The organism is Halorientalis marina (genome assembly GCF_023028345.1).
Lineage (GTDB): Archaea > Halobacteriota > Halobacteria > Halobacteriales > Haloarculaceae > Halorientalis > Halorientalis marina.
Window position 1 is genome coordinate 113,578 of sequence record NZ_CP095490.1, and the last position, 230,686, is coordinate 344,263.

Annotated in this window: 205 protein-coding genes and 6 pseudogenes (2 of these 211 running past the window's edge); 115 read left to right on the forward strand and 96 right to left on the reverse strand. The window is 58.1% G+C overall.

Annotated elements, in window-relative coordinates:
• Nucleotides 1–506: the 5' portion of a DUF6610 family protein gene (locus tag MUG96_RS22045; RefSeq protein WP_373222142.1), read on the reverse strand. The gene continues 553 nt to the left of window position 1, outside the view; 506 of the gene's 1,059 nt are visible here — the first part of the coding sequence; the start codon lies at nucleotides 504–506; its stop codon lies off the left edge, out of view.
• Here MUG96_RS22045 and MUG96_RS22050 point away from each other — a divergent pair.
• Nucleotides 414–629, forward strand: a complete 216-nt coding sequence (locus MUG96_RS22050; RefSeq protein ID WP_127341297.1) for a hypothetical protein — start codon at nucleotides 414–416, stop codon at nucleotides 627–629. The genes MUG96_RS22045 and MUG96_RS22050 overlap by 93 nt on opposite strands.
• Nucleotides 630–725: 96 nt before the next feature.
• On the opposite strand, the gene MUG96_RS22055 is transcribed toward MUG96_RS22050, so the two are convergent.
• Genes MUG96_RS22055 through MUG96_RS22065 form a run of 3 tightly spaced genes read right to left on the reverse strand, consistent with a single transcriptional unit; the run spans nucleotide 726 to nucleotide 2,713 of the window.
• Complete coding sequence (locus MUG96_RS22055; RefSeq protein WP_246989824.1) at nucleotides 726–2,096, reverse strand: XF1762 family protein; 1,371 nt, start codon at nucleotides 2,094–2,096, stop codon at nucleotides 726–728.
• Between the two features lie 45 nt (nucleotides 2,097–2,141).
• Nucleotides 2,142–2,438, reverse strand: a complete 297-nt coding sequence (locus MUG96_RS22060; RefSeq protein ID WP_114450749.1) for a hypothetical protein — start codon at nucleotides 2,436–2,438, stop codon at nucleotides 2,142–2,144.
• Nucleotides 2,438–2,713, reverse strand: a complete 276-nt coding sequence (locus tag MUG96_RS22065; protein ID WP_157969627.1) for a hypothetical protein — start codon at nucleotides 2,711–2,713, stop codon at nucleotides 2,438–2,440. The genes MUG96_RS22060 and MUG96_RS22065 overlap by 1 nt, the downstream gene beginning before the upstream one ends.
• Nucleotides 2,714–2,974: 261 nt before the next feature.
• Here MUG96_RS22065 and MUG96_RS22070 point away from each other — a divergent pair, with 261 nt between their 5' ends.
• Complete coding sequence (locus tag MUG96_RS22070) at nucleotides 2,975–3,319, forward strand: avidin-fold protein (RefSeq protein WP_123124689.1); 345 nt, start codon at nucleotides 2,975–2,977, stop codon at nucleotides 3,317–3,319.
• A 108-nt stretch (nucleotides 3,320–3,427) separates the two neighbouring features.
• Here the strand turns inward: MUG96_RS22070 and MUG96_RS22075 are convergent, their stop codons facing one another.
• From MUG96_RS22075 to MUG96_RS22115, 10 genes are all read right to left on the reverse strand, one after another.
• Nucleotides 3,428–4,192, reverse strand: coding sequence for a hypothetical protein (locus MUG96_RS22075; RefSeq protein ID WP_246989825.1), 765 nt, complete (start codon nucleotides 4,190–4,192; stop codon nucleotides 3,428–3,430).
• Nucleotides 4,193–4,276: 84 nt separating this feature from the next.
• Nucleotides 4,277–4,762, reverse strand: a complete 486-nt coding sequence (locus MUG96_RS22080) for a hypothetical protein (protein ID WP_246989826.1) — start codon at nucleotides 4,760–4,762, stop codon at nucleotides 4,277–4,279.
• Between the two features lie 173 nt (nucleotides 4,763–4,935).
• Nucleotides 4,936–5,469, reverse strand: coding sequence for a hypothetical protein (locus MUG96_RS22085; RefSeq protein WP_114450753.1), 534 nt, complete (start codon nucleotides 5,467–5,469; stop codon nucleotides 4,936–4,938).
• A gap of 347 nt (nucleotides 5,470–5,816) precedes the next feature.
• Nucleotides 5,817–6,083 carry a hypothetical protein gene (locus MUG96_RS22090; RefSeq protein ID WP_246989828.1) on the reverse strand — a complete coding sequence of 89 codons (267 nt, stop codon included), beginning with the start codon at nucleotides 6,081–6,083 and terminating at the stop codon, nucleotides 5,817–5,819.
• Nucleotides 6,084–6,218: 135 nt separating this feature from the next.
• Nucleotides 6,219–7,436: a deazapurine DNA modification protein DpdA family protein gene (locus MUG96_RS22095; RefSeq protein WP_199710315.1), complete on the reverse strand. Its 1,218-nt coding sequence runs from the start codon at nucleotides 7,434–7,436 to the stop codon at nucleotides 6,219–6,221.
• Nucleotides 7,437–7,559: 123 nt separating this feature from the next.
• Nucleotides 7,560–7,937, reverse strand: coding sequence for a hypothetical protein (locus tag MUG96_RS22100; RefSeq protein ID WP_148040798.1), 378 nt, complete (start codon nucleotides 7,935–7,937; stop codon nucleotides 7,560–7,562).
• Between the two features lie 406 nt (nucleotides 7,938–8,343).
• On the reverse strand, nucleotides 8,344–8,679 hold the full coding sequence (locus tag MUG96_RS22105; protein WP_112077683.1) for a hypothetical protein: 336 nt from the start codon (nucleotides 8,677–8,679) through the stop codon (nucleotides 8,344–8,346).
• A gap of 100 nt (nucleotides 8,680–8,779) precedes the next feature.
• Nucleotides 8,780–9,079, reverse strand: coding sequence for a zinc finger domain-containing protein (locus tag MUG96_RS24460; RefSeq protein ID WP_443984580.1), 300 nt, complete (start codon nucleotides 9,077–9,079; stop codon nucleotides 8,780–8,782).
• Nucleotides 9,076–9,981, reverse strand: a complete 906-nt coding sequence (locus tag MUG96_RS22110; RefSeq protein WP_123124682.1) for an N-6 DNA methylase — start codon at nucleotides 9,979–9,981, stop codon at nucleotides 9,076–9,078. The genes MUG96_RS24460 and MUG96_RS22110 overlap by 4 nt, the downstream gene beginning before the upstream one ends.
• Entirely contained in the window at nucleotides 9,978–10,958 is a 981-nt protein-coding gene (locus tag MUG96_RS22115; protein WP_246989831.1) for a hypothetical protein, read from the reverse strand. Before MUG96_RS22115 ends, MUG96_RS22110 begins: the two co-directional genes overlap by 4 nt.
• 330 nt (nucleotides 10,959–11,288) lie before the next feature.
• Here MUG96_RS22115 and MUG96_RS22120 point away from each other — a divergent pair, with 330 nt between their 5' ends.
• Entirely contained in the window at nucleotides 11,289–12,200 is a 912-nt protein-coding gene (locus MUG96_RS22120; protein WP_123124680.1) for a universal stress protein, read from the forward strand.
• Nucleotides 12,201–12,347: 147 nt separating this feature from the next.
• Here the strand turns inward: MUG96_RS22120 and MUG96_RS22125 are convergent, their stop codons facing one another.
• Together MUG96_RS22125 and MUG96_RS22130 are read right to left on the reverse strand one after the other, a co-directional pair.
• Nucleotides 12,348–15,101 (reverse strand): VWA domain-containing protein, encoded by a 2,754-nt coding sequence (locus tag MUG96_RS22125; protein ID WP_246989832.1) that lies wholly within the window; start codon nucleotides 15,099–15,101, stop codon nucleotides 12,348–12,350.
• Nucleotides 15,102–15,439: 338 nt separating this feature from the next.
• On the reverse strand, nucleotides 15,440–17,044 hold the full coding sequence (locus tag MUG96_RS22130) for an AAA family ATPase (protein ID WP_233572014.1): 1,605 nt from the start codon (nucleotides 17,042–17,044) through the stop codon (nucleotides 15,440–15,442).
• A gap of 561 nt (nucleotides 17,045–17,605) precedes the next feature.
• On the opposite strand from MUG96_RS22130, the gene MUG96_RS22135 reads away from it, so the two are divergent.
• On the forward strand, nucleotides 17,606–18,931 hold the full coding sequence (locus MUG96_RS22135; protein WP_123124803.1) for an RNA-guided endonuclease InsQ/TnpB family protein: 1,326 nt from the start codon (nucleotides 17,606–17,608) through the stop codon (nucleotides 18,929–18,931).
• Between the two features lie 94 nt (nucleotides 18,932–19,025).
• On the opposite strand, the gene MUG96_RS22140 is transcribed toward MUG96_RS22135, so the two are convergent.
• Both MUG96_RS22140 and MUG96_RS22145 read right to left on the reverse strand, forming a co-directional pair.
• Nucleotides 19,026–19,559 (reverse strand): PIN domain-containing protein, encoded by a 534-nt coding sequence (locus tag MUG96_RS22140; RefSeq protein WP_123124677.1) that lies wholly within the window; start codon nucleotides 19,557–19,559, stop codon nucleotides 19,026–19,028.
• Between the two features lie 5 nt (nucleotides 19,560–19,564).
• Nucleotides 19,565–20,152 (reverse strand): DUF7437 domain-containing protein, encoded by a 588-nt coding sequence (locus MUG96_RS22145; protein WP_123124676.1) that lies wholly within the window; start codon nucleotides 20,150–20,152, stop codon nucleotides 19,565–19,567.
• 238 nt (nucleotides 20,153–20,390) lie between these two features.
• Here MUG96_RS22145 and MUG96_RS22150 point away from each other — a divergent pair, with 238 nt between their 5' ends.
• Nucleotides 20,391–21,785: a protein adenylyltransferase SelO gene (locus MUG96_RS22150; protein WP_123124675.1), complete on the forward strand. Its 1,395-nt coding sequence runs from the start codon at nucleotides 20,391–20,393 to the stop codon at nucleotides 21,783–21,785.
• Nucleotides 21,786–22,034: 249 nt separating this feature from the next.
• On the opposite strand, the gene MUG96_RS22155 is transcribed toward MUG96_RS22150, so the two are convergent.
• The 4 genes from MUG96_RS22155 to MUG96_RS22170 all read right to left on the reverse strand — a co-directional run bounded on the left by MUG96_RS22155 (nucleotide 22,035) and on the right by MUG96_RS22170 (nucleotide 26,326).
• Nucleotides 22,035–23,225: a hypothetical protein gene (locus MUG96_RS22155; RefSeq protein WP_246989834.1), complete on the reverse strand. Its 1,191-nt coding sequence runs from the start codon at nucleotides 23,223–23,225 to the stop codon at nucleotides 22,035–22,037.
• 700 nt (nucleotides 23,226–23,925) lie between these two features.
• Nucleotides 23,926–24,804, reverse strand: coding sequence for a DUF6166 domain-containing protein (locus MUG96_RS22160; protein WP_123124673.1), 879 nt, complete (start codon nucleotides 24,802–24,804; stop codon nucleotides 23,926–23,928).
• 146 nt (nucleotides 24,805–24,950) lie between these two features.
• Nucleotides 24,951–26,186 (reverse strand): RNA-guided endonuclease InsQ/TnpB family protein, encoded by a 1,236-nt coding sequence (locus MUG96_RS22165; RefSeq protein WP_123124672.1) that lies wholly within the window; start codon nucleotides 26,184–26,186, stop codon nucleotides 24,951–24,953.
• A 5-nt stretch (nucleotides 26,187–26,191) separates the two neighbouring features.
• Nucleotides 26,192–26,326 (reverse strand): AbrB/MazE/SpoVT family DNA-binding domain-containing protein, encoded by a 135-nt coding sequence (locus MUG96_RS22170; RefSeq protein WP_120083811.1) that lies wholly within the window; start codon nucleotides 26,324–26,326, stop codon nucleotides 26,192–26,194.
• Between the two features lie 382 nt (nucleotides 26,327–26,708).
• Here MUG96_RS22170 and MUG96_RS22175 point away from each other — a divergent pair, with 382 nt between their 5' ends.
• The gene (locus MUG96_RS22175; RefSeq protein WP_147270979.1) at nucleotides 26,709–26,903 is read left to right on the forward strand and encodes a hypothetical protein; all 195 of its coding nucleotides are present in this window, start codon (nucleotides 26,709–26,711) and stop codon (nucleotides 26,901–26,903) included.
• Between the two features lie 8 nt (nucleotides 26,904–26,911).
• Here the strand turns inward: MUG96_RS22175 and MUG96_RS22180 are convergent, their stop codons facing one another.
• The 4 genes from MUG96_RS22180 to MUG96_RS22200 all read right to left on the reverse strand — a co-directional run bounded on the left by MUG96_RS22180 (nucleotide 26,912) and on the right by MUG96_RS22200 (nucleotide 30,227).
• Nucleotides 26,912–27,844 (reverse strand): DNA polymerase sliding clamp, encoded by a 933-nt coding sequence (locus MUG96_RS22180; RefSeq protein ID WP_246989836.1) that lies wholly within the window; start codon nucleotides 27,842–27,844, stop codon nucleotides 26,912–26,914.
• Between the two features lie 266 nt (nucleotides 27,845–28,110).
• The gene (locus tag MUG96_RS22185; protein WP_112077698.1) at nucleotides 28,111–28,320 is read right to left on the reverse strand and encodes a hypothetical protein; all 210 of its coding nucleotides are present in this window, start codon (nucleotides 28,318–28,320) and stop codon (nucleotides 28,111–28,113) included.
• Nucleotides 28,321–28,418: 98 nt separating this feature from the next.
• Entirely contained in the window at nucleotides 28,419–29,606 is a 1,188-nt protein-coding gene (locus MUG96_RS24345) for a transcription initiation factor IIB (protein WP_123124670.1), read from the reverse strand.
• A 120-nt stretch (nucleotides 29,607–29,726) separates the two neighbouring features.
• Nucleotides 29,727–30,227 (reverse strand): hypothetical protein, encoded by a 501-nt coding sequence (locus MUG96_RS22200; RefSeq protein WP_112077700.1) that lies wholly within the window; start codon nucleotides 30,225–30,227, stop codon nucleotides 29,727–29,729.
• 48 nt (nucleotides 30,228–30,275) lie between these two features.
• Here MUG96_RS22200 and MUG96_RS22205 point away from each other — a divergent pair, with 48 nt between their 5' ends.
• From MUG96_RS22205 to MUG96_RS22215, 4 genes and pseudogenes are all read left to right on the forward strand, one after another.
• Nucleotides 30,276–31,241: a hypothetical protein gene (locus MUG96_RS22205; RefSeq protein ID WP_148040796.1), complete on the forward strand. Its 966-nt coding sequence runs from the start codon at nucleotides 30,276–30,278 to the stop codon at nucleotides 31,239–31,241.
• Between the two features lie 511 nt (nucleotides 31,242–31,752).
• Nucleotides 31,753–32,019: pseudogene (locus MUG96_RS24465) on the forward strand (DUF7837 family putative zinc-binding protein).
• Nucleotides 32,020–32,086: 67 nt separating this feature from the next.
• On the forward strand, nucleotides 32,087–32,509 hold the full coding sequence (locus tag MUG96_RS22210; protein WP_112077703.1) for a TRAM domain-containing protein: 423 nt from the start codon (nucleotides 32,087–32,089) through the stop codon (nucleotides 32,507–32,509).
• A 370-nt stretch (nucleotides 32,510–32,879) separates the two neighbouring features.
• On the forward strand, nucleotides 32,880–34,142 hold the full coding sequence (locus tag MUG96_RS22215) for an RNA-guided endonuclease InsQ/TnpB family protein (protein ID WP_123124668.1): 1,263 nt from the start codon (nucleotides 32,880–32,882) through the stop codon (nucleotides 34,140–34,142).
• Between the two features lie 46 nt (nucleotides 34,143–34,188).
• Here MUG96_RS22215 and MUG96_RS22220 read toward each other — a convergent pair whose 3' ends face one another.
• The 4 genes from MUG96_RS22220 to MUG96_RS22235 all read right to left on the reverse strand — a co-directional run bounded on the left by MUG96_RS22220 (nucleotide 34,189) and on the right by MUG96_RS22235 (nucleotide 38,358).
• Entirely contained in the window at nucleotides 34,189–34,965 is a 777-nt protein-coding gene (locus tag MUG96_RS22220; RefSeq protein ID WP_199710309.1) for a DNA-binding protein, read from the reverse strand.
• A gap of 70 nt (nucleotides 34,966–35,035) precedes the next feature.
• Entirely contained in the window at nucleotides 35,036–35,986 is a 951-nt protein-coding gene (locus MUG96_RS22225; protein WP_123124667.1) for a replication factor A, read from the reverse strand.
• A 196-nt stretch (nucleotides 35,987–36,182) separates the two neighbouring features.
• On the reverse strand, nucleotides 36,183–36,485 hold the full coding sequence (locus tag MUG96_RS22230) for a hypothetical protein (RefSeq protein WP_114450771.1): 303 nt from the start codon (nucleotides 36,483–36,485) through the stop codon (nucleotides 36,183–36,185).
• A gap of 55 nt (nucleotides 36,486–36,540) precedes the next feature.
• Nucleotides 36,541–38,358 (reverse strand): hypothetical protein, encoded by a 1,818-nt coding sequence (locus tag MUG96_RS22235; protein ID WP_246989838.1) that lies wholly within the window; start codon nucleotides 38,356–38,358, stop codon nucleotides 36,541–36,543.
• Nucleotides 38,359–38,891: 533 nt separating this feature from the next.
• Between MUG96_RS22235 and MUG96_RS22240 the strand changes: the two genes are divergently transcribed.
• Together MUG96_RS22240 and MUG96_RS22245 are read left to right on the forward strand one after the other, a co-directional pair.
• Complete coding sequence (locus MUG96_RS22240) at nucleotides 38,892–40,688, forward strand: hypothetical protein (protein WP_123124666.1); 1,797 nt, start codon at nucleotides 38,892–38,894, stop codon at nucleotides 40,686–40,688.
• Between the two features lie 536 nt (nucleotides 40,689–41,224).
• Complete coding sequence (locus MUG96_RS22245; RefSeq protein WP_246989840.1) at nucleotides 41,225–41,677, forward strand: DUF555 domain-containing protein; 453 nt, start codon at nucleotides 41,225–41,227, stop codon at nucleotides 41,675–41,677.
• 173 nt (nucleotides 41,678–41,850) lie between these two features.
• Here MUG96_RS22245 and MUG96_RS22250 read toward each other — a convergent pair whose 3' ends face one another.
• The 7 genes from MUG96_RS22250 to MUG96_RS22280 all read right to left on the reverse strand — a co-directional run bounded on the left by MUG96_RS22250 (nucleotide 41,851) and on the right by MUG96_RS22280 (nucleotide 56,229).
• Nucleotides 41,851–43,248 carry a Cdc6/Cdc18 family protein gene (locus MUG96_RS22250; protein ID WP_123124665.1) on the reverse strand — a complete coding sequence of 466 codons (1,398 nt, stop codon included), beginning with the start codon at nucleotides 43,246–43,248 and terminating at the stop codon, nucleotides 41,851–41,853.
• A 1,119-nt stretch (nucleotides 43,249–44,367) separates the two neighbouring features.
• On the reverse strand, nucleotides 44,368–45,048 hold the full coding sequence (locus tag MUG96_RS22255) for a hypothetical protein (protein WP_123124664.1): 681 nt from the start codon (nucleotides 45,046–45,048) through the stop codon (nucleotides 44,368–44,370).
• Between the two features lie 946 nt (nucleotides 45,049–45,994).
• Nucleotides 45,995–47,602, reverse strand: a complete 1,608-nt coding sequence (locus tag MUG96_RS22260) for a hypothetical protein (protein ID WP_123124663.1) — start codon at nucleotides 47,600–47,602, stop codon at nucleotides 45,995–45,997.
• Nucleotides 47,603–47,984: 382 nt separating this feature from the next.
• Nucleotides 47,985–48,317 carry a hypothetical protein gene (locus tag MUG96_RS22265; RefSeq protein WP_123124662.1) on the reverse strand — a complete coding sequence of 111 codons (333 nt, stop codon included), beginning with the start codon at nucleotides 48,315–48,317 and terminating at the stop codon, nucleotides 47,985–47,987.
• A 113-nt stretch (nucleotides 48,318–48,430) separates the two neighbouring features.
• Nucleotides 48,431–50,566 (reverse strand): phage NrS-1 polymerase family protein, encoded by a 2,136-nt coding sequence (locus tag MUG96_RS22270; protein WP_148040794.1) that lies wholly within the window; start codon nucleotides 50,564–50,566, stop codon nucleotides 48,431–48,433.
• A 603-nt stretch (nucleotides 50,567–51,169) separates the two neighbouring features.
• A complete protein-coding gene (locus MUG96_RS22275; protein WP_148040793.1) occupies nucleotides 51,170–55,444 on the reverse strand; it encodes a hypothetical protein in 4,275 nt (1,424 codons plus the stop codon).
• 248 nt (nucleotides 55,445–55,692) lie between these two features.
• On the reverse strand, nucleotides 55,693–56,229 hold the full coding sequence (locus tag MUG96_RS22280; RefSeq protein WP_148040792.1) for a hypothetical protein: 537 nt from the start codon (nucleotides 56,227–56,229) through the stop codon (nucleotides 55,693–55,695).
• Nucleotides 56,230–56,240: 11 nt separating this feature from the next.
• Here MUG96_RS22280 and MUG96_RS22285 point away from each other — a divergent pair, with 11 nt between their 5' ends.
• Nucleotides 56,241–56,495, forward strand: coding sequence for a hypothetical protein (locus MUG96_RS22285; RefSeq protein WP_148040791.1), 255 nt, complete (start codon nucleotides 56,241–56,243; stop codon nucleotides 56,493–56,495).
• 69 nt (nucleotides 56,496–56,564) lie between these two features.
• On the opposite strand, the gene MUG96_RS22290 is transcribed toward MUG96_RS22285, so the two are convergent.
• The 4 genes from MUG96_RS22290 to MUG96_RS22305 all read right to left on the reverse strand — a co-directional run bounded on the left by MUG96_RS22290 (nucleotide 56,565) and on the right by MUG96_RS22305 (nucleotide 60,811).
• On the reverse strand, nucleotides 56,565–57,299 hold the full coding sequence (locus MUG96_RS22290) for a DUF192 domain-containing protein (protein ID WP_246989842.1): 735 nt from the start codon (nucleotides 57,297–57,299) through the stop codon (nucleotides 56,565–56,567).
• Nucleotides 57,296–57,799, reverse strand: coding sequence for a hypothetical protein (locus MUG96_RS22295; protein WP_112077719.1), 504 nt, complete (start codon nucleotides 57,797–57,799; stop codon nucleotides 57,296–57,298). The genes MUG96_RS22290 and MUG96_RS22295 overlap by 4 nt, the downstream gene beginning before the upstream one ends.
• Nucleotides 57,796–60,120: an RHS repeat domain-containing protein gene (locus MUG96_RS22300; RefSeq protein ID WP_199710305.1), complete on the reverse strand. Its 2,325-nt coding sequence runs from the start codon at nucleotides 60,118–60,120 to the stop codon at nucleotides 57,796–57,798. The genes MUG96_RS22295 and MUG96_RS22300 overlap by 4 nt, the downstream gene beginning before the upstream one ends.
• Before the next feature lie 124 nt (nucleotides 60,121–60,244).
• On the reverse strand, nucleotides 60,245–60,811 hold the full coding sequence (locus MUG96_RS22305; RefSeq protein WP_123124656.1) for a hypothetical protein: 567 nt from the start codon (nucleotides 60,809–60,811) through the stop codon (nucleotides 60,245–60,247).
• A gap of 322 nt (nucleotides 60,812–61,133) precedes the next feature.
• Here MUG96_RS22305 and MUG96_RS22310 point away from each other — a divergent pair, with 322 nt between their 5' ends.
• From MUG96_RS22310 to MUG96_RS24350, 10 genes are all read left to right on the forward strand, one after another.
• The gene (locus tag MUG96_RS22310; RefSeq protein WP_148040790.1) at nucleotides 61,134–61,799 is read left to right on the forward strand and encodes a hypothetical protein; all 666 of its coding nucleotides are present in this window, start codon (nucleotides 61,134–61,136) and stop codon (nucleotides 61,797–61,799) included.
• A gap of 113 nt (nucleotides 61,800–61,912) precedes the next feature.
• Nucleotides 61,913–62,101 carry a hypothetical protein gene (locus MUG96_RS22315; protein WP_199710303.1) on the forward strand — a complete coding sequence of 63 codons (189 nt, stop codon included), beginning with the start codon at nucleotides 61,913–61,915 and terminating at the stop codon, nucleotides 62,099–62,101.
• A complete protein-coding gene (locus MUG96_RS22320) occupies nucleotides 62,098–62,589 on the forward strand; it encodes a hypothetical protein (protein WP_123124653.1) in 492 nt (163 codons plus the stop codon). The genes MUG96_RS22315 and MUG96_RS22320 overlap by 4 nt, the downstream gene beginning before the upstream one ends.
• Nucleotides 62,582–64,216 carry a cell division protein CdpA domain-containing protein gene (locus MUG96_RS22325; RefSeq protein ID WP_246989844.1) on the forward strand — a complete coding sequence of 545 codons (1,635 nt, stop codon included), beginning with the start codon at nucleotides 62,582–62,584 and terminating at the stop codon, nucleotides 64,214–64,216. Before MUG96_RS22320 ends, MUG96_RS22325 begins: the two co-directional genes overlap by 8 nt.
• A complete protein-coding gene (locus tag MUG96_RS22330) occupies nucleotides 64,213–66,537 on the forward strand; it encodes a VirB4 family type IV secretion system protein (protein WP_246989845.1) in 2,325 nt (774 codons plus the stop codon). Before MUG96_RS22325 ends, MUG96_RS22330 begins: the two co-directional genes overlap by 4 nt.
• Nucleotides 66,537–68,459, forward strand: coding sequence for a hypothetical protein (locus MUG96_RS22335; protein WP_123124649.1), 1,923 nt, complete (start codon nucleotides 66,537–66,539; stop codon nucleotides 68,457–68,459). Before MUG96_RS22330 ends, MUG96_RS22335 begins: the two co-directional genes overlap by 1 nt.
• Before the next feature lie 418 nt (nucleotides 68,460–68,877).
• On the forward strand, nucleotides 68,878–70,272 hold the full coding sequence (locus MUG96_RS22340; protein ID WP_246989847.1) for an ATP-binding protein: 1,395 nt from the start codon (nucleotides 68,878–68,880) through the stop codon (nucleotides 70,270–70,272).
• A gap of 385 nt (nucleotides 70,273–70,657) precedes the next feature.
• Complete coding sequence (locus MUG96_RS22345) at nucleotides 70,658–71,794, forward strand: replication factor A (protein WP_246989849.1); 1,137 nt, start codon at nucleotides 70,658–70,660, stop codon at nucleotides 71,792–71,794.
• 184 nt (nucleotides 71,795–71,978) lie between these two features.
• The gene (locus MUG96_RS22350; protein ID WP_308220128.1) at nucleotides 71,979–72,518 is read left to right on the forward strand and encodes a DNA-binding protein; all 540 of its coding nucleotides are present in this window, start codon (nucleotides 71,979–71,981) and stop codon (nucleotides 72,516–72,518) included.
• 6 nt (nucleotides 72,519–72,524) lie between these two features.
• Entirely contained in the window at nucleotides 72,525–72,902 is a 378-nt protein-coding gene (locus MUG96_RS24350) for an HNH endonuclease (RefSeq protein ID WP_123124647.1), read from the forward strand.
• A gap of 48 nt (nucleotides 72,903–72,950) precedes the next feature.
• Here the strand turns inward: MUG96_RS24350 and MUG96_RS22355 are convergent, their stop codons facing one another.
• On the reverse strand, nucleotides 72,951–73,736 hold the full coding sequence (locus tag MUG96_RS22355; protein ID WP_123124646.1) for a hypothetical protein: 786 nt from the start codon (nucleotides 73,734–73,736) through the stop codon (nucleotides 72,951–72,953).
• 450 nt (nucleotides 73,737–74,186) lie between these two features.
• Here MUG96_RS22355 and MUG96_RS22360 point away from each other — a divergent pair, with 450 nt between their 5' ends.
• Complete coding sequence (locus tag MUG96_RS22360) at nucleotides 74,187–74,651, forward strand: IS1096 element passenger TnpR family protein (RefSeq protein WP_123124644.1); 465 nt, start codon at nucleotides 74,187–74,189, stop codon at nucleotides 74,649–74,651.
• A gap of 36 nt (nucleotides 74,652–74,687) precedes the next feature.
• Here MUG96_RS22360 and MUG96_RS22365 read toward each other — a convergent pair whose 3' ends face one another.
• Both MUG96_RS22365 and MUG96_RS22370 read right to left on the reverse strand, forming a co-directional pair.
• The gene (locus MUG96_RS22365) at nucleotides 74,688–76,046 is read right to left on the reverse strand and encodes a DUF790 family protein (protein ID WP_157687733.1); all 1,359 of its coding nucleotides are present in this window, start codon (nucleotides 76,044–76,046) and stop codon (nucleotides 74,688–74,690) included.
• Nucleotides 76,033–77,445, reverse strand: a complete 1,413-nt coding sequence (locus MUG96_RS22370) for a DEAD/DEAH box helicase family protein (RefSeq protein WP_157687734.1) — start codon at nucleotides 77,443–77,445, stop codon at nucleotides 76,033–76,035. The genes MUG96_RS22365 and MUG96_RS22370 overlap by 14 nt, the downstream gene beginning before the upstream one ends.
• Nucleotides 77,446–77,838: 393 nt before the next feature.
• Here MUG96_RS22370 and MUG96_RS24470 point away from each other — a divergent pair, with 393 nt between their 5' ends.
• Nucleotides 77,839–77,976, forward strand: coding sequence for a DUF7837 family putative zinc-binding protein (locus tag MUG96_RS24470; protein WP_443984581.1), 138 nt, complete (start codon nucleotides 77,839–77,841; stop codon nucleotides 77,974–77,976).
• Nucleotides 77,977–78,123: 147 nt separating this feature from the next.
• Here MUG96_RS24470 and MUG96_RS22375 read toward each other — a convergent pair.
• The 11 genes and pseudogenes from MUG96_RS22375 to sufB form a co-directional block, all read right to left on the reverse strand.
• A pseudogene (locus tag MUG96_RS22375) lies at nucleotides 78,124–78,279 on the reverse strand (PadR family transcriptional regulator); the annotation flags it as partial.
• Nucleotides 78,280–78,355: 76 nt separating this feature from the next.
• A complete protein-coding gene (locus MUG96_RS22380; RefSeq protein ID WP_123124642.1) occupies nucleotides 78,356–79,720 on the reverse strand; it encodes a restriction endonuclease in 1,365 nt (454 codons plus the stop codon).
• 235 nt (nucleotides 79,721–79,955) lie between these two features.
• Nucleotides 79,956–80,141, reverse strand: coding sequence for a DUF7333 family protein (locus tag MUG96_RS22385; protein ID WP_123124641.1), 186 nt, complete (start codon nucleotides 80,139–80,141; stop codon nucleotides 79,956–79,958).
• Nucleotides 80,142–80,266: 125 nt separating this feature from the next.
• Nucleotides 80,267–81,349 (reverse strand): CNNM domain-containing protein, encoded by a 1,083-nt coding sequence (locus tag MUG96_RS22390; protein ID WP_123124640.1) that lies wholly within the window; start codon nucleotides 81,347–81,349, stop codon nucleotides 80,267–80,269.
• 77 nt (nucleotides 81,350–81,426) lie between these two features.
• The gene (locus MUG96_RS22395) at nucleotides 81,427–81,648 is read right to left on the reverse strand and encodes a hypothetical protein (RefSeq protein ID WP_233255199.1); all 222 of its coding nucleotides are present in this window, start codon (nucleotides 81,646–81,648) and stop codon (nucleotides 81,427–81,429) included.
• A gap of 602 nt (nucleotides 81,649–82,250) precedes the next feature.
• Nucleotides 82,251–83,705 carry a sensor histidine kinase gene (locus tag MUG96_RS22400; protein ID WP_123124639.1) on the reverse strand — a complete coding sequence of 485 codons (1,455 nt, stop codon included), beginning with the start codon at nucleotides 83,703–83,705 and terminating at the stop codon, nucleotides 82,251–82,253.
• Nucleotides 83,706–83,840: 135 nt separating this feature from the next.
• Complete coding sequence (locus MUG96_RS24475; protein WP_443984582.1) at nucleotides 83,841–83,990, reverse strand: DUF7563 family protein; 150 nt, start codon at nucleotides 83,988–83,990, stop codon at nucleotides 83,841–83,843.
• Between the two features lie 5 nt (nucleotides 83,991–83,995).
• Entirely contained in the window at nucleotides 83,996–84,859 is an 864-nt protein-coding gene (locus MUG96_RS22405; protein WP_123124638.1) for a 2-oxoacid:ferredoxin oxidoreductase subunit beta, read from the reverse strand.
• Nucleotides 84,860–84,950: 91 nt separating this feature from the next.
• Nucleotides 84,951–85,358, reverse strand: coding sequence for a hypothetical protein (locus MUG96_RS22410; RefSeq protein WP_233255200.1), 408 nt, complete (start codon nucleotides 85,356–85,358; stop codon nucleotides 84,951–84,953).
• 3 nt (nucleotides 85,359–85,361) lie between these two features.
• Nucleotides 85,362–85,691 carry a 4Fe-4S dicluster domain-containing protein gene (locus MUG96_RS22415; protein WP_123124637.1) on the reverse strand — a complete coding sequence of 110 codons (330 nt, stop codon included), beginning with the start codon at nucleotides 85,689–85,691 and terminating at the stop codon, nucleotides 85,362–85,364.
• 40 nt (nucleotides 85,692–85,731) lie between these two features.
• Nucleotides 85,732–87,162: a Fe-S cluster assembly protein SufB gene (gene sufB / locus MUG96_RS22420; protein WP_123124636.1), complete on the reverse strand. Its 1,431-nt coding sequence runs from the start codon at nucleotides 87,160–87,162 to the stop codon at nucleotides 85,732–85,734.
• Nucleotides 87,163–87,300: 138 nt separating this feature from the next.
• Between sufB and MUG96_RS22425 the strand changes: the two genes are divergently transcribed.
• On the forward strand, nucleotides 87,301–88,263 hold the full coding sequence (locus MUG96_RS22425) for a transcription initiation factor IIB (protein ID WP_112077770.1): 963 nt from the start codon (nucleotides 87,301–87,303) through the stop codon (nucleotides 88,261–88,263).
• Between the two features lie 530 nt (nucleotides 88,264–88,793).
• On the opposite strand, the gene MUG96_RS22430 is transcribed toward MUG96_RS22425, so the two are convergent.
• From MUG96_RS22430 to MUG96_RS22445, 3 genes are all read right to left on the reverse strand, one after another.
• Nucleotides 88,794–89,102, reverse strand: a complete 309-nt coding sequence (locus MUG96_RS22430) for a hypothetical protein (RefSeq protein WP_123124635.1) — start codon at nucleotides 89,100–89,102, stop codon at nucleotides 88,794–88,796.
• Between the two features lie 213 nt (nucleotides 89,103–89,315).
• A complete protein-coding gene (locus MUG96_RS22435; RefSeq protein WP_112077771.1) occupies nucleotides 89,316–89,711 on the reverse strand; it encodes a hypothetical protein in 396 nt (131 codons plus the stop codon).
• Between the two features lie 470 nt (nucleotides 89,712–90,181).
• The gene (locus MUG96_RS22445; RefSeq protein WP_246989864.1) at nucleotides 90,182–90,583 is read right to left on the reverse strand and encodes a DUF8048 family protein; all 402 of its coding nucleotides are present in this window, start codon (nucleotides 90,581–90,583) and stop codon (nucleotides 90,182–90,184) included.
• A 430-nt stretch (nucleotides 90,584–91,013) separates the two neighbouring features.
• Between MUG96_RS22445 and MUG96_RS22450 the strand changes: the two genes are divergently transcribed.
• The 5 genes from MUG96_RS22450 to MUG96_RS24355 all read left to right on the forward strand — a co-directional run bounded on the left by MUG96_RS22450 (nucleotide 91,014) and on the right by MUG96_RS24355 (nucleotide 99,669).
• Nucleotides 91,014–95,486 (forward strand): PAS domain S-box protein, encoded by a 4,473-nt coding sequence (locus MUG96_RS22450; protein WP_246989851.1) that lies wholly within the window; start codon nucleotides 91,014–91,016, stop codon nucleotides 95,484–95,486.
• Nucleotides 95,487–95,489: 3 nt separating this feature from the next.
• A complete protein-coding gene (locus MUG96_RS22455) occupies nucleotides 95,490–98,198 on the forward strand; it encodes a response regulator (RefSeq protein WP_246989853.1) in 2,709 nt (902 codons plus the stop codon).
• A gap of 158 nt (nucleotides 98,199–98,356) precedes the next feature.
• Nucleotides 98,357–98,680, forward strand: coding sequence for a HalOD1 output domain-containing protein (locus MUG96_RS22460; protein ID WP_246989855.1), 324 nt, complete (start codon nucleotides 98,357–98,359; stop codon nucleotides 98,678–98,680).
• A 10-nt stretch (nucleotides 98,681–98,690) separates the two neighbouring features.
• Entirely contained in the window at nucleotides 98,691–99,284 is a 594-nt protein-coding gene (locus tag MUG96_RS22465) for a response regulator (protein ID WP_123124630.1), read from the forward strand.
• 1 nt (nucleotide 99,285) lies between these two features.
• The gene (locus MUG96_RS24355; RefSeq protein ID WP_373222140.1) at nucleotides 99,286–99,669 is read left to right on the forward strand and encodes a DUF5658 family protein; all 384 of its coding nucleotides are present in this window, start codon (nucleotides 99,286–99,288) and stop codon (nucleotides 99,667–99,669) included.
• A 268-nt stretch (nucleotides 99,670–99,937) separates the two neighbouring features.
• On the opposite strand, the gene MUG96_RS22470 is transcribed toward MUG96_RS24355, so the two are convergent.
• Nucleotides 99,938–101,191 carry an RNA-guided endonuclease InsQ/TnpB family protein gene (locus MUG96_RS22470; protein ID WP_096396409.1) on the reverse strand — a complete coding sequence of 418 codons (1,254 nt, stop codon included), beginning with the start codon at nucleotides 101,189–101,191 and terminating at the stop codon, nucleotides 99,938–99,940.
• Between the two features lie 359 nt (nucleotides 101,192–101,550).
• Here MUG96_RS22470 and MUG96_RS22475 point away from each other — a divergent pair, with 359 nt between their 5' ends.
• Both MUG96_RS22475 and MUG96_RS22480 read left to right on the forward strand, forming a co-directional pair.
• A complete protein-coding gene (locus tag MUG96_RS22475) occupies nucleotides 101,551–103,227 on the forward strand; it encodes a transposase (RefSeq protein WP_246989856.1) in 1,677 nt (558 codons plus the stop codon).
• A 449-nt stretch (nucleotides 103,228–103,676) separates the two neighbouring features.
• Nucleotides 103,677–104,927, forward strand: a complete 1,251-nt coding sequence (locus MUG96_RS22480; protein WP_246989858.1) for a phage integrase SAM-like domain-containing protein — start codon at nucleotides 103,677–103,679, stop codon at nucleotides 104,925–104,927.
• A 49-nt stretch (nucleotides 104,928–104,976) separates the two neighbouring features.
• Here the strand turns inward: MUG96_RS22480 and MUG96_RS22485 are convergent, their stop codons facing one another.
• Nucleotides 104,977–107,415 (reverse strand): AAA family ATPase, encoded by a 2,439-nt coding sequence (locus MUG96_RS22485; protein WP_246989543.1) that lies wholly within the window; start codon nucleotides 107,413–107,415, stop codon nucleotides 104,977–104,979.
• The gene (locus MUG96_RS22490) at nucleotides 107,396–107,590 is read right to left on the reverse strand and encodes a hypothetical protein (protein WP_246989544.1); all 195 of its coding nucleotides are present in this window, start codon (nucleotides 107,588–107,590) and stop codon (nucleotides 107,396–107,398) included. The genes MUG96_RS22485 and MUG96_RS22490 overlap by 20 nt, the downstream gene beginning before the upstream one ends.
• 184 nt (nucleotides 107,591–107,774) lie before the next feature.
• Here MUG96_RS22490 and MUG96_RS22495 point away from each other — a divergent pair, with 184 nt between their 5' ends.
• From MUG96_RS22495 to MUG96_RS22585, 19 genes are all read left to right on the forward strand, one after another.
• Nucleotides 107,775–107,942 carry a DUF1931 domain-containing protein gene (locus MUG96_RS22495; RefSeq protein ID WP_246989545.1) on the forward strand — a complete coding sequence of 56 codons (168 nt, stop codon included), beginning with the start codon at nucleotides 107,775–107,777 and terminating at the stop codon, nucleotides 107,940–107,942.
• A 75-nt stretch (nucleotides 107,943–108,017) separates the two neighbouring features.
• The gene (xseA, locus tag MUG96_RS22500; protein WP_246989546.1) at nucleotides 108,018–109,070 is read left to right on the forward strand and encodes an exodeoxyribonuclease VII large subunit; all 1,053 of its coding nucleotides are present in this window, start codon (nucleotides 108,018–108,020) and stop codon (nucleotides 109,068–109,070) included.
• 2 nt (nucleotides 109,071–109,072) lie between these two features.
• Nucleotides 109,073–109,255: an exodeoxyribonuclease VII small subunit gene (gene xseB / locus MUG96_RS22505; protein ID WP_246989547.1), complete on the forward strand. Its 183-nt coding sequence runs from the start codon at nucleotides 109,073–109,075 to the stop codon at nucleotides 109,253–109,255.
• Between the two features lie 209 nt (nucleotides 109,256–109,464).
• The gene (locus MUG96_RS22510; protein WP_008364407.1) at nucleotides 109,465–109,743 is read left to right on the forward strand and encodes a hypothetical protein; all 279 of its coding nucleotides are present in this window, start codon (nucleotides 109,465–109,467) and stop codon (nucleotides 109,741–109,743) included.
• A gap of 6 nt (nucleotides 109,744–109,749) precedes the next feature.
• Nucleotides 109,750–110,169 (forward strand): DUF7985 family protein, encoded by a 420-nt coding sequence (locus MUG96_RS22515; RefSeq protein WP_008364408.1) that lies wholly within the window; start codon nucleotides 109,750–109,752, stop codon nucleotides 110,167–110,169.
• A gap of 28 nt (nucleotides 110,170–110,197) precedes the next feature.
• Nucleotides 110,198–111,931 (forward strand): DUF8186 domain-containing protein, encoded by a 1,734-nt coding sequence (locus tag MUG96_RS22520; RefSeq protein ID WP_246989548.1) that lies wholly within the window; start codon nucleotides 110,198–110,200, stop codon nucleotides 111,929–111,931.
• On the forward strand, nucleotides 111,928–112,758 hold the full coding sequence (locus tag MUG96_RS22525) for a hypothetical protein (protein WP_246989549.1): 831 nt from the start codon (nucleotides 111,928–111,930) through the stop codon (nucleotides 112,756–112,758). Before MUG96_RS22520 ends, MUG96_RS22525 begins: the two co-directional genes overlap by 4 nt.
• A 2-nt stretch (nucleotides 112,759–112,760) precedes the next feature.
• Entirely contained in the window at nucleotides 112,761–113,822 is a 1,062-nt protein-coding gene (locus MUG96_RS22530) for a TrbL/VirB6 family protein (RefSeq protein ID WP_053772807.1), read from the forward strand.
• 6 nt (nucleotides 113,823–113,828) lie between these two features.
• Complete coding sequence (locus tag MUG96_RS22535) at nucleotides 113,829–114,950, forward strand: TraC-like domain-containing protein (RefSeq protein ID WP_246989550.1); 1,122 nt, start codon at nucleotides 113,829–113,831, stop codon at nucleotides 114,948–114,950.
• Complete coding sequence (locus MUG96_RS22540; protein WP_246989551.1) at nucleotides 114,934–117,168, forward strand: VirB4 family type IV secretion system protein; 2,235 nt, start codon at nucleotides 114,934–114,936, stop codon at nucleotides 117,166–117,168. The genes MUG96_RS22535 and MUG96_RS22540 overlap by 17 nt, the downstream gene beginning before the upstream one ends.
• Nucleotides 117,161–120,985 (forward strand): ATP-binding protein, encoded by a 3,825-nt coding sequence (locus tag MUG96_RS22545; RefSeq protein WP_246989552.1) that lies wholly within the window; start codon nucleotides 117,161–117,163, stop codon nucleotides 120,983–120,985. The genes MUG96_RS22540 and MUG96_RS22545 overlap by 8 nt, the downstream gene beginning before the upstream one ends.
• Nucleotides 120,982–121,866 carry a bifunctional DNA primase/polymerase gene (locus MUG96_RS22550; RefSeq protein WP_246989553.1) on the forward strand — a complete coding sequence of 295 codons (885 nt, stop codon included), beginning with the start codon at nucleotides 120,982–120,984 and terminating at the stop codon, nucleotides 121,864–121,866. Before MUG96_RS22545 ends, MUG96_RS22550 begins: the two co-directional genes overlap by 4 nt.
• Nucleotides 121,863–123,386: a primase-associated protein gene (locus MUG96_RS22555; protein WP_246989554.1), complete on the forward strand. Its 1,524-nt coding sequence runs from the start codon at nucleotides 121,863–121,865 to the stop codon at nucleotides 123,384–123,386. Before MUG96_RS22550 ends, MUG96_RS22555 begins: the two co-directional genes overlap by 4 nt.
• Nucleotides 123,387–123,926: 540 nt before the next feature.
• Nucleotides 123,927–124,367: a DUF8030 family protein gene (locus tag MUG96_RS22560; protein ID WP_246989555.1), complete on the forward strand. Its 441-nt coding sequence runs from the start codon at nucleotides 123,927–123,929 to the stop codon at nucleotides 124,365–124,367.
• A gap of 182 nt (nucleotides 124,368–124,549) precedes the next feature.
• Nucleotides 124,550–125,095 (forward strand): hypothetical protein, encoded by a 546-nt coding sequence (locus MUG96_RS22565; RefSeq protein WP_246989556.1) that lies wholly within the window; start codon nucleotides 124,550–124,552, stop codon nucleotides 125,093–125,095.
• Between the two features lie 73 nt (nucleotides 125,096–125,168).
• Nucleotides 125,169–125,459: a DUF8069 family protein gene (locus MUG96_RS22570; protein ID WP_246989557.1), complete on the forward strand. Its 291-nt coding sequence runs from the start codon at nucleotides 125,169–125,171 to the stop codon at nucleotides 125,457–125,459.
• The gene (locus tag MUG96_RS22575; protein ID WP_246989558.1) at nucleotides 125,459–125,794 is read left to right on the forward strand and encodes a DUF7558 family protein; all 336 of its coding nucleotides are present in this window, start codon (nucleotides 125,459–125,461) and stop codon (nucleotides 125,792–125,794) included. Before MUG96_RS22570 ends, MUG96_RS22575 begins: the two co-directional genes overlap by 1 nt.
• 49 nt (nucleotides 125,795–125,843) lie before the next feature.
• Nucleotides 125,844–126,443: a DUF7437 domain-containing protein gene (locus tag MUG96_RS22580; protein WP_008458722.1), complete on the forward strand. Its 600-nt coding sequence runs from the start codon at nucleotides 125,844–125,846 to the stop codon at nucleotides 126,441–126,443.
• Nucleotides 126,440–126,949 carry a PIN domain-containing protein gene (locus MUG96_RS22585; RefSeq protein WP_246989559.1) on the forward strand — a complete coding sequence of 170 codons (510 nt, stop codon included), beginning with the start codon at nucleotides 126,440–126,442 and terminating at the stop codon, nucleotides 126,947–126,949. Before MUG96_RS22580 ends, MUG96_RS22585 begins: the two co-directional genes overlap by 4 nt.
• 2 nt (nucleotides 126,950–126,951) lie before the next feature.
• Here the strand turns inward: MUG96_RS22585 and MUG96_RS22590 are convergent, their stop codons facing one another.
• Nucleotides 126,952–127,212, reverse strand: a complete 261-nt coding sequence (locus tag MUG96_RS22590) for a MarR family transcriptional regulator (RefSeq protein WP_246989560.1) — start codon at nucleotides 127,210–127,212, stop codon at nucleotides 126,952–126,954.
• 121 nt (nucleotides 127,213–127,333) lie between these two features.
• Here MUG96_RS22590 and MUG96_RS22595 point away from each other — a divergent pair, with 121 nt between their 5' ends.
• Nucleotides 127,334–127,594: a HalOD1 output domain-containing protein gene (locus MUG96_RS22595; protein WP_089767343.1), complete on the forward strand. Its 261-nt coding sequence runs from the start codon at nucleotides 127,334–127,336 to the stop codon at nucleotides 127,592–127,594.
• Nucleotides 127,595–127,750: 156 nt separating this feature from the next.
• Here MUG96_RS22595 and MUG96_RS22600 read toward each other — a convergent pair whose 3' ends face one another.
• On the reverse strand, nucleotides 127,751–127,888 hold the full coding sequence (locus MUG96_RS22600) for a hypothetical protein (protein WP_246989561.1): 138 nt from the start codon (nucleotides 127,886–127,888) through the stop codon (nucleotides 127,751–127,753).
• 310 nt (nucleotides 127,889–128,198) lie between these two features.
• Here MUG96_RS22600 and MUG96_RS22605 point away from each other — a divergent pair, with 310 nt between their 5' ends.
• Nucleotides 128,199–129,065: a DNA-binding protein gene (locus MUG96_RS22605; protein ID WP_089767344.1), complete on the forward strand. Its 867-nt coding sequence runs from the start codon at nucleotides 128,199–128,201 to the stop codon at nucleotides 129,063–129,065.
• Between the two features lie 160 nt (nucleotides 129,066–129,225).
• Here MUG96_RS22605 and MUG96_RS22610 read toward each other — a convergent pair whose 3' ends face one another.
• Nucleotides 129,226–130,284, reverse strand: a complete 1,059-nt coding sequence (locus tag MUG96_RS22610) for a hypothetical protein (protein ID WP_139175730.1) — start codon at nucleotides 130,282–130,284, stop codon at nucleotides 129,226–129,228.
• Between the two features lie 153 nt (nucleotides 130,285–130,437).
• On the opposite strand from MUG96_RS22610, the gene MUG96_RS22615 reads away from it, so the two are divergent.
• Nucleotides 130,438–131,364: a transcription initiation factor IIB gene (locus MUG96_RS22615; protein ID WP_089767346.1), complete on the forward strand. Its 927-nt coding sequence runs from the start codon at nucleotides 130,438–130,440 to the stop codon at nucleotides 131,362–131,364.
• Here MUG96_RS22615 and MUG96_RS22620 read toward each other — a convergent pair.
• On the reverse strand, nucleotides 131,361–131,849 hold the full coding sequence (locus MUG96_RS22620; RefSeq protein WP_089767347.1) for a hypothetical protein: 489 nt from the start codon (nucleotides 131,847–131,849) through the stop codon (nucleotides 131,361–131,363). The two genes, MUG96_RS22615 and MUG96_RS22620, sit on opposite strands and share 4 nt — an antisense overlap.
• A gap of 16 nt (nucleotides 131,850–131,865) precedes the next feature.
• Nucleotides 131,866–132,417, reverse strand: a complete 552-nt coding sequence (locus tag MUG96_RS22625) for a DUF7342 family protein (protein WP_089767348.1) — start codon at nucleotides 132,415–132,417, stop codon at nucleotides 131,866–131,868.
• A gap of 136 nt (nucleotides 132,418–132,553) precedes the next feature.
• On the opposite strand from MUG96_RS22625, the gene MUG96_RS22630 reads away from it, so the two are divergent.
• From MUG96_RS22630 to MUG96_RS22670, 9 genes are all read left to right on the forward strand, one after another.
• Entirely contained in the window at nucleotides 132,554–133,435 is an 882-nt protein-coding gene (locus MUG96_RS22630; protein WP_246989865.1) for a biosurfactant protein 1, read from the forward strand.
• Nucleotides 133,436–133,573: 138 nt separating this feature from the next.
• Nucleotides 133,574–133,762, forward strand: coding sequence for a DUF8012 family protein (locus tag MUG96_RS22635; RefSeq protein WP_006183366.1), 189 nt, complete (start codon nucleotides 133,574–133,576; stop codon nucleotides 133,760–133,762).
• A 91-nt stretch (nucleotides 133,763–133,853) separates the two neighbouring features.
• On the forward strand, nucleotides 133,854–134,234 hold the full coding sequence (locus MUG96_RS22640; protein ID WP_246989562.1) for a hypothetical protein: 381 nt from the start codon (nucleotides 133,854–133,856) through the stop codon (nucleotides 134,232–134,234).
• Between the two features lie 67 nt (nucleotides 134,235–134,301).
• Nucleotides 134,302–134,964: a DUF6735 family protein gene (locus MUG96_RS22645; protein WP_246989563.1), complete on the forward strand. Its 663-nt coding sequence runs from the start codon at nucleotides 134,302–134,304 to the stop codon at nucleotides 134,962–134,964.
• 75 nt (nucleotides 134,965–135,039) lie between these two features.
• Nucleotides 135,040–135,462 carry a DUF8025 family protein gene (locus tag MUG96_RS22650; protein ID WP_246989564.1) on the forward strand — a complete coding sequence of 141 codons (423 nt, stop codon included), beginning with the start codon at nucleotides 135,040–135,042 and terminating at the stop codon, nucleotides 135,460–135,462.
• A 108-nt stretch (nucleotides 135,463–135,570) separates the two neighbouring features.
• The gene (locus MUG96_RS22655; protein WP_246989565.1) at nucleotides 135,571–136,071 is read left to right on the forward strand and encodes a DUF7995 family protein; all 501 of its coding nucleotides are present in this window, start codon (nucleotides 135,571–135,573) and stop codon (nucleotides 136,069–136,071) included.
• A gap of 6 nt (nucleotides 136,072–136,077) precedes the next feature.
• Complete coding sequence (locus MUG96_RS22660; RefSeq protein ID WP_246989566.1) at nucleotides 136,078–136,443, forward strand: DUF7568 family protein; 366 nt, start codon at nucleotides 136,078–136,080, stop codon at nucleotides 136,441–136,443.
• A 75-nt stretch (nucleotides 136,444–136,518) separates the two neighbouring features.
• Nucleotides 136,519–136,914 carry a DUF7567 family protein gene (locus MUG96_RS22665; protein ID WP_246989567.1) on the forward strand — a complete coding sequence of 132 codons (396 nt, stop codon included), beginning with the start codon at nucleotides 136,519–136,521 and terminating at the stop codon, nucleotides 136,912–136,914.
• Nucleotides 136,915–136,989: 75 nt separating this feature from the next.
• Nucleotides 136,990–137,565: a hypothetical protein gene (locus tag MUG96_RS22670; RefSeq protein ID WP_246989568.1), complete on the forward strand. Its 576-nt coding sequence runs from the start codon at nucleotides 136,990–136,992 to the stop codon at nucleotides 137,563–137,565.
• 88 nt (nucleotides 137,566–137,653) lie between these two features.
• Here the strand turns inward: MUG96_RS22670 and MUG96_RS22675 are convergent, their stop codons facing one another.
• Nucleotides 137,654–138,442, reverse strand: coding sequence for a CBS domain-containing protein (locus MUG96_RS22675; protein ID WP_246989569.1), 789 nt, complete (start codon nucleotides 138,440–138,442; stop codon nucleotides 137,654–137,656).
• Between the two features lie 81 nt (nucleotides 138,443–138,523).
• Here MUG96_RS22675 and MUG96_RS22680 point away from each other — a divergent pair, with 81 nt between their 5' ends.
• Nucleotides 138,524–138,871: a DUF8165 family protein gene (locus MUG96_RS22680; RefSeq protein WP_246989570.1), complete on the forward strand. Its 348-nt coding sequence runs from the start codon at nucleotides 138,524–138,526 to the stop codon at nucleotides 138,869–138,871.
• Nucleotides 138,872–138,887: 16 nt separating this feature from the next.
• On the opposite strand, the gene MUG96_RS22685 is transcribed toward MUG96_RS22680, so the two are convergent.
• Entirely contained in the window at nucleotides 138,888–140,252 is a 1,365-nt protein-coding gene (locus MUG96_RS22685; RefSeq protein WP_246989571.1) for a restriction endonuclease, read from the reverse strand.
• A 116-nt stretch (nucleotides 140,253–140,368) separates the two neighbouring features.
• Here MUG96_RS22685 and MUG96_RS22690 point away from each other — a divergent pair, with 116 nt between their 5' ends.
• From MUG96_RS22690 to MUG96_RS22735, 11 genes and pseudogenes are all read left to right on the forward strand, one after another.
• Nucleotides 140,369–141,055: a DUF6166 domain-containing protein gene (locus tag MUG96_RS22690; RefSeq protein ID WP_373222137.1), complete on the forward strand. Its 687-nt coding sequence runs from the start codon at nucleotides 140,369–140,371 to the stop codon at nucleotides 141,053–141,055.
• Nucleotides 141,056–141,919: 864 nt separating this feature from the next.
• Nucleotides 141,920–143,281, forward strand: a complete 1,362-nt coding sequence (locus MUG96_RS22695) for a restriction endonuclease (protein WP_246989573.1) — start codon at nucleotides 141,920–141,922, stop codon at nucleotides 143,279–143,281.
• A 290-nt stretch (nucleotides 143,282–143,571) separates the two neighbouring features.
• Entirely contained in the window at nucleotides 143,572–143,793 is a 222-nt protein-coding gene (locus MUG96_RS22700; RefSeq protein WP_058984724.1) for a DUF8129 domain-containing protein, read from the forward strand.
• 122 nt (nucleotides 143,794–143,915) lie between these two features.
• Nucleotides 143,916–144,917: a DUF6610 family protein gene (locus MUG96_RS22705; protein ID WP_246989574.1), complete on the forward strand. Its 1,002-nt coding sequence runs from the start codon at nucleotides 143,916–143,918 to the stop codon at nucleotides 144,915–144,917.
• 75 nt (nucleotides 144,918–144,992) lie between these two features.
• Nucleotides 144,993–145,340, forward strand: coding sequence for a DUF8013 domain-containing protein (locus tag MUG96_RS22710; RefSeq protein WP_246989575.1), 348 nt, complete (start codon nucleotides 144,993–144,995; stop codon nucleotides 145,338–145,340).
• A gap of 87 nt (nucleotides 145,341–145,427) precedes the next feature.
• Complete coding sequence (locus MUG96_RS22715) at nucleotides 145,428–146,354, forward strand: ArdC-like ssDNA-binding domain-containing protein (RefSeq protein WP_246989576.1); 927 nt, start codon at nucleotides 145,428–145,430, stop codon at nucleotides 146,352–146,354.
• A gap of 121 nt (nucleotides 146,355–146,475) precedes the next feature.
• On the forward strand, nucleotides 146,476–146,850 hold the full coding sequence (locus MUG96_RS22720; RefSeq protein ID WP_246989577.1) for a DUF8216 family protein: 375 nt from the start codon (nucleotides 146,476–146,478) through the stop codon (nucleotides 146,848–146,850).
• Between the two features lie 111 nt (nucleotides 146,851–146,961).
• On the forward strand, nucleotides 146,962–147,966 hold the full coding sequence (locus MUG96_RS22725) for a phospholipase D-like domain-containing protein (protein ID WP_246989578.1): 1,005 nt from the start codon (nucleotides 146,962–146,964) through the stop codon (nucleotides 147,964–147,966).
• Nucleotides 147,967–147,971: 5 nt separating this feature from the next.
• Nucleotides 147,972–148,421, forward strand: a complete 450-nt coding sequence (locus tag MUG96_RS22730; protein WP_246989579.1) for a hypothetical protein — start codon at nucleotides 147,972–147,974, stop codon at nucleotides 148,419–148,421.
• A gap of 43 nt (nucleotides 148,422–148,464) precedes the next feature.
• Nucleotides 148,465–148,596, forward strand: a pseudogene (locus tag MUG96_RS24360) (DUF955 domain-containing protein); the annotation flags it as partial.
• 99 nt (nucleotides 148,597–148,695) lie between these two features.
• Nucleotides 148,696–149,511: a hypothetical protein gene (locus MUG96_RS22735; protein WP_246989580.1), complete on the forward strand. Its 816-nt coding sequence runs from the start codon at nucleotides 148,696–148,698 to the stop codon at nucleotides 149,509–149,511.
• A gap of 13 nt (nucleotides 149,512–149,524) precedes the next feature.
• On the opposite strand, the gene MUG96_RS22740 is transcribed toward MUG96_RS22735, so the two are convergent.
• Together MUG96_RS22740 and MUG96_RS22745 are read right to left on the reverse strand one after the other, a co-directional pair.
• The gene (locus MUG96_RS22740; RefSeq protein WP_246989581.1) at nucleotides 149,525–150,328 is read right to left on the reverse strand and encodes a DUF6036 family nucleotidyltransferase; all 804 of its coding nucleotides are present in this window, start codon (nucleotides 150,326–150,328) and stop codon (nucleotides 149,525–149,527) included.
• Nucleotides 150,325–151,251: a helix-turn-helix transcriptional regulator gene (locus tag MUG96_RS22745; RefSeq protein ID WP_246989582.1), complete on the reverse strand. Its 927-nt coding sequence runs from the start codon at nucleotides 151,249–151,251 to the stop codon at nucleotides 150,325–150,327. The genes MUG96_RS22740 and MUG96_RS22745 overlap by 4 nt, the downstream gene beginning before the upstream one ends.
• A 138-nt stretch (nucleotides 151,252–151,389) precedes the next feature.
• Here MUG96_RS22745 and MUG96_RS22750 point away from each other — a divergent pair, with 138 nt between their 5' ends.
• On the forward strand, nucleotides 151,390–151,713 hold the full coding sequence (locus MUG96_RS22750) for a DUF6788 family protein (RefSeq protein ID WP_246989583.1): 324 nt from the start codon (nucleotides 151,390–151,392) through the stop codon (nucleotides 151,711–151,713).
• Nucleotides 151,714–151,945: 232 nt separating this feature from the next.
• On the opposite strand, the gene MUG96_RS22755 is transcribed toward MUG96_RS22750, so the two are convergent.
• The 5 genes from MUG96_RS22755 to MUG96_RS22775 form a co-directional block, all read right to left on the reverse strand.
• Nucleotides 151,946–153,445, reverse strand: coding sequence for a Cdc6/Cdc18 family protein (locus MUG96_RS22755; RefSeq protein ID WP_246989584.1), 1,500 nt, complete (start codon nucleotides 153,443–153,445; stop codon nucleotides 151,946–151,948).
• An 895-nt stretch (nucleotides 153,446–154,340) separates the two neighbouring features.
• Complete coding sequence (locus MUG96_RS22760) at nucleotides 154,341–156,491, reverse strand: type B DNA-directed DNA polymerase (RefSeq protein WP_246989585.1); 2,151 nt, start codon at nucleotides 156,489–156,491, stop codon at nucleotides 154,341–154,343.
• A gap of 2 nt (nucleotides 156,492–156,493) precedes the next feature.
• Nucleotides 156,494–156,799 (reverse strand): DUF8156 family protein, encoded by a 306-nt coding sequence (locus tag MUG96_RS22765; RefSeq protein ID WP_246989586.1) that lies wholly within the window; start codon nucleotides 156,797–156,799, stop codon nucleotides 156,494–156,496.
• A gap of 2 nt (nucleotides 156,800–156,801) precedes the next feature.
• Complete coding sequence (locus tag MUG96_RS22770) at nucleotides 156,802–157,746, reverse strand: hypothetical protein (protein ID WP_246989587.1); 945 nt, start codon at nucleotides 157,744–157,746, stop codon at nucleotides 156,802–156,804.
• 273 nt (nucleotides 157,747–158,019) lie between these two features.
• Entirely contained in the window at nucleotides 158,020–159,465 is a 1,446-nt protein-coding gene (locus MUG96_RS22775; RefSeq protein WP_246989588.1) for a ribonuclease H-like domain-containing protein, read from the reverse strand.
• 182 nt (nucleotides 159,466–159,647) lie between these two features.
• On the opposite strand from MUG96_RS22775, the gene MUG96_RS22780 reads away from it, so the two are divergent.
• Nucleotides 159,648–160,334 carry an SOS response-associated peptidase gene (locus MUG96_RS22780; protein ID WP_246989589.1) on the forward strand — a complete coding sequence of 229 codons (687 nt, stop codon included), beginning with the start codon at nucleotides 159,648–159,650 and terminating at the stop codon, nucleotides 160,332–160,334.
• 18 nt (nucleotides 160,335–160,352) lie between these two features.
• On the opposite strand, the gene MUG96_RS22785 is transcribed toward MUG96_RS22780, so the two are convergent.
• Nucleotides 160,353–161,381 carry a Cdc6/Cdc18 family protein gene (locus MUG96_RS22785; RefSeq protein WP_246989590.1) on the reverse strand — a complete coding sequence of 343 codons (1,029 nt, stop codon included), beginning with the start codon at nucleotides 161,379–161,381 and terminating at the stop codon, nucleotides 160,353–160,355.
• 426 nt (nucleotides 161,382–161,807) lie between these two features.
• On the opposite strand from MUG96_RS22785, the gene MUG96_RS22790 reads away from it, so the two are divergent.
• A complete protein-coding gene (locus MUG96_RS22790) occupies nucleotides 161,808–162,779 on the forward strand; it encodes a competence protein CoiA family protein (RefSeq protein ID WP_246989591.1) in 972 nt (323 codons plus the stop codon).
• Nucleotides 162,780–162,785: 6 nt separating this feature from the next.
• Here MUG96_RS22790 and MUG96_RS22795 read toward each other — a convergent pair whose 3' ends face one another.
• Entirely contained in the window at nucleotides 162,786–164,552 is a 1,767-nt protein-coding gene (locus MUG96_RS22795) for a DUF262 domain-containing protein (RefSeq protein ID WP_246989592.1), read from the reverse strand.
• A 91-nt stretch (nucleotides 164,553–164,643) separates the two neighbouring features.
• On the opposite strand from MUG96_RS22795, the gene MUG96_RS22800 reads away from it, so the two are divergent.
• The gene (locus MUG96_RS22800; protein ID WP_246989593.1) at nucleotides 164,644–165,699 is read left to right on the forward strand and encodes a GNAT family N-acetyltransferase; all 1,056 of its coding nucleotides are present in this window, start codon (nucleotides 164,644–164,646) and stop codon (nucleotides 165,697–165,699) included.
• A gap of 21 nt (nucleotides 165,700–165,720) precedes the next feature.
• On the opposite strand, the gene MUG96_RS22805 is transcribed toward MUG96_RS22800, so the two are convergent.
• Nucleotides 165,721–166,158, reverse strand: a complete 438-nt coding sequence (locus tag MUG96_RS22805) for a TIR domain-containing protein (RefSeq protein WP_256465457.1) — start codon at nucleotides 166,156–166,158, stop codon at nucleotides 165,721–165,723.
• 127 nt (nucleotides 166,159–166,285) lie between these two features.
• Here MUG96_RS22805 and MUG96_RS22810 point away from each other — a divergent pair, with 127 nt between their 5' ends.
• The 12 genes from MUG96_RS22810 to MUG96_RS22865 all read left to right on the forward strand — a co-directional run bounded on the left by MUG96_RS22810 (nucleotide 166,286) and on the right by MUG96_RS22865 (nucleotide 185,033).
• Nucleotides 166,286–167,227 carry a TIR domain-containing protein gene (locus MUG96_RS22810; protein WP_246989510.1) on the forward strand — a complete coding sequence of 314 codons (942 nt, stop codon included), beginning with the start codon at nucleotides 166,286–166,288 and terminating at the stop codon, nucleotides 167,225–167,227.
• Entirely contained in the window at nucleotides 167,220–167,990 is a 771-nt protein-coding gene (locus MUG96_RS22815) for a RipA family octameric membrane protein (protein WP_246989511.1), read from the forward strand. Before MUG96_RS22810 ends, MUG96_RS22815 begins: the two co-directional genes overlap by 8 nt.
• Before the next feature lie 7 nt (nucleotides 167,991–167,997).
• The gene (locus MUG96_RS22820) at nucleotides 167,998–168,219 is read left to right on the forward strand and encodes a DUF8139 family protein (RefSeq protein ID WP_246989512.1); all 222 of its coding nucleotides are present in this window, start codon (nucleotides 167,998–168,000) and stop codon (nucleotides 168,217–168,219) included.
• 98 nt (nucleotides 168,220–168,317) lie between these two features.
• The gene (locus MUG96_RS22825) at nucleotides 168,318–168,509 is read left to right on the forward strand and encodes a hypothetical protein (RefSeq protein ID WP_246989513.1); all 192 of its coding nucleotides are present in this window, start codon (nucleotides 168,318–168,320) and stop codon (nucleotides 168,507–168,509) included.
• A gap of 3 nt (nucleotides 168,510–168,512) precedes the next feature.
• Entirely contained in the window at nucleotides 168,513–172,694 is a 4,182-nt protein-coding gene (locus tag MUG96_RS22830) for an Eco57I restriction-modification methylase domain-containing protein (RefSeq protein WP_246989514.1), read from the forward strand.
• On the forward strand, nucleotides 172,691–175,660 hold the full coding sequence (locus MUG96_RS22835; RefSeq protein WP_246989515.1) for a DEAD/DEAH box helicase: 2,970 nt from the start codon (nucleotides 172,691–172,693) through the stop codon (nucleotides 175,658–175,660). Before MUG96_RS22830 ends, MUG96_RS22835 begins: the two co-directional genes overlap by 4 nt.
• Nucleotides 175,657–176,205 carry a TATA-box-binding protein gene (locus tag MUG96_RS22840; protein ID WP_049908458.1) on the forward strand — a complete coding sequence of 183 codons (549 nt, stop codon included), beginning with the start codon at nucleotides 175,657–175,659 and terminating at the stop codon, nucleotides 176,203–176,205. Before MUG96_RS22835 ends, MUG96_RS22840 begins: the two co-directional genes overlap by 4 nt.
• Nucleotides 176,206–176,364: 159 nt before the next feature.
• Complete coding sequence (locus MUG96_RS24365; protein WP_082226617.1) at nucleotides 176,365–176,637, forward strand: hypothetical protein; 273 nt, start codon at nucleotides 176,365–176,367, stop codon at nucleotides 176,635–176,637.
• Between the two features lie 239 nt (nucleotides 176,638–176,876).
• Nucleotides 176,877–179,933, forward strand: a complete 3,057-nt coding sequence (locus MUG96_RS22850) for a PD-(D/E)XK nuclease family protein (RefSeq protein WP_246989516.1) — start codon at nucleotides 176,877–176,879, stop codon at nucleotides 179,931–179,933.
• The gene (locus tag MUG96_RS22855; protein WP_246989517.1) at nucleotides 179,926–183,564 is read left to right on the forward strand and encodes a UvrD-helicase domain-containing protein; all 3,639 of its coding nucleotides are present in this window, start codon (nucleotides 179,926–179,928) and stop codon (nucleotides 183,562–183,564) included. Before MUG96_RS22850 ends, MUG96_RS22855 begins: the two co-directional genes overlap by 8 nt.
• 136 nt (nucleotides 183,565–183,700) lie before the next feature.
• On the forward strand, nucleotides 183,701–184,639 hold the full coding sequence (locus tag MUG96_RS22860) for a ParA family protein (protein ID WP_256465459.1): 939 nt from the start codon (nucleotides 183,701–183,703) through the stop codon (nucleotides 184,637–184,639).
• The gene (locus MUG96_RS22865; RefSeq protein ID WP_007344000.1) at nucleotides 184,632–185,033 is read left to right on the forward strand and encodes a DUF7970 domain-containing protein; all 402 of its coding nucleotides are present in this window, start codon (nucleotides 184,632–184,634) and stop codon (nucleotides 185,031–185,033) included. The genes MUG96_RS22860 and MUG96_RS22865 overlap by 8 nt, the downstream gene beginning before the upstream one ends.
• Before the next feature lie 218 nt (nucleotides 185,034–185,251).
• Here the strand turns inward: MUG96_RS22865 and MUG96_RS22870 are convergent, their stop codons facing one another.
• Together MUG96_RS22870 and MUG96_RS22875 are read right to left on the reverse strand one after the other, a co-directional pair.
• Nucleotides 185,252–185,671, reverse strand: coding sequence for a PPOX class F420-dependent oxidoreductase (locus tag MUG96_RS22870; RefSeq protein ID WP_246989518.1), 420 nt, complete (start codon nucleotides 185,669–185,671; stop codon nucleotides 185,252–185,254).
• Nucleotides 185,668–186,174, reverse strand: coding sequence for a winged helix-turn-helix transcriptional regulator (locus MUG96_RS22875; protein ID WP_246989519.1), 507 nt, complete (start codon nucleotides 186,172–186,174; stop codon nucleotides 185,668–185,670). The genes MUG96_RS22870 and MUG96_RS22875 overlap by 4 nt, the downstream gene beginning before the upstream one ends.
• Before the next feature lie 65 nt (nucleotides 186,175–186,239).
• On the opposite strand from MUG96_RS22875, the gene MUG96_RS22880 reads away from it, so the two are divergent.
• Nucleotides 186,240–186,680, forward strand: coding sequence for a DUF6069 family protein (locus MUG96_RS22880; RefSeq protein WP_246989520.1), 441 nt, complete (start codon nucleotides 186,240–186,242; stop codon nucleotides 186,678–186,680).
• 14 nt (nucleotides 186,681–186,694) lie between these two features.
• Here MUG96_RS22880 and MUG96_RS22885 read toward each other — a convergent pair whose 3' ends face one another.
• The gene (locus MUG96_RS22885; protein WP_246989521.1) at nucleotides 186,695–187,420 is read right to left on the reverse strand and encodes a cupin domain-containing protein; all 726 of its coding nucleotides are present in this window, start codon (nucleotides 187,418–187,420) and stop codon (nucleotides 186,695–186,697) included.
• Between the two features lie 131 nt (nucleotides 187,421–187,551).
• On the opposite strand from MUG96_RS22885, the gene MUG96_RS22890 reads away from it, so the two are divergent.
• The 3 genes from MUG96_RS22890 (at nucleotide 187,552) to MUG96_RS22900 (ending at nucleotide 190,563) form a co-directional block, all read left to right on the forward strand.
• The gene (locus tag MUG96_RS22890; protein WP_246989522.1) at nucleotides 187,552–188,532 is read left to right on the forward strand and encodes a DUF7351 domain-containing protein; all 981 of its coding nucleotides are present in this window, start codon (nucleotides 187,552–187,554) and stop codon (nucleotides 188,530–188,532) included.
• Nucleotides 188,533–188,865: 333 nt separating this feature from the next.
• On the forward strand, nucleotides 188,866–190,236 hold the full coding sequence (locus MUG96_RS22895; protein WP_246989523.1) for a histidine kinase N-terminal 7TM domain-containing protein: 1,371 nt from the start codon (nucleotides 188,866–188,868) through the stop codon (nucleotides 190,234–190,236).
• An 18-nt stretch (nucleotides 190,237–190,254) separates the two neighbouring features.
• Entirely contained in the window at nucleotides 190,255–190,563 is a 309-nt protein-coding gene (locus MUG96_RS22900; protein WP_246989524.1) for an ATP-binding protein, read from the forward strand.
• Between the two features lie 145 nt (nucleotides 190,564–190,708).
• Here the strand turns inward: MUG96_RS22900 and MUG96_RS22905 are convergent, their stop codons facing one another.
• From MUG96_RS22905 to MUG96_RS22935, 7 genes and pseudogenes are all read right to left on the reverse strand, one after another.
• A complete protein-coding gene (locus MUG96_RS22905; RefSeq protein ID WP_246989525.1) occupies nucleotides 190,709–191,794 on the reverse strand; it encodes a two-component system sensor histidine kinase NtrB in 1,086 nt (361 codons plus the stop codon).
• A gap of 38 nt (nucleotides 191,795–191,832) precedes the next feature.
• Nucleotides 191,833–193,986 (reverse strand): PAS domain S-box protein, encoded by a 2,154-nt coding sequence (locus MUG96_RS22910; protein WP_246989526.1) that lies wholly within the window; start codon nucleotides 193,984–193,986, stop codon nucleotides 191,833–191,835.
• 197 nt (nucleotides 193,987–194,183) lie between these two features.
• Nucleotides 194,184–196,673: a PAS domain S-box protein gene (locus tag MUG96_RS22915; RefSeq protein ID WP_246989527.1), complete on the reverse strand. Its 2,490-nt coding sequence runs from the start codon at nucleotides 196,671–196,673 to the stop codon at nucleotides 194,184–194,186.
• A gap of 241 nt (nucleotides 196,674–196,914) precedes the next feature.
• On the reverse strand, nucleotides 196,915–197,367 hold the full coding sequence (locus tag MUG96_RS22920) for a halocyanin domain-containing protein (RefSeq protein ID WP_246989528.1): 453 nt from the start codon (nucleotides 197,365–197,367) through the stop codon (nucleotides 196,915–196,917).
• Complete coding sequence (locus tag MUG96_RS22925) at nucleotides 197,360–197,653, reverse strand: hypothetical protein (protein WP_246989529.1); 294 nt, start codon at nucleotides 197,651–197,653, stop codon at nucleotides 197,360–197,362. Before MUG96_RS22925 ends, MUG96_RS22920 begins: the two co-directional genes overlap by 8 nt.
• A 68-nt stretch (nucleotides 197,654–197,721) precedes the next feature.
• Nucleotides 197,722–199,125 (reverse strand): annotated as a pseudogene (locus MUG96_RS22930) (heavy metal translocating P-type ATPase); the annotation flags it as partial.
• A 120-nt stretch (nucleotides 199,126–199,245) separates the two neighbouring features.
• Nucleotides 199,246–199,672, reverse strand: a pseudogene (locus MUG96_RS22935) (universal stress protein).
• Nucleotides 199,673–199,888: 216 nt separating this feature from the next.
• On the opposite strand from MUG96_RS22935, the gene MUG96_RS22940 reads away from it, so the two are divergent.
• Both MUG96_RS22940 and MUG96_RS22945 read left to right on the forward strand, forming a co-directional pair.
• A complete protein-coding gene (locus MUG96_RS22940) occupies nucleotides 199,889–200,176 on the forward strand; it encodes a hypothetical protein (protein ID WP_246989530.1) in 288 nt (95 codons plus the stop codon).
• Between the two features lie 3 nt (nucleotides 200,177–200,179).
• Entirely contained in the window at nucleotides 200,180–200,701 is a 522-nt protein-coding gene (locus MUG96_RS22945) for a winged helix-turn-helix transcriptional regulator (RefSeq protein WP_246989531.1), read from the forward strand.
• On the opposite strand, the gene MUG96_RS22950 is transcribed toward MUG96_RS22945, so the two are convergent.
• From MUG96_RS22950 to MUG96_RS22965, 4 genes are read right to left on the reverse strand one after another with little or no spacing between them, the layout of a single operon-like run.
• On the reverse strand, nucleotides 200,698–201,240 hold the full coding sequence (locus MUG96_RS22950) for a DUF8596 domain-containing protein (protein ID WP_246989532.1): 543 nt from the start codon (nucleotides 201,238–201,240) through the stop codon (nucleotides 200,698–200,700). The genes MUG96_RS22945 and MUG96_RS22950 overlap by 4 nt on opposite strands.
• On the reverse strand, nucleotides 201,240–201,527 hold the full coding sequence (locus tag MUG96_RS22955) for a thrombospondin type 3 repeat-containing protein (protein ID WP_246989533.1): 288 nt from the start codon (nucleotides 201,525–201,527) through the stop codon (nucleotides 201,240–201,242). Before MUG96_RS22955 ends, MUG96_RS22950 begins: the two co-directional genes overlap by 1 nt.
• Complete coding sequence (locus MUG96_RS22960) at nucleotides 201,511–202,380, reverse strand: FAD:protein FMN transferase (protein WP_246989534.1); 870 nt, start codon at nucleotides 202,378–202,380, stop codon at nucleotides 201,511–201,513. Before MUG96_RS22960 ends, MUG96_RS22955 begins: the two co-directional genes overlap by 17 nt.
• Nucleotides 202,381–202,385: 5 nt before the next feature.
• A complete protein-coding gene (locus tag MUG96_RS22965; RefSeq protein WP_246989535.1) occupies nucleotides 202,386–202,721 on the reverse strand; it encodes a hypothetical protein in 336 nt (111 codons plus the stop codon).
• Between the two features lie 243 nt (nucleotides 202,722–202,964).
• Here MUG96_RS22965 and MUG96_RS22970 point away from each other — a divergent pair, with 243 nt between their 5' ends.
• Together MUG96_RS22970 and MUG96_RS22975 are read left to right on the forward strand one after the other, a co-directional pair.
• Nucleotides 202,965–203,675, forward strand: coding sequence for a hypothetical protein (locus MUG96_RS22970; protein WP_246989536.1), 711 nt, complete (start codon nucleotides 202,965–202,967; stop codon nucleotides 203,673–203,675).
• Between the two features lie 129 nt (nucleotides 203,676–203,804).
• The gene (locus tag MUG96_RS22975) at nucleotides 203,805–205,481 is read left to right on the forward strand and encodes a transposase (protein ID WP_246989537.1); all 1,677 of its coding nucleotides are present in this window, start codon (nucleotides 203,805–203,807) and stop codon (nucleotides 205,479–205,481) included.
• A gap of 267 nt (nucleotides 205,482–205,748) precedes the next feature.
• On the opposite strand, the gene MUG96_RS22980 is transcribed toward MUG96_RS22975, so the two are convergent.
• Entirely contained in the window at nucleotides 205,749–206,033 is a 285-nt protein-coding gene (locus MUG96_RS22980; RefSeq protein ID WP_246989538.1) for a type II toxin-antitoxin system RelE family toxin, read from the reverse strand.
• Complete coding sequence (locus MUG96_RS22985; protein WP_246989539.1) at nucleotides 206,026–206,304, reverse strand: ribbon-helix-helix domain-containing protein; 279 nt, start codon at nucleotides 206,302–206,304, stop codon at nucleotides 206,026–206,028. The genes MUG96_RS22980 and MUG96_RS22985 overlap by 8 nt, the downstream gene beginning before the upstream one ends.
• 308 nt (nucleotides 206,305–206,612) lie before the next feature.
• Between MUG96_RS22985 and MUG96_RS22990 the strand changes: the two genes are divergently transcribed.
• The 4 genes and pseudogenes from MUG96_RS22990 to MUG96_RS23005 all read left to right on the forward strand — a co-directional run bounded on the left by MUG96_RS22990 (nucleotide 206,613) and on the right by MUG96_RS23005 (nucleotide 218,181).
• Nucleotides 206,613–208,280 carry a bacterio-opsin activator domain-containing protein gene (locus tag MUG96_RS22990; protein WP_246989540.1) on the forward strand — a complete coding sequence of 556 codons (1,668 nt, stop codon included), beginning with the start codon at nucleotides 206,613–206,615 and terminating at the stop codon, nucleotides 208,278–208,280.
• Between the two features lie 292 nt (nucleotides 208,281–208,572).
• On the forward strand, nucleotides 208,573–214,518 hold the full coding sequence (locus MUG96_RS22995; RefSeq protein ID WP_246989541.1) for a PKD domain-containing protein: 5,946 nt from the start codon (nucleotides 208,573–208,575) through the stop codon (nucleotides 214,516–214,518).
• 288 nt (nucleotides 214,519–214,806) lie between these two features.
• On the forward strand, nucleotides 214,807–216,489 hold the full coding sequence (locus tag MUG96_RS23000; RefSeq protein WP_246989542.1) for a transposase: 1,683 nt from the start codon (nucleotides 214,807–214,809) through the stop codon (nucleotides 216,487–216,489).
• 440 nt (nucleotides 216,490–216,929) lie between these two features.
• Nucleotides 216,930–218,181: pseudogene (locus MUG96_RS23005) on the forward strand (phage integrase SAM-like domain-containing protein).
• Between the two features lie 49 nt (nucleotides 218,182–218,230).
• On the opposite strand, the gene MUG96_RS23010 reads toward MUG96_RS23005, so the two are convergent.
• Nucleotides 218,231–220,669 (reverse strand): AAA family ATPase, encoded by a 2,439-nt coding sequence (locus MUG96_RS23010; protein WP_246989543.1) that lies wholly within the window; start codon nucleotides 220,667–220,669, stop codon nucleotides 218,231–218,233.
• Nucleotides 220,650–220,844, reverse strand: coding sequence for a hypothetical protein (locus tag MUG96_RS23015; protein ID WP_246989544.1), 195 nt, complete (start codon nucleotides 220,842–220,844; stop codon nucleotides 220,650–220,652). Before MUG96_RS23015 ends, MUG96_RS23010 begins: the two co-directional genes overlap by 20 nt.
• Nucleotides 220,845–221,028: 184 nt before the next feature.
• On the opposite strand from MUG96_RS23015, the gene MUG96_RS23020 reads away from it, so the two are divergent.
• The 11 genes from MUG96_RS23020 to MUG96_RS23070 all read left to right on the forward strand — a co-directional run.
• Nucleotides 221,029–221,196: a DUF1931 domain-containing protein gene (locus tag MUG96_RS23020; RefSeq protein ID WP_246989545.1), complete on the forward strand. Its 168-nt coding sequence runs from the start codon at nucleotides 221,029–221,031 to the stop codon at nucleotides 221,194–221,196.
• Between the two features lie 75 nt (nucleotides 221,197–221,271).
• Nucleotides 221,272–222,324, forward strand: a complete 1,053-nt coding sequence (gene xseA / locus MUG96_RS23025; RefSeq protein ID WP_246989546.1) for an exodeoxyribonuclease VII large subunit — start codon at nucleotides 221,272–221,274, stop codon at nucleotides 222,322–222,324.
• A 2-nt stretch (nucleotides 222,325–222,326) separates the two neighbouring features.
• The gene (xseB, locus tag MUG96_RS23030; protein ID WP_246989547.1) at nucleotides 222,327–222,509 is read left to right on the forward strand and encodes an exodeoxyribonuclease VII small subunit; all 183 of its coding nucleotides are present in this window, start codon (nucleotides 222,327–222,329) and stop codon (nucleotides 222,507–222,509) included.
• A 209-nt stretch (nucleotides 222,510–222,718) separates the two neighbouring features.
• Entirely contained in the window at nucleotides 222,719–222,997 is a 279-nt protein-coding gene (locus MUG96_RS23035; RefSeq protein ID WP_008364407.1) for a hypothetical protein, read from the forward strand.
• 6 nt (nucleotides 222,998–223,003) lie between these two features.
• Nucleotides 223,004–223,423, forward strand: coding sequence for a DUF7985 family protein (locus tag MUG96_RS23040; RefSeq protein ID WP_008364408.1), 420 nt, complete (start codon nucleotides 223,004–223,006; stop codon nucleotides 223,421–223,423).
• A 28-nt stretch (nucleotides 223,424–223,451) separates the two neighbouring features.
• Entirely contained in the window at nucleotides 223,452–225,185 is a 1,734-nt protein-coding gene (locus tag MUG96_RS23045; RefSeq protein ID WP_246989548.1) for a DUF8186 domain-containing protein, read from the forward strand.
• The gene (locus MUG96_RS23050; protein ID WP_246989549.1) at nucleotides 225,182–226,012 is read left to right on the forward strand and encodes a hypothetical protein; all 831 of its coding nucleotides are present in this window, start codon (nucleotides 225,182–225,184) and stop codon (nucleotides 226,010–226,012) included. Before MUG96_RS23045 ends, MUG96_RS23050 begins: the two co-directional genes overlap by 4 nt.
• A gap of 2 nt (nucleotides 226,013–226,014) precedes the next feature.
• Nucleotides 226,015–227,076 carry a TrbL/VirB6 family protein gene (locus tag MUG96_RS23055; protein ID WP_053772807.1) on the forward strand — a complete coding sequence of 354 codons (1,062 nt, stop codon included), beginning with the start codon at nucleotides 226,015–226,017 and terminating at the stop codon, nucleotides 227,074–227,076.
• 6 nt (nucleotides 227,077–227,082) lie between these two features.
• Entirely contained in the window at nucleotides 227,083–228,204 is a 1,122-nt protein-coding gene (locus MUG96_RS23060) for a TraC-like domain-containing protein (RefSeq protein WP_246989550.1), read from the forward strand.
• On the forward strand, nucleotides 228,188–230,422 hold the full coding sequence (locus tag MUG96_RS23065) for a VirB4 family type IV secretion system protein (RefSeq protein WP_246989551.1): 2,235 nt from the start codon (nucleotides 228,188–228,190) through the stop codon (nucleotides 230,420–230,422). Before MUG96_RS23060 ends, MUG96_RS23065 begins: the two co-directional genes overlap by 17 nt.
• Nucleotides 230,415–230,686, forward strand: the beginning of a protein-coding gene (locus MUG96_RS23070; protein ID WP_246989552.1) for an ATP-binding protein. 3,553 nt of this gene lie beyond the right edge of the window; the window shows 272 of its 3,825 coding nt (coding positions 1–272); it begins with the start codon at nucleotides 230,415–230,417; its stop codon lies off the right edge, out of view. The genes MUG96_RS23065 and MUG96_RS23070 overlap by 8 nt, the downstream gene beginning before the upstream one ends.

The window sequence follows — 230,686 nt, forward strand, 5'->3', positions numbered from 1 at the left end:
CGCCAGTTGCCGATATCCGAGAAGTGCCACGCTTTGATGTTTGAACGCCCCATCGCGTATCCGAGGACGAGCGATTCCCCGGGGATATCAGCGTTGGCGACGATATCGATGGCCTCGCGACACTTCGGGACGATGATGATGGTCGCGTCTGGGTAGTCGGATTTGAGTTCGCGGGCGGCGTCGACAAACGTGTGTGCTTCCTCAGGAGTGCGGGCATCGCCAACGACACCGATTTCGGGCTCAACCTCACGGAAGCGGGTGAGATACCGATCGAGGTCGGGCCGATTGAAGTCGTTGTCGAGCATGAGGATCGGGACGTCAACGTTGCGGAGATGGCTATCCTGAATCCGACAGTCCTCGCGAGCGCCGGTAACGAATCCGAGGGCGTATGCCTCAGTCGCAAACGGGGCTCGATGAAGGAACCCGATGTACTCGGCACGACGAGCGACTTCGATAGGAAGCGCGTCCTCTTCGCGTTCTCGTTCGGTGTTGCTGTCGGCCTCGATCTCGGACCGGTGGTCGGAATGCTCGCCTCCCGATGCCTGGTGTCTGTCCTCGAGTGTGTCAAGAGTCGCCGGCGAGAGGTACGTGGAGAGGTCGAGTTGGCCGTGGCCGATGCTCTCGGCTGAACTGGTATTGGAACTCACCATAGGAATTGGATGTCTGGATGGTCAGCTGGCGGCGCACGGCTCCGCCGCCGACAAAACTGGCGGACGAAACCTCGCCTACGCGGAAGACACAGAAGGGGAGCTCGACGACGATGATGATCGTTCGGATGGCTCCACGGATGGGTCACGAAGATGGTCGTAGTCTATCTCGAGGCCAGCGATTCCCTCGACTGCGGCGGTCGCGACGTTTCCGGTGAGGCAGTTCTCGACAGTCGCGTAGCCGTGGAGCCGAGCCCACTCACAGGCGTCGGCGATGAGTCCCCGGAGAACGTTCACCGGGTAGGCGAGGGCGTCGGTCTGGGCGCCCGCTGTGGACAGCGTGACGGCTTCGGTGTTGTCCCGAGGGTTCTGCTCCTCGGAGTGGTCTCGAAGGCAGAGCGCGGCAACCAAGGCGTCTTCTGGAGTTCGGTAGGCGAAGCACGCGACGAGCGGTGCGGTGTCGTCAGGTTCGCCACAGTCGTACTCATCGAGGAACGCCTGGGCGTCGGTGGTGAGGGTGGTTTCTCGACGAGCCGGGTGCTCCTCGCGGGTCTGGACAAGTTCACCCTGGGCGACCGTGCGGGGAGAGGCACATGCGGGTCTGACTGGTGTGTTCTGGTCGGTGAGGCGGGCCTGATCGGGACTGACGCGACCGGCGGGCCGTCGGGCCTCGATCGAATGACTGGCGAGGACGTATCTGTAGCGACACTTCCGGTACGTTCCACCCCCGGCGCGGCCCTCACGAGAGTGCCATTCACTCCGGTCAGCTATCGTCGTCCCGAGGAGCTCGAACCCAGCGGCCTGATACATGGTTCCCTCGTTGCCGTTCTGGACACCGGCGTACGTGAGCAGGCGATCGTATCCTTCGAGGCGACTCCACGCACAGCAGCGTGAGAGGAGCCACGATCCGGTATTCGCGGGCCGGTCGGGATGGGCAGCGAAGCGATACAGTTCGACCGTCCGACCGTCGGCGTTGTGTCGCCCCCGCGGGCGTCCGAGGACCGCCATCGCAACCTCTCGGTCCTGGTAGGTGGCAGTGAGTGCGATTCGGAAGGGCGTGGTCACTGGGTCGTGCTGATACGCGACGTCGGGGTGCTTCAGGAAGCCGTTGACACGCTCACGGACTCTGGACCCACGCTCAGCGCGGAGCGATAGGTGCCCCGTTGACGACGCACCACCGGGCGAGACGAGACGGGGGTCACAGTCGCGGTATGTCCGATAGGCGTGGTAGGCGGCAAGGGAGTCGAATTCCGTCTCGAGTATGACGATCTCCCCGGAGTCGATCATCGCATCGGTCTCGTCTTGGTTGGGGAGGCGACCGATACTAAGTGGGCCCCCTGGCGGGACGTACCAGTTGAAGGATCCGATGGAGTCGTCCCCAATGCATCGCCCGATAGCGTTGAGGTAGGGGAACGCGATGATGTCGCCGGCGCGAAGCGGCCGTATCACTCTGGACGAGGGGTGGTGACGAGTACTCACGGGAAAGGAGAGGCGTTAGGCGGATGCCCAGCCAAAGAACAGGTACGTGTCTTCTTCGACGTGAATACATCCAGCAGGGCCCCACTTGCTGTCGATTCGAGAGTCCTGTTCGTCGATAAGCTGGCTGGCGTACTCGGCGGGGTCGGTGTCGCCTACTTCGTCGTCGGGAATACGGGTGAACGAGGTTTTCTCCGCGATGGTCCCGGTGTATCCACCTTGGCCGTAGTGGTACTGGGCGTCCTCGACGGCGTCGCTAAACGCGCTCTTGGCGTCCTCGCCGTTCGCTCGGGTGAAAAACGTGTGAGCGCCCATCAGCGGTCTCCCTCTAATTCGTCTTCACTGAGGTGAACCGCCTCGGCGTCGTCTGGAACAAGTTCCTCATAGGTTCGGAATTCCTGGCAATCAACACAGAAGACTCCGTTCTCACCGATATCGGAGTCGGTGATGGGGCCATTCTTTGTCACTTCGACATCGATATGTCCGTTCGCAAAGCGATGCACAGCTCCGAACTGTACTTGATGGATGATCCACGAGAACCGTCCGTTTCCACAATCTGGACAGACAAGCAACTCCGATTCGGAGTTCATCTAACGACCTCGTATATTCGCCGGTTTGTACTGCGGCTGGTGGTTGCCATCTTGTTTGGACTCCTCCACCGTCTCGGGGGCCACAAACAGGGTAAAATCGATCTCGTATGTGAAAGGAGTCATAGAATCGTTCACAGCCGATTTACTGCGGTGCAAGCGGTAGAAAATGTTGAATCATATATGATTACAGAAGCCGCTGCAAGATACAGAGGACGGGTTCCGCACGCAATCTTGAATACAGGACACAGAGTGAGATGCTACATGAACAACAACATTTCGCTTGACGGACGGACAATGGTCGGAGTCACGAATACTGACGACGGAGAGGTGAGCGGGGACACGAAGTTCCATTTTGAACAGGACGGTGAACGAATCTACGCCCACTACGAGGGTGGTGATGTGGTGGATGGACACCTTGTTGGAACTGTTGAGGGCAACCATTGGGACATCCGATACACACAGATTAACCGGAACCACGAGACTGCAACGGGCCACTCTGTCGGGGTCATCGAAGTTCTAGAAGATGGCCGCCTGCGAGTTGAGGATGAGTGGAAATGGGAATCACAGAGAGGCAGCGGTGAAACGGTACTCGAAGAAGTCAAATAAGGTAGCACTGAGTGTGCAATGATACAGCGCGCGTATCTTGCACGCGAGTCTTGACAAGACTTGGATAGACAGAGAGCGCGGAGCTTTCTATGACAGGCTCTCTCGTAATCAACCGTCAGTAGTAGGATGTACACTCAGGGTGAATGCTGGGACGATCCATAGCTCCTCGTCAGTACTGCCGTACTCGGGCTGAGTATAGTCGCTGGGATCATCAGGGACGGTGTAGCTGTCGATGAGGTCTATGAACTGCCCGGCGCGGCAGATTGCGGTTCCGTCCTCGTCGTAGAGGTAGATGTCAGGTTCGGGTTCGAAGTCAACTTCAGGGCCTTCAGAGAGGTGATCACCCCAGTTGGTGCGGTTGTGGGCTTTATTAAATAGTTCGAGGCCGCGTTCGCTCGCGACGGGCACGGCTTCAGGGAGTGCGCCCCAGCCGATATTGAAAGGACGGATATCCGGGTCGTCGGCTTCGTGGAGGAGCTCAAAGGTCATCCCGTCGAAGCCGGCGGGCTTCTTGAGGGCGTTCTCTCGAGCATCGAATGCAAGGGTGGCCTTGACGATCGCCTCGAAGCGAGATTTCGCCGGCACGACGGCGAACGCGAGTGCGTCAATTCGTTTCTCGTAGGTCACGGAGACGTCGTCGTGAATAGGTCCATAGGGATTCTCCGATTCGAGTTCCGTGTCGCGCTCACATTCCTTGCAGAGGGCCCGATCGGGATCGACGGGGCGATCACACTGGGTACACCGCGGGGCTTCGTCGACGGTGAATTCGCCGGCGTCATTGGGGCCGTAATGCTCGTCTTCAAAAGATGTGTCTCCGAAGTCGTCCTTGCCGTAGAATCTCCGGTCGTCGTCCCAAGGGCTTTCGGCGTTCATGGAGGGATTCCTCCCTCCTTCATAGATTGTTCTCTAATATAAACGAGCGCAAACACTAGCGGCGAGCTTGAAGCAAAAGGGGGTTCATTGATAGGGTACGCGAGATGCGTCCTGTTCGCGAGAGTCCGCTTGTTGGCGGCGCTGGTCGGCCTCGAACATGAAGCGAGCGCTGGCTTTGTCCCCATCGAGGGTGCGCTGATCGACGGCGGTATCTGCAAACAGCGTCCTCTGGCGTCCGGACGCGTCCTCGGGAACCGTCTTCTCACCGTTCTGAGCACGGATAGCGGAGAGAGAACGGTTGTCGACGAACTCGTCGGAGCCGCCGGTCTCGATTCGTGAGGCTCGCTCCCGGGTATCAACGTTGACTCCGTGGTGAAAGAGCGTGGTCTCGAAGGGTTCGTCATCGAGGGCAAGCAAACCGGCCTCGTCGATGATCTTCGTCTCGGTATTTTCGGGGTCATCTTGAGCTTCGTCTTCGTGTTCAGTTGTCACGAAAACAGACTGGTGATGCACAGTGAACGAGCGGTGTCGGTTCGGTACGCTGGCGCTGGTGTCGGTATCAGTACTCATAGATTGTAGTCCCTGCAGAACGGGTGATTCGACTGATATGATTCTCACGTCGTGCGGATTAGTGGGGTTGATGAGGCAGGCGATCCCCGCACCGCGTCCGGGGGCGACAAACGAGTAGGCCGTGGGCAGGCCGGTCTTGGATTTATATTGATGAGTTTAGCCATGACGGACCACTATATCCCAAATTCCATCGTGTCTGTAGAATCAAACTCGCCGAGGTTCTCGTTCCCGTTGAGGAGGATGATACGAAGTGTGTCGAAGTCTCCATCGAGGCTCCCCGTCACCGTAACAGGCCCGTACCAATACCCCTCTTCGTCGCGAACCTCACTCTCGGAGCAGGCAGGGTCGTGGCTGTACGCGAGGTAGATCGTCGCGGTGGGCCCCCTAACATAGAGATGATTGACGCCAAAGTATCCGCACTTGTTTCTGTAGTGGAAGCCGCCCTCTGCCGTGAACGCACCGTCGCCGTCGACGGTGAGCTCGAGGCCGTCCACCCGGTGCATCGTGTGGGGCGGGCTCACGACCCAGTCCTCGATGGTCGAATTGTGGACGGCAACGTCGGCGAGTTTCTTCCCAGGCTCGGGATCGTCGTAATGCGGATTCCAGTCGTTCGTGGCGGGCGAGGTGATCGGCCCGACATAGACGCGGTCAATTGGGTCGAAGCGTTCAGGATATCTGGTGTACGAAGGGGGGAGGTCGCCAGGCATCACGCCGGGACCGTTCGGCAGTCCACCAGGTCTATCGTCGTCAGGGTCAGGCTCGGGCGTTGGTTCGGGGGTTCCGTCGCTGGTGTCGGGTTGGTTCGTCGTCGTGGACGTTCGAGCAGGAGTCTGCCCATCACCGCTCCCGGGTCCGTCTTCGTCAGTCGCGTTCTGCTCGCTGTTGACGGGTTCTGCGCCGAAGACGCCGAGACATCCGGCGAGGCTGGCGAGGCCAACTGTCCCAATACCGCCGAGAACAGTCCGACGGGTTACTCGTCGAGTGCTGCCGGGAGTGACTGCTTTCGGTTGGGAGAGCGGATCTTGAGGGGTAATCATAGAGGGCGATCCCGCTTCTACACCTGTTCGCGTTCGTCGTCGGACAGTTCTCCTTCTCGTGCTCGTTTCGCTCGGAGCTGTCGAGCCTCACATTCGGTGAGGGCTTCTTCTGGGACACTGAGATAATCGAGCGCCCACTCTTCGACCTCAGGGAGCGTCATCGGGTGAGGGAGTTCGTGATGCCCGACGGGGCGGGCGAGGAATGAGCCATCATCGTCGCGAAGGTCCTCATCATAGTACCCGAGAAAGTATCGCTCGAGGCCGTTCACCCCTGGACCATCCATGATGGTAATCATGGTGAAAGAGTCCGCCTCGAACTCTGATTCGAGGCTGAGGGTCGGATATTTGGAGGTGATATTCACAGGTACAGTAGGACGGGTCTGCTCATAAGTGAGACTGAATCACATCAAATGTGGCGGCTACAGTTCTTTCGAAGGGTATGGCTCGTCTGTCTCGACGCCGTCGGTGTCGTCCACACAGAACTGCCTGTTCCATAGGTTGAACTGGAGTTGCTCGCAGAATCGACACCAGGCGGTATTTTCCTCGTATGGATGCCGATTCGGGTCGATTAGGTTCCCACAGATACACTCAACCAACGGGTCGGCAACGTCAGGACGGCCCGGCTTCCCGGCGGCGAACGCGCTGAGGGGGACGACTCGCAAGCGCCCGGGTTCGGTTGCTGCGTCTGCCGACTCGTCGGCGTAGGCAGCTGCGATGAGTGCGTCGACGGCATCGCCGTAGTCCATGTACGCTTGGAGAGTGCGAATCCAGGCGGGGACGCGGTCGGCCCACTCAGGGTCAGTCACACGAGCGTGAGCGGCCTTCGACTGCCACGATGTCGTATCGGCCGAATCGAGTGCCAAGAGGGTCTCGGCGCCCTCGAGAACGGTCTTCGAGATCCCGAAGCCGTGGAGCGCATACTTCGAGGGGATAGCGTCGCGCAACTCCTGAATGATCGCACGAACTTCACTGGTTTTGTTCGGGCGAAGAATTGACCCGATGCCAAGCGTTGGTGAGGCGAGGCCGTGCTCTTTGAGGTAGTCGAACGACCACAGATACTCTTCGATGTCGTGCCCCTGCAAGACGGCAACGGGTTCGGCGGTGAGACCGGCTTCCTCCGCAGCTTCCAGGCAGTAGACGTGGTCGCGTATTGACCACTCCTGGTGGGTGCGGATATCCCGGTCGGCGTCGCGAAGAAGATCGAGGGCACACGCCCAATCCCGGAGCGTGTACTTTTCGATTTGATCGTCGTACTCGCTCAAGTAGGCAACATAGTCGTCAATGCTCGTCGGGTAATGGTTGAACTTCTTCTGAACGCTGTACCCGCCGGAATCGATAAACCAGTTCGGCCCCTCGAAAGGGCGATTGTCCCGGCGAGCGTAGGATATCATCGCGTATCCAGGGTGTGGGATGGCGTTGAGGTCGACACCAGCAGCGAGAAGCGCTTCCAGATCGTCGAGATCGAGTGCGTCGGGATTTGTGGCGGCAAGTGCAGCCGTCCCGATGGCTTTTCGCGATGATCCGGACCCGACCGTGTAGTGGAACTTGAACCGCTCACTCTCCTGTACTCCGGGCGATAGCGATTCACCATGAGAAGGCGATCGCTGACCGGGACTGGCGGGTGCTTCTGAGGACATCGTCTCTGATCTCGCGCACCCTCCAGCGAGCGACAAACGGAGGCAGTCGGGTGGCTTGGCGACCGAGCAATTCGGGGTTAACGAGATGCACAGTTTGTCGCGGCTTGAATCGGAGTCGAAATCTCAGCTATTTGGTTCGTCCAGGAGTTCGATGGTGACGGCTGCCTCAAGATGATGCCACAGTAGACCAGACCGGAACGTCTCAGTAAGGGTTGTTGCGCAATCAGGGAATTGAGCAGGCTCTTGGACGTCGTGGAGATCGTACACCCGAGCAAGGGCCTGGAGCGTATAGGCGATGGCGACGAGATCGCTTCCAAAGGGGTCGCGATCAGTATGGAGGAGATCGTCGAGCGCCGAGTAGCGAGCCTCGAGCAGTTGGTCGGAATTCACTGTTTCGAGCGAGGTTCCCATCTCGTCGAGTTCATCGAGGACGTCGTCGACGAGAGATTCGGCGAGCGGTAGCGGTTCGGGGACCGGTGTTGGAATGAAGGTCTGAGTCATTCGGAGACTGCCTCCCCATCATTAGTGCCACTGTCACCTTTGGCCTCGGCTTTCTCACGGAGGCGAGCTTTCTCGGCACAGTGGTCGGCATACACCCGAGAAAAGCGATTTCGCTGACTCTCGAGGGTCATCTGGGAGCTCCGGGCTCGGCGAACTCGGTCGAACGCGAACGGGTCACGATACTGCAGATGCGTCGGGATACTGACTTTGGCGAGGTCACCCCCGGATGAGACACCGAGTTCTCTAAGATAGCGTCGGAGCAGCGCCTCCGTAGAGCCGATTTTCGACCGCAGTGCTCGAAGCGTGCGCTCGTGACCGGATGAGAGACCGTCACGCGCCTCGTAGTCGATAGCATCGAGGTCGATATCCTCCCACCGAGGCACGTTATTGGGCGTAGAGTCACCGGTCATGCACTGGCTTGCGCTTCGTCCGGGATATTCGCGCTCGGTGCGTCTGGGGTGATGGGTGCGCAGACGGCGGGTGGGTCGGGATCGGTGTCGTTGTTGTTCTGAAAGCGACGGGCGATTCGGTCGTGGAGTGTTGTGCGCTCCCGATCGTCGTCCGTGTCATCGTACGGACGGCCGGTAGGGAGGGCGATTCGACCGGAGATCGTCCCGTCGCCGTGAGCGGTGAAGAGGACGTGGTCGGTGGCGTAGCCAAACGTGTTGACCGCGAGTTCGTGGAGCTGTTCTACTTCACTACGGGTGCGTTCAGGCGCGTCTTCTGCGACTTCATAGGTCATGTTTGTACGTCCCTCACCGGCACGGGGGGCGACAAAACTGGTCCTACGCTACGCTCGCGTCCGTACTGTAACGTAGGACGCTGAACGCCGGAAGAACGATTCAAAATGCTCCGATCGAGACCTGTTCGGTAGTATCTCCATCTTCCTCGGTGGGCGTATCCGCTCGATCTATGTCTTCGAGTGTTTCAGCGCAGATATCGAGTGGACACGTTCCATAGTGGCCTTCGTCGACAGCGAGGCGGTCACGCTTTCCGTGAGGATGAACGAAATTACCGGCGTGCCCCGACGGGCGCTTGCACTTAGTGCCGATAGGAGCGCTACACGATGGGCACCCTACCTCAAGCACGGGATCGCGGGGCCACGTTCGATCACAGCCGTCGCGATTGCAGGAGAGGGTCATACGAACTCGTCGAAACCAGCCTGGGAGGTGTCACTCGGGTCGAGCGTGACATCGAGGTTCGGTGCGAGTGTTGGTTCTTCGGGTGTTGGTTCCGGGTCGACGTCCAGCTCAGATTCGGTGTCCGGTTCCTCTTGTGCGGCGCCGGCGTCGGTGTCGTCGTCGACGAGGGATACACCGAAGAATCGGGCGAGGACGCGGTCACGCTCGCTCGTGTCGAGTTCTCGCACAGGATGGTCGCCCCCGATGAGCTGGGCAGTGCTGATGAACCATACCCGTCGGGCATCGAGTTTCAAGGCGTCACCGAGTAGGACGTACCCGGTCATAGCGTTGAGAACGAAGTTGAGAACGGCCATCTTCGCGCAGAGAGGATCTTTGTCGTATCCGAGATAGACGGCTGGAGTCTCTGGTGCGAGGTTCTGGAGTCGATGGGCACTGTCGACGATGAGTCGACCGCTCCCGCACCCAGAGACATCACCGATCACCAGAGGGTCGTCCGGCGTGGCCTCACGGAGGCTATCGGTGTCGGGGAGGTTCATCTGGGCCATCGCTCGGCTCACCGCTCCGGGCGTGAAGTACTGGGCGAAGTGCTCGCTGGTGAGGCCGTAGTGTTCGTAGACGCCGCCGAGGACATCTTCTTGCGTTTCCTCCATCGCAAGGACGAGACCCCCGAGGGCGTTGGCGTGCAGCGTCGCGAACTCTCGAACCGTCTCCTCGTCCCGACCATCATTTCGATACCGGTCGAGCGGTTTCTGATAGGCGTCTTCGTCGCCGGAGAAGCTGGCGACCGCCATACTGATCCAATCGGAGAAGACCCGGTAGGTGGATTTACCCGTCTGCTGACTGATGTCGTCGAGCGAGTCAGTGACGAGTTCGCGGTGTTCGGGTTCCAAGAGTGTCGTCATGGCGACGGGTGACCTCCCGCTGTTCGCGGCTGGTGAGAAACGGCGATCTCGGGACTAGCGAATCGACGAGCGCGGTGAGGGACGTGGATACCCCGGGTGAGAGGGATGAATATTGAGTCGTTGTCGCCACAGACGATGCTCGCGAGAAGTTCGTGTTTACACATCACGCGGAAGGGAGCGGATTGCTTGTACGGGCACGAACAGGTGAGGGCGTCCCCCCACGGGATGAATGGGTACTGGCTCCCGCTGTCGTATTCTCCGACAAGGACGGGTGCGGGGAGTTCGATACCGTAGTCAGCGAGAGCCACTGGTTCGTCAGTGTTCGCGTGTGAGAGCACAGATTCCTGGAGGACGTACACCGAGTCGATGTCATGTTCTCGGGCGATTGCGTCGGGGTTGGTGTCGTCGTCAACGATGACCATCCCCACGAAGGCGTTGTGCTCGAGGAGGTGGTTGGCGTCGGGAGTGGGTCCGATGCACTTCTCGATCAGCGACCCATAGGACGACTCCTTGAGGATCTGGCGGAGATTCGCGCCGGGGATGAGTTCCTGATACCACTTCTCCCGGTCCTTACGCACCTCACGGACGGCTTCGTGAGGGTCGGATTGCTCACTAGCTTCGCGGATACGTGCGGCAAGGTAGGCAGGTGCGTCGACCAGAACAGTGTCATCGTCGGCGTGTTCGTAGAACTTCTTCTCTTCGCGAATCCGTACATCACACGATGCTTCGGCGTAATCGAGGCCCCTCGGCTTCTGTTTTATTCCCCGCCAGGGATGGGTTGCGGGAGTCTCGGCCTTGTACGACCAGGGATTGTAGTTTCCAAGGAGTTGGTCGCGGCGGACAGGCCCACCGCGCATGAAGTCGAGGCGAATCTGGTGTTCGATGGGTTCGACGTTCGGTGGATCGCGATCAACTTCGTAGTCGTAGTCACGGTCTATGTGGGCGAGTGCGCCTGGTGGCAACGCCAGGTGGGGCACACTGCCGTCGGCTGAGTGGATGGTTCGACAGGACATGATTGACGAAGGGCGAAATGTTGAACTCGGTCGTCTGCTGGACGCCCCACTACCGACGCGGGGGGACGACAAACTGGCTCGGAAGACCTCCTACACAACGAACCGAGTGTCGTCGTAACGCAGGATCATATCATCGTAATTCGCAGAAGTTCTCATACTTTCTAACATAACAGATCCTCAGCTAAATGAAACCACGTTGACTGGTATAGAAGATACATTCGGCACGGTGGCGCCGACAGATGCGATTAATAATAGCCCCTCTCATTTTTCAATAAGGGCCGGTAAATCAAGTGTATGCCTACGCCGTCATTTGGGGGGCTGCTGACAGGGGCCAATGAGGATTCCTATGACATCCCCCCTGTTGCAGGCCGATTCGACGGCGACCACATCCTCGTACCGCTACTCACCCGCGAGATTCCGCCCGTGCTCGATCAACTCAAAACCGCAACCACTCTTGCACGGGTGCGAAACGCATCTCTGACCATCATCAATCCAGTTTCCGTCCCCGAACAGACCCCAAAAGCCTACGATCATAAGATGACCGACAGCGACGATATGGCACTTCTTGGATGGGCGTTCGAGCAAACCGATGACTCCCTACCACACGTGGATGGGGACTTTGTCTACGCCCGTGACGTTGTGAAAGGTGTCCTGCACGCGGTCAGGGCTCGTGATGTGGACACGCTCGTCGTCCCAAGCGGTGATGGGACGGGCCGCCTTCAGAAAGAGGCCACCGAGCGGATCGCAGCCTACGCTGATGCTGATGTCATAATTGTCAACGGGAAGGCAGGCTTTGAGACGCCGCCTTCGATTCTTCTCCCGGTCGCTGGCGGCCCTCATTCGGGATTGGCCGCCGACGTGGCCACCACAATCGCAACCGACTGCAACGCATGGATCGATATTCTGCATGTCGTTGAGGAGGATGTGTCACCTCACAAGCGAGAGCAAGCAGAAGCCCTCGTTGACGATGTATATCACCGAATCGCCCGTCCCGAAAGCACCACAACGTGGGTACATGAGGCGACGAACACCGTCGAATCCATTGTCGAGCAATCCCGCTATTATGGCCTCACCATCGTCGGGGCACCAACAAAAGGTCGTCTGCGACAGTTCATATTCGGCTCAACAAACACTTCGGTTCGGAAGAATGCAGCCAGCGTCGTCCTCTCGGTACACAATAACAGTCCCGCTTCAGAGGCTGAGTGAGAGAGAGTTCCTATCGACACCTCGGTTCTGGATACAGGCATTTCATCGGTGACTGATCTGCAAGATTCGCGCGATGTATTCAGCAAGTTGGCTCTATCAGCCACAAGGGTTTATTTCAATAGAAAGTATGGAAACTCCTGCTAATTATCACAACCCGGCTAGCAGGCTCGCGAACTGGTCGAGTCTGTCGTCGAGACGCTCGGGTGTGTAAACGGCTTCCTGACGTTCGTAGTACTGCGAGAGTTCGGAGGCGCTGTCAGAGAGCGACCCGGGCTGGCAATCGGTCGCGATAGTGAGCGAACACACGGGTGCGTGCGACCGCCGGATCTGGTCGATGACATCGTCCGTCGAGGCGGGGTTGTCATCCGTCACAGTGATTATCAGCGGCTCGTCGCGTTGTGCTTCGACGAGTGCACGGGCGAGGCTAACCGCATCCGCGAGGGGCGTCCCGCCACCACACGTCGTGTCAAGAAGATTCGCCTGGACGTGGCGCGTTTCTATGCTGAATGGCTTCAAGAGACGTGCCTCGCCGCGGTAGAAGTCAGTGATGGCGACGCGAATCCCGAGGTTCTCGGCGGCGAGTGCGAACCGGGCAAGGGCTTGCGTTGCGATCTCGATCTTCGGCGGTGACCCCCGCCGCATCGATCCAGATCGATCGAGGATGAGGACGAGCGCGTACTGCTTTTCGTCCCCAAGGGTTCGGGATTTACACACGCGGGGGTCACCGATAGCGAGGCGATGACCGGCCCGCGGATCGTACGCCCCAGAAGAAAGACCACGTCGCACGTTTTTGCGGCGGTCGAGTCGAAGGTACATTTCGAGAGTTTCTGCGACCCGATCAGCCCCTTCTTCGATAGCGCCCCACTCGCGATTGAGGGCGAGATTGTCGCTGATGGGGAGAATCTCGAGATCCTCGAGACTTCCAGGTCCACCGTATTGTCCACCCACCCCATTGTTCTGATCTTTTCCGTTCTGTGCTTGCTGGCGGGCGGAGCGTTCGAGCTGGTCAGCTAGCGCGGAGAGTTCTTCTTCGAGGGCCTGTTCGTCGATACCTTCGCGCTCGGATTCACGGTGGGCAGCGCGTTCGTCTCCGGCTAGGGCATTCTCGTAGGTGGCTTCGTCTTCGTCGGGCGACCTCGTCGAACTCTCGGTATGGGCAGGTCCTTCCGGGATGTCTTGCCCCGATTCAGAGTCTGATTCTGCTTCGGGTTCTGAACCGGACTCCGATTCCGAACGTGCGTCGGTGTCGATGTCTCCCGCCGCGCTGCTGCTCGCCGTCTCGAGCGTCGGGGTATCCGCTTGGTCCGACTGGCATGCCTCATCTAATCCGTCCGAGGAGTGCTCGTCGTCGGTCTCGCCTTCGCTCGTATCGGGATTTGTACCCTCGTGATTATCCTGGGAATCGCCGCCGAATTTCCCGAGAGTGAGCTGGTCTTGGTTCTGTTGCTGAGTGTCGATGGAACTCGAAGCGGCGGATCTCGGGACGTCACCCATGTCCTCCTCGGGAGATGGTGACTTCGACGGCGCTTCTGTCTCGGTGTTCGTCCTCTGGCCTGGATTCCCACCCTGTCGTTCCTGCTCGCGTTGTCGGGCACGGTCAGCGGCCTGCGCGATAGCTTGAGCCCGACTCAACGGTTCGGATTCTGACTCGGCCTGTCCATCATTCTCTCCACCCGCCTTGTCTTTGACATCTCCCTCACCATCACTGTCGCCTCCCGTGTCCTGAGCGGCGTCAGTTCTCTCCACGTCGGCTTCTGCGTCACGTCCGTCTTTACCATCGCGGTGGTGCCCCTGTGCGCCCTCGCCAATGCTGGGGGCCTGCTCGTCGTTCTGTTCGTCCTCTTCCCCATGATTGTCGATCTCGCCGACGTCGGTGGGGCTGGGATCGTCCGTGACCGGCGGTTGTTCGAAGACGTTTTGATGGGGGTCACTCGTTGCTTCCCGCGATAGCGAGACGTCGGTCGGATCGAAGTCTTCGGGGAGTTGCGTCGGGGGCTGGGTCTGTGACAGCCGCTGTGAATCCTCATCTGTACTAGCGCCCTCTTCAGCGTCCTGTAGCCCTTCGTTTCTACTGGAACTGTCGTCGCCTGCATCAGAGTTGGATGGCATTTCCAGCAATTCTGCGGCCTCGTCACTCCCATCCCCGCTGGACTGGTCTTGATACCCACCTTCGTTCTTACCACCGACCTGTTGGTTGACCTGGACGTCCTGTTCCTGCTCTTCTTCGTCCTCTTTGTCGGCCTCGAGGACGGGCTGAATGTGGTCGGTCCATGTCTGGATAACTCGTCGCGCTCGACGGATCGAGGCGGTCTTGTCGTGGTTGTGAGTGATGTCTGATCGGTCGGCGCTCCGAATCGCGTGTACGTCGTCAGACAGCGTACACAGTTCTGTGTGGATCGCCTCGAACGCATCCCGATCCGCATCACTCTTGAATTGTATGCGAGAATCGTTTTCGTCGAGAAGAACATCGGTCGTTCCCGTCGGATAGATGGCTTCGTCGTACAGACAACTCGTCACAGCGTCCCAGAACGAGTAGCGAATTTCCTCACCGTCTGGGATGTCCTTGGGCGTCTGCGAGTGGAGCCGTCGAGTGAGTTCAAGTCGAATTCCGGCGCTATCGCTGAAATTCTCGCCGTGGATGGCTTCGGACTCGATGGCGCCATCCTCGACGATGTTGATGAGGTCGTGAACCTGGGCATGGTATTTGACATCGACCTCGGTCTCGAGGAGTTCTGATATCGCTGTGATGGCTGTCTTGAGTATGTGGAGCAGTTCGTGAAAGGCAAGGCCGAACTGGTGGGCGTGGTCGGCGGTGAGCTGGTCGTTGAGTGGGATGCGGGTGAGGTCGGCCTCGGTCCCAGTCACCATCACCAGGTAATCAGCGTCGACGCCGGCGAGCAACTGTTCGGCCTGAGCGCGTTCGATTTCGGTCGCATCTGAAGAGACGATAGCATCGACATCGACGGGGAGAACGGCAGCGGTCTGGACGCTGGAGGAAATGACGACGTCGACGGTCAGACCCCTTGGCAGGTGACCGAGGATGAACTCTCGGAGACGGTCGGCCCGCTGCGGAGAAATTCGTGATCTCACATCGGCCTTGGGTTTGAGATCGTCGACGACCTGGTGATGTTGAATTGACATTTTTGGAACAGGACGGAGGCTGGGACGGGCAAGTAATGGACAGAGTGTGCAGCCCCCTCGTCGTCACGGGGGCGCACAAACAAGCGCCGCTGGTTCCTCTAGAGGTAGTCATTCAGGGTTTCGTAGGCGTCCTCGGGGTACTGGTTTGGTTCGGCTACTCCCCAGAGCACCCCCTTGACGGCGGCCTTCGGGTACACTCCGTCTTCGATGTGTTCACAGAGGATCGTGAGATTCCGCGTCGAGAGCGTGGGCCAGGACTCGTTCTCTCGGGTCTGGTGGGCGAACTGGACAATTTTCTTGAGCGTCGGTCGGTCCACGACGGGGTCGTTGCTGTTCACCTGCCTATCGAGTGTCTCCACTTCTTCCTCGATCTCCTGAATGTAGGGCTGCTCGAACGAACGGAAGCGGCCTCTCGTTGCCGAGTTCATCGGCTCCGAATCCCGGTACTCGCGTGTCGGCGGATTCATAGTGATGACCATTCGAGCGGACGGGTGCGGCTCGACGAGTTCACCGTGGCTCTTCACCAGGAGTGTCCCCTCGTTCAGGAGTCGATGTAACGCAATAGCAGCGCCGGCCTGCATGACGGGGAACTCGTTGATGACGATCGTATCGCCGTTCAGAAGACCCTGTTTCACGGCGCCGTTGCGAGGAACGATGACATCGCCATCCGGGACGAGCGGGCCGAAGAGGTCTTCGGGTTCGGTCGCTCGGTCGACATCGATTGACTGGTAGCCCCGGTTTGTCTTGTGGCACAGATACTTGAGAAGGTAATTCTTCCCCGACCCACGCGGCCCGACCACCCGAATCGGGACGAGGCCACGAGCGAGTTTCTTCGCGATGAGTTCATCGAGGGGGACCTGGAAGCGTGGGTCGATGGGGACGGCTGGTGGGACGACCTCGCCGTTGTCGTCGACCGAGAGCGCGTCATAGGCTGCGTCGGGGTGAGTCGCGGCCTTCGGGACGCTCGGGTAGTCGGGATCGTCGAGGATGTGCAGGCCTGTGGGGACAGGACTCCCGGCGTTGCGGCCGATATCGGAAACGTACATTCCTCGCTCGTCGTCGGGCTCCCACCCCTCGGAACGGTACAGAGGTTCTCCGACGGAATCCGTGACGAGCGAGAGGTCGGTGACGCGAGCGGCAGCCCGTTCGGTGTCGGGGTCCATCCGCTGGTCGTAGTAGGTGGCGGCGTTCTTCGCGAGGCGGAGTCCAACGGGGACGTGCGTGGCGGCCTCTTTGAGGAGGTTCTCGGCGCGGCTCTCGGTGAGCGTGCTGGTGAGGCCGGCGATGTCGTCAACGTTGGCGTCCGCGAGCGACTCGAAGGCGTCGTACCCGGCGTCTTGGAGGGCGTCATTAATCGTGTCGGTCACGACTTCGATCATGCGGAAGTCAACGTCGGTGTCTTGTTGGAGTTCGCCGAAGGCATCGGTGATGACCTCGGGTTCCGTCCCCTGTGGTGAAACGCCGGTGATGGTGGCGTTCCCGCTCGAAGAGCGATCTAGCGTGTAAATACCGGCGTCGTCCCCCTCTTCGATGAGGTCGGCGGCGTCCTGGTCGGAGAGGTCGACGTAGTCGGACACTCGTAGCGCCACTCGCTCGACAGGGACGTTGCCTCCTTCACGCTGGAGGAGTCGGTTCACGAGGTGTGAGAGGACAACCTGGCCTTCGGGAGTGGTGTCGCCACTCGCGGTGGATGCTGAGGACATGAGTTCTGGTGGTCGAGGCGTTCTATCTGGGTCTTTCCAGCCCCTTCACCTGTCGGGGGGCGACAAAAATGGCGTTCCACCGTCAGAGAGCGTGCAACGGTCGGTTTCTAGAATCGAATTCCGAATAGAGAGACGAGGCACGGCTCTCGATTATAAAGAGCAAGGCGAATACCCGCGCCTTTAGGCCTGTCTCTTACCCACAAATCGAGTCGTTGCCGAGGTCAATAAATCCGATCGAAACCTCGATATCTACAGATTTAACACACCTATGGAACGATTTTGCTAATCCCGTGTACCACATTCAGTAACCCCCTACCGCCGAGATCATCGCCCGGATCACTCCTCGCCTCGATCTTCCGATTGCAGATTGGGTTCGACAGCGTCTGAAACGTCTGTTTGGGACTCCGTGAACTTATGGGTAAGAGACAGGGCTTTAGGCGCGGGATGAATTCGACAACCCATTCCACAACCCACCATCTATGGCAGGGCCGGATATTCCACCAGTCTCAACCCATACTTTTACAACAGAAACAAGTATAAGTGATTATACAGGCGTTCAAGATGCTGGAAGTCCACCGAACACACCAAGCGAAAATCCTCAACCACCAGCAGGTAGAGGAACCGCTCAACCGGCACGGGTGGTCGGCCAGCAAGCTCTGGAACGTCGCTAACTACCACTCCCGAGAAGTGTGGGAGGAAACGGGCGAGATTCCCGACCACGGCGACCTCAAAGACGAGTTGAAGACCCATCCAAAATACAAGGGACTGCATAGTCAGTCCAGTCAGCGCGTTCTGGAGGAACTCGCTGAAGCCTTTAACTCGTGGTACGGCAAGAGGCAGTCCGATGATCGCGCGAATCCGCCCGGCTACTGCAAGAAAAACTACTACGACAACGACGGCAACCGCGTCCACGAAGAACACCCCCGTTCGACGGTGACGTGGAAACAGAACGGCATCCGCCACGACACGAAGAACAACCGTGTCCGACTTTCGAAAGGCGCGAATCATAAGGAACACCCGAAAGCGTGGGAGTACATCCTTGTCGAGTACGAGACGCGCCCCGGCGTCACCGTCGAGAACCTACAACAAGTTCGCGCGGTCTATCATAAGTCGAATGAACGGTGGGAGCTGCATCTCGTCTGCAAAGACGAAGTCGAGATGCCCACCGCACCCGGCAACGAAACGGCGGGTATCGATCTCGGTATCAGCAACTTCGCTGCCGTCGCCTACAGCACCGAAGACGCCGATCTGTACCCCGGCAACCGCCTCAAACAAGACGGGTACTACTTCCCGAAAGAAATCGCCAAGTGCGACGACTCGGGTGGCAAACGGGCCACTCGACTGCATCACAAGTGGTCGGAACGCCGCACCCACTTCTTCCATTCCTTAGCGAGACACATCGTTGAACAGTGCGTCGAGAAGGGTGTTGGGCGAATAAATGTCGGAGACTTGGAAGGCGTCCGCGAGGACGAAGACGGCGACTCGAAGAATTGGGGTCGGCACGGCAACCTTGACTTGCACGGGTGGGCGTTCGACCGCTTCACGTCGATTCTCACGTACAAGGCGAAGGTCGAGGGAATCGAAGTCGTGGAAGTGTCAGAGCGCGATACGAGTAAGACGTGTTGCGTGTGCGGTAGAGAAGACGATAGTCAGCGTGTCGAACGCGGCTTGTACGTGTGCGAGGAGTGTGATGCGGCGTTCAACGCTGACGTGAACGGGGCGGAAAACATCCGCCACGACATCAACAATAGCGAAAGTAACTCTGAGTCTTCGGCCAGTTTGGACGAGGATAGGAGTACCGGCTGGTTGGCACAGCCCGGAGTCTACCTTCACGACTTGTCCAGCGGATTCCAACCGCAGGCACAAGTGGTAGACTGCAAACCCTAATATCCCAATCCAGCGGTGCGGTGCCGTGGGATTCCTCCGCGTTCACGCGGAGGAGGATGTCAATACTCCATTCGTCTGATTGTTGAAAGAGTGGTTATCTAGAGAATTGATATCTGTTCTCGACGGTATCCGCGAAATCGAACGCCTTGACTAACTGAACGTGATTCTCGTAGCTGTGTTGAGAGAGTGCTCGCTCAATCCCACGGAATGCGGCTCTGTCGTTCGTGTAGATCGCTATCGAGTTTGTGAGTCCGTCTTCCAAGAGCGTAGCAGCCGCCCCACCTACTTCTGCATCGGCTTGCTCTATCGTATGCTCGGGACGCTCGGTTGCGGCGGAGATATAGTGTCGAACCATATCCATCGTGGCTGAAACGACGGGGTTCGAGTAATCAACTTCATCCAAGACCTGCACCCAGCCGGATTCTATCGCATCGTCAATTGGAGGTTGGTCGTAGGGATAGGACTCTGGCGTGAGTTCTTCGTATACTCGCTGCGGGACCAAGAGAACGATATCGTGTTCGGTCACTGCTCGCTCAAGCAGGTCAATCGTCTCGTGGCGCTCGAAGCGAATGAAGAGATTCGTGTCAATGAGGTGGCTCTCGACATCGGGAAAGAGGTGTTCCGGCACGGTTACTACTCGCCGATTTGCTCGTCTACGTCTGCATCCAACGCCTCGATATCGATTTCCGTCGAAATCTCGTCCTCTACATCAAGGAGGATTTCCTGGAGTTCCTGGAGGATTGTTTCGGCTTCGAGGACGGGGATCTCCTGCTCTCGAGCCATGATCCGGGCAGTCATCTCCGATTTCGTGTAGGCCCGAGCGTATTCGATGGCCGTCGCCAGACCGCTGACTTCGTGGCGTTCGACGTAAAGTTCGATATTGTCGTTTGAGTCGCGTTGAGCCAGGGCAACGAGAAGCGTCGGGGTGATTTGAAACGTCTCTTCCCCGGTCTGTATGGTCATATCGACCCGACGAGCGCTATATCGGTGCGGCTGAGAGTCCGTCACGCGCTTGAGGACACCGATTTCCACGAGATGCTTGACATCCTCGTAGACCGTGGTTTGAGAACTCGCAGAACGGCTTGCGAGCTCCTCTACAGTGGGGGTGTCGAGTTCGAGTACCCGAGCGTACAGACGTGCCAACCGTTCGTTCTGGATCACGTCAGAAACTGCCAGCATCGTATCCAACGGGTGCGAACCCGAGAGAGCTGATTCGGCCATATATTTTAATTTCCGCGGAATACATAAAGTTGTATCGGTGGGCTAAGTGGTGCTTCCAACCGTTGATTGAGGGGTTTGTTATTCCTCAAACCGGAGAAGAGACTCATTATTTGATAGAACCGTGTGTAAGAGGTAGAAGATGTATGCAGCACGCGCCGATTTGAATCTCTACTGACCGGATCTCAATATCCTCAAAAGTAAGTTTATTAACAAGCAAAATAATACTACTTAAGACAAAATGACGTTTTCATTTGATACCACTTATAAAAATTTGGACCCAAGCCTCTATTCGAGAGTAACGCCGAAAAGTATCGCTAATCCAGAAATTGTAGTTCGTAATGACGGGCTCTGTGCTGATCTTGGATTGGATCCAGCGGAACTCAATGCTACCATTCTAGCAGGCCAAGACCTCTTGGAAGAACCAATCGCCCAAGCATATGCAGGCCACCAGTATGGGAGCTTTACCGTCCTGGGCGATGGGAGAGCGATGATACTCGGCGAACATGTGCGCGATGGTGATAGATACGATATCCAATTAAAAGGCTCCGGTCGAACGCCGTACTCCGGGAGAGGCGACGGCAACGCAACTGTCAGCTCGATGCTCAGAGAGTATCTGTATTCATATGCGATGCAGAATCTACACATCAAAACATCGAGAAGCCTAGCTGTCCTCGAAACTGACGAAGCGATCCGACGACGGCGGAAGGAACCTGGAGCCATTCTTGTCCGAGTGATGAACAGCCATATTCGATACGGGACCTTTCAGTATGTTGCAAGCCGAGCAGCCGACGAACTACAGCGATTCACTGACTACGTTATCGACAGACACTACCCACAGCTAACTGCAGCGGATCGTCCATACCTCGATTTCTTTGATGCAGTCATGCAGTCGTCGATTGAGATGGTTGTCGACTGGCTGCGTGTCGGATTCGTTCATGGCGTGATGAATACCGACAACATGAGTATCGATGGAGAAACATTTGATTACGGGCCCTGTGCGTTCATAAATTACTATGATGAGGATGCGGTCTTCAGCTCGATCGACAAGCACGGACGATATGCCTTCGGCAACCAGCGACCCATTTTGCGGTGGAATCTCGAACGTCTCGCAGAGGCGCTCCAACCGCTGTGTACACGAACGGCGCTCACGTATGATGAACTCGAAAGTAAACTGGACGAATTTGACGATCGATTTGATGCACAATACTACACGATGATGCGAAAGAAGCTGGGGATCACCTCGGATGATGAGGAAGCACTCGTCGATGAATTCCTGGAGTGGCTCCGCAAGTCGAACGCAGACTATACCAATACGTTCCTCGAATTAGAGACGACCGGTACGTTTGATGACCCAGCGTTTGCAACTACAGAATTCGAACAGCTCAGAGATAAACTGGCTGCTGTCGGCCTAGATGAGGAGTTGATGCAGGAGGCCAATCCGCGGTACATTCCCCGCAACTACCTGGTTGAACAGGCATTGGACGAGTATCTCGAAACTGGGACTCTTTCCACATTCGAACGGTTATTGAACGTGCTGGAAAACCCCTATATATCGAAGGATATGGGTTCACAATTCCAGCAACCACCGCCACGAGAATTCGATACGGAGTATACAACGTACTGTAATACGTGAGCCAATAGTACCAAAGTAGGTATACTCATCAACTCGCCATTGCTCAGGCGAGGACACTATCATCGGGCAAACGGCAGTTACTGTTGATGAACTGTTGGGCATCGCCGATTGAGAGAGCAGTATTCACAAATGCAAGACTCGCGCCCTCCATCTTGCACGCGGTGAGAGAATTATCTGCTATCTAATATTTGAGCGTATGATTATGAACTCACGAATCCACAGTTGAATGACCACTTCGTTCACGGTGAATCAGGAGATGTCACCGAGTCGTCGCTGAAGCTGATCCTGCACTCGGTGTGCTTGCTGATCCGAGAGGTCGGCCTCTGTATCGACGCTGATGCCCGGGATATCGACGATGTCTTCGAGAGAGTCACTGAGCGTCTGCTGATTCTCGGGAAGGACATGCTGGGAGTCGTCGTCCGTCTGCCGGTCGTGTTCCTGCATCGCGAGTTGAATCATCATCGCTGGCTTTCTGAACAACTCGCCAGCGACCTCAAGGTACTCCTGATAGGTATCCGAGGCCATCGATCCCTCGTATTCCTGTAGTACCGCGATGAGCAAGGAGAGCTGAAGGTTGAACACAGTTGGTCGCGAGGAGGGCTTTGCGATCGAGATCGCTCGGTCGGCGGCCCGCTCTGCGTATTTGAATGCGATCCCCCAGTAGGTGTAGCAGTCTTCGACGGAGAAAGGGAGGTCCTCAAAGTCGTACGCGATGGCCCGTGTCCGACGAATAGCGGTATCGACCTCGATCATCCGAGTGTCGATGTCGTCGTAGATAGAGCGCCACCACTCGCTAATCGGGACACGGCCCTGACTGCGTTCGTGATCGGCATTCGTGGCTTTCCCGTAGTGCCGCCGTGTGTACCGTTCGCCCATATCGGGAAGGACGGTCCCGCTGTCGGGGAAGAAGAGGACAGGTCGCGCCCAGAGCGTCTGCGTGCCTCGGAAGTCGTACCCGGTCTGGAAGCCGCCGTAGATGATGGTCTCCGATCCTTCCTCGTCTTTGTTGGAGTCCTCATCGGAGTCGCTATCGTTACTAACAGCGATGGTGATGCCGTCTTCTTCGACGTCGTCTTCGATGTCCCCCTGATCGCCGGAGACGAGGTGACGGAGGCTCGGGCAGATGACGACCATCTTGAACAACCCACCCCAATCGCGGTAGGACACCCACCCGAAGGGATTGGTTTCGCCGCGCTGCTGGAGTGCACTGATGATGGGGAGATACGCCTCCTGTGGGTTGATAATGGAGTACGAATCCGAGGCGATCTGCCACCGGAACTTAACATCGTAGCCGAGCGCGTTCAACGCCTTTCGGCGGTCGTCGACGATATCTTGATGATCATAGACACGCACGACTGCGTCGGCCTCACTCGCGGCGGCGAGGTCTTCGATCGAACTTCCGGTATAGGATTCGAGTGCGTCGACGTCGAGGCCATGCACACGGCGGATGACGGCAGTGTCGACACGCCCGGATGTCTCGACGAAATCGTTGGTCGCCCAGAGTTCACCGGAGCTCGCCTTCGGGAGGGCTTGGATAGCTTCCTTAAACGAGCGGGAGTTCGCTGCCGAACACCGGGTTTCCGGTGGAACTTCATCGGGATATTCCCGGGAGTCGTTCTCAGTGAGGCCGACGAATTTTCGGTCTGTCTCTCGGGTTAGGAGATCGGCAAGCGGAAGGGGCGGGCGGTCGGTATCGGTGCGACTGGCGCTAGTATCGTTCTCGTCCCCACTGGTGTTCTCGGTCTCGTTCTCGTTCGAGTCGGAGCCGGGGGAGCGAGGCTGGCTGGAACTGGATTTGGATTCTGTTGACATGGGTGAGTCCTCGGTATCGAAAATGCCGCGGGAGTACGCACACGGCTGGGAGTGAACGGAGAAAACGCAGAGACGAGACGGCCGATCCCGTATCATGGGAGTTTGCCGCACAGTACTACAGCTACGAAGGGGAGTGGAGCGTGGAGAACCGCTAGAGCCGAGAGGAGAAAGATGGGGGGTGGTGGAGAGCCCGAACAGAATCCGTCCCGGTGGTCGTCAATCGACGCGCGGAACGCTTGGAGTGTTCTGTTTGGACATCCGATCCCCCCACCGAACAGGGGGGAACAAACAGGTGAGAGGGAAGCCGAGTCGGTCAGGCTGCTGTGGGTTACTCGTCTGCCTCACTAAGAGTACTTGTGAACGTCTGCTGGGCGGTGTCGCCCCGAGTGTTGGACATCTCCGAGAGCGACATTTCACGGGTGTCGTGCTCGGGGATGTGCTCTGTACCGCCGAAGTACTGGACGAAGCCGGGGCGAGCGTTAGGGATTTTCTTCGCGGATGCGTCGCTGATCCCCGCGAGCTGGGAGTGATTGCGCCCATAGCAGACCCAGGCTGCGAGTTCGCCCATCGAGTCGAACTGCTTGACGAGCGTACTGCGGGCGTTCGAGGGAATGTCGAGGCCTTGAATTCGATAAAGTGTCCCCGAAGCGACGGCGTCGCTGGCGGGATCTTCCTCACCGCTCCAGATGGCTTTCAGCCGTCGAAGGTTCTCGCGACGGTTCCCCGACTGCCACAGAACCTCCGCGTACTTCTCGGCGAGAGCGATCTCCGCGGCGTACGTGATGGACTCGAGGTCGGCATCCTCGAGATCGGGAACGTCTTCGGGGCCGGGGGCGGTGTTTTCGGGGTGGTCGCGACCGTCGATGGCCTCGACGTACTCATCTGAGCGGTAGTCTTGACGTTTGATTTCCCAGGTATCGTCGGTTAGTTCACGCCGGACGAAGTTCTCCGCGAATAGGTGGTAGTGTTCGACAGCGTAGTCCACGCCTTTGAGCGGGGCGAGGAGTGCGATAGCGAGTTGACTGGCCTTCTCGTCAGAGGCGTCAGGCCCCCAGTCGAATCCGCCGGGAGCGAGTCGGTGGACGAACAGATGCTTGTCGAGCAGGTTATCGCCAGCGTAGACGAAGTTTCCGCCAACGCCTCGTTCGCCTTGGTACGGTTCGTTCTTCCATTTCGTTTTTCGCGAGTAATCGGTTTTTGCTGGCATGAGATTAAGTCTGAAGGTGGGTTATCCATCAGCGGATTGGTGGGACTGCGACGGGTCCGAGGCGGGTCGTGCCTCGGTCGATGGTGTGGGACTCGGTTGTGATTGCTCTAGGTTGGTCGGAGACGAATGGTGAACCTGCCCCGAGGTCAAGCCTCGGGGCTTCCTGCTTCTACGACGCGCTTTGCATTCACCCGCGAAGGAGTGAACGTAGGGAGCGCAGTCTCCACAGGCGTTGATTCGGAGCGTCCCGCCCCTAACTGCTTGCAACCGCGTGAAAGGATGTTCTTCGCCGCATTTAGGTCCCGGTCCTCCTCGTGACCACACGCCGGACACGAGTGCTGCCGAACCCAAATCGGCTTGTCCGTCTTGACACCACACCGCGAGCATTCCTTGGTCGTCCCTGCCGAGTCTACCTTCACGACGTGCGTGCCGTGCAACTCTCCTTTGTACTCTAAGAGCGTCAAGAACCGCGACCACGACGCATCCTGTTTGTTCTTGGCCGATTGAGACGTTTCCATCATCGGCTTCACGTCGAGGTCTTCGACAGCCACCATGTCGTACTCCCGAACCAGCCACGTCGTCAACTTGTGCTGGAAGTCCAGCACCACCCGCTTGATACGACGCTTCGCCTTGGCGACCTTCTGACGCTGTTTCTCCCAGTTGTTCGACCCATACTCTTTCCGGTCGAGTTTCCGCTGTTCGCGTGCGTAGCGGTCGTACTCGTCGGAGAGGTCGAGCATGTCCACAGCGAGGTTGTCGCTGGTGTGGATATACGACTGGATGCCGAGGTCCACGCCTACGCAGTCGGCTGGAGACAGGTCGTCGGGATTCGGTTTCTCGGGGAGGCTGTCGTCCGGGCGTTCGGTGACGAGACAGGCGAACCATTCGCCCGTCAGCTCCTTTTTGAGAACGACGCGCTTGATGCTCTCGGTCGGCGGCAGGTCGCGGTGTGCGCGAATCTGAATAGTGCCGATTTTGGAGAGTCGGAGTGACACGTATCCGTCGCGGCCCGTGGTGTGATTCACGTCGTAGCCTTCGGACTGATACGCGACCGATCGCCGCTCTCCGCTCCCCTGCCATTTGAGCCGTCCAGTTTTACAGCCCTTGTACCGCTTTTCTCGGAGGATCTTGATGTTCTTGTGAACTTCAGAGATGGTTTGTTGGGCGGCATGTGCGGACACGTCCTTGAACACGGGCCACCGCTGTTTCCAGTCGGTGAGTTTGTTGTGCTGATCGAAAGAACTCGGACGGTTGCCCGGTTCGTGGGAGTAGTAGTCGCGGACGGCGTGGTTGCGGATCTGCCGGTGAAGTTCTATGTGACGCCACGCTTCGCTGGCGGTTTCCTCATCAGGGCAGGCGCGACAGCGAAGCGTGACGTTCATAGGTGTTACTCCAGCCGTTCGACGGTGAGTTTGACTCTATCCCCGGATTCGATGCCGAGTGTTTCTCGGACTTCTTCGGGGATGGTGACTTGCCCCCGGTCGCGGACGGTGGGGTAACATTCCATCTCTGTCTGATCCATACTGATTTAATCGTACCCAATCCAATTAATGACGCCGATTCGGTGGGCCTGTGGGCCGGGCGAAACCCATCGTCGGTTGGTTGGCTATAGTCGGGATTCACCCTCGTCAAGCCCCGAGGCACTCTCCCTTGATTTCTGTAGATGATGTACTCGTCGTCATCGGCAAGTGCCTCGAGAACGCAGGACGCGCAGCCCGCGTAGTCGTCTGGCCAGCTGTCGAGTCTATAGAGTGAGTTCGTCTCCCAGCGACAGTACGGACACTTCCGCTGGGTTTCAGTTCTCGTATCGATAATCGAGAGAGGAGCCGCGTAGCGTCCAGGAGCCATCGATCGAGTAACTACCCAAGAGCCAAATCGCTGTTCGTGGTCGGGTCAGTCCCGGTATGTGCCCCAACGGTGGTCTCGTCGTTTGCTCCGTCAGGACTGAGATCGAGGCAGTGTTCGCCGATGGCGGTCTCCGGTTCGTCCGGGTGGAATACCCGGATAGTGAGTGCATCCTCGGAACGATCGACAGAAACGATGAACGTCTCGCCAAGCCGTATATCTGCATAGGTATCGCCGTCGCTGAGGGAGGTTAGCGAAGTCATTAGTTGGACCGGATTCGGGGGGCAATCATCGAGAGAATCTCGCACTCGCCGTCTGCAAACTCGTATTCGATCATCATTGGAAAGTCCGTCCCGAAGGTGATGCTGATTGCAGCGTTCTTCGGGAATTTCCGGGAGATGTCCTTAACGTAGTCAAGCGAAAACAGCGCTTCCGCGTCGACGGCGGTCAGCTCGGTATACTCCTCCTCCGTAAGTTCTAGGGACACGTCGTCGGTGTCGCCTTGGGCTTCGATGAAGACGGCCTGCTCGGTCTCGTCACAACGGATTTGGATGTGGTCGGAGACCATATCAGCTGCTTTCACCCCCCGCCTGATCTGCGATTCATCGACAGTGAACGACGCGGGGAGATCCATGTCCGGAATTTCGGGTTCCGACCTGATGCTGTCGGGGTCGATACACGCCATCGTGAACTCGACGCCATCGATGTAGATGACGAGTTTGAACGTATTCGTGTCGAACGAGAGTTCGACGAGATCATCCTTCTTCGCGAGTTTTAAGACCCCCTCGAGACGTTCGAGATTGAGGCCCAGAACACCCTCGGAGGCGTCGTAGGACTCGAAAGCCCCTGCGGACAGCACACCGTCGTCCATCGCGACGTTTGCGGGATCGACCGCACGGACCTGAATGCCATCAGGCTCAACATTGAACTTCGCCTCGTCGACGATGGCGCGAAGCGTACCGACGAACTCCTTGATGTCACCGCCCATGATGGCGGCCTGGAACTGGCTCGGCGGTCCGGTGCCGACATCGGCCTCTTCTTCTGCGTCTTCCTCGACGTCCTCGTCGGCTTCACCGTCGGTGTTGGATTCTTGCTCCGGTTCAGAATCTGGTTCCGATTCCAGATCTGGTTCGGGCTCGCCTTTGGGTTGGGTATTTTCAGCGGTTTCTGCGGTGGTCGCGTCGTCGACGTCCATCTCAGATTCTACGTCTGAGGATCCGTCGTCGGGTGTGGTCGCTGGCTGTGCGTCCGCGCTTTCGGATTCGGTGTTGGTACTCATGTGTGAGTGGAGTCGTGGTCGCGATACTGTCGGTGATCGAGCTGCTCACGAAGGGAGAAAATCGAACCAATAATAGTAATAATAACGGTAATACCGTTATGAACGGTAACCGCCATGAACTCTTCTACCTCCCCCCATCCCCGTGGGGTGGGCAAAACCGAGCATGATGGTCGCGATCTCGGTCACTCGGGGAAGTCGATAACGTCGGGGTTGGTCGAAAGCTCCCTGGCGACGCGGTCGAGTTCGACATCGTCGAGAGTGATTTTGATGAGCGCCTCGAGTGCATCGTCGTAGGCTTGCTGTACTTCACTCTGATTCGAGGCAGCGTCAAGGCGCTGCTGGAGTGCGGTCTGGAAGCGATTCGCTGCACGGTGGCGTGCGAGTGAGCCCATTTCGAGTTCCCCCACCGTCTCGGGGTGCGACAAACGAGCGGGGGTCGCAGGTTCCGCGTCCCGAGTGTTGGTCCTACGTAACGATTCGGATGGTTCGATTAGGACTGTTGCGTAGGATATGGGGGTGTCATCCGATCCGTCTCGTCGCCTACCACCGTTCCACAGGGTAACGAGAAATGGTCGAGGTTGCCGTCCGGATCGGGAAGTTCTCCGTCATCGGCAAGGCCTTGGAGCTCCCTCCAGAGCTTGCGAATCGTTGTCGGGGTCGTGTAGCCTTCCTCGGCAAGAGTTTGTTGGGTAAGTCGGAGGTTGCTTTGCCCACTCTCTTTGAAGGCGTGATAGAGACAGGCAACGGCGACGCCGTTCGGTTGCCGGCCGTTCGCGAGGACACCCACAGCGTTCGATCTGGAGAGCTGGTAGGCACGGCGTTCGAGACGAGGGGAGGCATCAACGGCACTCGCGAGTCGTGGGATGTAGTCCTGCGGGAGTGGTGGAGGCGTTGCGAGCTCAAGATCTTGATTTAGGCACTTGTAGTCCTGATTGATTTCTTTAATATCGACACGAGCGACTTCACCAATCTCTTTGAGCGTGCGTGGCAGGCGTTCGAGACGGCAAGCAGCGTACACACAGGCACTCGCCATACCTTCGACGGAGTTGCCGGCGAGCATCCCTTCTGCGCTAACCTCGCGGTAGAGGTCAGCGGCGCAGTCGTGGATAGAGCCGGAGAGTTCGAGCGCACTGACGAGGCGAGCGATTTCGCCGAGGCCGAGGCGGAGCGAGCGGTCGCGACTCGAGCCGGTTTTCGATCGACTATCCCACTTACGGAGTCGACGGAAACGCCGTTTGGTCTGACGCGACAGCGGGCGGTCGTACCCGTCACTGTTATATCCGATCTCCGTCGGGAGCCCCTTATCATGGAGGCGATGTGTGGTGGGAGCGCCGCCACGTTCGGGTTCACGGCCGTCCCCAGTATCGACCCAGCGAAGGCGCCGATCGAGGATATCACGGAAGAGTACGAGGCCACATTCCCCACAGTAGGTTTCCTCCTCGTCAATGACGAGGTACTCGTCGGTTGCGCACTCAGGACACTGTATTTCATCGGTCGATTCCGAGTCCGTGGCTTTCGACTGCTCGTCTTCGGAGGCAGTCTCGCTGGAAAATGACTGAGTCTGCTGCTGGTTCTGCCTGAGGCGCGTCGAGACGGGAGTGGGAGACCCCGACCCGGCGGAAGACGAGCCGGTACTATGGGTCGTAGTGTCAGTGTTCTCGAGGGCATCTTGAGACATATGGAACGGGGGCGTAGACCCCCCAGTTCCTCCGGGGGAAGACAAACTGAAGGCGAGGAATCTGGTCGTAAGCAACCGAAGAGCACGATTCACGGTCCTTCGAGTTCGCTGTGTTCGTGTTCACTCATCGACGTCATCCCCGGAGGAGCGTGTCTGGCGGTGCTCACCGATCGGGATTAGTGGCTCGTCCATCCGAAGGATGAACATCCCCTCACTAGTAGTGATGACGTCGTCGGCGGGGGTCGGCTCATGGTGAGCATAGTGCTCGATATCGTTGCCGAGCAGGACACGGTGGGTGTCCGAGTCGTGGACGCGCAACTGGCGTTCGTAGCCATCGTCAACGTGGGTGCCGGCGAGGGCGAGGACGAACCACCCCGAGTCGGGTGAGCCTCGCGTGGCTTCGAGAACACGATAGACACGGCCGGTGTCCTCGTCAAGGAAGTACACAGTCGGCGGGTTCTCGCGGTCGATATCGTGGGCTTTCGAGAGCGTCTGGAGAACGCACTCGTCGTCGAATTGATCGCGAAAATCAGCGAACGTATCGAGAGCAGTGCCTATGTCAGTATTCGTTTTGTTCGCACTTGAGTCTGTATTTGCGTCTGGGTCAGTGTTCTGGGTCATGGGTTCGGGAGATTGCATAGTTTCGGCTCTTGGTCATCCGGGTGGCCCGTGCGCGGATTCGAGAATCCCGAGGATGTCTGGGTCGTGCTTGTCGTGGAAGGCATCGAGGACATCCCACTGCCACTGGAAGTGACCAGGATCGCCGAATTGGTTGACGCCGAGGCCCTGCGTACGGGCGAAGTGCTCGAGGTCGATACAACGGATAGAAGAGACATCACCACCCTCACCAGGCGGAACGTTGGCGGCTTCGGGAAGCGGGGTCTCGATCCAAGCGTCGAAACACGCGTCGTTCGAGGACGTGACTACGACACCGTCGGTCGCCCCAGCGAAGAGTTCGGTGGTGATTCGACCGAGATTCTGGTACACACCAGCGGGAATTGCGAGGAGGTTGCGATCGTGGTCGATGGTAGCGTCAGTGCGGATCTCCCGGGGGTGACCTCGGACGAGCCACTGCTCGTCGTCGTTGAGCCAAGCGCCTCGCCTGAGGCGTTCGATGGCGGCGTCAAGGTGGTCGTGCGTGCGGTACTGGAGGTAGCCGGAGATTCGCGCGTAGAAGCTCATGCTGGATGGGGGATAGGAGATGGAGGCGAGTTGCGGCGAGCGTCGTGGCGAAAGATTCGAGCCGACTGCTCATCCCAACTGGATATGGTCAATTTTTCCATCGGGATCGACGCGGTACTGGTAGCCGACGTGGGGGAATCGACATTTCTCGTAGCCGACGGTCTGGATGACAAAGGGCTCGGTGAGGAACGGCGAGAGTTCGCGAAGGAAGTCCTCGGTGTGCTCACCGGCGTAGTCCCAAAGGAGTTCCTCGGTTTCGTCGTTGATGACGACCTCGCGTTCGTCTTCATCGAGATTGTCGTCGAGGCCCTCGAGGACGGCCTCGCGAACGGTCGGCCGATGCGTCGGGGAGAACGAGGCATATCCGTAGAGCGTGAGGTGCGGCGGGTCTGCCTCGCCGGTATCGGGATCGCGTTCGGGAACCGCAATCTTCACCATGATGTCGTCGAATGAGCCCGTGCCGATGAGCCATTCGTCGAGAAACTAGCGGAGTTCATCGACCTGAGTGGGGTCGATAGTCGGTGCGTTCGAGGCGGTGCTGAGCTGGAGTGTAGCCATTTCGTGTTGAACCCTCCACCATTTCAGGGGAGCACAAACGGGGGGGTCAATAGTTCTGTCACAGTACCCTTAGCCGTCACTAATTTTTTGACTATCGGCTTGCCTCGCGTCGATATCGAACCGATCTATCCACCGCGCGACGATGGTCGCACCGCAGCCGCGGTGTTCACCGATTGCCTCTCCGGAGAGAGATTTCTCCCAGTGTAGTTCGTACAGGAGATTCGGATTGCGTCACGGGGCCTCAGAGTAGTCGTGAGACCGGGGTTCGATTCTATGCCGTCTCAACCAGGAGAGTGCCGTGTTCTGCGCACAGCTCATCCGCTTTTCGGCGACTTGTTCGACAGAGAGGGAGTTCTCGGCGCAGAGTTCGCATAAATACTGCTCATCACCGGAGATCGGGTTGCGAGTGATTTTTTGCGACTACACTCGTCTCAGGTACGATTCCACACAAAGCTTACACCGAAACATAACTCTACAGCCAGTTGGAGGGGAATTGTCACACGCTCCCTTCCTTCTCCTGATAACCTACGATACTCCGAAACACGGGCAATGTCCGGAGTGTGGTGAGAACATTTCTGCTGCACACGTCTTGGTTGAATATGAGTAAAACAACGGAACGACTGGTATCTGGGCAGAGTGTCCCATCTGCGACGATGTCGTGAGTCCCGAGTGAATTCTGAGCAACGACACGACAGCAGAGTCAAGTGTTCTGCACTATTACGCTGCCAGGAGGCCGACTAATGAAGATTTCTGAAGAACTCCAATGTCTGTTTTCAGCTTCGATTGAGGAACAGGACGGGTCGTACGTGATCGACGTTCCAGAGCGCGAGCTACAACTGGGTGATCTACAGCAAGGAGAAACATATCGCGTCGCACTCGTGTCTTCCCCGACACAGAGCGAGCCAGAACAGAGCGAACAGGCTGAAACGGGATCACAGTCCCAGCGTGAGCCACAGGAACCACCAGTTGAGGAAAGTGAGACTCGAGAAGTCGAGATTGAGGACATCGGCGAACAGGGTGATGGCATCACTCGGGTCGAACGTGGTTTCGTCGTGATCGTCCCGGATACGAAAGAGAGTGAGCGAGTCAAAATTGAGATTACCGATGTACGGCAAAACGTCGCTTTCGCCGAGGTCGTCGAACGGTTGAGTTACTACGAGTAATTCCTCGATTTTCGGTGCGAGAAGAGGACGAACAGACACTCGCAGTTATTGTACGAATAGGTTGTCCGTAGAGTCAAACTGCACTTACAGCTCAGGGAAGGTGGATTTCGGCGGGGAGGAACGAACGACGGAGTGGGGCGGGGTGAAAGCCCTCCCGAGAGAGTTGTGCGACCACGTGAGCTGATTGCAGACGGTAAGCCCCCTTCCTCAAGGAGTAACGCAGCGAACGAGTAACCCAGTAGGGAGGGGATACACCGTCGTCATTGGTTTCAAGAGACGCTCTTGTTGCTGGCCCACAGGTCCATGGGCTACTTTCACTCCGGACGGCAAACGTTCATACGCCAGTCAGCCCTCTGTTGAATTGCGTGGCATGAACTACAACTACAGGTATCGTCTCAAGCCCACGGAGAACCAGCGTGAGACGCTGGACTACCACCGCGATACCTGTCGCCAACTCTACAACCACGCCCTGTACCGTCTTAACCAGATTCCTGAATCCGAAGGCACCGTCAAACAGCGTGTCCGCACAATTCGTGACGAGCTTCCGGACCTCAAAGACTGGTGGGACGCACTCACCGACATTTACTCGAAGGTCCTCCAGCCCACCGTCATGCGGATTGCCAAAAACATCACCGCACTTGGGCAACTCAAAAAACAGGGCTACAAGATTGGTGAACTCCGATGGAAGTCACCTCGGGAATTTCGCAGTTTCACTTACAACCAGTCTGGGTTCGTACTCGACAAAAAGAGTGGCCAGACTGTGCTGTCGCTGTCGAAACTCGCAGACATCCCCATCGAAGTTCACCGACCGCTGCCCGAGAATGCCACAGTCAAAGAAGTCACGCTCAAAAAGGAGAAAACCAGCGAGTGGTTCGCTATCTTCGGCATCGAGATGGACACGGAACCACCAGCCAAGCCGTCTCTAGAGGATGTTGACACTGACGACATGGTCGGTATCGATGTGGGTATTCTGAAGTATGCCCATGATACAGACGGCACAGCAGTCGGATCACCTGATCTCTCGGAAGAACGCGACAGACTTGAACGAGAGCAACGGAACCTCTCACGCAAAGAGCATGGATCGAACAATTGGGAGAAGCAACGTCGGCGTGTTGCAGAGTGTCACCAGCAAATCAAGCGCACGCGGCGTGATTTCCTTCATAAGCTCTCGAACTACTATGCTCGGGAGTATGACTTGGTGGCCGTCGAAGCCCTCAACGTGAAAGGGATGCTGGAATCGCCGGGCAACAGCCGCAACACCGCGTCTGCTGCGTGGAACACCTTCACCGATCTGCTCGGATATAAGTGCAAGCGTGGAGGCACGCACTTCGTTGAGGTTGACCCGGAAGACACGACCAAGGAATGTGCGTCATGTGGCGTTAAAACAGACAAGCCGCTGTGGGTGCGTGAACATTCCTGTCCTTCGTGTGGGTTCAAGACGGACAGAGACGCAAACGCAGCGTGGAATATTCTTTCTCGCGGACTCACTGATCTAGGAGTGGGTCACTCCGAAGGTACGCCTGTGGAGACTGCGCTCCCTACGGGAACTGCGGTTGTTCCTGCAAAGCGCGTCGTGGAAGCGGGAAGCCCCTGCCTCAAGGAGCCGTCAACGGCGGCGAGTAGGCAGGGGTAGTTCACAAAGTGTGGCCGGGAGTGAACGGAGGTGTTCCTACTTGGGCTTACTCCTCGAACCTGGCGTTTGCGACGGCAGCGGCGATTTCTGCCTCCTCAACCGTCGCTTCCTTGGTGACGCCGTCTTCATCTACGCTGACGTCGTCGTTCTGGTTCTCGGTCGTGGTCTCACTATTGGATCTGTCCGACCGGTGGTCCATGTCAATTCCGAGGTCCTCGCGAGCGTCGTTGACGGCCTCCCGATAGTTATCGAGGTCGAGACTGTCGCCGTACTGCTCGCGGCTCATCGCGGCGAACTCGCTGTCACTATCGGGGAAGGCGTCGAGTCGGGCTTCGGTACATTCGATGGTCTCGGAAACCCACTGATCACGGGTTTCATTATCGACGCGGGTGGTGGTCTCGGGCCGGAGCGAGACGTACGTCTCGCCATCGCTCTCGAACGCGGATGGCTTCGCGGTCACAGCGACGTACGCCGGGGGTTCGAGGCTGGAGAGGAGCGCAGCGGCCTGGGGCTGGTACTGCCCGGCGTAGACGAACATAGTGCCCGTAGGGTCGACCACGCGAGCCTGCAAGTATTCGTCCTCGTTCCCGACGTCGTTGACTTCGGTTATCGTGCCGACGAGGAAGTATCGGTTGGCGACCTCGCCCGACGGAAGCAGCGCGAAGTTCGGGGCTCGTTCCTCATCAGACTGTTTGAAGACGTGGGTAGCGTCGTTGATTTCGGCGGCGAAGGCACGCTTCGCTACCTGGCGACCTTGCCGGCCGGCATTGCTGTTCTCGGTGTCGGTGCTGTTGGATGTCGCTTCTGGGTTGGATTTGCTCATAAAGTGTTTAGTGACGGTTGTGGAGTCGAAAGTCAGGCTACTCGGGTCGCGTTCTGGTTCGGATTCGAGGTTACCCGTGCTGTTCAGCCTCGTTCACGAGCAGATATCGACCGACAATAGAGCCTTCTACACGGTAGTACCGGCCCACGAGCGCGTCGATGAGGGCGTCCTCGACAACGCTGGTATCGAGAGCGTCCATCGCCTGCTCGATGGCCTCATTGAGCGTGATACCCGCGATGGCCTCAGTCGCTTCGCGGTCGAAGATTGCGTACTGGACGGTCTCACCGTCGTCGAAGACCGCTTTGATGCGAAGGTCGAATTCCCCTTCAACGTCGCCGTGTTCTGCACACCGACCATTCTGGAGGACGCGCGTGCAGTCCCCGTCGGGACACCGCTTGATGAGTCCCGACCCGGACTGGATTGCAACCATCGGGACAGAGAGTTGGACATCTTCGATATCGGCTCTAACGTCGATGTCGCCGTCGACAGGTTCGATGTTCGAGCGCGAGTTGAGGTTGATGCTGTATCGCCCCTGGTACTCGCTGGTGATGACGTTCGAAAGCTTGTAGACGCTACCCTCCTCAAGGGTTGGGAGTTCGGCCTTCGTCCACTTGGTGAACTTGAGGCGACCGCTCTCGTCGCCGATGAGCCCGACCTGGTCGATGCTGTCGTGGGTGGGATCCCAGAGTTCGACGATTTTTACGGTCACGTCCACCCACTGCTCGTGCTGGTTGATTGAGGCGAGGGTGACGTCGCCGGCGCTCTGGCCAGGGAACTCGAGGTCATCGTATTCGAGGCCGAACACGTCGCGATAGTGGCTGACCGCGGCGCGGCGGGCCTCGTCAAGAGGAACCTTGTACTGGTTGGTCATCTTCTCGAGACGGCTCGCGACTTCCTCTACGCTGGGGAGGTCGCCATCAAGGTCGTCTGGGAACTGTTCGAGGATGCCGGTTGCAGCCTCCGAGAGGTCTGTGTCGGAGACAGTTACGGCTAGTTCTGCGGATTTTGTGTTGCTTGACATTTTCTGGAAGTGGCGCGATTGCTGTCGCTGGCTGGAATGGTTCGACTTGGTGAACGAGACTAGATAGAAGATGAGATTCGAGTGGGAGTGCCCAGAGGACGGCTGCTGGAGCAGCACCCAGGATGTTTGCTCCTCCTCCGATTCCCCTCACCCCCTTGGGGGAGCCAAAACACAGGTATTTGTGGCCGATCGCGACTCACCGGACTTCATCGAGGTTGATGGTTTCCTCGGCACTGATCCAGCCGCCGACGTTCCCGCGCTCGATGAACGCCCAGGTGCCGTCGATGAGCCTGACGAACCGCATCGTTCTTGGAAGGGGACCGGGTCCCGACGGGTACGGGTTGAACTCGTTCTTGTCGTCGGTGACGGGCCGGCTGGGATCTTCGCCGTCGACGATGTCAAGATGGAAGTCGACATCGTCGTCGCCGGTGAGTTCCTCGTTCGTGAGTGGTTGACTGTGACTGTTCGTCGGACCGTGGTCGGAGTTGTTGGTTGACATCGTTCTATTGGAATAGTGAGACTGGATGCACGGAGTGAAGTGCTGCTTCTGTCGACTAGCTGTCTTCGCGCCATCTCTGGCCGCAATTCACACAGGAGAGGAGTCTCGTCGGTGGTTCGTCGATGGACCGGAGTTGAACGAGGCGATATTGCGCTCGATCGTGATCACACTCTGGACACTGGCACGTGGTCGTTGGAAGTCCAAGACCCGGCTTGTCGTCGCTCGCCACGGTAGTCTCCGAGGTGTCGGGGGTTGCAACGCCAGTGAGTACGCTCTCGTTCGTGTCGTCCGCTGTCTCCGTCTCTACCTCTCCCTCCTTGTCGTCATCAAGGGCGGTTCCGAAAAGGTCGAGGTCACGGATAAGCGCCCAGAGACGACGCTTACCCTGGGGAACGGGAGTAACGGGAACAGGCGTGGATTCGGGACGGCCCGTCGAGACGACCTCCCGGATGGCCGCGCCGATCTCGTCCCCTTCGGCGTCGACGTCGACGATTAGGGAGACCACGTTCGCTTGTTCGCGCCACCAAGTTGGGAGTGGTATCTTGCTATCGTCCTCGTCGAATATCTCGGTGGCTTTGAGCCATTCGAGGGCGTCCAGCTTCTCGCCCTTCTCTTGGTCGAGTCTGTCGACGGGAGCATGCACGGGACGGGAGACTTCTTCGACGCCGGGAGCGCCCAAGGGGGGAATCGTACACGCGCTGTGCACTTGGAAGGGCTGTTCGATGCCCTGTTCGCGGTGACGCTTGGCGTATTTCTCCCAGTCTACGTTCGGGATGTCGCCTCTGGGAGCGGGTCCGTCGCCACGCTCGAGAACTTCGATATGCGTCTCGGAGTCAGCGGCGAGAGTGGCCTGTCCCTGGTACTTCCCGACTTTCCCGGCACGAATCCGAACGAGATCGCCTTCGTGGAGGATGACACCCTGTTGAGAGCGTGTCCACACGGTGAATTTGATGGTATCGCCGGCGTCGTCTTTGATGAGGCCGACCTGCTGTTGGCTCCCTGATTTGGGTTGCCAGAGGGTCGTGACTTCGCCCTGGATGTCAGCCTCGACGTTGTACTTCGAGGGGATAATCGGCACGGACGAGATAGGTTGGATGACGCTCGCCTCCTGATAGAGCTGGTCCAACGTGTTGGACTGAGCGGTGAAGACGTCCTGACCGCTCCGGACTTTGCGTGCGAGCAGGTGTCGGAGTACTTCGTCACCGGGGCCGGTGATAAGGTGGTCTTCGATTCGAGCAGCGGCCTCGCGGACAGCTTCAGCCTCGTTATCGTCGATATTTTCGAATGCGTTGTTGCGGATGATTCCCTCCCCGAGGACGCGCTCGTTGCGCTTGGACTGGCGTTCCTCGCGCTCTTCGACGAGCTCCTTACGGCATCGTGTCTCGCGGTCGATGCCGACCACGTGGGCGGCCAAGGCCTTCTCGCGCTGGCGTTTGCGTTCCTCACGGAGTCCGTGTAGGCGTTCCTGGGCTTCGAGTGGGAGTCCAGTGAGGTCCTCGTCGGCGAGGTCGATAGGATCGACGTCGCGACCTTCGGTAGTGCGAAGGCTCGCACCGATCCAGTATGCGTCGAGTTCGTAGTTTCCATTTCCTTCGATTTCGAGGCCGAACTCGTCGTATTCGGGCTCACGACGGGCAGCCATCATGAGCTCGCCAGCGTTCTCGAGGCGGATGCCGAGGCAGTCGCTTTCGAGGTGCGGTGACTCGTAGAGGCCGCGCATGGTGAGTTCGTCGAACCGGTCGTCCTGTTCGACGTCGCCGTTCGTGAGCTGGTCGTCTCCGTTGTGGTAGTACGTCATCTGGTAGTCACTCCATCTGGGTGAGGTCTGAGGCGATCTGAACCGACAGCGGCGCTGCTGTCGACCCTCTCTCACTCCCTCAGCCCCATTTGGGGTCCAAAACTGAGCGCAAGCTAGCCAATCGCGTCTTTAGGAACGTGTCACGTCTTCAGGTGTCCCCCGGTCAGTTCCCGCCCGCATTCGCTGGGGGTAGTCGATGAGCGTGTTCGGGCGGGATTATGAGGGGTAACGTCCGAGGACAGGCTACTGTGCTATGGACTGGGTGGTCGGTAGCCGATACGATTATATCTACATCCTGAGTAGCTAATAGTGAGCCTTGAACGGCTCATCATAACAATGTGGGAAAGGCGATTCTCGTCTTTCCACTTCCACACTTCTTGAGCGATTGCGACGTTCTATAACGGTCTGTGAGGACGAATTGAGAGGCTATGGGCGACGATGAGTGTTGCTGGCGCGAGCGATCTAGTCGGAGGCTCTGTTAGAGGGGAGCGGTATTTCGGGGGTTTTCATCAGAAAACCGCATTACTGCGCGGTGATAGGCGCGATACAGTTATAGACGGTTCGAGCGTCTATGCGAATGGAAAGCACGGTCGCTTTCCCACATTGTTATGAGTGGAAACACCGACAGTGTCCACCTCTCTGAGGCTGGTCACGAGAAGAACGGTAGAACCGAAATCGAATATGAGAATCCGACCCACATTGCCCGTCGCTACGATGGGTGGTTCGACGATCTCCGCTCCCTCGATCGCGAGGAACGCCGTCGCTTGGACGGTAACGTGGAGTCGCCGACTATCCGCTGGCACGCTGGCCTCGATGAGTCCGAGCGTCGCCTCGATGCGGACGACGTGGAGTCGCAAGGCGCAATCTCTGAATTCACGTCTGGCTCCGAACATGAGTTCGAGAGCGAGAGTTCCGATGATTACTACGGCTGGTACAACGACCAACCGATGGTCCCATCCCGTAGTGACGAGCGGAGGGCTGAGATGAACGCGAGAGGCCGTCCGGCTGACGCGATCTCTGAACCCGACGCTCTCTCGACTGGCGAGTACATCTACATGGGCCACGACCGCCTGACCGACCCAACTGGCGATCAGTTGACGGGCACAGCGTCTGGTCTTGAAGAGTACATCCCCACGAGTTCGTCTACTGCCCCCGTACAGTTGGGACAGAAGCTCGAACCTGTCGAGACCCTCGACCCGGACACTCAACGGCTTCGTGAGCTGAAGATCATCCCCAACGATGAACAGACGCCTCGCGAATTAGAAGGTGTCACGACGTCCGAATTAGAAGTGCTGCTTCCCTATGGCGAAGTTGCCTCCCTTCGGAGCGTCGTGCCGAACCCCGAGGACTACTCTCGGTCGTCGATAACCGGAATCGAATTCCGCCTAGCGTTGGATGAAGAGCTCAAGCGGAGCTCTCATGGTATCGACGAAAACGGTCACATGACAGGTGTGGCTGCTCTCTTGAATCAACACACAGACATCCTTGCTCGTTTCCGCACGGAACACGATCGCACGCTTCCTAAGCGACGGGATCGAAACCGGCGGAGCTTCGAACAACGGTTCAAACAGCAGATCTACGACCGAGCTGCTCCGTTGCGCGAGCTGGGTAAGGAAGATCCCGATCTTCGTGAAGAAATTCTTGCCGAGACACGCAGACTGCTTGACGGGAATGCACTGCACGAAATTCGGAAACCACCGGTCACTGTCGCTTCCCAACTTGCACGCCGTGTGCAGGCTGGGACGGACATCACGACCGCGTTCCTTTCGCTTGTCGAAGAGGAGCAGACCGACCCGAGAAACGTCATCAGGATCAACGCGATTTTGAAGGCGAATCTCGCGTCCTCGAAAGGCTATGTCACGACACAGGGCGTCGTGAAGAAAATCTACTATCCACCAGTTCCTAGCCTGAAGTTTGCTATGATTCTAAAGGATGGTAACCGCCGCGAGGATGAGGTCCGCGTTTCCGTCTGGGAGTCCAGCGAATACGAAGAGACTGCGTCAACGGCTGACCCCGATGATGTCGATGGCGAAGTCCTAATCTCGAAGAAGACCTTCATCGAACCGAACGAGGGCGACACTGTGCGTCTGGTGGATTTCAAGCTTCCACGCCAGAGATCCAAGCAGACGTACCAAGGTCAACCGAAGCTCGATTCACGATGGGCATCTGAAATCGAGATTGTCGAACGCGCTCCTGTCAAGTCATCCGATCAGACGTCGACGACTGCCAGACCGCAATATGTTGGTCGTTCGTCGAGTCCGTCTGACGATGGTGAACCAGTTCCCCGGAGTGAGGCTGCGAATTTCGACGGTGAAGTCTGTGTCTCCTGGCCCGAGCCAGTGATGATTGCTGACTTTATCGCCGATGAGCTCACCCGCATTGCCCAGACTGGTGATACTGCATGAGTACACGCGTAGTGCGTACTCCTCGGTATGGATTCGATGACGGAATACCGTCTCCGTACTGTCACCCCGAAATGTAACGAACCCTAACAACCACCCGAGTTCCCCCGACGAACTCAGAAAACTAATCCTTCCTTTTCACAGACCACAGAGCGAGCGGTCTTGATATCGATCGCGATCTCGCAGTCATCCATGTTTAGGATATCGAGACGATATCGAAAGAAGTGGAATGTGGGGGATGTGACGGATGTGACGGATGTGAGGCTACAGTAAATGTGAACGGCAAATCATCTTATAACGTGACAGCGTTGGGTGCGGTACGGTTGCGAACCGGGATGTTTAGTCATCCCGGCCGCTGACGCGACCGGTCGAAACACCCTCCAACAACACGGAATTGGCTCGGCTCGGCCCTCGTTGTGTCATTGACGTGGGCGGATCGAGCGGATTCTCCCTCCACCGATGACACCGAGACCTCCATCGACAGCGAATAGGAGACGGCGATACACAGTTGATGCCCGCGTAACTGGTCGGCGATCGCGATGACGAGCTGGCGCAGCGACGACGAGATGAGTATCGATGAGCAGTGGTACGAAATTCAGTTGTCGGTCCCGTGGGTCGTCGCCGGCGCGAAGAGCGTCCAAGACGCAATCAACATCGCAGTTGCGGAAGTCGGTACGCGAACAAAGTCAACAGAAGCCCGGTCGTCGGAGATCCTCGTCCAAGATGTCGTCTGTCCCTCCTGTGGGTATGAAATGGAGGCGGCGCTCTGTACGACGGATTTTGCGCTGGTCGTACTGACTGTTATCGTCGAGATGTTGGCAGAGTCTCACGAGGAGAGCGAGCGTGTCGCGAAGCGCGAGTTGGGCGTCCGTATGAAGGACATCCCGCTCACGGTGTTGGAGACACGACCGGTTGACGAAGCGGATGAAAAGCCAGAAATGAACTTCGCGGATCTTGGTCGCGACGTCCAATCCAGAAACGAAACAAAGTAAACGTGAGTTTAAGCGGGTTCAACCCGAAGGATTAGCATAAAATATTCCCGAGAAGAACATTATGCGTGAATAATACATTCTATATGGTTTTTACTGTAAATAGATCCTACCGGTTCATCATACTTCCAGAGGACTACACTAAATTCTTTTATCACAACCTCAAAGCGGCCTAATCAGGCGAACCGTTTCAGCGAGGATTTAGAGATTTCTCTAAATCGAGTATCCTCCATTACAATATCAAGGATAGTCTCAGGATTGTGGAGTAGCCGATGAGAGTTGTGGCGGCCGCCGCCTTTTCCCATATTTACCTCTTTAGTTTCAATTACCTGACTGAGTTGCATCTCATCGAGGATATCCCGGAACCGCCGTATCCCGATCGTGTCCATATCTATTGCGTTAGTGATCTGCTGGTACGCATCATATAGTTCACCTGTGATAACATAATCGTCGCGCGAGTAGAGCGACTTGGCAGAGATCGAGAGGCATGCGGCTTTCATTTGAGTTGGGGTTCCCTGGAGGAAGTCGCGGAATCGATCCTTTTCAAGTGTGTCCTGAGCGCTTCGCACATGATCTTCTCCAACAACGTCTGATCCCTCGCGATCAGCAAGCTCTCCCGCTGTCCTGAATAATCGCATTGCCTTTCGCGCATCTCCGTGTTCCTGTGCTGAGAAAGCCGCAACAAGAGGAATAACGTCATCGGTTAGGACTCCATCACGGAAGGCGTCATCACGGCCTCGAAGAATTTCTTGAATTTGATTTGCGTTGTATGGGTCGAAATTGAGTTCTTGGGTCTGGAAGGCACTCTTCGTGCGTGGGTTTAGCTCGTCGAAGAAATTGATTTGATTGCTTATTGCGATAATTCCAATTTGACACGACGTATCATTCGATTCGACAGCCTTCGCGAGACTCATCAAAACGTGGTCGCTCTTGAGAAGGTCGACTTCGTCGAGAATGATGATAGCCGAATCATAGTGATCGAGAATCTGCCAGAGGCGTTTGTAGAACTTGTCTTTCGGTAGCCCGGTATCGGGCATTTTCACGATGTCTTCATCCTCGTCATAGATATCCTCGTCGTTCAGCTGTTGCCCGATTGTCGAGATGACTTGAACTTCAGTTGAGGATTTCGAACAGTCTAGATACGTATGACCTATTCGGATATCCTCAACAGATGCATTGACAGCGCGACGAGTGACGTATCGGGAGACAAGAGATTTTCCCGTTCCTGTTTTCCCGGTAATTGAGATATGATTTGGGGCACCACCATAGACAGCGTCGTTCAGACAGCTGCTGATAGTGGAAATATAATCGTCACGTCCGACAATTCGATCGCCATCAGGTACCCAACCGACACGGACCATCTCCTTATTTTGGAAAATTCCCTTCCGTTGAGAAAAGAGCGGGTCGTCAACTTTGAATTGTGTACCGTCCCCGTCGCTTGATGGCGGTTTTCCATTCTCGTCTGGACTCCCCTTCGGTTCCGATGTTTGGACGCGAGATCGGTCGTCTTGACCGTCTGAAGACGCAGATTCCAAATCTCGACTTTCATCGGAAGTCGAGGTCCCGTTTGACATAGAGGCATCGACGAAACCTGATTACTTAAATGTATTCCCACCTCGACTTCCGACGTAAATCTACCACCGAAGAGAATATAGTGGAAGGACTACCTCGGTCTCCGAACAACCACAGACCCCCAACACACACACCCCTTCGGTTCCGTCGTTACCGATGAACGTGTACCCCTCACAGGAAGCATAGGTACGATCACGGTCCAGAGGATAGAACGCGCCTCTACGGCGTTTCTGTGCGTTTCAATCTGTTACCGAATTTCGTCTCGAACAAATCAGTCGCTTCGCTTCTTCATATCTAGTACTTCGTCCTGCGGAGTTGTTTTAGCTGTATTGGCATAAAGCTATGGGTAAACTAACTCAAATTTTACATATTTTCATCGTGAGATAGGATACGGATCACCTCTAATATTTTCAGTCTAGTTACCTGCTTTCGTGGCCGCTAACGTCGGAACCGGTGGGGTGTGTCTGATCATCCTATCCTCAATCTGGGCGGTCACCAATTCATCTAACGCCGGAACCGAAGGGGTGTGGGTCAACCATCGTGGGCTGGTAGAGTCTCCCGAGTATAACTCTCGTCTCTAACTTTCATATTCCATTTGTGGGATGCCGAATTATTCACTCTCAACGAGAGTTCTGAGATAGTCCCCACCCGTCTTTTCACCTTATTTGTTCCGCTCTAATGCTAAGAGAGTAGATTCACATGCTAACGTCGGAAATGGTGCGGTATCTCATCTTGATCTCTGGTGAGCTAATACGATCTATCCTTCATTTACGACGGAAGTCTTGGGGTGTCCCTTTGTGTTAACGTCGGAACCCGTGGGGGGCCGACCATCTCTCCTTACGACGGAACCGGAGGGGTGTCCCCTCTCTGAATTTTCTCTCCCCACGTTGGATCGTGGTATGTCCGATGTTCCGATTCACCTGTTCGTATGGAAGAGCGAGCCCCGTATGAGATATCACCTGGACTCCCCTGTCAGGCCAAGCACTAACCTCAACATTGGGATCCTGAACGGCATAGCCAAAAATAAAGTTGCATATTATTCTATCGCCAAGACGGGAAACTCTGAGCTCTCCCACTGCTGTTGGAGGACACAAACAAAGCGGTGTAGTAGCACTTCACTATTACTCTCGGAATTCCTCATCGAGGAGGTTGCGCTCGGTGGGATCGCCGTCGTACGTGAACGAGACGAGTTTGTGGAAGTCTTGATTCGTCCGATCCTCAAGGTACACGCTGTAGTCCGTGTCCGCGTCGGGTTCGTCATCTTCGCCGTAGCCGAGGATGAGATACTCGGTCTCCGTCTCGTCGACGACGAAGTGAGACCGCTCGACAAACCACTTATTCTCGACTCTGTACCAGCCCTCGTCCTTATTGATGTGGAAGATGCGGCCGTACTCTGGGTTCCCACCGTTTTTCGAGACTCTGATGGGATACATCGTCGGAACCACGTACTCGTCGGAACTCTTCCAGTCACCGATATCGACGGCCAGATCGAAGGTAAGGTCGACAAGCCAGACAGGGCCGTGATATTCGGTGTCATCCTCGTATTCGTTAATGATACGGTAGAAATGGTACGGGTCGGAAACCGAGGCGGTGAGCGGGAAGACAGGCTCATCCGAGTCAGGCGTCGGGGTCGAACTCTCTCCACCATCATTCGTCCCGCCACTAGCGCTAGAGCTGGAGCAGCCGGCGATCGCGGTGATTGCTCCAGCACCGGCGAGCGCACCGCCCTCCTGGAGGAATGATCGGCGACCGAGAGTACTGTTCGAGTGCTGTGCGTCCGTGGAGGTATTGTTGGAGTTCATGATTGGAATAAACGAAATCGACCGAGAACAGCGGTTACACCGCCTCTCCGATCTCCATCACTCCTCTTCAGGGCCCAATACTCACACGATGCCGAGGAAGGAGCTTGGTGGGTGTTCATAGTCAGAACTAGCAGTGAAATGCAAGCATAACTCTTCGCGAACCACATTCAATGTAGCCGCCACATTTCACGATGTGTAGCGGGTTGCTCTGACCGCAACTGGTGACGTTGACGGTATCTCCAGATGAGATGAAGTCGTACGAAAGGCTCAAATCCTACGTTACAGTCCGAACGTAGATGCCGTTTGGTGTTGCGTAGGACAAGAACGGAGCGCCGGAACTGGCATCCGTCTGAAAACTGCTGGCGGATGGTCGAATGGTACAGAAAGTGACGATGCGAGAGCCAGGTGCGTCGTCAGACGTGGCATTGGCAATACTGGCCGACCTCCAAGGACCACGCTCTCAAGCGTATGGTCGGGTCGGCTGTGACTCTCGACGGGGACTCTGCGATGAGTTCGGTGGCGTTGCCAGATTGCTTTCTAGTGTTGCTATGAGTGGACACGGGCAGGACTCGTGCCAAGACTCCGGGAACGGAACCGATGGAAACAGAGTCGAACGGTCGGTGAGGGCTAGCGATTGATCGTCGTGAGGCCCGCGATCTTCGACGAAGGCAGTGATAAGCCGACCTCATCGATGGGGCGAGCACTAATAGATGGTCGAATCGCCCCTCACCTCCTTCAGGGGGCAAAAACTGGAGAAAAGAAGCGCCAGAGGGAACCAGAAATGGGTAGAAGCTAGTCAAGGGTCAAGAGCCGATGCAACCGCATACCGCTTGAGACCAGCGAACCGCCGTCGTACCGGGGGCACTCGGCAGATTTTCGATGCACAGTGACGGCGTGCCGGAGGGCGACGTTCACCCTAGCCGGACGGGAATATCCCGCGCCGCCCTTACTGGGCGGGAGCTGGCTCCGACTCGATGTCGCTGCCGGCAGGAGCGAGGTCCTCGGCTGCCGCCTGGACTGCCGCTTCGATGGCCGAGATATCACTGTTGTAGACGCTGAGAACGGCGTCCGCTGCATCCGATTCACCGCTCTCGAGCGCGCCTAGTCGCGCCCGGGTCGCGTTAATGGTTTCAGCCATCCACGAGTCGCGAATCTCCCCGCCCACCGTCGAGATGTGCTCGGGCTGGATGGAGACGTTCACGCCGGCGTCCGTCTCGTACTGGTGGACCTTGCCGACCACTGCGACGAACGACGGGGTCTCGGCCGAGCGGAGCACAGCCATCGGCTCCTGCTGGTACTGCCCCGCGTAGATGTTCACAACTTCACCACCTGCCATGACGCGCCCCTTCCAGAACTCGGAGTCATCGCCGACATCCGAGGTTTCGATGAGAGCACCGACCACGAGCACGCGGTTGACCGCCTCACCCGAGGGGAGTAGCGTGAACTTTGGCGCACGATCGTCGCCCTCGTCCTCTGGACGGGTGAACGAGTGGGTCGCCATGTTCAGCTCTTCAGCGAACACGCGCTTGGCAGGTTGGCGCTGCGTGGCGGCGTCTGCGAGGGCTGCGTTACTGAGGCCGGCATTCTCTCCCGAGTAGGAGATCTCCTCGACCTCGTCGACGAGGAAGTACTCGCCGATGACCGGGCCCCGGATATCATACGTCCTGCCGATGAGCAACTCACGGAGCTCCGTTTCGACGACGCTGGGATCGAGGGCCTCGGAAGCCATCTCCATGGCGTCATCGAGACTCACTTCGGAGACTGCCTCAGTCATCTCAGCGTTGAACAGCGTGCGGACAGCACGGTTGCCATCGTCGAGGATGGCCTTCAGGCGAAGATCGAACACGCCATCGACGTCACCGTGTTCGGAGCAGCGACCGTTCTGGAGGACGCGCGTGCAGTCCTCGCTGGGGCAGCGCTTGATGAGGCCCGAACCCTCATCGAGGCCGACGAGCGTCCCAGTGGCGCGAATCGACCCGTCCGTGGGTTCGACGGCCTCCTCGGACTCCGTGACGCTGCTCGCCTTGTTGAGCGAGATGGAGTACTTTCCCTCGTACTCGTTCGTGACCGCCGAGGTGATGTCGTAGGTGACGCCTTCCTCGAGTGTCGGGAGCGAGTCGGTGTTCTTCACCCAGACAACGAACTTCATTTGGGCCGTTTCGTCGGCGATGAGGCCGACCTGCCGCATGGAATCGGAGTGCGGCTCCCAGAGGTCGACGATCTGCGCCCGGACGTCCACCCATTCCTCGTCACCGAGGTTCGAGATATCCTCGAGAGCTATCCGGTCGAAGCCCCGGGAACTGCTGTTACCGGTGCCGACGAAGCCGGCAACCGCCTTGACCCCGTCCGAGAGGTCGTTGGATTCGAGGTCGTAGTCGTTGATGACGTTACGAACTGTCGTCTCGACCGCCGTCTCGATCGGAACGGAGAACTCCTGCATGGCCGCAATTCTCTCTTCAATGCTCGACACGGGGATCTCCACGCCCATCTCGCCGAACTCGCCGCTGATGTCTTCCGCGCGCTGTGCTACGTCTGTGGTAATGTTTGCACACATGTTTGTCACTCTCTGAGGGGATTTCTGAGAAACGGCTTCGGGACTGGGCACTCGACCGTCGCGCCCCACCCCACCCGCTCTCCCTCACCCCCTTTGGGGGCTAATACTCACGGGAGACGCAAGCAGGATAACCGGAAAGCGACGATTGGGACATCCCGACCGCCGCCGTATGGACTGATTCGCTCCGAGGTTGAACCCCGGATCTCGGCGAGAATGAACGCAGTCACCGCTGCGCCCCTCTCTGACTTCCCTCACCCCTCTTTGGGGACCAAAACTCACGCTGCGAGGAGCTGGGGAAACCGAGAGAACAGAGGCGCTTTGCCCGTCCGAGCCGTCTAGTCGGAAAGCAGTACGTACAGAATCGCGTTCACATCCTCGACGACTAGAAGGTGTAGTCGTCGCGATCGCGAGCTTCGGCACACGCCTCGCAGAGGATGTCGAATGGCGGCCACCCGGTCAGTCCGTCGGCATCTTCGAGGAGCGTGGTCGGGACCAGGCCCGACATCCCACACCCACCGTCACACGACGCCCAGGAATGGCTGACCGCGGCGAACGTCTCGCCATGTGGGTCATGGTCGGGCTTCCTGAACTCGGGGCCATCGCCGGTCTTGAACTGAACGCTCACGGGTTCTCGCGGCTCAATTTTGGCTTCGGTCGCTGATCTGCTGAAATCCCTGTCGATACGCCGCTCATCGGGGTTGATGTTGTCGTACATCTCACTTCCCTCACCCCCATTTGGGGTCCAATACTCACGCTGCGAGGAGCGGGGGTACACACGGAACGAATGGCGCGATCAGCCCGCCGGCCGAACAGTTCGGAACAGCGCCGTTACCTGAAGAGACGCGAGAGGAAGCCCTGTTTCTTGCGTCGTTCGCGTTCTTCGGCCTTGATACGTTCGTTCGCCTCTTCGTACTCCTGGAGGACGGCGTCGATTCCTGTGAGTGTCTCTTTTGCTGTCTGTGCGTCTTCGCGCCGAATCTTCGGACGCATAATCTGCTTGAATCGCTTCACGGGGTCGTCTGGGAGCTCGGCAGCGTCTCTCGAGAGCTCCCCGAGGTGCTTGAGTTGCGTACGATACTGAGCGCGTTCCTCCATCAGCTCATCCATCGTTTCGAGGTAGACCCTGAGGACAAACCGGAGGCGTTCGTTCTCCTCGCCCTGCTCGCTGAGTTCGGCGAGTTCCCTTGATTGCCGGTCGAGTTTCCGAGCGAGAATTCGCTGGTCTTCACGAGCGAGACGCATTGCCTGGTCGGTCGCGGAGTAGCCCCGGATCTCACCGATGGTCCAATCCGCTGGGTACTTCTCGTCATCATTGAGCGTCGGGTCGGTGCGTTCCCATCCCGGCCCGGCGTCGCGAGCGGACGCTTCCATCATTCGCTGGGTGCTCTCGTCGAGGTCGGAATCGGTGTCCACCCCACGCGGGTCAGCGGGTTCGCGACCATCCGTCGTCGGCGGCGCGGCCCCTGGCCCGGCCGTTCTCTGCCCTGAGACAGGACTATCATCAGCACTTGTCCCAGCTGTCGTGGAACCTTTGGGTGTGGCCGTCGACGAAGCGGCGTCATGACCATGGGCCCGGGCGTGGCTGTTCCCCTGTTCCGGTTCCTGCCTAGTTGCGTAGGCGTCAGCGACTGCTGCCGGGTCGCCATCTTCGTCGGGGTTGACGGGAATGAACTCTTCGTCGTCCTCGAGGTTAGGATGGACATCGGTATTGACGGCGGGGGATCCCCCGTTCGCCCCTTCGCTGTGCAGTGGTTTTGTCTCGTCCGTAGCGGCGTTGACAGTCTCGGACGGCTCGGAATCGGAGCCAATCTTGAAATCCATCGGCGGGAGATCGTGGTCGTCCGCCCCCGAGGATGACGATGAATCCGAGCCGTTGGAATCGGCCTTCGAGAACTTCACACCATCTTTGCTCGGGACTTCGTAGTAATCGTCCACCCGGAGGAGTGCACGGGCGAGCGTGACATCGCCGTAGGTTGCGCCACTCGCGTAGTGACGTCGCTCCCACTTATCGCGGTGCAGGCCGGATTCCTCGAACAGTGCGTTCATCCGTTTGGGGTCTTTCGCCGTCCAGAACGCGAGGTTGTGAGCGAGCGCCATATCTGCCTCGGACTGGCTTGGATAATCGGCGTCATGGGACCCCCACATCGAGGCGTCGCCTTCGTAGAGACGCTGCCTGCGGTCACCTCCCTGAGAGTCGAACATCCGCGTGAGTATCTCTTGATCTGATAGGTCCACACCGGGTCCCGCGAGGTCGGCGAACGTACTCGGACACTTGGAGGGAAGGTACTTCGTCGCGACCCGCTCGAGGGCCTCCTTGATTGCGGGGTCGTGGATGCTCCTGAAGGCGTCTCCATAACGCTCGATGAGCGAACTCGCACTCTGCTGCGCCCGGGCCTCGGTGCCGCGGCGACCATCCGCGTCACCTCTGCTTTCTGAATCTTCAACTTCCGTCCCTCTGGTGAGAGTCGTCTGTCCACCTGGTCTCACGCCATCCTCGATGAACTCGCGGTGAACGGTCTCTATCTCATCCTGACGCTTCCGGATTTCTGTGGGGGTTCCCTCGACGTGAGCACCAGTCGTAGCGAAGTACCGTCCGGAGTCATACATCTCAATAGGGCCCTTCCGGTTTCCGCCGGGCGGAAGTTTCCCACTTGCGAGGATATGCACACCAGTCCCGGAAGCGGAAACCTCCGTATATGAGTCGACCTTGTCGATGATTGTTTGCGTCCATTCCTTGATTTCACCAGTATCAGAATCACGACAGTTATCGAGGTCGATACCGACGATGGTGACGTCGTCACTGAAGACGAACCCCAGACCATCGGCGTTCACGCGAGAGTCGTTGAGTGAATCCCAGGCGGTGTCGAAGTCTCGGCGATGTTCGGGGTTGGTAACGTCGGCATTAATGTCACCACTCGTCCGATATGGTTTAGTCGGAATCTTGGTAGATTTTCCGTCACGCATACCTTCACGCCAGCAAATCCAATTCCTGATAGTGCGGATTTTGTCCGGGATCCCGTCTTTAGCTACGTCTACTTTTGGCATGGATATTACCTATTGTCAGTCCGCCTCGTCGCCTCGTTTCGTCGGGCGAGACAAACCGATTTCGTCGATTTTCCCCGACTCAGGGCGAAAACCAACAGACAGCACACGAATTGTGAGCGAATGATCCCCCTCCCGTATCCAATACTATGTAAAATCACTCCGGAGGTGTCGAATGGAGCGATCTGGTTGGTTGATAGCCTGTCTAAAGCGCTTTGCGCACGTGCGCTAAGTGCTGACGCTGAAGGGGTGTTAGAAAAGGCGGATTCTGACGATAGAGCTCCCATACTGCCGATGCGCGTCACACGCGAATTTTGCGCGAAGTTGCGAGCATTCGAAACCCCCGCAAACCCGGTGATTTCGCTTTGAGCCTCGAAATACCGTTTTAGAGCCTCTAAAGTGCCTTGAACGCGCGCGCTAAGTGCTGACACTGAATAGGTGTTAGAAAAGGCGGATTTGCGGGGTACAGCGTCCGTACTGCTCGTGCGCGTCGTGCGCGGACTTTGTGCGAATGCGTGGATGTGACTAGTCGAGATCATCGAGGAGATTTGGAGCGCCGACGAACGTCCACTCACCATCTTCACCCCAGATGGCTTCGGTGAGCTTCTCGTAGGTCCGCTTACTTCTCTTGGGGGGCAGTTCGTCGATCCGGCCAGCATTTGCGAGGGCTCGAGTGATATCCCATGCGACTGATAGATTGGGCACAATCCAGATTTTCATCTCGACGTCGAACCTGTTGAAGTCGTCATAGTGCTTGACCATCAGCGAGGGATGGACGTTTGAGATGACCTCTCCAATAATGACGGGATCTTTGCCATCGTAGCCGACCACGTCTGGCTTCACATCAGTCCCGTGAAGTGGCGTATATTTTTTAACAAAATAGTGATTGTTCGGGTCACGGGCGAGTGAGCGAGCGAACGCCTCTACCATCACCTTGTGGTAGGTCTTCTCGTTCACATCGCCCTGATCTTCGCCGGTAGCGACCTTCGCTCCACACGCTCGCTGGCCGTCGCGAGTCACAGTGTAGTAGACCCGCAGATTTTCGGTCCGCTTCTCGAGGTAGCCGAGTTCGATGAGCTTCTCTTCGTCTACCTCATCAAACTGATTCTTTATCCTCTCCATCGAGTTCACAACGTCGTAGGCAGGGTGGTTGCCGTTGACTGTGGTGACAATCGCGGTCAGGAAATGGCGTTCTTCAACTGTCAGACTCTTATCTATACCTTCTCGAGTCTCTCTATCCTTTTTGTCGGCACTCTCAGTGGCGTTCTCGTTGGGGGCATCAGACGCACTCTGATCGTCTGTATTGTCGGCACTTGTTCCCCTCTCCTCGTCGGTGTCTGCATCGTCGGTTTTGGACGGATCCTCGGAGCTAGGGTCAACTCCACCGTAGAGAAAGCCGTCAACTCGATCTCCCAGATTACTGTCTCCTTCATCAGCTGATCGTGGAACCCCGCCATCGGTCTCGTTTTCATCGTTCGTCTCTCGCGGCGGGCGGCGTGAACCGAGATCGTCTGTGAGGTCGTCTGCGGGAACTCGACTAGCTCCTGATTCGGCCTGTTCGCCGTGCTCGTTCGATCGGGGTTGTCCCTCTGTGCTGGGGGTGTTTGGACTCCCCGTGCCGAGTTGCGTCTGAGGGTTGGACCCAGTCTTCTTGCCTTCGCCGTTTGCGTCTCGGTTCTCGCCGGACACGCCAATCTCGAAGTCACGATTCTGGCTATTTTCACTACCGTTGATGCCGCGTCTGTGTTCGGCTGAGAGCTGCTCGTCGGAAGCGTCGGTGTTGCTTCCGGGTAGCAGGCAGTGGTCACGCCGCGTTGTACGGGTAATTTCTGCGTTGATGTCGCTGAAGACATGACCCTGCGTCGACACGGTCTTGTTGATCACGGGGTTGTCAGAATCGCTGTGACCGTCGGGGATATCGACGGGGAGCATCGTCACGATTTCGGGGATATCGGTCATGAACCCGGTGTCAGGGAGTTGAGCGACCCATTCTCCACGCGGGAGCGACGTGATCCGGTCGACGAGTTCCTCGTCCTCGATGCCTTCGTGGAACAGCGTCATCACGAGCTCGTCGTCGACGGCGAGTTTCCCGATGAGTTTCGTATTAATGTTCCGCAGAATTTCCTTGTACGAGGAGACGTCGAGGGCATCGGCCTTGACCTGCTCTGCGAAGTGGACGATGACTTCGAGGGAGAGACCGAATTCACGCCCGTCAGGAATCATGTCGTCGCGTACCAGTTCGGACTGGAGCATCGCCGCAGCTTCGTCGATGATGAGGTTGATAACGTATCCATCCTCGACCGGCGGGGTGTTCCTGAGTCGATGACGGAGACGAGCGCCCGACCAGATGTAGTCGAGCAGCATGAAGGTAAACAGATTGCTCGAGGCGGGCCGGAGGTCACCCGTATCGACGAGGACGACCTTCTTCGAGGCGAGGACGTCCTGGATGTCGAACATCGGCGATTGGTTGGCGTAGCAGCCCTTCTCGCCGTTCCACTCGGGAACGAAATTGAGGACACGCCAGACAAAGCTCCGCTCAGCGAGCTTCGTGATGCGGTTCATCACAGCATCGATCGACGTTTGGAACCGCTGCTCGTCGGCGTGGAGATGCCGCGTGAGAGCGAGGCGAAGCGTCCGGTCGCTCACTTCGGGGAGTTGCCCCTGCTGCATCTCGTAGGCAACCTGGAACAGGTCTTGGATGGGCCATGCGTCCCGGCCGTACACGGGGTCGAACATCGCCTTGATGAGGTTGTTGAGGATCTCTTGGGCGACGAACGCCTGCTGGGTCATTTCTCGGCCCAGCACGTACACGAGGAGTTCGTTGTAGCGGTCAACTTTCTCTTGGACGGCGACCGTGCGTGAGACGCCGGCAGCGAGTTGCGGTCGAATGTCGAAGTACGGGAAAGCAAGCACCTCGTCGTTCGGCCCCGGGACGGGGACGTGGAGGACGTCATCGAGGTTGCCGAATTGCTTGAAGTGTGCTTTCTTGTACTCGTCGGCCATCGTCCCACCTTTCCGGTCGAAGACGAAGATGGGACCGTCGAACGATTGATAGGCCGACAGCGCATCGTTGACCATTGCGGTTGTCTTCCCGCCGCCCGTCGTCGCTGCGCGGAGAATGTGGTGCGTCAGCTGCTCTGCACTGAGACGGATGGGAATGTCTCGCCGGTTGTCGACGGCGGTCTCGGCGTATCCAATGTGCATTCCGTAATCGTACTGCGAGAGCAGGTCTTCATCTGTTGCCGTGAGTGGCGATCGAGCGTCGGGTGACCCGCCCGATGACCCACGCGAGGCTCGCGGGAGGGCGTCCGTGTGCGGGACGACGACGAAGTTCGCGAGTTCGTCGGGAGAGGCACAGATGAGTGGGTCACCTTTACTGAAGCGCCCGGTAAAACCGCTGATGCTGGCCTGACGGGCGTGGCACAGGCGGGCGAACTCTTTATTGTTGAACCCGAGGAGTTCCCCCTCGATGCCATAATATGGCCCCGAGAGCGACGTGAACGCGTTTGAGATACTCTGGACAGTCTGTTCGTCGCAAGCAGCTCGGAGTGTGAGGTCGAACGTTGTGGTGGGTTGTTTGCGGTCGATCTGTTCCATCCGCGACCCCGTGATCTTGTCATCATCGCCGGCGCTGACGGACCCTCCGACCTGCTCGGAGATGTCTCCACGGTGGATGTTTCGGCGTTCCTGGTCGGATGTTCCAAACATCTGCCGGGCAAACTCGTTTTTAAACGCGGAGAGCGTCCCGTGGTTGCCCATTTTGAGGTTCCGCTTGTGGGTTTCAGCCTCACTAGTCCAGTTAGAGCGTGGCCTGAAGGTGGCCTGGAAGATGAACGGATCGTCGGTGTGGACGGCCTGCTCAAGCAGCACACTGAGCGGCGAGCGATACTGGTCGTCGCTATCGATAGCCAAATCGCTGAACGGCCGAAGCAGCGTCATCCAGTCGTCTTTTTTTGAGGCAATGCCTTTCCACCGGACGAGCGAGGGACGCTTCTCTTCACGGACTTCCTCGGGACGGAGCGGAACGCCTTCCCTGACGAGCTGTTCTTCAGCCTGCTCGGAAGAAAGATCATGCCCGCTTCCAATACTATGATCCACAAAAACCTCGGGGTCCTCGAAGCCAGCGAGGTTCTCGAGGTCGATAATGTCGTCGAGCGAGGCGATACGTCGCCCGCCAACGCGGGCGTTCCCGTCTTCTGAGTCAAACGCCGCGACGGGGTTGAACGGGACGATCTCGAACTCGAAGGACTCGGGATACATCGCGGCGACGTTTGCGGCGAGCGTCTTGAACGCAGTCGCCTCGTAGGGCGTCACGGAGATATAGAAGTCGAATCGCTTCGTGTTCCGCGGCTTGTGGATGATAAACTCAAAGGTCTTCTTGTAGTCCTTGATGCCGAGGCTGGCTTTGAGATTGAACCGCGAAGTGCTCGTCACGCCCGCCCGGTACAAGCCAAAAAGCCCCGCGATGACGTTCCCGGGCGTGACTTGCTCACGGGCGGGTGAGATGTGGATATACGGCCGGGCTTCGATCGGATCACTGAGTTTCTTTCCCGGCCCAGTCGTGCCCTTGACCTCGTAGGAAGTGAGTTGATCCTCACGCTCTTTGTTCTCCTGATCGACCCCGTTCTCGGTCGGAGGGACGCGGTCAAAGTTGGTCGATTCTTCCTGGTTCTGAGTGGGGTGGTCCCGTCCCGATTTGGTCGAGTCTTCTCCGCGCGTTGACGACAAAGAGTTGATGCGATCGTGGAGGGTGTCCTGTTCATGATCGTCTCGATTGGGCCCCGTGGATGGGGTAGTCATTGGCCCACCGTCTTCTTGCGCGTAGACACACTCCTCCGCCGACACTGTGTAACGGTCGAGTGCGTCCCAACCCATCGGGCGATTCGGTTAGATAGGCACACTATTGGACTGTTTGTTGTCATTTTGGATTGTGTTGTGTCGTTTGATTCAGCCGCTACTGGATTGTGACCTAATCCACCCACAATTGGAAATTCGGACACGAGCGGCGACGGGTTCGGCGTCCGTACCGTCTAGCCCATCTAGACGGTTTACGGGGTGGCGATCCACTCCAAGACAGCCACGAAGATCGTGACGCCGAAGTAGAAAATCGTCATGCTCATTCCACCAATCATGAGCCACATCCCGTTCTCAGCGCGGTCGGAGTTTTTCCGGGCAGTGAACCACACGATCGCGCCAAAGGCGAGAGCCACGAGGCCAGCGTACTTCAGAACGAGCAGGACGGTGTCGTATAGATTGGTCATGATACCCTCGAAATCGGCTGGGGGCCCACTCTGCGCGGCGACTGGATCCACGAAAACGACTAGGACGAGGATTCCCAAGACGAGGGATGTGCTGTGCTTTCTCAGGAGTTTCTTTGTTCGGAGGGTGCTCATGTTACCCACCGGGAAGAGGTGAGAATCTATTATAAAGAAGAGTAGACTACATCTAATGTGGCAGATGTAGAACGGCGGTCTCAGGGTGTCAACGGGCGGGATTACGGGGGTTTTCACCGGAACAGTTATGTGGTTACCAATAGCACACCTAATTGTTGGACTTGGAACACCCTCTAGTGCCTCCTTGTCCATAGGTGATTGCAGTGCCAACAAACAGCTCCAAGCCCACCTCGAGTGATAACACCGACCGCGACCCCGAGACGACGATCAACGTCTGCCTCCACCGGGATACGCATACGCGGTTGACCGCCTACAAGAACGACAACCCCCTGATAGAGAAGTCGTACGACGAAGCGATCAACGAAATCCTTGAAAAAATCAACTTCCCACAGGCTGAAATGATCGAGAACAAGTACCTTCCGTCAATGTCCGACGCACATCCTAGCGACTCAGACTGAGACGAACGACCCACCTACAACATGTTCTTTTTCACGCTGGTTTCCTTTCCCCACTGACGTAGCACGGTATTACGGAGAGCTGGCCGTCGGGCGGCGTTTCGAATTGATCGGGACATCGTTGTGAGGGCCGCTACTGGAGGCTATCGATATCCCACCTGTTTCGGTGCGCGGGGGGCCCCACCGGAACTCGACGGTATCACCGACGTCGATGCCGTTCTCGGTGGTCCAGTAGTAGGGGACTTCGAGGACGTATTTCGACTGGCCCCGGTACTCTGTGAGGGGATCCCTGTTTTTGAGTTCAGCGTGGTGGATCACGGTGATCCGCCCCTCCTTGTCGATAAAGATGATATCGATGGGGAAGGCCATGTCCCGCATCACGTAGGTGCGTTCTCGTTCTGTGTCGTGGAGAAAAATCATCCCGTGACCATCTTCGAGGGAGTCAGTATTCGAGAGGCCGGTGTATTGTTCTCGCCATGTGGCGGCGACATTTCCCTCGACGGACGCGAGGTAGTCGCCGCTCTCGTCGTAGATGGTCGCAGTCCCGTAATCGGGAGAAGTCAGGTCTGCGTGAACAGTATAGCCGACCCATACGACCATCGGTACGAAAACGACGATGAGGATAGCGATGACCCAGGGGTTCTTGAGACGGTCAACAATTCGCCGAGCGATTGTGTCTTCAGGGAGCAACGGTTGGTTCGTGGGGCCGTACTCTTCTTGCTCCTGATCAAGTCCCTGTTCTTGCCTGCGGTCGAGATTTCCATCACAATCTCTTCCGGCGTCCGGGCGTTGGCCGTTGCCGGTCATAGCAAAATCCACGCGAAAACGCTGAACACGTTGCCTCCGATGCTTCCACCGATGAGAGTAAGCCCCATTACGATCCCACGACGGCCGCGAGACTCGGCACGCGAATCGCGGCTGCCGAACGCCCACCACGTCACACCGATGATGAATAAGACGAGGCCAAGGCTGTGGAGGACGATGCTGAGAGCGGTGGCGAGCTGGGAGAGGTTGCTTTCGTGAACGCCGGTCACGGCGCCGTAGGGCCACCCATCCGGGAGGAACTTGCTTCCGAGGATGAACACGAGAACCTCGTAGATGACGTCGATAGCGACGATCGCTATGTAGCCGGCTCCGCCACCGACGGCCATCCCCCGGAAGCGGGCCATCGCTCGAGGACTTTTCGCGTAACCCCACCAGCCGATGATACCGATGACGAGCGCAATGAGTGTTCCGTAGCGCCCGATAATGGTCGCGATTTCGAGGAGTTCGATTGCGGGCTCAGTAAATTCACTAACCTTGCTCATCCTGATTCCCCCTTGCTGGTGCGACGACGCATCCGCACCCACCACACGGCGAAGATCCCGAGGGCGAGCCACTCGACGAAGATGAGAACATTGCTGATTGATGCCGAGATGTATTCCCCGACTGCGCCAACGGCCTCGAAATCGAGGGGTGAGGGTGGCAGGATATAGAGGAGTCGGTCACCCTTGTAGTAGGGGTCGCCGGGTGACCAAAACACGTCGCCGTCGTAGCGAGCGCGGAGAACCGATCCGTCCCACGCGATCTTGGCACGGCCATTATTGTCAGTCGTAACCGTCGATGTCGTTCCGTCATCTTGGGTGACAGTGATTTCCTTATTTTTGATGGAGTTGCCGTCAGTGTCCGTGAGAACGAGGACGCCATCGTGATCCGCGCCGGTAGATGAGACATTAACCTCTGTCATCTGGAGGACGGTTGACTCGTATGGTTGGCTATAGACTTCGAGCTGGTCTTCGCCGGAGACTGTCTTCCCGTCGAGTGGAGCACCGAACGGATTCGAGGCGTCGACGGTGACCGTCTCACCTGTGTCGAGATCACTCGATCTGACGTCGATGACGTGATGTGTGTAGAGGTCGGTCGGCTGATCGTTATCGGGATCGTTGACGTTGGCAGGAAGTGGTGCTCCCGGGAGCGTCGTCGAAACTTGGCTATCGACGGTTTTCGTGTATCCCCATACTTGGTTGTCTTCACCCTTCTGTGGGAAAGCGGCGGTGACGTTGGCGACGCCTGTCTCGTAGCGGTAGATGGCAGGCCAGCGGTCGTTGTGGGTGTGCGTCGCGTTGTGGGAAGTTGACCCGCCTCCGGTGAGGACTTCTACCTCGTCGTTGCGGGAGATACCGTAGAACCGCCACGGAGAGGTGAGGTGGATGGTTTTGTTGTCGATATTGACACTGATCCTTCTCCAGGGGTCGCTCGGGAAGTCTTGATTGCCCTTCCACCTCACGGCGAGGCGGTCGTGACCAGCGCCGTCGATGTGAGCGACATCGATCTCGAGATTCGGGGAATCCCAGTCCGTGATGGTGACGGGGACGCTGTATTTCGTCGTGTGAGTGTTCGTGCTCACACTCGTTCGCGACCATTCACTGCATTTCGAGCTGGTGACACCCCACCGAGTTTCGACTTCGCTGGTGACTTCGAGGGTCGCCGTCAGGGTGTATTCCCCTCGAGGATATTCGAGATTCTTACTCGATATAGATTCAATCGCGATCCAGGTTACCTTACCGAATCGGTTCCATTCGGACTCGCCCGTGAATCCGGGACGATCGAGTCGGACGGACGTGACGTTCGCCGTCGAATTGAGGAGATCGTATTCGGCCCACTCGGTCTTCGGGTAGGTGTGTGAGTGAGTACTGTTTCCGTGCGTGTGCGATCTCGTACACGTTGCACTTCGACTGAAATCCGCTGGGGCAACGGCTCGGTGATCATAGGGAACGTACGCACCTCGGGTTGGGGTCGACCCGGAAACGTATCTGTCACGATACCAGGCACCGCCAAAGAGGTCGTTGATGCCGACCCATGACTCGCGGACTGTATTGAAGTCACTCTGCCCCCATTTTCGGGACATACTCGCGCCGCTCGAGGTGGGGTAAAGCTCCCTGCCGTTCATTTTCGGGATGGCGATCCGATCTGAGTCCTGTGCGTACTTCGTGTATTGTTCGGCCGCGTGGAGGTTCCGTGAGATGATGCTCTCGTGCTTGGCCTGGTGAACGAGGGCGTCGTCAGGGTTTGAGACGTAGAGTTCTTCCGCGTCTGGATCCCATTTCACGTCGGCGTTATAGACGGGCCGCCACTCACCGTACTGGTTAGTAGCACGCACGAACCACTCACCGTCGTTACTTTTTGGCCCGTCGTAGGTGTTCTTCTCATGCACGTTGATGAATTGCGTTTCTGTATAGAACGGCATGCTGGAGTAGGGTTTCCACTCATCCTGGATGGGAATCGCGTTGTAATCGGAGAGGTCCGTGATGTAGACATCGCTTGTTGTGGAATACCGAAGCGATTGCGAGGGTGACAGTGTAGCCCGCCCGAGGTCGACTGGGTAGGCCGGGTAGTCGTTCTCGAAGTAGCCGGTGTAACTGACATCCGCGGGATCGACATCCACGTCGTTGTTCGCGAGGACACGATAGGTTTCGTCGTAGGTATTATCGACGCCAGGCTCGGGACTCGGAATGTCATAGATTGGGCCGATACCTGCAGCGTAGACAACGGTGACGGGTGCGATCACGAGGCTGGTCGCTAAAAGTACCGTCACGAGGATGCGGAATCCGTGTGACCAGCCCCGGAAAGCGTTCGCGGTGGCCTTCATCCCCACACTAGTTGTGGTAGTGAGTTTCGCTGCACACGCGGCGTAGAAGGCGTATATACGTCCTCTAAGCCTATCGGCCCAACTGTCCTCGTGTACCGATCCAGTCTCTCCGTCCCGACGTGAATCAGCCTGAGAGGACATAGTGAATCAGGCTGATGAAGATCGGGAAGGCGAACCCAATGATTGTGAGGACGAACCCGGTTGTTGCCATCGCGAACCCTCGACGGCGGTTGTTGATGGACGGGCTGATGAAGTACGCAATTATGCCGATGACAAGCGTGATAAGACCCGTCCACTTGAGTGCGCTCCCGACCCAACCAGGGAGTGTAACAGCGGCCTTTAGATCGGAAATAAGTGTGCTGAGGTCGGGGCCACTCTGGAGTGGGATAACCGATGCCTGCTGTGTGTGGGTGTCGGTATACAGGAGTACGCTCGCCGCAGTATCAACGACAGGATATAGGAGGGGACCGTGGCTGTACCCGACGAGTTCTGCTAGTATACGCGTGAACGTGGAGATGGCCCGATACCCTCCGAGTGGTACGAGTGGGCCGGTGATTCCTCGAATGTATGATCCTGTAAGATGGGCAACATCGGTACTTGCCGACAGTACTCCACCGACGGGAATGAGCCAGTTGATAAACAGTTCAAGCGCCTCTAGTTGGAGGGGGTTCATGAGATGGTGTTCTGTCATCGCCAGCGGTGCCGACGACGCTTGGAGTGGCTAATCTGAGGCTATCTGCGACTAAATATTCTCTTTACTCACACCCTCCACATACGCTACATTCACCACAGTTGTTGTAGATTTGAAAAGTCCTTAACTATCTGCTGCTTATGACGGCTGATGGCAAGTCCTGCAAAAATCCAGTCGCTCACCGTTACGTTGAGTGATGGCTCGTCCCTCCAGGACGAGCGCGAGTCGCCTGCACGTGACGATACGTGCGAGGGTGACTGCGTCTGTCCGGTGAGCTCCAAACAGGGCCCTTCCTCTAGCCTGGAAATGCGAGCACCCTCCCATGCCTGAAATTCAAGTCGACTGGTACTCTCGGGAAGAAGCTGACCGCCTACGCGATCTCCGTGATCGGCACGGGATGATATGGCGCGGCGTCCTCCTTGAGGGAGCCAAACACGCAGAAAGTATAGACCTCCTCAAAGCCCTCGTTGAGTTACACCCAGAACTCGCATACTCTCGACCGGGTGACCACGCTGGCGTTTCTGCCGAGAGAACAAATGTCACCGAGCAACTGCACGAGCAGATTCGCGAACGGCAACGTGCTCGCTCAACGACCGAAATCCCACTGTCTGGTTTCACAGATACAGATATGGACGCTAACGCGAACGGCAGTAGTGACGTCGATAGTGAGGGTGATCGTGACGATAAGGATGCCGAGCACTTTGACGTGAGTGCTGCCGTCGCTCAGGTGCAGGAGAATCGCACCCCCGCTCCCAACCATATGCAGCGGTCGGTTGCGGCCGAACGTACCCGGGAAAGAGAATACGAGCGTTGGGATGCTCAAGCGGCACAGGCCGCCGAAGGTGGTGGACCATTTCACCCCGCGGACGCACACGAGGATGTCGAAGATGTGCTTCGACACCCCGGCGACCGCGAAGAGTGGGATATGGTCGGCCCGCGCTATGATTACGAGGGCTATGCTGACGAATACGACGGTGATTTTCGATGAGTCGGCCGTCGAGTCCCTCGGACTACAATACGCGAATCAATATCCCCTCGCAAGAGGAGTATGAATGGTTAAATTCGGTTCGGAAAGGTCTCGGACTGACCTGGCGTGGGATGATGCTGAAAGCCGAACAGCGACTTCTCGCTGCTGAACGAACGTGGCCGCCGGCACTCCGAACCCAGCATGTGGTTTCGGCCCCTGATCAATCGGACGCCGATATCGAAGCGGAACGCGACGTTGAGGCCGATACCGAAGCCGAAGCAGAGAGTGACAGTGACTCCGAGATTGACGAGGTGGCGAAATGAGCCAGGACGTACCGGTGGCATCTAATCTTCTCGCCTCGAAGATGTTCGGTGTCTCGGCCCGCAAATTGGCCGAATCGATGGGGCCGCCCCTTATTCTCCCGCTTATACTCTACACTATCGGCCTCCCGCTGCTGGTGACGCTCCCGTTGGTGTTCGTCGGATTCCTCGTGGGACTGTTCATCTATAGCCGCACTCCGCCGGGACAGCGCCCTCTGCAATATGCAGCAGCGATAGCACGGCACCTGCGTGGGCGAACGGATTACGTCTGGAAGCCTCCGGAGCCTAACAAGGACGATCTCGCGTATCATGAACCCTTTGAGGCGTGGATCACGCGACGCCCCAAGCCAGTTGTCGCCGATGCTGACGGAGTTCGTGATGATGCTGACGAGATAGGTGCGGAGACGGAGACGGACGAACCAACGGACTCGGACGACGGCCTTGACACGGATTGGCCGATCGCGACGTATGGAGGACAAACAAATGACTGAATACGAAGACGCCGGTTCGACGCTGGACCTCATGGATTTCAAGAATGTCCGTGACGGCGGCGTCGTGGAAACGCCTACCACCTATGCGATGGTGATGCAGATACAGCCTCGAGACTGGCTAATCCTCTCTGAAGAACGCAAAGAAAGCCTCTATCTATCGTTCTTGACGTTCCTGCGCGGGGTTCAGTTCCCAACACAGATCCTCTCGATGACGACGGCATACGATCCCGAACCCTACCTCAAGCAGTTTGAGGGAGCCGAAAATATGCTCATCAACTCGGGCGACGACGAGGAAGATGTTGACCCGTTGGATGAGTCGCCGCTGCTCGACTACGGCCGAAAGTACCACACTGAGTGGCTCCGGGGCGTCGTCGATGTCGCGGAAATTCGTGACCGCGACTTCTACTTCGCGGTTGCAGTCGCTAAAGATGAGGAGGCTGACGATGGCCTCAAGGCCCAGATCCAGTCGTTGATGCCTAGCGGGAACGACGTTGAGGTCGATGACGAAGCTAAGTATATCGAGGAAGTGAAAGCCCGCGCCCAGCGTGTGGCGTCGAAGCTCCCCCAGACGCAGGTGGAAGCCGAGATTCTGGACACTCGCCCGGCTGTTCTTGAGGTCCTCTACGAAGTCTATCACGGAGAGAAGCCACCTATCTCGTTCGAACAAGGTAGCTTCTCACTCCCGGCCAATAAGGCACAGGAGGTCGCCAACGCAGCCTATACTCCCGAAGAAGCGGCACAGGCCGAGGCGAATGAGGATGGTGACTACGAGTTCGATCGCGCTTCCGACGAACATCCCGAAATCGAACCCGAACCAGATTCCGAATTTGATTCCGACCCGCTGGCGGCGGTTGGTGATGGTGGGTACGCACACCCGGACTCCGTTGAGCGCGTCGCAGAATCGCGTATCCTGAGCTGGTACGCTCGTAATATCGGGCCTATTGGACATGGATCACTCCCAGTCGTCCCGCGAGCGGTCTACGCGGGTGTGTTTCTGGGCCTCCTAAGCCTCATACTCAGTGTGGGGGCGCTCGGCACGTTCATCTGGTCGATGAATATCGCTGAACGCGGTACGGACATCTACTGGCTGGCTCGGACCGTTTCGTTCGCGACGGCTGCGGCGAGTCTGCCTGGATTCGTGCTGAGTCTTGTCGTATTGTTCCCTTCGGAGCGAAGAACGAAGGGACTCGCAGTGGCCGGCCTCGCAGCGGCAGGCTATGCACTCACTATGTTCCTTGGAGCGTATCCCCAAGACTGGGACTCAAATCCCGCTGTGACCACGTTCACGCTTGAGGTGTACGCGGTGGGCATCTTCGCGCTGCTCATCGCTGTCGTCCTCGCGGTACGTTCGCGACAAAAGGTGGACCTCTCGAACCTAGTAGTCGCTTCTGACCCCGACGCGTCTGATGTGGCGACCGACGGTGGGGGCGCAGGCATTCCTTCCATCCCCGTCGATGACACTGACGATGAAGACGCTGGCGTTGACCTCGATGAGTGTCGTGACACTGATATCGGTGTTGTCGAGGTCGACACCAACGGCGTCGAAATAGAGGGCCCAGATGCTGATACTGGCGCTGACACCACGGACCCCAGGACGACTGAAAATGAATCTGAGGTTACAAAATGAATCCCCTTGAGAAACTCCTCGGAAAGAACGAACCCGAGGAAGACGAGCCTGAACGTATTCCGATCGACGATCTCTCCGGCAAGGAAACCCAGGTCGCACTCGAATACCTAGAACTCCTCGATCGGGAAGCTACCCGGAAGAACATCGAGTGGGCGGCCTACCAGCTCCAGGCCGAAGAAGTTCCGCTTGTCTCTCCTACAGAATCCCTCGAAGAGCGAGAGACGCTTGATAAGAAGCTGGTCGCGCCGCGAGCAATGGAGCGCCACCCTGAGTTCCAAGTCCGTGAAGAGAAGGTCACGCAAATCATGACCGTCACGGCCTTCCCCCGGAAAGTCAACCTCGGGTGGCTCGTACCGCTTACTATCGCGGACGTAAACCTCCGCCTCTCGCTACACATTACACCACGAGACCCGGCAAAGACACGTAAACAGCTCCAGCGCCGCTACACGCAGACCACGACGGCGCTCACGCTCAAGTCCCGAAAGGGTCGGACGGACACCCACCAAGAGGAATTGGAGCGCGAGGACCTCCTACGGATTCTTCAAGACGTGATTCGCGGGACAACGAAGGTCTTTGACATCGCCATCTACATGGAACTTGCCGCGGACTCGCACGAGGAACTCGACGAGATGCGCGAGCGCGTTGACACCATTCTCGCGGAACAGGACGTCGAGACAACGGTACTGCACCACCAACAGATCGAGGGTAATGGGACTATTGTCCCTCTCGCGACGGACACAATCAAGAACGTCCACCCCATCCAGCTCGAGGCGCTTGGGACGCTGTTCAACCTCGTCGAGCCGCCGATCTACGACGAAGACGGCATCATGATGGGCTTCGACGACACATCGCGCCCAGTAATCCTCGACCGCTACGCCCACTCCGGATTCGGGATGACCATCTCGGGGAAAACTGGCTCTGGGAAGTCCTACGCTAGGAAACTCGAAATCTACCGCCGACTGCTGACCGACCCCACGGTGCAGTGCATCTTGTTCGACCCGGCGGGTGATGACTATCCACAGTTCGCGAAGAAACTGGGTGGTGAGGTCATCCGCTTTGGTGGGTCGCAGAAAGTCAATCCGATGGACATCTCAGCACCCACGGGTGAGATTGGAGCGTCCGAGGACACCTACCCTCTCACGGTGCGTTCCGTGGTAGAGATGCTGAACACCCACTACGAAGACCGTGGCGGGCTCCCTGCTGCGGAAGAGGGGATGCTCATCCAAGCGACGCACTACGCCTACCTCTCGAAGGGGATCATCCTTGGCGAGTACGACACCTACGCGAACGAATCACCCATCATCGACGATCTCATCAAGGGTGTGAAAATCATCACAGAAGGGGGTTTCATGGAGGCGCTCGAATCGGACCTCGTCGACGGGGCGGTGCTCGAGCACTTCCAAGAGTTGGACATTCTCGACAAGGACGGCAACCCAGTCACGGAGACGCACATTTCTGTACCGATGGCAGTAATCACGCCCTCGAAGAAGCACCAGGAGGTCGCGAAGGCGCTGGAACCAAAGTTCGAGTCGTTCAAACCAGGTGGTATCAACGCGAACCTGAACGGCCAAACAAACCTCGAGCTGAACTCGCGTCTCGTCGTGATGGACATGAGTTCGTTTGCCGATACAGGCGAGATGCCGCTGATCCTCCATGCGATGCTCCAGTGGGCGTACCTCGAGGCCAAACGGTCGCCAGATCGCTTCGACGTGACCTTCGATGAGGCCCACTACCTACTGGGGCGTGAATCGACGCGGGATCTCATCAATCTCTTCATCAGGCACGCACGCCACTACGACGCGGGCCTCACCCTGATGAGTCAGACGGCTCACGAGTTTATGCGGACGGACGCTCGCCGCGAAATCTATGAGAACTGCGACATCAAACTCCTGTTCTATGCACAGTCTGTGTCGGACGCGACGAAGGAGTACTTCGATCTTTCTCCGGCTGAGGTGAAGTACCTCCAATCGGCTCCACGTGGACAGGAGTCCGGATACTCCGGATGTTTGCTGTCGACGACAAAGCACGGGCGCCGCCGTCTCGAGATCCATTCCGGTGACTTCGAGCACTACATGATCGACGACAATCTCGACCCGTGGGACTACATTGAGGAAATCGAGGGACCGATGCGCCCCGGTGAAGCTGATCCCAATGCGGAGCCCGATTTCGAGACGTCCGAAATGCCTCCGGTGTCGAATCGGGAGCTGGACATGGAACTGTCGAGTGCGTTCGCAGAAGACAGAACGACGCAGGAACAGCCCGAGAGTATCGCTGACGACGACACGACGAACTCCTTGACATCCGGCTCTGGTGACCGTTAATGGCGATGGCGATACCGGTCGAGCCGCTCCTGCTGATGACGTTCGTCCCTCTCCAACTCGGGCTGGGTGACATCCCCGAGGCGATAGCGGAGGCGATTTTCGGGTTCTTTGCGGACTTGGCCGAAGCGATTGCGATCGAAGTGTCGACCGCACTGACGGACGAACTCATCAAGGGTCTGTTGAAGATCCCGAACCCATATGAATCAGCGACGGCGGCCAACGCGTGGACTGGAATATTCGAGATATCGCTCGTCTTGCTTCCGATAATGATCGCGCTCGCGCTCATCGCGTGGCCGTTCAGCGAAGATCGTGAATCCGGGTTGTTGGACCTCGTCGTCCGTGTCGTGATGATCTTGCTGTTTATTGGCATCTCCCAGCCGGCATGGGGGTTCGCGATTGATGCAACAAACGCTGTAACGGTCGCCATCCTAGATCTTGACCCAAGTGCTCCGGGTGTGAACTACGGATACGGGAACGGGCTTCTTGGAGGCTCCACTACAGCCGGCGTGTGGGCGCTGAAGTTCATTGTCTCGGTAGTCGCTGCGATTCTCGCAGTCCTGGCGCTAATACTGTCGATATTCTTTCTGCTCCTGCGCTGGTTCATGGTTTGGATGGCCTACATCGGGACGCCGTTCTTCGCGGTTGTCTGGTTTGCAGGACGAGGCCCGCTGAAGTCCGTCGGCAGCGTCGGCGCGACGTTCATGCGGATGGGTGTGTTTTCTCTGTTGGCTGGACCTGTAATCGCCATTATTGTGCTGACGTTCCAGGTCATCGAGGCCGGCGCGATTCTCCAGACCGCAAAGACTGGCCTTATTGGGAATGCCGGCCTTCTTTTTGCCGAACTTGCGCTAATGCTGATCTTCCCGGTTCTGCTCATCGTGACAATCTGGAAGCTCATTTCGTGGGCAGGCCAGCCCATCGGGGCTGGTGAAGCCGCTGCGGTCACGACGATGGCTGTCACGGCGGCTGTCGGTGGCGCCGTTGTCGGTGCAGCAGGCGGCGGTGCGTCCGCGGCCGGCAGTGCAGCAGGCGGTAGCGGCGGTAGTGGCGCGGCGGCCGGTGGAACTGCTGGAGGTGCATCGGGCGGTAGCGCGTCTGCGTCTGCCTCGAGTGCAGGTGCCGGAGGCGCCGGAAGTGCGAACGTGGGTGCAGGTGGGTCAGGCTTAGCAAGTCGGATGACGACCCGAGCGAAGGGTATGGTAGGGCAAGCGAAGAAGACCGCTGGTAAGAAGGCAGCCCAGAAATTCGATCACGTCGGGACGACACAGAAGCTTAGCGAGGCCAGATCCTCTCTGGACGAGGCGCAACAGGATGAACAGGCGGCCGCTTCGCAGGCCAAGTTCCTCCAGAACTCAATGGCGTCGCGCGACATGGATATGGCCGAGGCGAAAGAGCAGGGGATCCTCGACGCCGAGCCCGTCGAAGGACAAACGCCGAAGTTCAAGACCGACCCCCTCACGAATGACGTGAAGATGAGCTATATGGGAACGGACGGGGTTTCCCGCTCTGCCAACCTCACACAGAAGTTCAAGTCCGTGAAGACCGAGCAGCATGATGCCGGCCAAGAGGTCGAAGCGGCGCAGTCCCAGATCGACAGCATTCAGAAAAAGAAGGGACGCGTGGATACAGCCAGAAGCGTAGGCCGAGCTGGAAAGGCTGGGACTCGCCCCGTCTATAAGGGCGCGAAGTTCGCGACGAAGACCGGTGGAGCCGCAATGGTCGGTGGTGTCGGTGGGAACTCGTATCTCGCACACTCTATGGGTCGCCGGGCATCGCAGCCGATGATCGGCTCGGGCGGCCCCAATCAGAACCCGAACCACACACTCTCAGAGTTCGGCCGTGTAGCTGGTGGGCAGGCGTCCAAAACCGGCGAGATAGGTAAGACAGGCACAGGCAACAGCGACAACAGCGGAGGGATGTAGCGTTAGCACCCCCCTGGTCGTCGATCGGTCGTCCCTAGGCCCTGTGAGCGGCTCACTCGTACGCAGGCTTATATAACAACACGGAATATACTACCTAACTCACTCTGAACGACTGCGGATTTCGCGCGGTTCACAGGTATCTTCTCACGAAAAACGCTGAATCGACAATCGATCGCCTCATCTCAACAAATCAAGACAATACCGGAATCGACACATGTCCCTACTCGCTGCGACAATCGCCTACCTCGCTGCCGACCTTGTCTACGGATTCGTCCGAATGGACGACCGGTTCCCTACGTACGGTCGGCGTGGCCGCCTCATCGAAGCCTCGCTCGTCGCAGCTGTCGTGATGGCAGGGGGGTGGATGGTCGCACCAGCCGTCCTCGACCCTTTCTGGACGGGCCTCGGGGGACTCGCGGTGTACGGCCCGCTGTCCATCCCTATATTCGCAGCGTTCTGGTTCCTCGGGCGACCGCTGCTCCCCTCGATCGGGGTGAGTGGACTGCTGTTCATCATCACGGTATTCTTGCTCGGGGGTGTGAACGTTTTCCTCCTGAACATGCCGGTTTCTGACTTTTCGGACGCGCTCAATATTCCGTTTGCCGTGGGGAACGCACTCGCTATCTTCGTCGGGACGTACATTGTGATCACGGTGACAGACAAAGGGCGAAACAACCAAGAGAAAGAGCGTGAGCGAGAACGAATCCCCTCCGGCCCAACTACCTACTCCCTGACCCGGAACACGACCGTGAACGCGAATGGGGATCGGAGCCCGAGCAGTCACAACGCCAACGATGCTGTCGTCGCCGAGGATGTATCCATCGATGGGCCGCCGGGAACTCATTCCTCGACCGGGAGTAGCCTGTCCAAGGCCAAATTGCGGAACCTGACGTACGACTGGCAGCACCCGCCGCAGCGATTCACCGACATCGGAGGCTACGATGAGGTGAAGGCCGATCTCGAACGCCGTGTTCTCGATCCCCTCCTGGCGCATCGCGATGGGGATGACCGCTTCTCGCGGTTCAGTGTCGAACCTGAGAGCGGCATCATGTTGTATGGCCCGCCGGGAACGGGAAAGACGATGTTCGCGAGAGCGCTTGCTGGCGAACTCACTGTCCCGTTCGTCGAGCTCTCTCCAGCGGACGTGACGTCGATGTGGATCAACGAGAGCACTGACCGGGTCAAGACGCTGTTTGACGAGGCAAAACAGATTGGGCCGTGTGTCATCTTCCTCGACGAAGCCGAACACCTGTTCGGAGCGCGCGAATACTCAGGGAAGGGTTCGCATGCTGAGGACCGGAAGGTGACCAGCGAATTTCTCGCGCAGCTCACTCACGAGGACCGTGAGGCTATCGTGGTTGCGGCGACGAACCGACCGGGTGATATCGACCGGGCGATCCTTCGACCGGGACGGTTGGCTGCACACTTTGAGATTGGCCTCCCGGACGAGGAAGCCCGTACCGCCATCCTCCGGACGCACTTGACCGATGTGCCGTCGTCGCTCTCGGATGCAGAGTACGCGAATCTCGCGACGCATACGGCTGGGATGACGGGAGCGGATCTCGCTGACCTCGTCGACGAGGCCCGACGGAACGCGGCTGACCGCGATGCTCGCGTTTTGACTCGTGACGACTTCCCATCGACTGAGGACCTCCAAGTAATAGCGACAGAGTTGGAACCCGAGACGGACGATCTCCCGACCGTCGACGACGGGGATAACGACGAGGACGACCCTCGAGATCGGGATGTCGCCGTCCGTTCGAAGGCAGATGATGACGGCGGGTCCGACGACTCGGCCATCGGCTACCAGTAGAAGCGCTTCTTACCCATCGGTCCTCTCCACTTCATCCCGTACTGCCCGGACCTCACAGCGCGAACGTGACATCGCGAATTTCCCTACGTTACGCTTTGTATTGTAGTCGTACAGATTGTTACGTAGGACAGCAGTGACGCACTCATTCCCCCTCGCGGTGCTGTGTATCGAGCGGTTGCGGTAGAGGGTTGACCTGTTCTCGACTGCGAGACGGCAGTCGAAGGTGGGACACCCCGCTATTGGAGTGTATTTTGCATCTACATTCACACCTCCATCCGTGTCTGGACGTTGTTTCAGTTGGTGGCGACACGCCGGTAAGGTGACGTGTTGAAGAGTGGCGGGATTCCGGGGGTATCGGCCCAAAAAACAGCGCTGACACTCAAATTTGCTGGATTTCTTTATACTACCAGAAAGCGTAGTTCAGGCCGTAGATCACATGAGCACCCTCCGAGAAGACGCGCAGTCACTCCATGAGCAGTTGGCTCCCCATCTGCCGGATGACTGCGCTGATGAGTATGACATCGACGCGCTCGCGACGCTCTTCGACTCCTACGTCAACACGTATCGAGTGCCGAGGACCCAGGCGTTCGAGAGTGTTCGAGGCCACGTTCTCAAAGAGGTGGGCATCGACACTGACGCGTTCTGGGCGGCTCAACGCGATAGTGAACGGGGAACGACCGACGATCCTCTCCCTCTTGCTGAGTGTACCACCGATAACGAGTGGGTCACAATTCGCGCGAAGGTCGTCGAACTCTGGGAACCGCAGCACGAGTCTATCCACCAGGTCGGCCTCATCGGCGATGAGAGCGGACGGCTCAAGTTTACCGCGTGGGCAAAGTCGGACCCACCAGACATCGAGGAAGACACGACCTACACGTTCAAAGACGTCGTCGTTGAGGAGTACGAAGGCTCCTACTCGGTGAAAATCAACTCGCGTAGCGAGATCACCGAGCACGCGCACGATAGCGCGGAAGTCGTGACCGATGTCGGGACGATGATTACGACGCACGCGGGATTCTTTGTCGCGATCCAAGGTCTGTCTGGACTCATCAAGCGGTGCTCGGCTTCCGATTGCACTCGCGTCGTCACGGGCGGTGAGTGCAGCGAACACGGCGCCGTCGACGGCGAGTTCGATCTGCGTATCAAAGCGGTCATCGACGATGGGCACACGGCCCAGGAATGCCTGTTCACTCATGGCGTCACCGAGGAGGTCACGGGGATCGACTTGGAGGAGGCCAAGGAGCTCGCGGCCGACGCGCTGGATTTCACCGTCGTCTCCGACCGCTTCACTGACATTCTGATCGGGCGGCGTTTCACCGTCGAAGGGCCCCTGCTCGGGCGGTATCTCCTCATCGAAGAAGTCGAAGAGACTCCGGAGAGAGCGTTCTCGGATGGCTACGAAGAAGCAGTCGTGGAACTGCTCGCAGAATACAACTACGATGGGCCGGGGCTCACGGCTGCGTCTATCGAAGACCTCCCGCGCTCGTATGATGCACACGCGGGCGGTCTTGGAGGCGACTGAAAAGATGGCAACAAGCGACTCTCAATCACAGCAGGGGACGACTGTCCCAGACCGCGAGGTGGCGAAGCACGTCTTTGCCGCCGAGCTGAACGAAGCGACATACACGTTCAAGACCTCACAAGACGAGCGTGCCCCGGTTTACGTTGCACTCCCTACCGGAGTGCGAGCGAACCGAGTGTGTGTCATGGGAACGGTCACGGACGTCGAGGATGTCGGAACCGACGACCAGGAGTACCTTCGAGTGCGTGTCGTCGACCCGACTGGGACGTTCTGGGTGTACGCCGGGCAGTACCAGCATGAGGCACTCAAGAAATTAAAGAAGATTCAGCCACCCGAGTTCCTCGCGGTCATCGGCAAGCCCCGGACGTACAAGACCGACGACGGAACGATTAATGTCTCACTTGTCCCCGAGGACATCGGTGTCGTCGACATCAGTACGCGCGACATCTGGGTATTCGAGGCAGCGCGGCGAACACTCGAGCGTGTCGAGTCGGCGCGGGAGACCTCCCCGAAGGTAGCCGCACTCGCTCGCGAACAGTACGGCCATGATGGGTCGTACTTCGCGCATGTCGCGGCGTTCGCGCTCCAGAACCTCCTCGATGGTGACGAATCTGCGACGGAGCTCGATGCGGAGACGATCGAGGAGCGTCTCGAGGAAGCCGAAGCCAAGGGTGACGACGTCGACGGCGAAGAGCCGGAACAGGAAACATTGATCGAGGACTAACGAGTGATGTTTGGGCGTAGTTCCGGAATCAACTCGAAATACGACGATCCCAGCAGTCACGACGGGAAGTATCCGCCTGACTGGGACGCTCGCCGGCAGGCCGTCTACGAACGCGATAACTACACCTGCCAGGATTGTGGGTTGCGGAGTGGACCTCACGCCGGCGACGGCGGGGCGACTCTCCACGCGCACCACCTAATCTCACTCCGTGACGGCGGGGGGCATCATCTGGCGAACCTCGTGACGGTCTGTCAGTACTGTCACGACGGTATCCACGGCCATCTGACTGGTAGTCAGTACGATGAGGGCGAACACAATGCCCTGCGAGTCCTCCGAGTAGTTGGCAGAGTGGCTCTCCGCATTCTCAGGCGTGTGATTCGGTAGTCATGGGCGGATGAGTCTGTCTCCGCTCACCTACCCGGTCAAATCGGATTAATTGTGCCTGATCGCGCCGGGGATCGGCGCCGAGTACGGCCCCGGTTCTTCCATCACGAGGTCGTCGTGGGGAGCTGCACGGACGGCGAGTGTCGGACTGGAGACAGAGTCAATCGTATGCATGAATCCGGGTTCACTGCTGTAGATGCTGAAAGCGTCGATGACGACTCTAACGAGTTCAGCGCGAACGGCATCGGTGTCGATGCCAGCGATGAGCTTCTCCTCGGGCCCAGGTTCGGAGCCGGTGGGGACGACCTCGATTCGGATGTCTTCCACTGGTGGTTGCGACGGCTCGGCCCACGGTGTGAGTGTGTAACGGTCAATTGGCCCGACAAATTCGGGGACGGCGTATCCCAGTGCATTCTCGAGGAGCGTTCGCACGTACGGTCCGCTTAGGAAGAGAATGTCGTCGAAGTGGGCGGGGCCGCGACCGGCTGATAGATTGCCCACGTCGCCGTCGTCCACCGCGTCGAGTTTGGAGCCGACTGGTTCGTCACCGTCGCCATCACTCGGGCTGTAGCGTTGGACATCGAGATACTTCGAGCGGTCTGCCTGTTCGATGAGCCGGTGTGTGAGGAAGTTCCCCTTCTGCGCGGCTGAGAGCGCGAGCTGGAGTTCGTCAAGGGCACGGACAGAGAGCGGAAGGTATTCGGGCGGGAGGCCACGCTGCCCGACTGCGGCGTGGAGCGCGGAGACGGAGACCGGCGAGTACTTTGGTTCGCTGGAGGGTGCGTCTGGGGCGGTGTCGAATGGAGACCCGTTCCCATTGGAGGGTGCAGTCATTTTCGTTCTACACGCATCCCTTCCTTCGTACTTGTATATAAACCAGAGCACGGGGGCCTCGTACTCGTCAAATTCCCCAAATATACTGACTGCCGAGAGCAGTTGTGGGAATTTAGGTCTGCAGTCTTGCGGTTTTACCCATAATCACTCCAGAATTTTACCATAGATGTACGAAGTATATTTTTCTGGGAAGTCCCGACTGCTCTCCACCACTGAGGATATATCTATGATTTCAATAATATCGAACAATCGCACTCAATTCCGGTATCAGTCTCACTTCGCCAAGATTCACAGTCGTCACAATGAACCACCTCGAAAATTTTCTCGAAATCCTCTATGTTCGACTGTAGTTCATCCCTGGTGAACGACGCGACTTCGGGCTCGGAGTAGTGAACATTCTTATTCATTCCCCACAGGTTCTGATCGTCGATACAAAAGAACTCCACAAACATGGCGACCTACCGTTTCCGCGTCAAGTACGAGCACGATCCCCGGTCGCTGTGGCGGGACATCATCGTCGGGGCGGACCGAACCCTGGACGAGTTCCAGTCGGTGCTCAACTGCGCGGTCGGACTGAACCAGGACCACCTCTGGTTCTTCGGAACTGACCAAGACTACTGGGACAGCGACGTCCAGTACAAGCGCCCTGGAGAGATCGAACAATCCCCAGACGGAATGTTGCGCGGTGGTGAGGAGTATGACGCGGGCGAGACGACAGTCGGTCAGATGGCCCGTCAGTTGGACTTGGACGAACGCGACCGGATCTGCTACCTCTTCGACTACGGTGACGAATGGCGCTTCTATGCCATCCTCAAGGAGATCAACGAGGGCGGAACCAGCGATACAGAGCCGGAAGTCGCGAAAGAGAAAGGCGAGCCTGTCGAGCAGTATCCGCCACCCAGCGAAGGCTGGTAGTCATCCTGAGGAATATCTGGGGCGAAGCGGCCCCGGTCAGTGTCGGTGATCAGGGGCGCGTCCGTCGATGGCGTGCGCCTCTGCCAACTCCACCACATCGTAGACGTGAATCCCTGATTTGAACCAGAGAACGCGGTCACTCACCCCCTCAAAGTCGTCCGCTGAGCACTCTAATCGCTCCGAAACTGCGACAAGCAGGTGGTCGAGATCGGCCCCCCGAATTTTCGCCAGCTTCTCGTTGAGGTACTCGGGTGTCCAGAAGCCCACGATTTCGAAGATTGCTCGTCGTCCATCCGGATGTTCGATCGCGAAGTCGGGGATCATGACTTCGGCACCGAGATCGAAGACGTCGTCTTCTCGGACAAGTTCCCACTCCGTATTCGCTCGCTCCCACTTCCGGGCGAGCGTCCGCTCGACATCGCTATCGAACTGGTCGCCAGCACTGTAGTGCGAATCGAGGTCCTCCGTGTGGTCGAGCGCGAACTGTCGAGTCTCGCCGGTCGTCTCGTCGACGAGAATCGTCGCGGTCATCTCCCACCGATCACAGAGGGGCAACGCCGGCAGGAAGTTCGCCATGCGAATCCCGTACTTCTGCGATTGGGAGAACAGCGACGCGGGCCCGTCCAGCACGGCCTCGTAGCCGGCGGCCTGGTCGGTACTCGGGACGCGTTCACCGTCGGCGTCGATCGGATAGATCCGGTGCATCAACCCGAACAGCTTCACGTAGCTGAACACCGTCCCGAAGTGATCCCAGACGCGAATTCGCATCTCCGTCGCATCGTAGAGCACCGCTTGGGCCAGCGCGAGGTTGTACCGGGTCAACAACCAGTCCACGGTGAGATCCGTGTGTTCGTACTCCGCGTCGCTGCTGCCGGTCAGGTTGGTCGTCGACGTCGATGCATCATCATCACTGGCGCACTGGTCGGCCGTCCGCGTCCCGATTCGGACGAGTCGCTTGTTGTCCTCGAGATCGGCGTACATCCCGCGATAACACTCTTCGAGCGACAGTCCGAGGTCGTCGGCGACCGCGCTGTACACCTCCAGTTTCTGTGTGTCCTCGCCGAGGGTGGGCTGGCGGACGATCGGATAGCGCTCGTTAGCTTTCTCGAAGAGTTGCTGGCGGATCTCGCGCGGTTCGACGGAGGCCACGACCTCGAATTCGCACTCGTCTTTGAGGAGCTTTGCGAGGCCCTGAACGATCTTGTAGTCCGTATCCGCGACAGTCAACTCGTCAATCGCGTCCTCAAGATCGCCTTTTGGTTCGCCGAGATGGGCCTCGAACAACTGGAGCAATTCCCGAGCGGTCTTTCGGTAGCGCTCCTCATCAGGATCGATGAACAGCGGCGTAGTCATCTCGTCGGTCGTTCGCGAGCGTGCGAGGTCAGCCGTCAGCATTAGTTGTCACCCCCTCCCGGCGTCGCTGGGAGACGTAGGTCTCCATCGTCTCCTCGGTGATGATTTCGTAGAGACGGGCGGGCTGGCGGTCGTCCGTCGGTCGGAGGATCCGCCCGAGCCGTTGTGCGTACTGGCGTTTCGAGGCGCTCCCCGAGAGAATGATCCCGACGTTTGCCGCCGGGACGTCGATCCCCTCGTCGAGGACCTGGGAAGTCACGAGCATCGAGTACTCGCCCGTGCGGAACCGCTCAAGGATCTCGGTGCGTTCGTCCGTCTTCGTCTGGTGGGTGATGCATGGGACGATGAACTCCTGGGAGATGTCGTAGGCGAAGTCGTTGTTGGCGGTGAAAATGATGGCGCGGTCGTCGTGATGGCGCTTGATGAGATTGTCGAGCGTGTCGAGTTTCTTCTCGGCGGTGCGGGCGATTCGTTCGGCGCGTTGCTTGGCGATAAGTGCCCGCCGGCCTTGCGGGTCGTAGGACGTGCGCTTAAGAAACTCCGCATAACCTTCCTCTTTCCAGAGGTCGAACTCGTGACTGTCGACGTAGTCGCGATAGATCTGGTACTCCTCGTCGTACTGTTGGCGCTCATCAACAGTGAGCTCGACAGACATGTGGATCGTCTCGTACTCACTAAGGTATTCGCCGGCGAGTTCGTCGACGTCCTCACGGTAGACGACCGGGCCGAGGAGGTCCTCGAGGAGTTCGTGCTTGCCGTCGGGCCGCTCATACGTTGCAGTCAACCCGAGGCGATACGGCGCGATCATCATCTCGGGGATCTGCCGGTAGGTCGGGGCTGGCAAGTGGTGTTCCTCGTCGACGACGAGCAACCCAAACTGGTCGCCGTATTCGTTGACGTAGCGATAGGCGCTATCGTAGGTGGTGACTGTGATCGCGGTGACGTCGTGGCTACCGCCACCGAGGACGCCGACCGACTCTGTAAGTTGGTCGCCGAAGGCGTTGGTGAGCGTGGCGTGCCACTGGTTCATCAGGTCGATTGTCGGCGCCATGACGAGCGCACTCACGCCGGCGTCAGCGATGGCCTGCAGCCCGAGGAAGGTTTTCCCGCTGCCCGTGGGGAGCACGACGCTCCCTCGCCGGTCGTGGTCGATCCAGGCGTCGAGGGCGGCCTGTTGGTAGTCGCGCGGTTCGATGTGGAGCGCCGGCGTAAGCTCCAGGTCGGGGTAGGCCCGAGCAGCATCCTCGCAGGACCGACCGAATCCATCGCGGAGCGTGGCTTGGTCGTCGCTGCCCGTCCATGTGCCGGCCCATTCGAGGAGGGCTCGATATCGATATGCCTGTGTGCGATGCTCGTCGACGCGGTCGTCCCACTCCGCGTAGGGCACATTCTCGGGCGCGTCACGGAGCAGGAGGGTTCCGTCGTCGAATTCGATCCGCATTCGCTATGTAGATGCATGCGACCGGTCGGATTCAATCTGTGGGTCGCGTTTGAGTGGTTCCTGTGACTCGACGTGGCGGCTTCGGTGCTTCATACTCTTCGTTCGAAACTAGTGCTCTGTCAATCGCCAATTATCGAAGTTGCAAGGCTAAAAGTTCGCCTTCAGGACGGGGAGGATATCAAGATACTCTCGTATATACGTACGTGAACGGTTGGGCGAGCAACGCTCACCAGATTGATTTGACGACGACAATCTCTCAGACGGCAGGCTTTACCTCAAGTAGACTAACCTCTGCTTCCACTTTCACTTTGGTTCACTGAGGTATATGTGGGCCTGTCCCCTTAGAGAGAAGCAGAGGGAATTGCGTCCCTCAGTCACACGCTTCACACTCATATGAGCACTCAGGACCCGCACCTCGGCGACTGCCCGCATTGCGGTTGTGAGATTCTGTCCCGTCATACTCTGATAGAGTATGCGGGCGGTGTCTGGGCTGAATGTCCCGAGTGCCGGGATGTCGTTGACCCACAGTGAGTCTCTATGTTACGAGTCCTAAAGCGGCTGTCTCCGAGCTCACCTGATACAACAGTACTGTTCGAGTGTCGATCTTGCGGGACCAGTTTAGATGAGCTCCAGGACTCCTGTCCCGAATGCGATTGTAGTGATATCGCTCGGTACGAATTATAACTCGACGTACTGGCGTTCCCAGTCATGCCGGGCTTCGAGTACTCGCTGTCCGCGTTTGGTAACTGTATTGACGTTTGCCCGGCAGTCTTTGTCTCCTTTCTTGACCAGCTCCTTTTGAACCAGCGTATCGAGGTTGGGGTAGAGATGTCCGAGAAACTTCGTGCCTGTGTTGAGGACACCCACGCGCCGACTGATTTGGGCTCCTCAATCTGGAGATTCCCGTGATCTAGATAACACCGCCGATGACGAGTAGCCCGATAACAACTAGCAGCGCCGCAACCACGCTCGCCCCAGCCAAGAGTTTGTTCTCCATCGCTTTCTCGTGGATCGGCATCTCGGTGTACTCCTCACGGAAGGCCTCGAGATTGCCATCGTCGTAGAAGTACTTCGTCTTCAACGCGAACCGCTCAGTTACCGCACAGCCCGTACAGACCGGTTCCTGCTTCACCCGTTCGGTCTTGATGTGGCTGTCGCAGGCGATCGCTCCACAGTTGGGACAGTAGGTGTACGTCTTGTCGACACCGCTCGTGTCACAGTGGACGCAGCGATGGATCCCGTCCTCCGCGGTGACCCGAGAGGGGCCCGCCGCGTAGTAATCGTAGGGATAGGTGTACTCTTTGAGATCGGTCGTATGCCGCACCTCAGGCAGGTAGACTGGCTCGATCGACTGGACAGAGATGTCCGAGCGGTTCGGCTCGCAGGTCTTGTTGTACGTGACGTTGTTGTCGCCGGTGTAGGTCACCGTCGTCGTGTGGAAGTCCTGGAGGCGGTCGACGGCCCACTCCTTGTACGCGGTCTGCGTCTGTCCGAACCGGCGCTCCTCAACGTCGTCGAATACATTGCCGAATCGGTCGGTGTCTAGGTCGACCGTCGCGTGCAGGTTTTCGGTGACCAGCGTCGCGACGTCGTCGTCAGCTACCTGTGGATGTCCGCGGTCAGCGTGAACGACGAACCGCGTCCGTGCGTTGATTCGGTGGATGACGCCGACCGATGTCTCGAAGACCGCGTTAGTGTCAGCGGTGACTGCCACGACTGGCCGAAACGTCGCCTCCGAGTATGGCGCTGGCAGGTCGGCGGCCTCGATGTTCTCGATGTCGCGGAACGCCTCCGCGACGGCCGCCTCCACATCGGCTGCCGGGTCGTACGGGCGGAGCGTCTCGTCACAGAGGATTTCGATTCGACCGTTGTAGAGGTCGAGGCCGATCTCGTCGGCGATCTCACGGAGGTCCTCGCCGTCTAGCAACTCGATGGGATGCGGGTCGTCGTTCTGCTGAAGCCGGGTAGCGTACTCCTGAGCGGGGTTCGTGAACCGCCCGGTTGTGACGACCATCCCGTGTTTTGGCCCCTCGAAGTCGAACGTCGCGATGGCCGAATGTAATTTCTGTACGACCGGCCGTCCGACTGTATCCGTGTGCTTACACTCAACGATGATTGCACGACGGGTGCCGTCGACGACCTCTTCCATGATGACGTCACGCCCCTCGTCGGCCGTCCGCTCGGCCTGCCGGACATTCTCGTAGCCGAGGTTTCGAAAGACGTCTTCCACCACGTCCTCAAACTCGAATCCGGAGAGGTCGTCCAGTACAGCCATTCCGTTCCAAGTGGAGTATACGTTGCTACTATTATATACATTGTCGAGGCAGACGGTGAAAACACGGCGCCGTGACCACGGGTATTGTTTACTCTCCTCACAAAGTTCCCGACGCCGTCTGGCAGAAGAAGGAGCGTTGGATATCACTTCTGAAGGTCAGTAAGTTGCCCAGAATCAGCGTAACTCAGAGCGGGAGTGGAGCTTCCTCGCGGACATCCCGAAGTGAACCGGACCGCTACGGACTGGCACGGAACTCGCCGTGTTTCAGTCCGAAGAAGAACGCGACGACCGAGAAGACGATCATTGAGGGCAGAACCATCATGAAGACCGTTGAGGGAGCCATTACGGACGTGAGCGCGACTGTTGCGACGGCGACGATTGCGGCGAGCGGAACCACTGAGCGCGTGAAATCAAATTTCATATCCGTGATTGTAGCCGGACGAATAAAGCGTTTGAGAATGTACGTTATTAATCAGTAAGTTGAAAAGTATTGCTCTGAATAGGAGCGCGTGGAGATTTTGTCGGCTTTGGACTCGTACAGCCAGTTCACTGGGGGGCGCTTTTCTGTTCCTTGAGTTTGATGTCGAGGGGGTCTTCGATTTCACCCATCACTGCTTCGAGGGCGTCTGTCGCAGTGATCAGTCCCACGACGTTCTCCTCGTCCTCATCATACACAAGCGCGAGTTCTTGATGTTCGTCCTGAAACTGATCGACGGCATCGCTGATGAGCGTGTCTGCTCGGAGCGTCATCGGTGGAGCAGCGACATCCTCGAACGTCACCTCGCCATGCCGGAGCTCGTCGATCTGATCAACAACTGCAGGGACGTAGACAACCCCTCGATAGTCGGCTGGATCGTCACCAATCAAGGGAAATCGCGTGTGCGGGCTTGTTCCGATTCGATCGAAATTTTCCTGCGCAGAGACGGCTGTCGAGAGAAAAATAATGTCCTCACGATCGGTCATAATATCGCTGACGGGCTGTTCGCCGACAGTGAAGGCGTTCAGGATCTCTTCTTGCCGTTCCTCAGAAAGATTCCCTTGGTCAAGCAAAGTCCCGAGCCGATGGCGGAGGTCCGCCCGGGATTCGACCCGGTCGGTTTCGGTTTCCAGCCAGGCACCGGTCATCTCGACACCGAACAGCCCGAGCGTCCATTTGGCGACGCTGTCTCCGAGCACGATGACCGGATAGAGCAGCTTGGCAAACCAGTACAGCGGTGTCGCGCCGTACCGAGCGACGAACTTCGTCCGCTCAACCCCGAGATACGTGGGTGTCTGTTCGCCGTGGGTCAGGTGGAGCAGATTGATGATGACGAACGCAAGGATGCCACCCGCCCCAATCGACGTGAGCAGCGTGTTCTCGAACACTGGATCGATCAACGAAGCCAGGGCCGGTTCCGCGACGATGCCGACGGCGATACTCGTCGCAGAGATGCCGACCTGACAACTCGTGAGATAGATTTCGAGATCCTGTGTCATCTCCCAGGCTCGCTCGAGTCCCGGGACGTCGAACTCGGACTTAGGGTACTGTCGCACGCGAGTGAGTGCGAACTCGATCGCGACGAAGAATCCGTTTGCGAGGATAAGCAAAACACCGCTCAGTAGGCGGAGCGTTAGTTCGAGACCATTCATTTCGTAGGGCTATTCCCCGTGGTATCAAGAATTCCGTCATCTCGCTCACCGGTACGAGCTGAGCCTCGTCATTCGGTCTACTTGTCGGCAAATTCCCCAAGGAGATCGCCTTCGTCCTCGTCGAAATCATCCGGTGTGTACGTCGTCGGGCCCGGCTCATCGTCACCAAGATCGAAAATCGAATAGAGCGCTTCGACGAGATCATACGCAGTTTCAGCGGTGTATACGGCGGTTCCGCCATCTTCGTCAACCTTGCTGATCAGGCCTGCCTGCTCCAGTTTATCGAGATAGTCGAACACCGTCTTCTTCGAGTCAGTCGTTGACTCAACAAGTTCGGGGGCCGTGGCAGTCGCTGAGCGCCGAATCGATGTATAGAGACTAGCGAGGGACGGGTTCTCGAGTAATTCTGCGAACGTGGGGATCCGATGATCATCTTCGGAGTGTCACCCGCGTTTCCCACGTGTTCCGTATCGTAGCTCATTTTGTATAGGGTTACGGAACTAGAAACGATACACGTTTGCCACGGAAATGGGGTGCTGTAGTGTTCCCCGGTTTTCGAGGCGGTTCACTCACGATGGTGATAGCCACCGCAAGCACTTCGAGTGTCTAAAGCGTGGCTACCAGACGGCATTATCATCACAGGAGAGTTATACGAGATTCCAGAAAAGGAGGAACAGCAAGCATACGCAAGTATCGCGTCGAATGCAGAGTTCCCTCCTGACCTTGGGGTATGGGGAATCCCATTTGAAAACGTGGAGTTCCGCCTGTTCGGATTGGATAAAGGGGATTGTACGGGTCGTGAATTTTCTACGGAATACGAGAGGTGGGATATTGACGGATCCGAGTAAATCATAATGAAGAGCGTCTATGACTGAAGCCACATACAATACGTCTATAGCGGTTAGCCCGCTTTCGGAACTGTGACGCTGAAAACCGCCCCAGCGGGTTCGTTGTCATCTATCTCGATTACCCCGCCGTAAGATTCTACGAGCGTCTTGACCAGATACAAGCCGAGCCCGGTGCCGGAGCTGTCGAGGCCCGTTTCCCCCTTCCCAAAGATGGTCTCCTTCTCTGAATCCGGGATTCCCGGTCCGTTATCCGCAATCTGAACCAGGACAGAGTCTGTCCGTTCACGTGCCGAGATATCCACTTCCGGGACTTCCTTGTCGTTGTGCTGGATCGCGTTCTTCAGAAGATTGCGGAAGACCGCCTCGAGCATATCATTTGCCTGAACCGGTGTCTCCGGCGCGGCAGCAGTAGGCGTGACCAGGGCGTCCGGGTAGGTGTTCTGTACTTCTTCAATTGCGCTGGAAAGCGAAGGGCCAAGAGGAGTTGGAGCGACATTCTCAGTATCTGAGAGCATCACTTTTGCCATTTGTCGAGCAGTCGTCGTAATCTCGACAGCGTGTTCTGCGTTTTCTAAAACAATATCTAGGTGTTCTCGAATAGAGTCAGACCCCGATTGGTCGGCAGCCAACTCTGCATATGCCATTATCAATTGGATGTCGTTACGGATGTCGTGGCGAAGTACCTGATTCAGGATTTCGAGATTATCGCGTTGTTCCCGTATCTGTCGTTCGTACGCTTTCCGGTCAGAGATGTTCCGGACTAATGCGTGCAAACGTGGTTCTCCACGATGATCGAATCGGCTAAGCTTGACCTCCGCGGGGAACTCAGTCCCGTCGGGGCGACGATGTACCCACTCGAACAAGGCGGTTCCTGTCTCGAAAGCGGTCTCGATGTGCTCTTGGGCTGCTTCCTCCGAGTCTCTCCCGTCCGGTTGCGTTGGCGGTGCTAGGTCCCACGGGGTACATTCAGCAAACGTATCTATGGACTCAATGCGGAATAGGTCCAAGGTGTGTTCGTTGCAATCAAAAAATCCCTGCCTGTCCAGTAACATAAGAGCGTCCTGGGTGCTCTCGAAGAGGTTCCGGTATTTGGCCTCGCTTTCTGTGAGTTCGCGTTCTCGTTCTTTCCGCTCGGTGATGTCTCTGACTAGGGAGTGCAGGACTGGCCGGCCGTCGTCTTCAAACCGGGTCAACTTCACCTCCGCTGGAAATGTTGTCCCGCCTACGGTCTGATGGGTGTATTCGAAGAACGCGCCGCCCTGCTGAAATGCCGTCTCGATGTGTGCCTGTGCGACCTCTTTCGAGTTGGCGCCATCAGGTTGGGTTGGCGGTGCAAGATCCCACGGTGTATACGTGAGCGCCTCTTCCCTTGCATTGAGGCCGAAGAGTTCGACTGCGCGTGTATTGCAGTCAAAATACCCGTCACGGTCGAACAACAACAGCGCATCACGACTGTTCTCAAACAGAGCACGATACCTCGATTGATTGGGTTTGTCATTACTGCTCATATACGATCTTGATGAGTGGTAATCGTAGTCGTGGTATACTCAATCAATAAACGAAGGTACATTCTAATAATTTGTACGACTCGGCCCGTCCACGGACATCAATACAATTGGGTTAGGGCCTGGGAGAGAGAAGCCCTATATATGATCCGTTCGCTGTCGTATTTCTTTTCCAATACCAGCATTGGGCGAGCAGGACGGGCACGCGAGAACGACGCCGTCCTTGTCGCCGAACACTCGTGCGAACTGAGCCGAAATATGTCCGCCACAGGTAGCGCATTCAGGCATAGGGATCAGTAGAACTCCCGAACGAGATCCGTTGCATTGTCCGGCGCTCCGTCAGGTATGACCGCCATATTCTCTGAGAGCCCTTCACGCTCTTCGTAGGCAACCGAGTGCTCGTCCCGATAGAGTACACCCTGGTACTCTTTATCGCCGTCCATAATCGCGTCCGTAGCGTCGTCGTAATCCGTCGGATCGTGGTCAGTCTCGGCGAGATCGACAATCGTGTCTCGGAAGTAGTCGTAGGTATCGACGTCGTTGAACGTCACACAGGGGCTGTAGACGTTGACGAAGCCGAACCCGTCGTGTTCGACGGCTTTCTGAACGATCTCGGTGTGCCGCTGGCTATCTGAACTGAACGACTGCGCAATGAACGTCCCGCCGGCAGCTAGCGCGAGCGCGAGTGGGTTGACCGGCGGCTGTTTCGGCCCCTTGGGCGTCGTCGAGGTTTCGAAGTCATCACGCGAGGTTGGCGAGGCTTGTCCCTTCGTGAGGCCGTAGATGCGGTTGTCCATCACGATATATGTTATGTCGACGTTGCGGCGGACGGCGTGGACGAAGTGGCCCGCACCGATCGAGTAGCCATCTCCGTCGCCGCCGGCGACCATCACTTCGAGGTTCGGATTCGCCAGCTTCGCCCCGATACCCACTGGGAGTGCGCGGCCGTGAACACCGTGGAGCGCGTAGCTGTGCATGTAGGTCCCGATCTTCCCGGAACAGCCGATACCGGCGACAACGAACGTGTTGTCCGGATCGTTCCCGGTGTTCGCCAGCGCTTTCATCATCCCGTTCATTGTCCCGAAATCACCGCAGCCGGGACACCATGTGGGTTGCTTGTCGGATTTGAAGTCGGTGAATCTGATGTCGGTGCTCATCTTTTTACTGGCCCCCTTCCGACCGTACGCCAGAGTTCATCCTTCGAGCCGATGCTCGCTGATGTCGGTCGTTGCGTAATCTGGCTTGGTATCATGCTTTCGAGTTCGTGATTGTCGCAATCTCGATGTCTGTTATTCCCTGTGCTTCGATTTTGGCCCTCACTGCCGGTGGGAGCGTTTCCAGTGTCTTGTCAATCTGTGGGTTAATCGACACGCCGTCAACTTTGATCGCAACTAATTTGCCACGGCGACCGTGTGCAGCGACTTCGAATTCGAACGGTCGGTCACGTTCATCGACGCTGTGGACCCAGACTTTCGCGAGCCCGTTTGCACTCTCCCAGTGAACGCTGTTGACGACGGTGAGACAGCCAGCCGGCGGGACGCACGACGATCCACACGCCGGGCACTGAGCGGGATGTGGACTCTCACCGAGATAGGTATACTCTGTCCCGCACCGGTAGCACTGGAGTGGTAGGGTCATAAGCGAGTCCTCAATCACCCCTCACAGGCGCCCCGCTCTCCCGGGATCAACGTCGATGGCGTCGACGGGACACACGTCGACACAAAGCATGCAGTCGATACACTGTGTCTCGTTGATCGGATCAGCTTTGATGTCGCTCTCGGGATGGCCCGGTGTATCCGTCCATTCGAACACGTCGACGGGACAGTCCTCGAGGCAAGCACCGTCGGCGATGCAGATGTCGAAGTCGACAGCCACGTGTGTGCCGTGGATTCCGAGTTTCTCCGGTTCGTCGACCGGCCCCCAGACTCGGTGCCCCTCGTGGTGCTCGGCGACATCGCGGTTCTCTTCGAAGTGTGGATCGATAGCCATGAGATATCCTCGATAAGAGTGGCGTAGTCCAGATGAACTACTATCCGAGCGAGCCCTCCATCTCGAGTTCGACGAGTCGGTTGAGTTCAACCGCGTACTCGATGGGCAATTCTTCGGTGATCGGCTCGATGAAGCCCGAGACGATCATCTGCTTTGCGTCGTCGTCGTCCAGACCGCGCGACTGGAGGTAGAAGACGTCCTCGTCGCCGATTTTCCCGACAGTCGCCTCGTGAGCGACGTCGACCGTCGACTCGTTGATCTCCATATACGGCATCGTATCGGAAGTGGACTCGTTGTCGAACATCAGCGCGTCACACTCGACCGATGTCGAGGAGTTCTCCGCGCCGTCGGCGATGTGGACCAGCCCGCGGTAGTTCGTACGGCCGCCGTCCTTCGAGATGGACTTCGACTCGATCGTCGATTTCGTGTCCGGCGCGTTGTGGTACACCTTCGCGCCGGTGTCGATGTTCTGGCCCTCACCGGCGAACGCGATGGTGATGTGGTTGTCAGTCGCGCCCGGCCCCTTCAGGATCGTCGATGGATACAGCATCGTCGCCTTCGAGCCCATCGACCCCGAAATCCACTCCATAGTCGCATCTTTCTCGGCGATCGCACGCTTTGTGTTGAGGTTGTAGGTGTTCTTCGACCAGTTTTGCACCGTCGAGTACTGGACGTGGGCATTCTCCTTCACGATCACCTCAACGCCACCCGAGTGCAGGTTGAACGCCGAGTACTTCGGGGCCGAGCAACCCTCGATATAGTGAACCTCAGAGTTTGGCTCCGCAATGATGAGCGTGTGTTCGAACTGCCCCATCCCCTCGGAGTTCATCCTGAAATACGCCTGGACGGGCATCTCGACGGTGACGTCTTCGGGAACGTAGACGAACGAGCCGCCGGACCAGATGGCGCCGTGCAGCGCCGCGAACTTGTTGTCGCTCGGCGGCACGCACTTCGTCATAAAGTATTCGCGGACGAGGTCTTCGTGTTCCTGAACAGCCTCATCCATATTACAGAAGATGACGCCTTTCTCTTCCCAGCGCTCCTGCATATTCTGATAGACGACCTCGGACTCGTACTGGGCACCCACGCCGGAGAGCGCATTCTTTTCGGCTTCCGGGATACCGAGCTTGTCGAATGTATCCTTGATGTCCTCGGGCAACTCTTCCCAGTCGTCGACGCCGGCGCGGACGTCGACGTCGGGGCGGATGTACGGAACGATCTCGTTGACGTCGACCTCCGAGAGGTCCGGCTGTCCCGGCCAATCAGTCGGCATCGGCATCTCTTGCCAGAGGTTCAACGCACGTAGTCGTCGCTTCAACATCCACTCAGGCTCGTCTTTATCCTCAGAAATGAGCCGTATCGTCTCCTCTGTCAGCCCTTGGTCAGCCTTGAACGCAGCTGCTTCCTCTTTTTTGAAATCGAATCGGTCTTCAGTGTCGGTCTCGCGGAGGTGCTCTTGATCGGAACTCATCAATCGAGGTTTGTAGTATGAGAGAATAAAGCTAGGGTACTCAAACTACAATTTGTAACTATAATAGGTTTCTTTCACAGTTTATAGGAACTATTGGTGGTCACAAAAGTTTACTGTTGATGAGATGAAAGGGGAGATATGACCAACCAGACTCGCGAGACGACTGCCCCACCCGCAGAGTCAAAAACAGAGCAAGCACAGGAGCAGCGATGTCCCGAGTGTGGCGAGGACGTACTCGCAGAGAGTGATACGTCGGAGAAGGTGTGTACTGCCTGCGGATTGGTCCTTGATGAGCAACGTATCGACCGCGGTCCGGAGTGGCGAGCCTTCGATTCGGCTGAAAAGGCAGCGAAATCACGCGTTGGTGCGCCGACGACACAATTGATGCACGACAAAGGGCTTTCGACCAATATTGGCTGGCAGAACAAAGACACATACGGAAATCCAGTGTCGCCACGAAAGCGCCAGCGACTCCAGCGACTACGGACGTGGAACGAACGCTTCCGTACACGGGATTCGAAAGAGCGCAACCTCAAGCAGGCACTCGGCGAGATCGAGCGGATGGCCTCTGCGTTGGGGGTACACAAGCCGACACGCGAGACTGCAAGCGTGATGTATCGGCGCGCGTTAGAGGAAGGTCTCTTGCCAGGGCGCTCGATCGAGGGGGTTGCAACCGCGGCTCTGTATGCCGCGACACGGCTCGATGGCGTTGCGCGGACGGTCGACGAAATCGCTGTCGTCAGCCGTGTCGACTCGCTGGAGATCAAACGCACCTACAGATACGTCGTTCGGGAACTCGACGTGCAGATTCCGCCGACGGATCCAATAGAATACGTCGGGCGTATCGTCTCCGAACTGGACTGTAGCGATGACACGACGCGACAAGCCCGCCAACTGGTCGAAGCGGCCACAGCTAACGGCGTCCACAGCGGGAAACACCCGGTTGGTATTGCTGCGAGTGCCGTCTATGCGGCGGGGAAGCTCTGTGGTGAAAATATCACTCAAGACGACGTGTCCGAGGTTGCTGACGTCAGTAACGTCACTATTCGAAACCGGTATCGTGAGGTTCTCAACGCCTACGAAGAGCGTCAAAATGGTTGAAAGTTCTGGAGATGTCCAGTGCTATGTCTACAGGCGGAGCAGGCCGAGTGCCTCGGAGCTTGACCCCGAGGCGGTTCACCACTAAGTTGCTACCACGAAGTAGTGGCTACCCTGTGGAAATACCCACTACCAATACGTATGAGACAAGGGTAGCACACCACGGGTTTTCACACTTCGATTGTCGAAATATGCTGCCCGAAGAGGAAGGCTGTCCCCGCCCCTTCCAACACCAGTTGTTGAGCGCGATGGTCCGAATTTGTGGGGTTCGGGCAGGAGCGTTTCATCACCATTTGGAGCGAGGACACTTCCTCGGTTAACCACCCACCAACAGGGCGGAAGCTCAAACACCCCATCGGTGGGCACCCTGCGATTAACGGGACTGATTCTATTCAATTTTACTTTTCAAATCACAGCTCGCGGACACCAAGTCGCCACATATAGGCCGAAACTCCGACTTTTTCTGAGACGAATTGACGTTGAATACGAGAAGGCGCGACTGACGGTGTGCCAACTCCCGTCGCTTCGGAAGTTTAGGAGAGGGGAATATCAGTCCCGTTATTATTGTGATTGTTATACCGCTGTTTGAACATGTTGACAGCCCTCTTTTCGATGATTAGTCGTGGATTCGCCGGTTTGTCTACAATTTCACAACTTACTGACTGCACCGCATACATATCAATCGCATATGTGACAAACTTGTCCTTAGCTCTATGAAGTGTTGTTAAATTGGTGTGCTTCTGGCTCTCGAACAGTTCGACCGCATCTCTGAGCACGGCTTCCACAACAGTCTCGAAATCCCGTTGCTGGCGTTCTTGCTCCGAGTTACCGTATTCCGTCATCCTGAAGACAGCCCTCCTTATTCTGTCTTCTTGGCTGTGAGCAGTCTGTTTGAGCGTAGTTAATTATCTCTATTTCGGTTTGCTATAGCTCGCATAAGGAGCGACCAATTCGCCGACCCGTGTGGAGGCTTCCACAAGTTTGTACACTCCCTGGGCCCGATGCTTGGCACGTAGCCGTGGTGCGACCGGAAAAGACTCCGGCTGCACGACGAGTCACTGGAGTTCGTGGTCTACTTTGTGCGGAGAGTCGGTGGATTCGGTGATGGTCTTCTCGATGTAGATGTGCACGCCATCCGATTGTGTCAGTTCCCAGCCGTTTGCTTCAAGCGCGTCAAGTTTGTCTGCAAAGTGACGGACGGCATCTGCGTGGGTCTGAATGTCGAGTGGCGGGTCGTTCAACGGGATGGTGTCGTATTTGGTGTAGTAGTGGATGCGCTTGGTGTAGGTGTGCCCGCTTGTTGTTCCGCAGTGTGGGCAGGTACGATCCTGCTGGGTGAACTGGTCGGAGTCACCACTGTGGCGTGTTTCCCAGCTTTCGTTGCAGTCGCCGCACGTGAACCATGGTTCGTAACTGATTGAGAACTCTTCACCGTCGTGCTCGATGGTCATCGTTGGAAGAGCCGTCATGGGTGGTGCTTGTCTCGGTTGGTTAGCCTGTGATTTCTTGCGAGGTACGTTTCTCGTATCCTTGTAGATGGAACTGGCGTTTCTCGTGTAGTCGGACAGCTCTCAATCTCTTTGCTTCGGAATTATGCGTTTCGATCACCTGTGGGACCGGACATCCGTGACTATATTAGATCGAGAAATTACCGGAACAGGGCGGGCGGGAGGACAGCAGTGCTCCCGACCACCCGACCCGATGCAAGTAGCAGGTTCGTCAACATCCACAGATTGTAGAGTGCTACGGCAAGCAGGAAGTAGAACAATCGAACAGAGAACGTCGGTGACGACGTTTTCGGGAGAAACTCGGTTACTTTTCGGTAGGACGTTTCTATTCCCCACCGACGCCGGTAGGCTTCTGCCAGCGGCTGAGCGAAGTTACGAGTGACTTCGAGGTTTGTGACCAGGCAGAAACGATATTAGCGCCCAGAAGGTTCGTTAATGAGAATAAACGGATCGCGCTCGCGATTGTAGTCGGCGACGTCTCCGGCGACCGCTTCGATGAGTCGGCGATGAACTTCTCTGGCTGCTCGTCCCTCGTCTGGGCTCAAGTAGTGGAGCCCGCCCAGCTCCGTCCAGAAATCACCGTCAAGCCAAAAGAGTGTCTCGTCGTTCGACTGATAAATGATATCGCCGTTATCGGTCAGTCCCTCGGTGTCAAGTTGACGACCCGAGAGCTGAGCGCGTGCCAGCACCGCCACAAGCTGCCGGCGTGAAATGGATGCATGAACAGCAACATCGTCGATCAAACTCCCGAAGTAGGCTTCGACAATATCAATCGTTTGGGAGAACTCATCAAGCGTAACGGAATCTAACGGTATTGTATCCCTTGGTACTTCTCGAGTTTCCCAAGATCGAGAGCCGCTAAGTAATACGTCAGATGCAAGGTTGAGTTCAATACTATCCGCCGTTCGACAGTACTGTGTTCTATCCCTGCTCTCGTCCGCAGTGACCTCTTCTAAATACATATTCTCAGAAAGTTCCTTCACACGTCTATAACAGGTGGCAATCGGGATATCTAGCTCTTGACTCAGCCAGCTAACTGATCGCGGTTCCTTCGCCGCCCGCAATATATCTACGCTGTATTTCCGCCCGAGTACCTCAACTGCTTCCGTCGACATCTTGTTACCACGATTGATTCTCAAGGGTGAATAGCTGTACCCTATATTTATCGATCTAATTCTATTAGGGCCGATATGAAATGGTTCTCTAAGCGAAAACATAATAGAGCGGAACAACAACATCGGATGTATGAGCGATGGAGACACGTACACGGAACATACCCCCGCGGGACTTCTCGAATTGTCTTCGGAACTGAACCAAGCTGGTTCTATCGAGGACGTCTCTGTCGTTGCTGTCCGAATGTTGGATCTCAATTTTGATGCGCCTCTTTCGGCGATCTGGGAATACGATGAGGAGGGAAACGAACTCCGCCCAATCGCCGAATCAACTGAGGCACAAGCGGTGATCGGCGATGCACCTATCCTTCCACTTGATTCTCTCGCCGGGCGTGTGTACAGACAGAATCGTCCGGAAGCGTTCGACGATGTCCACGAGGCCGACGGCACGTATAATTCAGACACCCCGATTCGGAGCGAAATTCTTGTGCCAATTTCAGGTTTCGGCGTCTTGAGTGTCGGAGCCACTGAAGTGGATGCGTTTACCGAGAAAGACTCAGAACTGGCAAAACTCGTTGCTTCGAATCTTGAAGCTGCAATCTCACGAATCCGACGACACGAGGAGCTACAGGCTGAACGTGATTGGACACACACGTTGTTTGAAGGCTCCAACGATGCCATTTTCATTAGTGATTCAGATGCGAATTTCGTCCAAGTAAATCAGGCTGCTTGCGAGTTAACTGGCTATGAGCGAGAGGAACTCCTCTCGATGCGTATTCCCGATCTTCACGAAGAGGTCGACTTACATGCCTATCGGGACTACCACGCCCAAATTTTAGCTGGCGAACCAGCAACCACTGACGCAAAATTGCTTCGGAGCGACGACAGTAAAATTGATGTGGAGTTCTCGAACCGTCGGATCGAGCGCGATGGGACGGCCTATATGCATACCGTTGCGAGAGATGTGACGGAACAGCGGGAACGCCGACGTCGTCTGGAGTCATTTCAATCAGCTATCGAAAACGCGAGTGATGGGATTGCTATTTTGGAGAACGAGGAGTACACGTACGTTGATCAAACGCATGCCGAAATGTACGGGTTCGAGGACCAAGATGAGTTACTGGGGCAGACTTGGCGTGATTTGTATACTGATGCCGTTGAAATCGAGCGCATAGAGGATGAGGCGCTTTCAGCGCTCCGATCTGATGGAGAGTGGAGAGGCACTGTAACTGCATCTCCAGAAGGCAAGAGAGAATTCCCGACCGAACTATCGCTGACACGCTTGGAAGACGATCGAATCGTCTGTGTTGTCCGTGACGTGTCTGAAAAATATCGGCGTCAAGCGGAACTTCGGGAGAATGAGCGGCGTTTCGAGTCGGTGTTCGAAGACCCCGAAATGCTGGTGGCGTTATTAGAAACTGATGGTGAGACGATTGAGGTCAATGAAACAGCGCTAAACTACGTTTCGAACGACAAATCCGATATCTTGGGGGAACCGTTCTGGGAAGGAGACTGGTGGTCGCATTCCTCGGACCTACAAGAAGATCTAAAAAACTGGATCGAACGAGCGGCTGCTGGCGAGTATGTTAGTTTCCAGGCTGAACATCCGGATCAGGACGGTGACAGTCGGTTCATGACGGGCACAATCCGTCCGGTTACAGGGGAATCTGGAGTCGAATCGCTCGTCATTTCTAGCCGTGATATTACTCCCCGTGAGCGACGACGTCGCGAGTTAGAGACGTTCCAGCAGGCTGTCGAGGATGCGAAAGACGGCTTCGCTATTCTTGAGGATGGAGAATACACCTACATCGACGACACACACGTGGATATGTATGGATTCGATGGTACTGACCAACTCCTCGGGGACTCTTGGCGGATGCTCTATGACGAAGATGAGGTAGAGCGTCTTGAGTCGGAAGCCTTCCCTGTTCTTGAGTCGGAGGGCCACTGGCGGGGTAAGGTAACCGGATCCCGACCGGACGGGACCACATTCCCGGCTGATCTCTCTCTGACCATCATCGATGAGGGCCCCCTCGTTTGTACTGTGCGCGATCAGACTGCACAACGAGAACGGAAGCGCGAACTCGAACTCAAGGAGCAAGCGATTGACTCCTCGAATGTTGGGGTCATGATCACCGACCCACAGCGAGAAGACAACCCGATCGAGTACGTAAATAAAGGATTCACCGACATTACTGGCTACCAGGAGGACGACGCCTTAGGTCGTAATCCACGTTTCCTCCAGGGACCCGAGACAGACCCAGACGAAATATCGAAGCTTCGAGAGGCGATTGCGGCCGGTGAACCGGTAACGGTAGAATTGAAAAACTACCGAAAAGACGGGAGTGAATACTGGAATCGATTGTCTGTCACGCCAGTCACTGATGCAGATGGGACGCTTTCGAAGTTTATTGGCATACAGCAGGACGTAACAGGTCGGAGGCAACGGACTCGGAGCCTGGCAGAACAAAACCGGAAACTCGAATTGGTTCTTTCTGGAACGGACACTGGTATTGCAGAGTGGAGTCTTGAGACGGATCAGATATCATTCGACGACACGCTTGTCGATTTACTTGGCCATGATCCGGACAACTATGAAGAGTTCGTACAGATCGTCGCGCCGGAAGATCGGGACCGTGTTCGTGATTCACTAGAACGAGTCGGCGATATCAACGACTTGTCTGCGGATTTCAGAGTTATTGATGCCAACGAACAAACGCGATGGATACACACAGATGCTGTTCTGATACCCGATGACGAAACTGGAGAGAGACTTGTCGCGATTGCCACGGACATAACGGATCAAAAACGACGGATTCGGCAGATTCAACAGGAGCGGAAGCGATTCGAGATCCTCTCGGAAAGTCTCGAAGAATACGCCTTTGTACTTCTCGATGACGATGGACAGATCGACAGCTGGAACGATGGAGCAGCCGACATCTTTGGATATGACGAAGAAACTGCAATTGGTATGCCAGCAGCAGAGTTACACCCTGAACAGGATCAAAAACGTGGGATTGCTGATCGGTTATTAAAACAGGCATCACTCGCAGGAGAAAGTACTCACGAAGGACAGCGAGTCCGTCAGGATGGATCGTCGTTCCCTGCAGAAGTCTCATACGTTCCCCTTCAAACTGAAGATGGAGTGTTCCTGGGATACGGGATGGTCATCAGAGATCTTACTAACCAGCGTCAACAGCGGCGTAGAACAGAGCGGTTCGTTGAGGAATCAGTCGACGTCGTGTCTATCTTAGATCGCGACGGGTGTTTCACCTATCTTAGTGGCTCTGCTGAACGGGTTCTTGGATATGATCCAACTCAGCTAAATCAAGAGAGTGTCTTTGATTATATCCATCCAGAGGATCGGGAACGTGTAATGGAAGCGTTTTTCGCCGCCGTGGAGGATTCCGATTCAAGCGTTCAGCTAGAGTTCCAAGCAATGGATGCGGATGACGAGTGGATTACCGTAGAGGCACGTGGACGGAATCTCTTTGACGATGAAGCAATTGGTGGGTTTCTGTTATATATACGTGACATCAGTAATATAAGAGAACAAAAGAAAAAATTCGAATCCGTATTCAATCAAACGTTCCAATTGACGGGTCTGATGACCCAGAGTGGTGAAATCCTTGAGCTAAACGACCCCTTCATGGAGTTCGGCGGCATACGTGTGGAGGAGAGCAGAGGCACACCGCTCTGGGAATGCCCTCTGTTCGCGCATTCGTCTGAAGTGCAAACTCAAATTAGACAGGCAGTTACTCAAGCATCTTCGGGTTCATTCGTTCGGTTCGACGTGGAAGCAGAAGGCGTTGATGGACTCGCCAGCTTCGACTTCTCGATCAAGCCGATCTCAAGCCAGCACGGGGAGCTTAGCTTCCTAGTATTTGAGGCACGAGATATTACAGCTCAGGAACAGCGTCAGCAACACGTCCAGGTCTTACACCGGATTATGCGGCACAATATCCGAAATGATCTGACGAAAGTGAGAGGGTATGTCGATCTGCTTGCGTCGGACACAGAGACAGACACTCGTGAACAGCGCGCTGCGACGATCCGAGACATTCTCGACAAGTGGGAAGGAATGGCAAACAAGACCCAAGAGCTCCAGAATATACTCACGAGCGAGAGCGCTCTCGCTTCCTACCAGAGTGCTCAGCAAATAGCTCAGGATATTCAAGCCAAAAAAGAAGACGAATATGCTAATGCGAATATCACTATCACAGCCGACCACGATATAGAATCACAAATACCGAGTGACCTTGAGAAGGCGATTTCTGAGCTCGTTGAGAACGCCATCACAGCGAACGATACTGAGCATCCATCCGTACAGATCAGTGTCTCGCAAGCCGATGAACGGTGGGTAGAGATTTGTGTCTCCGATACTGGGCCTGGACTCCCAGACATGGAGAAAAATCTCCTCGAAACTGGCGAAGAAACACCGCTAAGTCACGGTCAGGGGCTCGGATTGTGGATGGTGCGATCACTGGTGACTCGTGCCGGGGGATCGATTTCAGTCGACACCTCGGGCGATGGGAGTGAGATCAGACTGGAAGTCCCCACCCAACCGGCTCGAGAGGACTCAGAAAAACCGGGCATCGTGTCGTAAACTATGACCCAAGACGGAAATACAAAAATCCTGGTCGTCGAGGATGACCAGAGTTTGGCTGAGCTGTATGCAGAGTGGCTCGCAGACCGCTATGTTGTCGAAACCGCGTACTCTGGCGAAGAAGCCTTAGAAGCGTTTGATGCGACTGTCGATATCGTCCTTCTGGATCGGATGATGCCCGGGTTATCCGGCGGAGAGGTTCTTACGCGACTCAGACAATATGAGTCGAACTGCCAGGTGGTTATCGTCTCTGCGGTGACACCGGACTTCGATATCGTCAAAATGGGATTCGATGCGTATCTCGAAAAGCCCGTTGAAGCTGACGACCTCGAAGACGTTATCTCCCAGATGCTCACTCGTGCCGAGTACAACGAGGATCTGCAAGAGCTGTTCTCGCTGATAGAACGCCAATCGACCTTGGAAGCCGTCATGGACGCAGATACCCTCGAAACGAGCCCAAAATACCAGGCACTCACAGACCAAATCACAGAACTCGAGGATAAAGTCGAACGGTACCTCCAGAACCTGCCAGATAGGGATTTTCGAGTGGCTATCGAGCGTCTGCAACGAACAGCAGCAGAGCGCAGGGAACAACAGCAGTACCAGTCCCTCACTGAAGACGTATTAGACACATCACAGGAAGGGGTCATTGTAATTGACCGTGATGGACAAGTGGTGTGGGCAAACGAAACTACCGAAGAATTACTCGGAGTTGATAGAGACGATATCCAAGGGTCTGACTACAGTCGAATTGCTTCTGAATCGTACCAGGAATATCCCTCAGGTGAGCAAACACTGTCTGACCTCGTAACTCATTCTCTAGAGAACATGAATTCCGAAGTCGAAGCCATCGTCCGTATCCCTGAGACGGCTTCGAAAGAGCAGCAGTGGTTGGAGTACTGGAGCGGGCCGATTCAAACTGGTCTTTATGCAGGCGGGCGGATTGAACACTACCACAATATTACAGAGAGGTACGCGTATGAACAACAGCTTGAGGATCTGCATGCGGTTTCCCGCGATCTAATGACAGCGGACTCGGAACGTAGCATCGGCGAGACCGTGACAACTGCCGCAGTCGGGGAACTCGGATTCGAGTTTGCCGCGATATATACACGAGAAGAGCACACAGGACGCTTGGTCCCACTAGCACACGCATCCACGGAAGATGTTATTGAAATTGACCTTCCCACTATCTCTGAAGGAGACACACCAGTCTGGACAGCCTACGTGACTCGAACAGAACAGTTGAGTCCCGAAGACGAAGACGTTACAGATACCCAGTCAAGCCAGTGGTTGACAGAGGAGTTCTCGTCGTGGCGTCTCTACTCACTAGAATCAGAGGGGGTTCTGTTGGTGGGTATGACCACGACGCCAGAGATCCCCTCGAGAAAGAACAAATTGGCAAAAACGTTAGCAGCGAACGCAGCAAGCGCATTCGAACGAACAGCACAAGAGGCGGCCCTTCGGGAACGCGACCAGCGGTTAAACGAGCAAAACGAACGGCTGACACGACTGGATCGCATCAACACACTGATACGGTCGATAAGTGCCACGGTTATCAGTGCAAATACACGAGAAGAACTGGAGCAGGAGGTCTGTAATGCTTTAGCTCATCTGAATCTGATTAGCGGGGCGTGGATAGGTAAAAAAGATATTAATACGAATACGATCGAGGTCAGAGCCAAAACGGAGTCGCTCACATATCAAAACGTGGGAGCGGACGACGGTCCAGCAGATGACAATACCCAACGGAGTAACTCTACATTGCCACCTGCTGAACGGGCATACAGGATTGAAGATTCGGTCGTGGAGAGCGACTTAATGACCGCTCGCTCCGAAACGGAGTGGGAACAAGACGCACTGAAAAATGGCACCAACTCGATTGTGGCTGTACCACTACAGAGCGAGGCTTCGAGCCTTGGCGTATTAGAAGTCCACTCCAAACTGCCAAACGCCTTCGCTGAAGAAGAGGTGACAGCCCTCACAGAACTCGGTCAGATAATAGGTCACGGGATATCAGCACTCCGGCAAAAAGCGGCGCTCCTATCCGGTGGGGGCACACTCCTCGAGATCCAGTTTGAGGACGATACTGGCCTCACAACCCTTGTTTCGGATATGGAGACTGATCTCGAAGTGTTGAATGTAGTGACTGAGAGTCCACATCACCTCCTGTTCGCGCGAGTGACCGGTGAAAACGTTACTCCCGAGGCGTTCGAAGCTGCTGGTTTCGATCCAGAGACGGTCATTTTGAGCGACTCTCGAAATGGTATCTACTGTAAAGTCCCGGTGCGGAACAGCAGCTTTTGCGAGAAACTGACCGACCAAGGAGTTGCGATAAATCAAATCACAAACGCTTCCGAGTCCAACGAGATCGTGGTTTCAGTAACCGTGCCATTCACCGTCGACGTCGGGGAATATCTGAGTTCACTCCGGGAAGACTACAGCGATCTCACCCTGTTATCCAAACTGGATAGTGAGCGAGGAGAAACTAATACCTCTCTCTCAGCACGTCTTGATGGAGCTCTTACCGCCCGGCAAGAAGAAGTCTTACAGACGGCGCTCTACGCAGGATATTTTAATTGGCCGCGGGATGCAGATTCGACGTCGATTGCCAAGACTCTCGATATCGCACAGTCAACGTTCAACCAGCATCTTCGAGCTGCTGAGTCTAATCTGCTGACGACTCTCTATCAGGATTCAACCGAGCCGTGACCTGCCTCAGTACCACGTTCTACAGTACTCGGGCTGTCCTGATTGTCGACATTCGGAAAACTGGCTCCAAATAGTGGGCCTTTCCATATAGGCATTAAATTTGGCAACCCGATATTAGAGGGTAGAAGACGTTTCATTGTAGAATAGATGTATCCTGTATGGACGAAAGCTCTCCGCACCGAGAGTCCAGACCCAAAGGATGGAGTACGGATTCGCTCATTATACGGGAATTTGACAGGCCCGTTTGTGTCTCGGAGGCGGTCATTGAGACACTTATGGAAGCTGTCGAAGACTGGCCGGACCTCAATAGATCTCCTCCGGTGTTCGAATTCGTGGATGCAGACAAGTTAGATGGCCTGTTCAAAACGCGTGCAGTCGACGAGACCAGCCATATGCCCTCTGTGGAGTTTCTCTTTCAGCACGCCCTTGTGACGGTTCTGTATGGGTCAACAGTGCGTGTCATCGTCGAACGAGATGCGTGAGTGAGAACAGATGACCCATTCCAGTACCGTTCTGATCGTCGAAGACGAAGAGAATCTCGCTGACTTGTTTGGCATTTGGCTACAGGAGCAGTTCGAGGTTCATGTGGCCTATTCCGGGGAAGATGCACTGGAAATCTTCGCTGAGGAACCGATTGATATTGTCCTTTTAGATCGTCGAATGCCGGGCCTCTCTGGCACGGAGGTGCTACAATCAATTCGTGAAGGCGGCGATGCCCAGCAGGTGATCATGGTAACAGCTGTTCAGCCAACGGAAGACCTAGCGTCCATCGATGTGGATGACTATCTTCTCAAACCAATCGACCGGACAAAGCTTCTTCGAGCTGTGGAAGCTGCAGAGCTGATTCTAACATACGAAGATTCACTCACAGAGCTTCTCTCACTCACCGCGAGGAAAGCCACGTTAGAAGCGAACCTTGACAAAACAGAGCTGGAAAAGGACGATCGATACGGCGATCTCCTCCAGAGAATACGGGAGTTGGAGGAGGAAGCTGATACGACACTTCAGCGTCTCGAAACAGATTATCAGATCGATATGCTGGTCAGAGACCAGCGTATCGGATCCCAACCTGTAGAGCAGTTCTGATATGGTGCGAGGAGCCGTGGCATCCACTAATTGTGCTCCCAGCAGCAGTATCGAAGTACTCGCAGAAAATAAATATCCGCTGCTCATCGGATTGGTCTTCGTACGAGCTATAGATGCGAGTCTCACGTACTATGGGCTAAGCATCGGACTGCGAGAAGCCAATCCGATTGTCGTACTTATTGTTGAGACTCTCGGAATCATCCCCGGCCTATTCTTTCTCTCGTCGGTGTCACTAGTGTTATTATTCTTTCTTGGTGAATACCTGCTTCCCTGGGTCGCACAATCGAGACATAATATCGATCTGTGGAGCAATGTAGCATACCTTTCAGTTTTGGTCGTATGGAGCGCTGTGTCGCTTCATAATATGGTACTCATTTGGATATGAGATTGATCGAGTTTGTCGGTTTATTATTATATGTTTCAATTGTGTTAATTATATCATTTGCTATGCTGCTTTCTCTGCTTTAATTTCTGCAATGAAGGTCCAAACCCTCATTTTATAAACGGTTTAGGGGGATGCATTATCGCAGCGGCAATTCACGGATTAAAACTGGATAGAGTATTGACACCTATTAGCAGAGGCAATCTACGAGTTACACTATACATGACATCCTCCGCGCCGTGAACGGCGCGGTTTCCCAAGCGTTGGGATCTTATGGTTCGCGGGACGCCCACTCTTGTGGGGCGACTTGCCCCGTGGATTTGTCGAACAGGCGCACCGCTGGCTGTGCCATCCAGCCGTTATCCCTATCTCCCCCGTCACAGACGAGATTCGGGAGTACCTTCTGTCGGATGTTCTCGGCTCCGTTCACGTCGGCGTTGGCGACCACCCCGCACTCGTCGCAGACGTACAGCCCACGTTCGACGCGCTGGCTGTCGTCGGTCGTCCCACAGGATGCACACGATTTGGACGTGCCGCGCTCGTCCACGCGCTCGACGCTGATGCCGCGCTCGGCGGCTTTGTATTCCAGCATCTCGAGGAAGCGGTCGAACGCCCATCCGTGCAGGTCCAGATTGCCGTGGTCGCCCCAATCGGCGTCCTCGCGGATACCAGAGAGGTCGCCCACGGCAATCGTCCCGACGTTGCGGGCCGCACACTCAGCTACCACATCCTTCGAGACGGCGTGCAAGAAGTGGTCACGCCGCCCCCGGCGCTTCCGGTCTAGTCGTTGCGCTTTGTGGGAGTCGCTGTCGTCGCACGTCGCTCGCTCCTTCTGGAAGTAGTAGTCGTCCTCTTTGAGTGCGCCGCCGGGGTACAGCAGGGCCTCGTCTCCGACCGCGACGGCGGCAAAGTTGCAGATGCCGAGGTCGATACCTGCCACCCGGTCGCCGGGAGGGTCCGGATCGCCAGTGTCGACGCGACAGACGATGTGCAGCTCCCACTCCTTACCGGTCCAGACCGCTCGGACCTGCTGGACGTGCTGTACGTCCACATCCGGGCCGGTGGCGTACTCGCAGAGAACGAAGTCCGACCACGACTTTTTGAGATTCGCTCCTTTCGAGAGTCGAATCCTGTTGTGGTCGGGGTCGTGTTTGAAACCGTCCTCTTTGAATGTGACCGTCGAGCGGGGATGCTCGTCGCCCTGCTTGCGGTAGCCGGGTGGGTTCGCGTCCCCGTTGCCATTTTGACGGTGGGCGTACCACGAGTCGAACGCTTCAGCCAATTCTTCGAGAATTGCCTGACTGGATTGAGCGTTCAAATCCGCGTAGCGTTCGTGACTCTTGAGGTACGCTTTGAGCGTGCCGTGGTCTGGAATCGTGCCGGTTTCACTCCAGATACAGTCGCAGGTCCACCGGGCGACGTTCCAGAGTTTCGAGGCGGCGAACCCAAGCGAATTGAGGTCGTCGCGCACCTGCTGGTGGTTGCGAATGGACGCAACGTAGGTGCGCGTGACCAGATTCGCCATACATAGCATGTGGCGGAGTGGCTACATAATGGCGTGCCAACCGGAGTGAAAGTAGAATATCCGGCCCGACAGACCCGCGTGGACTGTGGCACCGGGCTTACGCGATTCACGCCCGGCGTGAACGCCGGGATTCTCTCGCTGTTAGAAGATAGATAGTAAGGCCAATACTTAGACGTTGACAATATTGATCAGGTATATCTATTGGGTTCAGAATTATATTCTTCCTCAATAATGATCGAACCGGATACCTCTCAAACTGGTATCCAGCGAAGCGTCAGAGGCACACCCACCCCACCCCCCCACCCCCGTTTAATTAAATATAACACGCGTTTTGAGTTCGTTCTACTTTCTATAGACTGATGCCCTACACCAGTGAGTCCTGTCGGACTACGTTTCGACGGATCGCCCAACGACAATATAGTGAGTGGCCGGCGTACAATTCGACACTACTGTACGATCGAACGTCGCTCGCTGGACTGGAATCTGATATCCGGACAGTCTCAGAGACGTGGTTCGATCACGATAGTCACGACTCTATCGAGGAGTTCGTCTGTGCACTCCCGCTAGCCTACTTTCGATTTAGCGCCCATGATCAGTATGCGGGGTCGACACGCTACCAGATGGCCACTCTCTTCCGGGTGTTCGTCCTGCAAGAATGCCACGGGTGGGAGCACGAAACCGCACTCGTTGGCTACCTCAGGAACCGCCCTGAACTCCGCGATAAACTGGGGTTCGAGACGATCCCGTACCAATCGACACTGTGGCGAAGCTGGCACGAGCGGTTCACCCCTGACCTCCGAGAGACTGTCGAGACAGCGGCTCGAACGATTCTCATCAAAGCCCAGAATGCGGGTGTCGAGACTCCGCGTGAACCGGCACGAAAGCTCCGATACCACGGGAACGAGTCTGGTGAGTCAGACCCGAATGATCAAACTACGTTGGAGCAGGCAGAGAAGATCACCGGACACGTCAGCCGCATCGTGTTCCCGGCGTTTTCGCTGGAACGTGGCGAGGGCTGTGAGATACACGAGAACGCCTACTGGGACTTACAGACGTATCTCGGACTTCGCGAGCGGCTGGCTGCGAACGAAGGGGCTCGCAGTTTTATCTACGAATCGACTCGGGATCGGACACCGCTGGGCCACGCCCATCGCGAGCACATCCGCGACCTCTCGATTGAACAGGTTCGAGCGATGTACCGGCAGGCCGTCACTCGGCTCCTGAACGAAGTTGCCGGGACAGAGCAGTTCTTTCGAGCGGGGATCGTCGCGATCGACATTACCGAAGCTGACCCGTTCACGGGCGATAGAACGGGCCACGAAGACGAAATTATCGGCACCAAGGAGACAACTGACGAGTACGCCTATCAGTGGGCGACAGTCCAGTTAGTCGGCAACGCCGTCCCGATCGTCCTTGATGCGCGGCCAGTTCAGAAGGGTGAGTCCCGCTTAGAAATCGTCAAGGACCTCTTGAATTCTGCCGAGGAGATGGTTCACGTCGACAACGTGCTGATGGACCGAGAGTTCGATAGCCAGCACGTCCTGGAGATGCTCAGCCAGCGTGGCTTGTCGTATGTCGTGCCCAAGCGGATGCAGACCAGCGAGAAAGCCCAGGCGAAGCGATTGCTCCAGCGGGACCAGGATCGGTACGAGACTGACCGCAAACTACATCTCGGGAAGAATGAGTGGCACGAGACGACGCTAATCTATCGTCGAAAAGAAGACTCAGAGCACGACGACCATCGACAATATTCGGTGTTCATGACGAATTGCGGGAGTGGTCACCTCACGGAGTACGGCTATCGCTGGGAGATCGAGAGTGGGTACAGGTCGATCAAGCGGTTCATGGCCGCGACAACGTCGAAGGATTTCGGGTTGCGATTCTTCTATTTCGCGTTCGCCTGCTTGCTGTACTCGATTTGGCGAGCAGTGGACCTACTCGTGCAGGTCGAGTTGACTGGTGAGTACGAACATTCGCCGATCGTAACAGCCGACAACACGCTGACGCTGCTGAAGAAGGAGACAGGGATCGGATAGTGAGGGTGCGCCACCCGCGTTAGCCCAGTGTCTGAGTGGCTACACTACCCGAAGTTTCGGAAACACTCCGAATTAGTTACCAACATAACAAGAACGCTCGTTGGGAGAGCGACCCAACCAGTTTCAGCTCGTCGATTCGACTGAAAGCACGCATCACAGTCCTGCTAAACCCGCTGTAGTCTCAACTTCCCGAGCACCGAATAGGTATAACGACATACAGTTTATCGTTCGCTGAGAACCCGGTAATCGATGCTTACGGCCCGAGGAAGCCGGAGTATCGGCGATGAGTCGGAGTTACCTTTTGATTATGATTACTCTGATAATCACGACCAAATTGAAGTACCCCGACGCTGTCGGTGAAGCACGAATGCTGCAACCGCCTCACGACGGCGCTTCCCCCAGGGTAGAGGACCCGAGACCGGGCCCGCAGCACGGTGGAGGGCCGGTGAATGCCTGACCGAGCGCTTTCGACGCCGCTCGACGACAGCTTCGAGCGCTACCTCCAAGACAAGGGGAAAGGCCGCGGCGGCGACGGTGGGAACTATCGACGTAACGCTGCACGCGAGCTCGAACGGTTCGCCGAGTGGGCCGCCGGCGACCGCGGCGCCGACGACTGGACCGGGATCGTCCCCGACGACGTCGACCGCGAGCCGACCTTTGACGATCTCGACGAACGCGTGTTCCGGGAGTACGCCCGACATCTTGGTGGAAATCGGGGACTCAAGCAGAACACAGTCCAAACCTATTACCGCTATATCTCTGCGTGGTGTGGCTGGTGCGTCAACGAGGGATATCTCGAGGCGCATTGCGCGCAGCGGGCAAGTGCGATGGCGCCGCTGCCGGAGGACGACGGCCGTAAGCCCGGCGACCAGCAGGCCTGGACGTCCGAACAGCGCCACGCCCTCACCCGCCACGTCGACGAACGGGCCCGCGACGCCGTCGAGGCGTACACGACACTCCCAGAGGATACTGACCCCCTCGACAACCAGCGAGGACGCTACGCGGCGCTGAAGGCGGCTCGTGACCGGGCGCTGGTGTTCGTCTTGGCGTACACAGCTGTCCGCGTCGGCGAACTCCTCCGCGATCCGAACGACCCGCGCCGGCGCGGCGTCCGCTGGGAGGACCTCTCCCTCGACGACGGCAGTATGGACGTCTACCGGAAGAAACAGCAATGGGGCGCAGCGAGTCTCCCCGATCCAGTGATTTCCCCGCTGCGAAGCTATCGCCAGCTGATGGACCCACCAACGGAGCGGTGGCCGGTGTTTCCGACGTTCGACCAACGGACGCTCGCAGGGCTCGTCCAGGATGAGTTCGCCGACCGAGGAGAGCGCCCAGAGGCAATTGCTGAGCGGCGTGCTGAGTACGCTCGCGACCTCCTGCTGGCGCTTGATGAAGATATCCGGCCGCCGTCAATCACGACGGACGGCGCACGGTCGATTCTCCAACGGCTCTCGGAGGCCGCCGAAATCGACATCGCCCATCCGAAACACGATTATCTTGCTCCGCACGGTGGTCGCCGAGGGATGGGTGAGGTACTTGTCCGTGCGTTTGGGTACACTGTAGCGGCGCGGTATCTCGATAACTCCGAAGAGATGGTTCGTGAACGGTACTCGCATATTGAGGCCGGGGAACTGGGCGATGTCGCCACGAAAGCTCTAGAAGAAATCGATCACATCGGAAGTAGACCGCGTGTGGAGTGACGATATCTCTTCGAGTACTCGGCGACTGTGATATCACGAACTTCACCAGCTAAGGCTCTACTCGAATCGTACAGTCACAGTAGACGTAATCCCGATTTTTCACCCACGATCCACAGTCGTCACAGTACAGCAAGTCATAGGCACGCCTGAATACGTCACGCTCGCTCTTCAGCTCCTCTCCTGTATAAAACGCTGCCTCGGCGTCGTTGTGGTGTACGTTGCGATGAAGCAAATTCAAGTGTCGCTCCAAGTCCTGTTTGAGCTCCTCGAGCTCCTCGAGATCATCGTCAATCTGTCCCTGGTCGTACAACGATTGCGGATAATCCGTCTGGGTGACGACAGTACCATTTTCCAGAAGTGACTGATACTGAGTGATCGCGGCTGTGAAGAGCCTCCCAATCTGAAGGGATTCGTCTTCCAATTCGTGATACGGAACATCGGCTTTCAAAGCTGCACAGGCCCGTCGCGAGTACCACTCCACTGTCTTCCGGATCCACGCCGCTGCCGACGTGACATCATCTCGCTCGATGAAATATTCGATCCGCTCCCACGGCTCAGATATACTCTCTACAGGGAGAGGTCCTCCTTCGAGCGAACATTTAGAGAAGCGAACCTGTTTATCAAACTCACTCGTGAGATGGAGGTGACGATCCCACGTCTTGTCGTGCGTAGTCAATAGGATCTGGTAACGGTTGGAGATGTCCCCAGCGAGAAGGTTCGCAATGTTCGACCGATGACCAGAGTCAATCGACATCATCACGTCATCGAGTAACAGAATGTCGATCGCTTCGCCACCAACATCTGACATTGCCAAGAACAGGGCCAATCCCATACTGTCCCGATGTCCTTCGCTATGGACTGCACTAGGATGGTGATGACCTTGGTCGTAGAATTCGGGTTCGAACTTGACGCCGGTGTCTGTTGGTTCGAGAATTGCTGAGAAGTCTTTCGCTTCAGCGTCTTGGTGCATCTCCTCGTAGTACTGTTCAAATTTCTCCCGAATATCACCGAATGCGTCCGTTAGAACCCGACTACGGGCATCCAGGAAATGCTGTTTAATGCTCCCGAGAACCTCCTGAATTTCTTCTGCTTCTTCCAGTTCCCTCTCTCTAATCACGAGATCGTCATATCGGTCGTCGGCCCTCGCTAGTAGGTCAACATTCTTGGTTGTCGACTTCAATTCGGGTTTCTCATCTGCTATATTCTTTAACCGCTGGATCTCGTTTTCGAGAGCACCAGTGAATATCGCATCCTGAATGTCAATCCCCTCAGCCAGATTAGTTAGTGGTCCTTTGTTGAGCTGCGATTTCCATGACTGTGCTCTCTCAATTTCCTCAGATATTTTGACTTCGGCTTCGGGATATTCCTCTTGCAGTTCATCCTTGAGACTCCCTAAGCTATCGGTGTATCCGACGACCAGTTCGTTTACCTCATCGTAGAGCGACTCCAACTTCTCTTTTCGATCTTTCAGGCCGGTAGCCTGTTCCCTCCGCTCTTCCAGACGCTCAAGTAAACGCTCGTCCTCCCAATCAGCCAAACAGAGAGGGCACTGGTCGTTATAATGGTCGAACACTGAAAGGCCGTTATCTACTAATTCTAGCGTTTCTAACTCTCGTTCGAGATGCTCTGCTGCTTGTAACTCCGAGGTCAACTCCTGCAACTGGTCGTATCTGCCTTGAAGTTGGTTTTGACGCCCCTCGAACTGGTCTGATACCTGTCCGAGAAGTGATACAGTAGCCTCACTCTGAAGTGGATCGACGGAGATTTCCACGTCTAAATCAATTCCCTCGGTGAAGTCTTCATCGAGGGATTCGAGCTTCTTGGCACCGTGTTCTTCCCTCAACTCGTTCACTCGCTCCAGCGCTCCCGAACGAGTAGAAACACCTTGCTCAAATAAATCGAAGAACCGCTGATCTGCTTGGCTCTTCTCCTTTTTTAGGGTCTCAATTTCCTCGTTTCGATGCTTCCGCTCAGCGTGCTTCACCGATTTTCGCTTCTCGTCGACATCCTCAAGCCCGAACAGTTCGTCAATTCGGTCACCTCGCTTCCCCTCCGGGGCAGTCACAAAACGTAACAACCGATCACGGTCGAGAATAGAATGCCCAAGTTCTGCAGCGGCCATTTGATCATCCAACCAGTCTGGGATTTCGTTCAGGCTGGTTGGTTCGATCACCTCAGGATCGTTGGGCTCGGACACCAACCGCTTTACTGCCACGTCCTGTTCCCCTTCGTGAGCGAACGTCGCCTCAACCCAGGCCTCATCGGGTTCTGCTTCCATATGTGAGGCGTACTCAGGGAATGGGATATCCTGTGTTCCGCTCCCACGAAGTCTTGAGATATCTCCAGTAAGAACGAACTCGACAGATTGTATCACTGAGCTTTTTCCAGAGCCGTTCGGGCCCAAGATACGAACGTTCTCATCCCCAAATTCTTCTTCCCAGTGGGTTATCCCTCGAATATTTTCTATCTCAATCTTCCGTATGTGCACTATTCATCACCTCCTTTGCGCTTTCAATAACTTCGGTAGCCTCGCTCAGTTCTTCTCTCCGTTCCAGTCGCTTCAGCTCTTCAACGAGTTCTTCCGGGATGGAATCGTCGTTAGACACCTTCTCGAAGAATGATTCTAAAATCTCATTTTCCAGATTCCTGCCGCCCTCAACCATGCTCTCGGCGATGACCAGATGACACATAAAACCCACTACCGATGGGTATCCCCGTCTGTCGCTCCTTGAGGATTTCAACAGATCCATTCTATCGATTTACCGAAGGGTATGGCAGTACAATTGCCGAAATTTCGGGTTCGAACTTCGAACATTTATATAGTGGACAGAAGAAGTCGGCGATGGAATGTCTGACCTAATCGTCAAAGCAGCCGTGAAGGATGCACTCTCGGACCACAACGTCTCGGCAGATTTCTACGACGCCCTCAACAAAGAGGTCGCCGAACTGCTCGACGACGCCGCAGAGCGTGCTGAGGCCAACGACCGGAAGACGGTCCAGCCCCGCGACCTGTAGGCCTGCGTAACGCAGCTAACCCCGCCCCTCGAACGTAGCTTTTTGAGGTTCCTGTTCAGAAGTTAGGAAACGGAGATGGCGGACGCACCGGATACCGAACGGCAGGCGGTCGAACCCGATGCGAGAGAGGTCCTTAGCGTGTCCCAGCTGAACGACCGGATCGCGTCGGTCGTCCAGGACACGCCTGCCCTCAATGGCGTCCGCTGTATTGGCGAAGTCACTGACCTCCACAAGAACAGTACGGCACTCTACTTTACGCTCACCGACGGCGACGCCGAGCTCCCCTGTATGATTTGGGCGAACCGTTACCGGGAGATGGACGCCGACCTCGAGGACGGGACCGAAGTCATCCTCGAGGGCGATATCGACTACTGGGTCGAAGGTGGGAAAATCGACCTCAAACCGTGGGAGGTGATCGTCGTCGGCGACGGCGACCAAGCGGCTGCCGTCGAGCGACTGCGAAGCGAACTCGAAGAGCGTGGCTGGTTCGACGACGAGCAGAAACAGCAACCGCCGGCGTTCCCGGAGCGGGTCGGCGTCGTCACGTCCCTTCGAGGAGACGCCCGGTACGACATCCAGAACGCGATTCACGGACAGGACCCCACCGTTGACATCCTGGTGAAAGACGCAACCGTCCAGGGGTCGAACGCGCCGACGTCCATCGCGAACGGCATCCACCATCTCGACCGCTCGGAGGACGTCGACGCCATCATCGTCGGACGAGGCGGTGGGAGCGATTCGAACCTCCAAGCCTTCAACACCGAACGAGTCGCGGAGGCAATCTTCACCGCGAATACCCCAGTGGTCACCGCAATTGGACACACCGATGACCGGCTCATCGCGGATCAGGTGGCGGACGTCGCGACGATCACGCCGACCGCCGCCGGCGAGTACATCGTGAACTCCCGCCAAGAGTTCCTTGCGAGTGAGATCGAGCCCCTGGAGCAACAGCTCAACACTGCGTACGAGACCTTCCAGCAGGAGCACGAACACGAACAGGAGCTCGCCGAAGCAGTCGATGAAGCGACCGCACCCGAGGGCCTCCCACCGATTTACTACAAGGTCGCCATCGTAGTGCTGCTGTTGCTGTTGTTGGTCATCACCGGACTTTGGCTGGGGGTGATCTAACCGTGGCAAAAGACGCCGAAATCCACGATCGACTGAGTCGCGTCGAGGAGATCATTGAACAGCTCGACGCGGACGAATGCGATCTCGATGAAGGTACTGCACTCCACGAGGAAGGACAGGAACTCTTGGCCGAAGTGCGAGAGATCCTCGACGAGGGGAGCGGCGAAGTTGTGGAGCTCGAGTAAGCGAGCTGATTCTCAGCTTTAACCAACAGACTCCCCACCGCACTCGGCATGTGTTGGTTAAGTCTTTTTCTACGAGGCCAACAAGTAATTTGGTTATAATTTACTCAACAAATTTGCAGTTATTGCTGGCCAGAAAGCATTTAGGTATCATCCAGCTACCGCGCCAATATGTACCGGGACTCAGCCGGTGCATACCCACACCCGCATGTATGATTACGAGGTCAGTCACCATCGAGGACATCGATGACCTGTACCTGATGTGGAACGACCACATCAACGCCTCCGCCCTCTATCGCCGCGCCCTCCGCGAGGAAATGGAAGTCCGCGGTGTTGACCCCGATGAACTCCGCGACCTCCTCGAACGGGCCCGCGAGCAGGGCTACACGCTCGAAGAGATCGCAGAGGACACCAACCGCTTCGACGACCTCCAGTCGCTCGTCGAAGAGCAGCAGAACCAGCCCACGGCTGGAGACGCCACCGATGATTAGCCCGCTATGTCACAGGATCAGACTCCCTCCGACCCTGAGCGTAGCGTCGAAAACCAGTCACCGCTGACCGGGAAGATCCCTCGACAGGCAGCGCTCACCGTCGTCCTCCTGAGCCTGTTCGCTGTCCAGCCGGTCGCCGCCCAGAGTAACGCGGTCTGTAGCGCAGACAACCTCCCGAGTATGATTGAGGGGTTCTTCCAGCTGACAACGGCGCTGGGGATCGTCGGCCTCGCCATCGTCTGGCAGGCTGACTCCCTCATCGAGATGTTCACCCTCAATCCCGAGCAGAAGAAGGGCCTCAAGCGTCACAAGCGCTCGGCGATGAAGTCCGCGGTCGTCCTCGTCGTGCTCGGCCCGCTCTATACGGTTGCCGGGTCGATGATGGGCCTCCCGCTGGCGCAGTGCGTCGACCTCGTCCCCTGGTAACCACTCCGCAGTCCCCGTTGCGAGCCCTATGAACCATCGAGAGCTCTCCGTGCTCATGGCCGGCTTGCTCGCGACGAGCCTAGTCACGGGTATCGTCGCCGCTGACCCGCCACGACCAGGTACGGAGGGGAACGGGCTCACGGAAAACGAGTCGGCAACGCTGTGGTCACGTGATGCGGACAACTACATCAGCCAGGAGGAGTACCGCCAGCGGTACGGCGAGGACCGCTCCGCCGTCCACCAAGTCGCGAACGGGACCGACGTCACGTTCAAACGCCCGCCCGCGACCGCGGCGACGTGGACACGGAACGACTTCGAGGACCTCGACGCCGGCGGCCCAGATACGTCCGTACATCCACCGCACGCAGACCTCGAGGACGGCGTCTTCATCGAGGATGCTCACGCGACGATCTTCGCGGTTCAGCCCTCTACTCGTGGCCACCTCGAGTCCGGTGAAACCCCACTCTACATCGCGCCGAATGGGACGATGCGCGGGTTCGTTGATTACCGCGTTCGCGTCCCCAACGGGAGTTCCTCCGGCAACACGACTATCTCGTGGTCGCTCACGGAGCACGAGATCGAAGAAGTCCGGTTGAAGAAGGACGGCGAGACCATCGCCGAGCGTGACGGAGCCCATACGCCAGCCCTCGACTACCAGATCGAGGACGACTGGAGTGCGAATCTCACGCTGGAAGCGGAGATTAGCGTCCGGCTGAAGAAAACCGTCAGGACCGACCTGGGTGACCGAACGGACGTCGACATCACCTATCGGACGGAAACACGGAACGTCTCCGATTCGATCGCCGTCGAGATCTACGACCTCTCGGCGTACCCCTACTACGCCGAGTATCCGAACGGCGATGCCGGCGTGGCCATCTTCCAGTCGCAGCCGTGGCAGGGGTACACGCTCACGGAGGACGGTGAGGCACGGGTCCGTGGCATCTGGCGGTTCTACACCGCTCGGAACACCAACTGGGACACGCTCGTCCGGTCGAATCGCACGGATAGCGCCACCGTCGAGTCAGACGCGATTCCGGTGTACGTCCACGCCTATCCCTCACGGATCGGGCCGCGTGCCGAGCCGGTTCGAGACGGACCGGAACTCATCGAGACCTGGGGGACTGACCGCTCGTCACCAGTCGGCACCATCGGTGGGAACATCAATATCGACATCGTCAACCAGTCGTACACGACGACGTACGGCGTCGCTGTTCGAGCTGAGAACGTCGATCGGGAGGCGCTGCACGTTGGGGGAATCGTCCGGGGAGTGAATGCGTCAATCGTCGAGCCGGACGCCGGCTCCGAGCGACAGCTCCGCCGTAGTAATCTCACTGTCAAGGTCATCCATCAGAATCAGTCGCAAGCGACGCTTAGGGTCGAACTGCGGGATAATCAGACTGGCGCGCCGATCGGGCTCGACGATAGCCGTCAGTATCCAATCGGCGGCACCACCCGAAACGGGTACATCACGGTCGCGGATCAGCGCGTCGAGACCAACGCCTCCGGGGTGGCGATCGTGACCATCGACGAACCGGGCATCTACACGGCTCGGTACCACCCTGGCTCGTGGCTCGGGCACGACCCGGCGTACGTGAGTGATACCGCGACGGCCCGCTGGCATCCACTCGGGACGATCGACGGCTGGTTTGCGCTGGTGTTCGAGGTCGGCTGGCAGCTCCTGCCGTTCTTCGTGATGTTCTACGCTGGCAAGCGCCTCCTGCGGATGCTCGGCCCAGAAGACATCTTCGGACAGAAACCATGACTCAGGACAATCCCCACCTCAGTAGACGGACCGCCCTCCGAACAGTTGCCGGCGCCGCTCTCGTGAGCGTGGCCGGATGCCTCAACAACGGCGATTCCCCGGGTAATGGGAACTCAACACCGTCTGATGAAGGAGGAGTCATCCAGCAAGTCACTGTAGAGGGGACAGAACTCGTCGTTGAATACTCCTCAGAGGAGGAAGTCGACCAGATCAACCTCGTCCAGCCGAATGGGGAACTGTTCGGTCAGCGAGAAACCGCTGCTGGGTCACAGCAGGTCTCTTTCGAGATCGGAACTTCTTACGAGCCTGGAGAGTATACTGTTGTGGCTCTCAGCGGTGAAGAAACGCTAGCTGAGAGTTCCTCACTGATTCAGCCGGAAATTGGAATTCAAGAGGTCGGTCTTTACCGGAATAACCCTGAGAAGCCGTGGGACGAAGTCTACGGAGATACCGAGACGGATCGGCTAAAGAACGGGGAAGCGTACGTCACCGTCGAAAACACCGGAAGCGGACCAGAAGCGGTTGTTGAGTTAATTTTCTCCGGTGATGTTCCAAACCCGGTTGAAGATCCCCGAGGTAGCGGGATGTATGAAACCGAGCAGGTGGTGATCTCGCCGGGAGAAACTACCGACCTGTTCAGTGGTTCGTTCCCGTTTGGGTCCGAATCTGAGGAGGGAATGGGGTGCTCCCCGGACGGGAATAGCGGCCAGTTCACTGTCACAGTCCGAACCCAGGTTGGCGGCGACCAGGTGTCGGAATCCTTCGATGTACAGTACTCCGGATCCACGGAGATGAGTGACTGCGAGGTTTCAATCACGGAGGCCTAACGATGGTGGACCTGATAGACGTCGTTCTCGAGGGCTTCAAAGACGTCGTCGATTGGTTCATCGGTCTGTTCATGGACGGGCTTCGGTCGGGGTATCAGACGCTGACCGAAGAGATGTTTGGCACTCCGACTCCCCAGACTGACGGGACGTTCATTTTTGGAGAACCAAGTAACGCCCCTTGGCCAGCAATCCAAGAAGGGCTCATCGGCGGCGAGATCATGTTGATTTCTCTGCTGCTACTTGTGATGAGCGTTCAGGGACGACACACCATCCGCATCTTCAATATCGGGAGTGCGTACGAGGCTCGGAAGACCAAGAAGACTGCCTGGGTCGGAGCCTTTCTGATTATTACTTGGTACTGGATTGGGGCGCTCGCGCTCTACCTTGTTGATGGGTTCACGATTGCCCTGATGCCGGAGCTGTCCTCGCTGGGCTCTGCTATGTTGCAGTTCATAACGGGGTCGATTACCAACCCCGGTCTTGGTCTCCTCTTTGCTCTTATCGGAGGAATTTCGATGTGGGCACTGGAGGCGCTGTTCTACATCCGGCAGATTCTCCTCTACGTCTACCTGTACGGGATGCCCATCGCGTTCGCCGTCGCCTATGGCAACATTCCTGTCCTCTCTGATGTCGCGATGGGGTTCAGCAAACGGTTCGTCCCACTGGCCATCCTACCCCTGCCTGCGGCGATAGTCCTCAAAGGATACGACCTACTCTACTCTGGAGGGACGTTGACGCCGGGAACAGCGTTCCTCAAGTACCTCGTCGCGTCTTCACTTCCTCTCGTCGCGCTCTATGTCACGTGGAAGACGTTCAAATACGCGACCCCACTCACGGCGAAGGTTCTCGGTGGTGCGACGAAAGGAGCGGCCCTCATCGGCGGTGTCGCCGCTGGAGCCTACATCGGCGGCGCCGGCGTCGCGACGACCGCGGCCCGATGGGGACCGAAGGCCGCAGCGGGACACGCTGTGGCGCAGAAAGCTGCAGCCCGTGGCGCGAACAGCGACGAAGACGGCGGGACGCCGTCCTACCGGCGGACCGAGAACGACCCTGGAGGTTACTAACAATCCATGTCCATCGACGAAAACGCAGCCGCACGGCGCATCATGGACCAGTTCGGTGAGGAGAGTCGCATCCCCTACCTCAACATCGAGGAAGGCGACGTCGGCGTCCTGATCGCCTTCCCGATCGTCGGCCTGTTCATCGCCGGCCTCACCGGCATCGAATCACTCGCCCTGCCGTTCGTCGCGGGTGGGTTCGGGTTCGGCGTCGCGATCGTCTACGTCTCGCCTGACCACCTCAACGCGTGGACGTGGACGAAAGACGTCTATCGCTACGTCAAGCGCCCCCAGATCACGTTCAGCGCCCCGGAGGAGGCCGACAGTAGTACCAACGAGACAGAGCGCAACGAGGGCGGGCTCGCGAACTACACGCCGTTCAAGCCCGACGAGCGGACGCAGGACCTCACGAATATCGAGCGGGCGTGGCCGGGGGCAGGCGCGATCCAGCGCGCCGACGGCACGATGGAGGCGTTCATCGAGATCGACCCTGGGAACATGGACTTCGCGATGTCCGACGACTGGGCACAGCTCCAGGACGCTGGCGAAGAGTTCGCCAACAAGGAACTGGACTCGAAACTCAAACTCCACGCCACGACCCGCTCGTTCCCAGTCGAACAGATCACGGAGAACATCGAAGACCGACTGAACGACGAAGACGTCAAAGAAAATCCGATCTTCCGGGAACTCCTCGAGGAGTATCGGGAGACACGGCCGAAGGAGATGCGAGAACGGGGCATCCAGCAGGTGCGGTACTACATCGGCGTCGAGGTCACCCCGCTGGAGGTCTACGACCGCTTCCGCGACGAGGGGACGCCGGCCGAGAAGCTGACGCAGTTCCCCGTCATCGGGTTCCTGTTCAACCCATTTGTGACCCGCCGCGAGGATCTCACCGACGTCGAGCGCCGCGCACAGATGTTCGAGAAGCTGGATAGCCGGGTCAACGACGTGCGCTCGGAGTTTATCCAGCAGGCGTCGGGCTGGTCCGCTCGGCGGCTCAGTACGGTCGAGCTCTTCGTGTTGAATATGGACTTCTGGAACGGCCGCGAACACGAGTACGACGACGCAGAGAGCGTCGTTCGCGAACAATCCATCATCGGCCATTCGCGCCGGGAGGATGACCACAATGCGTAACCTCGTCCTCCAGACGGGCAGCGGAGCCATCGGCCAGCTCACAGAGTGGCTCACGAACCCAACCTCAGCTGAAGGTGCGGCTCTCTACATCCTGCTCGCGGTACTGGTCGGGATCGGCGGGAAATTCCTCTGGGACTGGTACACCGAAGACGACGAGGAAGAGGTCGAGTTCTCGGACCTGCTCAACGAGGAGACCATCGAACAAGGAGAAGCCGAACGCCAGCTCCTCGACGACATCGCTGAGTCACACAAGACGGTGACGGCGCCGGCGGCGATCGAGTGGGAGACGCGCGCGGCACGGGTCGGCGAGCATTGGACGACGACGCTGTACATCGCTGACTACCCGGACTACCCCAACGACGGCTACCTCTCCGAACTCTTCGAGATGACTGACGTGCAGTTCGATTTGACGGCCCACATCACGCCGAAGAACCAGGAGCGGGCCCGGAACGAACTGCAGGATATCGCTGACGACCTCCAGGTGGACGCTGACCTCGAACAGAGCGTGCGGAGTGCCTACCTACAGGAACGAGCCAACGAGGCCGCAGCGACGTACAAGGCCGTCGAGAATGGCGCGAACGTCTTCGACCAGGGGATGTTCATCACGGTACGAGCCGACGAGAAGGAGGAACTCAGGGACGCCGTCCAGAAGGTCAAGAGCGCGCTCCGTGACGACCCGGCGAACCTCACACCGAAGACGGCGATCTGTCGGCAGGATCTCGCACTTCAGTCCGCCGCACCCATCGGCGACAACGAGTTCGGGCGGACGTCGATTGCGCTCGGCGGCGCCGTCGGCGCCTTACTGTCCTCGCCGCACAACGCGACGATTCTCGAGGAAGGCGGGGTGGAGTTCGGGATTCATAAGGACAACCAGAGCCCAGTGGTCATCGACCCGTTCGCCCGGGACAACGGCTACGCGATGTTCACCGTTGGCGACACCGGCTCGGGGAAGTCGTTCAGTTCGAAGCAGAACTTCATCCGCTCCATCGAGCAGAGCAAGGATCGCATCGGCATCATCCTTGAGCCGCTGAACAACTGGGCGGGGGTCGCCGAAGCGCTCGATGCCAAACGCATCACGGTCGGCGGGACGCTCGGCCTCAATCCCCTAGAGATTCGAGAGACGCCCGAGCACGTCCAGCGGGCGATGGGCGAGGACGCGAGCCCGTTCAACGAGAAGCTCGACGACGCGATGAGCTTCCTGACGAACTTCTTCGCGCTGCGGGGCATCTCGCTGGGTGACCGCCGGACGACGCTCGAACTCGGGCTCAAGCGAGCGTACAAACGCAACGGCATCACCGACGACATCTCGACGCACGACAACCCGAGTCCGACGATTCAGGATATGATGGACGTCTTCGAGGACATGGTTGACGACCCCGAGGAATTCGTTGTCCGGTCCGACGAGGAGGCCGGGAAGATCAAGGAGGACGCGACGTGGCTCCTCGACCAGCTCCGCCCCTTCGAGGACGACGGTCGGCACGCCAACCTCGGCCAAGAGTCCGACTTCGACATTCGCGACGAGAAGGTGATCTACCTCGACCTCGCCCAGCAGGAGGGCAGCGTCGACAGCAGCACGGCGCTGACGATGCAGCTACTCATCTCGCTGGTGTACGAGCGGGCGAAAGTCTCGGAGAAGGAGGTCGTGTTCTACATCGACGAGGCACGCTACATCATGCAGGACGCCGCGAGCTTGGCGTTCCTTGAGACGGTGTTCCGCCACCACCGGCACCACGACCTCTCGATTCGGCTGGTCACGCAGACCGTCGACGAGTTCTTCGAGCACGCCGAGAGCGAGGCCATTCTGGACCAGTGTGCGGTCAAGCAGTTCCACCGCCTCGACGGGATGGACGAGGAGTGGGCCGACGAGTTCGGCCTGAACTACGCACAGATGCGGTTCGTCCAAGATGCCGTGCCGGGCAACGAGGACGCCGGCTTCTCCGAGGCGTTGGTAGGCGTCGACGGCGAGTGGCGCGGCATCCAGGTCAAAGCGATGCCCAAGGAGAAGCAGGTCATCGACTTCGACCCGACCTCCCAAGTTCGATCCTCGCTGCCCGGCGCCGGCGATGAGGCCGTCGATACCGAGATGGAGGAGTTCCAGGAAGAGCTCGAGCATCGAGCAACGTACGGAACGAACGAAACGAGCGAACTGAACGAGGGCTCAGACGCCGTCGAAGCTGAGCCAGACGGCGGGTCGACGGAGGAGACCAACGATGGCTGAGTACCTGCGCGTCACGCCGACATCCGAGCGACTTGACCCGGAGAGCATCTCCCGCGTCCTCGACAGTCTCCACAAGCTGACCACGCCCGGTTCGTCGGGCCTCGGGGCGAAGCTGAACCCACTACACAGTGAGACACCACCCCGATTCGAGTTCCTCGCGATCAGTGATGGCCCGGACGACCCGGTAGAGTTCTTCTACGGGGCCGATGCTCATCTCGATACGCTCGAGAAGCGCCTCCGCTCCATCTATCCGGCCACGTTCGACATCGAGCGCGTCGACGTCGACGTCGCCGCTCGGCTCATTCAGCCAGTCGAGTTCACACCGCAGGAATTCGTCGACCACTACGAGGCTGGGCGGCTGCAGTACGAGTTTGGCCCGGCAGAACAGTACGATATCGTCGACGAGGAATCAGCGGACGCCGAGTCATCCGAAGCAGACCCCGTTGTCGACGGCGGTACAGCAGCCACGAGCGTCCCCGATCATCACGTGACTGTTGGGGACTCAACCCTGGAACTAGCGCCGCCCGATGCACTTCCAGACGACGAGGAAGAGCGACGGGCCATCGAGAAGCCGACGATGACACCGGCGGGAACGATTCTGGCTCGCCCGGCACAAGACGCTGTCTCGCCGCTCGGGGTTCGGTGGTGTGGCGCCGCGTCGCGGAAGCAGGACTGGATGACCTCGCTGACGCCGTTCACAGCGGAGGAAACGAACGGCGACCTTTCGTCCGTCGACGAACCGGGTGCGGCGCTGGCGTCGTTGATCGACCACCTGATGGAGGCGACAGCGCCGACCGCGTTCCAGGTCGTCTTCCAACGGCGTGCCAGCTGGCAATCCGACGCGGAGGTACGGAAAGAGGACCTCGTCGACGGCCGCGACACGTTCTTCCAGGAGGTCGTCGGGTCGTTGCTCGAGGTCGAGGAGCAACGGAGCGACCAGGACGACCGGCAGCTCAGCGAGGCCGTCGAGAAGCGCATCGAGTACATCGACGCGAAGAACGCCAAACGGTCGTTCACGGTCAACATCCGGGCCGTCGGCGTCCCCACCGACACCACCCGCGACGACCTCGATGGTCGGATGGACTCGCTCCTCCCGGTGTTCGACCCGCTTGATGGTCCGTTCTACGAGGTCGAGGGGCAACGCCTCCGGGACAGCGGCTTCCGTGAGAAGACGAAAGAGAAGAAGGCACGGGCCGCTCTCCAGCGCCTCCTCAATCGCGAGTTAACGACGGGCCGGGGGAAGACCCGCCCCGAGCTGGTCCTCTGTGGAACGGAGCTCGCGAACTTCGTCCTCGTTCCCTCCTCCGAACAGTTGACCGTCGAAGGGACGCGAGGAACCAGGGCCGAACAGCAGAGTCGGAACCCGCTCCCGTGGCCGAATCCGGATCTAATCCAGCAGTTCCAAGACGGGATGGCAATCGGCTACGCGCTCGACGAGAACGGTGAGCCACGGCCGGATCCCATTCGGATTCCGCCGGACCTGTTGCCGACGCATTACGGGCGGTTCGCGTCGACTGGTGGCGGGAAGTCGAAGGCCATCATCAACGACGCCCTTTCGCTTCGCGAGTCGACGGGTGGCCCCGTCGTCCTCGTCGACCCGAAGGGGGACGGAATGTGTGAGAACTACCTGCGCTGCCACTACGAGCGGTTCGGTGGCCTCGACGACGTCTACCATTTCCGCGTCCCGGAGACCATCCCCGCGTTCTCGTTCTTCGACATCCGCCCGGCGCTCGAAGCGGGCCGCAACCGTGAGGACGCGATTCAAGACAAGGTCGACCACTTCCACGACATCCTTCGGATGATTATGGGTCGCGAGCAGTACGGGCAGGCGTTCGTCGCGAACGAGATTCTGAGCTATCTGATCAAGGCGCTGTTCGACGAGGAGTACGGGAGCGACGTGTTCGGGCTGGACGATCTCTTCGCTGCTGCCCTCCGGATGCAGCGTGACCAGACGATTCCCCCGGTTTCAGCGGACAACCAGAACATCGAGGAATCGCTGACGCGCCACTTCGCGAAGGACAACCACCAGTTCCAGGTGTCGATGGACGCCGTCGGGAACCGCCTCGACAAGCTCAAAGAGGACGCGCATCTCCGCCGGATCTTCAGCCACGTTCCCGAGCAGAACGACGCCGGCGAGTACGTTGACAACCGCTTTGACTTCCGCGAGTTCCTCGATGAAGACGCGACCATCATCTTCGACCTCGGCGACCTCCGGCCGGAGGCACAGCGCGCGATCACACTCCTGCTGTTGAGCAACCTCTGGGACGCCGTGCAGGTGCGCCGACGCGACAGCCAGACCGACTACGAGAAGCTCACGAACCTCATCATCGAGGAGGCAGCGCCGGTCGCGTCGACGAAGCTCGTCTCCGAGCAGCTACTGCCGCAGGGCCGATCGTTCGGGCTGAGTATGGGACTCGTGATGCAGTTCCCCGAACAGGTGCGGAACCGGAACGAGCGGGCCTACGACGAGGTGCTGAACAACATCAAGACGAAGCTCATTGGCAACATCTCGATCGAACGCGACCTCGCGGAGTCGCTTGCCCACGAGGACCTCAGCCCGACCGAACTCCGCAACCGAATCAACACGCTCCCAAGTGGCGAGTGGATTGCGCAGCTCCCGAGTCCATCGTTCGGCGAGACTGGTCCGCCGCCGTTTTCGCTGAAACCGCTCCCGATTGCGCCGGGGCATCCAGAAAGCGACCAGCCGCTCACAGAGCCCCAGGAAGACCATTTCGAGTCCGTGTCCCGGCCACGGATGGTCGAGCGGACACAGGCCCAGTACGGGCTGACAGAGCCGACTGAGTCGAGCACTTCCCCAGAGGAGACTGGCTGGGGGAGTTCGGGTGCCGAGGCGACGGGTTCGGCTGCTGACGGCGACTCGGGAACGGACACGACGCAATCCGCGTTCATCACCGAATCGACGACCGAGGACGCGTCGACGTCGACCCCCAAACCCGAGACGGACAGCGACCCAGATGCGGACGAGTCAGAGATGAGCCCCCTGTTCGGGCAGGCCACCGAGACGGACGAGGAACGAGCCGCCGACCAAGCAGCGCAACCGGTGAATGGGTCAACGCCCGTCCAGGAAAGCAGCGTGCCCGTTCCTGATGACGAACTCCGAAAGCGGGGTCTCAGTCGTGACGACGTCCGGTTCCTAACTCGGGTTCTCGACGTTATGAACAGAGAGGACGACGAGTACACACTACTGGACAGGATGAGCCAGCTTCGGGACGAATACGACGACCTCCATATGGAGCGGCTCACGGAACAGGACCTCTTGGAAGCGGACTCCGCGGCCGGGCGCAAGTACTACACCGTCCTCCCAGACGGTCGAGACCTCCTCGGGAGAGAGTTGAAGGCGGGGCCAGGAGCGGGCGATCTCGGCGAGAAAACGCCACACAAGGTTGGCGTCCGGCTCCTCGAGCTGTGGCTCCACCAGCGGAACGACATCGTTCGCGTGGAACCGTACTACGAAACCGACGACGGCACCGTACTGGACGTGGCCAGCTTCGACGAGGACGGCGAGCTTGTCTGGGCCGGCGAAGCAGAGCTCGCGAGTAACAACCGGCACGCCCCTGTCGAGGATTACGACAAACTCAGCGCGGTGGACGCCGACGCAATCTGGGCCTTCAACAATCGCGAGACGGCGCTCGACGTCCTGGATAGCCTTGCCGACGCCGATCGGATCGGCGAGCGGGTCAGCGGGCGGGCGGCACGGTCGTTCGCGACCATCAGAGACGCCGTCGACGAGTTCGATGCTGCGGGCCTGACCACCGTTCGGGGCTTCAAAAATCTCGATCAAGAACTCAACCAATGACCTGGCGACAGGCGACCCGCGAGGAGATTTACGCCTACTACGCCGAGGAGTTCCCCCGCTATCTGGACGACCTGCCGGAATTCATCACGGCGACCGGTCCGAAACAGTACGCCATCGCCTTCCGAGAGTCCCACCCGGTGCGCAAAGACGGGGTGCCGGACAAGGACTTCATCCGGCGGGATACGTGGCAGACAGATCCGTCGGGGGACCGAACGACATCCGAGTTCAACGACTTCGAGGACGTCGTCGACTTCATTCAACACCCCGCTCGCAACGACCCGCTGGGGCGGAGCAAGTTCGCGCTTGCTGATCCGGAGGTGCTGGAACAACCGGACCCACGTCCCGACGCCGTCTACTACGCGCTGGATCACTGGGAACGACCCTGGGTCCTCCTCGTCGACATCGACGCGAAAGAGATCGCCCGAGACCGAGCGGACGAGATGGTGTCGGCGGCCGTCGATGATCAGGACGACGATGCGCTCCTCGACGCTGCGGGTATCCTCGACACCGCTCCCGAGGGGTATCCATACGCCTTCGAAGACGTCGACCGCGCCATCGAGTACGGGTTCGAGGTGCGCGACATCTTTGAGGACGATTTCGACGCCGAGGAGACGATGGTCGTCTACAGCGGGCAGGGGGTCCACGTCTACCTGCTGGATACCGACCCGGCGCACCGATACGACGAGCAGAGTCGCGAAGTGTTGAACGACCTCCTCCTCGAGACGTACGACATCCCGATCGATCCCGTCGTGACGGCCGACCGCCGGCGTGTCGCTCGCCTGCCCTACTCGCTGCACGCCGACGTCTGTAGCATCGTTCAACCCATCGAGAGCCCGGCGTTCAACGTTCGGTCGGCGACACCGGAGGTGATCGACGAATGAGTCCGAGTACGCCCACCGACGACGAGGAGATGGCGTATCGGGTTGCGGCACTCCCGCTGGAGTACGGTGAGACCCGCATCAACCAGCTGTTTACGCGTGGCTACAACCGATACGTCGTCGACGGCGAGGACCAACCCGAGGACCTCGTGAACGACGTCGAGCGGTTCGGGACGGCGGCGTTCAAAGAGCAGGTTCGTGCCGATGCTGCCGAGGAGCCGTTCGTCGACGAACCGGGGACGCTTGCTGTGCTCGCGACGCTGAGTGCGATCTGTGTGAAAGAACACCCGAAGTTCGAGCACGCGTCACCCCGGAACATCCAGGTACTCTACGACATCCGGGAGCTGTACGTCAACAATCTCGCCTCCCTCATCCGCGCCCACGGCGATGGGTCACTCCAGCAGGACATCGCCGACGTACTGTACAGCAAGGAGCCAGGTGAGGATGGCCCGCATCCGGGTCGGGTCTGTACAGGCATCACGGAGATGCCGGAGTTCGGGGATGGCCTCTACCTCGAAATCCCGATGGCTGCGGCGTCACGCAAATGCCTTGTTCGGGAGGACGAGGCGTCGACGGGGAGTGACGATGGTGGGGAGATACTGACGCGAGTGAAAGACAACAAGCTGTACGTCCCGGTCGGTGATTTCGACAGCAAGTATCGGGACTACGCTGAGCGGGCGTTCAAGAAGCTCCTGCGGGTGCAAGAAGACGGACTCTCCGACGACCAGCTATCGTGGCTGACCACGAACGAGTCGGCGATTACGGAGCGGATCGACCGCTTCCTCGAGACCGGCCATCACGAGCGAATCTGGCGGAACTGGGACCGTGGAGAACGGACGATCCGCGTCCTCCGACGGGCCCTTAGTGACGCCCCCGACGACGTGGCGCAAAAGGGCGAGTTCCACACGGCGAAGGAGCTCTACCGAGCGGTTACGGCGTACGACGCCGAGGACGACTGGGAATCCTCTGTAACGGACTGGATCTCGAGTCCGAGCAGTCTCGCGAAGACGCTGGCCGACCACGAGTCCCACTCGGCCGTCACGATCGATCGCGACGGGCGCGTCAATACGTACCGAATCGGGCGAGCCGGAACCGGCGCCGAACAGATCGAGGTCCGGGAGATCGAGGACCTCTTCGAACTTCCCTGTATGGCGAATATGGAGGAGCGGCTACACGAGAAGAAGCCCGTCCGGAAGGACCTCTACAACTTCGCGCGGATGGTGATGTGGCTGCCGCAGTACCAAGACAGCAGCCTCGACGAGATCGTCGCGGACCTCAAGGGTGTCTTCTCCCGGTGGCCGTGGTACGACGAACAGGAGACCGAGTACCAGGTTCGATACGAGTTCTCGAACACGATCGACGGCGACACGCCGTTGCCGATGAACTGCGATAACGACGATCTGCAGCGCTACTGCATCGGCCAGGACCAGTGTCCCTACTCCATTTGGGGCAGCCTTCCGTTCCCGGACGAGATGTACGATCAGGTTGAGGAGGAATCCGCTGGGCCTACTGAGCAATTCTAATTCATAGGCTTCCCTCGGGACTCTGATAACTGTGGTACAGCCTGATGCCAGACCCTTCTGGTTCCCCGTCGAGCAATTTCAGCGGCTAACACGACGATAATCGAGTGAATCGGGGTATTTCAGGATTCGAGGCACTGAGTTGAGGAACTTCGAGCGATCCAGAGTGGGTAGAGCAGCGACCCAAAGAAATCCAGATACGCCCGATATCGCTTTCGTTACCCTGTCGTCGAGCAATTTTAGAAGGCATAGAACTGTTCTCGAACTCGTCGAGGTACTTTCTACGCCCTCAAATCAGCCCGACGAAGTTCTTCTACGATTTGAGGGCGTCATAGCGTCTTGCATATCGCGGTTTTCGTCCAAAGAAAGAGGCGATATGCAGTGTGCGAAGGCCGCCGGCTCTCTCAGGCCGAGGGGCCGTCATCGGGATCTTGGATTCAGAAACGTATCAGATTTAGCGCATAGTTTCAGCGGGTGTGTTCAGGTGGAGTCTGTTGCCCCCGGGAGGGGGTGGCGGGGCGCATCAGGTGCCCCCGATAGACGATGGCTTCGGAACGACGCAGCGAAACACGATCAGCGCATCAAGCGGCAAGTACCCCGGACGGCCAGGCGCCGTGGGCAGACCTCGAGGTGGTGGTCCCGACCGACCGAGATCATACGTCGGTCGTTGCCCTCGTGGAGTGTGCTCTCGTCGAACTCACGCACGAGGCCGTGGGCGCCGTCTTCGTCTCACGGCAGGTCGGGCGGTCGACGCGGACGCAGTACGTCGCAGCCGACGACGTCGGCGAGCAGTTCCAGAAACGGCACTTCGACGACCGGCTGGGCTGGCACGAGACCACCGTCCCCCGAGGAACCGTTCGCGACGAGCTCATCGCCCAACTCACACAGTCGCCCTCAACGACGGCGGAACAATCAGGTGAGGGAGCAGCTGGCGAGCCGGATACCTTCGTCGTGAAGTCAGTTCGAGAGCTCCGAACGCCGTAGGGGCTAGAATTAACCAACAATCCCGGCCGAAACCGGCACCGTGTTGGTTAACATTGAGGCTGGATCCATTCCCTCGTCCCCGCCCGCCGCCCTGAAACTCGAGTGAGTGAAGCCTGGCGACCGGTCGACTCGAATGGCCGTCGCGACGGGTTTTATCGGGTCGCTGCTCGTCGAGAGCGAGTATGGTCGTCTTCGAGGAGGTCACCAAGCTAAGCGAGCGCCGCACCCAAACCTCGTCCGAGGCGTTTCCGGATGAATCGCTGGCGTCGATTCAGGCGGCCGTCGAAGCCGTCCCAGCAAGCGTCTTCGACGGCTCGACGAAGCACACGGAGGTCGGGGCGTTCGATGCCGCAATCGCTGACGGCCTCTCGCAGTACGAGTACGAAGGGGACGCCGCCGGCGGCTACAACCCGAACTGCAAGCTCTGGTCGCATCAGGGGTTTAACTACAGCGTCGACCTTTACGACGCCGACACTCGCATCGCCATCGAGGTCGAGAAGAGCGAGCGGAAGAACGTCAGCGACGACCTCCTCAAGTTCCAGAAGGGGTACCGCACCCAGAAGGACGGCCGGCCGAAAATCGAGTTCGGCTGTCTGGTGGTGCCGGTGAACTACCTTGGCCGCCATAACCTCTACCAGCACAGTCTGACCAAGCTTGACTTCATGAAGGGCGTCCTGTTCATCGACGACGTCGCTGTCATCGGCTATCGCGACCCCCGACCGGACTGACGCTGTCACTCCTGACTGTTTATCGGCGCCGGGAGGCGTGCAGCGCGCGACAGCGTGCGCGGCGTGACTCACCATGCCTGGTCCCGATCCTCACGACGACACGAGTGCCGACTACGAACAGTTCGAGAAGGAACAGCTCGCACAGGACCGCGACGCCGCCAGCGTCGACACGGCAGACGTCGACGACGCGACGGCCGAGAACTTGGTCAGCGAGCTCATCGACGCGGACATCGTCACTCCGGTTCCCGAAGACCAAGTTCTGGTTCACGAGTCAAGCGGCACCACGTTCGACTCGGCGACGCAGCTGGCCGCCTTCCACCGTGGTTGGGCGGCCGGCCGCGACGCCGACGCGGAGGACGAGTGATGCAGCAGACCCTCGTCGGCTGTGCGTTCTGCGACGCCCCGCCCGGTACTGAGACTGGCGAGGCCCACACTTGGGGACAGGACGAGCGGGTCACCCACCCGATCTGCGTCGACTGCGCGATTCAGACGGAGCCGGATCCCGAGGAGCGCGATCACGTCGCCTGTGACGGCTGTGGCCTGGTCGTCGACACGCTTGCGGCGCTCACCCGGTTCCGGGTGGAACTCGGGCACCTCGAAGGCCCGTTGCAACTGTGCGCCCGCTGTAGTCCGGGCGGGCTCGCGACGTACTGGACGCGTGACCTCGGGGAACACCTCGTCACGACGCCGGCGGAGTGACCCAAACACTCTTTACTGATTCGCTGTAAACTGTAATCAAGAACGATCCGTGTCACGCACTTCAAATCGCGCTGACGGCGACATCGTTCGCGACTTCCTCTCAGTCGCGGACCTCCTCGAGGAGCCACAGCTGGCTCAGCTGTACGCGTACCTCGCTCGGGAGGGAGAGGCAACCGTCCAGGACGTGATGGACGACCTCGAACTGGCCCAGGGGACCGCCTACAGCTACGTCAACAGGCTCGTCGACGCCGGCGTCGTCGACGTCACCAACGACGAGCAACCCCGTCGGTACGCCGCCCGGGAGATCGACCTGACCGTGACGACGGCTGCCGGCGACCGCGAGTACACGATCACGCCGGCGCTGATCGACGCCGTTGGCCGCCGCGAGACGGACGCCGACATCGACACCTACATCGACCGCCACGGCGTCGCCGGCCTCGCGACGGCGCTCACCTACGCGGTTGCTCGGGAGCGTGGGGAAGTGACCCATCGGCTGATGGCGGAGGACCTCGACATCTCGCCGCTGGCTGCGGAGATGATCCTCCAGGCGCTCCGGCCCGTCGTCCACGAGCACTACGACATCGAGGAGGCGGGGGCAGGACTCGACGAGTTGAACATCGACGACGGCGACGCAGCTGACGACGCGTGAGCCGGCTCCACATCGCCGACACCGGCCTGTTCGTCGCGATGGGGCAGCCGTCGAACAGTCGGTACCAGGCCGTTCGGCGGTTCGCTCGCCGGAGCGACGTCACCTTCGTACTCCCCGAACGAGTGTACGAGGAGCTGACCGTCGACGACCCCAACGTGAAGGAGGTGCCGATTGACGCCGCGATTGACGAGGGCTGGGCGACAGTCGCACCGTCGCTCGAGTTTTCAGAGCCCATCGTCTCACGGGCGATGGACGGCGTCCAGCGGTACATCGCGAACGCCGACGACCGGCCCGCGGACGAGGTCGAGCGTGCCGACGCCGCCCTCGCTGCGCTAGCCGCCCAGCATCTCAGTGCCGGGACAGCAACCGAGGTCTACATCTACACGACCGATATTGCGGCTGGGGAGGGGGCTGAAACCGTACTCGGGAGTGAGGGGTACGGGGATTCAGTGACGTTCGTGAACGGATTCCGGTTCATCGAGGATCTGGTCGCCGGAGACGGCTGACGCTACTCGGGGTCGAGATCACGAGCATCGAGCTCACCGGCGAGATACGCTTTTCCTTGGCGAGTGATGTCGTAAACGCCGTTGCCCAGGTGGACGACGAGGCCATATTCGACCAGCGTCTTGCAGCGGGCGTTGATGTGTTGGCGGGAAAAGCGCACGCGATCGCTGTCCGCCATTTCCTTCGGGGTGTCGGGGCCGTCCTCAGAGAGATGCTCCAGAATGCGGTCATCGGCGCGAGACATCCAGTCGGCGTCAAAGCGCATAATCGCTTCTGGTTGCGCCGACAGTATCCCGAACGCGCTAAGTCAAGTAGCAAAGCGTAGCGCTTCTACAGTTGACTCCAAACGTTTTAAGCGCCAGCCACGTTAAGCGTCGAGCATACAGATGCATTCCCCGTCCATCGGCAGTTCGGATGGATCGAGTGACCTCCTCGTCGAGATCATCGAGACACTGGAAGCGTGTGGGCTCGAGGACGACACCTATCAGCTCCACGATTACGTGGACCCGGGTGCGCTCGAACAGCTGATTGCCTCCGCCGATGAGGAGATCGTCGTTCAGTTCACTGTCGAGGGGATTCCCCTTTCTGTCTCACCGGACGGTGTGGACGTCATCGTCGAGGACGAGTCCGACTCGGTCGACGAATAACGACCGCAGCAGTTGAGATAGCGATTACTCTCGAAAGCCCTCGGCCGCTCGACGTCCCGCGACCACCGCTGCGCGCCTCGTCCCTGCGGTGCTTGCGTCGTCGGGGCACGTCGAGCGCCCGGCCCCTTTCAGTCCCACCCGGAGTCTATTGCTGGGCTAGTGGTTCCCATCGGTTGGCTGGTGTGTCCGTACCGGCCCGCCCCGCTCGCCGCTGCCGCCCTCCGCGTCGCTCGCGACCGACCATTCCGGGCGGTCTGCCTGCAGTAGCGGGCGGACTGCCGGGCTAAAGTGCATGTGCCCTCGGCGCCAGCGCTTCACCCGTTCGGGTCCTCCGGACCTCGGCACAGCCGACCGCGACGGACGTGGTTGCGTCGCGGCGAACGGGGAATGCGCTGGCCGCTCGCTCCGGGCGGGTCGGCGCGCGGTGCTGGTTGGGGCCACCTCATGCAGGCGCGCTCTCGCTCGCGCCCGGTAGGGCGCTCGCGAAGGCGCGAGCGAGAGCGCGCAGATGGTTCTGTCGGTCGTTGTCGTCGGAAAACCGCGATGTAGTAGCATCGCGGTGTCGGCGCGTGAGCGCCTTCAGTGGTACCTTGGTGTGATACCAATGTCTAGTAACAACGCTAGCGGAAAGGTCGTTTCGGTGGATGAACAGGCATTCGAGAAAGCGGGCGGTCAGGCGGTCGATGAAGACGGCTTCCCAGTCGTCGACGAGACGCCGGAGTTCCAGGCCGCGGTCGAGCAGGAGACGCAGGCGAAGGTGGATGCGAACCACCCGGATGGGATCGCGGACACGAGCGAAGACCGGATTCACGGTGTCACCCTCGAACAAGAGGAGCGCATTCGGGCGCGGGAAGCGGAACTGGAGCGCATCAGTGCCCAAGCCGAGCTGGGAACGCAGGAGGGCCGGGAGCAGCGTACGCGGGAGGTCGTCAGCGAACTGTGTGGCCGTGACGAGCCGGCGCCGACGGAGCGCACGGATCCCCGAGAGAAGGTGACGCAAGACGAACTCGCGAAGGTGAACAAGCAGGCGATGCGGATCAGCGACGAGGTGCAGGGCGGCTGGTCGAGAGCGGTCGTCGCGAAGCAGCTGGCCGAGAAGGTGGCACGCGGTCGGGACGTCACGAAGGCGGTGCTGGAGACCCTCGAGGAGTTGAAGGCAGCGCCGGGGGCGATCGTGCCCATCGCGGACGTGCCGGACGTCCCGGTCGGTGAGGTGACGGTCGAAGGCACAGTGAGCGAACTTTGGGATCCTAGTTCCCCAGCAATCGCCCAAGTCGGACTCATCGAAGACGAAAGCGGGCGTACGAAATTCACGATCTGGGAGAAGAGCAAGAAGACGGTGGTTCGAGAAGGGCAGACAGTCCGGTTCAGAGCGGTCAAGAAAAATTGGTACCAAGGACGGTGCAGTCTCGCCATCACGGGCTGGAGCAGGATCGAGTTCCCGGAGCGCGGCCGGTGGTGGGAAGAGTAGCCAGCTGACGCAGCCTTCATTTTTTGCTGTGTGCCGGACCGACCCAGACCCCGCCGCCCCACCCTCCGCTCCGTGCTCGCTTCGCTGCGCGCGCAGCCACAACCTCGTTCAGCGGTCTATATGAACGATTCAATCCTACAGAGGGGTCCAAGCCGAGAGACTAATCAATCTCTCGCCAGACAAGGTCGAAGTGGCCGAGGATTAGGTCAACAGTCAGGTTGAACCAGTCGACAGCGGTGTCGGTATCGATCGCAGGAACAGGATCATCAGTAGGATGGATAATGTCGTGGCGCTGTTGGAGGAAGGTCTGGAACCGGTTCCATTCATCGAAGTACGGGTCCTCGTGGCTGGTGAGAGTCACGCCCGAGATGTCGTTCAAGGCGTCCTTTGCTAGATCCTTTCGGCTAATCTTGTTGCCAGTACGGTATTGGTCGACTGAATTGATGGCCTCGGTGTGATCTTGGCCTTGCCATCGATAGTAGAGGTAGATCTGCCGATAGAGACAGTTGTCGACGGCAGATACGAGAAGTGGCCCAGCTGCTAATGGATTGTCACGGTTGATTGCGCTTTTGGCTTCACGGAGAAGGGTGAGCCAGGGGGGATCCCGTCCTTCTGTCTGGAGCAGATTTCGTTGATAAATCAAGGTGATATCATCACCTTTCGCGATGGCATCTTGGGCATCCTCGTCTTTTCGGAGATTGGCAGTGACAAGGACTTGGCGAGGGGCAACCTGAGTAACCGAGACAAGGAGGATATCAGCTAACGTCGCCCGAGTCATTGAGTCTTCATGGCGATCAATCGGTAACCGATCATCTTGATCAACATCACTGCGCTCAGCACCTTGCAGGATTAGCGACCCGCGCTCAATTTCATAACCTTGGTAGAGGTTGCTCAGTTTGTGTTCGGACGTCTCTCCAACTGTGACATCGGTATAGTTCACTCCTTGATGACCGGCGATACCGAAGGGATAGGATCGGTACGAGTCCCCGGTATCTGCAATATCAGAAAGGCAGACCAGAAATGCATTCTCGGGAAAAAACAGTGCGCCACAGGCTGGACACGGTGTATAACTGTTCGGTGTGATATCCCTGAGCGGGATGTTTTGCTGCTCTAAGTGTCGAAGCAGTTGTACGACTCCGATCCGGTGCTCACAGTTCGGACACATGAGATTCGTCGCACCGGCTTCTGCACCGGGCGGGAGGCGAGAAGCGAAACTCATCTCTTAAACGGATTATGCTCACTCGATTATAAAATCGACCTACTGGATGTGTCCCTATCGTCTCAACCATACGCTTCGGCATAGAGTCTATTGTCCCCTCAATGGGTGAGGGGATCGCCGTAACGGCGAATTCCCACTAAACTGGAGAGAACAATGGCAACGAGAGACATCTACGAAACTGGCTTCGACGAAGACATCCGAACGGAGTCGAGCGCGAACCACTGTCCCGAGTGCGACGGACGGGTCACCACGAACGCGGTCGAAACGGTCTGCGAGGACTGTGGCCTGGTCATCGACGAACAGCGCATCGATCACGGGCCAGAGTGGCGGGCGTACGACGACAGGGAGCGCGAGCGAACGGGTGCTCCACTCACTGCGGCCCGCCATGATCGCGGCCTGTCGACGGAGATCGGTCGCGGCACCGACGCGAAGGGGAACGAGATCTCTGGGCAGAAGCGACGGCGACTCGCGCGGATGCGCCGTGAGCAGACACGTGGTCGCTGGCGGTCGAAAGCAGAACGGAATCTCGCCCACGGACTGGGCGAAGTGCGTCGGTTGGCGAGTGCCCTGGAACTCTCCGATTCGGTCCGTGACCAGGCGTGTCAGCTCTTCCGGAGCGCTCAGAACGAGGATCTGCTTCGTGGCAGATCCATCGAGGCCATCGCCGCGGCCAGCATCTACGGGGCCTGCCGGTGCAACGGCCGCTCGCGGTTGGTGGATGACGTCAGCGAGATGGCTCGCGTGGCGGAGTCACGAGTCACGAACGCGTACAAAACGCTCAACGAAGAGCTGGGCCTTCCCGCCGAGCCCGTCTCCCCCAGCATGTTCGTGCCGCGCCTCGCTTCTGATCTCGAGTGTCCGGACGAGATCCGACAGCGGGCCCGAACCCTCGCAGAGCAGGCCGAGGAGCGCGGCGTCACGACGGGCGTCCATCCGGCCGGGTTCGCAGCGGCCTGCCTCTACAAGGCCGGTCATGAGGAGGGGCGATGGCTGACGCAATGTGACGTTGCCGAGTCCGGGGACGTCACGCCAACCACGGTTCGGACGCATCACGAGACGCTCAATGAGCTCTCTGTCTAGACCGGCCAAGTAGGGAGCGAAGGCGCCCCATTCTCCCAGCGAATTGCCTCTACCGCCGCCGGGAACTGCTGTAGTCGGTCATCGAGGACGGCGAGTGGGTGCGCATCAAGAAACGTCGCGCTATGCCGGTCGACAGGCGTGTCTTCGTGATTGAGTTGGATGTGACAGGGCCCAAGGTCCGGATGGTCGGCGTCTTGATGGAAGCCGAGCATCAGATTCCGCTCCGGTTCGACCCAGTTGATGCGGTAGTATTCGTGGTCGACGCCGGCGGGGTACCAGAAGCGAATCTCCAGTCGGGCGGTCGCCGCGTCGTGGGAGTCACCCAAGAACGTCGTCGGATCGACATCCGCGATGACGTACCGGGGTCGGCGTCGAGACGGGCGATAGCGGACCTCTTCACACCCTGGCTGGTTCGTCAATCGGTCGTGAACGTCGCGGAGAAGGGTCCGCTGTGTATAGCGGTCGCGACCGGCAAGAAAGATCATTCTGTGAGAGAAAGGATTAGCTCGTGGCGCGGTCAGCCACGTCGGTCATCTGCTCACGGGCGGCTTCGACGTCGGAGTAGAGTTCCAGTGCGTGCTTGATGAGGCGGCGATCCTCCTCGTTCTCGCGCCAGAACGCGATGACGTCACGGCGCTCGCGGAGCTCGGCACTTGCGAGATCACGGTCGGCGAGCGACTGTTCGAGCTCCTCCCACGTCTCGACGTCGTAGGTCGCCTGCCACTCCTCGATCTCCTCGGTAATCGCCGCCAGTTCGTTGCGTAGCTCCTCGCGCGTGTTCTCCTCAATGAGCGTCCGGATTTCCTCGAAGAGCAGGCGCGTGTAGTCCGGCTGATAGCGCGTGGTCTCGCCGGCCTCGACGCGACGCAGCTGGCCTTGGTCGACGAGATCCTGGAGTTCCTCGTTGGTCGTACTCCAGGCGGCGTCGGCCTGCTCGCTGATCCAGTTAACCGACCGCGGTTCGCGAAGCGTCTCGGCGACCGCCCGAATACGGTCGCGGGCACTCATCGACTCAGCCCACGTCTGGACGCCATCTCGCGGGGATTCGGACATGCTTGGCACCTCTTGCAACAGTGTTCGCGTTGTACTCCCATATATGTTTGTACTCTCTCGTATAATCGAGAGGATATTGCGAGCGAAGGCCTCCGGACGTTGAAATGCGATACCGACAGAAGCTATGAGCCAACCGATGCACAACCGATATTCTGACTTCGAGGAACTGCGGCCGACTGGCGAGGCGTCCCACATTCCGGACACGAGGCTGGACGACGGGTGTGAGGGTGCCCCCCGGCGGCAACGCGTCGCGACGAGCGCTGGTGGCTACCCTGATGCGCCGACGGCCGCCGACGGCGAGTGTCGGTCCTGTGGGGCGTCAGTCCCGATCGGCCAGACGAAATGCCGGTTCTGTCTCACCAACCATCTCGGGAGTGACGCCACAAGCACGAACGAGACAGCGTCGACGACGTTCCTCGGTATCGTCCACCTGATCGTCGAGTCGACCACGTTCTACGGCGCCGTCGCGAAGGGCGGCGCAGCGGCGAACCTCCTCTCCGCCAACGAGGCGGAGCCGGCCGTCGACAACTACACCCTCATCTACGATCTCGACGAAGCACCGGCGCGCCAGCTGGTCGAGCAATGGCCCTCACTCCCCGACGCGGTACAGGTGGCCTCAAAGGAGGGAGAGCGGCTTCTCAGTGCCGCCCGTGACCGGACTGAGTGGCACGGGCAGGGAGCGTCGGAGCGTCAGGAGCAGGCCCCGACGCGGCTCTACGACCAGCGAGGGGACGGCATCCGCGACGCGTCGCGTCTCGATGCGGTCCTCGACGACGCCGACGACGCGGTGTGGCTGGTTCCAGCGATGGCGCTGACCGAATCTACTGGCCAGGCTGTGGCTGATCGCCAGGTGTCGTCGGTACCGACGACGCAGGAACTCGAGTGTCAAACCTGTGGACGGGCGACCGACCATCGGTTCAACACCCACGAGTCGATCCCGGATGAAGCGTGGACGGGACAACCGATCTGGGAGTGCGGGGTGTGTGGCTCGGCTCGCTACGGCCCCAATCTCGAGTAGCCCCAGTGCTCGGCTTCGATTAACCAACAGACTGCGAGTACCGTCGAGGTTCGTTGGTTAAGGCCGCGAGCTCCTCCAAGCCCGACGCCAATCTCGATGGGGCGTCTTTCCGCGCCGGCGAGCGGTGAGGCGCTTTCGATGGAGCAAGAGTTCAAACAAGGATACCGGATGCATCGTATACTCAGCAATCTCAACCGACTCGACGTCGACCGATTGGACGACGCGGATCGAGAGCGAGTCGAGACCGCGAGAGACCTCCTGGAAGAGGTGAGCCTTCTCACGCGGCCGAGCGACGGAGCCGGGGCGGACGCCCACGCAGATTCCTGACTGGAGTCCCCGGCCACGACCAGGGAGGCAACTCTCGCGTCGGTTTATCGCCCCCGACAGGGGTGCGGGGGCGACCCCGTGAACTCCAGACATGGCGACACTGCAAGCTGCGACGACGTCGACTGGCGCGATCGTATCGGATCCGCAGGCAGTCCGCGAGCTCTGTGAGAGCTACTGCTTCGGGACGCTCGACTGGGAGGTGACCGAAGACGGAGAGCTCACCATCTGGGGGTACGACGACTTTGAGGTGTACGAGGCGCGGGAGAACGGCCTCCCAGACTACGAGGGCGGCATCGTGACCCACGAATTCCTGCGAGAACTCGCCAACCACCTCGAAGCCGACGAAGAGTTCGAGATCCAGACGGCGGGGTTCACCAAGTGCCGCTTCCCAGTCCTGGCCAAGCGGTACGTCGTTCGCGACGGCGAAGTCCTCCACGCGGACCTCAGTTCCCTCGACCCGATCGACGAGTAGAGTTGTTCGTCCCCCGGGAGGGGTGCGGGGCGATCCAGTCGTGGTCGCCCCGTGAGGTGATTGCTCGATGGGACACCGCGCACTCGTTGCGTACGAACGCACAGACGGACAGTACACGCTCCACTACAGCCACTGGGGTGCAGCGAACCTGAAGCTCAAGCACCGAATCTCGGCTGAGTCGCCGTTCGGTGGCGACGACACCGACTCCAAATGGGCGAAACAGCTCCTCGCAGAGCTGGCCGATGGCCTCGAGGCAGATGCGGTCGACGGCTACCTCGCCGGCGAGGATCGACCGTCGACCATTGTCGAGCCGAAGCCCCGCGCCACCGGGCTCACCCTCGACGAGATCGTCGCTGACCATCTCGACTACCTCCACCACGAGGCGTTCTTCGTGGTGTCGACGACGTTCGAGGTGACCGCCTATCGGACGCTGTGGTTCGGGCTCCAGTACGACTCGGAGACAGTCGAACAGGGAGAGACGGTCGGGAACGGTGCGCTCGCGACGGTGCGCTGGTACGACGGCGAGCCGGTCGGCGACGGCCACCTGCAGGGCCAGTTCCAAGCCCTGAAAGACGTCACCGGCGATATGCTCGACAAGGGTGTGTTCACCCAGTCGACGGCTCGTCAGTATCTCAAGCAGAAGCTCGGTGAGTGGGTCGGAGAGCGTCAGGAGTTGCGAATTCCGGGCGGTGAAGCACCGTCTACCGGCGCCACGATCAGCCGCTCATAGGCCGATCTGTGTCGACGCAGATGGTGGTTTGTCTGGGGCAGAAAGGACTGAGCCCCACCGTGGGCTCGTGATCTGATGCCCGAGAAACCAGACGCCGATCCATTCCTCGATTGCGAGTTGGGTCCCGACGCAGTCCTCGGGACACGCACCTTCGAAGATGTCCTGTTCAACGAAGAGACGGAGACACCGGTGAACGTACTGACCGGCGAGACACCCGCACACTCACAGGCGACCGTCGAGGAGGCGACGGCGTTCGCAGCGAGCATCGACACGGACACGCCCCAAATCGCGCTCCCGGCCTCCGTCGAGACGCAAATCGAAACCCAGAGCAAGCCCTACACGGCGGCAGCGTTCTTCCACTTCAAGGCTACCGGGTCGCTCGAACTGCACCGTGCCTACCATGCCGCCTACGAATGCGATGCGTTCAGCGTTGATTTCGAGGCGGACTACGAGGCCGGCGACTTGACGATCACCGTCGAGCGTGCGGCCGACTCCTGAACGCGATCTCACGAACCAGATTTTTCGAGCGCCGGCGATGGGTGCCGGCGCACCGAGCAGACAGAGCGGACCAGAGCCCGGTGAGTCGGCGCTCCGAGGTGAACGAAGATGCATATGGTCATCTACGCCTTAGTCGAAGCACCGACTCAGCACGACGCCCTGATTGAAGGGAAAGCGGTCTTCGACCGTCTCGTCGGCGCGAATCCCCACGGATGCGCCGTGTTTGATTACTACTGCACCTTCGACGAAGACGATACGATGGTCGCCGGGAAGGCCCGCTGGGGTGACCTGCCGACGGCAGCCCCCATCAACTCAGAGGAGGGCGGTGAACTCCTCGACCGGGCCTGGAAGGCCACCAAGGAAGAGTTTCAGCGGAATCTCGACCGCGTGAAGGAGGCCCTCGACGAGCTCAGCGACGAGGCGATCATGCGCGACGAGGACCTCGCTCGGCACGCGTTCCACCAGGTCGGCGCCTACGAGGGGCCGTCCATCCCGATGTACGATCAGCACGCACAGGGGATTCGGCATCGCGGCCAGCTGGATCGTGTCCTCGAGGAAGAGGAGGACAGTCAAACGCTCTGGATCGTCCCCGCGGACGTTCACTTCTAACCGACGATGCCACGGATCACTAACTGGGCACGAGAAAGTCGCACACCGACGCTCGCGTATCGAAACACCGAGACCGGCGCACGGGCTGTCCTGCACCGGGCCCCCGACTCCTACCGGTACAAGTGGCGAGGAGCGATCCTCGTCGACGGCTACCCGGTGTGGTCGCGAGGGTACGAGACGAAAGACGCGAAATCATTCCGGGACGAACTCCGGAAGCGCCCTACGCCCGAGCTGAGTTGTCCCGAGTGCCCGAACGACGATGTCCTCGTCGGTGAGAAGTCAGCAGAGGGGGCGAAGGTTCAGCGCTGGTTCGACTGTCCGGACTGCGGGTACGAAGCACCATCACGCATCGTCTACGGGGCCGAGCGGTGACTGAGCGAACCTCCGTCGCGTTGTTTTTCGTCCGGGCAGGAACGGGTGGCCCGGTTCGATCGGGCCGGTCCAACAATGAGCCTTGAAGTACTCAACCGACACAGTGAGGCACTGTTCGAGTTCCTCTGGTGTCCCGTCTGCGGGCACGAGGTGTTCAGTCACATTCCCTTCGAGGGCGTTTTCTGCAAGAACTGTAACACGCAGGTCGTCCTCCAAGAGTCCCGAGAAACGCGTGGCTACGAGGAAGCCGTCCTCGCCTGCTTCGACACGGACTCGACGTGGAACCTTCACGTCGACGAGAAGCTACGAGGCGACCTCCCTGACGGCTCGGCACGGGTGAAGATACTCGGCGCACCAGGTGCCTACAAGGTCGACTGGTGGAGTCCAGCACCGGGGGACGACTGGGAACCGGTCGAGCGGGGCGAGTTCGACGATGTCGAGGAACCAGACGAGGTGTCACATCTAGCGTAGCAGCTGTCAGTCGCAGCGGCGAGTTTGTTGTTGCGCCGGTGATGGGTGCCGGCGCACACGCGCCGGCGGTGATCGATGTCGACTCGAAGTCAACTCCGATTCGTCCAACGAGTCGAACAGCCTGGTGAAAGCGATAGCGACGCTGAACGGATCGCACAGGTGTACCGCCATTCAGACGGGTATCCGGCGAGTGTCCTTCGGGATCTCGTGCAACTGAAGGACCTTCTCGATGCGACGCGCGCCGAACGCGGCCCAGCCTACACAGCAGCGACGTTCGTGTTCCTCGATAAGCTCTCGACGGTCGAGCTCTATCTGGACGGCGACCCGGAGCGAACGATCGACGAAGCGCAGCCAGCAGACCTTCTCGAGACGTCCAACATGGAGCACCTCGATCAACCACTGTTCCTGCTGGGCCACGGCGTCGAGAATCCAGCTGACGGCATCCACGGCGACGAGGAGTTCCTCTACGTCGTGGAACTCCCGACGACGAACGCATTCGACGAGCCGGCCGAGTGGACAGTCAAGGTGAGCGGCCATTCAGCGTTCCCCCGCTGGGACGGCCCGACCGACGAAGCCTTCGAGCGGGCGACTTGGCAGTTCGAAGGGGCGCTGACGGTCGCTCTCGACGATCTGCTCGCTGAACCCGTGTAGGAAATGTTCTAATCGGTAGCCCTAGAATTGTAGAAGTCTCGAAGGTAGGTAGGTAGTTCTTCGAGAGTGTTTTTGTGGTTGTCCGTAGTTACGTTGAAACAGCATCCAGACAGTCCGTGAGTGTCGTGTAGGTCTGCTCTACGGACCCGATCGTTCTGCCCTTTCCCAACCCCTCGCCAGTGTGCTGAACGATCAGTTGGGAATGAGCAACGGAGTTTCGCAACTTGGTCAAATCGTCAAGCTGGCTCGACGCTCGGTGATCACTCGAAAAGTCACAGGCATCCCAGCAGGCCTCGATACTGCTGATGATTGTCGCAAGCGTTGAGAACTGGGCGTAATGGATTTCATTGAGTTCGATGTTTGATCGGCGGGCGTCAGCGTGTCTCTCTTCGATATCTTCCACAATATCCGGATCGAGGGGTACACGATCCTTCCAGTCGGGGGCCTCGTCAAGAACGAGCTCACGGAATCGCTCTTCGAGTAATGTGATGCGATCGAAGAGGTGGATCATCGCCGGCGACATGTTCAGGTCGGCACGCGTCAGGATGCCCGTCAGCCGATTCCGCCCGCCCAGAAAATAAAACGGGGCCTCGTAGAGTGCCGAAAGTACCTCATCGAACGTGGCGTCGGTACTGATGATCTCCTCGAGTGTTACTGGGCTCGTGTGGGCTGCAATTTGATCGTCGGCCGCTGCTTCCTGCAGGTGGTCGAGTTTGACATATCCGACAACTGTCTCTCCGTCGATTACGGGTGCGACATCATATCCCTCCAACTCAAGCCAGTCAGTGGTCGCAGCGACCGTGGCATCAGGTGATTGTGACGCAATTGACCGCGTTGCGAGATCACCCGCGGTACAGACGTAGAGGTCTCGTCCCATTATCCCAGCCCTCGGCTTCGCGGCGAATAATCCTTCGGCCAGCACAAGAAATAAGTAGAGGTAATCACCAAGTATAAATTGATGAGTATAGGGCATTTTTTCGATGCAGGCGGATATCTCGACTACGGGGACGCAGTTGCGTTGCTGCCGGTGGAAGAGTTGCGGGCGAGAGTTTACACCCACCGAGATGCGGAGTGTGCGCTCGGAGACGCACCATCCAATTCCGTGCTCGCTATCAGACCAACGGGGTTGGCGAGCAGCTACGCGTTGACTCAGCGGCCACTAACGGCAATCGAGGTCGCATCGCTGGATAACGGGCTTCGGAACCAGATCGGCGAAGCCGTCGATGTCAATCTGGCGCAGTTCGAACTCATCCAGATTGGGAGAGCGACGACACCTGCACAGAACCGGAGTCTCGCGGAGTTTTGACGGCTACCGACGACATCTAGATCACCCCGAGTATGACGAAGAGGCCGATGACGAGCAGCAGCGTCGCGACCACGCTTCCCCCGGCCAGTATCTTGTTCTCCATCGCCTTCTCGTGGAGCGGCATGTCGGCGTACTCCTCGCGGAACGCCTCGAGGTTCTGGTCGTCGTAGAAGTACTTCGTCTTCAGCGCGAACCGCTCGGTGACTGCACAGCCCGTACAGACCGGCTCGCCTTCCAGCCGCTCCGTTTTGGTGTGGCTGGGGCAGGCGATGGCCCCACAGTTGGAACAGTACGTGTACGTCTCGTCGAGGCCGCTCGTCTCGCAGTGGACGCACCGATTGATGCCGTCCTCGGCGGTCACTCGTGACGGGCCTGCCGCGTAGTACTCGTATGGATAGGTGTACGCTTGGATGTCGGTGGTGTGCCGAACCACGGGGAGGTACACCGGCTCAATCGACTGGACGGAGATGTCCGAGCGGTTCGGCTCGCAGGTCTTGTTGTACGTGACGTTGTTGTCACCGGTGTAGGTCACCGTCGTCGTGTGGTGGTGCTGGAGGCGGTCCACGGCCCACTCCTTGTACTCCGTTTGGGTCTGTCCGAACCGCCGCTCCTCGACGTCGTCGAACACCTCTCCGAACTGCTCGGCGTCGAGATCGACCGTCGCGTGGAGATTCTCGGTGACCAGCGTCCCGACGTCCTCGTCGACGACCTGCGGCTGCCCGCGTTCGGCGTGGGCGACGAATCGCGTCCGGTCGTTGATCCGATGGATGACACCCACCGACGTCTCGAAGATGGCGTTCGTGTCCGCGGTGACCGCGACCACCGGGCGGAACGACACCGACGAATGCGGTTCTGGAAGATCGGCGGCTTCGATGTTTTCGATGTCGCGGAACGCCTCCGCGACGGCCGCGTCGACGTCGGCGGCCGGGGCGTACGGGCGGAGCGTCTCGTCGCAGAGAATCTCGATGCGCCCGTTGTAGAGGTCGAGGCCGATCTCGTCGGCGATCTCCCGGAGGTCCTCGCCGTCGAGTAACTCGATTGGGTGTGGGTCGTCGTTTTGCTGGAGGCGGTCGGCGTACTCCTGAGCCGGGTTCGTAAACCGGCCGGTCGTGACGACCATTCCGCGTTTGGGGCCGTCGAAGTCGAACGTCGCGATCGCCGAGTGGAGTTTCTGGACGACCGGCCGCCCGACCGTCCCCGTGTGCTTACACTCGACGATGATCGCACGCCGCGTGCCGTCGACGACCTCCTCCATGAGGACGTCGCGGCCCTCGTCAGCGGTTCGGTCGGCCTGGCGGACGTTCTCGTAGCCGAGGTTGCGGAACACGTCCTCCATCACGTCCTCAAACTCGAACCCCGAGAGCTCGTCCAGTACAGCCATCCTCAATTATGTGGACAGTACGTGCAATTGCCAAATACGTTGCCGAACGCTACGCCGTCCTGTTTGTTGAACCCCCAGAGGGGGTGCGGGGGTCACCGAACCACCCGCGAGCAACGATGAACGGGAATGTACCTATGGCCAGTTCGGAATCGGTTCCAGTAGCATCGCCCGCACAGTCTCACCGAGACGCAGTCGAGTACGTAGGCTTCCGCGTCGACGGCCAAGCCGTCGTGCTGAACCTCTCGGAACATCGGCGACTCTCCCTCGAGCGCAGTCTGGACCTCGTCAACCACAGTCCGAGCGGGTTCGAGTGGGGATACAGTGGTAGCGGGCCTGCCCAGCTCGCGTGCGCACTCCTGCTCGACTATTACGACGATGAGCAGGTCGCCCGTGAGCACTACATCGCGTTCCGGAATCAGGTGATCTCACAGCTGGAGTGCAACGGGGCCGCGGCGTGCTGGCACCTCACCGGCGAGGAAATCGACGCCGCGATGGCGACCCTTACCGACGACGTCGTCGCCCTCGCCGATGGCGGACGGCCGTCGCCGACGCTCCCCGAGAACTGGCGAACCGTCTCTCGCCCGGACCGGCGGGTCTTCCAGCGCGCTGATCGCGACCACTACATCGTGCTCGGGGATGGAAGCGACGAATGGCTTGTCGTTCTCTGTAGCCAGGGCGACCGTACATATCCTGCCCCGCTCGCACATCGAACGGTTATCGAGGAGGCTGACGTGGAACGGGTAATCCGAGAACTCGCCGAAGAGAGCAACGACCTCATCGAACCCCCGGAGGGGGAGCACTGATGGAGACACTTCGACTGGCGCGAGCCACCCACCAGCTCCTCGAACGTGGTGTCGAGGCGCTCGAGAAAATCGGGCGCGAACTGGAGCGATACAACGACCGGGAGGAGTGATTCGTGACCCAAGCACAGTTATTACCGCCAGAATTACCAGACTGCTCTGGTAATCAGATAATAATCAGATATGGATATCCCCACGGACCGTTCCGAATACCTACCCGGTTTTCCTTTCAAAGCGACACGGGCTATCCTCGTCGTCCTCGGACTATGTCTGCTCGTCTATTCAGTCCCCGTTACGGGGACGTTTGACCAAGTTGATCCTGTAACGCGCTCAACGTCAGTACCGCTTGAATATACGACTACAGGAGGAGAAACCGAGTACGGGACTTTCGATATCCAAATCACGACTCCGACAACTGGCGTCGCTACAAACGGAAGTGTCCGGATACGGATGCAGACCGGGTGGGGGAATCCATATGCCAACACAGAGAGCCCGCCAAGAGCACCGCTTGAAGTCGCCGTTATCGCCGCACCGACATCATGGCGACCCGAACGGGCGGCCAGAGAGGGGACAGTCCTCTTTGCGAACACTTCCACATACGAGCAGGGCGAATACGCGACGTTCGAACGAGTACTACACTTGCCAGCGTCAATCGCACCGAAAGGGGTCGGACCTACGGAGGCGACATTATACTATTACGCGGCGTCAAACGCTGGAACCAATCGTTTTGAGATACTTCGAACCTACACAGTATATCGACCGTTCTGGGAACGGCCACGGGCATGGGGACTGCTCGCTGCAATAGTTCTCCTAGGTGCAACACTACCGACGTTCAACCAGTCGGTTCGTAACCGTCTCGCCGAACCGGTGCAACGCTACGCTGATCGACAATGGCGCCAGGATCTCCTTTCCAAAGCACAGAGACTCGACGACAAGTTCGACACAGAGACTACAGCCAGCGCGGGATCACCAGTTGAACAGGCTATTCAAGCAGCTCCGCGTGAGAATCTTCAGGATTGGAGTCAGAGGCTGGAACAGTTCGCAGTACTGGACCAGACGCTCTCAAGACTTCCTTTCGAGGAGTTACCGGTTGCAAGGACAAAGGTTCGGTCACTCGCAGCCCAGACGTGGAGTGACAACGATCCCGCAACCGCGAGCGATCTAAATGACGTGCTTACGGGGATTGATATTGGCTTTGAAGTTAGAATTCGTGGCCAAAGCTACGATGGGGCCAAGCTGCTTGACCAAACCCTTGCTGACTTTCCGTCCTCGGAAGATGACCAGCTTGAACAGGCTGCTGCAGAGATAAATCGATTCGAGGACGCCCGAGCAACCGTCGAACAGTGGAGTCAGCCCAGTAGTAGTCCGGCAGACTCGGCGAAAAGTAAGCTGGCTGTTCGTGTCGATAGCCAAGTGGTTGAGCCAACAGCGATCTGGGAACGTCTTGATACCATCTTGACTGAAGGAACTCTCGATCAATTCTGCGAGCAAGCAAAGGCGGTTGAAGATTTCGCAGCTAAGACCGAACCACTACGAAGCAACAGTGGGTCGTCTCATCCCTTATCAGCTGGCCAAGCACAGGATACAACGATCGAGGACGCCTGTAATGCGGTTCGGGAGGGCGATCTAGATGCCATCGAGAAGGCGATGGTGAAGGCAGAGGCATGGGTCGCCGAGCAGGAAGTGGCACAGATGTTCGCAACTACGGACTTGTCTCACAGTTCTATCGACCCGACTGATGTCCAGAATCGGGTTGACCAAGCCCGCGCCACTAACGACTACACTCGCATCAAATCAATCAGGGATGAAGTAATGGCCCAGCTTGACTCGACGTGGCAGCCATCGGATCTGCTTTCATTAACGCCAACGCAGTTTGAAGAGGTTCTGGGACAGCTTTATCAAAAGAATGGATACGACGTCCAGGTCACACAGCAATCGGGAGATAGAGGAATTGACGCTATTGCACGCAACGGCAGGCGAACAATCGCTATTCAGGCCAAACGCTACGATCCTAACGGGGCCGGGAACGTGTCTGGTCCAGAGGTCCGAAACGCAATCGGTGCGACAGTACAAGAAGGCGCAGATGTCTGCGTGGTCGCAACATCGTCTGGATTTACTCAGGACGCAAGGCGGGCTGCTATGGAAACAAAAGGTGTAGAGGTACAGCTACTGTCTGGACGAGATGTAATCGAAAAGCTCTCGAAGAGTCAAATTCCAAATCCGACCTAAGTTCGTTTTCCGAAAGGCAAGAACATCCGATCGAGTCTATTGTCCCAGATTCTATAGTAACATCCGGAGGCAGAAGGCGCCGATAGGTTACAAGCATCACCAGCGGGCGAGAACGGGGGCTCTCAAACATCGAGCGCGTCAGCGACGATCTGCAGGAGAAGGTCGACCAGTTCGAAGAGGGGGAGGACGCGCTTCGTGAGCGGTTCCAAGAGGCGATGGCCTGACGCCACATCGGTGACGTAGTCGTCTGTTCTGTTTTTCTCGCCCTGGAGGGGTGGAGGCCAACCGAGATGGAACAGTCCACGATTAGCGACGGGAGTGACGACGAATTCCCACCCGAGAAACGTCTTGAAGCACCGAATTACCGATTGATCAAGGCCGGTATCGCGACGATCCCGGATATGGAAACCCTCCAAGAGTGTGTTGCCTACGAGAACGCTCACCAGAATCGGACGCAGATCCTGCGCCGGCTCAAGTGGAAGGCTGAAGAGCTGCGTGAGGACGAAGAGTAAGCCCTGTGCTTAACCAACATATTCCGCATTAATTCCCTATTGTTGGTTAAACCGCTGTACCCCGGTTTTTCAGGCCCCTGAACGGGTGCGGGGCAGCCAGCAGCGGCCTCGCGAGCCTAATCATGTCCCTTGATCTGAGCTCCAGCGCCAGCACCACCCGCGAAATCGCCGCCGCCAGACAAGCAGACTATGTGGCGTTTCTGCATCGAGCTCCGTTCGTCGGCGATGCTCTAGCCCTCGGATTTCTCCCCGGATTTCGCGAGGACTGTGGGTACCAAGAGACGCAGTATCAGAACCTCAGCCTCTTCGTCGGGATGCTCGACAACGATTTTCGGAATCCCGATCTGGAGCGGTTCATCGACCGCTTCTACGAGTACGAACCAGAGGTCGGGGTCATCGGGGACGTCGACGAACTCGACGACGTCGACGCCCACGTCGCTGCTGCTCGTGAAATCCAAGCGAGCTATCCCGAGGCCCAGCTCATCGTCGTTCCGAAGTCGCGGGCGGTGATCGACGCGATACCCGAGAACCTCGTCCTTGGCTACTCGCGAGGCTATGCTGACCGGTTGGCCCACGAGTTCTCCGACCCAGCCGATTGGAGAGGGCGGCGCGTCCACATCCTCGGCGGGAGTCCACCCAAGCAGCTCGACGCCATTCGACAGCTGACCCGACCGACACTCACTGACGAGCCACCGGCCGACATCGTCGGCGTCGACTGGAACGGGTTGCATCGTGGCGCACAGTTCGGTGAATTCTGGACGGCCGACGGCTGGGACGACAGCGGTCGCGACGCCGACCACGTCACCGTACGAAAGACGGTGCGCCACAGCCTCGCTCGCGTCCGTGAGTTCTGGAGGACCCACGGAATCTGGCCCGAATCGACACCGCAAGACGAGGGGCTCAACGTCGAGTACGAGGGACCGAGTCCTGCCGACCTCGTGGGCGCCGCCTGTACCGAGTGCGGGGCGAATGTCTGGCGAACTCGCCGCGGCCCGTACGTCGCCGAATATGATACCGGCGCTATCTGTGGATACTGCAGCTACGAGTGCTACTTCAGTCACCGTCACCGGAACAACCTGAAGGAAATTGCCGGCGAGCAGAGCGTCTACATTCCGCCGGCGTGACTTAGCGACCTGTTTTTCGAGCCCCGGGAGAGGGCGGAGGCTCGGTCGTGAACCTTCGTCCAGAGGTGACTTTCCGTGAGTCAGCAACAAACTGCAGACGACGTTTCAGTCGATGAGATTCCAATCGATATCTCGAACACCCAGTCCGGGGATATCGATCCCGCCGATGTCCCCGACGAAATCGAGTCGATCACCCGTGGTCTAGCGAGCGAACAGCCGCCGACGAACCCCCTGGTCGTTCTCAAAGCGGTTCGCTGGTGGTACATCCATGGCAAGGGTGGAACGGATCCCGCCTTCAGGTGGGCCATCGAGTGGACGCGTCATCTAGCGACCGACACGCCCAGCGACGTCGATCGATTCGACGAGTTCCTCGAGTACCTCGTCACGGTCGGCTTCGCTGACGAGACCCACGAACTCCGCTAACCAAGAGGGCGATTTTTTATTCGCCCCAGAGGGATGCGGCGCGTTCTGAACTGATGCAATCGTGGTAAACCCGATTCGGTGAACACAATGGCTACGACCAGTGACTCGTCGGTTTCCTTTGAGGAGACCGACACGCGAGACGACGAGATGAACAGCACCATCGAACAGTGGATCGACGAGCTCGTCGCCGGCGTTGACGACGCGCAGGCGAGCGAGGAGTTCCAAGAGTGGCTCGACGTCCAGAGTCGCTTTCACGACTACTCCTACCGGAACACGCTCCTCATCAAGCGGCAGTGTCCCGAGGCGAGCCGGGTTGCGGGCTACCGGACGTGGCAGGAGGAGTTCGATCGTCACGTCACGGAGGGCGAGTCGGCCATCTGGATCTGGGCGCCGATCATCACGAAGCAGTGCCCGGAGTGCGAGAACTCGCCGAGCTACCACGAGGACAGTGACTGTGAGTACGACGAGACGCCGCCCGAGGAGTGGTCCGAGGGCCTCGTCGGATTCAAGCCCGCGCCGGTGTTCGATGTCTCCCAGACCGAGGGCGAGCCGCTTCCCGACCTGGACACGGCAGCGACTGGGGACGCCGGCGACCTCGTCGAACAGCTGACTGCCGCCGCTGACGACCTCAGCGTGACGGTGCGAATCGTCCCAGCCGAGGAGTGGACCCACGGCGAGGCGAAGGGCATCTGCGAACAACTGAGCCTCGTCGACGTCCAACCGCTCGTCGAGGTGCGAGATCGGGAGAACGAGGCCGACCTTGCGCGGACGTTGATTCACGAGTACGCCCACGCTCTGCTCCACTTCGACGTCGACGACGACACCGAGCGGGCAAAACGCGAAGTCGAGGCCGAAGCCGTCGCGTACGTCGTCGGGCGGTACTGTGGGCTCGACACCAGTGGGTCAGCGTTCTACCTCGCAGCCTGGGAGTCGGACGACTCCGAGGTCGTTCGCGAGCGGCTTGGACGGATTAGTACCACAGCAGAGAAAATCGTCGAGATACTCGAAAATTGAGGAATTAACCAGCACTCGATCCGGTACTCCGCTGTTCGGTTGTTATTAGACTCAGTACCGCTTTGTGTTGCCAGCGTATCGGGTGGCTGTTTTTGTCACTCGGCACTTTAGATGAGATTGTATGCCGGCACCAACGGGAACTGATGGAGTCGGACGAGCTGTCCAAGAGGTTTTCGTGCCGCCGGTGGGCGTTTTCATCATCGTCGTGGTCATCAAGGAGTTCGTGGGGCCGGTGGTAGCAGGACTGGTGTACCTGCTCATGCTTGTTGTTATCTTCTTAGGGATCTACACCTCGGCAAAAAATTGGAACATCCGCTACACGATGGGGTTCGTCCTATCTGGTATCGTCCTGATTTGGATGGCTCCCAGCATTATCTCGACAGTAATCCATCCCGTATTCGGGTTGCTTGGTACCCTAATCGGGATCGTATTCCTTGGCGGAATGGCACTCCTATTGATCGAAAAAGCTGGCCTTGATGAGGTGTTGAAGAGGTAGAGAGAGGCGGCGTTTGCTTCTGTACTAGTTCTTCTCGTAACAGCTGCGTTGCCGCCGGTCGCTGCAGCACGATTTTAAATGATATGTGGTCTAAGTATTTTAGACGAAACGATGTCATCACTAGGGCAACAAGATGAGAAAATAGCGCGGGAGATTCTGAAAGCGCTCTATGATCAGTTCAAAGACGTGCAGTACCGTGGCCTGACAGGGGATGGATTGTACGAGGCATTGGAGGAGTACGAGCAGGACGACGTGGCTTATGTGGCGGAGCGAATCGATGGAGAATACGTCGAAGTACAGGGGGCACTAGGGCAGCGAATCAGCACAATCCAGATTACTGCGGCAGGGATCGAGAAACTGCACGAAGACGGGTGCGAAACCATCATCGACGGCAACACCCGGTACGACATCCTAGAGGAATTGTACCAGCTTGATCGAGAGAACACCGGGGTAGTATTCGCCGAGCGAGACGAACTAATTGACGAAATTGGGGATGAAACGCTCGTCGACCAGAACATCTGGTACCTGAAGGAGAAGCGACTCATCGAGACGCACGGAGGGGGCGGCGGACTCTTCTACCACGGCGCCAGGATCACAGACCGTGGTGCAGATCGGTTCGAAGCATATCGGAACGATGGTGTCGAAATTCCGCGGACAGGGACGCACCGATCACTTCGGCAGGCCTCGATTGGCCCTAACGAGTCGCAACAAGCTGAGCACCTGTTCCGGGATTTCGTGGAACTTGCGCGAGACGAGGTGATTATCATCGATCGGTACGCCCGTGAAGGCCTCTATGATCTGCTCCAGCACGTGCCGAACGGCGTCGAAATCAAAGTGATGACGACGGATCGCGTGACTGGAGGGGGCTACCAGCAGCGCGTATCCCAGTTTGCGCAGCAGCACTCAGATATCGAGGTCCGGTATCTCTCGGACAGCGACTGGGATTTCCATGACCGCTACATCATACGTGACCGGGAGGATGGTTGGGCATGGGGTCACTCGTTCCACGACGCCGGTGATACGCAGCACACCGCCTCTGAGCTCCGACCAATCAATCGGGAATCCATTGAGTCCCAGTTTACGGCCGCTTGGCAGAACGGGACGGTGGTCGTATGACGGATATGGTAGCCAACATCGATTTACCCACCGACGAGGCCGGGATGCTTCCCCGTCAATGCCCGAGCTGTGACGGTCAGTTCACGATCCATGGAGAGACCTACGAACAAGAACACTATCTGAATCTCCGGTGTCCATACTGTGACTGGATCGCGGAGTTCGACGAGTTTCTCACAGAGGAACAGGCAGAGTACGGGAATGCTGTTGCAGAAAATGAGGCGAGGCAGATGCTGGAGGACCAGTTCGCAGATATGTTTGAAGACGCATTCAGCGGTACGGGATCAAGCGATTTCATCGAAGTCGAAACGAATACAGACGATATCGATTTCGGTCACCGGAACACCCCCTCGCCACACCTGGCTATCGAAACAGACCAAGTGACGTGTAGTGACTGCGGATTCTCCTTCGCTGTCGAGGAGGGCTCAGGGAACATCTCTTGCCCTGTATGCCGGTGAATTAACCAGTTTTCGGCATTATTAGCAAAGATACTTTTTCAGCACCAGTAAGTCGGTTTTCTACCTCGCTGCGTGGGAGTCGGACGATCCCGAGGTCGTTCGCGAGCGGCTCGGACGGATCAGTTCCACAGCAGAAGAGCTCATCGAAGTGCTCGAAAGCGAATCTTCGTCCTAATCTAGTTAACCAACAGAGTGATGGATTCCTTCCGCTCTGTTGGTTAAGTTTTTCAGCGCCCGCGGAGGGGCGGAGGCGCATTCAGACCTCCGTCGAATGATGACTGAACCCTATCTCACGACGGTCCTCGAGGAAGCCGAGCACGTTGCCGAGCAACACGACCAGGTCGCTCGAACCACAGACAACCAAGCCCACGAGTACCTTCGATACGCCGTCCTCCGAGTGCTTGAAGGCGAGTCGGACCACCTCCCAGCAGACTGGACGCCGATCGACGGCGTGACCGTCGGCTACGGCAGCGACGAGGCGATGTACGACAGCTGGGGCTCCAGCGAAGACTGGTGGGAAACTGTCCCGCCCCAGGAGGCGTGTACACGCTTCCGGGTGTTCTTCCCGGACGACCACCAGACGGTTCCCCGCGACATCGTCGACGTGATGGCCGCGCTCGGGGCCTGGCGAGTGTGGACCGGACGTGCAGCCGCGTGCGGCTCCTACGACCATCGCGAGCGCCGCGAGGTCCACTACCTGTGGCCGGAAGACCATCCGGTGGAGGAAGTGCTCCACGAGCGGCTCAGTAGCCCTGCGGAAGCCGTCGCTCCCGACGGTGGCCGAACGGGCGACGTTCGCGACCGACTGGTCGTCGACGAGAACGCAGAGTCGAAGGACGATCTCGAGCCCCGCACGAAGCGTGCCGTCGCCGAAGCGATGGACGTCTCACTCCTCTCGAAAGGTGGCCGCTACGAGGTGCAGTCCGCATCCGGTAACAGGTACGAAGTCGACGTCGTCGACGAATCGTGTACCTGTCCCGACTGGCAACAGCGTTCACCCGAAGGCGGCTGTAAGCACCTGCGTCGCGTCGATCACGAGATCAAACGGGGCCGCGTTCCCCGACCAGACGGCCGCCTTCCTTCCCCGTAGGGTCGTGATTTAGCTACTCCACGGGACGGACTGTGTCGCCATCCCAACGAACCCGGTCGAACGTTGAGAGATACGCGATCCGGTCGTGAACTTCGTCGATATCTAGCTCCAGTTCGGCGGCCAGTTCGTCGACGGTCATCGGCTCGTCGAGTGCCTGGAGGACTTCGAGCCCCCGGTAGTACCTATTCGTGAGCTCCTGGACGCGGGCCTCGATCGGCGTGGTCACCCCATACCGCTCCTCGAGTTCGACTAGGGCCTCGTTCGCGAACGTGGCGAACTGATCGTCACCCAGGCGTTCGATCTGGGCTTCGAGTTCATCCCGGACGACGTCGTAATCGAGGCCGGCCTGCACGAGCATATTCATATCCTCGATGTCGTCGTCGCGGCCGGCGATCGCCTTGAACAGGAAGATATCCTCGTTGCTGACTAGCCGGACCGTCAGTCGGTCCGTATCGAGGAACGGCTCGCTGCGCTCTTGCATCCCATCAGTGAGCACGAGCTTGTTCGCGACTTGCTGGTTGAAGATGTCGAGGCGACATCCATCATCGTTCTCGACGCAGCTTGTCGCCCCCAGCGCCCGGTAATCTGGATCCAGCGATTGAACCTCCGCATACCCGAGATCCATCAGAACGCCCCACAGCTGGCCGTACGCGTCGCCGTCCGGGACGACCAGATCGATATCCTTCGTCGCCCCCTTGAGGTCGCGCAGCGACATCGCACCACCACCAATCAGGTATACCGTGAGCGGTTCAGATAGCCCGTCCCCGATTCGCTGGAATTCGTTCTCGATGTACTCACGTCCGAATGTTGGTCTCATTGTGGTAGTGGCACCTCGTAGTCAGCAGCCAGCTCCTGGAACTCGTCCCACGCCGGGAGCCGGGCATCGTCGACCTCGCCGTGCGTCTCAAGGTAGCGAAGCAAGGCGTCGATTTTGTCTTCGAGGCCATACTTCGCCGCCTGCTCTCGGAGATCCTCCTCGTCGACGTCGACGTGGCTGAGCAGGAGGAGACAGTACGAGCGGTGGCGGCTTCCGTCGTTGATCAACAGCGTGTGACAACACAGCTCCGCCGGCGAGACGGCGTCGATCTCCTCGGAGTAGACGTAGTATCGATGGCCAGTGAGTAGGAACTGGAGACCGAAGGCCGCGAATCGAGCGAGGCCGGTTTCGTGGAACGCCTCCGCGTCAATCTCCGTCTCGGTCTGGGCGAGGAATTCGTCGTAGTCCTCCCAGAGAATCGTCCCCTTCGGGGCAACGGCTTCGAGGCGTTGGCGATGGAGATGGTGTGCGAGTTCCCGGGCGAACTCGTGGAGGCGGTCGAAATCGGCGTTGAAGTCATAGCGGCCGTCGGCCGTCCCGACGAGACCACGGTCACGAAACCGCTTGAGGACACGGTTGACCGTGTTGCGGTAGTTGTCGCTCCGGTCAGCGATCTCGGAGACGGTTCGCGGCTGGTCGATGTAGTACAGCACCTCGAGTGCCTTCCCGGTCAGCAGTTCGGGGAACTCGATGTGGGAGTGCTGGCGGACGAGGTCTCGATAGAGTTCGACGGCGCGAGCATCCGACGGGACGACTCGTTTTCGCCGGCCATCGCGTTCCGTGTAGACGAGCCCCTTCTCGACGAGGTCGGCGACGGCACGAGAGAGGTAACTCTCGCTGTGGTCGAGCTTCGCCGCGAGCTCGGAGATCGTGTCGCCGCGGTCGACCGTGGCGAGGACCTCAAGTTCAATGCGCCGGAGCACGGTGTAACATTGCACGAAACTCGTATATAAAGAAGTTTCGAGTAGTGTTACATCCAGCAGGTGCGAGAACCCTCTCCACCGACTTAACCAACATAACTATGGATTCGCGGGTCGTGTTGGTTAACACGAGAGTAGCCGATGTCCTACGAACCCCCGACCCCACCGGCGAACCTCCCGACGGAGATCGTCAACACGCTCAATAAATCGAACCCGGAGCAGCTCCGAGACGTTGCGACGTACGCTGAAGCACTCGCCGAGCACAAGGAACGAGAGGCCCGTCTCGAGGAGTCGGCAGATCAAGACGAGGTCGAAGAGCGACCAGACGATCTCCCGGACGGTGTCCCTGCCAAAGCGACGATTACGATCAAGGAAATCAACGACAATCGCTACTACTACTGGCAATGGAGGGAAGGCGACAAGGTGACCTCCAAATACAAAGGCCCAGTCAATCCAGACGAATGAACTCGAACAGGAGGACACTCCCCGTTTTCGAGTTGTAAATGGGAGAGGGCGCGGAGACGGCACATCACATCCAATAGAACGTCGGATTTCTACGGTCACCCACCCCCCGTTTTCGAGTAGTAACGAGACATCCCGGCGACTGACACCCCCCATTTTCGAGTTGTAACGCATCACGCGGGATACGAACACTCCCCGTTTTCGAGAAGTAAGTGTGGGGAGGATACGGGCCAGATTAGTTCTTACTCCGGAATTGCTTCAGCCGTTCGCGGACAACCGCGCTGATAGTCGCCTCTTCGTGAGCTAGATCTTCGAACCGAGAATCCTCACGAATCGTCTCCATAATCGTTTCCGGATCTTCAGAGAGGGAGAAATACATATGCACTCCTCTACCTCGACCCTTACCCCGTCTCTCGAAGTCCAATACACCGTACGTACTCTGCTCAGTGACGTGATTGACGAATGTCTCGCGACTGTACTGATCCGCATCCATCGTATCAGCAATGAATTGGTACGTCTTGAACGCAGGTCCAGCAGGGATCCACTCAGGATGTTCTCTTGCGTAGTTAGCAGTCGCCGCCACAGCGTAGATGGAGAGTTTCTTTTGAGTAGAGATCCCGCTTATATGGCGGAGCTTGCGGTTTTCGGTGTACTTCTCCTGAGCATCACGGACATCAGTCTCGATAACCGTGTCAGCCCCACGCCGCTCGGCTAATTCGCCAGCCCATCTGAGGAGATCAATCGCTTTCCGTGCATCCCCGTGCGTTTGGGATCCGAACGCAGCAACAAGCGGAACAACGTCATCTGCAAGAGAGTCTGGTTTGAAGGCGTCCCGCCGGTTGCGGAGAATACTACGGAGTTGGTTCGCATCGTAATCGTCGAAGAAGATATCGTCAGGGTTGTAAGAACTCTGTGCGCGGCTGTTGAGGTCCTTCATGAAGTCGGCGTAGTTCGTGATCGTCGTGAGCGAGATGGGACCATCAAAGTCGGCGAGTTTTCGAGCCCGTGAAAGCTGGTAGATGAGAGAATTGTACTCTGCTTCCTGATACGGCCCTTCGAGCATATCGATCTCATCGAGGATGAAGATGACTCCGTCGTAATACTCTCGCATGAGTTCGTACAGTCGCTCGAGCTTCTGATCCGTTGAGACGCCGGTTTGGGGAACGCCAGGATCGACACCGAGGTCGTCGGCAGCAGCTTTCACTAACCGGTAGACGGCCCGATCTGCAGTCTTCGGTCCCTCGCAGTTGATAGAGAGGACCCCGAATGTCTTGCCTTGGGATTCACATAGTTCGACGATCTGTTTGCAGACTGCATGAATGATGAGCGATTTCCCCGTTCCAGATGGCCCACTCAGGAGCATATCGGGAATCCCCTCATTCTGGAGAACCGGTTTTAGATTGTCGACGACACGGCCCAGCTGGTCGTCACGACCGACGATACGATCCTCGTCGATGATGGTATCTGACCGGACGAGGTCTTTGTTCGCGAAAACGCCACCGGACGACTCGGTTTGGAGCCGATCACGAATTGAGATGCCGCCACCGTCGCCGTTAGTTGCTTCTTGAGACGAATCGGCGGAATCTGATCCGTTCTCGAAGGTCGATTGTGACGTGCCAAGAGATGCCACCTCCTCATCCGTCGACTCAGAAGTTTCAGGATCGCCAGCAGAAGATTCACGATCCTCCTCACCTTCCGGATTATTCGATCCTGCTTTACGTCCCTCTCGTCCCATTATGAACCCCCTCGAACTCTGGGTATAAAAATATGGACCCTTGTGGAGTTGTAACCGGGCGAAAACAGGCTATCTAACGACTACAGCCCCATATCCACTGAATGGGTCAGATACCGTCTTCGGAATCTATCGCCCTCCGTTGTCGAGTTGTAACGGTTCGACGAAGGACGCTATCGTCGAACCTCCTTGATGACCCAGACCCCCCGTTTTCGAGTTGTAAGACGTTGAGGGGCGGTAACACACCTGGTTCGATTCTCCCACACTCGCGTTGTAACGAGAAGTGAGTCGAGGTGGGTCTCGGAGCAAAATCCAATTAATCCGGATTTTGTGAATGATGCTCTGGGTGAAACGGTCTTTCTCACACTCCCCGTTTTCGAGTAGTAAGCACCGGAATGGTCGCAAAAGAACGACGCTCGTAGGACCCGTTCACGAATGAGAGGAATACCGGGTTTTGGACATGATTGCTGGTGAAGCTACTTTGGTGATCTCGAATGTTTCACCCCCTCCCCCCTTTTTCGAGTTGTAAGTCGCGGGGGAACAGGCCATCCAAGACGTAGCGTAGCGAGAGTTGAGGTAACTGAAGTTGGCATAGAGGCGTCGAGACGGGAGAGTACACGGAATCAGAACCACGGACGAGATGAGGAAGTCATCTACTTCCCGAGATGTCAATCGTCTAGCTGAGCTTGACGATATGTTTTCTTTGTCTCTAGTGCGGTTGCGGTAAGGTAACGTACAACATAAACTTTCGCATTCCTAGTCACAAGTTAGAATATTAGACACTCAACCTCTCTATCGTGTATATTCGTCACAATTGGCTGTTTTGGAACCTCTCTTGCTGTTCACCCCCTCCCCACCACCACAAGTTTACAACTCGAAAAAGGGGGGAGGGGGTTCGTCAGGTCCAGTCCGTGATACCGACTACACGTGTTCCGTTGAGCTCTCGTCGGATGTCGTTCCGATCCCACCCGAGCGGTGAAAGCACGCTCTCGACAGCTCTGACCAGCTGCGTCTCGTAGTACGAGGCGTCGTAGGTCTCGATCGCTTCGTGGGCGAGGGCGACCCGGTCTCGCGAGGATTTCTCGTCGTCGACGACCACATACTCGATATCTTGGCCCGGGTGGACTGCCAGGTCCTGCTGGCGAGCTCGCGTCAAGGCGGCCACGTTCTGAGTATTCTGAGAGTACCCCTCCAGCGGCTTGGAGACACGATTCCGCTCGACGAGCCGCTTCACTGCTACGTTGCCCGCCTGCAGTTCATCGATCGCTCGTTCGAGTCGTCCGAGCACCGCGTCCGGTGACCGCGTGGCATCGAGCTGATCGAGACAGTCTCGCTGGACGTCCTCGATGAACGACGGGGTTGAGCGCTGCCGGGCTTCGATACCTCTGATCTTGAAATCGTCGTCGCCGGCGACCTTCCCGAAGTACTTCGTCAGCGCGCCGGCGTCGCTCTCGCGCTGCGGCACGAACGCCACCCAGTCGTAGTGAGCTTCGTGTTCCAGCCGAATTTCGACGCGCTCCGTGATCTCCGTCGCGAGCGTCTTGAGGTTCTCGCGGTCCTCGTCGTCGACGTCGGGGTCCGGGGTCACCCAGATGGAGTCGACGATCCCGTGGACGACGCGCCAACCCCCGGTTTCCAGCCGCTGTTTCGCCGTCAGCAGAATCTCCCGAGCGAACGCGTTGATCGCCTCGTGGCACTCGATGCGGCCGAACTTCGCGTTGCTGAACCCCTGGTAGCCGAAGCAGGCGACGAGGATCCACTTCAGGGCTCCCGACCGCCCCTCGAGTTCTGCCAGTCGGTCCTCGTCGGGGTCGTCCCGTTCCTTCTCGCCACGGATGACCGCCTTGATCTCGTCGCGGGCGTCGATGATCGGCTGGAGGACGTCGACGAGGTAGCCCCGGTCGTCACAGATCGAGTACCCGAGGCCGGGGACGTCGTCGCGGTCGCTGTGGCAGTCACACCGGATGACGTCCGGCGAAACGTTCCGAGTACAGATGATGTTCGGGTACAACGAGGAGAAGTCGAGTTCATGGACGTTCTCGTGGAGGCCGACCTCGGGCGCGAAGATGAAACCGCCGCGGTCGGCGTCGTGGAGCGTTCCCATCGGCTTGTAGAACTCGTGACGCCAGGAGTTCCACGGGACAAGGACACCGCGGTCGTGGGCCTCGCAGATCTGGATCGCCGTGAGCACGTTCCCGATCGACGCCCACGCGAGCTCTTGGACGGGCTTGTTCGAGCGCGACACGAGGTCGAGGACGCCGTTGAGGTTCGTCTCCCCGTAGAAGAACGTGTTCGACTCGTCGATGATCGCTCGGCCGGGGACGTTGTACCGCGCCGGCGAGTGGCCGACGCGACCGTAACTCGAGTACGTCGACCGGCTCGCAAGCTGCTGGTAGTCGACGTCTGGCCACCGACTCAACGAGAAGTCGTCGACGCCGGCGTCCGTCGCCATCTCGTGGAGGGTCGGGACGATCTCGCTCGTCGAGCAGACCAGGACGTCCGGATCATGTGCGTCGAGCGCCCCCTGGACGGCGGTCAGGATATCCGTCGACGAGCCGGTGACGGTGTCGCCGGCAACGGACAGCTCCCCATAGACATCGTTGCTCGTGTCGGTCACCGGAACTCTGAGCCGGAGTGTCGACAGCTCGCTCGCCGGCGTCGGATCAACGCCGGCTTCCAGACAGTACCGGAACTCCCGCGAGAAGTCGACGTTGAAGCAGGCGAGATCCCCGACTGGATAGGCCGACAGCTGGCGTGCCTGCCGGGCGAGTGGGGTGACGCGGTCGATGTGGGCGACGTCGACAGCGAGAACGGCCTCCTCGTCTCGTCGAAAGTCGGGCCGTCGCGCAACTATTTCGGTCGCGACGACGTCCGGGTGCTGGTCGTACACCGACTGGAGAGTCGTGAGATCGAGATCGGCGTCAGGGTCGCGAGGGGCGACGTAGAAGCGTGGGGTGTAGTCATCGCGCTCGGTCGCGACGGCGCCGTCGGCGGTTGCCTCCCACTCCAGAACGCGATCGTCATCGAGGAAGTCGATACTGAACGGCATCGTCACGAGTTCGCGTCCGGTGGAGTGGCTTCCTGGTCATCGCGTGCTGCGACCGCGGCTTCGAGCTCCTCGAGGCGTTCCTCGTGGTGGTCGAGGCGGGCCTCCTGTTCGAGATCGATGCTGAGCAACGCCGGCAGGAGTGGGTTTTGGTGATTCAATAGCCCGCTCGCGTCGGCGTGTTCGCGGGCGTACTCGAACAGCCGGTCGAACCGGGGCTGGTCGCGACGCCGCAGCGCCCGCCGGAACTCCGCCCAGCGCTCTTCGATGGCCCGCAGCGCATCGCGATACGTCGGGTTCGTGCGCCCCATCGTTATCGTCCTCCGGTCCCGGTCGCGGTCCACGCATCGAGCAAGGGATCCGCGGTAGCCGACACCGTCTCACCGTCAGCTGTGACGCCCGTCCCGACACTCTCCGGAGTCGGCGTCGACGGCGCCGGTGTCGTCGGTTCCACGCCGACCTGCGTGGCGCGTGCCGCGAGCAGCTGCTGCCAGTACGCGAACGTCGTTTGGTAGTACGCGCCGTCGTCGACGGGGTAGACGAGCGTCTCGAAGTCCTCGCCGACGACCCGTGGGCCCATCCGAGTTTGCTCGCACTCCAGATAGTGGTCGGCGACCGTCGCGACTGACTCGGTGAATTCGTTTCGTTCGTTTCGCGTAACGAGTACCGGGATGTCGTACCCCTCAGCATAGGTCGACAACCGGGCGAGAGTGCGGGCTTGGAGGGTTTTCGCGTGGGTTTCGCCGAGGGTATCGTCGGCGCGGTACTGGGCGTCGACGGCGGGCGCGACGATGAGGGCGGGCGTGTGGGGCGACGTGTCCTCGTCACGACTCGGTTCCCCCTGACCGGCCGCCCCGGCGTCAGTGGTGGACATCTGGATCGACTTGTTCACTGCCGCCGGGAGATCACAGACGGCGCCGTAGTGCTGGTAGGCGGTGAATCCGCGTGCCACGTGGATTCGGTTGAGCAACCGTTGACTGGGCGCGATCTGAGCGAGTGTCGTCGTCGTCGCGTGTCCGTTTGCGTCGACCCAGAAGGCGGGCCCGTCGTGCAGGAGGAGATGGTCGAGCACGAGTGACTGCAGGATCGGGACGCCGCGGCCTCCCTCGACGTCGAGCAGCGTGATGCCGTCGTCAAGCTGTGGCAGCAGCATCTCGTCCGTAGCCGGATCGGCCTGGTCAGCAAGGGACCGATTGCGATCAGCTCCCCGTGTCGGCTGGTCCACCGCCAATCGGTTCGACGTTGAGTGTTCTCCCATACTCGACTAGTTGTCTACGTTCCCGATAAGCCGCGGCGTGTCGCTTCCGCGTTTCAGGGAAGGGCTGGAAGGTATGTAGAACCGGACTCAGGCAACGGATTTCTGCCATCGTTCGACCGTTTCCGAGAACGTTTCCAGAGAGGAAGGCGGACAGCATCGTCGGATTAACCAACAGGCCGGGGGATCACAGCTCAATTGTTGGTTAAGACTCTATGATCCCACGATGATATCGCCCTCACGTAATTCTGCTGACGGCCCGTATATCTCCCGAGCCTACGATCTGATGTGATCGACGATTGTTCTCAGCGCGGTTACATCGTCGTTATTGTACTGTTTGAGTCGATCCCAGTCTGGTTCTTCGCCGTCGAGGAGATATCGTGTGTACTTGCTCCCGACCACAAATCCATCGACGGTTGGGTCTTGATACTCAAAGCCGAGTGCGCTCGCTACGACATCCAATTTATGCTGATTGAAGGGACCGAAGAGTTCCTGTTGGGCAGTAATCCCGAGGTCGTGCGCTCGCTCCAGATGGTCGATCCCCTCAGTAATGCCGTGTTCGTCGAATCTGCGACTGAGACACTGTTCGTCGAAGTAGTTCCCTCCGTAGTAGATGATCGGCTCGGAGCCATGATCATCAAGGTACTCAGACAGCTCCTGAAGGAGTGCTGACTCGTCGTCCGGCTCGAAGAATTGTCGGTACGCATCGTTCTGGTAACTGTAGGTGCCGACCAGCCAGATCCGATCCTGCTGAAGATCCGTTTCTATGTCCAAGAGGAGAGGCTCCGTATCGTGAAGGTCGTCGAAGGCGGACTTGTTTAGAATCACGACCTCATCGTTTTCGAACGCCTGTCGATGAGCAATCCACCGGTCCACGTGCCATGACGAGGCTCCAGGGAGGGCTTCGAGATCGGCACGCCGTTCTTCGGTAATCTCATCTGGGCTAGTGATTCCTAACTCACTGAACTGTTCCACTCGGTTTCTCCCGACCTGGACGAGATCAGTCAGCCGGCTTCCTAGCAGATGGCGAGTGTCGTAGAACTCGTACTCGATAGACCCGTTCGAGGCGTCGATGGTGATGAGTGCGTACCTTCCAGGGTCGTCTACTCCGTCGTGGGATGCGATGTTGATCACCGTGCCGTACTCGAGGGTTTCAGCTCTGCCTCCGAATTGATGGCAATGACCGCAGACGGTGACTGGGGGCTGGATGTCGTCTATGAAGCTGCTGACGGCCTTCGACCCGATATGTTGTTGCCCGAATCGCTTCCCGATATCGAGAATGCCGAAGGGAGGTGTGTGAGTGACAAGAATCGGAGTTCTGTCTTCACAAGCGGTGCGGTGTTCGGAAAGGTGTCGCTGGACGTCGTCCTCGGTATAGGTGATGAGACCAGGTCCCTGGGTTGATCCTTCTTGGCCGATGAACACGAAATCCTCGTAGATGTATGGTGTCCTGTGGAGGTCGGTGGTAAATTCCGAATCGAATTGTGGACCGGTTGACGGAGGGAAGTCGTCGTTTCCTCGGACATAGAGCGATTGTTGATGCTTCGTGAGGCGAGCAAGTTCTGCCAGATGATCTGTGCCAGTATCGGCGTTTTTGAAACGTGAAAGGTCGTCGCCGGCATACAGTAGTAGATCTGGAGTAGGTTCTACAGTTTCGAGAATGGTGTAGAGATCGTCAAGAGGTTGAGAGCGCCAGTCAGATACAGCGAGAATGTGGGTCATTTTGGTTGAGCGTAGTTAGTGTAACCTCTTCTATCGTTTGTTTAGGTGTACCGTTTGGCATTAGGAGATTCTTCGCCCCCTTGTCGTTAACCAACAACTCAGGCTTATCGGGACAATCTGTTGGTTAACGGTGAGATTCCTGTGCGACCACGTTGAAGATGCTTCCCTCCGAACTCCTCGGTATGTGTGGCCGAAACTCGCTCTTCATCGACCAGGCTGACTTCGAGGCCCGCTTCGATGCCGAGGTCGTCGCGGACGGCGGGTACACACCCCGATACAACATCGCTCCTGGTGACGACCTCCACATCATCACGAACGAGGCTCCAGACGAGATCGATGCCTACCACTGGGGGCTGATTCCGTTCTGGGCGGATGAACCCGAGGAGGGCATCATCAACGCTCGCTCCGAGACTGCCGACGAGAAACGTGTCTTCGAGCGGGCGTGGGAATCCCGCCCCTGCCTCGTCCCCTCGTCAGGGTTCTACGAATGGAAATCGCCGAACGGCGGGTCGAAACAGCCCTACCGGATTTACCGCGAGGACGACCCCGCGTTCGCGATGGCCGGGCTCTGGGACGTCTGGGAGGGCAACGACGAGACGATCTCGTGCGTTACGATTCTCACAACGGATCCGAACGACCTGATGAGCTCCATCCACGACCGGATGCCGGTCGTCCTTCCGCAGGACGCGGAGTCCGACTGGCTCACCGCAGATCCCGACACCCGCAAGGACCTATGCCAGCCGTATCCGAAGGACGATCTGGCCGCCTACGAGATCTCGACACGAGTCAACAACCCCGGCAACGACGATCCGCAGGTCATCGACCCGCTGGACCACGAGCAATCGGGCCTCGGCGAGTTCAGTTCCTGATAGCTAACGGGGTCACGGTTACTGCATCGGCGACGCCGCTGCCGAATCGACGAGCGAGTACTCCCGATCTCGACTCGTCCCCTCCGCTTCGAGGAGGTTGTACTGCTCCATCTTCGAGAGGTACGTGCGGATAGTCCGCTTCGTCCGTGGATCATCGACGTCCTCGGAATAGCGCTCGTGAATCTCGCTCGGCCCGACCGGGCCGTGTTCGCGAACGATGTCGTAGACGACCCGTTGGTGGGGTGTGAGTGAATCGAGGCTCTTCTGCTTGATCTGGGCCCGGGCATCCTCGGCGGCGTCCAGGAGGATGTCGTCGGTGATGCGCTCGTGGTTCTCGCGATCAGCCTTGCCGGCGGCTGTTCGGAGGATGCCGATTGCGAGACGGGCGTCGCCGGCGGCGGCGTCGGCGATTCGGTAGAGCTGGTTGTCGGTGATGACGTCCTCGTCGAGCCCCCACTTCGCCCGCGCACTCAGGATGTCGTACAGCTGCTCGTCGTGGTACTTGTCCATCCGGACGTGCTCGCTGGAGCGCAGCCGACTCACGAGGCGGTCGTCGACGCGGCTGAATAGCTCCTCTTCCTTGTTCGCGATGCAGATGATTGCGAACTGCGGGAGGCTGTGGAGATCGTAGATGACGCTGGGGTCTTCGAGCTGGTCGACCTCGTCGAGGATGACGACCGTCCGCGGGCCGTCGTGCTGTTGGAGGCGGTCGACGAGTTCATCGTGCGGCGTTGACTGTCGGTGGATGTCGATGGTGGCGCCGAGGTCGTCGAGGATCTGGTAGAGCGTCCGGAATCGGGTGTAGTTGCGCCAGCAGTTGACGTAGGTGGCCTCGACGTCGAGGACCTCTTCACGCAGTCGCTCGGTGACGAACTGCGAGATACACGTTTTGCCCGTTCCGCTGGGTCCGGTGACGATGGCGGTGTCGGCGGGTTCTCCGTTCGTGATTGGTTCGAGGACGCTGGATAGGTGGTTGACTTCGGCGTCGCGATGCTCGACTTCTCGAGGGACGAACCCGGCCCGAAGAACGCGAGCATCGCGAATCATCTGTTTCTGACAGTCTGATTCTGGGTCTGGTCATAAAAGCCTGACCGGGTTGTTTCCGGAAATACCCCTGGTAATGTCCTCTTGGGTATCTGAAAACCTCCGCTGTACCCCGATATTGTGTTTAAGGAAAGGCGAGGCTTCCGGAAACTTCCGGAAACCCATCTCTTCTTCAACTCTCGAACAACGGGATACCGGAGAAATGGTCAATATACTTGAGTGACAAACACATCCAATACACGCACCTCTTCGATGCCATACCTTGGAGTTCTAAACGGAACACGGGTTATCCCACCACAAGTAGCCGACGGCACGACTGTTACCTGTCCTGCGTGTGACCAACCGATGGCTGTTGTACGGTCTCACGAACGAGGTTCTGCTTTCATTTCTCGTCATTTTCGGCACCACGAACAGGAGGGTCGTTCTGAGATGGGGCAAACTGGCGGTCAGGCGACCTTTGCCGACCTCATAGACGCCGGCGAGTGTACCGGTGAATCGGACGAGCATATGAAGATGAAGTCGATTGCGTATGCTCGATTGGAGCACGATTTCCCCGACGCGACAGTTGAGTTGGAATCCGGCATTGACGGACGAATTGCGGATGTCTTGCTCACATTCGACACTCCCCGAGAACCCTATGGAAAAGGTATCGCGATAGAAGCTCAGTATCGGAATCAGGGCAAAGATATTGAGGCAGTTACTGACCATTATTTACAGCATGATTATAGCGTTGCGTGGCTCGATGAGGACGATTTCTCCGAGTACGATGTTGATCTCTCCGGTATACTGACCGTCTGGCCCTATGCGCTTCCGTCGCGGTCTGATACAGAGGGGTATCCGGAAGTCATCAGATGGCTCTGGCAAGAGAAGTCACCGTCTGTTTCGTTAGAGATCCCTATTCCCGGAGAATATTGGGCATCGTTCGACAAGTCGGATGAATGGGTGACTGTTGCTCAACAAGATCTTCGACGGAAGGGACGCGCTTGGGCGACCCTTTCTCGCTCACCAACGGGTCAGCTAACTCTTCAGCTTGGAAAGAAGGACTGGGGCTGGGATGGAGACACCCACCGAGTCACCGTCCAGCTTGAAGAATCGGATACCCAGGAACTCCGCTCATTTTCTGAAAACTTAGAACGGCTAGCGTTTGGACCGGATCGCCCGCCTGAGGGAGATCGAGAACGCCCTTGGCATGATTTGACGACGGCTTGGTTCGCCGGCTCTCCTCGAGTCACCTCCTGGCTCTCGGCTTCCCTCTCACCCGATGACGATGTGGTCCTCTCGTTAGGAAAGAAACACCCAAAAGAGACTGATCGGGTTAGTGTCCAGATCGACGAGACTGCGACTCAGGCCCTGAACGAGCTAACCACACTTCTTGCGAGGGCTTTCGAACTGGAAGCTTGACTGCGGTTAGAATGGTTGGTGTTCGAGAATGTGCTCCATGATGAGCTGCTCCCGGGCATCCACGAACTCCTCAAACGTCATCTCCTTGGCGCCCTCCGGGATATGATGAGTCTGCTTGTAGTCGTCCGTACGGGATTTCATCCAGTCCTCGAAGTCATCATCGGATTTCATCTTGTTCGTCTTGTCGATCAGCAGCTGAAGGTTCCCTACTCGGTCAGCATCCGCCTCCTCGGGGAGAACTGATTTCGGGATAATGTGGTCAATATCGTAGTCCTTGCCTCGCGCCGGTTCATCGGGATAGTGCGAAAGCTGGAGGAGGAACTCGATGTCCCGCTTGCCGTATTGGAGCTCCTCGAAAAGTGTGGTAAGCTTTTCTTCGGTGAAACGGAGAGAGGTCCCGTAACTGGACGCCACTTCATCACTGATCCGTTCTAGTGGGAACTCCGAGCTCTCTTCCTCTCGGATAACGTCCCGGACGAGTTCTGCGATCTGGTTCGATGATTGGCTGGTGAATCCGTTGAGTCGAGCCGCGCAGATGTAGTAGAGAATGTCACGACGCCGGCCGCGACCCTTGATGGAGGTCGAATCGAGCGAGGGATTCTCGTTCTGGTAGAGATAGTAGGCGATAGGCGTGTAGAGGGCGGGACTGAGGATGTAGGTCACCGTCGGATAGTAGCTGTTCAAGAGCTCCGCAAGTTGCTCCATCGTGTTCGAGAACGTATCCGTGAGCCAGATATCCTTGAGATTCCGCAGCAGGTCAAGCGTGTAGTTATCGAATCGGTATTGAATCTCATTGCCGTTGATCGCGAGCAGCACCTTCTGGATGTGCTTCGTGGCAAAGGGCGCGTTCCCACCGTCGATGATCCCATTCAGTTCGTCGACCATCGCGTGAACCTCGTCACGGGCGTTGATTTCCGGCGACTCTTGTTGCCAGCTACTGGTCATCAAGGAGAGGAGGATTTCGGCGCGATTCGGTGTCACTCCGCCTTGATTGATGCGAACGAAGACGTCGCGAACACGGGTGATGTCGTTCTCGTCTTCGGTAAAGAAGTGGAGCTTCTCGTCCTTGTGGACTGCCCGGTAAAGGTCCTCGAAATTGCGCTGGGCGTTGAGAATCAGACTATCGGAATTCTCTATCTCCGGGTGATCTTCGACTAGCTCTCGGATCTCACTCTCGATCTCCTGCCGTTCCGCATAAAATTCGTCGTTGTCCGAGATAGACGTAATTCGGTTGACCGGATACCAATAGGCATTCGCGGTTGCTGACTGCTCGGATCGGAAGGAGAAGTCGTATTTATTACCGAGTTCCGAGTCTGCCGTCTGCGGATCAGAGAGGAGGTTGAGATAGAGTCGCTTCTGGACCCAGGAACTGGCCTTGTTTCGAGGGTGGTTGTGTTTCCGCTCGTAGAATGATCCGGTGAGTCCGATATTGAGCGCGGTCAGCCGCTGCTGGCCGTCGAGAACTAGTTTGACCGGTGACGGGAGTGGGTCTTCGGAATTGTGCGGGGGGTTCCGATGGGTCGGGGTTGTCAGTGACTGCGGAAAGTTTGGTTCGTCGACGTAGTGAGTGACGAACCGATATTTGGGCTGAGCCTGCGCTTCCTCGGCGGAGAGGTTCCACTGAAGAAGTGCACCGATCGGATAGTCCCGTAACAGGGAATCAAACAGATCGACGATGTCACTTGTTTCCCAGACGAACTCGCGCTGAATCGCTGGTAATAGGTAAGAATAATTTATATTTTCCACGACCTCAGCGATCCGCTTGGTTTCCATATCTCGATTTGTCGTATGCGGGTTTTATATAACTACATAGTGGTAGTCGCCTATCATTTATATTGAAACAGGGCCACTTTTTGATACGGAAATGAGTTTGAATATTCCACTTCCAGCGGGTCTCGGGGATCACTCTTGGCTCGAAACTCTTGCTCAACGTGAGGAGATCGATCAAACGATTCCCCTCTATATTGAAACAGATGACGGGATCGAGGTCGTTGCTGTTTCGTTTCTCTGTGAAGACTATCTTCGGATGATTTACCGGGCACCTAGTGGGTGGCAATTGCTCACAGAATACGAGTTGTCTGAAGATCCGATTATTCACGTCGACGACCTCCTTGATGCCGTCGTTACATTTGTGGGTAAAGACGCGAGAGTCGCTCAAAAACTCGCTCAAGAACTCGGCGAGGCGATAGAGGAGCATTGGAAGATGGGATTTGTTCCGTATAGTCAATCAGGGAAGGGAGACAAATTCGAGGAACTCAGACAGGACTGCGATTGCTCAGGGATTGGCGACCCGTCAGTTGGACGTGTTCCGGGGATGTCTGAAATTGAGGAGTCAGCGGAATTCCGCTGTCGTGACTGTATGAGATTATACGGTATCGAGTATCAGGGCCGTAGATTGGATCTCGACGAGGTGTTCAGTGCTGAGTGGCTTTTCACCGATTCAACTCCGGATGACATCGTAGAAATCGGATCTGAAGATTCCTTTCTCGCATATTCTGATGGTCGCCCAATAGACAAGACGGAGCGAGTCATCGGCGCGATGACCAGCTATGGTGGTGACACGAGTTCATCATTCGCCCGATACATCCCTGAGAACCACCAAGGATTGCTCTATATTCGAGATGACGACGCAGCTGGTTACGTCACTTGGGAAGAACTCGATGGGATACAGGTTCTTCGACAGCTGTTTGTCCGGGATCGATACCGGCGCCGGGGAATTGCTAAGGAGTTGATTCAGGCCTGGTGTAAGGAGTACTGCGAGGATGGGATCTACTACATCGACGAACCGAATGACAAGAGTCGGTCTCTGTTTTCAAAACTGGGTCATATTGACGGCGACGGAGAGTACAAAGCGATCGAACTCTACCCAATTCGTGGCGTCGGGAACAGTCTCGACGCTAGCCAGACTCTCCCTCAATAGTTTATACACACTCTCGTCAACTTAATCAGCCAAATCTCGAATCCCCTCTACCACGCTCTTTCCTCGCCAACCCACGATCTGATCTGCGTGGTCTTCAACGAAATTAGGCATCTGCTTGTTTCCGTGTGGTGTAACGCCGAGAATTGGCTTCCCTTCGATTTCAGCTAAAATAGTTTCTTTCTTGATCCATTTACTGTGGGCGACGTACATACCACCGAGTATTATCACGACCGTGGCCGGCTTGATCTGGTCTTCTCGAAGTGCCTGTTCCAGCTCCTCTTCGGTGTCGGCATCTATTTCCTCCACCTTCGGGACTGAGTAGTTTCGGAAACTGAAATTCGGATAGTCGCGAAGCAGTTCCACCATCCGATTGTACTCGTCGCTGTATTCCCAAGAGTGCGAGATGAACAATCTATATTCGCTCCGACGATTGCTTGAGGATCTGCTGTTGAAACTCATTACTATGTGCGGATTGTTGACGGCTCACTCGTTTAGTACTATGGCCCACTCTGGTGCCGAATCTACAGTTGTCGATAGTTCAGTGGGAAGAACTTATACTATTTAAAAACAGAATGACCACACGGTCATGAGTCAAAACACCTCCTCCCCATTGAAAACCACCTGGGAGGCTGCATTCGACGATATTCGCGGCAGTCCGAATTCCGAATCAGCAGTGCGATTCGTTTTGAAGTCGGCCGTTAGTGGTCTGCCTACTGGATTCTACACCGATGACGAAGATCGTCTGCTGCCGACCTACAAGGGGCACGATCTCGGAACTGAATTCACAGTTCGAGAACTCGGACCTGTTTATACAGTCACGCAAACTGGGGATGGCAGCCTCCCAGAGCTCAGTTCCTCTCGATCGTCGCTGTTTGAACCGAAGGACCAACAGTCCGGTCTTGTCCCGACTGATAATTCTCTGAGCCGCAGTTCTGCAGACACGCAGAACCAGCAGGGTCTCTCGTCTGGACAAAAGCTCGCTGGCGGCGCTTTGCTCCTATATGCGGCCTACAAAGGGCTGGAAGCCTTGGCCTCCGCAGGTTCGTCTACTCAAGAGTCCTCTTCGTCTTCAGGCGGAAATACTGGCCAATCACTCCCTCGCTTAGCACGCGCCGCGAACCGACTTGACGACAAGCAGTACAACGTCTTTGTCTCCCATTCTTGGGAGTACGACGATCACTACGAACGTATTGTCGATTTCCTCGACGAGGTTCCGTCGCTCAAGTGGCAAAATCATAGCGTTCCCTCAACCGACCCATTACCGGTGGACACTGAGTCTGCTCTTCGTTCTGAACTACGAAATCAAATGAAGACCGCGTCGGTCGTGATCGTTAGCAGTGGGATGTACGGGGCCCACAGCAAATGGATCCCTGAAGAATTGGAACTCGCTGAAGAACTGGATAAGCCGGTCATCGCAATCATTCCAGAGGGACAATCGAAGATTCCGTCGAAGATACAGGAAATCGCAGACACTCAGGTCGGGTGGCGAAAAGCCTCTCTCGTCGACGCGCTCGCTGACCATGCCTGATTCAGCCGATGAAGCTGCGGTCACTCCCAAGGAGGAGGGGACTGACCCTGACGAGAAGGACACGCCTGAAACAGAACCCGAACATTCTGAGGAGGTCACTGGGGGGGATCCTGATGAATCATCTGAGGAAGGCGATGTCACTGCTGGTCCCTTAGCCGATCTGAGCGAAGATGAAAAAGACCGGGTGATGGAGCAGTACATTCACTACGGAGAGGTGGCAATTGAGACAGCCAATCAGCGGGTCCAAATGAACCGCTTTTTTGGTCTGATTTTGACCTCGATACTCGCCGGCCTCTTTGCGCTTGCCCGTGGCGACCTCACCACCACTAATGCTGTAATTGTCCTCTTTGCATCAGGATTCGGCAGTCTGATCTGCTACTTCTGGTATCAGAGTCTTCAATCGTACCGTCGCCTGAACAAAGCTCGATACGCCATCTTGAACGAGATCGAGTCGGTCCTGCCAGTTCGTATGTATCTCGATGAATGGCGATATCTGAAACGTGAGAAACCCGACCCAGAGATAGTTGATCCTCGTCCAGCAGAGGATGCCGACCACCGGTCGCATACGATTGTGGAACAATGGTTCGTTCGTCTACTGGCCGCCGGATACGTCTCTGTAGGGGGGTACGCGGGCGGGTTCATTCTCACATCTCTTGTCCAAGAATCCGTTCCCTCATTGCCAGCTCCATCGATAATTGGCTTTGGTGTTGGTGGGATTTTCTTGGTTGGACTAGCCACCCTCTTTTGGACACAAACCCGCTGAAAACGCTATGAGACGCTTCAATACTGGAGACTCGGTTCGGATTGACATCCCGGACGAGACGGATCCAGATCATAACCGACTCCACGGGCGTCGGGGAACAGTTGTTGAGGTTATTTCAGACGATGCAGGTGCTGTAACTGGGGATGAACGAGAGGGGTATCTCTTCCGCGTTAACTTGGAGGATGGGGAGACTGTCGACGTCCGATGGCGCGATCTTCGCCCCGATTAATTGATTTTCAGGTAATCGTCCACCCAGTCGTGAAACCTGACTCGGAATAGTCTAAGTAAAGACTATATTATGTCGGTCAGTTAGCCCAAGCATCGCGCATGACTCGCAAATCAATCGCCCGGAATTCGGGTAACTCTGGGCGAGTCAATATCTCTGGCTCGGAGCTCGAAGAGCTTCAAGCCGAGATCGGCGACGATGTCGACGTCGACGTTGCTGATACTAAAGACGTCGCTCACGCGCTCATCGACAGTAAGGACGCAGATCGGTTCCTCATCGTTACACCACGATAATTCATGCAAACGGCACTCACCTACCGGACGAATCGCGACCTATTCTCGAACTACTACCTCGACGAGCATCTCCCCGAGACTGAGGCATGGGATGAAATCGGCGACGACGAACTCCGCGAGGCGAAAGCGGACATAATGGAGCTGTGGGATCGCGAGAGCGGGACTGCACCCAAACGCAACGAGTCCCAGCTCGAAGAAAAGTTCATTCGGCCGATGTTCCGGAAGCTGGGTATTCCCTTCGAGGTCGAAGAGAGTACCAGCCGGACCCAGCGACGCCCTGACTACGGTTTTTTTGAGTCCGAGGACGCCGCCCGTGGCGCGTTCGAGCGCCGTGAGGAAGGTGGCGATTTCTACAAGGACGCCGTCGCCGTCGCGGACGCCAAGCGCTGGGGTCGTCCACTCGACACCCGTGGGAGCGGAGAACACGAGCGGGACTTCGAGAACCCGAGCTACCAGATTCACGTCTATCTGCAGGAGACTCCGGCGCGATGGGCCGTGCTTACTGATGGGAAGAAATGGCGGCTCTACTACGGCCCGACGAGCCACCGCCTAGACTCCTACTACGAGATCGACCTGCCGACCGTCCTCGAAAAGGGCGATCTTGAGGATTTCAAATACTTCTACCTCTTCTTCAGGCATGGCGCGTTCCTCGAGGATTCCACCGGCGAGTGCTTCCTGGACGAAGTCTACGACGAGTCTAACGTCTTCGCCCAGGAGTTGGGGGCCGACCTCCAGGACAACATCTACGAGGCGATCAAGGTCCTCTCGGAAGGGTTCATGCAGTACCCGGACAACGACCTCTCCGAAGAGGATCTTGACCTCATTCACGACAGTTCTCTCATCTACCTTTATCGGCTGATCTTCGTCCTCTACGCAGAGAGTGAGGGTCGTGACCTGCTCGATACGAACAACGAGATCTACGAGGAGTCGTACAGTCTGAATACGCTCAAGCAGAACGTCGCTGAAGAACTTGACAGCCCGAATCCGAAGTATCGCGACTGGCAAGACAACCTCTGGGACCGACTGGACGAGCTGTTCAAACTCATCGACCAGGGCAGTCAGTCGCGCGGTATCCCTGAGGAGGACCTTTACATCCCAGCGTACAACGGCGGACTGTTCAGAACTGACCCGGACGAGGACGACAGCGTCGAAGCCCGGTTCCTCGCGACCCACCAGGTCGGGGACGCCTACCTCGCTCAAGTGATCGAACTGCTCACCCGGAGTCAGAACGGCAACGGCGGCGGGAAGATCTTCGTCGACTACTCATCGCTGGACGTCCGCCACCTCGGGAGCATATACGAAGGGCTTCTTGAGTACCAGCTTGACGTCGCCGACGAACCGCTCGCGCTGGAAGACGGTGAGTACGTCCCCGCCGGCGAGGGTGTCGAAGTGATCGTCGAGGAGGGCGAAGTCCACCTCACGACTGGCTCTGGTGAACGGAAAGCCACAGGGTCCTACTACACGCCGGAGTACGTCGTTGAGTACATCGTCGAGGAGACTCTCGGCCCGCTTGTCGACGATATCCGAGGCAGTCTTGTGGGCCAGAGTGCGTTCGACGGGGGTGGCTTTGCTGAGGAGTTCGCTGAGGGAGTGTTCGACCTGAAAATCCTCGATCCCGCGATGGGGAGTGGCCACTTCCTGACGAGTGCCATCGACTATCTCGCCCGCGAGATCATCGACGCCCAAGAGCGCCAGGCCGCCCAGCAGGGTATCGAAACCGTCGACGAGGGTCACGATATCAACTGGGCCCGCCGGCAGGTTGCCCAGCGCTGTATCTACGGCGTCGACTTGAACCCACTCGCTGTCGAGCTCGCCAAGGTCTCGCTCTGGCTCCGGACGCTCGCGGCTGAACAGCCGCTCGCATTCCTGGACCACCACCTAAAAACGGGGAACTCGCTGGTCGGCAGTGACATCGAGGAAATCGAGGAACTGGAATCTGATGCTGGCGGTGGCGGGCAGAACGCGACGCTCGCGGACTTCGGTGTGGCTCGAAAGGGGACCATCGAGCAGCTAATGCGGATCTATCAGGACTTCATCGCCATTGAGAACCAGGACCTCGCCGATGTCAAGGAGATGGAGGCTAAGTACGATGAGTTCGAGCAGAACAAGCTTCGACAGCGGCTTGAGGCGATGACAAATGTTCACACTGCAGAGGACTTTGGGTTGGATAATCTCCCGTCTGACGCGTATAAGCAGATGGCTGCTGCCCTTGAAGACGATGAGGAGTGGAGTGAAATCCAAGAGATGCAGTGGTTTAAAGACGCGCAAAAATGGGCGGATACTGATGAGTACTTTCACTGGAAATTGGAATTCCCAGAAGTTTATTACACAAGCGACGGTCAAGATATAGACTCTCCTGGGTTTGATGCAGTCATCGGTAATCCACCGTATGTACGTCAAGAGTTGATTACCAGCTTTAAAGACTATCTCCAGAAGGAGTTCTCTGTGTATCATGGTCGAGCGGATATTTACGCATATTTCGTGGAACAGGCAACCGAACTGGTCCGTGAACAGGGTCGTCTCTCATACATACTATCACATAAATTCACAAAGGTGAAATCTGGGAAGGGCCTTAGAAAATTAATCGGCGATCACCAAATTGAGGAATTTATTGATTTTCAGGATCTTCCAGTCTTCGGTCCGGAGGTTAGTGCCTACCCTGCGATTATGATTCTCTCAAATGACTCCCCAACACAGCCGTTCAAATATGCGCAAATAGATGATTTAGAATTCACCTCTTTACCAGATAGAGTTGAAGAAGTCCGAAAAGAAGTGGATCAATCATACTTCTCTGACGAGGAGTGGACCTTCCTTGGGCAAAGAGAAAGGGAGTTAAAAGAGAGAGTTTCGAAAATCGGGGAGCCAGTTGATGAGGCAATTGGGGATCCTCTTGTTGGAGTGAAATCTGGACTCAATGATGTTCTGATTATTGATGAGGACAAGATAATCGAACTTTTCGGAGGCACAGAAGATACAGAGCTCTTCCGACCCATTATCTTCGGAAAAGAAATCAAGCGATTCAGACCTCCAAAGCCGAACAGCTATATTATGTACCCCTATGTCCGGACAGAAGATGGGGTCAAAGTAGCAGATATAGATAATTATGACGTGACGGCGAATTATCTTGAACAATATAAAGAGGATCTCGTTGATCGGGCTATTATCGAGGACAAATATCCGAAAGGGGAGATGGAGTGGTACGAACTACAGCAAGTGAACAAAAATGTTGAACCTTCCAAGGAAAAAATCGTCTATCCTGATATATCTAGAAGGGCTCATTATACAATTGATTCTAGTGGCAGTGTCGTAACCACAACTGGGTTCATACTCCAATCCTCTGATCGATACTATCTGGGATTACTCAATTCTGCCCTGTTGGAATGGATCCTTGCTGTAGAATGTGCGAAAGCCCGCGGGGGATACCTTCGGCCCAAGGCTCAATACGTGGGAAGTCTGCCAATCAAGGATATTCGCCCGGACGAAAGGATATACGAGTCTAATGGGACGAGTGATGCCGAAATAGCTGGACAGATAGAGGAACTTGTACAGGAGCTACTGGATTTAAAAGATGAACTTGGGAATCTCAATCTTGATCTCCTCGATTATATTGGTGGATATGACGACGGTGACACGTTGGGTGATATCTACTTCCCAGCAGAAGGGGTTTCAGATTCAATTCTAACGGACACCACTGATGAGCGGGACAGTCTAAGAATAGGGAGCGTTGAATTACGAGAACGTGATGACAGCCTCACGCTTTTAGCTTCAGCTCGGTACAAACCTGAGGACCCGGATGATTTTGAAACCGATCAGTGGGGGTACACCGAGACTGATCTGATTCCTGCGATGAGGTTCACAAATTTATCTGACACGGCTCGGGCTTTGCTTAGCGAATTTATTCCCATAGCAGTGGATGAAGCTGGAGGTTTCGCAGATTTCAGAGAAACGGCAACATCAACGAACTCCTTGGTAGATCGGTTGGTGTCTCTGACGCTTCCGGATGTCAATAGTTGTAGAAACGGGCTGGAGCGATTTATTGACGTGAAGGCGAGGTCTGAGGAGATCCAAGAGAGAATCCAAGAAGCAGAAGGCCAGATTGACGATCTCGTTTATACGCTCTATGATATATCTGAAGAGGAGAGAATTCTCATCGAAGATGCACTATCTGACCTGATTGAGGAATGACTGAATTTGAGGTCGGCGACCACGTCAAGTTCGCTGGCGGGCGTGGAGAAATCACGAAAATAGAGGAACGGCCCAACGGCGGGCACCTCCTCCACGTCTACACCTCGGAGGGGCAGCTCCGCAAACTCCCCAGCGGCCTCCCTCACATCGAGAAACTCGATTCGCTTGTCGACCGGCTCGCAGCCGGCCAATCCGACGCCCCGCTCCATTACGATCTTCGGGAGCGGGCGATCCGACTCGATCTCGCCTACAAGTACGACCGATTCCTCTCGCTGACCAGCAACCGCATCGAGATCGAACCCTATCAAGTCCAAGCCGCCTACGAGATTCTCAATTCCTACGACCACCGCTACCTCATCGGCGACGAGGTCGGCCTCGGGAAGACCATCGAAGCCGGGATCGTCATCGAAGAGCTCATCGCCCGCGACCGCGCCGACCGGGTACTCATCGTTGCGCCGGCGCCGCTGACCGTCCAGTGGCAGGAGGAAATGCGCGAGAAGTTCGACCGCAACTTCGTCATTTACGACCGCGAGACGGTCCGTACACATCGGAAGTCCCACCCCAACCAGAACGTCTGGAAACAGGAGGACCTCATCATCACCTCCATCGACTTCGCGAAGCAGACCACCGACGACCCCGAGTCGGACCGCGTCTCCGTCCTCGATGCCCTCCAGAATCTCGACGAGGAGTGGGACGTCGCGGTCTTCGACGAGGCCCATCACCTTACGGCCAGACGGTCGAGCGATGACTCCATCGAGCGGACACAGCGATACCAAGTTGGTGAGGCCGTCGCCGATAACTCCGATGCGCTGCTGTTGCTCACCGGGACCCCGCATAAGGGGAAATCAGACCAATTCTACTTCCTCCTGAGCCTGCTCGATCCGTATCGCTTCAGCCACGAGTCGCAGATCAGTCCCGAGGCGCTTGAGGACCTGATGATCCGCCGGCTGAAGGACGATATGTACGAGACCGACGGGACCCGAATGTTCCCCGAGAAGAACATCGAGGCACTCCCGGTCGAGATGACTCGCGAGGAGCGGAAGCTGTACGACGACGTCACCGAGTACATCCGCGAGTACTACAACCTCGCCCAGCAGGAGGAGAACCAGGCGGCGGGGTTCACGATGGTCATCTACCAGAAGCGGCTGGTCTCGAGTATCTACGCGATCCGGAAGTCCCTCGAAAACCGGATGCGGGCGATTCAGAACGACGCCGTCGCAGAAGACCTCCCTGACGAGGTTCAGGACCTCATTCCGCGGTATAGTACCGAACCCGAGACGCTCACCGACGCAGAACGCGCTCGGGTCGAGGAGGCGCTTGAGACGGTCACGATTACGCTCAATCAGTCGCAAGTCCAGCAGGAGCTGGACCGCGTGAAACAGCTCTGGCAGCAGGCCAAGAACATCGAGACGGACTCGAAAGCCCGATTGCTCCGGCAGTTCGTCGACCGCATTCTCTCAGAGGACCCCGACGAGAAAATCCTGATCTTCACCGAATACACGGACACGCTGGAGTATCTACGTGACGAGGTCTTCGCTGACCATGATGTCGCCCAGGTGTACGGCGACCTCGAGCAGTCCCGTCGACGGGAAGAGATGAGCAAATTCGAGGAGGAGGCCAACCTGATGCTCGCGACCGACGCCGCCCAGGAAGGGCTCAACCTCCAGTTCGCCCACATCATGGTGAACTACGACCTCCCGTGGAATCCCATCAGGATCGACCAGCGGATGGGGCGGCTCCACCGCTACGGCCAGGAGCACACGGTCGAGATTCGGAATCTCTTCTTTGCCGATACCCGCGAGAGCGAGATCCTCAACCTGCTCATCGAGAAGACGAACCAGATCGAGTCGGACCTCGGGATGCGCTCAGATGTCCTCGGTCGCGTCCTCGAGGATGTCGACTTGGACGAGACTATAATGGCGGCTATCGCTGAAGGGGAGCCGACTGAACGTGTCGTCGCCGATATCGAGGCGACCATCGAGGAGAAACGCGAAGCGATTCAGACCGTCGAAAACGAGTTCCTGATTCGCGACCGCTTCGACCTCTCCGGCGAAGACGATGAGATTCTCGACGTGATCGAACGCAGTCAACACGGCGAGGTGTCCGAGGACGATATCGAGACGCTCGTGCGAGTGTTCTTCGACGAATTCGGTGGCTCTATCAAGGGCGTTCGACCGGGGCCGGCCAGGATGGAAGGGGACGTGTTCCAGTTGGATGTCCCTGAGGTCCTGAGTGGAAATCAGGTAGCACGACAGTACCCACGGGCCACGTTCACCAAGGATATCGCGATGGAGGAGGATGATGTCGAGTTCATCTCGCTTGACCATCCTCTCGTCGAGTCGCTCATCGAATTCTGCTTGGACAGCGACCGGATCCAGGGTGAAATTGCGACGAAGGTCGCTGCGACGGCGTCTCGACCGCCTGGAATCCTGTTCAATTACCGACTTGGCTACGTCTCCGGTGCCGGCGACGTGGTGACTGAGAAGTTCGTTCGCCTCTACGCTCGCCCGGATGGCAGTGTAACGACGGATGTTCCTCAACTCTCGAAGACGGTCGCTCCCAGTGACGTCTCGTTGTCGCACGAGGTTGATCGGCTCTCGAGTATGGCTGAGGACCTCTACGAGGCCGCAGAGATGGAGGCGTGGACGCACGTTGAGTCGTTTGCTGAAGAGGCCCGAACCGAACGAGAACGGGAGATCGAAATCAAACGTGAGCACGCTGAGCGATACTTCGAAGAGCAAATCGAAGAGTGGGAGGAGCGGTTAGAGCAGTACCAACAGCGGGCTGAGCAGGGTGCGGATATGTCCGCGCCGATTGGGAACGCGAAGCAGAAGCTCGAGAGTCTACGACGAGAACGTGAAGAGGAGCTATCCAGGCTTGAGGAAGAGAAGCACGTTACTCCCCAAGAACCGGAATTAGTAACAGCGGCGTACGTCGTCTCTCCTACAGAGGCAAAGGACGAATGATATCTATTGCGAACGCTGTCGGGTCGGGAGATTTGGGTGTGGAACTCGACGTCGCCGAGGTCGAGTCCGATTTGGATCTGCCATACACCGAATACGACCCTTCGAACTACCATGGTCTCTATCTTCGGCTTGTTGAGGGTGGTCCGCTCATCACGGTTTATCGGAGTGGGAAATACATCATCAGTGGGTGCTCTACGTTCGAACAGTTGTACGAAACGAACGACGCGTTCCTCACAACACTGTCCGAGTTGGACATCGTAGATGCAGAGACTGAAACCGGATTCACGGTACAGAACGTTGTCTGTACGGCACAGCTGGACGACCCGGTCGATCTGAATACACTCTCTATCGCGTTGGGCTTGGAATCCGTGGAATATGAGCCAGAACAGTTCCCCGGTCTCATCTATCGGCCCGCTGACCACCCGGCCGTTCTCTTGGTTTTTGCCAACGGGAAAATAGTCATCACAGGGGCTTCTGACGTGGACACTGCCGAGGATGCGTTCAAGCATCTTCAGAAACAGGTGACGACCTACCTCGAACAGTAACATCTCTGCATTCTATGCGAAAACACGTCTCTCGCGGTTCGTAAAACGACGCTTCTGAACACCTGCTTGTCGAACTGGTTGTCGGAGGTGGTAGTAGTCGATAGAATTCTCTCCAAGCCCGTCAGGTGTGATCGTCTTCAAAGCGCCCCTCATCCAAATATGACCTCAGACCCAGCGGATATTCTCGATGACCTGGCTGACCAGGTCGCCGAGGAATTCGAGGCGTACAGACAGCCGGACGAATTCAAAGACGTATCGCTTGTCATCGACAATAACGATCCAGACCGGCCAACGCTGATCGTTCATGTCGAGAGAGAGGACGCTGATACGCTGGCCGATGAAATCGAGAACTTCCTGCAAGAACGGGGTGCTCGAACTCAGCGCGAACGACACTCGGACACAGATGTCCGAGTGCTAGCGACCGTCGGCTGAGTTCTCAGTCCTCTCTGCTTTATTTTGGTCCCTCTCGGTAAGCCACTCCTAAGCTGTCAGTCTCGCCAAGAGTGAAGTGAGACCGATATCTTGGTAGGGAGTGTTCGATGGATTCAACGCTTCTCACCGGTCCGAAACACGCCCGATTGGAACGACGGGCATTTCAGCGGGCTGATGACATCGCCACCGATTCGCTGGGGAGTATCCTCTACATAACGCGGAACGACGCTCGCCGGGGTATGGTCGAGGATCGCTGGGCCGCGTCCCACGCACCCCTCCGTCTTCGTGCCGAGACGCTCGATGCGGTCGTTCGGGAGTGGTATGAGGAGCTCCACGGTCCGGTTCAACCCCTCTCCGGGCAGCTGAACCGCCGGCTGGCGGAGTATGCGCTTGACCGAACGACAGCCGAAACAGATGGCGCTCTCGCCGGCGAACCCGCCTCGGCCGCTCTCGCGGATTCGTTCAGCAGCCGTTTCTCACTCTTCGACGACGCCGGCGTCGGGACCCCCGACGCATTGGCAGCGGAGTTCGAGGGCTCCGCTCTCGATGACCGTATCGCGACAGCCACTGTCGATGCGTACCGACACTACCGGAATCTCCACGCTGACTACGTCGACGAGTGGGTCTGTACCCGGGGAGAAATGTTCGACGCAGTCGCGACGACAGAGAAGTCACTCTCAACACTCTCCCCGGAACTGGATGTCGTCGTCCTCTCCGGGTATCACGAATTCCGCCCCGTCGAACGCCGCTTCATCGAACGCCTCGTCGACGAACTTCCGATGATTGCACTGCTACCGCTTCACCAGGATGGTCGGAGCGGAGTCGACGCTGTTGCGGAAGATGCCCTGGAGGTCTACGAAGCGCTTGACTTTGAAATAATGGAACCCGAGCCGATCGACCAGTCGGGGCAGACCTTCGGAACGATCACTGAGTCACTCTACCGCCCGGACCCGGATACTGCCCCTGTTCCAGACGGCCTCCGGTGGCGGGAACTCCCGACACCCGAGCGCGAGATTCGCTTCGTCGCTCGCGAGCTCCGAACCGAATTGGCCGGTGGGCGCGATCCCGACGACCTTGCTGTCGTTGTCCCGGGGACGGAGGCCTATTCGGGGTACGTTGAGGACACGTTCGATACGTTCGACATTCCGCACGTCACGACAGCCGCATCACAGCTGAACCGGACGTTCACCGGAAGCGTCGTTCACGATCTGCTGAATCTGGCCGAACCAGATCCGCGGGCCGAGGACCTTACGTCTTTGTTAGCGAATCCGCTGGTCGACATCGTTGACACCGACCAGGCCAACGCCGTCACGGCAGCTGCTCGCCGGCGCGACACCGTTTCTGTGTCGCCCCTGCTCGACGACGTCGACGGCGAGGTCGCGTCACTGGTCGAAGAGCTGCTGGCCGCGCTGGAGACCCTCCGAACGGGCGACATCGAGGACGCAACCGAGACCCTCCAACGGCTGATGGACGACCGCTTCGACCTAGAGGCGGCGACAGAGGACTACGCCAGCGGCGCCGAGCAAGCCGTCGAACAGCAGGCCTACGACCTCGTGGACGAGGTCTTGTCCTCGTTCGAGTCTCTGGCGGCGGTCAATAGTGACCTCTCTCCGCTGGCACTGTTCACCCGTGCGTTCGACGGCGTGCCGATCCGGGTTCCGCAGCGCGCTGCTGGCGGCTACGTCGAAGTGATGGGGTTGCTCGACGCCCGGATGCGGTCGTTCGAAAAGGTGTTCCTCGTGGGCCTGACCAGTGAGCACTTCCCGGTGACGCCGGAGCGACCGGCCTTCTTCGAGGAGATGACCGACGCTCACCCACGGTTCGACACCGGCGACGAGCGCCTCCGTGGCCGCTATCTCTTCGCGACGCTCCTCGCGAACGTTGACGAGCTCACGATCACCACACCGGAGACAGGCGACGACGAATCCGCCGTCGTCCGGTCACCGGTCCTCGACGAACTCCAGCGCGTGACTGGCATCGACCCCGAAGACGGCGTCGACGACCGCGTGGGCTCCCGCGAAGACCTCCAGCGGCGCGTCGCTGCAACGGACGACCGGCGTGGGGCAGTCAGCCGCGCCGGCGACCGAGGTGACCTCTCCCCCGAGCAGACCAAGCGCACTGATCGAGGACTCCACTGTGCGGACAACAGGGGAACGGCTGGCCTCTCCGAACACGATGGCGTATTAGAACCCGAGACAGTCGATGAGGTATACCCTCCGTCGGAGCGGGAACCCTACAGCGCGAGTCGAATCGAGCGATACGTCGAGTGTGGGTTCAAGTTCTATGCCGACAAGGTACTCGGAATCGAAGACCCCGACGACGTCGAAGTTGTCCCCACACCCCTCGAAACCGGGTCGTACGTCCACGATGTCCTCGAACGGTTCTTCGCGGATCTCCAGGACGAGACTGAGGATGGTGTCAATCTCGCTGAGTTCGACCGGGACGACCTAGCGACGCACCTTCGCGAGATCGCTGTCGAGGAACTCCGGGATGCTGACTTCGAGTACGACGGCCTATTTTACGAACGGTGGAAAGCGGAGTTGTTCGCGGGTCTTGGCGACGATGAGACTGCCCCGTATGAGGCCGGGAGCAAGCCCCACGACGCACCGGAACAAGGATTGTTCGCCACGTTCCTCGACAACGAACTCTCGCGGGACGGCGCTGGCCGCCCACACCTGTTCGAAGCCCCGTTCGGCGAGGGACTTCCCGACTCGGATGCTGGGCCGTTCACAGTTGAGCGACCGGACGGGTCGACCGTCTCGATTCGCGGGTACATCGACCGCGTTGACGTGACCCGGGACGGTGAGCAACCGACGCTCACGCTGTACGACTACAAGACTGGTCGAGCACCGTATATGACGAAGACGACCGGCGGCACGAAGTTCCAGCTCCCCATCTATCTACTCGCTGCCGCCGAGGTTGTCGATGGTGACCTATTCGAGCAGGGCTCGCTCTCAGCGACGTACTACCAGGTGCGACCACCCAACGATCTCAAGGTTCCACGCGGTGTCGAATCGAAGTTCGATTCAGAGGTCGACCTTCGTCGCTTCTTGAACAACGTCGTTCCGGAGTGGCTGGGCCAGATTGACGAGGCGATTGGCAACGGACGGTTCCACACGACGCTCCTGTCGGCCCGTGGTGCGAACTGCCGATACTGTGACTATCGACGTGCGTGCGATGTCCGCCACCACCGCAAGCGGGAGTTCGTCGACGAGGTTCACGAGGACGACGCTGCGTACGTTCCGCTCCGTGTTCGCGACGACGAGGATATCGAGGCGGTGATGAGCGATGACTGAGGAATCCGAGGAGATTCAGCTCACGGAGGAACAGGAGGACGCGCTCGTCCAAGGCCGGAACGTCGCGATCACTGCCGGTGCTGGGACGGGGAAGACGACAACGCTCACCGAGCGGTACGTGACGATCCTGGCCGAAAACCCGTCGCTCACGCCGGAGAACATCGTCACGATCACCTTCACGCGAAAGGCGGCTGCCGAACTAACCGAGCGCGTTCGGGAGGAGGTGTACGATCGGCTCGAGGCTGTTGACTCACCAGAGGCCTACCACCGCTGGCGAAACGTTCTCGACGACCTGGAAGACGGCTACGTCCACACCATTCACGCGTTCTGTACGCGGCTCTTGCGAGAACGGGCCGTCGAGGCTCCGGTCCCGCTCGGCTTCGACGTGCTCGACGAAGACGGCGCCGCGACACTCCAACGCGAAGTCGTGACGGAGTTCCTCGAACGCAACCAGGACGATGACGACGTGGAGGTCCTTGCTCAGCTTTGGAGTCGTGACCAGCTGGTCGATGTACTCACTGGACTACTCGATGAGCGCCCACAGAGCGAGTCCGTCCTCAAGGAGTGGCGTGACGCCGAGGTCGACGACTACGTCGATATCTGTTGGGAGGTCGTTTGTGATCTCGACGTCGTCGACGCCCGACAGACGCTATATGCGGACGGACTCCTTGAGCGGCTACGCACAGTCGCGGGCCGCGTCGACCGCGAGGGCGCTATCGGCGACGAGGACGGTTTTCGGGCCTACCGGACCTTCACCGAGGTCGCGGCGACACTCTCGGACGACCCTGAGGAAAGCGATCCCCGCGACTGTCAGCGGGCAATTCTCGAGCTGTACGAGGCCTGTGAGAAGAAGAACGGCGGTTTGTACAGCAGTTCGGGGTACGTCGTCGGTGACCGGGACGATTGGGGTGAGTACGGTGACGTCTATGACGACCTGAAGGACGCCATCGACACGGTTATCGATGCCGTCGAACCGCACGCGGATGCGGTCGAGACCACACCCGGTGAGCTCGAAGCGAACAGCACTCACTACGCGCTGGCTCTGATGCGGGTCTTCGACGATGTCCTCGTAACCTACACCGACGAGAAGGCCCGCCGGGATACACTCGACTTTCCCGACGTGATCGAGACGACGCTCAAGTTCTTGCGAGCTAACGATGCGGTCACGGAGCGGCTTCAAGACCAGTTTGCGGCCGTGATGGTCGACGAGTTCCAAGACACGGACCCGCGCCAGTGGGAGCTGGTCAGGCTCCTCACGGGCGTCGACGAGCAGACGGCGTCGAACGTCTTCCTGGTCGGCGACGAGAAACAGAGTATCTACGGATTCCGTGGGGCCGACGTGACGACGTTCGGGGCGGCGAGAGCGGAACTCCAGACTGTCAACGAAGCCCGTGGGGTCGACGACGTCCCTGACAGCGAGGCCGAGAGTCCGACCGCGCTCGAACTCTCTGGGAACTTCCGGACGCTGGACGAGCCGCTGTCGTTCCTGAATGAGCTCTTCGAGTACCTGTTCCAACCGGAGGGGGACACCCACAAACCCTACGAAGCGCCACCACAGACGCTGACCACACAGCGCGATCGAGTCGAAGACATCGAGGGACTCACCGGCAGCGTCGAGTATCTCGCTGTGCCCGACGACGCCGACACGGCGGCGGAACTCTTCGGCGGTGACCATCCGGTAGCTGAAGGTGCGCTCGACCACACCATCGAGGCCGAGGCGCAAGCGCTCGCTGCTCGACTGACCAACCTGTTCGACGATCCACCGACAGTCCAAGACCCCGACACGGGTGTTCATCGCGACGCTACGCCGGACGACACGGCAATCCTCCTCCGCCGGCGAACCCATCTGGATCGGTATCAGCGGGCCCTTGAGGAGTACGACATTCCCTATACTGTCGTCGGTGGCGTCGGATTCTACGATACGCCCGAGGTCCAGGCGCTGACGAACCTACTTCGGGTACTTGGTGATCCGCAGGACGACATCTCTCTCTATGGGGTGCTTCGGTCCCCGCTGTTTGGCTTCACCGATGACCGCCTCGCACCGGCAGTTGCCGAGGCTGATTCAGTGTGGGATGCACTCGCCGAGACGGACGATCCACAGCTCGCGGATGCTTTCGACCTCCTCACGACATGGCGGACCCTTAGTGGCTGCGCGACGCCGTCTGAAGGTGGCGTCCTCCCGTGGAACCGTCTGTTGTCCCGAGTGATCGACGACACGGGGTATCTGGCGAGCGTGAGTGCTGACGAACGCGGTCACCAGGCCGTCGCGAACGTCGAGAAGTTCCGCGACCAGGTCCGTACTTGGAGCGAGAACGGTGTTCACACAGCTGCTGGGTTGCTCCACCGGATCGACCGCCAAGCAGAGATCGACCCCCGAGAAGGGGAGGCTGACATCCCCGGCGATGTGGAGGGCGTCCGGATAATGACGATTCACGCCGCGAAGGGACTCGAGTTCCCAATCGTCACTGTCCCCGATCTCGGAAGTGACCTCAATTTCGGGCGGTCCGTCGATGACCACGGCTATGTCCGCCTCGTCGAGGGGACAACTGATGCCCCACCAATTCCTGCAGTGGGTGGTCCTCACCCCAACGATGCGTTCTCAATCGAGAAGACTGCAGTCCACGAATATGCCGATCGCCGCTTGCTCCCGCAAGAGCGTGCGGAATCCAAACGACTACTCTACGTGGCCTGTACCCGAACTCGGGACCACCTGCTGCTGTGTGGAACACACGACATCGATATCGATGAGTCTGGCCATATCGAACTCGGTGAGCCAGATGATTTCGACGACGCCAGTCGTTGGCGGGATTGGCTCCAGCCCATTCTGTTTGACGACCATGAGCTAGTCGCTGAGGCTTTCCACGATGGAGCTACAGACGCTCGAATTGGTGATGCCCCATACACCATTCAGGCGCCACCTCGGCCGGTTGAATGGCAATCTGAGGCTCCGACTGAAGAGTTAGACCCTGCGATTACTGTCCCTTCCCCGCCGGAACGTCAGGCTGCCGTTCGCGTTGCCGCGACGACCCTCGTCAGTGCTGTTGCGGATGCCTCCGAAGACGGACACAGCTACACGTCGGGGGATGGGACAGTCGGATTGAGTCCCACCACCTTTGGAACTGTTGTCCATCGGCTCAATGAGCTCCGTCCCCCACGAGAAGAGTGGCCCTCGTTTATTCGTCAATTGAGTCGTATGGGGAGCGAGGAACCGACGGATGACGATCTCCAAGCGGCCGTGAGCCATGCCCAGGATGCGATCCGGTTCGTCGATGAAACTGAGGCGGACCTCCCACTCGAAGCGACCTATGACGAGTACTCAGTTGTCGCTCGTCTTGATGACTCCCGCATAGTGGGTGATATTGACCGTCTTCTGGTCACTCCTGATGCGTATCATATCATCGACTACAAGACGAACGATCTTTCGTCGACGACGACTGATACCCTCGCTGACCACTATCGGCCGCAAATGCTTGCCTACGCTCTCGCGCTCTTCCAGCACGATCCCGCCCGGCAGGTTCGTGCTTCACTCCGGTTTACCGATGTTGGGGTGGAAGAACGGTTTGAGTGGCAACGGAGTGAACTGACTGATATCGAATCTGAACTTCGCTCTATGTTGGAGCTCGTCTCCTGAGCCACATTTACTGATTCTATCCTAACTATTCTGGAGTAGTAAACTATTCTGGAATAGCGTGTAGCTTTGGAATAGAATACTATTCGGACTATTCACCACAGAGTTAAGTTGAGAGGGGTTGATACTGCTGAATAGTATGAGTGGCTCAGATAGCAAGAATAGCATAGATAGAACGAATAGCCCAAATAGCCCATATGATTCGGTACAGACCGATGGGAACTCTCGGGCTGTTTCGGTGTGTATGCTGAAGGGAGGCGTCGGCAAATCGACGATTGCGGTCAACCTCGCCCGACAACTGGCCGCACACGAACACGATGTCCTCCTCATCGATCTTGACCCGAACGGCCACGCGTCCGTGGGGCTGGGGTTTGACGACCAGTACCACAACACCGAGGAAACCATCGGCGACGTCTTCTTCAACGATGCTGACCCGACTTCAGTTGTCTACGATACCAGCTATGAGTTCGATATCCTCCCGTCCAGCGAGGACTTAGAACAGGTCGAGCGGGAGATCGTCGTCGGCGACGTATTCCAACCCTCTGCGCTGCTCAAACGGGAAGTCGTCGACCCACTCCTTGGGGACACGTACGATTATATCGTCACAGATTCGCCGGCGTACCGATCCCGACTCACGGACAACGCGCTCGTCGCGACGGCGAACTTGGTGCTTCCGCTCGCCCCGGGGAACGAGGCGATGGCCGGCTTGGAGCGAACCATCGAGCGACAGATCTCACCGCTTCGGCAGCATATGGACGTCGACGTTCTGTCACTGGTTCCGAACATGTTGAGCGGCCGTATCGACCAGCAGACTCAAGATCGACAGCTCCTCGAACGTCTCAACTCGCACGATAACCTTCAGGACCGCATCCCGAATTTCGCGAGAATCACGGACTGGGAGGCTGTCGACGCCGGCGATCTCAAACCCTCACCGGGCATCCGGGACCGAACCAGCATCACGAAGGCCTATGGCGAGCGCAAACCCCTGCTGGACTACGACCCTGACTGTGACCAGTTGCAGTGTTTCGACGAGTTGGCGCACATCGTCGAGGCAGGTGAGGTGGTCCGCCATGTCTGACGACGATCCGTTTGCCGACCTCGGGGAGACACTCGAAGATGAACCGGACGACGAACCTCAGGATACGGATGACGCGTCTGAATCGGGAGGCGACGAGGAGACGCCCTCTCAGGAACCCGTCGAACGACAAAACCCGATGACCGATTCAGCGTTCAGCTATGAGGCCGCTAAACAGCGGCCTTTCTACGCCCGGGAGGCTACGATCGAGGACTTCGATTCCTGGCTGAAGTATGAACTGGAACGCGAGCTCAACCAGCAGGGCTACCAGAACATCGTCGTTCGGGAAATGACTGATGCTCTTCTCCGAACCGTCGTGGAGGAAGATCTCGTAGACGAAGTGGCCGAACGATTCGAACAAGCTCGCGAATCTGCTTCTTCAGAATCGACTGAATAGCGTACTATTCCAAAATAGAAAGATATTCTACAATACCCCAACAGCAACCTCAGAATAGTCTGATTCCGCCTCTATACGGTGAACTCAGTTGAGACCGCCGGCTCACAATAGTTGAGACTGGCCATCTCAATGCATACGCCCGATCTTGCTTCGCCACGGGGAGAGGCTCCGAACCGGGGTCTCCGCTTTCGATTCACAGCACAAATTTCGGTGACCGTTCACTCGGAGCGGCGGGGCGGTGCCTGCCCGGTCACGTGGTCGGGCCGGACGACGTGGACGACACGCTGTTGACCGCTCGGTCCGGGATAGCGTGGCTCGCCCGTGTATCGTTCGGCGAGGCGGTCGAGGTGCTCGCGGGCTCCGTCGGTCCGACGCTCGATGACTTCACCCCGGACGCTGAGGTAGCGGTAGGGATTCTCCGGGTCGACGACGGCCAGTGCCACACGCGGGTCGTGCTGGACGTTCCGGTCCTTGCGGTTGTCCAGAACAGTGTTGACCAGCACGTGGTCGTTCTCCCGATCCACCCAGGTCGGCGTGACGTGTGGGGCGCCGTCCGGGAGCAGCGTCGAGACGAACGCGAACGACCGCGACTCGAAGAGGTCGCTGTACTCCTCTGGAATCGATACCTCCTCGGTCACGAGTCTTCCTCCGTGCCATCAGGCTCCGTGCGCGTGGCGCTGGGTGACCACTCGTACAGACGGGTGAACACTGGTTTCAACGCCTCCGCTTGGTCGGTCGCGGTGTACTCGACGCGCGGCGGAATCTCCGCGTAGGCCTGGCGGTCAAGCAAGTCCGCCTCGACGAGGTCGGCGAGTCGACGGGTCAGGCTGTTCTGGGGTATCGACAGCGCCTGCTCGAGGTCGTTATAGCGCCAGGGCCCTGGGTCACGCGCGAAGACGTAGAGGAGCTCGAGGGTGTGACGTCTGGCCAGCAGGTCCAATAATGCGGCGACGGCTTGGTCGGCGGCGGCGTCCGGTGGTTGGGGAACCGACCGCTCGCGTTCGGACGATTTCGCCTGCGGTCTCGCATCGTCACGGTTCGGTTGGTGCGTCGTCGTCATCACGAAGAAGACGCTACCGAGACACATAATCTCACGCTCCCAGCCGTGGTCGCTCCCCACGTCCCCGAGGGTTACACCCATCGATGGGTGTTACATCCTGGCATTGCGGCGACCGGTTATGCTTGTGTGCCACGTACTGGACTGGCATGATCGCTGAACCCACAACCACTACTACAACCGATGTCGAATCATCCGCAGACCTTCGGACCGGCTCGGCGATTGCTCGGATAGCTGCCCGAACCGTCGTTGCCCTTCTGGTTGTCAACCTCCTGCTTCGTGGTCTCGGCGCGGCCGTCGTGCCGGCGCTTTCGTCGTTCGAACCTCTCGGATGGGGCGCCGTAATAGCCACGTCAGTCGTCGTCGGACTGGGGGCTGTCGCGGCTGGGGCAGTGGTAATTCGGATAACCGACCGAGCCAGGCCCGTGTTTGTCACGCTAGCGTTTGTGGCAGTGCTCGTGTCGCTCGTTCCGGTGGTCACCGTCGTGCCGACGTTTCCGGGTGTCACATCAGGTATTCAGGCGATTATGATTGCGATGCACGTCATCAGTGCGGGTGTCGTCGTCTGGCTGTTCAGGCCCTCGCTCTGAGTGAGAGACTTCATTCAGTAAGAGACCGGCTGTTCGATCCGTGTCTCCCAGAAGGCGTCGTCCTCGTACTCGGGGTAGATGGCGCGATACCCCAGACGGCGAGCGAGCGGCGCGAGCACTGCCGCGACCGCTCGCTGAACGAGCGGTGGGGGACTCGTGAACATCGTATCGTCTGCAAGTTCGTCGACGAACACCATCCCCTGCAGGAACCGTGGGTTCCCGTGCTCGTCGAGTTTTCCGTCGAGTGACAGCCCGTTGAGCGTATAGAGGACCTCTTCGAGTCGTCCTGCGGGTCGCGTCTCGATGAGACACGACGCGACCGATGCCGAGTCGTTTCGGTACGTGTGTGGGGTTCCCGCCTCGACCGTCACTGACTCGCCAGCAGTGAGCGTCCGGGAGTCGCCGTCGAGGACGAAGACGAACTCGCCCTCGATGACTTCGAAGCGTTCAGCGTACGACGGGTGGACGTGTTCGTGCTCGTCGGGCGCACCGCGTCCGGGGAGAGTGATACCGACACCACGGGCGAACTCGCCGTCCGTCTCCCCGCCGCGGACGAGTCCGAACCCGTACTCGCCCAGCACGAGATTCCCGAGCAGCGGCGTCACGGCGTCCTCGAAGTATGCCAGCGTCGGACCGTCCCGTGAGAGTGTCAGTCCGTCGCCCGTCGGCACACCGTTCTCGAGGAGACGACCGCACGTGATGGTGTCGTCTGCCCCTTCTTGCTGTATTGTCGATTCCATGCCCTGTAGAGGCGGTGTAATGGCTTAACCGGGCGGAGAAGGATTCTTCTCCACGTCTCGGACCCGATTCGGTGGTCTGGGCCACTGGTGACTCTTCCCACTTTATTATCCTCCAGTGATGACAGGGAGGTATGTCAGGCGAGGAGAACGGCCACCAGGCCGGGGACGCGTTCGCCGCACTCGCGAACGAACACCGGATGGGGATCATCGAGACGCTCTGGAACCGTCGCTCGACGGAACCGAACAGCCAACGAACCCCGATCGCCTTCTCGGAGCTGTTCGAGGCGTCCGAACTCGACGACAAGGGCCAGTTCAACTACCACCTCGGGAAACTCGTCGGCCCCTTCCTCGCCCGCTCGGAAGACGGCTACACCCTGACGTACGCCGGCGAGAACATCGCCCGCGCCGTCCAGGCAGGGAGCGTCACTGACAATCCCGAAGTGGAAGATGTCTCCGTCGAGGGTCGATCGTGTCCGTTCTGCGGTGGCGACGGCATCGTCATGAGCTATCGCGACGGTATCGTGTTCTTCTCGTGTACGAACTGTGAGGGACTCGCCCCCGAGAGCCCGATGTCGCCGCCGGGGGCGATACAGGCGGGCACCATCCCCGCGAGCGCGCTGGTCGAGCGCGACCCGGCTGACCTCTACGACGACGCCATCCTCTGGGGGAACCACGTCTACATGACGCTCCTACACGGCTTCTGTCCGGCCTGTGCAGGTGCCATCGACGAGTCGCTCGTCCTCTGTGACGACCACGACGCCTCAGGCGGTATCTGTGAGTCCTGCGGTGACCGCTTCGCCAGCCGCGTCCGCTACGAGTGTCGGGTCTGTGGCACTGTCGAGTGGGGCTCACTCTGGGGCCGACTGAGCTACATGGAACCCGTCTTCGGGTTCCTCTACAACCACGGCGTCAACGCGCTCCGTCCGAGTGTCGACGACCTCGCGCTGGGGCGTGACCTCCGCGAGGAGGTCGTCTCGCACGACCCACCGACGGTCGAGTACGAGTTCGTCGTCGGCACTGACCACTTCCGCGTGCATGTCGACGCCGACCTCGCCGTCGAGACTGTCGAAGAGGAGATGGACTCCGAACGCGAAATCGACGCCGAAGACTGACCGAGACTTACTGGTGCTTCACGCCTTGACTTGTGAATTTCCTCGATCAATAGTCAGTTAGTATCAACCCCAGAAAAGAGCCGGAGTGCAAAGCTTAGAGGATACATACAGGAGTACGACCATTAACCAGCATAGACAAATACACGACCGCCTAGAATCTCTCATGGAATGGAGAATGTTCGACAAGACCGAAACGCTATAATCCCACAAATAGCTATCTCGGCTAACTGCTTACTATCTTGTTGATACGTCGAATAGAGAACAGACAACTGAAGATCCACGTCGTGGTACCTGGCCCAACGAGCAACGGTTTGGCTCTCAGAGTAACAAGGTATGTCTAGCACACTCTATCCGTCCCTGGTGGTCGCCGGTCTCTCAGTTGGATCAGGCATACTCGCAGTACTCCTCATCCAGTATTTGCGGCAGTATTCCGGTCGGCCAGGTGCCAACTGGTTCATCGCATTACTCGCCGCAGTTGCGCTGTTCTGCACAACATATGGGATCTCACTGGTCGTGTTCGACCCGACGCTTCGGCTCGCGCTTGAGACGGTAACGGTCGTCAGCCTCTGCTTTATGGGACCGCTGTTCCTCGGGTTCGGTCTCACGTATCTCGGTCGGTTGGATCTTGTCCGGAGCCCGCTGTTCGTGGCTGCACTGGCGGTCCCGGTGGTGAATCTCCTTGTAGGCGTCACGAATAGTTGGCACGGGTTGCTGTGGCGTGACTTCCGGTTCGAGCCCGTGTTCGGCCTCGCAACAGTTCAGTACACACTCCAACCGTGGGGGTGGTTCGCGCTCGTGTTCGGCTTGGCGATGACGGGGATCGGCATACTGCTGTTGATCAGTGCGATACTCGACTATGGCCCGCTGTATCGACGGGAAGCGGTAGCCGTCATCCTGAGTATCGCTCCGCCATCAATCGGGATGCTCATCTGGATGTTCGACCTCGGGCCGATTCCAGCCTTGAATCTGACGCCGATGCTGTTTCTCCCGCATCTCCTGTTGGATGGATACGCGTTCGTCGGCACCCATATATTCGAGACGAATCCGACGACCCAGCGTGCGGCCGAACAGAGTGCGATCGCTGACCGCACTGACCCCCAACTCGTCGTCGATACCGAGGGACAGATTGTCAGCCTCAACGACCGAGCAAAAGAGGTGCTGGGCCTTGACTCAGATGTCATGCTTCCAGTCCCGTTTGTCGATGCCGCAGGTGTCACAGTAGACACCCTTGTAGACGATGGTGAAATTGAGATTGAGGGCGCGTCCGGTGGTGTTTTCGGGGTTTCGCACACGCCGCTGACCGATCCAGCGGGTACGGATGTGGGTAGTCTCATCGCACTGTACGACATAACTGAAGAGCGGAGACGAGAACAGCGGCTCTCGGTCCTCAACCGTGTGCTCAGACACAATCTCCGGAACGAAATGACGGTTATCAATGGGTATGCCGAATCAATCGGCTCAACGGCCAGTGACCCGACAGTGACCGAGCAGGCGACCACGATCACGAATGCAAGTCAACGATTGCTTCGAATCGGTGACCGAGCACGAGAGTTCGACCGTGTTCAGGACCGCGAGTTAACGATCAGTCGTGTTAATATCGAGTCAATTATGAGCGAGCTCTGCGAGGAAATTCGTAGTACCCAACCAGAGGCCGAGATCAAGCTGACTATCGGGGACTCGGTTGAGAATTTCAGCACTGATTGAGATGTCTTCGCGTTAGCGGTGGCTACGTTTCTCGAAAACGCGGTGATGCATAGTGAAGCACACGCACCGACGGTTCACGTTCACATCTTTGATACGGGACTAGTCAATCGCCAACTCGGGATCGAGATCAGAGATACGAATCCACAGATCCCAGCAATGGAAATCGAGGCGATGCAGAGTGGCGGTGAGACACCACTGCAACACGGACAGGGGATCGGATTCTGGATCGCGTATTGGTGTCTCTCGATGCTCAACGCCGAGGTCGATTTCGATTATGAAGACGGGAACATTATTACAATGAGAATCCCGAACCGGAGTGACGACTGACCGCCTGGGTACGTACCAGTGAGTTGGCTCTGTTGAACCTCTTAACAGCTGAAATAACCACTCTGCTGAATATAGCCGATGAGTTCAGCAAAACACCAAATAGATTGATCAACTATCAATTATATATGGTATTGATCCTCAAAAATCACAATACACGCGGAAGTTTGACGACGAACACAGCCCCTTCCGGATCGTGGTCCTCGACCCAGACCTCTCCATCGTAGCTCTCGACGAGTGTCTCGACTAGGTATAACCCGATCCCTGAGCCCGGACTATCCAGGCCTTTCTCACCTCGTCCGAAGATCGCGTCTTTCTGTCCATCTGGCACTCCAGGCCCATTATCGGCGATTCGTATCGTGACTGATTCGGAGTCTTCTGCTACTGACACAGTAAGCTCCGGCACTGGTTTGTCATTGTGCTGGATGGCGTTCGTGAGTAAGTTCCGAAAGACTGATTCAAGCAGCGAATTGGCCGAGACTTCGACCTCTGGAATTGTGCCTTCGACGCGGATGGTGGCGTTGTCATGCTCTGACCGGAGTTCTTCGATTTCCTGATTCAGCACGGGAGCAAGCGCAACAGGGCGATGCTCGTTGGTTTGCCGGAGCATCACTTCCGCCATATCCTTCGCTACCGTGGTGAGCGCGACCGCGTTCTCTGCCCCCTCTTTCACCTTCGTCAGGTACTCGTGGCCCTCTTCGTCGAGATACTCATCTAACATATCGGCATACGCCGAGACCAGCTGGAGATGATTTCTGATGTCGTGTCGGAGAACCTGGTTCAACAGCTCAAGGTCGTCACGTTGCTCTTCGAGTCGTGCTTGCTGTTTTTTGCGTATCGTGATGTCCTGGGCGACCGCAACGAATTTCTTTATTTCTCCATCCTCACCTGTGATTGGGGAGATCGTTTGCTCCAGAACGATTCGCTCTCCGTCTTTTGTCTCGTCGATCATCTCCTCTTGCCATTGGTCACCATTCAGTATGGTCTCCCAGAGGTTTTCGTACCACTCCTCGCTGTGTTCATCGGCTTGGAGTAGGCTTGGATTGCGGCCCTGTACTTCCTCGGCGCTATAGCCAGTGATCGTCTCAAATGCCGGGTTCACGTACTCGATGTGACCATCAGTGTCGGTGATATAGACCGCGTGTGCAGTCTGTTCGACTGCCTGTTTGAACAATCGAATCTGCAGTTCGGGGTCGTCCGTAATGCCACTGAGTGGCTCGCTACTCTCACTCATTATCTCTTAGTAATGGGATTGCTCAATATGAAACCTGATTAGTTGCATGGAACAAGGACGGAGAAGATGGTTCCTCTCGGATTGTTTTCCTCGAATTCGATGCTCCCACCGCTGATCTGGACGAGCCAGTATGCAATCCACAGACCCAACCCCTGGCTGTGGGCGAGTTGCTCCTCGTGTCCATCTTCGAGGACATGTTGTTCCATCTCGGGCAGTCCAGGGCCGTTATCTTCGATTTTGAATTCCATGTCGCCATCCCCCGTCGGCTGCACTGAGACGGAGACATCTGGCTCTCGGTCATTGTGTATGATTGCGTTCTCCAGTAACTCCGTGAGGGCACGCTGCATGATTGCAGGGACGGTCTCGTCTTCCCCCTCGACGGGTTCGAAGACAACCCGAGCGTCAGCGAACGTTCTTGCTACCCCTTTGAGGGTGGCGATCACGTCACGGACTGACTCGTCCGCATACAGTTCTTGTTGGAGTATGTCCTGGATTTCACGGGCTTTCTCGCTCTCGGACACTAACTGGTCTACAGTCTTCGAGACACTATCGACTGAGGATTGAACGTCGTGGTCGTCTTTGGCAGCCTCAGCGAGTAATCCAACATGACCCTCGATGACATTGAGTTCGTTTCGGAGATTGTGTCGAAGCACTCGGTTGAGGACTTCCAGTCGCTGTCTGTTCAATTCCCGCTCGGTGATGTCGTTCTGGATTGCGACGTATCCAGTGATCCCGTCACGAGATGACTGAATCGGAGCAATCGTTTGCACGGCCGTATACCGCTCGCCGGATTTTCTCCGATTGACGATCAGCTCTTTCCAGACCTCACCACTGGAGACGGTATCCCAGAGCCGTTGGTAGTAGTCCGAATCCTGTTCTCCCGAATTGAGAAGCGATGGTGTCTCTCCAATTGCTTCCTCGGCCGTATAGCCAGTTATCTCCTCGTATGCGGGATTGACGTAGTCGATGATGCCCTCATCGTCGGTGATATAGATGGCCGTTCCAGCCTGCTCGACGAGGAGACGGAAGCGTCTGAGCTCCTGCTCATGCTCTTTTCGCTCGGTGATGTCCCGCGTGTTGACGAGAAATCCATCGATATGAAGGTCCTCGATTGGAGCCCTAGCGACCGACTCGACCCATATCCACCCACCCATCCCATCTCTAATTCGATATTCGATCGGACCCGCGACCTGTTTCGAGCCATCAACGAGACCCTCGAACGTCTCCCTGACGATGCCCTGGTCGTCCGGATGGACGTAGTCAAGGATGTTCTCGCCGATCACTGCGTCCGCGTCTTTCCCGGAGATCTGCTCGACAGACGGACTGATGTAGTTCACCGTGCCGTCAGGCTGGACAATAGACATCGTGTCGACGGAGTATTCGACCAGTTCGTGGAAGCGTGCCAGGTATTCTATCTGGCTTTCGAGTTTGATCAGAATACCGACCACGTGGGGATTGCCATCGCTGTCGGTCGTAACCTGGCCACGGGAGAGCACGTACGAGTAGGTTCCATCTCCCTGGCGAAAACGGTAGAAACGCTCGAAATCCCTCAGTTCGCCATTCTCGATAGCCGCTTTGAGTTCGCGGTTCTTTGGTCTATCTTTCGGGTGGACACGATCGATCCACCAGTCTGCCGAACGAAGTTGACCATCGCTCTCGACGCCGAACGATTCGGCAAATCTCGGGCTGATCGTGAGAGTATCTGTCGTTGGATCCCACTGCCACGTCGCGTCAGTGAGCACGCTATCAACGGTTTCAGTCCACTTCCTGAGATCTCCCTTGTGGTCTGCTTGTCGGTGTTGCAAGAGCGTCGAACGCAGAGTTTCTGCGACCATGAGCGCTCTATCTGACGCGTCTGGGTCACGGGCAACGTATCCTGCATGATCCCGAGCAAGAATCTCTCTTGCGAACGATTCGTCCGATTGGGTGGCATAGATGACGACTGGAAGTTCAGGAAAGTCCTTGCGGATCGCGTCGAGTACAGCCAGCCCATCTACATCTGGTGGCTCGTGGACGCAAAGTACACAGTCGATCTCTTGTGTATGGGTATTGAGTCGAGCAAGCGCCTCGGACGCTTTAGAGACGGCCTGGACGGGTGAAGGACGCTTCGGAGAGGCGAGTTCGTCACTCAATTCTTCCTGAAAGTCTACGTTCCCGATTGCTAGAAGAGAGAATGAATCGGAATCAACCACCATATGTTGACTCGTGTGAGTCCGTATAGATACATTATTATGTCGCTCTTGTTGGTGAGCCACAGTGCAATTTCGAGGTCAGGAAGTTCATACATCCATCAGACTGCACAACAAGCGTAGGCTGGGCTGTCACGTTGGACCGTCCCATATGTGAATCCAACAACGCTACAACTCCCTGAATATTGAGGACAGGCCCATCACTCAGTGAGTTCCACCCCGGTAATCTCGAATCGTGCCCCACCCTCAGCACCCTCGGTGACTGTAATGTTCCATCCGTGTGCTTCGGCGATCTGTTCGACGATGCTCAAGCCAAATCCAGTCCCGTTATGCGTGGTAGAATAGCCAATATCAAACACATCAGTTCTGTTCTCTGGAGCGATTCCAGTGCCATCGTCCTCAATAAAGAAGCCGTCCTCAACCTCACCGATGGTGATAGTCACATCGCTCCCACCGTGCTCGATCGCGTTTCGGATGAAGTTCTCAAAGAGTTGCTTGAGCCGAGTCCGATCAGCCTTAATGTGGTGTGAAGTCTCAAGAACGAGCCTCGCTTCAGCAGTATCGACGGTTTGCCAGCACTCCCTCACGAATGGTACAAGATCGATCGACTCCACCTCACCGATGCTGTTCCCTTCGCGGGCTAACGTGAGTAGGTCCTCGATCAAGACCTCCATCCGATCGTGTGCATCTGCAACCTTACTGAGGTGCTCACTGTCACACGTTTCTTGAGCAAGTTCTACGTGCCCCTCTGCGACACCCAGTGGATTTCGCAGATCGTGACTCACTACCGATGCGAATTCATCTAACTGTTTTTCGCGCTGCTTTCGGTTGGAGATGTCCCGACCGATACTCAAAATCGCCTGCTCACCGTGGTAGGTGATCAACGTCGAGCAGATCTCAACAGGTATCTCTTCACCGTCTTTCGTTTCGTGAACAGTCTCGAAGACCTGCACTTCGTCATCCGGCATATCGTCGATAAGCATCGTGATTTTACCCTCATCAAGCTCTGCATCAATATCGTGAGGCCTCATCGACAGCAGTTCGTCTCTCGCATAGCCAGTCTGTTCTACTGCAGCATCGTTCACTGCCAGAAATTCGCCATCAGAATCGATGACCCAGGCCGTATCATTCATCCCGTTGAAGAGTTCCTCGTACTCTGCTCTGGCCTGCTCAAGTTCCCGCTCACGCTGTTTGTGATCGGTGATGTCCTGAACTGCACCTCGTAGGGTCACGACATCGCCACCGTCGAGAGTCGGCTCACCCAAGATCTGAAACCACCTGATTTCACCATCAGATCGTTCAAACCGTGCCTCTACGTCGAATGACTCTCCTCTCGCTAGTGCTTCTTCGACGGCACGTTCGACAGCCGGCCGGTCTTCTTTGACATAGACATCCAGCGCTTGCTCCAGTGGGGGCGCTTGATCGGCTTCTCGACCAAGCATCCTGAACAAGTGATCGGACCAGAACACGTCCTGTGTCTCGGTATCGATCTCCCACCCGCCGACATCCGCAATCCGTTCTGTCGCCTCAAACATATCCTGCAGCCGCTCTGATTCCCGTTCACGTTCCTTTTGTTCAGTAATATCTGAAGCGATGCCGATGATTCGATACACCTCGCCAGCATCATTTTCGACCGGTACCGCTCGATCCCACACCCATCGGACCGTTCCGTCCGGGCGAACGATTCGATACTCCTCATCGTACCGCCCTTCTCGTTGCGTGGGCAGCGCATTTTTTACCCGGTCCCGATCATCTGGATGGATTGCGTCGAAGAATGCTGTCGGATCCTCGTAAAGTTCCTCTGGTGATTGCCCCCAGATGGTTGCAAAGGCAGGATTCACATAGAAGATCTCCTCTTTCTCAGGATCGCTCATCCAGACGACTTCCTGAATATTTTCAGCCATCTGTTCGAAGCGGCGTTCACGTTCCTGGAGTTGTTCTTCCATCCGTACGCGTTCGGAGATATTGCGAATTATCCCGACAAAACGACGCTCTCCGTCTTCTTGGAACTCCCCAAACGATATTGAGATCGGGATTTCGTGCCCATCGTGGTGTTGGGCCGTGAACTCGATTGCTTGCCAGTCCATAGTTCGCTCATCAGTTTCGAGATACCGCTGGAATCCATCGAGGTGATTGTCACGATACCGTGGCGGTATCAGTTCTGTTAGTGACTTATCGACGAGACTGCCGGGTGTATAACCGAAGAGGTCCTCGACTGCAGCGTTGGCAAACGTGATCGTGCTCTGTGAATCGATTGTGAGGATGGCGTCTGGCGAGTGAGAAGTGATTGCTTCAAGTCGTGAACGTGTTTGCTCGGCCTCTCGCTGGGCCCGCCATTTTTCGGTGACGTTACGAATTCTGTTCGCCAAGAGGGTGTACTGTTCCGTCCCACTCCCTTTCTGGAGATAGTCGGTCACTCCCGCGGAAATGGCTTCACTGGCGATCTCTTCGCTGCCCTTTCCGGTAAACAAGATGAACGGGAGATCTGGATGGTTCTCACGGACTGTTTTGAGAAACTCCAGTCCGTTCACCCCCGGCATATCGTAATCCGAGACAATGCAATCGACGTGGGTATTTGCGAGGTGGTCTAGCCCTCGGTCGGCACTTGTTGCGGTTTCGACCTTGAAGCGCTCGTCTTCTCGTTGTAGAAACGTGCCAGCCAACTCAGCGAAATCCGGTTCATCATCCACATGAAGGATCCGGATTGAGTCACGTGTTGTATCCATTATACTGGCACCTAGTCAAATTCGCTATGTTCACAAACCTCAAAAAGGCGACGTTTCGAATATATGGGGGCTTGCGAATACAAATTAAGTGCTGCACTCCGGACTATATCTTGCACTCGCCACGAGGTCTCTCCAATACAAAACAGAATACAAAACAGATGAGTTTGCGTTGTATGAGCCCACAGTTTCACGGTAGACGAACCATTCATTCGACGACCACGACGCCTTTCATCCCCGCGTACTCGTGGGGGACGCAGAAGTACTTCGTCGTCCCCGGTGCGTCGAAGACCTGTCTGAACGTTGCGCCCGCCTCGGTGTGATAATCGCTCTCGAAGGAGCCGTCTTTGGCTTTGACGTTGTGCGCCGCGCCGCCGCCCGTCCATTCCCAGCCGATGGTCGTCCCGGCATCTACACGGACGGCCGCGGGTTCGAAGGACATCCCGTCCGAACCGCCGACGGCGACAGTCACGCTCGACTGGCCGGTCCGGTCGTAGATGCGGTCGTAGCTCTCTGTGTTCGACAGCCAGCGGTCGAACGGCTCACCGCCGTTCGCGTTCGCCCCGGCGTGCGTCCCGGCACAGCCGGCGAGCACCGTCACGCCGACGGTGACAGCACTCGCGAGGAACCCACGTCGGGATAGTTCGTGCCCGTCAGTCATCCGCGCTGTGGGGCGTCTCGGACGACGCGTCCGTCGCGCCCATCGTCTGCCCGCTGCGGCGGTACAGCGAGACGCCGAGCGGGATGACGACTGCCCACTCGAGGACGGTGAGGGCGATGGTAACTCCCGTAATCGGTTCGGGGAAGATCGCGACGAGCGTGGCGAGCATCCAGACGGCGGTGACGACGCCGACGAGCGTCCCGAGACCAGCCGCGATGCGGTGGGCCATCCCGGCGCGATAGAGGCCGAGCGAGAGGCCGGCGACAGCGAGGGCGTAGACGCCCATCACGGAGACGAAGTAGCCGCTCCCTAGCGGGGAGAACAGCGCCGTGAACGTGCCGAGCGAACTCGAGTCGGTCTGGGCGAAGACGGTTCGTCTGCTGCCGCCACGGTCGCACGAGCGAGGTGGTGCTCCGAGCGGGCCTGCACTGCGGCCGCGAGCGAGAGGAGCGCGTCCTCGGTCAGTGTCTGCTCCGCCGTCCCGTCGCGGACGAATACGTCGGTCAGCTGCGTATCGCCTCGCGTGAGCGTTCCCGTCTTGTCGAACGCGACCGCGTCGATATTCGCCGCCGTCTCGACGTGTTCGCCGCCCTTGAACAGGACGCCCTGCCTGCCGCCGGAGGCGATTGCTGAGAGGACTGCCGCTGGTGTCGAGATGATGACTGCACACGGCGAAGCGGCGACCATCAGGGTCATTGCGCGGTAGAACGTGCTGGTGAACTCACTTCCGAGCGCGAGCGGAATCCCGATAGCCGCGATTGTGAGCGCGAACACACCGAGGACGTATGGCTGTTCGAGGCGGTCGATGAGCCGCTGTGTCGGGGCCTTCTCGCTCTGGGCGTCTTCGACCATGGTGATGAGGCGGCTGATCGCTGATTCGTGGGCCTGCCGAGTGACCTCGATTTCGAGGCTCCCGCTCTCGTTGATCGTCCCGCCGAACACGTCGTCACCGGGTTCCTTCGGGACGGGAACGGACTCGCCGGTGAGCGAGGCCTGATCGACCGTGCCCTCGCCGGACGTGACCACGCCGTCGAGTGGAATTTTGTCCCCCGGACGGACGACGAACACGTCACCGACGGCGACCTCGTCGATGGGAACCGTGACCTCCTTGCCGTCGCGCAGGACCTGCGCTTCGTCCGGCCGCATCTCGACGAGCGACTTGATCGCCCGACGCGAGCGGCCAATCGCGTAGTGTTGGAGCGTGTTCGATAGCGAGAACAGGAAGAGGAGCATCGCTCCTTCGAACGGGGCCCCGATCGAGAGTGCGCCGAGCGCGGCGACGATCATCAACAGGTCGATATCGACCGCGTGGTGGCGAAGCGTCTCGATGGCCCCCTTGAGCCCGTACCAGCCGCCGAAGGCGTACGCAACGCCGTACCCCGCCCACATCAGGAGTGGCGGACCGTCGAGCCATCCCGTCAGGAGGCCGGTCACCATTCCGATCAGTGTCAGACCGACGAATATTTCCTCCCGTCTGAGTTCCGAGCGAGAGGTCATTTCGTCAGGTGTCATGTCGGGCTCGTTCTGGATCGAGACGTCACGCTCACGGACTGCCTGTCTGAGCGTCTCCTCGGAGGTGACGCTCTCGTCGTAGGTGATCCGAACGCTCCCCGTTCGAAACGAGACCTCAACGTCGTGAACGCCGGGTGCATCTCGAAGGTGTCGTTCGAGTGCTCGCGCCCCCGCTTCGCCACGACCACCCCGCCGTTCGATCTGGACGGTACACGTCGATAGCGGGGGTGATTCAGCAACGGTCACGCCATCTCTCCATACACTGTGTATTGATTTTGCATTGTGGGTCTGTCATTGTGTCTCGGTCTGACTGGATACGACGCGGGGCGGCCACACGGTGGCTCCCGTCCGTCTTGCTCGAATGATTCAGCTGATGATCGTCACCGGAATCCGTGCTCGGCGGGCGACTGTCTCGGCAACGCTCCCGAGGAGCGCACGGTCGATTCCTGCCCGCCCGTGGCTGCCCATGACGATTTGGTCAATATCGTGATCTTCAGCGTATTCCAGGATTTCTCGCGCCGTTGCCGACTTCCGTGACGGTAACGAGTTCGGTATCCCATTCTGCCGCCAGGTCAGTGGCCATCGTGTGGATTCTGGTTGCTTTTTCTTTCGCATTCTCATACCAGCCTTCCGCGACTGGTAGGCCGCCAGCCTCCACGTCGATAACTGAGTCGATAGGGTTGATAACGTAAATCGAGGAGATGGACGCGTCCGGAAACGTCTCGATAGCGTATGTGAGCGCACGCTCTGAAAGCGGGGAGCCGTCGACGGCGACGAGAACGTTGACAGGCATGGAGTGGGGATTTGTTACGAATTGAAATGAACGTACTGCTCCGTGGATAGTGCGACAAAGATTCGTGAGGGGAGAATCTTCAGAAGCGTCGGGTTGGGGAACATCACTCGTCCGGATTCGACGGTTGAACGCCAATCGTTTTGACAACCACTGCCCTCGGTTTGGTTGTATCGACCGCCGAGTAGTTCACATCGGACGCATTCATCGCCTGAAGTTATGACCCTCGCTCAACTCCTCGAACAGTACGTCAGTCTCGGCATCTTCGTCCTCGCTACAGGTCTGAGTGTACTCAGTTTTCTGGCGTGGCGACGGGAACGTGATAGTCGGATGCGAATTGTCACACTCGGGTACGCGATGTTCGCCGTCTACGGGCTCATCGTGTTTCTCGAGTACCCGCTGCTCCCGTATATCCCGTACGCGACGCTCGAATTGCTCGAACACGCGAGTGCAATCCTGATTCTCGGGGGCCTCCTGGCGTTCTTCGTCGCTCTCACGCGGGACTGAGCAATGTCGGAACCGGACCTCGAACTGGACTCTCGGCGGGCGATCTACCAGCGGATAGCCGACACGCCGGGCGTTCACTTTCGCGCGCTCCTCGGCGACCTCGAGTACGCGCAGGGAACGCTCCAGTATCACCTCCGCTGGCTCGGTGACGAGGGCCTGATCGACGTCTCGGACGACGGCAAGTACACGCGGTACTACCCCGCCGCCGAGTTCGACGAAGCCGATCGGGAAGTGATGAACGCGCTGCGGAGGGAGTACAGTCGCCGCATCCTCGCACACCTCCTCACAGACGGCCCGCTCTCGACAACCGAGCTCAGCGACCGCGTGGACAAGGCGCAATCGACCGTCTCGTGGCATCTGTCGAAGCTCGCCGAGGCCGACCTCGTCACGAAAGACCGCGACGGCCGGAGCGTTGTTTACGAGGTCAGCGATCCTGACCGGGTCAAATACCTCTACACGGTTCACCGGCGCTCGTTCACCGACAAAGTTGTCGACCGGATTCTGGGCCTCTGGGACACCTATTAGCTCGGGGTCGTGTTCGAGGGTATCCCTCGAAGCACCAGCAGGCGTAACAGGAGCACGTACACGAGAAACGCCACCGAGGGGCCCAGCAGGGGACGGACGAGTCCCGCCAGATCAGTCCCGATCGCTGCCGCGTGAATCGTCCCGAAGGCGAATCCGGTGTACGCGAACGAGTGGACGACGCGTGGGCCCCACGGCCGCTCGAAGCGTTTCGCGTCGGTAAAGCCCAGCACCGCGACGATGAGCATGAGCAGCGCACCAGCACCGACGGCGACCCCGCCGAGGAAGTACGGCATCGAGTATGCTGGTGCCGGAACCTGTCCGGTTATGACGAACCACGCGTCGAGGACGCCGAGCCCCGCGTGGAGCAACGTGACGATCATCGCGAACACGGATAGTTCGATGTGTATGCGTTGGGCGGCCTCGTGGAGTACGCCGAACGACTCCGTGTTGTAGAGAACGCCCGTTAGGACGGCCAAGTACAGCAGCGGATACGTGACGAGTGCGGCACCGCGGTCGAGAAGCCAGACGAGTTGTGACATTACGATGCCCCCGTCGTCTCGACGACATCGGGGCAGCCGTCCGAGTCTTGAAACCCGTTCACTGATTCCGAGCGGGTCGGACACTTGTCGGCGGAGTCGTTGATGCCATCCCCGTCGTAATCTGCCGGTGCCTGTCTCTCCGAAACGGTCTGTTCGACGAGGTCGCTCTGTGCTTTTTCAGTCGCCTGGGCGGCACGCACGTCGCCGATTTGCCAGAGGGCCGGAACGGCCACGACCAGCACGACGATGGCGACGACGGTAATTCGCTGCTTATGCGTCCATGACATGTGTATCGAACCTCTCTGTCGTGTGAAAGACACCGTCGTGAATGATCAGCGCCTCCAGTCCGTCCCACTCGGCGGCTACTTCACGTGCTTCGTCGAGGGGAAGTGCGGCGAGCGTCGTCGCCAGGGCATCGGCCTCCATACAGTCGCGACGCGCGACGATGGTAACGGACTCGTGACGCGAGCCGAGCGACTCGGTGGTTGCGTCGTAGATGTGATCCGTGCCGTTTCGCGAGCGTCGGTATCCCCCAGACGTTGCGACGGACCAATCCGTGTCCAGAATCTTCAGCGCTGTGTCGTCGCCGTACGGGCTTTCGATGGCCACCGGGCCGGTCGGCGGGGACATGTCTCCCCCACCGCTGACAAACCCCCGTCTACCGAGACCTGCGAGTGCCTCGCTAGCCCGGTCGACGATGTACCCTTTTGCGAGACCATTGAGGTCGAGTTCGACATCGGTACTGACCTGAGATCCGCTGACACGGACAGTCCCAGTATCGAAGTCTGTGGGTAGCGTGTTACTGTCACCACGCAGGAACGTCTTGAGTTCTTGTTCAACGCGACCCTGATTGACATTAAACACTCCCTCAGTTCGATCGTTATATTCGAGTCCACGTCGGACGATACGGGCGACGTGTTCATTCGTGACCTCCCCGTCGCGGTTGAGCTGGCTGACGGCACTCGCCTCGTCGAAGGCGTTCAGCTGAGCTTCGAGTGACTCGGCCGTGTTTCGTGCTGCAGTCACCGCGGTGTCGGCCCGGAAGCCCGTCGCGTGAACCCGAAACACGGTATCACAACAGTCGAACTCGCGGCGAGTGCCGCCGAGCCGTTCGGTGATCGATGCGAGCGATCCCATCATTTCGGTCACTCGTCCTCTTCGTGTTCTTCGTCCCCGCCTTCATCGTCGTATTCTTCCTCGTGCTCTTCCTCGTCCTCATGTTCTTCATACTCCTCGTGTTCCTCGTCTTCGTAGCCGGATTGCGTTTGGACTGCTGGCGTGAAATCTTGGTTGGGTGTCGGGGCATCGGAAGCAGCCTGCTGTGACGCGTCCGACGCAGACGGTCCAGGCGAGTCAGATTGCTCGCCAACCTGCCCGAGACCAATGCCGGGCAACGCAAGGCCACCGGCCACGACTGCGGTGAGAAGGGCACCTGCCAGCGTGAAAGCGACGAGTTTGTTATTGGGGACTGGGATGCGCATAATTAGCTACACCCCATTGTGGAATCGCTACCCTCGACGTATCGGTCGTTGCGTTCTGCCATTGCAAACAGACGGTGGAGACAGGCTTAGTAAGCCGTTCGCGTCCAACTATCGAATCTTCGTACAGCTATCGAATCCATTCGAGATGGAGCGATCTCAGTTTAGACTCACAGATCAGAGATTGCAATCCAATTCGATGATTGGACGCGAACGAACTTTTCCGAGACGTATCTACGTGTTTCTATGCAGCATCACTTGCGGCGAGCATGTCTGGTCGTTGTACTACTTCTGGTCGTTAGTGGAATCATCACTGTTCAAGTGGGAGCATCGCCAGCAAATGGTGAAAATAAAGTCGTAAAAAGTCTCGACTCAACAGAACAATCGCTATCTCCCGATGCGGACGTGAATGGGTTGAACGGTGACGAAGAGGAGGGTGAAGATGCAGAAGATTCGGGAGAAGACGAGACAGGCGCTAGTCTGATCGGAGACTGGTGGGGCCTTGGTGGTGAAGTGAGTGAAGCCCCGTACATCGGTGTGGTCGAAGCCGGTGTTGTCTTTCTTGTCGTCGGTGTCCTTGGGTACAGTCTGGCAAAGCGAAAGCGATTACTGCCGGTTCGCTTCCGTCGATATCAGTTACAAACACACCAGTGGATCGTTCTCCTCGGGACGGGACTAACGCTGCCGCACTTCATTGCTGTCGAAGAGTGGGAAGGTCTCGGTCTCGCGGTTGCTGTATTACTTGGTGTAGAGGTGATGAGTGGCCTGTACGGTCGATATCTGCATCGACACGTCGTTCGCCTTGGACGAGGAGATGAGACGCCATCAGTCGTCGGTCGTCTGCTGACCGTCACCAAAGAGACCCTCTTTTCACGATGGCGACGAGTGCACGTCTTGCTGACTGTCGTCACTGCAATCGTCCTCGTTCTCCACATCATCACGGCAATCGGTGACTGACTCTCTGTGGTGTCGATTCAGCCTAAAAGCAGAGCATGAAGGCCAGGTTTGGATTGGTCCGTTTCGGACAGTACCGAACACCTTCCAATGGAGATGAATCCGTACACGAGTCAGATTTAGGGTGTTCCAGTGATCTCAAGTAACACCTCCCGCCGTGATGTTTTTCGACAAATAGCTCAGCGTCCACACGTTGATTGGCCAGCATACGACTCAACCTCACTGTACGATCGGAGTTCCCTGACAGCACTCTCCGAAGATATTCGCACCGTCTCTGGAGCTTGGTTCAACCACCACTCCCACGACTCTGTTGAGGCGTTCGTCTGTCAGTATCCCCTTTCCTACGTGGTTTTCGACCCACACGACCAGTACTCCGGTCCAACTCGGTACGAGATGCCACAACTCTTCAGGGTTTTCTTGCTGAAAGAAGTGTACGGTTGGAACCACGAAACAGCGCTTGTCGACTATCTCCGGCAACACTCAGAAACCCGTGGCTCGCTCGGGTTCGAATCCGTTCCCGATCAGTCGACGCTCTGGCGCAGTTGGAACAGCCGCTTCAATGCCGACCTACGTGAGACAGTCGAGAGAACGGCGCGGACGGTTCTCATCAACGCACAGAAGGCAGGAGTTACAGTTCCCCGTGACCCGGAACGGGAGCTCCAGTATTACGACGACGAGTCCGGAGAGACCAATCCGGACGATCAGACTATTTTGGAACAGGCAGCGAAGATCAGCGACCACATCAGCCGCGTTGTCTTCCCGGCATTCTCGCTGAGCCGTGGCGAGGGCTGTGAGATTCACGAGAACGCCTACTGGGACTTACAGACGTATCTCGGACTTCGCGAGCGCCTCGCGGCCAATGAGGGTGCTCGTAGCTTCACCTACGAATCGCCTCGTGAGCGGACACCGTTAGGGCACGCCCATCGCGAGCAAGTTCGTGACCTCTCAATTGCGGAGACCCGAGAGATGTACCGACAGGCCATCGGAAGGCTTCTGAACGAAGTTTCGGAGACAGAGCAGTTCTTCCGAGCTGGGATTGTTGCAATCGACATTACTGAAGCTGATCCCTTCACGGGCGACCGCACCGGCTACGAGGACGAGATCATCGGGACGAAGGAGAAGACCGACGAATACGCCTACCAGTGGGCGACGGTCCAGTTGGTCGGCAACGCCGTCCCAATCGTGCTGGACGCGCGCCCCGTCCGAAAGGGGGAAACCCGACTTGAAATCGTCGAGGACTTGCTGGACTCTGCCGAGGACCTCGTTCACGTCGATAACGTACTCATGGACCGGGAGTTCGATAGCCAGCACGTCCTGGATATGATTAGCCAGCGCGGGCTCTCGTACGTTGTACCGAAGCGGATGCAGACCAGCGAGAAAGCCCAAGCCAAGCGGTTGCTCCAACGAGGCCGGGATCGATATGAGACCGACCGTAAACTCCATCTGGGCAAGAACGAATGGCACGAGACGACGCTGATCTACCGCCGGAAAGAGAACACTGAGCACGATGATCACCGGCAGTACTCAGTGTTTATGACGAATCGGGGGAGCGGACACCTTACGGAGTACGGCCACCGCTGGGAGATCGAGAGCGGGTACAAATCGATTAAGCGGTTCATGGCTGCGACGACCTCGAAAGATTTCGGGCTCCGGTTCTTTTACTTCGCATTCGCTTGTCTCCTCTACTCAATCTGGCGGGCTGTCGATCTACTCGTCCAAGCCGAGTTGACTGGCGAGTATGAGCACTCACCGGTGATTACAGCGGACAACACGCTGACGCTGCTGAAGAAGGAAACTGGAATCGGGTAGTTAGGAACTCTGTTCGGGTTAGCGTGCCGTCTGAGTGGCTACGCTGCTGGAAATCTCGAAAACTTGTCCATATAGTTGGGTGTATTACAAGAATAGCCGCTTGGAGGGCCATCTGGGGCAGTACCCGCTGACCGAATCGGTTACATTCACGCATCAGAGCCCTGCTAAACCCGCTGTAGTCTCAACTTCCCGAGCACCTGGTAGTTGAGACTAGCGTTCTCAATGCATATGGATCAGAGATCAAGCAGCCGAAATCTATTCGAGTTGTTAGTCGTCGTCTCCTCGATAGGCGTCGCCACCCCGCTTCTTGATTGTGAGTACGTAGAGAACCTTCTCACCACGATCAGCACGACAGCCGAGACGAAATGGACCGATTCGAAGTTTCTGATGGGGCGCGCCCTCAAGCGGTTTCAGGTAGTCCGTCGGATCGCGCCACTGGTCGGTGACGATCTCGTCCAGTTTCGAGCTAATTCGCTCTTGCGCGTACTCGTCAAGGCCGTCGAACTGCCGGTTTGCGGTGTCGGTGAGTTCCCAGTCCCACGCCTCACTCATCGTCGCTGTTCCCGGCCAGCCCGTGATCTGCCTTCACTTCGTCGCTCGTCTGTGTTCTCCCTTCCTGAATGTCGACTTCACTTGCGAGCATTGCCTTCAGATCTGCCCGGTTGAAATCGGGATGCTTGATTGCATCTCTGAGCACATCACGGATGAACTCGCTCCGACTGTTGTATCCTTCCTCCTGCCAGGTGCCGTCGACATCGGCGAGGAACGTCTCTGTCATCCGGATATTGACCGTCGTTTTCTCAGGGGATTCGGCTTCTGCCATGTCTTCGTGTTGAATCTGTGTAGCAATAACCATTACGCTTGATCTTCAGATCCGAGGTTTCACACACCAGGTTTCGAGTGAAAAGCCGGCCGCTATCTACTGGTTTTTCAGCGGAAGCAGTGGTGTGTCAGGGACTGGAGCACGAGCAAGCAGTCTCGACATTGTATCATATGCTGTTGTTCTCTAAGGTCTGGATATTTGCGCAGTAGTTGAGACTGCTGTTTCCCAGTGGTTCCAGAATCACAGAGTCGTGTGTCTTCCAGTGACGTGACCGAAGGACTCATCGGGAATCGAACACACGAGAGCCTATGGATAGCGACGAGGGGTCGAGCTCACAGACAACTCCCGAACTGGAGGATGTCTCATCACTCGACCGGCTGCCATTGCACTCGACTGATCTGCTGACGTTGCTTGACCCGTCGGGTGTGGTGCTGTACGAGAGTCCGTCCATCGAGCGCCTCTACGGGTACGATCAAGAGGAACTGGTGGGCGAGCAGGTCGCCGAGTACTTCCACCCCGAGGACCGGGACCGCGTCGTCGAAGCATTCGCTGCAATCGTCTCCGAGGACGGCCAACACGTCGAGACGGTCGAATACCGCCACCTGATGGCAGACGGCTCCTACAGGTGGATCGAATCCGTCGGCTCCTCGGATCCGACGCCTGACGGGAATTACGTCATCAATTCCCGGGATATCTCCGAGCGGAAACAGCGCGAGCGTGCCCTCCAGCAGACCCGCGAACAGGTCCAGTCCGAACGGGACGGGAAAGAAGCCATCCGCCAGCTCCTCCTGCAGACCTCGACCGACACCGAAATCGCCGCGAGTGTCTGTCGCTTGCTCGTCGACGACTACGGCTACGAGGCGGCCTGGGTCGTCCGGAAGCAGGGGACACAGGGAGACGATCCGCATCCGGTGGTGATCGCCGATCACGGATCGGACTGGGGTTTCCGGCGACCGGACGAGGACGGCAGCATCGACGCGGCGACACGACGGACACTCACCACTGACGACCCCGTGACGGTCACGATGGACGCCGACGAGGAGCCAGAGATTGGCGCCCAACTGGAGCAGTGTGGGCTGACCTCGGTCCGGTCGGTGCCGCTGGATCACGAGGGGCTGTCCTATGGCGCGCTCACTGTGGTCCGGACGGACGCTGGCAGCCCCGTGGCAGGACAGCTGGTCGACGAGGTGGCAGCAGCGCTCGCGTTCAAACAGCGGATCCATCGCCAACAGGAAGCACTTGCCAGCGAAACCGTGACCGAACTCACGCTTCGATACTCGGGTGAGCACGTCCTGACGGCCCTATCGAGAGCGCTGGCTGCCCAGGAATACGACGACACCGACGGCGACTCCGCCGGCGAGAATAACGGCGACGAGATTGACGCCGAGGACGACAGCCCGGAAGTTGTCGTCGAGGAACTGCAGGGCAGTGACGGTGTCACGTTCCTGCTCAAAACAGCGGACGTGGACGCCGAAACACTCCGGGCGACTGCAACAGGGCTCCCGTCGGTCCGGACGGCGACCGTCGTCACGGAGTCGGAGACGAGGACGGTCGTGTCGATTCGCACCGACGCCGGGTCGATCAGGGAACTCGTCGGTGGACACGGCGAGGTCCTGCGCTCGATTACCGCCCGTGACGGTCGCCTGGAACTAATCGTCGAGTTCCCACGCCGGACCGACCTCGGTGCAATCGTCGACGCCGTGCAGGACCACTGGCCGGAGGCGACCATGCACGCCTGCACCGAGCGGACCGTCGACGACGACCACCCGAGCGCGTTCAGCGGGCTGACGATAAAACAGGAAGACGCCCTCCGGGCGGCCTCGCTGGCGGGCTTTTTCGAGCGGCCACAGGAGGCCAGCGCCGAGGACGTGGCCGCGACGCTCGGCTCCTCGGCCTCGACGTTCCTCCATCACCTGCGCAACGCCGAACGGGCCGTCTTCGAGGATGTCTTCTCTCACGACGGGCGACTCGACTGAGCCGACGGCGCGTGGCTGTCCGCACATACTGGTTGTTTCGTTGTCACTGTTGCGTATATTTGCAAGCCATCTTTACACCGACATGATGCGTAGCGGACAGCAACGTGTATTTGCTAACGTGTCTCTGTGAGAGTCGGTCGCTGGGCACGAGCGCGGTCTACTCTACCGGCGGCCAGCATCGACAGACGACGGACAGCGGTGACAGGCACAAACATCGAATCGTTGGTTCCGCAACCGCAGCAGCGAGTCGCGTGAGCGGTCGGGCACGTCAGCGTCGGGGAGCGAGGCGGCCGTGGTTCTGGCGGTGGTCGGCGTGACCCATAGGGCGGGCAGACTGCTGGCGGTGTATCTCGTCGGGCTGGTCGGACTGGCGCTGCTGGCGACAAGTACCGGGTTCGTCGGGACCGCGGCGGCGGGCAACACCGCCCCGGACTGTTCCACGGTGAGCTACAGCACCGACGGCTCAGGAAACTTGGAGGTCAGCACCATCGACGAACTCCAGTGTATCAACGAAAACCACGACGACGCGACTAGTCGCTCGGACGCGCTGAGCAAGGACTACAAACTCGTCGCCGACATCGATGCTAGCGGGACGAGCAACTGGGACCCCGACGACGACTCGACGACGGAGGGCTTCGACCCCATCGGTGACTCTGGGACGAAGTTCACGGGGACCTTCGACGGAGCAGGCTACGAGGTGTCCGGGCTCACTATCTCGCGTAGTGGGACGAACTACGTCGGCGCGTTCGGGTACATAGAATCCGGTGCCCTGGTCACTGACGTTACCTTTGCGAGTGCCGACATCACGGGGGGCGACCAGACCGGTGGCGTCGCCGGCAGGAACGCAGGCGGGGACATCATCGAGACACGGGTGACTGGGTCGGTCAGCGGCGACAGGTACACCGGCGGCGTCGTCGGCCTCTCCGGCGGCGTCGTCAGACGGTCCGGGTCGACGGCGAGCGTCTCCGGCTCGGGAAATCAGGCTGGCGGACTCGTCGGCGAGAACAGAAATCTGATCGAACAGTCCTACGCGACAGGCAGCGTCAGTGGATCGTTCGACGTCGGTGGACTCGTCGGCAAGAACGACAACGGCGACAACGTGAAGTCGTCCTTTGCGACCGGCAGCGTCTCGGGGTCCAGCACCCTCGGTGGACTCGTCGGGAACAACGCTGGGTCCGTCTCCAACTCATACTGGGACGCGGACGTGAACAGCAACGGTCAGGATGGTGCCAGCACTGGATCGTTCGACGCCACTGGACTCACCACCACGCAGATGCAACGGTTCGCACCGCAGTCGAACATGGGGGACCTTGACTTCGAGACGGTCTGGATCGTCACCAGTGGCTATCCGCGACTCGCCTGGGAAGGGGCGACGGCGCTCACCGTCGACAGCATTGAGGCCACCAGCCCGACCGTCGGCGAGGACGAATCGGGCACCATCACCGTGACCGCAAAGGAGAGCGGCACCGACGCCGGCGAAGGCGTCACCGTCGAAGTCCTCGACGACGATGGCCTCGCTGGCTTCGCCGCGAGCGATACGAAAGTCACCGACACCAACGGCGAGGTCGAGTTCACCTTCGACGAACCGGACCATGGGAGTTACAGCCCCGAGTTCGCGTGGGCCGACGACACGAGCGTCTCTGTCACGCCGACCGTCACCGTTCAGGACGCGCCCGAGGTCACGTCTATCGAGCGGGCGAGCGGCGAATCGAACCCCACCAACGCCGACAGCGTCGACTTCGACGTGACGTTCTCGGAGAGCGTCAGCGGTGTCGATGACGGTGATTTCACGCTTCACACCACGGACAGCGCGAGTGGCACCGTCCAGAGCTTCGGACCGACCACGGCCGGTAACTCGATCACTGTCACGGTCGATTCGATTTCGGGCGACGGTGACATCCGGCTCGATCTGGACGACGACGACGGCATCACCAACGGCAACAGTGTCCCGCTGAGCGGTGAGGGAACCAGTGGCGGGAGTGGTGACGGCTCCTTCACCAGCGGCGAATCGTTCACCGTCGACAACACCAATCCGGGGTTCAGTGCTGGCTCCAGCAACAGCGCGTCGGTCGACGAGGAAAGCACAGCGAGCGATTTCCTCGACGTGGATGCCGGTGACGACGGCCCACCGGGCTCGGAAGTTTCGACGTACGCCCTGTCCAGCGCCGCCGGCAGCGACGCCGGACCGTTCAGCATCGACAGCAGTTCGGGTCAGCTTTCGCTCGACAGCGCACAGGACTTCGAGAACCCGGCCGACGACAACGGCGACGGCGACTACGAACTGGACGTGACGGCCACCGACGACGCGGGCAACACCGCCATCCAGTCCGTTACCGTTAGTATCACCGACGTGAACGACCCACCGACACTGGATACCAACAGCGGTGTGACCGTCGACGAAGGGTCCAACGCGAACCAGATTCCGAACTCGGAGTTAGACGCCAGCGACCAAGATGGGGACTCGATCACCTACACGGTGACCGCTTCTCTCTCGGCGGGTGATCTGTTCATTGACGGGAGTGGCGGCGGGACTGACGACGGAACGCTGGACGGCGAGTCTCCCATCGCCGCTTCTGACTCGTTCACCCAGGCCAACATCGACAACGGAAACCTGCTCTACAACCACGACGGTTCCGAGACCACGAGTGACGATTTCGACTTCGACCTGTCGGACGGCAACGGTGGCTCCGTGACCGGAAAGACGTTCTCGATCACCGTCGACCCCGTCAACGACGCACCGACGCTGGCGGCGACTGGGACGAACCCGTCCTACACCGAAGACGGGAGTGCGGTCACCCTCTACATGTCGGCGTCGGCGTCCACCGTCGAGAGCGGGCAGCAACTCACTGACGTCGAGATGACCGTGAGCAACGTGGCAGAACCAGCCCAAGAGACACTCACCATCGACGGCGAAGCGGTGACGCTGACCGACGGAAACAGCGGGACGACGGCGGCAAATAGCTTCGGGTACAGTGTCACACTCAGCGGTGGAACCGCGACGGTCACCGTCTCGAAGTCGGCGACGCCCGGGGAGTACGAGACCCTGATCAATGGTCTCCAGTACGAGCATACGGGCGACGACCCAAGTACGGGGTCCGACCGCGTGGTCAAACTCACGCAGGTCACCGACAGCGGCGGCACGGCAAACGGCGGTGAAGATACCACGAACCTCGATATCACCAGTACTGTCTCGCTCTCGGCTGTCAACGACGCGCCGACGCTGTCGGTCTCGACCAGCAACCCGACGTTCACTGAGGGCGGGAGTGCAGCCGAACCGTTCTCCTCGGCCAGTACGGATGTCGTCGAGAGCGGCCAGCAGGTCGAGCGCCTCACACTCACCGTCAACAACGTGGCCGACGGCTCGGCGGAGACGCTAACCCTCGATGGGAGTTCCGTCGCTCTCACCGACGGGAACAGTGTCAACACCGCGAATAACGGACTTTCGGCGTCGGTCAGCGCCTCCAGTGGGACGGCGACCGTCACCGTCAGTGGTGGGTTCAGCGAATCGACGGCGAATACGGTCCTCGACACCCTCGCTTACCGGCACACCGGGGACGATCCCTCGACCAGCAACGACCGGACCATCACGATCACCGAGATCGTTGACGACGGTGGGACATCTAACGGTGGCAGCGACACGGCGAGTGTCTCGAAGTCTGGCACCGTCTCGCTCACGCCAGTCAACGACGCGCCGACGGCCATCAGCCTCACCAGCACCAGCGTCGCCCAGTCCAGCGGCACCGACGCGGTGGTCGGGAGCCTCTCTGCCACGGATGTCGACGACAGCAGTCACACGTTCTCGCTGGTCAGCGGGAGCGGTGACGGTGACAACATCGAGTTCAATATCGACGGCGGTGACCTGCGTGCGAACGACGCGTCAGCGCTCGCCGAAGGGGACTACGACGTTCGCCTCGAAGCCAACGACGGCAACGGGGGAACATACGAGAAGGCAGTCACTGTCAGTGTGACCGACGACCTCGCGCCCACCATCGCGTCGAGTACGCCGGCCGACGACGCCACTGGGGTCGCCAGGAGCGACGATATCACGATCACGTTCAGCGAGGACATCGCCTTCGGGTCGGGCACCATCACGCTTCACGAGGACGACGGCGGCTTCAGTGACTGGGAGACCTTCGACGTGAGCAGCGACACTGGCAGCGGCGACGGGACGGTCTCCATCTCTGGGTCGACGCTCCGGATCGATCCCTCGACTGCACTGGCTGGAGCCACCACGTACGCCGTCCAAATCGACGCCGGGGCACTCACCGACACGGCCTCGTCGACAAACGACTTCGGCGGCATCGGTGACGACACCACCCTGAGTTTCACGACGACCGACTCGACAGCGCCGACCGCGAGCGTCGGGTCGGACAGGACCATCGACGAAGGGCAGTCAGTGAGTTTCGATGGGACTGGGTCGACAGACAACGTCGGCATCGTCAGCTACGACTGGGACTTCGACGACGGTGACACGGCCAGCGGTGCGACGACGAGTCACACCTTCGACAGTCCAGGTACCTACACCGTCGAACTGACCGTCACAGACGCCGCAGGCAATACCGACACGGCCACTGTCGAAGTCACCGTCGAATCGACTGGCGGCGGAAGCTCCTCACTGACCGCCGACGCCGGCAGCAGCCGCACCGTCACGGCCGGTGAGAAAGTTACCTTCGACGGCAGCGACTCGACGAGCGACAGCGGAATCACCAGCTACGAGTGGGACTTCGGTGACGGCGAGAGCGCGACCGGCGAGACGGTCACGCACACCTTCGAGGACGCGGCAACAGTACTGGTCGAACTTACTGTCTCGGATGGGTCGACAACTGACACCGACACCATCAGTGTAACCGTCGAGCGGGCGAGTGAGGACGAACAGAGTGACGACAGCAGCGAGAGCGGCGGAAGTAGCGGAAGTGACGGCGGTGGCAGTGCCGGAAGCAGTGGCAGTTCCGGAAGCGGTGGCAGTGGTAATGAGAGCAGTGGCCCCACCGAGACTGGTGGCGACCAGCCCACTGCCGACGATTCCAGCGGCGGGACTGGGACCGTCGTCAGCGGCACTCGCTCGGAGGATGGCAGCGTCACTTTCACCGTCAGTGCTTCCGACGACGACGGTCCGATCAAGCTCGACCTCAGCGGGACTGACGCCGACAGTTCCGACACACCTGCCGATTCCAGTGGCAACGAGACAGACGAGCCAAACCAGACGAACGAGTCCGAGACCGACGCCAGCGGGGCCGAGGGCCAGGACGAGAGTGACGGCAGCGACGACAGTGAAGGCGAGGGTGAGGGTGAGAACGCAGTCTCCGTCGACAGCCTGTCGATCACCCCGAGCGAGAGCGGATCCCGGGAGTTCGATATCTCGGTGCGCGAGTGGGAAGCCAACACCGACACCAGCGAGCGCGGGAGCGAGACCGACGACACAGGGACCGACACGACGGCTCCCGACAATCAGGGAGCGACCGACAGCGTCCGTAACCGCACGGACCCACGGACGTTCCTGGTCGAGACCGGCTCGTCGCCGATTGGCTACGTCGAAGTGACCCACACCAACCCCGACACCGACATCGACAGCGTCACGTTCCGCTTCCGAATCCGGAAAGCCGCGCTGAACGAGACTGGTGTCGACCCGAGTGGTGTGGCGCTCTATCGCGACGAATCCGACGGGTGGACTCGCCTCCCGACCGACGAAGTCGGTGCGAACGCCACCCACTACGTCTTCGAGGGAACATCGCCCGGGCTGTCGCTGTTCACCATCGCCTCGACGCAGCCAGCGTTCGAGGTCGTGCGTGCCAGCAGCCAGTCGGAAACCCGCGACGTTTCCGAGCCGGTCACTGTCGACGCGACGGTCCGCAATCTCGGCGGGGCGGCTGGGACCTACACTGCCGAGTTGCGAGCCAACGGAACAGTCGTCGCTACCAGCGATGTCGACCTCGCCTCGAACTCGACGCGGACCGTGTCACTCTCGTTCACGCCAGCCGACTCCAGGGAGTACACGCTGACAGTCGGCACTGTGTCTGCCGGGACGGTCTCGGTCCAGTCGGACGAGACGCTGACTGAGTCGACACCAGCAGACCAGGAGACCACACAACAGACCACCGCGGCCACAGACAAACCAAGCCAGACAGCAGGTGACACCGAAGCCACGGAGACGACCGACGCGAGTGGCCCCGGCTTCGGCGTCCCTGCGGCGTTCGGTGCGTTCTTGATGATGGTCGTCTTGCGTCGGCGGCGGTCGTAACTCGGGCCTACCCAGGAAGACCTGCTCGGACCAGGGCTTCTGGCGACCGGCCGAGGAGGTAGGATCGACGCGGCGACACGCCGGACGCTCGCCACAGACGACCCGTGACAGTCACGACGGGCACAGACGGGGAGGCCGACATCGTCACTAATCTGGAGCGGTGTGGGCTGTCTTCGGTCCGGTCAATGTCACTGGACCCCGAGGGGCAATTGTGTAGCAATAACGTCACATCTCCAGTCTGTATCACCAGAAACGGATTCTTGAGCGTGGTGAGTCCAGTGTCTCGTAGTGCCACCAACTCGTGACTCTCGACGCGCTGTCTATCGACGAGTTGCACAGCGCCCCCATATCGACTGGCCAGTGTACGATTCGACACCGGTGTACGACCGTCGCTCACTCGCCGGATTGGAATCAGATGTCCGGACTGTCTCGGAAATGTGGTTCTCACACGATGCCCACGACTCGGTGACCCAGTTCGTCTGTTCGCTCCCGCTAGCCTATGTCAGATTCGATGCGCATGATCGCTACGCAGACTCGACCAGCCATCAGATGGATGTGCTCTTTCGGCTATTCGTGCTGAGAGAATGCCACGGGTGGGATCACGAAACAGCGCTCGTTGAGTTCCTGGATCAGCACCTTCATCTCTGCGAGCAGTTGGGCATGGAGACGGTCCCAGATCAGTCGACACTGTGGCGCAGTTGGCGCAAACGTTTCACTGCGGATCTTCGTGAGACTGTCGAGACGGCTGCACGGACGATTCTGATCAAGGCACAGAACGCAGGTGTTGCGGTTCCGCGTGACCCAGAACGGAAGCTCCGACATCAGACTACTGAGTCTGAGAACGAGAGCGCCCCTGATGACAAAACGATCCTAAAGCACGCAGAGCGAATCACTAATCACGTCACCCGCGTTGTCTTCCCAGCGTTCTCACTGGATCGTGGAGATGGGTGTGAGATTCACGAAAATGCGTACTGGGACCTCCAGACACACCTCGGCTTACGCGAGAACCTCGCTGCGAACGAGGGCGCTCGCAGTTTTATTCACGAATCAACACGTGACCGAACACCACTAGGACATGCCCATCGGGACCATATTCGCAATCTCTCTGTCAAACAGGTTCGAGAGATGTACCGGCAGGCAGTGAGGCGTCTGTTGGACGAGGTCGCAGAGACGGGGGAGTTCTTCCGAGCAGGTATCGTTGCCATTGATATTACAGAGGCCGACCCGTTCACCGGTGATCGAACGGGTCACGAAGACGAGATCATCGGGACCAAAGAGAGTTCTGACGAGTACGCCTACCAGTGGGCGACGATCCAGTTCGTTGGTAACGCTGTCCCGATTGTCCTCGATGCACGACCGGTGCAGAAAGGCGAGACGCGAAAAGAAATCGTCGAGGACCTGCTGGAGTCAGCCGAGGATCTCGTCCACGTCGACGAAGTGCTGATGGACCGTGAGTTCGACAGCCAGCACGTCCTCGAAGCTGTCGACAATCGTGGGTTGACATATGTCGTCCCGAAGCGGATGCAGACCAGCGAGAGAGCCCAGGCAAAGCGACTCTGTCGGTGGGATAGGGAACACTACGTCACTGATCGGAAACTCCACCTCGGGAGCAACGAGTGGCACGAAACCACGCTGATCTACCAGCGCAAAGACGACTCAGACCACACTGATCACCGGCAATACGCCGTATTCATGACGAACGGCTATCCTGCGGGGGTGATCTCCCAGTACAACGCTCGCTGGGAAATCGAGAGTGGCTACAAGTCGATCAAGCGCTTCATGGCCGCCACGACCTCCAAGGATTTCGGGCTACGGTTCTTCTACTTCGCGTTCGCGTGTCTGTTGTACTCGATCTGGCGAGCGGTCGATCTGCTTGTCCAGGTCGAGTTGACTGGTGGGTATGAGAAGTCGCCAATGGTGACGGCAGATAACACGCTGACACTGCTGAAGAAAGAAACTGGAATCGGATAGCTGACTTCGTAACCCGACCGAACGCCGCGGTTCTGAGTGACAACTTTGGTAGCAGATACAGAAACTCGCAGAACTAGTATAGAGACCAACAAGAAGTGGTGCGTGAGCGGTTATTCGAAGCAGTTCAGACTCGTTGACCCGTCTGAATATCTGCATTACAGCCCCTCTATAGCCGGTGTAGTCTCATCTTCCCCTGCTCTGATTCTGTATAGCGGAATGTAGTTTATAGACTGGGAAAGTCGGTCTGTAAGGGTTCTATCCCGGATATTCGGCCGATAATGATGAAACAGCAGTGGTCATGATTACCTGAATAATCACGACCAAATTGAAGTACCCCGACGCTGTCGGTGAAGCACGAATGCTGCAACCGCCTCACGACGGCGCTTCCCCCAGGGTAGAGGACCCGAGACCGGGCCCGCAGCACGGTGGAGGGCCGGTGAATGCCTGACCGAGCGCTTTCGACGCCGCTCGACGACAGCTTCGAGCGCTACCTCCAAGACAAGGGGAAAGGCCGCGGCGGCGACGGTGGGAACTATCGACGTAACGCTGCACGCGAGCTCGAACGGTTCGCCGAGTGGGCCGCCGGCGACCGCGGCGCCGACGACTGGACCGGGATCGTCCCCGACGACGTCGACCGCGAGCCGACCTTTGACGATCTCGACGAACGCGTGTTCCGGGAGTACGCCCGACATCTTGGTGGAAATCGGGGACTCAAGCAGAACACAGTCCAAACCTATTACCGCTATATCTCTGCGTGGTGTGGCTGGTGCGTCACGAGGGATATCTCGAGGCGCATTGCGCGCAGCGGGCAAGTGCGATGGCGCCGCTGCCGGAGGACGACGGCCGTAAGCCCGGCGACCAGCAGGCCTGGACGTCCGAACAGCGCCACGCCCCTCACCCGCCACGTCGACGAACGGGCCCGCGACGCCGTCGAGGCGTACACGACACTCCCAGAGGATACTGACCCCCTCGACAACCAGCGAGGACGCTACGCGGCGCTGAAGGCGGCTCGTGACCGGGCGCTGGTGTTCGTCTTGGCGTACACAGCTGTCCGCGTCGGCGAACTCCTCCGCGATCCGAACGACCCGCGCCGGCGCGGCGTCCGCTGGGAGGACCTCTCCCTCGACGACGGCAGTATGGACGTCTACCGAGAAGAAACAGCAATGGGGCGCAGCGAGTCTCCCCGATCCAGTGATTTCCCCGCTGCGAAGCTATCGCCAGCTGATGGACCCACCAACGGAGCGGTGGCCGGTGTTTCCGACGTTCGACCAACGGACGCTCGCAGGGCTCGTCCAGGATGAGTTCGCCGACCGAGGAGAGCGCCCAGAGGCAATTGCTGAGCGGCGTGCTGAGTACGCTCGCGACCTCCTGCTGGCGCTTGATGAAGATATCCGGCCGCCGTCAATCACGACGGACGGCGCACGGTCGATTCTCCAACGGCTCTCGGAGGCCGCCGAAATCGACATCGCCCATCCGAAACACGATTATCTTGCTCCGCACGGTGGTCGCCGAGGGATGGGTGAGGTACTTGTCCGTGCGTTTGGGTACACTGTAGCGGCGCGGTATCTCGATAACTCCGAAGAGATGGTTCGTGAACGGTACTCGCATATTGAGGCCGGGGAACTGGGCGATGTCGCCACGAAAGCTCTAGAAGAAATCGATCACATCGGAAGTAGACCGCGTGTGGAGTGACGATATCTCTTCGAGTACTCGGCGACTGTGATATCACGAACTTCACCAGCTAAGGCTCTACTCGAATCGTACAGTCACAGTAGACGTAATCCCGATTTTTCACCCACGATCCACAGTCGTCACAGTACAGCAAGTCATAGGCACGCCTGAATACGTCACGCTCGCTCTTCAGCTCCTCTCCTGTATAAAACGCTGCCTCGGCGTCGTTGTGGTGTACGTTGCGATGAAGCAAATTCAAGTGTCGCTCCAAGTCCTGTTTGAGCTCCTCGAGCTCCTCGAGATCATCGTCAATCTGTCCCTGGTCGTACAACGATTGCGGATAATCCGTCTGGGTGACGACAGTACCATTTTCCAGAAGTGACTGATACTGAGTGATCGCGGCTGTGAAGAGCCTCCCAATCTGAAGGGATTCGTCTTCCAATTCGTGATACGGAACATCGGCTTTCAAAGCTGCACAGGCCCGTCGCGAGTACCACTCCACTGTCTTCCGGATCCACGCCGCTGCCGACGTGACATCATCTCGCTCGATGAAATATTCGATCCGCTCCCACGGCTCAGATATACTCTCTACAGGGAGAGGTCCTCCTTCGAGCGAACATTTAGAGAAGCGAACCTGTTTATCAAACTCACTCGTGAGATGGAGGTGACGATCCCACGTCTTGTCGTGCGTAGTCAATAGGATCTGGTAACGGTTGGAGATGTCCCCAGCGAGAAGGTTCGCAATGTTCGACCGATGACCAGAGTCAATCGACATCATCACGTCATCGAGTAACAGAATGTCGATCGCTTCGCCACCAACATCTGACATTGCCAAGAACAGGGCCAATCCCATACTGTCCCGATGTCCTTCGCTATGGACTGCACTAGGATGGTGATGACCTTGGTCGTAGAATTCGGGTTCGAACTTGACGCCGGTGTCTGTTGGTTCGAGAATTGCTGAGAAGTCTTTCGCTTCAGCGTCTTGGTGCATCTCCTCGTAGTACTGTTCAAATTTCTCCCGAATATCACCGAATGCGTCCGTTAGAACCCGACTACGGGCATCCAGGAAATGCTGTTTAATGCTCCCGAGAACCTCCTGAATTTCTTCTGCTTCTTCCAGTTCCCTCTCTCTAATCACGAGATCGTCATATCGGTCGTCGGCCCTCGCTAGTAGGTCAACATTCTTGGTTGTCGACTTCAATTCGGGTTTCTCATCTGCTATATTCTTTAACCGCTGGATCTCGTTTTCGAGAGCACCAGTGAATATCGCATCCTGAATGTCAATCCCCTCAGCCAGATTAGTTAGTGGTCCTTTGTTGAGCTGCGATTTCCATGACTGTGCTCTCTCAATTTCCTCAGATATTTTGACTTCGGCTTCGGGATATTCCTCTTGCAGTTCATCCTTGAGACTCCCTAAGCTATCGGTGTATCCGACGACCAGTTCGTTTACCTCATCGTAGAGCGACTCCAACTTCTCTTTTCGATCTTTCAGGCCGGTAGCCTGTTCCCTCCGCTCTTCCAGACGCTCAAGTAAACGCTCGTCCTCCCAATCAGCCAAACAGAGAGGGCACTGGTCGTTATAATGGTCGAACACTGAAAGGCCGTTATCTACTAATTCTAGCGTTTCTAACTCTCGTTCGAGATGCTCTGCTGCTTGTAACTCCGAGGTCAACTCCTGCAACTGGTCGTATCTGCCTTGAAGTTGGTTTTGACGCCCCTCGAACTGGTCTGATACCTGTCCGAGAAGTGATACAGTAGCCTCACTCTGAAGTGGATCGACGGAGATTTCCACGTCTAAATCAATTCCCTCGGTGAAGTCTTCATCGAGGGATTCGAGCTTCTTGGCACCGTGTTCTTCCCTCAACTCGTTCACTCGCTCCAGCGCTCCCGAACGAGTAGAAACACCTTGCTCAAATAAATCGAAGAACCGCTGATCTGCTTGGCTCTTCTCCTTTTTTAGGGTCTCAATTTCCTCGTTTCGATGCTTCCGCTCAGCGTGCTTCACCGATTTTCGCTTCTCGTCGACATCCTCAAGCCCGAACAGTTCGTCAATTCGGTCACCTCGCTTCCCCTCCGGGGCAGTCACAAAACGTAACAACCGATCACGGTCGAGAATAGAATGCCCAAGTTCTGCAGCGGCCATTTGATCATCCAACCAGTCTGGGATTTCGTTCAGGCTGGTTGGTTCGATCACCTCAGGATCGTTGGGCTCGGACACCAACCGCTTTACTGCCACGTCCTGTTCCCCTTCGTGAGCGAACGTCGCCTCAACCCAGGCCTCATCGGGTTCTGCTTCCATATGTGAGGCGTACTCAGGGAATGGGATATCCTGTGTTCCGCTCCCACGAAGTCTTGAGATATCTCCAGTAAGAACGAACTCGACAGATTGTATCACTGAGCTTTTTCCAGAGCCGTTCGGGCCCAAGATACGAACGTTCTCATCCCCAAATTCTTCTTCCCAGTGGGTTATCCCTCGAATATTTTCTATCTCAATCTTCCGTATGTGCACTATTCATCACCTCCTTTGCGCTTTCAATAACTTCGGTAGCCTCGCTCAGTTCTTCTCTCCGTTCCAGTCGCTTCAGCTCTTCAACGAGTTCTTCCGGGATGGAATCGTCGTTAGACACCTTCTCGAAGAATGATTCTAAAATCTCATTTTCCAGATTCCTGCCGCCCTCAACCATGCTCTCGGCGATGACCAGATGACACATAAAACCCACTACCGATGGGTATCCCCGTCTGTCGCTCCTTGAGGATTTCAACAGATCCATTCTATCGATTTACCGAAGGGTATGGCAGTACAATTGCCGAAATTTCGGGTTCGAACTTCGAACATTTATATAGTGGACAGAAGAAGTCGGCGATGGAATGTCTGACCTAATCGTCAAAGCAGCCGTGAAGGATGCACTCTCGGACCACAACGTCTCGGCAGATTTCTACGACGCCCTCAACAAAGAGGTCGCCGAACTGCTCGACGACGCCGCAGAGCGTGCTGAGGCCAACGACCGGAAGACGGTCCAGCCCCGCGACCTGTAGGCCTGCGTAACGCAGCTAACCCCGCCCCTCGAACGTAGCTTTTTGAGGTTCCTGTTCAGAAGTTAGGAAACGGAGATGGCGGACGCACCGGATACCGAACGGCAGGCGGTCGAACCCGATGCGAGAGAGGTCCTTAGCGTGTCCCAGCTGAACGACCGGATCGCGTCGGTCGTCCAGGACACGCCTGCCCTCAATGGCGTCCGCTGTATTGGCGAAGTCACTGACCTCCACAAGAACAGTACGGCACTCTACTTTACGCTCACCGACGGCGACGCCGAGCTCCCCTGTATGATTTGGGCGAACCGTTACCGGGAGATGGACGCCGACCTCGAGGACGGGACCGAAGTCATCCTCGAGGGCGATATCGACTACTGGGTCGAAGGTGGGAAAATCGACCTCAAACCGTGGGAGGTGATCGTCGTCGGCGACGGCGACCAAGCGGCTGCCGTCGAGCGACTGCGAAGCGAACTCGAAGAGCGTGGCTGGTTCGACGACGAGCAGAAACAGCAACCGCCGGCGTTCCCGGAGCGGGTCGGCGTCGTCACGTCCCTTCGAGGAGACGCCCGGTACGACATCCAGAACGCGATTCACGGACAGGACCCCACCGTTGACATCCTGGTGAAAGACGCAACCGTCCAGGGGTCGAACGCGCCGACGTCCATCGCGAACGGCATCCACCATCTCGACCGCTCGGAGGACGTCGACGCCATCATCGTCGGACGAGGCGGTGGGAGCGATTCGAACCTCCAAGCCTTCAACACCGAACGAGTCGCGGAGGCAATCTTCACCGCGAATACCCCAGTGGTCACCGCAATTGGACACACCGATGACCGGCTCATCGCGGATCAGGTGGCGGACGTCGCGACGATCACGCCGACCGCCGCCGGCGAGTACATCGTGAACTCCCGCCAAGAGTTCCTTGCGAGTGAGATCGAGCCCCTGGAGCAACAGCTCAACACTGCGTACGAGACCTTCCAGCAGGAGCACGAACACGAACAGGAGCTCGCCGAAGCAGTCGATGAAGCGACCGCACCCGAGGGCCTCCCACCGATTTACTACAAGGTCGCCATCGTAGTGCTGCTGTTGCTGTTGTTGGTCATCACCGGACTTTGGCTGGGGGTGATCTAACCGTGGCAAAAGACGCCGAAATCCACGATCGACTGAGTCGCGTCGAGGAGATCATTGAACAGCTCGACGCGGACGAATGCGATCTCGATGAAGGTACTGCACTCCACGAGGAAGGACAGGAACTCTTGGCCGAAGTGCGAGAGATCCTCGACGAGGGGAGCGGCGAAGTTGTGGAGCTCGAGTAAGCGAGCTGATTCTCAGCTTTAACCAACAGACTCCCCACCGCACTCGGCATGTGTTGGTTAAGTCTTTTTCTACGAGGCCAACAAGTAATTTGGTTATAATTTACTCAACAAATTTGCAGTTATTGCTGGCCAGAAAGCATTTAGGTATCATCCAGCTACCGCGCCAATATGTACCGGGACTCAGCCGGTGCATACCCACACCCGCATGTATGATTACGAGGTCAGTCACCATCGAGGACATCGATGACCTGTACCTGATGTGGAACGACCACATCAACGCCTCCGCCCTCTATCGCCGCGCCCTCCGCGAGGAAATGGAAGTCCGCGGTGTTGACCCCGATGAACTCCGCGACCTCCTCGAACGGGCCCGCGAGCAGGGCTACACGCTCGAAGAGATCGCAGAGGACACCAACCGCTTCGACGACCTCCAGTCGCTCGTCGAAGAGCAGCAGAACCAGCCCACGGCTGGAGACGCCACCGATGATTAGCCCGCTATGTCACAGGATCAGACTCCCTCCGACCCTGAGCGTAGCGTCGAAAACCAGTCACCGCTGACCGGGAAGATCCCTCGACAGGCAGCGCTCACCGTCGTCCTCCTGAGCCTGTTCGCTGTCCAGCCGGTCGCCGCCCAGAGTAACGCGGTCTGTAGCGCAGACAACCTCCCGAGTATGATTGAGGGGTTCTTCCAGCTGACAACGGCGCTGGGGATCGTCGGCCTCGCCATCGTCTGGCAGGCTGACTCCCTCATCGAGATGTTCACCCTCAATCCCGAGCAGAAGAAGGGCCTCAAGCGTCACAAGCGCTCGGCGATGAAGTCCGCGGTCGTCCTCGTCGTGCTCGGCCCGCTCTATACGGTTGCCGGGTCGATGATGGGCCTCCCGCTGGCGCAGTGCGTCGACCTCGTCCCCTGGTAACCACTCCGCAGTCCCCGTTGCGAGCCCTATGAACCATCGAGAGCTCTCCGTGCTCATGGCCGGCTTGCTCGCGACGAGCCTAGTCACGGGTATCGTCGCCGCTGACCCGCCACGACCAGGTACGGAGGGGAACGGGCTCACGGAAAACGAGTCGGCAACGCTGTGGTCACGTGATGCGGACAACTACATCAGCCAGGAGGAGTACCGCCAGCGGTACGGCGAGGACCGCTCCGCCGTCCACCAAGTCGCGAACGGGACCGACGTCACGTTCAAACGCCCGCCCGCGACCGCGGCGACGTGGACACGGAACGACTTCGAGGACCTCGACGCCGGCGGCCCAGATACGTCCGTACATCCACCGCACGCAGACCTCGAGGACGGCGTCTTCATCGAGGATGCTCACGCGACGATCTTCGCGGTTCAGCCCTCTACTCGTGGCCACCTCGAGTCCGGTGAAACCCCACTCTACATCGCGCCGAATGGGACGATGCGCGGGTTCGTTGATTACCGCGTTCGCGTCCCCAACGGGAGTTCCTCCGGCAACACGACTATCTCGTGGTCGCTCACGGAGCACGAGATCGAAGAAGTCCGGTTGAAGAAGGACGGCGAGACCATCGCCGAGCGTGACGGAGCCCATACGCCAGCCCTCGACTACCAGATCGAGGACGACTGGAGTGCGAATCTCACGCTGGAAGCGGAGATTAGCGTCCGGCTGAAGAAAACCGTCAGGACCGACCTGGGTGACCGAACGGACGTCGACATCACCTATCGGACGGAAACACGGAACGTCTCCGATTCGATCGCCGTCGAGATCTACGACCTCTCGGCGTACCCCTACTACGCCGAGTATCCGAACGGCGATGCCGGCGTGGCCATCTTCCAGTCGCAGCCGTGGCAGGGGTACACGCTCACGGAGGACGGTGAGGCACGGGTCCGTGGCATCTGGCGGTTCTACACCGCTCGGAACACCAACTGGGACACGCTCGTCCGGTCGAATCGCACGGATAGCGCCACCGTCGAGTCAGACGCGATTCCGGTGTACGTCCACGCCTATCCCTCACGGATCGGGCCGCGTGCCGAGCCGGTTCGAGACGGACCGGAACTCATCGAGACCTGGGGGACTGACCGCTCGTCACCAGTCGGCACCATCGGTGGGAACATCAATATCGACATCGTCAACCAGTCGTACACGACGACGTACGGCGTCGCTGTTCGAGCTGAGAACGTCGATCGGGAGGCGCTGCACGTTGGGGGAATCGTCCGGGGAGTGAATGCGTCAATCGTCGAGCCGGACGCCGGCTCCGAGCGACAGCTCCGCCGTAGTAATCTCACTGTCAAGGTCATCCATCAGAATCAGTCGCAAGCGACGCTTAGGGTCGAACTGCGGGATAATCAGACTGGCGCGCCGATCGGGCTCGACGATAGCCGTCAGTATCCAATCGGCGGCACCACCCGAAACGGGTACATCACGGTCGCGGATCAGCGCGTCGAGACCAACGCCTCCGGGGTGGCGATCGTGACCATCGACGAACCGGGCATCTACACGGCTCGGTACCACCCTGGCTCGTGGCTCGGGCACGACCCGGCGTACGTGAGTGATACCGCGACGGCCCGCTGGCATCCACTCGGGACGATCGACGGCTGGTTTGCGCTGGTGTTCGAGGTCGGCTGGCAGCTCCTGCCGTTCTTCGTGATGTTCTACGCTGGCAAGCGCCTCCTGCGGATGCTCGGCCCAGAAGACATCTTCGGACAGAAACCATGACTCAGGACAATCCCCACCTCAGTAGACGGACCGCCCTCCGAACAGTTGCCGGCGCCGCTCTCGTGAGCGTGGCCGGATGCCTCAACAACGGCGATTCCCCGGGTAATGGGAACTCAACACCGTCTGATGAAGGAGGAGTCATCCAGCAAGTCACTGTAGAGGGGACAGAACTCGTCGTTGAATACTCCTCAGAGGAGGAAGTCGACCAGATCAACCTCGTCCAGCCGAATGGGGAACTGTTCGGTCAGCGAGAAACCGCTGCTGGGTCACAGCAGGTCTCTTTCGAGATCGGAACTTCTTACGAGCCTGGAGAGTATACTGTTGTGGCTCTCAGCGGTGAAGAAACGCTAGCTGAGAGTTCCTCACTGATTCAGCCGGAAATTGGAATTCAAGAGGTCGGTCTTTACCGGAATAACCCTGAGAAGCCGTGGGACGAAGTCTACGGAGATACCGAGACGGATCGGCTAAAGAACGGGGAAGCGTACGTCACCGTCGAAAACACCGGAAGCGGACCAGAAGCGGTTGTTGAGTTAATTTTCTCCGGTGATGTTCCAAACCCGGTTGAAGATCCCCGAGGTAGCGGGATGTATGAAACCGAGCAGGTGGTGATCTCGCCGGGAGAAACTACCGACCTGTTCAGTGGTTCGTTCCCGTTTGGGTCCGAATCTGAGGAGGGAATGGGGTGCTCCCCGGACGGGAATAGCGGCCAGTTCACTGTCACAGTCCGAACCCAGGTTGGCGGCGACCAGGTGTCGGAATCCTTCGATGTACAGTACTCCGGATCCACGGAGATGAGTGACTGCGAGGTTTCAATCACGGAGGCCTAACGATGGTGGACCTGATAGACGTCGTTCTCGAGGGCTTCAAAGACGTCGTCGATTGGTTCATCGGTCTGTTCATGGACGGGCTTCGGTCGGGGTATCAGACGCTGACCGAAGAGATGTTTGGCACTCCGACTCCCCAGACTGACGGGACGTTCATTTTTGGAGAACCAAGTAACGCCCCTTGGCCAGCAATCCAAGAAGGGCTCATCGGCGGCGAGATCATGTTGATTTCTCTGCTGCTACTTGTGATGAGCGTTCAGGGACGACACACCATCCGCATCTTCAATATCGGGAGTGCGTACGAGGCTCGGAAGACCAAGAAGACTGCCTGGGTCGGAGCCTTTCTGATTATTACTTGGTACTGGATTGGGGCGCTCGCGCTCTACCTTGTTGATGGGTTCACGATTGCCCTGATGCCGGAGCTGTCCTCGCTGGGCTCTGCTATGTTGCAGTTCATAACGGGGTCGATTACCAACCCCGGTCTTGGTCTCCTCTTTGCTCTTATCGGAGGAATTTCGATGTGGGCACTGGAGGCGCTGTTCTACATCCGGCAGATTCTCCTCTACGTCTACCTGTACGGGATGCCCATCGCGTTCGCCGTCGCCTATGGCAACATTCCTGTCCTCTCTGATGTCGCGATGGGGTTCAGCAAACGGTTCGTCCCACTGGCCATCCTACCCCTGCCTGCGGCGATAGTCCTCAAAGGATACGACCTACTCTACTCTGGAGGGACGTTGACGCCGGGAACAGCGTTCCTCAAGTACCTCGTCGCGTCTTCACTTCCTCTCGTCGCGCTCTATGTCACGTGGAAGACGTTCAAATACGCGACCCCACTCACGGCGAAGGTTCTCGGTGGTGCGACGAAAGGAGCGGCCCTCATCGGCGGTGTCGCCGCTGGAGCCTACATCGGCGGCGCCGGCGTCGCGACGACCGCGGCCCGATGGGGACCGAAGGCCGCAGCGGGACACGCTGTGGCGCAGAAAGCTGCAGCCCGTGGCGCGAACAGCGACGAAGACGGCGGGACGCCGTCCTACCGGCGGACCGAGAACGACCCTGGAGGTTACTAACAATCCATGTCCATCGACGAAAACGCAGCCGCACGGCGCATCATGGACCAGTTCGGTGAGGAGAGTCGCATCCCCTACCTCAACATCGAGGAAGGCGACGTCGGCGTCCTGATCGCCTTCCCGATCGTCGGCCTGTTCATCGCCGGCCTCACCGGCATCGAATCACTCGCCCTGCCGTTCGTCGCGGGTGGGTTCGGGTTCGGCGTCGCGATCGTCTACGTCTCGCCTGACCACCTCAACGCGTGGACGTGGACGAAAGACGTCTATCGCTACGTCAAGCGCCCCCAGATCACGTTCAGCGCCCCGGAGGAGGCCGACAGTAGTACCAACGAGACAGAGCGCAACGAGGGCGGGCTCGCGAACTACACGCCGTTCAAGCCCGACGAGCGGACGCAGGACCTCACGAATATCGAGCGGGCGTGGCCGGGGGCAGGCGCGATCCAGCGCGCCGACGGCACGATGGAGGCGTTCATCGAGATCGACCCTGGGAACATGGACTTCGCGATGTCCGACGACTGGGCACAGCTCCAGGACGCTGGCGAAGAGTTCGCCAACAAGGAACTGGACTCGAAACTCAAACTCCACGCCACGACCCGCTCGTTCCCAGTCGAACAGATCACGGAGAACATCGAAGACCGACTGAACGACGAAGACGTCAAAGAAAATCCGATCTTCCGGGAACTCCTCGAGGAGTATCGGGAGACACGGCCGAAGGAGATGCGAGAACGGGGCATCCAGCAGGTGCGGTACTACATCGGCGTCGAGGTCACCCCGCTGGAGGTCTACGACCGCTTCCGCGACGAGGGGACGCCGGCCGAGAAGCTGACGCAGTTCCCCGTCATCGGGTTCCTGTTCAACCCATTTGTGACCCGCCGCGAGGATCTCACCGACGTCGAGCGCCGCGCACAGATGTTCGAGAAGCTGGATAGCCGGGTCAACGACGTGCGCTCGGAGTTTATCCAGCAGGCGTCGGGCTGGTCCGCTCGGCGGCTCAGTACGGTCGAGCTCTTCGTGTTGAATATGGACTTCTGGAACGGCCGCGAACACGAGTACGACGACGCAGAGAGCGTCGTTCGCGAACAATCCATCATCGGCCATTCGCGCCGGGAGGATGACCACAATGCGTAACCTCGTCCTCCAGACGGGCAGCGGAGCCATCGGCCAGCTCACAGAGTGGCTCACGAACCCAACCTCAGCTGAAGGTGCGGCTCTCTACATCCTGCTCGCGGTACTGGTCGGGATCGGCGGGAAATTCCTCTGGGACTGGTACACCGAAGACGACGAGGAAGAGGTCGAGTTCTCGGACCTGCTCAACGAGGAGACCATCGAACAAGGAGAAGCCGAACGCCAGCTCCTCGACGACATCGCTGAGTCACACAAGACGGTGACGGCGCCGGCGGCGATCGAGTGGGAGACGCGCGCGGCACGGGTCGGCGAGCATTGGACGACGACGCTGTACATCGCTGACTACCCGGACTACCCCAACGACGGCTACCTCTCCGAACTCTTCGAGATGACTGACGTGCAGTTCGATTTGACGGCCCACATCACGCCGAAGAACCAGGAGCGGGCCCGGAACGAACTGCAGGATATCGCTGACGACCTCCAGGTGGACGCTGACCTCGAACAGAGCGTGCGGAGTGCCTACCTACAGGAACGAGCCAACGAGGCCGCAGCGACGTACAAGGCCGTCGAGAATGGCGCGAACGTCTTCGACCAGGGGATGTTCATCACGGTACGAGCCGACGAGAAGGAGGAACTCAGGGACGCCGTCCAGAAGGTCAAGAGCGCGCTCCGTGACGACCCGGCGAACCTCACACCGAAGACGGCGATCTGTCGGCAGGATCTCGCACTTCAGTCCGCCGCACCCATCGGCGACAACGAGTTCGGGCGGACGTCGATTGCGCTCGGCGGCGCCGTCGGCGCCTTACTGTCCTCGCCGCACAACGCGACGATTCTCGAGGAAGGCGGGGTGGAGTTCGGGATTCATAAGGACAACCAGAGCCCAGTGGTCATCGACCCGTTCGCCCGGGACAACGGCTACGCGATGTTCACCGTTGGCGACACCGGCTCGGGGAAGTCGTTCAGTTCGAAGCAGAACTTCATCCGCTCCATCGAGCAGAGCAAGGATCGCATCGGCATCATCCTTGAGCCGCTGAACAACTGGGCGGGGGTCGCCGAAGCGCTCGATGCCAAACGCATCACGGTCGGCGGGACGCTCGGCCTCAATCCCCTAGAGATTCGAGAGACGCCCGAGCACGTCCAGCGGGCGATGGGCGAGGACGCGAGCCCGTTCAACGAGAAGCTCGACGACGCGATGAGCTTCCTGACGAACTTCTTCGCGCTGCGGGGCATCTCGCTGGGTGACCGCCGGACGACGCTCGAACTCGGGCTCAAGCGAGCGTACAAACGCAACGGCATCACCGACGACATCTCGACGCACGACAACCCGAGTCCGACGATTCAGGATATGATGGACGTCTTCGAGGACATGGTTGACGACCCCGAGGAATTCGTTGTCCGGTCCGACGAGGAGGCCGGGAAGATCAAGGAGGACGCGACGTGGCTCCTCGACCAGCTCCGCCCCTTCGAGGACGACGGTCGGCACGCCAACCTCGGCCAAGAGTCCGACTTCGACATTCGCGACGAGAAGGTGATCTACCTCGACCTCGCCCAGCAGGAGGGCAGCGTCGACAGCAGCACGGCGCTGACGATGCAGCTACTCATCTCGCTGGTGTACGAGCGGGCGAAAGTCTCGGAGAAGGAGGTCGTGTTCTACATCGACGAGGCACGCTACATCATGCAGGACGCCGCGAGCTTGGCGTTCCTTGAGACGGTGTTCCGCCACCACCGGCACCACGACCTCTCGATTCGGCTGGTCACGCAGACCGTCGACGAGTTCTTCGAGCACGCCGAGAGCGAGGCCATTCTGGACCAGTGTGCGGTCAAGCAGTTCCACCGCCTCGACGGGATGGACGAGGAGTGGGCCGACGAGTTCGGCCTGAACTACGCACAGATGCGGTTCGTCCAAGATGCCGTGCCGGGCAACGAGGACGCCGGCTTCTCCGAGGCGTTGGTAGGCGTCGACGGCGAGTGGCGCGGCATCCAGGTCAAAGCGATGCCCAAGGAGAAGCAGGTCATCGACTTCGACCCGACCTCCCAAGTTCGATCCTCGCTGCCCGGCGCCGGCGATGAGGCCGTCGATACCGAGATGGAGGAGTTCCAGGAAGAGCTCGAGCATCGAGCAACGTACGGAACGAACGAAACGAGCGAACTGAACGAGGGCTCAGACGCCGTCGAAGCTGAGCCAGACGGCGGGTCGACGGAGGAGACCAACGATGGCTGAGTACCTGCGCGTCACGCCGACATCCGAGCGACTTGACCCGGAGAGCATCTCCCGCGTCCTCGACAGTCTCCACAAGCTGACCACGCCCGGTTCGTCGGGCCTCGGGGCGAAGCTGAACCCACTACACAGTGAGACACCACCCCGATTCGAGTTCCTCGCGATCAGTGATGGCCCGGACGACCCGGTAGAGTTCTTCTACGGGGCCGATGCTCATCTCGATACGCTCGAGAAGCGCCTCCGCTCCATCTATCCGGCCACGTTCGA

Coding starts and splice junctions, on each gene's coding strand:
- MUG96_RS23065 (WP_246989551.1), top strand. CDS start 228,188: ATGACCACAATGCGTAACCTCGTCCTCCAGACGGGCAGCGGAGCCATC.
- MUG96_RS22470 (WP_096396409.1), bottom strand. CDS start 101,191: ATGGCGAATCTGGTCACGCGCACCTACGTTGCGTCCATTCGCAACCAC.
- MUG96_RS22835 (WP_246989515.1), top strand. CDS start 172,691: ATGACTGAATTTGAGGTCGGCGACCACGTCAAGTTCGCTGGCGGGCGT.
- MUG96_RS22085 (WP_114450753.1), bottom strand. CDS start 5,469: ATGCCTGGCGACCTCCCCCCTTCGTACACCAGATATCCTGAACGCTTC.
- MUG96_RS22310 (WP_148040790.1), top strand. CDS start 61,134: ATGCCTGAAATTCAAGTCGACTGGTACTCTCGGGAAGAAGCTGACCGC.
- MUG96_RS22480 (WP_246989858.1), top strand. CDS start 103,677: ATGCCTGACCGAGCGCTTTCGACGCCGCTCGACGACAGCTTCGAGCGC.
- MUG96_RS22240 (WP_123124666.1), top strand. CDS start 38,892: ATGAGTGGAAACACCGACAGTGTCCACCTCTCTGAGGCTGGTCACGAG.
- MUG96_RS22840 (WP_049908458.1), top strand. CDS start 175,657: ATGATATCTATTGCGAACGCTGTCGGGTCGGGAGATTTGGGTGTGGAA.
- MUG96_RS22265 (WP_123124662.1), bottom strand. CDS start 48,317: ATGTACGACAACATCAACCCCGATGAGCGGCGTATCGACAGGGATTTC.
- MUG96_RS22990 (WP_246989540.1), top strand. CDS start 206,613: ATGGATAGCGACGAGGGGTCGAGCTCACAGACAACTCCCGAACTGGAG.
- MUG96_RS23035 (WP_008364407.1), top strand. CDS start 222,719: ATGATTACGAGGTCAGTCACCATCGAGGACATCGATGACCTGTACCTG.
- MUG96_RS24365 (WP_082226617.1), top strand. CDS start 176,365: ATGACCTCAGACCCAGCGGATATTCTCGATGACCTGGCTGACCAGGTC.
- MUG96_RS22595 (WP_089767343.1), top strand. CDS start 127,334: ATGCATTCCCCGTCCATCGGCAGTTCGGATGGATCGAGTGACCTCCTC.
- MUG96_RS22620 (WP_089767347.1), bottom strand. CDS start 131,849: ATGATCTTTCTTGCCGGTCGCGACCGCTATACACAGCGGACCCTTCTC.
- MUG96_RS22560 (WP_246989555.1), top strand. CDS start 123,927: ATGGCTTCGGAACGACGCAGCGAAACACGATCAGCGCATCAAGCGGCA.
- MUG96_RS22790 (WP_246989591.1), top strand. CDS start 161,808: ATGGGGCAAACTGGCGGTCAGGCGACCTTTGCCGACCTCATAGACGCC.
- MUG96_RS22365 (WP_157687733.1), bottom strand. CDS start 76,046: ATGCTGACGGCTGACCTCGCACGCTCGCGAACGACCGACGAGATGACT.
- MUG96_RS22950 (WP_246989532.1), bottom strand. CDS start 201,240: ATGTCACAACTCGTCTGGCTTCTCGACCGCGGTGCCGCACTCGTCACG.
- MUG96_RS22815 (WP_246989511.1), top strand. CDS start 167,220: ATGCCTGATTCAGCCGATGAAGCTGCGGTCACTCCCAAGGAGGAGGGG.
- MUG96_RS22765 (WP_246989586.1), bottom strand. CDS start 156,799: ATGGGGCGCACGAACCCGACGTATCGCGATGCGCTGCGGGCCATCGAA.
- MUG96_RS22275 (WP_148040793.1), bottom strand. CDS start 55,444: ATGACTACCCCATCCACGGGGCCCAATCGAGACGATCATGAACAGGAC.
- MUG96_RS22160 (WP_123124673.1), bottom strand. CDS start 24,804: ATGCCAGCAAAAACCGATTACTCGCGAAAAACGAAATGGAAGAACGAA.
- MUG96_RS22210 (WP_112077703.1), top strand. CDS start 32,087: ATGAAGATTTCTGAAGAACTCCAATGTCTGTTTTCAGCTTCGATTGAG.
- MUG96_RS22170 (WP_120083811.1), bottom strand. CDS start 26,326: ATGGATCAGACAGAGATGGAATGTTACCCCACCGTCCGCGACCGGGGG.
- MUG96_RS22740 (WP_246989581.1), bottom strand. CDS start 150,328: ATGAGACCAACATTCGGACGTGAGTACATCGAGAACGAATTCCAGCGA.
- MUG96_RS22905 (WP_246989525.1), bottom strand. CDS start 191,794: ATGAGTGAGAGTAGCGAGCCACTCAGTGGCATTACGGACGACCCCGAA.
- MUG96_RS22120 (WP_123124680.1), top strand. CDS start 11,289: ATGCCTACGCCGTCATTTGGGGGGCTGCTGACAGGGGCCAATGAGGAT.
- MUG96_RS22295 (WP_112077719.1), bottom strand. CDS start 57,799: ATGAGCAAGGTTAGTGAATTTACTGAGCCCGCAATCGAACTCCTCGAA.
- MUG96_RS22830 (WP_246989514.1), top strand. CDS start 168,513: ATGCAAACGGCACTCACCTACCGGACGAATCGCGACCTATTCTCGAAC.
- MUG96_RS22065 (WP_157969627.1), bottom strand. CDS start 2,713: ATGAACTCCGAATCGGAGTTGCTTGTCTGTCCAGATTGTGGAAACGGA.
- MUG96_RS22725 (WP_246989578.1), top strand. CDS start 146,962: ATGTCATCACTAGGGCAACAAGATGAGAAAATAGCGCGGGAGATTCTG.
- MUG96_RS22270 (WP_148040794.1), bottom strand. CDS start 50,566: ATGCGTGACGGAAAATCTACCAAGATTCCGACTAAACCATATCGGACG.
- MUG96_RS22455 (WP_246989853.1), top strand. CDS start 95,490: ATGACCCAAGACGGAAATACAAAAATCCTGGTCGTCGAGGATGACCAG.
- MUG96_RS22970 (WP_246989536.1), top strand. CDS start 202,965: ATGCAGCATCACTTGCGGCGAGCATGTCTGGTCGTTGTACTACTTCTG.
- MUG96_RS22755 (WP_246989584.1), bottom strand. CDS start 153,445: ATGGGACGAGAGGGACGTAAAGCAGGATCGAATAATCCGGAAGGTGAG.
- MUG96_RS22570 (WP_246989557.1), top strand. CDS start 125,169: ATGCCTGGTCCCGATCCTCACGACGACACGAGTGCCGACTACGAACAG.
- MUG96_RS22145 (WP_123124676.1), bottom strand. CDS start 20,152: ATGGCCGAATCAGCTCTCTCGGGTTCGCACCCGTTGGATACGATGCTG.
- MUG96_RS22460 (WP_246989855.1), top strand. CDS start 98,357: ATGGACGAAAGCTCTCCGCACCGAGAGTCCAGACCCAAAGGATGGAGT.
- MUG96_RS22450 (WP_246989851.1), top strand. CDS start 91,014: ATGAGCGATGGAGACACGTACACGGAACATACCCCCGCGGGACTTCTC.
- MUG96_RS22130 (WP_233572014.1), bottom strand. CDS start 17,044: ATGTCCTCAGCATCCACCGCGAGTGGCGACACCACTCCCGAAGGCCAG.
- MUG96_RS22630 (WP_246989865.1), top strand. CDS start 132,554: ATGCACAACCGATATTCTGACTTCGAGGAACTGCGGCCGACTGGCGAG.
- xseA (WP_246989546.1), top strand. CDS start 108,018: ATGGCGGACGCACCGGATACCGAACGGCAGGCGGTCGAACCCGATGCG.
- MUG96_RS22675 (WP_246989569.1), bottom strand. CDS start 138,442: ATGGGACGAGACCTCTACGTCTGTACCGCGGGTGATCTCGCAACGCGG.
- MUG96_RS22650 (WP_246989564.1), top strand. CDS start 135,040: ATGCCCGAGAAACCAGACGCCGATCCATTCCTCGATTGCGAGTTGGGT.
- MUG96_RS22985 (WP_246989539.1), bottom strand. CDS start 206,304: ATGGCAGAAGCCGAATCCCCTGAGAAAACGACGGTCAATATCCGGATG.
- MUG96_RS22315 (WP_199710303.1), top strand. CDS start 61,913: ATGCTGAAAGCCGAACAGCGACTTCTCGCTGCTGAACGAACGTGGCCG.
- MUG96_RS22220 (WP_199710309.1), bottom strand. CDS start 34,965: ATGAGCAAATCCAACCCAGAAGCGACATCCAACAGCACCGACACCGAG.
- MUG96_RS22545 (WP_246989552.1), top strand. CDS start 117,161: ATGGCTGAGTACCTGCGCGTCACGCCGACATCCGAGCGACTTGACCCG.
- MUG96_RS22780 (WP_246989589.1), top strand. CDS start 159,648: ATGTGTGGCCGAAACTCGCTCTTCATCGACCAGGCTGACTTCGAGGCC.
- MUG96_RS22945 (WP_246989531.1), top strand. CDS start 200,180: ATGTCGGAACCGGACCTCGAACTGGACTCTCGGCGGGCGATCTACCAG.
- MUG96_RS24475 (WP_443984582.1), bottom strand. CDS start 83,990: ATGCCTGAATGCGCTACCTGTGGCGGACATATTTCGGCTCAGTTCGCA.
- MUG96_RS22110 (WP_123124682.1), bottom strand. CDS start 9,981: ATGACGACACTCTTGGAACCCGAACACCGCGAACTCGTCACTGACTCG.
- MUG96_RS22335 (WP_123124649.1), top strand. CDS start 66,537: ATGGCGATGGCGATACCGGTCGAGCCGCTCCTGCTGATGACGTTCGTC.
- MUG96_RS22230 (WP_114450771.1), bottom strand. CDS start 36,485: ATGTCAACCAACAACTCCGACCACGGTCCGACGAACAGTCACAGTCAA.
- MUG96_RS22320 (WP_123124653.1), top strand. CDS start 62,098: ATGAGCCAGGACGTACCGGTGGCATCTAATCTTCTCGCCTCGAAGATG.
- MUG96_RS23015 (WP_246989544.1), bottom strand. CDS start 220,844: ATGGTTGAGGGCGGCAGGAATCTGGAAAATGAGATTTTAGAATCATTC.
- MUG96_RS22250 (WP_123124665.1), bottom strand. CDS start 43,248: ATGTCAAACGGGACCTCGACTTCCGATGAAAGTCGAGATTTGGAATCT.
- MUG96_RS22080 (WP_246989826.1), bottom strand. CDS start 4,762: ATGAGTACTGATACCGACACCAGCGCCAGCGTACCGAACCGACACCGC.
- MUG96_RS22350 (WP_308220128.1), top strand. CDS start 71,979: ATGGGAACGGTCACGGACGTCGAGGATGTCGGAACCGACGACCAGGAG.
- MUG96_RS22875 (WP_246989519.1), bottom strand. CDS start 186,174: ATGGGTGTAACCCTCGGGGACGTGGGGAGCGACCACGGCTGGGAGCGT.
- MUG96_RS22150 (WP_123124675.1), top strand. CDS start 20,391: ATGACGTTTTCATTTGATACCACTTATAAAAATTTGGACCCAAGCCTC.
- MUG96_RS22785 (WP_246989590.1), bottom strand. CDS start 161,381: ATGATTCGCGATGCTCGCGTTCTTCGGGCCGGGTTCGTCCCTCGAGAA.
- MUG96_RS22690 (WP_373222137.1), top strand. CDS start 140,369: ATGAACGGGAATGTACCTATGGCCAGTTCGGAATCGGTTCCAGTAGCA.
- MUG96_RS23040 (WP_008364408.1), top strand. CDS start 223,004: ATGTCACAGGATCAGACTCCCTCCGACCCTGAGCGTAGCGTCGAAAAC.
- MUG96_RS22175 (WP_147270979.1), top strand. CDS start 26,709: ATGTGCCCCAACGGTGGTCTCGTCGTTTGCTCCGTCAGGACTGAGATC.
- MUG96_RS22635 (WP_006183366.1), top strand. CDS start 133,574: ATGGAGCAAGAGTTCAAACAAGGATACCGGATGCATCGTATACTCAGC.
- MUG96_RS22655 (WP_246989565.1), top strand. CDS start 135,571: ATGCATATGGTCATCTACGCCTTAGTCGAAGCACCGACTCAGCACGAC.
- MUG96_RS22565 (WP_246989556.1), top strand. CDS start 124,550: ATGGTCGTCTTCGAGGAGGTCACCAAGCTAAGCGAGCGCCGCACCCAA.
- MUG96_RS22680 (WP_246989570.1), top strand. CDS start 138,524: ATGAGTATAGGGCATTTTTTCGATGCAGGCGGATATCTCGACTACGGG.
- MUG96_RS22060 (WP_114450749.1), bottom strand. CDS start 2,438: ATGGGCGCTCACACGTTTTTCACCCGAGCGAACGGCGAGGACGCCAAG.
- MUG96_RS22330 (WP_246989845.1), top strand. CDS start 64,213: ATGAATCCCCTTGAGAAACTCCTCGGAAAGAACGAACCCGAGGAAGAC.
- MUG96_RS22940 (WP_246989530.1), top strand. CDS start 199,889: ATGACCCTCGCTCAACTCCTCGAACAGTACGTCAGTCTCGGCATCTTC.
- MUG96_RS22215 (WP_123124668.1), top strand. CDS start 32,880: ATGAACTACAACTACAGGTATCGTCTCAAGCCCACGGAGAACCAGCGT.
- MUG96_RS22610 (WP_139175730.1), bottom strand. CDS start 130,284: ATGAGTTTCGCTTCTCGCCTCCCGCCCGGTGCAGAAGCCGGTGCGACG.
- MUG96_RS23050 (WP_246989549.1), top strand. CDS start 225,182: ATGACTCAGGACAATCCCCACCTCAGTAGACGGACCGCCCTCCGAACA.
- MUG96_RS23020 (WP_246989545.1), top strand. CDS start 221,029: ATGTCTGACCTAATCGTCAAAGCAGCCGTGAAGGATGCACTCTCGGAC.
- MUG96_RS22415 (WP_123124637.1), bottom strand. CDS start 85,691: ATGGCTATCGATCCACACTTCGAAGAGAACCGCGATGTCGCCGAGCAC.
- MUG96_RS22095 (WP_199710315.1), bottom strand. CDS start 7,436: ATGTCCTCAGAAGCACCCGCCAGTCCCGGTCAGCGATCGCCTTCTCAT.
- MUG96_RS22670 (WP_246989568.1), top strand. CDS start 136,990: ATGTCGACTCGAAGTCAACTCCGATTCGTCCAACGAGTCGAACAGCCT.
- MUG96_RS22855 (WP_246989517.1), top strand. CDS start 179,926: ATGACTGAGGAATCCGAGGAGATTCAGCTCACGGAGGAACAGGAGGAC.
- MUG96_RS22100 (WP_148040798.1), bottom strand. CDS start 7,937: ATGACTCAGACCTTCATTCCAACACCGGTCCCCGAACCGCTACCGCTC.
- MUG96_RS23055 (WP_053772807.1), top strand. CDS start 226,015: ATGGTGGACCTGATAGACGTCGTTCTCGAGGGCTTCAAAGACGTCGTC.
- MUG96_RS22860 (WP_256465459.1), top strand. CDS start 183,701: ATGAGTGGCTCAGATAGCAAGAATAGCATAGATAGAACGAATAGCCCA.
- MUG96_RS22775 (WP_246989588.1), bottom strand. CDS start 159,465: ATGACCCACATTCTCGCTGTATCTGACTGGCGCTCTCAACCTCTTGAC.
- MUG96_RS22535 (WP_246989550.1), top strand. CDS start 113,829: ATGTCCATCGACGAAAACGCAGCCGCACGGCGCATCATGGACCAGTTC.
- MUG96_RS22185 (WP_112077698.1), bottom strand. CDS start 28,320: ATGGGCTCACTCGCACGCCACCGTGCAGCGAATCGCTTCCAGACCGCA.
- MUG96_RS22980 (WP_246989538.1), bottom strand. CDS start 206,033: ATGAGTGAGGCGTGGGACTGGGAACTCACCGACACCGCAAACCGGCAG.
- MUG96_RS22515 (WP_008364408.1), top strand. CDS start 109,750: ATGTCACAGGATCAGACTCCCTCCGACCCTGAGCGTAGCGTCGAAAAC.
- MUG96_RS22430 (WP_123124635.1), bottom strand. CDS start 89,102: ATGACGGAATACGGTAACTCGGAGCAAGAACGCCAGCAACGGGATTTC.
- MUG96_RS22800 (WP_246989593.1), top strand. CDS start 164,644: ATGAGTTTGAATATTCCACTTCCAGCGGGTCTCGGGGATCACTCTTGG.
- MUG96_RS22890 (WP_246989522.1), top strand. CDS start 187,552: ATGTCAGGCGAGGAGAACGGCCACCAGGCCGGGGACGCGTTCGCCGCA.
- MUG96_RS23045 (WP_246989548.1), top strand. CDS start 223,452: ATGAACCATCGAGAGCTCTCCGTGCTCATGGCCGGCTTGCTCGCGACG.
- MUG96_RS22370 (WP_157687734.1), bottom strand. CDS start 77,445: ATGCGGATCGAATTCGACGACGGAACCCTCCTGCTCCGTGACGCGCCC.
- MUG96_RS22885 (WP_246989521.1), bottom strand. CDS start 187,420: ATGGAATCGACAATACAGCAAGAAGGGGCAGACGACACCATCACGTGC.
- MUG96_RS22705 (WP_246989574.1), top strand. CDS start 143,916: ATGTCCCTTGATCTGAGCTCCAGCGCCAGCACCACCCGCGAAATCGCC.
- MUG96_RS22700 (WP_058984724.1), top strand. CDS start 143,572: ATGGAACAGTCCACGATTAGCGACGGGAGTGACGACGAATTCCCACCC.
- MUG96_RS22770 (WP_246989587.1), bottom strand. CDS start 157,746: ATGGGAGAACACTCAACGTCGAACCGATTGGCGGTGGACCAGCCGACA.
- MUG96_RS22475 (WP_246989856.1), top strand. CDS start 101,551: ATGCCCTACACCAGTGAGTCCTGTCGGACTACGTTTCGACGGATCGCC.
- MUG96_RS22575 (WP_246989558.1), top strand. CDS start 125,459: ATGCAGCAGACCCTCGTCGGCTGTGCGTTCTGCGACGCCCCGCCCGGT.
- MUG96_RS22820 (WP_246989512.1), top strand. CDS start 167,998: ATGAGACGCTTCAATACTGGAGACTCGGTTCGGATTGACATCCCGGAC.
- MUG96_RS22495 (WP_246989545.1), top strand. CDS start 107,775: ATGTCTGACCTAATCGTCAAAGCAGCCGTGAAGGATGCACTCTCGGAC.
- MUG96_RS22165 (WP_123124672.1), bottom strand. CDS start 26,186: ATGAACGTCACGCTTCGCTGTCGCGCCTGCCCTGATGAGGAAACCGCC.
- MUG96_RS22355 (WP_123124646.1), bottom strand. CDS start 73,736: ATGACTGCACCCTCCAATGGGAACGGGTCTCCATTCGACACCGCCCCA.
- MUG96_RS22075 (WP_246989825.1), bottom strand. CDS start 4,192: ATGAACGCCGAAAGCCCTTGGGACGACGACCGGAGATTCTACGGCAAG.
- MUG96_RS22435 (WP_112077771.1), bottom strand. CDS start 89,711: ATGACCATCGAGCACGACGGTGAAGAGTTCTCAATCAGTTACGAACCA.
- MUG96_RS22750 (WP_246989583.1), top strand. CDS start 151,390: ATGTCCTACGAACCCCCGACCCCACCGGCGAACCTCCCGACGGAGATC.
- MUG96_RS22180 (WP_246989836.1), bottom strand. CDS start 27,844: ATGGACGTCGACGACGCGACCACCGCAGAAACCGCTGAAAATACCCAA.
- MUG96_RS22105 (WP_112077683.1), bottom strand. CDS start 8,679: ATGACCTATGAAGTCGCAGAAGACGCGCCTGAACGCACCCGTAGTGAA.
- MUG96_RS22530 (WP_053772807.1), top strand. CDS start 112,761: ATGGTGGACCTGATAGACGTCGTTCTCGAGGGCTTCAAAGACGTCGTC.
- MUG96_RS22555 (WP_246989554.1), top strand. CDS start 121,863: ATGAGTCCGAGTACGCCCACCGACGACGAGGAGATGGCGTATCGGGTT.
- MUG96_RS22865 (WP_007344000.1), top strand. CDS start 184,632: ATGTCTGACGACGATCCGTTTGCCGACCTCGGGGAGACACTCGAAGAT.
- MUG96_RS22300 (WP_199710305.1), bottom strand. CDS start 60,120: ATGAAGGCCACCGCGAACGCTTTCCGGGGCTGGTCACACGGATTCCGC.
- MUG96_RS22070 (WP_123124689.1), top strand. CDS start 2,975: ATGAACAACAACATTTCGCTTGACGGACGGACAATGGTCGGAGTCACG.
- MUG96_RS22050 (WP_127341297.1), top strand. CDS start 414: ATGAAGGAACCCGATGTACTCGGCACGACGAGCGACTTCGATAGGAAG.
- MUG96_RS22135 (WP_123124803.1), top strand. CDS start 17,606: ATGCTGGAAGTCCACCGAACACACCAAGCGAAAATCCTCAACCACCAG.
- MUG96_RS22805 (WP_256465457.1), bottom strand. CDS start 166,158: ATGAGTTTCAACAGCAGATCCTCAAGCAATCGTCGGAGCGAATATAGA.
- MUG96_RS22360 (WP_123124644.1), top strand. CDS start 74,187: ATGGCGACCTACCGTTTCCGCGTCAAGTACGAGCACGATCCCCGGTCG.
- MUG96_RS22925 (WP_246989529.1), bottom strand. CDS start 197,653: ATGGGCGTCTACGCCCTCGCTGTCGCCGGCCTCTCGCTCGGCCTCTAT.
- MUG96_RS22380 (WP_123124642.1), bottom strand. CDS start 79,720: ATGGCTGTACTGGACGACCTCTCCGGATTCGAGTTTGAGGACGTGGTG.
- MUG96_RS22730 (WP_246989579.1), top strand. CDS start 147,972: ATGGTAGCCAACATCGATTTACCCACCGACGAGGCCGGGATGCTTCCC.
- MUG96_RS22810 (WP_246989510.1), top strand. CDS start 166,286: ATGAGTCAAAACACCTCCTCCCCATTGAAAACCACCTGGGAGGCTGCA.
- MUG96_RS23060 (WP_246989550.1), top strand. CDS start 227,083: ATGTCCATCGACGAAAACGCAGCCGCACGGCGCATCATGGACCAGTTC.
- MUG96_RS24355 (WP_373222140.1), top strand. CDS start 99,286: ATGGTGCGAGGAGCCGTGGCATCCACTAATTGTGCTCCCAGCAGCAGT.
- MUG96_RS22225 (WP_123124667.1), bottom strand. CDS start 35,986: ATGTCAAGCAACACAAAATCCGCAGAACTAGCCGTAACTGTCTCCGAC.
- MUG96_RS22825 (WP_246989513.1), top strand. CDS start 168,318: ATGACTCGCAAATCAATCGCCCGGAATTCGGGTAACTCTGGGCGAGTC.
- MUG96_RS22720 (WP_246989577.1), top strand. CDS start 146,476: ATGCCGGCACCAACGGGAACTGATGGAGTCGGACGAGCTGTCCAAGAG.
- MUG96_RS22400 (WP_123124639.1), bottom strand. CDS start 83,705: ATGAGCAGTAATGACAAACCCAATCAATCGAGGTATCGTGCTCTGTTT.
- MUG96_RS24345 (WP_123124670.1), bottom strand. CDS start 29,606: ATGTCTCAAGATGCCCTCGAGAACACTGACACTACGACCCATAGTACC.
- MUG96_RS22795 (WP_246989592.1), bottom strand. CDS start 164,552: ATGGAAACCAAGCGGATCGCTGAGGTCGTGGAAAATATAAATTATTCT.
- MUG96_RS22760 (WP_246989585.1), bottom strand. CDS start 156,491: ATGCCGTTCAGTATCGACTTCCTCGATGACGATCGCGTTCTGGAGTGG.
- MUG96_RS22880 (WP_246989520.1), top strand. CDS start 186,240: ATGATCGCTGAACCCACAACCACTACTACAACCGATGTCGAATCATCC.
- MUG96_RS22090 (WP_246989828.1), bottom strand. CDS start 6,083: ATGGATGGTCCAGGGGTGAACGGCCTCGAGCGATACTTTCTCGGGTAC.
- MUG96_RS22405 (WP_123124638.1), bottom strand. CDS start 84,859: ATGAGCACCGACATCAGATTCACCGACTTCAAATCCGACAAGCAACCC.
- MUG96_RS22960 (WP_246989534.1), bottom strand. CDS start 202,380: ATGATGGGATCGCTCGCATCGATCACCGAACGGCTCGGCGGCACTCGC.
- MUG96_RS22280 (WP_148040792.1), bottom strand. CDS start 56,229: ATGGACAAGGAGGCACTAGAGGGTGTTCCAAGTCCAACAATTAGGTGT.
- MUG96_RS22255 (WP_123124664.1), bottom strand. CDS start 45,048: ATGAACTCCAACAATACCTCCACGGACGCACAGCACTCGAACAGTACT.
- MUG96_RS22955 (WP_246989533.1), bottom strand. CDS start 201,527: ATGTCATGGACGCATAAGCAGCGAATTACCGTCGTCGCCATCGTCGTG.
- MUG96_RS24350 (WP_123124647.1), top strand. CDS start 72,525: ATGTTTGGGCGTAGTTCCGGAATCAACTCGAAATACGACGATCCCAGC.
- MUG96_RS22385 (WP_123124641.1), bottom strand. CDS start 80,141: ATGAAATTTGATTTCACGCGCTCAGTGGTTCCGCTCGCCGCAATCGTC.
- MUG96_RS22305 (WP_123124656.1), bottom strand. CDS start 60,811: ATGACAGAACACCATCTCATGAACCCCCTCCAACTAGAGGCGCTTGAA.
- MUG96_RS22615 (WP_089767346.1), top strand. CDS start 130,438: ATGGCAACGAGAGACATCTACGAAACTGGCTTCGACGAAGACATCCGA.
- xseA (WP_246989546.1), top strand. CDS start 221,272: ATGGCGGACGCACCGGATACCGAACGGCAGGCGGTCGAACCCGATGCG.
- MUG96_RS22665 (WP_246989567.1), top strand. CDS start 136,519: ATGAGCCTTGAAGTACTCAACCGACACAGTGAGGCACTGTTCGAGTTC.
- MUG96_RS22540 (WP_246989551.1), top strand. CDS start 114,934: ATGACCACAATGCGTAACCTCGTCCTCCAGACGGGCAGCGGAGCCATC.
- MUG96_RS22325 (WP_246989844.1), top strand. CDS start 62,582: ATGACTGAATACGAAGACGCCGGTTCGACGCTGGACCTCATGGATTTC.
- MUG96_RS22520 (WP_246989548.1), top strand. CDS start 110,198: ATGAACCATCGAGAGCTCTCCGTGCTCATGGCCGGCTTGCTCGCGACG.
- MUG96_RS22685 (WP_246989571.1), bottom strand. CDS start 140,252: ATGGCTGTACTGGACGAGCTCTCGGGGTTCGAGTTTGAGGACGTGATG.
- MUG96_RS22965 (WP_246989535.1), bottom strand. CDS start 202,721: ATGCGCATCCCAGTCCCCAATAACAAACTCGTCGCTTTCACGCTGGCA.
- MUG96_RS22525 (WP_246989549.1), top strand. CDS start 111,928: ATGACTCAGGACAATCCCCACCTCAGTAGACGGACCGCCCTCCGAACA.
- MUG96_RS22895 (WP_246989523.1), top strand. CDS start 188,866: ATGTCTAGCACACTCTATCCGTCCCTGGTGGTCGCCGGTCTCTCAGTT.
- MUG96_RS22850 (WP_246989516.1), top strand. CDS start 176,877: ATGGTCGAGGATCGCTGGGCCGCGTCCCACGCACCCCTCCGTCTTCGT.
- MUG96_RS22200 (WP_112077700.1), bottom strand. CDS start 30,227: ATGACCCAGAACACTGACCCAGACGCAAATACAGACTCAAGTGCGAAC.
- MUG96_RS22735 (WP_246989580.1), top strand. CDS start 148,696: ATGACTGAACCCTATCTCACGACGGTCCTCGAGGAAGCCGAGCACGTT.
- MUG96_RS22390 (WP_123124640.1), bottom strand. CDS start 81,349: ATGAATGGTCTCGAACTAACGCTCCGCCTACTGAGCGGTGTTTTGCTT.
- MUG96_RS24460 (WP_443984580.1), bottom strand. CDS start 9,079: ATGACCCTCTCCTGCAATCGCGACGGCTGTGATCGAACGTGGCCCCGC.
- MUG96_RS22625 (WP_089767348.1), bottom strand. CDS start 132,417: ATGTCCGAATCCCCGCGAGATGGCGTCCAGACGTGGGCTGAGTCGATG.
- MUG96_RS22660 (WP_246989566.1), top strand. CDS start 136,078: ATGCCACGGATCACTAACTGGGCACGAGAAAGTCGCACACCGACGCTC.
- MUG96_RS22640 (WP_246989562.1), top strand. CDS start 133,854: ATGGCGACACTGCAAGCTGCGACGACGTCGACTGGCGCGATCGTATCG.
- MUG96_RS22590 (WP_246989560.1), bottom strand. CDS start 127,212: ATGCGCTTTGACGCCGACTGGATGTCTCGCGCCGATGACCGCATTCTG.
- MUG96_RS22290 (WP_246989842.1), bottom strand. CDS start 57,299: ATGACCGGCAACGGCCAACGCCCGGACGCCGGAAGAGATTGTGATGGA.
- MUG96_RS22465 (WP_123124630.1), top strand. CDS start 98,691: ATGACCCATTCCAGTACCGTTCTGATCGTCGAAGACGAAGAGAATCTC.
- MUG96_RS22550 (WP_246989553.1), top strand. CDS start 120,982: ATGACCTGGCGACAGGCGACCCGCGAGGAGATTTACGCCTACTACGCC.
- MUG96_RS22600 (WP_246989561.1), bottom strand. CDS start 127,888: ATGCACTTTAGCCCGGCAGTCCGCCCGCTACTGCAGGCAGACCGCCCG.
- MUG96_RS22715 (WP_246989576.1), top strand. CDS start 145,428: ATGGCTACGACCAGTGACTCGTCGGTTTCCTTTGAGGAGACCGACACG.
- sufB (WP_123124636.1), bottom strand. CDS start 87,162: ATGAGTTCCGATCAAGAGCACCTCCGCGAGACCGACACTGAAGACCGA.
- MUG96_RS22605 (WP_089767344.1), top strand. CDS start 128,199: ATGTCTAGTAACAACGCTAGCGGAAAGGTCGTTTCGGTGGATGAACAG.
- MUG96_RS22490 (WP_246989544.1), bottom strand. CDS start 107,590: ATGGTTGAGGGCGGCAGGAATCTGGAAAATGAGATTTTAGAATCATTC.
- MUG96_RS22510 (WP_008364407.1), top strand. CDS start 109,465: ATGATTACGAGGTCAGTCACCATCGAGGACATCGATGACCTGTACCTG.
- MUG96_RS22260 (WP_123124663.1), bottom strand. CDS start 47,602: ATGTGTGCAAACATTACCACAGACGTAGCACAGCGCGCGGAAGACATC.
- MUG96_RS22245 (WP_246989840.1), top strand. CDS start 41,225: ATGACGAGCTGGCGCAGCGACGACGAGATGAGTATCGATGAGCAGTGG.
- MUG96_RS22425 (WP_112077770.1), top strand. CDS start 87,301: ATGACCAACCAGACTCGCGAGACGACTGCCCCACCCGCAGAGTCAAAA.
- MUG96_RS22645 (WP_246989563.1), top strand. CDS start 134,302: ATGGGACACCGCGCACTCGTTGCGTACGAACGCACAGACGGACAGTAC.
- MUG96_RS24470 (WP_443984581.1), top strand. CDS start 77,839: ATGAGCACTCAGGACCCGCACCTCGGCGACTGCCCGCATTGCGGTTGT.
- MUG96_RS22920 (WP_246989528.1), bottom strand. CDS start 197,367: ATGACTGACGGGCACGAACTATCCCGACGTGGGTTCCTCGCGAGTGCT.